The sequence below is a fragment of the Streptomyces sp. NPDC050564 genome (assembly GCF_044457265.1).
GTDB lineage: Bacteria > Actinomycetota > Actinomycetes > Streptomycetales > Streptomycetaceae > Streptomyces.
The window spans coordinates 114,034-341,096 of the sequence record NZ_JBITGS010000004.1 but is presented as its reverse complement, the minus strand read 5'-3'; the positions used below and the strand labels follow the sequence as shown (position 1 = coordinate 341,096).

Sequence of the window (227,063 nt, the reverse complement as noted above, 5' to 3'; positions counted from 1 at the left end):
CTCGGGGTCCGTGACGTCCGCGCGGAAGACTTCCAGGCCCCCGCCCGTGACGGTCAGGCGCGCCGGATCCCGTACGACCGCTGTGACCTGATGGCCCGACTTCAACGCCTGCCGGACGATCTCTTGGCCGATGCCTCCGGTGGCGCCGAAAACGGTGAGTTTCACGGTGTGCTCCCCTCGAGTGGGTGAGTATTCACTCACCCTTGCTTGCTCCTAGAATGAGTAAGTACTCACCCACCCGTCAAGCCCGATGGGACAGGCCATGGAATCCTTGCGTCCCATGCAGCAGAAACCGGCCCGGATCCGCATCCTCGACGCGGCGTACGAGCTCATGTTCACCGTCGGCCTCGCCCGCGCCACCACGAAAGAGATCGCCAAGGCGGCAGGCTGCTCGGAGGCGGCGCTCTACAAGTACTTCGCGAGCAAGGAAGAGCTGTTCATCCGTGTCCTGAAGGAGCGGCTGCCCACGTTGGGCCCCCTCCTGGACAGGCTCACGTCCGAGCCGGAGAAGCACACCGTCGAGGAGAACCTCACGGAGATCGCCCGACAGGCGGCCCTCTTCTATGAGCAGAGCTTTCCGATCGCCGCCTCCCTGTACGCGGAGACACAGCTCAAGCGCCGCCACGACGAGGCCATGCGGCAGATGGGTGCGGGCGCCCACATGCCGATCCGGGGTGTCGCCGCGTATCTGCGAGCGGAACAGCAGGCGGGGCGCGTCCACCCCTATGCCGACACTTTCGCGGCCGCTTCGCTGCTCATGGGTGCCTGCGCACAGCGCGCCTTCGCCTACGACGCGACGGCGGAGGGCAAGCCGCCTCCCGTGGACACCTTCGCCCCGGCCCTCGCCCGCACGCTCCTGCGCGGTATTTCGCTTGCCGGTGGCCCGGCCTGACGATCACCCTGGAGGCATGAGGCATACCGAATGCGGCTGAGGCTCCGCCAGTTCAGACCTCGCACCGGCCCGCACGAGCACCGTGTCGTGCAGCCCTGGACACCGCTGCGCCACACCTCGCTCCGTGACCCCGAGGCCTCGCTCGGCATGCTGATGGGCGACCACGACGGGCTGAACCGGCTCGCCGGCCTGTTCTCGTTCGCCGCCTACTCCAGGCACACGATCGTGCATGTGCCCCTACGGGAGGGTCCCCCGCCCTACGTGGGCTGCCCCGACCTCGTCGACCTCGTCCTGGTCCATCACTCGGCGGGCCTGCGCCCGAGCAAATGGCCGGAACTGCGCCGCAGGCTGACGCACAGCACCCCCCTCACCGTCCGCACGGACGAGGCCCGCACCGCGCGCGACGCGGAGGCCTGGCAGCGGCGGCGCCACCGCACGGACCTGCGGGACCTGCTCCGGCACAGCAGTCATGCGCGGACGTTCTTCCTGATCGGCAGCCGTGACGTCTTCGCCTCGGTGGCCACGGCCTTCTCGTACGCGGCGGGCTGGGGACCGCGCCAGAGGGGTGTGGTCAAGGGGAAGGCGGCCTTCATGACCTCGATCTCCGGCGAGCTGCAGGAGGAATCGGGCACCCGGCGCAGCCCCGAGGTCGTCATCGGTTTCCAGCCGTATCCGCCGTACGCCCACTTCAAGCGGCCGGGCCGCTGAGCCAGTCGTCGACCCCGGCCAGCAGCTTCGCGCGGACGTCCTCCGGGGCGGCCGAGCCGCGGATGGACTGCCGGGCCAGCTCGGCGAGTTCGGCGTCCGTGAAGCCGTGGTGGCGGCGGGCGATCTCGTACTGCGCGGCCAGGCGGGAGCCGAAGAGCAGCGGGTCGTCGGCGCCGAGGGCCATCGGGACGCCGGCCTCGAAGAGCGTGCGCAGGGGGACGTCCTCCGGCTTCTCGTAGACCCCCAGGGCGACGTTCGAGGCGGGACAGACCTCGCAGGTCACCCCGCGGTCCGCGAGCCGCTTGAGCAGCCGCGGGTCCTCGGCGGCGCGCACCCCGTGACCGATCCGCGAGGCGCCCAGGTCGTCCAGGCAGTCGCGGACGGAGGCCGGCCCGGTCAGCTCGCCGCCGTGCGGCGCGGACAGCAGCCCGCCCTCCCGCGCGATCGCGAACGCCCGGTCGAAGTCCCGCGCCATGCCCCGCCGCTCGTCGTTCGAGAGCCCGAAGCCGACGATGCCCCGGTCCGCGTACCGCACCGCCAGGCGAGCCAGCGTGCGGGCGTCCAGCGGATGCTTCATGCGGTTCGCGGCCACCAGGACGCGCATCCCGAGGCCGGTCTCCCGTGCGGTCGTGTCGACCGCGTCCAGGATGATCTCCAGAGCCGGGATCAGACCGCCCAGACGAGGCGCGTAGGACGTCGGGTCGACCTGGATCTCCAGCCACCCCGAGCCGTCCTTGAGGTCCTCCTCGGCGGCCTCGCGCACCAGTCGCCGAATGTCATCGGGGTCTCTGAGGCACGACCGCGCCGCGTCGTACAGCCGCTGGAAGCGGAACCAGCCCCGCTCGTCCGTCGCCCGCAGCTTCGGCGGCTCCGCCCCGGTCAGTGCGTCGGGCAGATGGATCCCGTGCTTGTCGGCCAGTTCCAGCAGGGTGGTGTGCCGCATCGAACCGGTGAAGTGCAGGTGCAGATGGGCCTTCGGCAGTTCAGAGAGATCACGTACGCGCTCCATTCCAGGATCCTGCCGTACGTTCCTGCCGTCCCGGTAGCGCTTTCCCCGTTAGTGGTCTTGCTCGCACGAAGAAGCGGGCCGTCTCCCCGAAGGGAAACGGCCCGCACACGCGCGTGGAGCGCGAAAACGTCAGTCGCGGGCTTCCGCCAGCAGCTTCTGGATCCGGCTGACGCCCTCGACGAGGTCCTCGTCACCAAGGGCGTACGACAGACGCAGGTAGCCCGGCGTGCCGAAGGCCTCGCCCGGGACGACCGCGACCTCGGCCTCCTCCAGGATGAGCGCGGCCAGTTCGACCGTGTCCTGGGGGCGCTTGCCGCGGATCTCCTTGCCGATGAGGGCCTTCACCGAGGGATAGGCGTAGAAGGCGCCCTCGGGCTCCGGGCAGAGCACGCCATCGATCTCGTTCAGCATGCGCACGATGGTCTTGCGGCGGCGGTCGAAGGCCTCGCGCATCTTGGCGACGGCCGTCAGGTCGCCCGAGACGGCGGCGAGCGCGGCGACCTGGGCCACGTTCGACACGTTCGAGGTGGCGTGCGACTGCAGGTTGGTCGCGGCCTTGATGACGTCCTTGGGGCCGATGACCCAGCCCACACGCCAGCCGGTCATGGCGTAGGTCTTGGCCACGCCGTTGACGACGATGCACTTCTCGCGCAGCTCGGGCACCACCACGGGCAGGGAGTGGAACTCCGCGTCCCCGTAGACGAGGTGCTCGTAGATCTCGTCGGTCAGGACCCACAGGCCCTTCTCGGCGGCCCAGCGGCCGATCTCCTCGATCTGCTCGCGGGTGTAGACCGCGCCCGTCGGGTTGGACGGGGAGACGAACAGCAGCACCTTGGTGTTCTCGGTGCGGGCCGCCTCCAGCTGCTCGACCGAGACGCGGTAGCCGGTGGTCTCGTCCGCGACGACGTCCACGGGGACACCGCCGGCAAGACGGATCGATTCCGGGTACGTGGTCCAGTACGGCGCCGGGACGATGACCTCGTCGCCCGGGTCGAGGATCGCGGCGAAGGCCTCGTAGATGGCCTGCTTGCCGCCGTTGGTGACCAGGACCTGGGCGGCCTCCACCTCATAGCCGGAGTCGCGCAGGGTCTTCGCGGCGATCGCCGCCTTCAGCTCGGGCAGACCGCCGGCCGGGGTGTAGCGGTGGTACTTCGGGTTCTTGCACGCCTCGATGGCGGCCTCGACGATGTAGTCCGGGGTCGGGAAGTCGGGCTCGCCCGCGCCGAAGCCGATCACCGGACGCCCGGCGGCCTTGAGGGCCTTGGCCTTGGCGTCCACGGCGAGGGTGGCGGACTCGGAGATCGCGCCGACTCGGGCGGAGACCCGGCGCTCGGTGGGAGGGATTGCAGCGCTCATGGGACCCATCGTTTCAGACTGGAAACGCCCCCGGCACGCGGGTTTCACAGACTGAACATCGGCAGAACATCCATCCGGATCCGGGCGGCTCACCAGTCGATCTTCGGCGGACAAGGCCCGTACGGACACTTTCTGTTCGACGACCGGCTCAGGACCACGTACACTCTCACCTCGTTGGCCTTCACCGGCCGCACTCACCCGGTGCACACCGAGCACTTGGGCGGATGCGGTACGTTGGGGGAAATCAAAGGGTCGTAGCTCAATTGGTAGAGCACTGGTCTCCAAAACCAGCGGTTGGGGGTTCAAGTCCCTCCGGCCCTGCTACACACACCTTTCGCCAGGATGTGTGCGCATGTACGTACTGCAATGCACCGCCGTGCGGCTCAACCGGGCGCGGCACGGCCACGACCCGGAATCAGGTGAGGACGAGTGACGGACGCCGTGGGCTCCATCGACATGCCTGATGCCGAGGCGCCCGAGTCCAAGAAGAAGGCCCGCAAGGGCGGTAAGCGTGCCAAGAAGGGCCCGCTGAAGCGCCTTGCCACCTTCTATCGCCAGATCGTCGCGGAGCTCCGCAAAGTCGTCTGGCCGACTCGCAATCAGCTGACGACGTACACCACAGTGGTAATTGTCTTCGTCGTCATCATGATCGCCCTGGTGACCGTGATTGACTATGGGCTCAACCACGCCGCCAAGTACGTCTTCGGCTGAGCCGAGAGCGAAGGGCGCCGTCACCGGCGCCCCTTTCGCGTGTTCCACCCCCATGTATCCAGGAAGAAGCAGCCACCGTGTCTGACCCGAACCTGAACGACGCCAGCGAGTCGGTCGAGTCCGTTGACGACGAGCTCGACATCGTCGAGGGCGCGGACGTCGAGGACGAGGTCGAGGCTGCCGACGCCGACGCCGGCGAGCCTGCCGAAGAAGCGGCCCTGCACGTCGAGGACGAGTCCGGTGACGACGTCGAGGCCGAGGACGTCTCCGAGGAGGCCCTCGCCGACGAGGCCGAGATCGCCGACGAGGCGGAGGCCGAAGAGGCCGAGCCGGTCGACCCCGTCACCGCCCTGCGCGAGGAGCTTCGCACCCTCCCCGGCGAGTGGTACGTCATCCACACGTACGCCGGTTACGAGAACCGCGTGAAGACCAACCTCGAGCAGCGTGCCGTCTCGCTGAACGTCGAGGACTTCATCTTCCAGGCCGAGGTGCCGCAGGAAGAGGTCGCGCAGATCAAGAACGGCGAGCGCAAGACGATCAAGCAGAACAAGCTCCCGGGCTACGTGCTGGTCCGCATGGACCTGACGAACGAGTCCTGGGGCGTCGTCCGCAACACCCCCGGCGTCACCGGCTTCGTGGGCAACGCCTACGACCCGTACCCGCTGACCCTGGACGAGATCGTCAAGATGCTCGCCCCGGAGGCCGAGGAGAAGGCCGCCCGCGAGGCAGCCGAGGCCGAGGGCAAGCCCGCTCCGCAGCGCAAGGTCGAGGTCCAGGTGCTGGACTTCGAGGTCGGCGACTCGGTCACCGTCACCGACGGCCCGTTCGCCACGCTGCAGGCGACCATCAACGAGATCAACGCCGACTCGAAGAAGGTCAAGGGTCTCGTCGAGATCTTCGGCCGCGAGACCCCGGTCGAGCTCTCCTTCGACCAGATCCAGAAGAACTAGCTCCTTCTGGACTCACCGCTTCCGACCAGGTCAGACGGGCTGTCAAAAGCCCGTCTGACCTGCTCGGTTTTTGGCCGCGCATGGATACCCGTTATCGTTGTGCGGTATGCCTCCATCCGGATGAACCGGGCGGAAGCTGAAAACTCTCACTAGGACCCGGAGAGAGCACATGCCTCCCAAGAAGAAGAAGGTCACGGGGCTTATCAAGCTCCAGATCCAGGCCGGCGCCGCCAACCCGGCTCCGCCGGTCGGCCCCGCGCTGGGCCAGCACGGCGTCAACATCATGGAGTTCTGCAAGGCCTACAACGCCGCGACCGAGTCGCAGCGCGGTTGGGTCATCCCGGTGGAGATCACGGTCTACGAGGACCGCTCCTTCACCTTCATCACCAAGACGCCGCCGGCCGCCAAGATGATCCTCAAGGCCGCGGGTGTCGAGAAGGGCTCCGGCGAGCCGCACAAGACCAAGGTCGCCAAGATCACCCAGGCGCAGGTCCGCGAGATCGCCACCACCAAGATGCCCGACCTCAACGCCAACGACCTGGACGCCGCCGCGAAGATCATCGCCGGCACCGCCCGTTCCATGGGCATCACGGTCGAGGGCTGACACCCACCTTCTGGAAATCCGTGGAAGGGCCTGCTCGGCCCGCACCACGACTCCTCAGAACACATCAGGAGCAGTAGTGAGCAAGCGCAGCAAGTCTCTCCGCGCTGCGGACGCCAAGGTCGACCGGGAGAAGCTGTACGCCCCGCTCGAGGCCGTCCGTCTCGCCAAGGAGACCTCCACGAGCAAGTTCGACGGCACCGTCGAGGTCGCCTTCCGCCTGGGTGTAGACCCGCGCAAGGCCGACCAGATGGTCCGTGGCACCGTGAACCTCCCGCACGGCACCGGTAAGACCGCCCGGGTCCTGGTCTTCGCGACCGGTGACCGTGCCGAGGCCGCGACTGCCGCGGGCGCCGACATCGTCGGCTCCGACGAGCTCATCGACGAGGTGGCGAAGGGCCGTCTGGACTTCGACGCCGTCGTCGCCACCCCGGACCTCATGGGCAAGGTCGGCCGCCTCGGCCGTGTCCTCGGCCCGCGTGGTCTGATGCCGAACCCGAAGACCGGCACCGTGACCCCGGACGTGGCCAAGGCCGTGACCGAGATCAAGGGCGGCAAGATCGAGTTCCGCGTCGACAAGCACTCGAACCTGCACTTCATCATCGGCAAGGCGTCCTTCGACGACTCCCAGCTGGTGGAGAACTACGGCGCCGCGCTGGACGAGATCCTTCGTCTGAAGCCGTCGGCCGCCAAGGGTCGCTACATCAAGAAGGCCGCGATCAGCACCACGATCGGCCCCGGCATTCCGGTCGACCCGAACCGCACCCGCAACCTCCTCGTCGAGGAGGACCCGGCCGCCGTCTGAGCCTCCCGCTCACCCCGGTGACCGCGTCGCGCACGCGTTTTTGACACGGGCCCCGCAACCTTTCGAGGTGCGGGGCCCGTCCCTGTCTGCGGACACCGAATCCGGATACGGGTGTCAGTGGGCTGCGCTAGCGTGCAGAGCACAGGATTCTCATAGGGGTGGGGACGAATGAAGAGCACGACCGTGCGCCGCGTGACCCTTTCGATCGCGCTGGTGACCGCGCTGGCGGGGGTGGCCGCCTGTAATTCCTCGGACTCCTCCGGAGGCTCTGGGAAGGACGACAAGGCGGGGCACAAGGGCACGACGCACGTCAGCCCCATCGCCGCCCTGCGCTCCGCCGAGAAGACCACGGACAACGCCGACTCCGCCAAGGTCGAGTCCACGACGACCATGGGCACGATGATGTCCATGAAGGCGGACGGCGTCATGGGCTGGTCCGACGGTCTCACCGGCACCATGACGATCACGTACACCGGCGGCACGATGGCCGACACGATGCGTCAGACCGGCAGCACGTCGATGCAGGCCCGCTATCTGCGCGATGCCTACTACGCGAGGATGGGCGACAAGTTCGCCCAGCAGTCGGGCGGCAAGCACTGGATCAAGTACGCCTACGACGACCTGGCGAAGCTGGGTGGCGGCTCGGGCGCGTATCTGAAGGACCAGATGCAGAACACCACGCCGAACCAGTCGGTGAAGCTCCTGCTGGCCTCCGGCGACGTGACGAAGGTCGGCGAGGAGACGGTGCGCGGCGAGCAGACCACGCACTACTCGGGCACGGTGGACGTCGCGGACCTGGCGACCAAGACCTCCAATCTCAGCGCGAGCCAGCTGGCCGACCTGAAGAAGCAGCTCACGGCGGCCGGCGTCAGCACCGAGAAGGTCGACATCTGGGTCAACGGCGATGACCTGCTGGTCAAGAAGGTCGAGAAGGGCGAGCTGTCGACCGGCACCATGTCCTCGACCGCGTACTACAGCGACTACGGGGTGAAGGTCTCCGCCACGGAGCCTCCGGCGGGCGACACCGCCGACTTCAAGGACCTGCTGAAGTCGCAGGGCAACACGGGCGGCACCACCTCCTGAGTCCCATGTGAATTCAGGAGCCCACTGAAACCCCCTGGGATACGCTCGCGGCCGTGCTGTGAACTGCAGCCTTGCTGTGCAACGATCATCTGTTCCCTGGGGGGAATCATGGAGTTTTCTGTACGTGGAACCGTTCGGCGCAGAGCGGCGGGCGCGACGCTCGCCGCCCTGGTCGTCGGTGGGGGTGCCGTCGCCTGTACGAAGAGCGATGCGGAGGAATCGCCGAAGATGACGCCCGCCGCGGCCGTGGCCAAGGCAGCGAAGAAGACGGAGGACATCACGTCCCTCCGCTACCGGATGACCGGCCGGGTCCCGGAGGAGGGCCGTGTCAGCGGTGAGGCGGCGATGAGCATGAAGCCGCTGGCCATGAGCATGAAGATGACGGCCGAGGACCAGGCCACCGACGGCCAGGTGGAGCTCCGGCTCGTCGACAAGGCGATGTACATCGGCGGGGGCGCACAGGTCGCCAAGGAGATGGACGGAAAGAGCTGGATCAAGTTCGACATGTCCGCGCTGGGAGCGGACAAGCAGGTGAACGCCGACCAGCTGGGCGCCGGACAGGCCGACAAGAATCCGGCCACCGAGTCCACTTTCCTCACCGGCTCCAAGGACGTGAAGAAGGTCGGAACCGAGACCGTCGACGGCGTGAAGACCACGCACTACAAGGGGACGGTCACCCTCGAGGAGTTCCGCGACTCCCTCAAGGGCAAGGACAAGGCCACCCGTGAGAAGCGGGAGAAGAGCCTCGACCAGTACGAGAAGATGGGCATCGACGCGCTCACGATGGACATGTGGATCGACGGTGACGACCACACCAAGCAGTTCCGCATGCGGGGCGACGCCGACAAGGGCAAGCTCGACATGACCATCACCTTCCTCGACTTCAACAAGCCGGTGACGGTCAAGGCCCCGCCCGCCAAGGACACCGCCGACCTCGCCCAGATGATGAAGGAAGCGCGGCAGGGCTGAGCCCGGTCACCGTCGGGTCTGAGGCGTCGCAGAGCGGATTTGCTTGACAGTGACCCATTCACGTACTCTTCTCCAGAAGCCAAAGACCGCTGGTCGTTGCCTTGTGCTCGCAAGAGGGCAGGGCGGCCGAAGGATCCGCTGAAACTGCGGACGACCCGCGTAGGTGACTGTGGATGTGCTCCCGGAGTTCGCTTGCCCTGCTTGCGGATATACCGGTCGAGCTACGCCCCGTGCGCCTGCGCCGGGGCGTTTCGTTTTGCCCAGCCCCTTCCGAGCGGTCGTCATCACCCGGAAGGAGGCCGACGCTCTATGGCAAGGCCCGACAAGGCTGCCGCGGTAGCCGAGCTCGCGGAGCAGTTCCGCAGCTCGAACGCCGCTGTGCTGACCGAGTACCGGGGTCTCACCGTGGCGCAGCTCAAGACGCTGCGTCGTTCGCTCGGTGAGAACGCCCAGTACGCCGTGGTGAAGAACACGCTGACCAAGATTGCGGCCAACGAGGCCGGGATCTCGACGCTCGACGACCTGTTCAACGGTCCGACGGCAGTTGCCTTCGTCACCGGTGACCCGGTGGAGTCGGCGAAGGGTCTTCGTGACTTCGCCAAGGACAACCCGAACCTCGTCATCAAGGGCGGTGTCCTTGACGGCAAGGCGCTGTCCGCCGACGAGATCAAGAAGCTTGCGGACCTCGAGTCCCGCGAGGTTCTGCTCTCCAAGCTGGCGGGTGCCTTCAAGGGCAAGCAGTCTCAGGCTGCTCAGCTCTTCCAGGCGCTTCCCTCGAAGCTCGTCCGCACCGTGGACGCTCTTCGCGCCAAGCAGGACGAGCAGGGCGGTGCCGAGTAATTCGGCTCGCGAAATGACCGCAGCCGCCTGAGGCAGTGGTCGTAGCGGGCCAACGTACGCCCGCCAGACATGTACATCCGGCACCCGCCGAATTAGTGGAAGGATCGCCCACCATGGCGAAGCTCAGCCAGGAAGACCTGCTCGCGCAGTTCGAGGAGATGACCCTCATCGAGCTCTCCGAGTTCGTGAAGGCCTTCGAGGAGAAGTTCGACGTCACCGCCGCCGCCGCGGTCGCCGTTGCCGGCCCCGCCGGCCCGGCCGCCGTTGCCGAGGCCGCTGAGGAGCAGGACGAGTTCGACGTCATCCTCACCGGTGCCGGCGACAAGAAGATCCAGGTCATCAAGGTCGTGCGTGAGCTGACCTCCCTGGGTCTGAAGGAGGCCAAGGACCTCGTCGACGGCGCCCCGAAGCCCGTCCTCGAGAAGGTCGCCAAGGACGCCGCCGAGAAGGCCGCCGAGGCCCTCAAGGGCGCCGGTGCGGCCGTCGAGGTCAAGTAACACCTCGCGGTCCCTACGGACTGCTCGCGAGCTGATACAGCCGCTCTCGTAGCGCTGTAACGCTGACGCATTGAAGAGCGATCACCCATCTGGGTGGTCGCTCTTCGGCGTTCCAGGGGGTCCGGCGGCGGCTGCCTTGCACTGTCGGTGGCGGCGAGTATGGTGATCTTCGTTGTTGTCTCCGGCCGAGCCCGTGACGGGCTGCAAGACGGGCTGCAAGACAGGTTGCACGTGACGTTCGCGGCACTTGCTTTGGGCATGGGGGGCCTTGACGAACCGCACGCAGCGCGCAATTCTCAGGACGCGTCGTCACAACGATCCGGATCCGAGGCATGGATCGACGACGAAGAGGGCAGTATCGATGTGCATTGAGGGCGTGGCTTGCCGCAGGTGTTGAGAACAATGAGGGTCTCAAAAACCGGGACTGGACATCAGTGGGCCGAGTGGCTACACTGACCCTTTGCGCTGCCTGTTAGCTGCCTCCTGCCCGTCACCAGGGGCATGCCTATGCTTGAGCACCGACGATTGAATCGTGCCTGACCTGGCCTTCTTCGGCCAATTCGGGAACGGCCTCTCTCTGTGTCCAGCATGGGACCGGTACGCGCGTAGTGAGTCCGAGCCCTCGGAAGGACCCCCTCTTGGCCGCCTCGCGCACTGCCTCGACCGCGAATACGAACAACGGCGCCAGCACCGCCCCGCTGCGCATCTCCTTTGCAAAGATCAAGGAGCCCCTCGAGGTTCCGAACCTTCTTGCGCTGCAAACCGAGAGCTTCGACTGGCTGCTCGGCAATGCCGCGTGGAAGGCTCGTGTCGAGGCGGCTCTGGACAACGGACAGGACGTCCCCACCAAGTCCGGTCTGGAGGAGATCTTCGAGGAGATCTCCCCGATCGAGGACTTCTCCGGGTCGATGTCGCTGACCTTCCGCGACCACCGCTTCGAGCCTCCGAAGAACTCCATCGACGAGTGCAAGGAGCGCGACTTCACGTACTCCGCGCCGCTCTTCGTCACCGCCGAGTTCACCAACAACGAGACCGGCGAGATCAAGTCCCAGACGGTGTTCATGGGCGACTTCCCGCTCATGACCAACAAGGGCACCTTCGTCATCAACGGCACCGAGCGTGTCGTGGTGTCGCAGCTCGTCCGCTCGCCGGGTGTCTACTTCGACTCCTCCATCGACAAGACGTCCGACAAGGACATCTTCTCCGCGAAGGTCATCCCGTCCCGGGGTGCCTGGCTGGAGATGGAGATCGACAAGCGCGACATGGTCGGTGTCCGCATCGACCGCAAGCGCAAGCAGTCCGTCACCGTTCTCCTGAAGGCCCTCGGTTGGACGACCGAGCAGATCCTCGAGGAGTTCGGCGAGTACGAGTCGATGCGCGCCACCCTGGAGAAGGACCACACCCAGGGCCAGGACGACGCGCTGCTCGACATCTACCGCAAGCTGCGTCCGGGCGAGCCCCCGACCCGTGAGGCCGCGCAGACGCTGCTCGAGAACCTCTACTTCAACCCCAAGCGCTACGACCTCGCCAAGGTCGGCCGCTACAAGGTCAACAAGAAGCTGGGCGGCGACGCCCCGCTCGACGCCGGCATCCTGACCGTCGAGGACATCATCTCGTCGATCAAGTACCTGGTGAAGCTGCACGCCGGTGAGACCGAGACCGTCGGTGACAACGGCACGCAGATCGTCGTCGAGACGGACGACATCGACCACTTCGGCAACCGTCGTCTGCGCAACGTCGGCGAGCTCATCCAGAACCAGGTCCGCACGGGTCTGGCTCGTATGGAGCGCGTCGTCCGCGAGCGCATGACGACTCAGGACGTCGAGGCGATCACGCCGCAGACCCTGATCAACATCCGGCCGGTCGTCGCCTCCATCAAGGAGTTCTTCGGCACCAGCCAGCTGTCGCAGTTCATGGACCAGAACAACCCGCTGTCGGGTCTCACCCACAAGCGCCGTCTGTCGGCTCTTGGCCCGGGTGGTCTCTCCCGTGAGCGGGCCGGCTTCGAGGTCCGTGACGTGCATCCGTCGCACTACGGCCGCATGTGTCCGATCGAGACCCCTGAAGGCCCGAACATCGGTCTGATCGGCTCGCTCGCCTCCTACGGCCGGGTCAACGCGTTCGGTTTCGTCGAGACGCCGTACCGCAAGGTCACCGGTGGCGTCGTCACGGACGAGGTCGACTACCTGACGGCCGACGAAGAGGACCGATTCGTCATCGCGCAGGCCAACGCGCCGCTGACGGACGAGCTCCGCTTCGAGGAGTCCCGCGTCCTGGTTCGCCGCCGTGGCGGCGAGGTCGACTACGTCCCCGGTGACGACGTCGACTACATGGACGTCTCGCCGCGCCAGATGGTGTCGGTCGCGACCGCCATGATCCCGTTCCTCGAGCACGATGACGCCAACCGTGCCCTCATGGGCGCGAACATGATGCGTCAGGCCGTGCCGCTCATCAAGTCCGAGGCGCCGCTGGTCGGCACCGGCATGGAGTACCGCTGCGCGGTCGACGCCGGTGACGTCCTGAAGTCGGAGAAGGACGGTGTGGTCCAGGAGGTCTCCGCGGACTACATCACCACCGCCAACGACGACGGTACGTACACCACGTACCGCCTCGCGAAGTTCTCCCGCTCGAACCAGGGCACCTCTGTGAACCAGAAGGTCGTCGTGGACGAGGGCGCCCGGGTCATCGCCGGCCAGGTGCTGGCCGACGGTCCGGCGACCGAGAACGGCGAGATGGCGCTCGGCAAGAACCTGCTCGTGGCGTTCATGCCGTGGGAGGGTCACAACTACGAGGACGCGATCATCCTGTCGCAGCGCCTCGTGCAGGACGACGTCCTCTCCTCGATCCACATCGAGGAGCACGAGGTCGACGCCCGTGACACCAAGCTCGGCCCCGAGGAGATCACCCGGGACATCCCGAACGTCTCCGAGGAGGTCCTCGCCGACCTCGACGAGCGCGGCATCATCCGTATCGGTGCCGAGGTCGTCGCCGGTGACATCCTCGTCGGCAAGGTCACGCCCAAGGGTGAGACCGAGCTGACCCCCGAGGAGCGTCTGCTCCGCGCGATCTTCGGTGAGAAGGCGCGCGAGGTGCGCGACACCTCGCTGAAGGTGCCGCACGGTGAGATCGGCAAGGTCATCGGCGTCCGCGTCTTCGACCGTGAAGAGGGCGACGAGCTGCCGCCGGGCGTGAACCAGCTGGTTCGTGTCTACGTGGCGCAGAAGCGCAAGATCACGGACGGTGACAAGCTCGCCGGTCGTCACGGCAACAAGGGCGTCATCTCGAAGATCCTGCCCATCGAGGACATGCCGTTCCTCGAGGACGGAACTCCGGTCGACATCATCCTCAACCCGCTGGGTGTCCCGTCCCGAATGAACCCGGGACAGGTCCTGGAGATCCACCTCGGCTGGCTCGCCAGCCGCGGATGGGACGTCTCCGGCCTCGCGGACGACTGGGCGCAGCGCCTGCAGGCCATCGAGGCCGACGTGGTCGCGCCGGGCACGAACGTCGCCACCCCCGTCTTCGACGGTGCGCGTGAGGACGAGCTCGCGGGTCTGCTGCAGCACACGATCCCGAACCGCGACGGCGAGCGCATGGTGCTCCCGACCGGTAAGGCGCCGCTGTTCGACGGCCGCTCCGGCGAGCCGTTCCCGGAGCCGATCTCGGTCGGCTACATGTACATCCTGAAGCTCCACCACCTGGTCGACGACAAGCTGCACGCCCGCTCGACCGGTCCGTACTCGATGATCACCCAGCAGCCGCTGGGTGGTAAGGCCCAGTTCGGTGGCCAGCGCTTCGGTGAGATGGAGGTGTGGGCGCTGGAGGCATACGGCGCCGCGTACGCCCTCCAGGAGCTGCTGACCATCAAGTCCGACGACGTCACCGGCCGCGTGAAGGTCTACGAGGCCATCGTCAAGGGCGAGAACATCCCCGAGCCCGGCATCCCCGAGTCCTTCAAGGTGCTCATCAAGGAGATGCAGTCTCTCTGCCTCAACGTGGAGGTGCTGTCCAGCGACGGTATGTCCATCGAAATGCGTGACACCGACGAGGACGTCTTCCGCGCGGCGGAGGAGCTCGGCATCGACCTGTCCCGGCGCGAGCCGAGCAGCGTCGAAGAGGTCTGACGGGAGTTCGGTGGGCCTTGAACGCCTTTGGAACAGGTGAACAAGGCCCGCCGGCCCCAGGACCCCCGTATCAGACCCCTAAGACTTACAACCCTGAGAGGGATTGACGCATAGTGCTCGACGTCAACTTCTTCGATGAGCTCCGGATCGGTCTGGCCACCGCTGACGACATCCGTCAGTGGAGCCACGGCGAGGTCAAGAAGCCCGAGACCATCAACTACCGCACCCTCAAGCCCGAAAAGGACGGACTCTTCTGCGAGAAGATCTTCGGTCCGACCCGGGACTGGGAGTGCTACTGCGGTAAGTACAAGCGTGTCCGCTTCAAGGGCATCATCTGTGAGCGCTGCGGCGTCGAGGTCACTCGCGCCAAGGTGCGTCGCGAGCGGATGGGCCACATCGAGCTGGCCGCTCCCGTCACCCACATCTGGTACTTCAAGGGCGTTCCGTCGCGTCTGGGCTACCTGCTCGACCTCGCCCCGAAGGACCTGGAGAAGGTCATCTACTTCGCGGCGTACATGATCACGTACGTCGACGAGGAGCGCCGCACCCGCGACCTGCCCTCGCTGGAGGCCCACGTCTCCGTCGAGCGTCAGCAGGTCGAGAACCGTCGCGACGCCGACCTGGAAGCCCGCGCCAAGAAGCTCGAGACCGACCTGGCCGAGCTGGAGGCCGAGGGCGCCAAGGCCGACGTGCGCCGCAAGGTGCGCGAAGGTGCCGAGCGTGAGATGAAGCAGCTGCGCGACCGTGCGCAGCGCGAGATCGACCGTCTCGACGAGGTGTGGACCCGCTTCAAGAACCTCAAGGTCCAGGACCTCGAGGGCGACGAGCTCCTCTACCGCGAGCTGCGTGACCGCTTCGGCACGTACTTCGACGGTTCGATGGGTGCCGCGGCGCTGCAGAAGCGCCTCGAGTCCTTCGACCTGGAGGAGGAGGCCGAGCGCCTCCGCGAGATCATCCGTACCGGCAAGGGCCAGAAGAAGACCCGTGCGCTCAAGCGCCTCAAGGTCGTCTCCGCGTTCCTGCAGACCAGCAACAGCCCCAAGGGCATGGTGCTCGACTGCGTGCCGGTCATCCCGCCGGACCTGCGTCCGATGGTGCAGCTGGACGGTGGCCGCTTCGCGACCTCCGACCTGAACGACCTGTACCGCCGTGTGATCAACCGCAACAACCGTCTGAAGCGACTCCTTGACCTCGGTGCCCCCGAGATCATCGTGAACAACGAGAAGCGCATGCTTCAGGAGGCCGTCGACGCGCTCTTCGACAACGGCCGTCGTGGTCGCCCGGTCACGGGCCCCGGTAACCGTCCGCTGAAGTCCCTCAGCGACATGCTGAAGGGTAAGCAGGGTCGATTCCGTCAGAACCTGCTCGGCAAGCGTGTGGACTACTCCGCGCGTTCCGTGATCGTCGTCGGTCCGCAGCTGAAGCTGCACCAGTGCGGTCTGCCCAAGGCCATGGCGCTGGAGCTCTTCAAGCCGTTCGTGATGAAGCGCCTGGTCGACCTGAACCACGCGCAGAACATCAAGAGCGCCAAGCGGATGGTCGAGCGCGGCCGCACGGTCGTGTACGACGTCCTGGAAGAGGTCATCGCGGAGCACCCGGTTCTGCTGAACCGTGCGCCCACGCTGCACCGCCTCGGCATCCAGGCCTTCGAGCCGCAGCTGGTCGAGGGCAAGGCCATCCAGATCCACCCGCTCGTCTGCACCGCGTTCAACGCGGACTTCGACGGTGACCAGATGGCCGTCCACCTGCCGCTCTCCGCGGAGGCGCAGGCCGAGGCCCGCATCCTGATGCTGTCCTCGAACAACATCCTCAAGCCCGCTGACGGCCGTCCGGTCACGATGCCGACCCAGGACATGGTCCTCGGTCTGTTCTTCCTGACCACCGACGGCGCGCTGCGCAACGTCAAGGGCGAGGACCGGTCCTTCGGCTCCGCGGCCGAGGCGATCATGGCGTTCGACGCCGGCGAGCTCTCGCTGCAGTCGCGCGTGGACATCCGCTTCCCGGTGGGCACCATCCCGCCGCGCGGCTGGACCCCGCCGGCGCAGGAGGAGGGCGAGCCGGAGTGGCAGCAGGGTGACACCTTCCGCCTGAAGACCACGCTGGGCCGCGCGCTCTTCAACGAGCTGCTGCCCGAGGACTACCCGTTCGTCGACTACGAGGTCGGCAAGAAGCAGCTCTCCGAGATCGTCAACGACCTCGCCGAGCGCTACCCCAAGGTCATCGTGGCGGCGACGCTCGACAACCTGAAGGCGGCGGGCTTCTACTGGGCGACCCGCTCCGGCGTCACCGTGGCCATCTCCGACATCGTCGTTCCCGAGGCGAAGAAGGAGATCGTCAAGGGCTACGAGGCGCAGGACGAGAAGGTCCAGAAGCAGTACGAGCGCGGTCTGATCACCAAGGACGAGCGCACGCAGGAGCTCATCGCGATCTGGACCAAGGCGACCAACGAGGTTGCCGAGGCGATGAACGCGAACTTCCCGAAGACGAACCCCATCTTCATGATGGTTGACTCGGGTGCCCGAGGAAACATGATGCAGATGCGTCAGATCGCCGGTATGCGTGGTCTGGTGTCGAACGCCAAGAACGAGACGATCCCGCGTCCGATCAAGGCCTCCTTCCGTGAGGGCCTGTCGGTGCTGGAGTACTTCATCTCGACTCACGGTGCTCGTAAGGGTCTGGCGGACACGGCCCTGCGTACCGCCGACTCGGGTTACCTCACCCGTCGTCTGGTCGACGTCTCCCAGGACGTCATCATCCGCGAGGAGGACTGCGGCACCGACCGTGGCCTCAAGCTGCACATCGCGGAGCGCGGCGCGGACGGTGTCCTGCGCAAGGCGGAGAACGTCGAGACCAGCGTGTACGCACGTGCGCTGGCCGAGGACATCACCGTCGACGGCAAGGTGCTGGCCCCGGCCAACACCGACCTCGGCGACGTCCTCATCGACGAGCTGGTCAAGCACGGCATCGAGGAGGTCAAGACCCGTTCGGTCCTGACCTGCGAGTCCGCCGTCGGCACCTGTGCCATGTGCTACGGCCGTTCGCTGGCCACCGGCAAGCTGGTCGACATCGGTGAGGCGGTCGGCATCATCGCCGCCCAGTCCATCGGTGAGCCCGGTACCCAGCTGACGATGCGTACCTTCCACACCGGTGGTGTGGCCGGTGACGACATCACCCAGGGTCTGCCCCGTGTCGTCGAGCTCTTCGAGGCCCGTACGCCCAAGGGTGTCGCCCCGATCTCCGAGGCCTCCGGCCGCGTGCGGATCGAGGAGACCGAGAAGACCAAGAAGCTCGTCGTCACCCCGGACGACGGCAGCGACGAGACGGCGTTCCCGATCTCGAAGCGCGCCCGTCTCCTGGTGTCCGAGGGCGAGCACGTCGAGGTGGGCCAGAAGCTCACCGTGGGTGCCACCAACCCGCACGACGTGCTGCGCATCCTGGGTCAGCGTGCCGTCCAGGTCCACCTGGTCGGCGAGGTCCAGAAGGTCTACAACTCGCAGGGTGTGTCGATCCACGACAAGCACATCGAGATCATCATCCGGCAGATGCTGCGCCGGGTGACGATCATCGAGTCGGGCGACGCGGAGCTGCTGCCCGGCGAGCTGGTCGAGCGCTCGAAGTTCGAGACCGAGAACCGTCGTGTGGTCCAGGAAGGCGGCCACCCGGCCTCCGGCCGTCCGCAGCTGATGGGTATCACCAAGGCCTCGCTGGCGACCGAGTCGTGGCTGTCGGCGGCGTCCTTCCAGGAGACGACCAGGGTTCTGACGGACGCGGCGATCAACGCCAAGTCCGACTCCCTGATCGGCCTCAAGGAGAACGTCATCATCGGTAAGCTCATCCCGGCCGGTACGGGTCTGTCCCGCTACCGCAACATCCGGGTCGAGCCGACCGAGGAGGCCAAGGCCGCGATGTACTCGGCCGTCGGCTACGACGACATCGACTACTCGCCGTTCGGCACCGGCTCCGGCCAGGCCGTCCCGCTGGAGGACTACGACTACGGTCCGTACAACCAGTAAGCGAGTCGCTTCGCAGTAACTGAAGGGCGGTCACCCCGGGTTCGGGGTGACCGCCCTTCGGCGTTTGTCAGCGCGGCAGTGGGAGGTACGGCTCCAGGGCGCGGATGCGGGTGATGTTGTCGGGGTGGGTGGTCAGGAGCTTGGCCAGGCCGCCCGGCTCCTTGAGCTTCTTGCCGCGCGCGGCGGCGTACGCCTTCGCGGCGTCCTCCTCCGCCTGGAAGTGGTGCAGCACCTGGACCATCTCGGTCGCGAAACCGAGGGCGGCGGCCTGCTGGTCGGCGCGCAGCTCGCCCTGGCGGCCCGCGTAGGCGAGCAGATAGGGCGCGATCACGAGGGGGATGGTGATGTACCAGGCGACGAGGAAGCCCGTGATCACGAACATCCCCATGAAGAGGACGAGAATCCCCGTCGCGGCCGCCGAGAAGACACTGGCGACGGCGATCGCGATTCTGGCGAGTCCCCGGGTCAGGGCCCAGGCGATCCGGCCGGGCAGCGAGTACCAGTAACCGAGCAGGCCCGCCCAGGCGTGACCGCCGACGTGGTGGCCGAGTTCATGGGCGAGTACGGCGGCGAGGTTGCTGCTCGGGATCTTGTTGAGCGCGTACGTGGTGACCCCGACGACGTGACCGGCCACCGCGGACGCGTTCAGGTCGTCGCTGTTCTCCACCATCAGTTCGTAGGTGTCCGCCTCGATGCCCGCGCGGGCGGTGACCTCGCGCCAGATCGGCTCCAGACGGGCCCGCTCGGCCGCCAGCGGTGCCCGCAGCTTGAAGGCGCGCCGGGCGAAGAGCAGCTCGGTGGGCCGGTGGAAGACGAGTGCCCCGGAGGCCAGCCAGGCCAGGACGACCAGCCAGCCCACGGCCGTGCCGAACATCGCCACGGCGAGCGCCGCGACCACCGCGAGGCTCACCAGGAAGCTCGGGACCTGGGTCGCCAGCTGCCCTATGGCGGTGGCGTCCGCGCCGCGCTGATGGGCCGCCACGTGCATGCGGCGGCCCTGGTGGCGGTAGTCGAGGTCGTCGGGGGCGACGGGCTGCTGCGGCACGAAGGGGGCCTGCTGCGGGTGCTGAGCCGGGTACTGCGGGGCGGTGCCCGGGTACGGGGCCGCGGCTCCGGGGTACTGCGGGGCGGGGGCGGGCGGGGCCGTCGGGTACTGGGGCTGGGCAGGGGCGGCCTGCGGGTACGAGGGAGGCGCGGCGGCGGTCCCCGGGTACTGCGGCTCCGGGTACTGCGGCGTGGGAGTGGTGGCGCCCGGGTACTGCGGCGGCGTGGGAGCGGCGGCGCCGGGGTACTGCGGCGGCGTGGGAGCGGCAGGGCCCGGGTACTGCGGCGGAGGTGAGGCCGCGCCCGGGTACTGGGGCTCCGGATAAGCGGGGCCGGGTGGTTGGGACATCTGGGGCTCCTTCGGGTGGGGACGTCAGCCGATGAGCAGCGCGGTGGGCAGCAGCGCCGTGCCGGTGCAGAAGGCGATCAGACCGGTGCGGATCCACTGGTGCTTGCGGGCGGCGATACGGCTGGTCTCGGTGAGGGCCGCCGTGAGTCCGGCGGCGGGGTCGCGGTCGGTGTCGGCGAGCGCGGCGGCCAACCGGCCTTCGCGTACGGCCTGTTGGATGTCGCCGAAGTAGCACAGCGGCTGCCCTGCGGCCCAGGAGCCGGTGCGGTAGCGGGGGAGTACGGCGAGGAGCAGCGCGAACAGGGAGAGCGCCAGAGCGGCGGCACCGGCCCACCACAGGGCGGTGCCGGCCCAGGACAGTTCCCTCGGCGTCCAGCCCCGCCCGGCCAGCAGTCCGCTGAACACCCCCGCCGTCATTCCGAGCGCCGCCACCAGCACGGACGCCTTGCTGTCGGCCCGGGCGATCTCGCCCCGCAGTTCGGTGAGCAGCCGCTCGGCGGTTCGGGCGCCGGCGTGGGTGTCCGGGGTGGTGGTCACGCGGGCCCCGCCTCGGGGGAGTCCTGCGGCGGTACGCCGGGCCCGGCGGGCTCGTCGACGCCCGGAGCCGGGGGCACGGCGGGAGCGGGGCCCGTGGCCGCGTAGCGCGGTGTCGGCTGGGCGTACGGGGCGGCCGGCGCCTGCGGCGAAGGGGGCCCGTAGGAGGCGCTCGGCGCCTGCGGGGCGGGCGGCTGGGTGTACGGCCCGCCCGGCGGCTGCGGCTGACCGTAGGGAGTGGCCGCGTACGGCGCCGGTGGCTGGTACTGCGGTGCGGAGCCGTACGGTGGCTGGGCCGACGCTGGCGGCGGGGTCTGGCCCGGGTACGGCGGCTGCGGCGGTACGTACGGCTGTCCGGGCGTCGCACCCGGGGGCAGCGCGCCCTGCTCCGGCGCCGCCTGCTGCTGGATCAGGTCGTTGATCTTCGGCAGCATGGAGCGGGCGGACTCCGCCTTCTGGAAGTCCTCCAGCGAGTCACCGGCGATCAGTTCCAACTCGTCCTTGATGAAGGAAAGTTGATCCTTCTGGATGGAGCCGACCACCAACTGGGTGTCCTCGGGATGCTGGGCGAGATGCATCGCCCAGGCGCCGACACCGCCGTGCTGGAGGTGGTACTGGTAGAAGTTGATCTTCTCGGTCATCAGCTGGTGGTTCTGCTGCTGGCGCAGGACTTCCAGTTCGTGCTGCTGCCGGGCCTGGCGCAGCCGGAACTCGTGCTCGGGGTCGAGCATTTCGGACTCGTAGCGCAGGCTCCGTTGCCGCCGCCGGTGCGCGATCGCGTCGTCGTCGAGGCGAAGTCGTACGACACACGTCACGGCGAGGCCGATGCCCGTCGCGAAACCACCCGTCTCCACGGCCTGTTGGACCGCGCGCTCGGCCGATGGGCTGTCCTCGATGGGGAAGCGCCGGCTGACCGGCCGCGCGAACTGGTGGAGTTCACGGGTCAGCCGGGTGGGCACATCACGCTCACCGCTCGCCACGTACGCGATCGGATCGGCGACCCGCCAGGTCAGATCGGCGGTGGCGCCGAAGGAGAACGCGTCGTCGTCGCTGGGCAGCTCCAGGTCCAGCTGCACCGAATGGTTGCCCATGTCCACCTCGTACACGGAGGTGTAGCGGCGGGTCGCCGCGTCCGAGCGGGTCGGCCGGTGCGGCGGGACGTAGACGTCGTACGAGCCCTTGGCGGTGACGAAGACCAGCGCGTGGTCGATCGCGGTGACCGGCCGTCTGGCGGTGTAGTCGAAGCGGGCGATCGGCCGCACGGTGAGCACCGGGTCGATCAGTGTGCTGTGCCGGTTGGCGTCCTGCTGCCACTCCGGCTGACGGCGGAACTCCGCCATGGTTCAACTCCTCGATGGCTCTGCGGTGGAGGGGGTCAGTACGCCGATCAGCCGGTCGGCGATCGGTGGGCGCGGGCCGCCGTCGGGGGCGCGCAGATTGAGCAGCTCGTGACGGAGGCGCTTGTGGTCGTCGGCCGTCACGACCAGTGCGGGGAGCAGGTACTCCAGCGCACGCGCCGACTCCGCGCGGTGCTCGGCCACGTACACCCAGGTGTGCAGGGCCTCCAGGGCGCCGCGGGTGTGCGCGCGGTCGCCGAGCGCGGTGCGCCAGAGGGTGGCGAGATCGCGGGCCGTGTCCGGCTCGTACATGCCCGTGGTGGCGTACCACTCGACGAGCGCGTCCTCCTCGTCGTTGTCGCAGGCACGGACGAACCCGGCCAGCGCCAGCGCGCGGACGGAAGGTGTGTCGTGATGGAGCAGACGCACCAGCTCGGAGAGCATCTCGCCGCGCCGGGCCCCGACCGAGAGCAGCAGGGCCGTGGACTCGATCAGGTTGTTCGCCTCGGCCGGGCTGCTGCCCCCGGCACGGGCGCGGGCGGCGAGCGCGCTCAGCGCGGGGCCCGCCAGGTCCGGGCGGAGCGGTGTGAGCAGCCCGAAGGCGCGGATCGCGGTCCAGCGGCGGGCCCAGTGGGAGTCCGTGCACCACTGGGTGAGCAGGCGCAGCACGACGGGCGCGTCGAGGAGCTGGGCGAGCGTGAGCGTGTTCGCGGCGGTGACCCGGGGGCCGAACGACTTCGAGACGGCCCAGCCACTGATCAGCAGCGCCACCGCCGAGGGCAGGTCGGCGCGCGCGAGCAGCGCGGTGGCCGCGGCGGCCCGGGTGCGTACGACCGGGCGGCCGTCGCGGGCCAGCTCCTTCAGCCAGGCGACCAGCGCGGGCCGGGCCGACGGATGGCCCGTCCAGACCTCGGTGAGCAGGGCGCTCGGGGTGTTCTCCCTGCGGAAGTACGCCGTGAACTGCGGCACCGAGCCCCACTCGGTCGCCTCGTCCCGGACCTCGCCCTCGGCCCGCGCCCGTTCCAGACGGGTCTCGGCGGCGAGTCCGAACACCGGGATCTCCGGGGGCTGTTCGGGGTGCTGAAGCCGCTGGAAGTGCACGTACAGCTTGTCGGCGAGCTCGGCGGCGAGAACGTACGGCGCCTGGTCGAAGACGGCGAGCGAGATGAGGAACGCCTTGTCCCGCAAGGTGGCTTCGGGGTCGCTCAGCCACTCCCGGCACTGCTGCTCCACGGCGGCCTGCCCGAAGTCCGCGAGGCGCGCCGCAGCTTCCTCGCTGCCGTCGTAGCCGGCCACTTCCGCGGCGAACCGGGCGGCCTCCGCGGGCCGGTGGGCGCCGCGGGAGAGGAAGTCCCGAACGGGGCCGAGGGAGAGGAGGCCCTCGATGTCCTCGCCGCGTCGGTGGTCGGCCAGATGCGCGCGCAGCACGGCGGCCGGCTCCGGCGGCTCCCACCGCGAAGGGGTGGCCCCCAGCAGGAACGGGGAGTTCTCGATGGTCACCACCAGATACCCGTCGACCTTCTTGAGCTGGTCGCGGGCCGCGTGCAGGTGGGGGTCGCGCAGTGGCCGGTTGCGGCTCAGCGGCAGGTCGCGCAGGACATGGCCACCGGGTGCGGCGAGCTGGGCGGCGAGGGCCGCGGGGCTCGTCTCCGAGGAGAGGGCGTGCACGGCGGGGACGCCGAGGCGGTGCAGGAGCATCAGCGCCGCGGCGTTGCGGCCGGTGGCGTGGGCGCCGGCGAGAACGAGGACGCGTTCCTCGCGCAGGCGCGCCAGGGCGGACGCGAAGGCGGGGCTCTCGACGAAGACCGCGGACAGCGCGTCGAGGTCCGCCTGCGGGATCTCCCCGGAGGCGTACGCCGCCGAGGCCGCCGCCGTTGTGTGGTGGTGGATCTCCGTCTTGCCGCCCATGAACACATCACGGGCCACGCCGCCGGAGACGCCGTGCTGGGCGCCGCCGACCAGGCTGCCGCCGAACGACGCGGCCTCGCTGAAGATGAATCCCGGGGTGTGCGCGACGAGTTCGCGCTGTGCGGCCCGGGCCTCCTGGGTCCGCTCCTGCTCCTCGTCCTCGGCGGCCCGGTGCGGTTCCTGTCGCGGTACGTCGTCGGGGGCCGGCTCCGCCGGTGGAGGCACCGTCACGCCGACTCACCCCCGGACCCGCCCTGGTGGACGTCTCCGGTGACCTGGCCGCCGGAGACGCCGTGCTGGTCTCCGGCGACGAGACTGCCCCCGAAGCTGGGGGAGCCGTTGAAGTGGAAGACGACGCCGCCGGGAGGGGTGGCGGGACGGGCAGGGGCGGCGGGGCCGGCGGTCCTGCCCGTCCCCGCCGCTGCCGCCGCCCCCGGCGCCGGGCTCTCCCCCGAGTCGCCCGGCGCCGGGGTTCCCCCCCTTTCACTGTGGTCCTCGGTGCCCTGCGGCACCGGGCCGTGCAGCCAGGCCCGCAGGGGTCCGTTCTTGCTGTCCACCGTCACCGGGTGGAAGTCCTCCGCCGGGATGCCGGGGTGGCTGTGGCGGACGATCCCCGTGTGCACGCCCTCCGAGACGCACAGGGCGAAGTCGTTCGGCCGCTCGCGCAGGGCCGCGCGCAGGAGCTGGGCGTCGAGGAGGCGGCAGGCGTGGTTCAGGTCCGAGCCGACCCAGCCGTCGTGCTCGTCCACGGCGACGTATCCCGTGGCGACCACGCCCCGCAGCCGGATCTGGGCGGAGCTGGAGGCCATGCGGTTGACCGCCCGGAGCTGGGCGGGGACCTCGGTGAGCAGGGCGCGCAGGAGTGCGGTGACCGAGGCGTTGGCGTCGATCAGTTCCATCACGGAGTCGCCGCGGTCGGCGCGTAGGCGCAGGCGCTCGTCGATGCCGGCGGCTTCCAGTGCGCGGTCGGTGATGTCGTACAACATGCGCCGCAGATAGGCCTGCTCGACGTCGTCCCGGTCGCTGTACTTCTCGATGTCGAGCAGGAGGATGGTCCGGCTCACGGGGTCGGTCATGGTCGCCTGGTCGCCTTTCGGTGGGGGCCTTGCCTGGCAAGCAGGTTGGCGGTCCCGGCGGCCGGGGTGTGAGGGCGGATGACCCACTTCAACTGTGACCGTGTGCACAGAAGACGGATTTCGCCCCCTCCGCCCCTACCCGGCGGGGGTTTGGGGGCGCAGCCCCCAGGGACGGGACGGGTAGGGGCGGAGAGGGCGAAAGAACTCACCGTCGTGCGATCTGGCGCAGGACGTCCATCCGGACGATCACCATCGTCCGGCGCCCCGTCACCACGGCCCCGCGCTCGCGAAGCTCCTTCAGCAGTCGCTGGACCATCTCCCGCGACGCGCCGACGGAGCCGGCAAGTTCCTGCTTGCTCAGGGGGACCGACAGCTCGATGCCCTCCTCCGTACGGTGGCCATTGGTGCGGGCGAGATCGAGGAGAAGCGCCGCGAAGCGTTCGCGGACACTCAGGGAGGCGAATTCCAGGCGGCGCCGGTCGGCCGCGCGGGTGCGGTCGGAGGTGAGGCCGAGGAGGGCGAAGGAGACGGCGGGGGAGCGGGCGAGGAAGCCGGTGAAGTGCTCGCGCACGACGGCGACGGTGCGGACCGGCTCGAGGGCGGTGACCGTGGCCGAGCGCGGACGCCCGGTCAGCGCCGCCGACTCGCCGATGATGTCGCCGGGCCCGCGCAGCGCGAGCAGCGCCTCGTAGCCATTGGCGGCGGCCGCGGTCACCTTCGTCCAGCCGTGCGTGACGATCAGGACGTGCGAGGACGGCTCGCTCTGGTGCAGGAGCACCGTGCGGGGGGTGAAGGACAGTTCGTGGCCGAGGGACAGCAGCGCGGAGCGGTCCGCGCTCTCCAGCCGGGCCAGGAACGGCACCCGGTCGTCCAGCCCCTCGTCACCGGGTAAATGCGTGGCCGTCATGAGTCTCCCGTCCCCCGATGTCCCCCGATCGGCGCCATGGCCGATGCACAGCGACCGATCAACGTACTCATCCGGTGATTGCCATGCGCGCCGAACCATCGAGAAATCGCGGAGAATCACCGACATTCACAGATTGTCGACGCCGAGCGCCGTATCGAGCCCCTGAGAGGCCTTGACGCGCCCCCAGAAGAAGCGTGACAAGTCCGGCGTGTCGGGCCCCAAGGCATTTGTTTTGACCGAAGTCCGTGAGGTAGGTACGCTCAGACCTTGTGCCTGGGGTGTGCCCTGGCTCTCGTGCGTGCCTTCAACCGCACTAGGGGAGCCGTAACCGGCCACCGCAATCTGCGCCCTTTTCGCCTCGCGGCGAGAGTCTGCAGTTTCGACACACCCGACCGCGTGGGTCGGCGATGTTCCAGGTTAGCTTCACCATTCGGCACACAGAAACCGGAGAAGTAGTGCCTACGATCCAGCAGCTGGTCCGGAAGGGCCGGCAGGACAAGGTCGAGAAGAACAAGACGCCCGCACTCGAGGGTTCGCCCCAGCGTCGCGGCGTCTGCACGCGTGTGTTCACGACCACCCCGAAGAAGCCGAACTCGGCCCTGCGTAAGGTCGCGCGTGTGCGTCTGACCAGCGGGATCGAGGTCACCGCTTACATTCCGGGTGAGGGACACAACCTGCAGGAGCACTCCATCGTGCTCGTGCGCGGCGGCCGTGTGAAGGACCTGCCGGGTGTTCGCTACAAGATCATCCGTGGTTCGCTCGACACCCAGGGTGTCAAGAACCGCAAGCAGGCCCGCAGCCGCTACGGCGCCAAGAAGGAGAAGTAGAAATGCCTCGTAAGGGCCCCGCCCCGAAGCGCCCGGTCATCATCGACCCGGTCTACGGTTCCCCTCTGGTGACCTCCCTCATCAACAAGGTGCTGCTCAACGGCAAGCGCTCCACCGCCGAGCGCATCGTCTACGGCGCCATGGAGGGTCTGCGTGAGAAGACGGGCAACGACCCGATCATCACGCTGAAGCGCGCGCTGGAGAACATCAAGCCGACCCTCGAGGTCAAGTCCCGCCGTGTCGGTGGTGCGACGTACCAGGTTCCGATCGAGGTCAAGCCCGGTCGCGCCAACACGCTCGCGCTGCGCTGGCTCGTCGGTTACTCCCGCGCCCGTCGCGAGAAGACCATGACCGAGCGTCTGCTCAACGAGCTTCTCGACGCCTCCAACGGCCTTGGTGCCGCTGTGAAGAAGCGCGAGGACACCCACAAGATGGCCGAGTCCAACAAGGCCTTCGCGCACTACCGCTGGTAGTCGCAACCCACATCGAGACCGAGAGAAGACTGAAGCCTTATGGCTACCACTTCACTTGACCTGGCCAGGGTCCGCAACATCGGGATCATGGCCCACATCGACGCGGGCAAGACGACCACCACCGAGCGGATCCTCTTCTACACCGGCGTCAGCTACAAGATCGGTGAAGTCCACGACGGCGCTGCCACCATGGACTGGATGGAGCAGGAGCAGGAGCGTGGCATCACGATCACCTCTGCTGCCACCACCTGTCACTGGCCGCTTGAGGACAACGACTACACGATCAACATCATCGACACCCCGGGCCACGTCGACTTCACGGTCGAGGTGGAGCGCTCGCTGCGCGTCCTCGACGGTGCCGTCACGGTGTTCGACGGTGTCGCCGGTGTCGAGCCGCAGTCCGAGACGGTGTGGCGTCAGGCCGACCGTTACGGCGTGCCGCGCATCTGCTTCGTGAACAAGCTGGACCGTACCGGCGCCGAGTTCCACCGCTGCGTGGACATGATCTCGGACCGCCTGGGCGCCCAGCCGCTCGTCATGCAGCTGCCGATCGGCGCCGAGATGGACTTCAAGGGCGTTGTGGACCTGGTCCGCATGAAGGCGCTCGTGTGGTCCGCCGAGGCCGCCAAGGGCGAGATGTACGACGTCGTCGACATCCCGGCCACGCACACCGAGGCCGCTGAAGAGTGGCGCGGCAAGCTGGTCGAGGCCGTCGCGGAGAACGACGAAGAGATCATGGAGCTGTACCTGGAGGGCGTCGAGCCCACCGAGGAGCAGCTGTACGCCGCGATCCGTCGCATCACCATCGCGTCCGGCAAGTCCAACGACACCACGGTCACCCCGGTGTTCTGTGGCACCGCGTTCAAGAACAAGGGCGTTCAGCCCCTGCTCGACGCGGTCGTGCGCTACCTGCCGACCCCGCTCGACGTCGAGGCCATCGAGGGCCACGACGTGAAGGACCCGGAGCTGGTCGTCAAGCGCAAGCCGTCCGAGGACGAGCCGCTGTCCGCGCTCGCGTTCAAGATCATGAGCGACCCGCACCTGGGCAAGCTCACCTTCGTCCGGGTGTACTCGGGCCGCCTGGAGTCCGGCACCGCGGTGCTGAACTCCGTCAAGGGCAAGAAGGAGCGCATCGGCAAGATCTACCGCATGCACGCGAACAAGCGTGAGGAGATCGAGTCGGTGGGCGCCGGTGACATCGTCGCCGTCATGGGCCTGAAGCAGACCACCACCGGTGAGACGCTGTCCGACGACAAGAACCCGGTGATCCTGGAGTCCATGGACTTCCCGGCGCCGGTCATTCAGGTCGCCATCGAGCCCAAGTCCAAGGGTGACCAGGAGAAGCTGGGTGTCGCCATCCAGCGTCTCGCGGAGGAGGACCCCTCCTTCCAGGTTCACTCGGACGAGGAGACCGGCCAGACCATCATCGGTGGCATGGGCGAGCTGCACCTCGAGGTGCTGGTCGACCGTATGCGCCGTGAGTTCAAGGTCGAGGCCAACGTCGGCAAGCCGCAGGTCGCGTACCGCGAGACGATCCGCAAGGGCGTCGAGCGTCACGACTACACGCACAAGAAGCAGACCGGTGGTACCGGTCAGTTCGCCAAGGTGCAGATCGCGATCGAGCCGATCGAGGGCGGCGACGCCTCGTACGAGTTCGTGAACAAGGTCACCGGTGGCCGCATCCCGAAGGAGTACATCCCTTCGGTCGACGCGGGTGCGCAGGAGGCCATGCAGTTCGGCATCCTGGCCGGCTACGAGATGACGGGCGTCCGCGTCATTCTTCTCGACGGTGGCTACCACGAGGTCGACTCCTCCGAGCTCGCGTTCAAGATCGCCGGTTCGCAGGCCTTCAAGGAGGCCGCGCGCAAGGCCAGCCCCGTGCTGCTCGAGCCGATGATGGCCGTCGAGGTCACCACGCCCGAGGACTACATGGGTGAGGTCATCGGCGACATCAACTCCCGCCGTGGTCAGATCCAGGCCATGGAGGAGCGTGCCGGTGCCCGCGTCGTGAAGGGCCTCGTGCCCCTCTCGGAGATGTTCGGCTACGTCGGCGACCTCCGCAGCAAGACCTCGGGTCGCGCAAGCTACTCGATGCAGTTCGACTCCTACGCCGAGGTTCCCCGGAACGTCGCCGAGGAGATCATCGCGAAGGCCAAGGGCGAGTAACACACCCCGTTTACACGCTTTAGGCTTGACACCGACCGCCGGGGCTCACCCGGCAGGGGAGAACCCCGGCGGGCGGCATCCCAGCAAAGATCACCTGGCGCCGATGAGTAAGGCGTACCAGAACCACTCCACAGGAGGACCCAGTGGCGAAGGCGAAGTTCGAGCGGACTAAGCCGCACGTCAACATCGGCACCATCGGTCACATCGACCACGGTAAGACGACCCTCACGGCCGCCATTACCAAGGTGCTGCACGACGCGTACCCGGACCTGAACGAGGCCTCGGCCTTCGACCAGATCGACAAGGCTCCTGAGGAGCGCCAGCGCGGTATCACGATCTCCATCGCGCACGTCGAGTACCAGACGGAGGGCCGTCACTACGCCCACGTCGACTGCCCGGGTCACGCTGACTACATCAAGAACATGATCACGGGTGCGGCGCAGATGGACGGCGCCATCCTCGTGGTTGCCGCCACCGACGGCCCGATGCCGCAGACCAAGGAGCACGTGCTCCTGGCCCGCCAGGTCGGCGTTCCCTACATCGTTGTCGCCCTGAACAAGGCCGACATGGTGGACGACGAGGAGATCCTGGAGCTCGTCGAGCTCGAGGTCCGTGAGCTCCTCTCCGAGTACGAGTTCCCGGGCGACGACGTTCCGGTCGTCAAGGTCTCGGCGCTCAAGGCGCTCGAGGGCGACAAGGAGTGGGGCCAGTCGGTCCTGGACCTGATGGCCGCCGTCGACGAGGCGATCCCGACCCCCGAGCGTGACGTCGACAAGCCGTTCCTCATGCCCGTCGAGGACGTCTTCACGATCACCGGTCGCGGTACGGTCGTCACCGGCCGTATCGAGCGTGGTGTCCTGAAGGTCAACGAGACCGTTGACATCATCGGCATCAAGCAGGAGAAGACCACCACCACGGTCACCGGCATCGAGATGTTCCGCAAGCTGCTCGACGAGGGCCAGGCCGGTGAGAACGTCGGTCTGCTCCTCCGTGGCATCAAGCGCGAGGACGTCGAGCGCGGCCAGGTCATCATCAAGCCCGGTTCGGTCACGCCGCACACCGAGTTCGAGGCCCAGGCCTACATCCTGTCCAAGGACGAGGGTGGCCGCCACACGCCGTTCTTCAACAACTACCGTCCGCAGTTCTACTTCCGTACGACTGACGTGACCGGTGTTGTGACCCTCCCCGAGGGCACGGAGATGGTCATGCCGGGCGACAACACTGAGATGAAGGTCGAGCTCATCCAGCCCGTCGCCATGGAAGAGGGCCTGAAGTTCGCCATCCGTGAGGGTGGCCGGACCGTGGGCGCCGGCCAGGTCACCAAGATCAACAAGTAAGTCTTGTTGGCTTGATCGCCTGGTAGCTCCACAGAGCTCCTGAAGGGGCCCGTACGACTTCGGTCGTACGGGCCCCTTTGCTGTATCCGGGGGCTTCGCCGCCCCCGGGCGCGCTCCGAAACTATTCGACGCCGACGACCCATTCCCCCCAGGTGACCCGCCCTCCACTATTTGTCATGCCCCTGAGCAAATTCGGGCGAGGGGCGTTTCGAGGGGTGAGGCATGTCTGGACACGTGAGCCGCAGAGCCGTTCTGGGTGGCGGTCTCGCGGCGTTGCCGGCGCTGTCCGGGGTGGCCTGGGCGGACCCGGGACCCCGGGCCACCGATCCGGGGGCGTACATCTGCTTCACGGGCGGTGCCTTCTCGCTCGTGGGTGCCCCGGTGGTGGTCTCCCCTGACGATCACCCGGGAGTCGTACGGGTGGCGGGGGACCTCCGCGACGATATCGAACGGGTGACGGGGGCACGGCCGGGTAACGCGATGGCGCGGGAGGTCGTGCTCGTCGGGACGATCGGCCGCAGCCCGCTCATCGACGGCCTGATCGCCTCCGGGAAGCTGGACGTCACGGGTGTCCGCGGCCGGTGGGAGACCTCGTTGCAGACGGTGGTCGAGCGGCCGATGCCCGGCGTCGACCGGGCCTTCGTCGTCGCGGGCAGCGATCCGCGCGGCACGATCTTCGGGGCGTACGACGTCTCGTACGGCATCGGGGTTTCCCCCTGGTACTGGTGGGACGATGTGCGGCCGACGCGGAGGGACGCGCTGTACGTACTCCCGGGGCGGCACACGCAGGGCACGCCGGCCGTGAAGTACCGCGGGATCTTCATCAACGACGAGAACCCGGCGCTCGGCACCTGGGCGCCGGCGTACTTCGGTCCGGGCAAGGCGCCCGGCTTCCCCGGGGGCTTCAATGCGGACTTCTACGCCAAGGTCTTCGAGGTGCTGCTCCGGCTGAAGGCGAACTACCTGTGGCCGGCGGTGTGGGGGCGGGCCTTCGCGGAGGACGATCCGAAGAACCACCAGCGTGCCGCGGAGTACGGAATTGTCATGGGCACATCTCATGAGGCGCCCATGATGCGGGGCATCGAGGAGTGGAACCGGCACGCCGTGCCTGCAGTGCGCGACAGCAGCGGAGCCGTCGTGACGCCCGGGCATGACCCGTATGGCGGTACGGGGGAGTGGTCGTTCCGGCGCAACGCGGACGCGATCAAGGCGTACTGGCGCGAGGGCATCCGGCGGATGGCCGAGGAGGACTTCGAGGGTGTCGTCACGCTGGGCATGCGGGGGAACGGCGACACGAGCCTGCCGGACGGCGACGGCGTCGAGCTGATGCGGGAGATCATCGACGCGCAGCGGCAGATCATCACCGAGGTGACAGGGCGTGACCCGGCTTCGGTCCCGCAGGTGTGGACGCTCTACAAGGAGGTCCAGCGGTACTGGGACCGGGGGCTTCGGGCGCCGGACGACGTGACGGTCGTCCTGACCGACGACAACTGGGGCAACATCCGCAAGCACCCGGACCCGGCCGAGCCGCCGCGGGCCGGCGGCTACGGCCTGTACTACCACTTCGACTACGTGGGCGCGAGCCGGAATTACAAGTGGGTGGACACGACGTCCCTCCCGAACATGTGGGACCAGCTCCGTCAGGCCCACGCGTACGGAAACCACGGGCTGTGGGTGACGAATGTCGGGGACCTCAAGGGCAATGAGCTGCCCACCGAGTTCTTCCTCGATTACGCCTGGAATCCCGAGCGTTGGGGGCTGGCCTCGCTCGGCGAGTGGGAACGGCGGTACGCCCGGCAGAACTTCGGCTCTGCGCAGGCCTCGGCCATCGCCGACGTACTGGCGACGTACGGACAACTCCAGTCCCGCCGCAAGCCCGAACTGCTCAACCGGCGTATCTCGGTGAGCGGTTCGGACATCGTGTACGACGACAGGGCCACGCCTTTCCACGGGCGCGAACTGGAGCGGGTCACGCAGGAGTGGCGGGCCCTCGCGGAACGGGCCTCGCGCATCGCGCGGCGGCTGCCGGACTCGGCGCAGGACGCGTGGTTCGAGCTGGTCGGGTACGAGGTGCTGGCGACGGCGAATCTGTACGAACTGCGCGAGGCGGAGTTCACGAACCTCCGCTACGCCGCGCAGGGCCGGGCGGCGACGAACGACCGGGCGGCTGCGGCGGAGGCGGGTCTGGAGCGGGACCTCGCCCTGGCCGAGCGCTTCAACTCCCAAGTGGCGGACGGCAAATGGCGCGGATTCCAGACGCAGCCGCACATCGACTACGGGGATGTGGAACGGTACGGGCCGAACGCCGGGTGGCAGCAGCCGGAGCTGAACAATGTCGCCCTGCCCGATGTCCTCTTCCCCGCGGTGAAACGCATCTCGCTTCCGGACGCGGCCGAGCTGGGGGTGGCGGTCGACGGCTCCCTTGAGGCCGCGGTCGTGCTGAGCCCTTACCGGACGGGCCCGGCGCCGTACATCGAGGTGTTCAACCGGGGCCGGGAGGTCTTCGACTACCGGATCGAGACCTCCGTGCCGTGGATCGTCGTCGACCGTCCGCGGGGGAAGGTCTCGGACCAGGTGAGGGCGGTGGTGCGAGCGGACTGGGCGCGGACGCCGCGGGGCCGCACGGAGGCGGAGATCACGGTGCGCGGCGCGGGTTCTTCCGTGGCGGTACCGGTGACCGTCGAGCATCCGTCCGCGCGGGGTCTGCGCGGCTTCGTCGAGGCGGGCGGGTATGTGGCGCTGGACGCGGAGCACTGTGCGCGGGCTGTGGGCGACTGGCAGCGCATCGACCGGATCGGCCGTACGGGGGCAGGGATGACGCCGTACCCGGTGACGGCGGCGCGCCAGACGCCGGGGCGTGCGACCTCGCCCCGCCTGGAGTTCGACGTGAGCCTGCTGGCGTCGGGCCCGGTGACTGTCTGGGCCTATCTGTCCCCGCGCAACCCGGCGCTCCCGAGCGGCGGCCTGCGCTACGCGCTCTCCTTCGACGACGCGCCGCCGCAGACCGTCGACATCCACGCGGCCACGGGCGCGGACGACGGCCTCATGAACATCCAGTGGGCCCGCAACACGTCCGACAACGTGAACCTGACGTCGACCAGGCATGAGATCGCCTCGGCCGGTGCACACCGGCTGACGTTCTGGATGGTCGACCCGACCGTGGTGCTGCAACGCCTGGTGATCGACACCGGCGGACTGACACCGACCTACTTGGGCCCGCCGGAGAGCCACCGCGTCGGCTGACCCGCACGCAAGAGCCGTACATCTGCAGAAAAGGACCGCACATGAAGAACTTCCGCATGCCCGCAGTCGCCCTGTTCAGCGCGGCGCTGCTGGCCACAAGCGTCGCGACGACGGCGTCGGCGCACTCGTCGCGATCCGTGCCGCTCCGGGCACTCGCCGACCGGGCCGACGTCCGCATCGGTACTGCTGTGGACATGACGGCACTGGCCGAAGACACCACGTACCGCAGAACGACCGCACGCGAATTCAGTTCGGTGACGGCCGAGAACGTCATGAAGTGGGAGTCCGTCGAGCCCACGCGCGGAACCTACGACTGGTCGAAGGCGGACGCGTTGGTGAGCTTCGCGCGGGACCACGGCCAGGCGGTACGGGGGCACACACTGCTCTGGCACAACCAGCTGCCGGGCTGGCTGACGACCGGTGTCGCGGACGGATCGATGGACGCGGCCGAGTTGAGGGGCATCCTCCACGACCACATCACCACCGAGGTGAAGCACTTCAAGGGCAGGATCTACCAGTGGGACGTGGTGAACGAGGTCTTCAACGACGACGGCACCCTGCGGGACTCGATCTGGCTCCAGCAGCTCGGCCCGTCGTACATAGCCGACGCCTTCCGCTGGGCCCACGCGGCGGACCCGAAGGCGAAGCTCTTCCTGAACGACTACAACGTCGAGGGGATCAACGCGAAGTCGACGGCGTACTACGACCTGGCTCGTCGGCTGCGTGCCGAGGGCGTACCGGTCCAAGGGTTCGGCATCCAGGGCCACTTGGGCATTCAGTACGGCTTCCCGGGTGACGTGAGCGACAACGTGAAGCGCTTCGCGGACCTTGGCATGCAGACGGCCTTCACAGAGGTGGACGTGCGCATGATCCTCCCCGTGGACGCCGAGAAGCAGGCGACCCAGGCCACCTACTTCCGCGGCCTGCTGGATGCCTGCCTCGGCTCGCGCAGCTGCACGTCCTTCACCGTATGGGGCTACACCGACAAGTACTCGTGGGTGCCGGGAGTCTTCTCGGGCCAGGGCGCGGCGACGCTGATGGACGAGAACTTCGTGACGAAGCCGGCGTACGCGGCGGTGCGGGAGGGCCTGGCGTCCGGACGCTGAGTTTTCCGGCCCCTGGGTTCACCAGGCGATCGGCAGGGAGATGGGGCCGCGGATCATCGTCTGCTGCCGGAAGGGGACCTCCTCGGCGGGCACGGCGAGCCGGAGGTCCGGGCAGCGCTCCAGCAGGGTGTCGATCAGCAGCTCGATCTGCATACGGCAGAGGACGGCGCCGGTGCAGTAGTGCGGCCCGTTGCCGAACGCCATGTGCGCTCCGGCGTCCCGGTCGACGTCGATCCGGTCGGGGTCGGGGAAGACGTCGGGGTCGCGGTTGGCGGCCAGGTAGGAGACGTAGACGGGGTCGCCCGCACGGATGCGGACGCCCTGGATGACGACGTCCTCCAGGGCGACACGGGGCAGGCCCACGGCGGTGCGGTGCGGAATGTAGCGCAGGAGTTCGTCGATGACGGCGGGGCGGGAGGCGGGGTCGCTGCGCACGCGGTCCATCAGCTCGGGCCGGGTCATCAGGAGGTAGAACATCTGGCCGCTGTTGTTGGTGAGCGCCTCGCCGCCGATCTGGAGAGGGCCGGCGACGCTGATCGCCTCCTCCTCTTTGAGCTCACCGCTGCGCACCGCACCGCCGAGCAACGACAGGACGTCGTCGCCGTCGCTGTCCTGGCGGTCGCGGACGGCCTGCGCGATCCATCCGAACAAGCCCTTCTTGGCGCGCTCGGAGGCCTCGGCGCCGCCCGCCGTGGAGATGATCTCCCGCGTCCAGGCGTGCACCTTCTGCCGCTCGTCCGCGGGCACGCCCATGACCTCGCAGACGACGGAGATGGGGAGGGGTTCGAGGACCCGCTCCACCAGATCGGCGGGCGGGCCGTCCTGCACCATGGCGTCGACCAGCTCGTCGAGGATCTCCTGGACGCGGGGGCGCAACCGCTTCACCGCGCCCACCGTGTACGCGGTCGATGCGGCCCGGCGCAGCCGGTTGTGGTCGGGCTGGTCGGCCCAGGCCAGCGCCCCGGGCCTGGGCGCGAAGTGCGGCGCCAGCCGCGTGAACTGCCGAACGGACGCCTCCCTGCGGCTGAACCGGGGATCGTTCGTGATCATCTTCACGTCGTCGTAGCGCGTCGCCAGCCAGGCCCACTCCTCCTCCCCGTGCGGCAGCCGGATCCGTGTCAGCGGCCCTTCCTTCATCAGCTCCGCGAGCACCGGGTCGAACTCGGTCCCCTGCACTCCTGCGTCGGGCCAGTCCCGTACGGGGGGAGGGGTCTGCTCGGCGAGAGTGGTGGTGTCTTCTGCCATGGGTCCACCTTCGGGCGCTCCCGGTTCGGTGTCGCGGGGGAGTGCTCCAGACGGATTTGCTCGCCGGGCCTCAGCCCTGCGAGTAGCGCGGCAGGTCCGTGGTCGAGATGGTCCAGTCGGCGATGGTGACGTCCTCGCCGTACACGAAGTCCTTGCGGGTGGCGTAGCGCGGGCCGATCGGTGTCTCGTGGATGTCGGACAGCACTGCGCCCGAGCCCGTGCGTGGATCGAAGATCACGTACAGCGGGATACCCAGCAGCGGGTAGTCCCGTACTTTGCTCACCCAGTCGTTGTCCGGATTGGAGCGGGAGACGACGTCGACGGCGGCGATGAGCGTGCGCGGGTCGAAGGAGCCGTCCCCCTCCATGTCGGCCTCGGCGATCAGCATCACATCGGGGTGACGCATGATGCCCTCGGGTACGTCCTCCACGTCCGGGGTGCCCGTGTGAGCCACGAGGTCCTCCGGCATGACCTTCTCAAGGCGTTTCCGGATGCGTGCTCTGGTCAGCTCGTGGCGGCCATTGGGTCCTACCAGGTCGTGGACGATCCCTTCCTTGGTGATCTCGAAATTGCCGGGAAGGGTGTCGTCCATCGATTGAATGAATTCCCGCATTGCCCGGTACTGGTGGGCGTTCATGCTAAGCGGCCTCCTGGAGATCGGATCGGCAGTCGCGGCAGCGGCCGGGGCCTGGGGAGCGGAAGGCTCGGTCACAGCCCTCGCAGGTCTGGAAGGGGTGCGGACGTGCGGTCACCGGGGCGGTGGGAAGTCGTGGCGGCAACAGTTCCGCGAGGCGGTGGGCGAGGAAGGCGGCAGGGTGGCGTAGGGGCTCGTGGGGGAGGCTCGCCGTCAGGGTGCGGCGTACGGCTTCGGGGACGGCGCCGCGATCCAGCCAGATCGCCACGGCTGGGGTGAGGCGACGTACGTCGCGCTCCGCGAGGAGCAGGCGTGGGTCCTCGCGGTGCAGCGTTGCGAGGAGGACGGTGGCCGCGCGGTGGTGGGCCAGGTCGTCGGTATGGGGTTCGGTGAGCGGGGGCTTCGGGCGTTGCTCGGGGGACTTCCTCGCAGGTGGGGGCGGCGTGGGAACGGGCTCGGGCTCCGCCGCGGGCCCCAGGGTGTGGGGCGTGCTCGGCCGGGGCGCCCTCTGCTCGCGTCCCCTCGGCTGGTTGTACGACACCGTGTGCGTCACGCCCCGGCCGCTGGGCAGACGCTCGCGGGTCCTGGCCAGATAGCCGTACGCCTCCAGCTCCCGCAGGGCTGCCGCGATCCGGGTCTCGCCCTCGGGAAAACGGTCGGCGAGCGCCTTGATGCCGACGCGGGCACCGGCGGGCAGCGACTGGATGTGGGCGGCGAGGCCGATCGCCGTGAGGGACAGCTCGCGGTGCTGAGCGAGGTGGTTGCCGATGACCGTGTAGCGGGTGGTGTGGCGGACGTTGACGTGGGCCACGCCAGAGCTGGGGCCGGTGCTGGTGGGTGCCGGGCGGCCGGTCACGGTCGGGTCAATCGCCCCGGTAACGGGGGACTGGGCGCGCGAGGGCGCGCTAGGGTTTTGCCTGTCCATCGGGAAGCTTTCCTCTTCCTCGGTGGTCAGGCCCTCGATCGGGATGCCAGTCCCGACCGGGGGCCGTCGCATGTCTGCGATGTGCCGAGCGGTGTGCGGTTGTCGCGGCGAGCATATGCCCGACAACCGGCGCTGAATCCAGCCGAGTTGGCGATCACCACTCGTACGGGTGACGGGCGGCGACGGGGAGGTTGGTGGGGTTGGGTGGGGGATTTCCTCGGGGATTTGAAGTCTTGATGTCGCGCCCCGCCGCGTCCCCGTTCACCGTGACGCGATGGACCGCGATCCGGCTGACACGAGGGGCAGTTCGGCCCAGACGGTCTTGCGCGGGGCAGGCCCGGACGTCGTGCCCCAACGATCGGCGAGCGCGTCCACGAGGAGCAGACCTCGGCCGGACTCGGCGTCGGGCGCTGTCGCGCAGACCCGCGGGACTCGGTCGCCCCGAGTGTCGGTCACCTCGATGCGGAGGGTGTCGCCGACGACGTACAGCGTGAGCCGGAAGTCGCGCCCGGGCACGCGGCCGTGGGTCGCCGCGTTGGCCGCCAGCTCGGCCACGATGTGCTCCGCCGGGTGCAACGGGAGCTCCCAGGCGCGGAGTTGCTCGGTGGCGAGCAGCCGGGCCAGGCGGGCGCCGCGTGGCGTGGGGGACAGCAGCACGCTGAAGTTGCGGACGGAACAGTCGAGTTGGGCCGGGAGCCCGGCGGTTTCCTGATTCACGTCACTCAGCGTGGCGGACCGCGCCTACTCTGAGCTGCGATGACGCCTGTGCGTACAGGGATTGTCCGGTCGTTGTCCTGGTCTGTCCTGGCTGTCCTGAGTGCCGTACGGGTACGCGTGGGCGTTGGAGGTGGGTGGGTGTGAGCAGCGAGGGTGTGGACGAGCCCGGGTGGGATGTCAGCCCGGAGGACGAGATCGCTCCGGTGGTGGAGGCGACGGGGCGGCAGATCAGGCTCCGGCGAGAGGCCGCGGGGATGCGAGTCATCGACTTCGGGCAGGCCATCGGGTACGGCGAGGACCTGGTCCGGAAGGTGGAGCGCGGGGCGCGGATTCCGCGGGCGGAGTTCCTGGACAGGGCGGACGAGGTCCTGAACGCGGGTGGGCTCATCAAGGCGTTCAAAGAGGACATGGAGAAGGCTCGGTACCCGAAGAAGGTGCGCGAGCTGAAGATGTTGGAGGAGCGGGCGGTCGAGCTGCTGCTGTACAGCAACCACAACATCCATGGGTTGTTGCAGACACCGCCTTACGCGCAGGCGCTGTTTGAGACGCGCCAGCCTGCGTACCCGCAGGACGTGGTGGAGCGTGAGACCGCCGCGCGTATGGGGCGGAAGGCGATCTTCGAGCGGTCCCCGGCTCCCGCGCTCAGCTTCATTCAGGAAGAGGTGACGCTGCGACGCCCGATCGGGGGGAAAATGGTGCTGCGCAGTCAGCTCGAACACCTGCTGGAGGTCGGTCAGTTGCGAAACGTCTCACTTCAGGTCATGCCGACCGACCGAGAGGACCATGCCGGAATGCAGGGGCTGATCGAGGTGCTGAAGTTCGGTGACGGCACGGCGATCGGGCGTTCCGATGGCGCTTACAACGGCCGCCCGGTCTCGGAGCCGAAGGACCTGCGGATCCTTGAACTGCGATATGGCATGATCCGGGCCCAGGCTCTCACCCCGAGAGAGTCGCTGGCCTTCATCGAGCAAGTGCTGGGAGAGACATGATCCACGGGACCTCGGTCGAGGGCGCTTCCGAGCTGAAGTGGTTCAAGAGCAGCTACAGCAGCAGCAGCGAGGCCGGCGACTGCGTCGAGATAGCCCCCACCCCCACCACCATCCACATCCGCGACTCCAAGAACCCCCAGGGACCCCGCCTGGCACTCGCCCCCACCGCGTGGGCGGACTTCGTGACCTTCGCCTCGGGGAACTGATCACCTGCCCGGCCGCGTCCTCAGCCCTGTAAATTCGCTGATGCGTACGAGTGTTGGTGATGCGGGCGTGACGGGGGTTGCGGCATGGCGGGGAACCGGCCAGGAGATTGGCATGTCCTGGACCTGGACAAGGATCCGACGCCGGGCGACCCGGACCGGGTCCGTCATCTGTCCAAGAACCTGCACGACTTCGCCGACGACGTCGGGGACGCGCTCCGCCTGATCAAGGGCATGGCGGACGAGGACGCGGTCCTGAAGTGGGCGGGCAAGTCGGCCAAGGCCTTCCAAGACGAGTTCTCGGGTGTGCCCAAGCAGCTGAAGAAGCTGAAGAAGTCGTACGAGATGGCGGGCGACGCGCTGGCCGACTACTGGCCCAAGCTGGAGCGGGCCCAGGCCCTCGCAGACAAGGCCTTGGCGAAGGGCCGCGAGGCGCAGTCCGATCTCTCTTCTGCCAAGTCCCGCCTCTCCTCCGCCGATTCCTGGGTGACGAAGGCGAACAAGGAAGCCGACAAGTACAAGGACGACCCGACCGGCAGCAAGGACAAGGAGAAGCCGGACGAGTCCAAGGTCCGGGCCGCCACCCGGGACGCGCAGCACGCCAAGTCCGCCCAGACCTCCGCCCAGTCGGACGTCACTTCGGCCAACAGCGCCCTCGACGCCGCGAAGAAGATGGCCGAAGACGCGCGGAAAATGCGCGAGGAGGCCGCCCACACGGCGAAGACGAAGATCGACGAGGCGTCCGACGCGGGCATCCACAACCGCAAGTGGTGGGAGGAGGTAGGGGACTGGTTCTCCGACAACTGGGACACCATCGTCGCGGTCTGCAAGGTCGTCGTGGCCGTGGTCGGGATCATCGCGATGATCATCGGCGGGCCGATCCTCGGCGCGATCGTCCTGGTCGCCGCCCTCGTGGTCCTCGCCGACACCCTCAACAAATACGCGAAGGGCCAGGCCTCCCTATGGGATGTCGGCTTCGCTGCGCTGGACTGCATACCGGGTATGAAGGGCCTCACCACCCTCGGCGGCCTGGCCAAGGGACTCAAGGGTGGCCTCTCCGCACTGAAGGGCCTCAAGGGTGGGTTGAAAGCCATGGGGCCGGCACTCCGCGGCCTGGCGAAGAATGCCAAGGGCTCGATCGCCGATGGTGCCAAGGGCGCCTACAACCGTCTGAAGAGCGTGGTCCGCTCAAAGGGCAGCGACCCCGTCGACATGGCCACCGGAGCCATGTATCTGCCACAGAACGACTTGGAACTGCCCGGCCTACTGCCGCTGGCCTTCACCCGCCGGGTTGCCTCCGACTACCGCTGCGGATGGTGGTTCGGCCCCACCTGGGCCTCCACCCTCGACCAGCGCCTCGAAATCGACACCGACGGCATCGTCTTCGTCACCGAGGACGGCCTGCTCCTCGCCTACCCCCACCCCACCGACCCGCAGACTCCGGTTCTGCCCCAGGCAGGCCCCCGCTGGCCTCTGGTTCGCCTGGACGACGGTGGCTACCGGATCGACGACCCGCTGAGTGGCCACGCCCGCCACTTCACTCGCCCCGCCGACGCCATAGCACTGCTGGCACGCATCACCGACCGCAACCAGCACACCATCACCTTCGACTACGACGAGCACGGCATCCCGCTCGCCATCCGCCACTCCGGCGGCTACCACCTCAAGCTGACCACCGACGAGGGCCGGGTCACCGCTCTCAGCTTGGCGAGGGCTGCAGAGGACGGCTCGGACACCGTCATCAAGCGCTACGGCTACACCGACGGCAACCTCACCGAGGTAATCAACTCCTCAGGCCTGCCGTTGAAGTTCACCTACGATGAGCGGCTGCGCATCACGTCCTGGACGGACACGAACAACCGTCGCTACGCCTACGGTTACGACAACCTGGACCGTTGTGTCGCCGAGGGTGGCGAGGCCGGCCACATCACCATCACCCTCGACTACGACGGCACGGACCCCGCGTGGCCCGGCTGCCGCATCACCACCCTCACCACCGCCGAAGGCGCGGTCACCCGCTTCGTCGTCAACGGCAACAGCCAGGTCATCGCCGAAGTCGACCCACTGGGCCACACCTCCCGCACCACCTACGACAACGACCACCACGTCCTGTCCCAGACGGATGCTCTGGACCACACGACGCAGTTCGTAAACAATGCGACTGGTCAGCACGTCCAAGTCGTTCGCCCCGACGGCCACGTGATCCAGGCGGAGTTTGACGAGTTCTGCCTTCCGGTGAAGCTTGTCAGTCCCGACGGCACGGTCCACCGTCAGACTTACGATGAGTGTGGCAATCGCATATCCGCGATCGACCCGGCAGGCAGCACTACCAACTTCACCTACGACGAGGCAGGCCGCCTCACTTCCGTGACAGACCCCTTGGGCCACATCACCGTGGTGCGCTGTGACCGTGCAGGGCTCCCGATCGAGATCACGGATCCCCTCGGTGCGATCACCAGGTACGAACGGGATGCCTTCGGACGCCCGGTCAGCATCACCGACGCGACGGGAGCAGTGACCCGCTTCGAGTGGACAGTGGAGGGGCGCCTGACCCGCCGCACGACTTCCGACGGCACGGCTGAGTCTTGGGCCTACGACGGCGAGGGCAACTGCACCCGCCATATAGATCCGCTGGGCGGCATAACCCGCTACGAGTACACGCACTTCGACTTGCTGACTGCCCGGACCACTCCGGACGGCGCGCGTTACGAGTTTGTCCACGACGCACGCTTGCACCTCACGCAGGTCACCAATCCACAAGGTCTGACATGGACGTATGAGTACGATCCGGCTGGCAGACTGACTTCCGAGACGGACTTCGACGACCGCACGATCGCATACGCGTATGACGCAGCGGGCCGACTTGCGTCCCGCACGAAAGCCCTCGGCCAGACGGTGGCGTTCGAGCGCAACGAACTGGGCGACGTGGTGAGGAAAGACGCCGCGGGCCAGGTCACGACATACGTCTACGATCCCGCTGGCCGGTTGACTCAAGCCGTGGGCCAGGAAGCGAAGCTCACTCTTCTCCATGACCGTCACGGCCGTCTTCGCCAGGAGAAGATCAACGACCGCACACTGACGTATGAGTACGACACTCTCGGCCGCCGCACGGCCCGCACGACGCCGAGCGGCGCACGGACCGCGTGGACGTATGACGCCGTGGGCAACCGGATAGGCATGGTGGCCTCGGGCCGGAGTATTGATTTCACCTACGATCCGACAGGCCGTGAACTGGTCCGCCGCATCGGCGGGGAAGACCTGACACTTGCTCAGACGTATGACGGCCCGGGGCGTCTGATGAGCCAGACGCTGACAGGCCCGCAGAACCGCAGTGTTCAGTGCCGCACGTACACGTACCGTGCGGACGGCCATGTCATCGCCGTCGACGACCAGCTGGCCGGTTCCCGCCGCTACGAACTGGACTCGGTCGGCCGCGTGACCGCGGTGCATGCCGCGGACTGGACAGAGCGGTATGCCTACGACGAGATGGGCAACCAAGCGAAGGCGTCCTGGCCGGAGAACCATCCAGGTGGGGAAGCCATCGGTGACCGCACATACGTAGGCACTCGCATTACGCGGGCGGGCCGCGTCCGATATGAACACGACGCCCTCGGCCGCATCATCCTGCGTCAGAAGTCTCGGCTGTCTCGCAAGCCGGAGAGATGGGGTTACGAGTGGGACGCAGAAGACCGCCTTACCGCCGTCACTACCCCGGACGGGACCCGATGGCGCTACACATACGATCCGCTGGGGCGCCGTACTGCCAAACTCCGCCTGGCGGAGGACGGTGAAACAGTTGTCGAGCGCGTCGACTTCACCTGGGACGGCACGACACTGTGCGAACAGACGACAGTGGCGTACGGCCTCCCGAACGCGGTTACTCTCACCTGGGACCACCAGGGGCCGCGCCCCATTGCGCAGTCAGAGCGCATCACTGCGGCCGAGACGCCTCAAGCGGAAATCGACTCTCGCTTCTTCGCAATCATTACGGATCTCGTCGGCACCCCCAGCGAACTCGTTGACGAACAGGGCGGCGTGGCCTGGCGCGCCCGCAGCACTCTCTGGGGAACCACGGCGTGGCCGAAGACCAGCGGGGCATACACTCCGCTTCGCTTGCCTGGCCAGTACTACGACCCTGAGACGGGTCTGCACTACAACTACTTTCGTCACTACGACCCGGAAACGGCGAGGTATCTCACATCGGACCCGCTGGGACTTACCCCGGCGCCGAACCCGGCTACATACGTTGACAACCCACTCAGGTTCACCGATGTGCTTGGCCTTGCTCCCGATTACCCGCTGGGGGAGCGAGGGAATCCGTTCAGCAATAGGGCGGATGCTGAGAAGGCTGCGTTTGAAGTCGCCGGGGTGCCGCATGGGGCGACTCCTGACGCCGAGTGGGTGGTCATGGGTGACAAGGCCTACAAGAACATGCCTGGCTACGTCTATTCAAAGGATCCGACGCACTGGGGGAATTTCCGCCAATTTGAGACTGAGAACGGGTCCCGCGTGATCGTCGAGCATACTCATGACCCCGCAGGACCTCACTTCCATGCGGGCGCACCCAAGGGTATGACCCCTGAAGAGCGGAGCAGAAACCTGGTCAACTTCGGCTGGGACAACACCCAGGAAGGGTATGGCACGATGGAGCGATATCGGGCATTGGACAAGCCCGGCGGAGACCATCACTTCTTTTATCAGAAATAGGTTCCAGTGAGGTAGGAATGATGGACGCGAAAATCACATCCCGCTTCCAGGGTGCAGGCCTGGAGGTGATCGGCGGGTTTTCGGAAAGTCAGGGGCCATCGGTCACGGTAGCGTTCCGCAGGGTAGTGCATATTGATGCCGAACCCGTCGATCGAATTCAACGGAATCAAATCGGTGCGGCTCGGCGAGTTGACGAATCCTGGAAGGATCGCGCACGTAGCGGTGGGGTGGTGGCCGACGACGGTTCCTTCCTGGCTGCGGCCGGCATGGATTATGGCTGGGTGCATGTAAGGCTGACCGAAAACGCCGATATTTCCGCCATGGAAGACCCGGAGGGAGGGCTTCTCTTCATCGCTCGTTCCTTGAGCGGCCACCGCGTGTGCGCGGCCAGTACCGAAGAGGGTGAGTACTGGATTCTCGAAGTGGACTTCCCCGAGTTCTCGCAACCAGACGAGCGCGTATCGTGATCGAACTCGGCGGCCTTCATTCCGCGGGTCGGCTTCTGGGCCGTTCCCGCGTCAGGGTGTGAGGCTCGCTGTCCCTCCGCCTCTGGTGGCTGGGATGGTTCCGTCCGCGACCAGGTCGCCCACAGCGTCGGCGTGCTCTCGGACAGGTAGTCCATGGCGTGCTCGGTGGAGGACTGGTACTCCAGCTGCTCACCGTAGAAGCGCAGCCGCTCCTGGCAGTCCTCGAGGATCTCGCCCCACGTCTTGACCCAGATGCGGAACCTGGGCTGGGAGAGTGCCCATCCGGGCATCCGGTCATGTTGGTGGGCGAGTTGCCGCAGTCCTTCGTCCATGCTGTTGCCCACCAGCCAGAAGTCCCAGGTCACCGCCGTGTCCCGGAATCCGTCGGTCTTCGCGACGGCCCCCTTCCGTTCTTGCCGTGCAGAGCTCACTTCTTCACGGGGGACGCCTGCGCACTTTTCTTCCAGGAGGCACCGATGGGGCGGAAGTACTCCTCGCACTGCTCGGCGGACATTCCAGTGCCGTCGTCCTCGATACGGACACGCTCGACGCCGCCGAGGTCGTTGCGCTCCAGTACGACGGCGACGCGGCCGGCGTCCGCGTCGAGGGCGTTCCAACCCAACTCCTCGACGGCGCCTACGGGATCACGCATCCGCGCCAGCTCGGCAACGTGCTCCCGGCTGGCCTCCAGCCGCACCTTCACCATCGCGTGGTCCCCTTCTGCCTATCGCGTTCCCTCGGGTAGGAGGACAGTCTGTCTTCCCAGGTGGTGCGGTGTGCGGAACCGCCGCGAAATCACTCGGTCAGGGGCTTGCCGGACCGACTGAGTCAAGGGGCGCAGCGTGACCGAGCACGCGTGCGGCAGGCGTACGGCGACGAAGCGGCTGAAGGAGTAAGTGAGGTGGCGGGCGAAGTGGGGCACGGGCGGGCTCGAAGGGACACGAAGAGGGAACCGTACGACGTGTTCCGGGCCGCGCCCGAAAGCCGTTCCATGTGGGTCGAGTTGCCGACTTCCGTTGTCGCGGTGATCGCCCGCTGCGATGCGGAGCGGCTGGAGGCGGAGAGGTCTCGGGTCGCGCCTGAGATAGGGGAGAGGATGACGGTTCCCGTGTACTCGGTCGCGGACCGGTTCGCCTCCTGGGAGCGTGTGGTGCGCCGGATGGAGCCGGGCTGGTCGAGTGAGGACTTCTATCCCATCAGCGCGTACGCCAACGACGTCGACTCCCGTGACTCGCTCGACGAGTTGATGCAAGGGCTGCCCACAGAAGTGCGGGAAGGCGCGCTGGGGCGGCTGCTGGCGGAGTTGGACGCGCGCTTCGATGCCGCGAGCGTTCCCGACCCGGAGCGCTCGCTGCGCCCCTGGGTGCGCCCGACGAAGGAGAAGCCCGAGGCCGAACTCGGGGAGTGGTGGAAGCGCAAGCCGGTGCACGAGCCCTGGGACTGAGTAGGACGCCGGGGTGGATGACTTGGGCCAGTGGGGAGGTCCTTCGAAATGACGGAACAGTACGCGCCGATTTCCGAAACGGGGCTCGGGTACGACGAATTCGCTCCACTGTGGGGAATTCTGGAGCTGGGTGCGGTAACCGCTTCGGGGGCGCGGTCCCTGCAGGATGTCTCACTTCCTGACTTCGTGGCGGCTCATCGGGATGAGGTGGATCGCCTTATCGAAGTGGTTCGAGACATTGGTGACTTCTCCGCCGAGACGCTGGCCATTTTCGAGAGGCAGGGGGGGTGGAGTGATGGCCGTGAGGTGACGGCCGAATATTTGATGATGTACTCGGGATTCATCGAAGGCTATCCCCCCGACATCGATGACCCTGGTGTGGTGCGGCGTATGGTTCATATGGGCAATGACCTGCAGCTGGCCACTTTCATGCATGCTCTGGTGGGCGCTGCCACAGCGCGAGGTCCTGGTCTTGACGCGGCACCGGCGCTTGTCGTCGCTGCCGTCCGTATGGCAGGTTCGCTGCTCGGCGTAGACGGCGAGCGGGTGGTGTCGGACACCTTTCGGATGTGGCGTGTCAAATTCCTGCCAGATATCTTGCGTCCCGGTTCACCCTCTCACGAGGGCGGCAAAGCCAATGTCAGGAAGTACGCCCATGCGTTGGAGGGCTTGATCGATCCGCAAACGTGATCGCACTGAAAATCCATCCGCCCGGTAGGCCTCTTCATCGAACTCTTGCAGCGGGGCGGAATATATGTCACATGGTGCGGCAGCCGAACACCTATTGAGAGAGCAAGTGGATGTCCTGGTCGCCGGCCGTGGGTACGTCGGCCGCGAGCGAGCCGAGGAAGTGGCGGCCGCGGTTCCCGAGTCGCGTATCCGCATCCTCGACTGGCTGCGGCTCGCGTTCGATTCCGGCGACTGGCGCAGATTCGAACGGCTCGCGGCGGTGGCGGTCCATCTGCACCCGGAGGGCCTCGCCCCCATCCTGGCGTCGGTGCTCGCCTGGGGCGTGCCAAGTGTGAACGCAGAGGACCTGGTCGACATCCTGGGCGAGCTGCGAGCGCCCGAAGGGGTGGAGGCGATCAGCTCGCTGGTACGGGAAAGGAAGGACTCCGACGGGCCTTTCTTCCCTCTCTGTGTCAAGGGGATCCAGTCGCTCGGAGCGATCCGTACTCCTGACGCGCTGGCATTCCTCAGGGACGTCGCCATGAGCGCAGCGGACGAATGGCCGGCCCCACTGAGGTGGCACGCGGCGGAGGAGCTGGGCATCGAGGACGACCTCGGCTTCGACGAGGACGAGATGTTGGGGGGTGTGTAGCCATCGTGTGGACGCCACGCTCTGGCACTACTCCGGGCCGCCAGGAAGCCGGCCCGACCGAGCAGATCACCCCCCTTCCTGAGTCGGCGTACGCGCGGGAGATCTTCAGCACGCTCGGCGGGATCGTGGAGATCGGCGCGGTGGTCGCCGCCGGTACGTGGGCAGTCGCCGACGCCTCGGTAGGGGGTCTGGTGAGCGCGCGGCAGGACGAGGTCGACCGGCTGCTCGGCGTCGTCCGCGAGCTCGGTGGCTTCAGCGATGCGTCCATGGCGATCGTCGATGAACTGGGGTATCTGCGCCAGCACCAGGTGACCGCGCCGTCCCTGCTCCTGTGGTGCGGCTACATCGAAGAGATCACCTGGTCCGGCTCCATCGAGGAACCCTCGCCCCGCCTCGAGGAACTCGAACGCCCATCGGCCGTGCGACGCATGTGTCACATCGGGGCGGATCTGCAACTGGCGAATTTCCTGCAGGCGTTGGTCACTGCCGCCATCGCCGGGGGACGGAAGCGCGACGGGGCGCGGAGAGCGTGGCCGAGGCTCTCACCCTCGCGGTCGCTCTGGTGGACGATGCGGGACGAAGCAGCGCCGCCGGCACGTTCAGGGCCTGGCGGGTCGCCTTCCTCCCGGGCATTCTCCGCCCCGACTCCACCGCTCCGGACTACGGCAGGGCAGGCTTCCGCGCTTACGCCCACGCCTTGGAGGTACTGCTCGCGTGACCAGCGATGACGTGGATGACACGGACGACATGGATGACTGGGATTTCACCTGGCAGACCCGGGTAGGGAGGACCGAAGAGTTCCTGCTGTGCCTCGACGAAGGAATGCTCGAGTATTTTCGCGAGATGGCGAGCGAAATGGTGGTCCGATTTGCTGTTTCGCACGCCGAGGCGGTGGCCAGGATCAATGAGAGATATCAGGCGCTTTATCTGGATCCTTACCCCGATCTCATGTGCCATGAGCTCCCGGAGTTCTGGGCTTACGGGGTGTATTACCAGGCAGAGGGAGACGCTCGGCTGCCGTGCGGTGACGAGGGAGCGGACGCGATGGTCGACTTCACGCGACTGAAGGTCCGCCCCGCACCGCCTCAAAGCTCAGCCGTCTGGACGCTGCGGGACGAGCCGAGCGGAGGCTGAGGCATGGCATCCGCATACGACTGGGAAAGCGGCGAGGGTCTGCTGGGTATCGATGACCCCGCCGAGTGGGACGCCGCGTTCGAGCGAGGTGCGGATCACCTCGGTACGGCGGTGATCGGGCTGGCTCTCAACTGTTCGTTGGAGGATGCGTCGCCTCGGATCGTCCGGGCGATCCGATTGCCGGACCGTCGTCAGCGGGCGTACGCCTTCACCGCGATGGCTCATGTGGCCCGGCTCCATGGGGAGTTGACGCCGGAGCTGTACGCGGTGCTGCTGGCCGAGGGCCCCGTGGGTACGGCCGGTGACACCATCGATGACGCGCTGCACTTCGTGCCGTTCCGGGATCTGCCGCCGTGGCTCAGGCGGCGGTGGGTGCTGGTGCGGGTGCGGAACCGGCTGGAGGGCTGGTGGCTGCGGTCCGCGGACGCCGTCGGGGGTGCCTGGCGGGCGCTGCGCAGGCGACGATCCTGAGCGTCGACGACCGTGTCGATGACCGAGGCCAGGCGTAGGCTCACGCGCCGGACGCACGTCGCTGCTGAGCCGAAGGGGCGGTCGTTCCTGAGCCGGGCGGTGCTGTTTCTGGGCAGGTCGGCCCCTGTGTGGCCGGTGGCCCGGCTTGAGGGGTGGCGGGGCTGAGCCCGTTCAGGGGAACCGTTTTCTGCGGTCGACGTCCCCGATCCGGTCCGCCCCCGGTTTGACGTGCGTCACCCTCGGGGTACGATCCTCGGCTCGATTGGCCAGCCCCCTGCCCCGTATGGCAGACTAACGGGGTTGCTCGGTCGAGTGCCGATGCTGCGCGCCTCCCGCCGGGAGGACTGGAAGCGAGTCCCACAGTACTCGTCGCCCAATCTGTCGAGAGGCAGCGCTGGGGCGGACGTACGGGAATCTTCCGGGAAGTGTCAGCGGGGTGCCGACCAGGCGCCCGGTGGGTGTCCAGCCCCCGGTCCTGCGGTTGTCTTTTGGGCTGAGCCGCGTCCCTTGGTAGGGAAATCCTCTACGGATATCTCTGTCAGCAGGAGCGCGACACGCCCGACCGCGTGGGTCGGAGGTAAGGGACGCGGACCCCTGGGTACCAGAGCGTTTTACGAGACAAAGGACTACTGAGTAGCCATGGCGGGACAGAAGATCCGCATCCGGCTCAAGGCCTACGACCACGAGGTCATCGATTCCTCGGCGAAGAAGATCGTCGAGACGGTGACCCGCACTGGTGCGTCGGTCGCGGGCCCGGTGCCGCTGCCCACTGAGAAGAACGTGTACTGCGTCATCAAGTCGCCGCACAAGTACAAGGACTCGCGCGAGCACTTCGAGATGCGCACGCACAAGCGCCTGATCGACATCCTCGACCCGACGCCCAAGACCGTTGACTCTCTGATGCGACTCGACCTCCCGGCCGGTGTCGACATCGAGATCAAGCTCTAGGGATCGGTGATCTGAGAATGGCTAAGCAGATCAAGGGCATCCTGGGCGAGAAGCTCGGCATGACGCAGGTGTGGGACGAGAACAACCGTGTTGTTCCGGTCACCGTCGTCAAGGCCGGCCCCAACGTCGTCACCCAGGTGCGTACGAACGACACCGACGGCTACGAGTCGGTCCAGATCGCCTTCGGCGAGATCGACCCGCGCAAGGTGAACAAGCCCCTCAAGGGCCACTTCGCCAAGGCCGACGTCACCCCCCGTCGTCACCTCGTCGAGATCCGTACCGCTGACGCCAGCGAGTACACCCTCGGCCAGGAGATCACCGCCGAGACCTTCGAGGCCGGCGTCAAGGTGGACGTGACCGGCAAGAGCAAGGGCAAGGGCTTCGCCGGTGTCATGAAGCGTCACAACTTCAAGGGCCTCGGCGCCGGACACGGCACCCAGCGCAAGCACCGCTCTCCCGGCTCCATCGGTGGCTGCGCCACCCCGGGCCGTGTGTTCAAGGGCCTCCGCATGGCGGGTCGCATGGGCAACGAGCGGGTCACCACCCAGAACCTGACCGTTCACGCCGTTGACGCGGAGAAGGGCCTGCTCCTTATCAAGGGCGCGGTTCCTGGTCCGAACGGCGGCCTCGTCCTGGTCCGCACCGCGGCCAAGGGGGCCTGAGGACTATGAGCACCATTGACATTCTGTCGCCCTCCGGCGACACCGCCGGGACCGTTGAGCTCCCGGCCGAGATCTTCGACGTAGAGAAGATCAGCATCCCGCTGCTTCACCAGGTCGTCGTTGCGCAGCTGGCCGCTGCCCGTCAGGGCACGCACAAGGTCAAGCGTCGTGGCGAGGTCCGCGGTGGTGGCAAGAAGCCTTACCGCCAGAAGGGCACCGGCCGCGCCCGTCAGGGTTCGACCCGTGCGCCGCAGTTCGCCGGCGGTGGCGTCGTGCACGGTCCCGTGCCGCGTGACTACTCGCAGCGGACCCCGAAGAAGATGAAGGCCGCGGCCCTGCGCCACGCCCTCACCGACCGGGCCCGCAACAACCGCATCCACGTCGTCACCGGCGTGGTCGACGGTGGGATCTCCACCAAGGCCGCGAAGGGCCTGCTCGGCAAGATCTCGGAGCGCAAGAACGTGCTCCTGGTCATCGAGCGCTCCGACGAGGCCGCGCTGCTTTCCGCGCGCAACCTGCCCCAGGTCCACATCCTGGAGCCGGGCCAGCTGAACACGTACGACGTTCTCGTCTCGGACGACGTGGTCTTCACCCAGGCCGCTTTCGAGTCCTTCGTGTCTGGCCCCCAGGCCGCTGACACCGAAGGGAGCGAAGCCTGATGGCTACGCGTCACCCGAGCATCGCCTCGAAGGCCGCCAAGGCCGCCAAGGCCGCGCGCGTCGCCAAGGCGAAGCGCCACGCCACCGAGGGCAAGAACACCGTCGAGACGCCGCTGAGCAAGTCCTTCACGGACCCCCGTGACGTGCTCCTCAAGCCGGTCGTCTCCGAGAAGAGCTACGCGCTGCTCGACGAGGGCAAGTACACCTTCATCGTCGCGCCCGGCTCCAACAAGACGCAGATCAAGGAGGCCGTCCAGGCGGTCTTCTCGGTCAAGGTCACCGGGGTCAACACGATCAACCGCCAGGGCAAGCGCAAGCGCACCAAGAGCGGTTTCGGTAAGCGTGCGGACAGCAAGCGCGCGATCGTGACCCTCGCTGAGGGCGACCGTATCGACATCTTCGGCCAGGCCTCCTAACGGAGCGCCCTGGTCCGAATATCGGACGAGGACTGAGAAATGGGAATCCGCAAGTACAAGCCGACTACGCCGGGCCGTCGTGGCTCCAGCGTTGCCGACTTCGTCGAGGTCACGCGGTCCACGCCGGAGAAGTCGCTGGTCCGCCCGCTGCACAGCAAGGGCGGCCGTAACAACGCCGGTCGTGTGACCGTTCGCCACCAGGGTGGCGGACACAAGCGCGCCTACCGAGTGATCGACTTCCGTCGTCACGACAAGGACGGCGTGCCGGCGAAGGTCGCGCACATCGAGTACGACCCCAACCGCACCGCGCGCATCGCGCTGCTGCACTACGCGGACGGCGAGAAGCGCTACATCCTCGCCCCGCGCAACCTGTCGCAGGGTGACCGCGTCGAGAACGGTCCTGGGGCCGACATCAAGCCGGGCAACAACCTGGCGCTCCGCAACATCCCGGTCGGTACCACGATCCACGCGATCGAGCTCCGTCCCGGTGGCGGTGCCAAGTTCGCCCGCTCCGCCGGTGCCTCCGTGCAGCTGCTCGCGAAGGAGGGCCAGATGGCTCACCTCCGCATGCCTTCCGGTGAGATCCGCCTGGTCGACGTGCGCTGCCGCGCCACCGTCGGCGAGGTCGGCAACGCCGAGCAGAGCAACATCAACTGGGGTAAGGCCGGCCGCAAGCGCTGGCTGGGCGTTCGCCCGACCGTCCGCGGTGTGGCGATGAACCCGGTTGACCACCCGCACGGTGGTGGTGAGGGCAAGACCTCCGGTGGTCGCCACCCGGTCTCCCCGTGGGGTCAGAAGGAGGGTCGTACTCGTTCGCCGAAGAAGGCTTCGAACAAGTACATCGTCCGCCGCCGCAAGACGAACAAGAAGCGCTAGGAGCGGGTTTAGATGCCGCGCAGTCTCAAGAAGGGACCCTTCGTTGACGGCCACCTCGTAAAGAAGGTGGACGCTCAGAACGAAGCCGGTACCAAGAACGTCATCAAGACCTGGTCCCGTCGCTCGATGATCATCCCGGCCATGCTCGGCCACACGATCGCGGTGCACAACGGCAAGACCCACATTCCGGTGTTTGTCACCGAGTCGATGGTCGGCCACAAGCTCGGCGAGTTCTCGCCGACGCGCACCTTCCGGGGTCACGTCAAGGACGACCGGAAGTCGAAGCGCCGCTAACGCGGGGTGGAATGACCATGACAGACACTGGAAGGACAACCATGGAAGCCAGGGCCCAGGCGCGGTACATCCGCGTTACGCCCATGAAGGCCCGCCGCGTGGTGGACCTTATCCGTGGCATGGATGCCACGGAGGCTCAGGCGGTCCTGCGTTTCGCCCCGCAGGCCGCGAGCGTGCCGGTCGGCAAGGTGCTTGACAGCGCCATTGCCAACGCCGCGCACAACTACGACCACACCGACGCCGACAGCCTCTTCATCTCCGAGGCCTACGTCGACGAGGGCCCGACCCTGAAGCGGTTCCGTCCGCGTGCCCAGGGCCGCGCCTACCGGATCCGCAAGCGGACCAGCCACATCACCGTGGTCGTCAGCAGCAAGGAAGGAACCCGGTAATGGGCCAGAAGGTTAACCCGCATGGGTTCCGGCTCGGTGTCACCACGGACTTCAAGTCCCGGTGGTACGCCGACAAGCTGTACAAGGACTACGTCAAGGAAGACGTCGCCATCCGTCGGATGATGACGTCCGGCATGGAGCGCGCCGGAATCTCGAAGGTTGAGATCGAGCGCACCCGTGACCGCGTGCGGGTGGACATCCACACCGCGCGTCCCGGCATCGTCATCGGCCGCCGTGGCGCCGAGGCCGACCGCATCCGCGGCGACCTCGAGAAGCTGACGGGCAAGCAGGTCCAGCTGAACATCCTCGAGGTCAAGAACCCCGAGACCGACGCTCAGCTGGTTGCTCAGGCCGTTGCCGAGCAGCTGTCCTCCCGCGTCTCCTTCCGTCGCGCCATGCGTAAGAGCATGCAGTCGGCGATGAAGGCGGGCGCCAAGGGCATCAAGATTCAGTGCGGTGGCCGTCTCGGCGGCGCCGAGATGTCCCGCTCGGAGTTCTACCGCGAGGGCCGTGTGCCCCTGCACACGCTCCGCGCGAACGTCGACTACGGCTTCTTCGAGGCCAAGACGACCTTCGGCCGTATCGGTGTGAAGGTCTGGATCTACAAGGGCGACGTCAAGAACATCGCCGAGGTCCGCGCCGAGAACGCCGCCGCCCGCGCCGGCAACCGCCCGGCCCGTGGCGGTGCCGACCGCCCGGCCGGCCGTGGTGGCCGTGGTGGCGAGCGTGGCGGTCGCGGCCGCAAGCCGCAGCAGCAGTCCGCGCCGGCTGCCGAGGCCCCCAAGGCCGAGGCTCCCGCCGCCGCTGCCGCTCCGGCTGAGAGCACCGGAACGGAGGCCTGACCGACATGCTGATCCCCCGTAGGGTCAAGCACCGCAAGCAGCACCACCCGAAGCGCCGTGGTATGGCCAAGGGCGGTACGACGGTTGCGTTCGGCGAGTACGGCATCCAGGCCCTCACGCCGGCGTACGTGACCAACCGCCAGATCGAGGCGGCTCGTATCGCGATGACCCGCCACATCAAGCGTGGCGGCAAGGTCTGGATCAACATCTACCCGGACCGCCCGCTGACGAAGAAGCCCGCCGAGACCCGCATGGGTTCCGGTAAGGGTTCGCCCGAGTGGTGGGTCGCGAACGTGCACCCGGGCCGGGTCATGTTCGAGCTGTCCTACCCCAACGAGAAGATCGCCCGTGAGGCCCTGACTCGCGCAGCCCACAAGCTGCCGATGAAGTGCCGGATCGTCAAGCGCGAGGCAGGTGAAGCGTGATGTCGGCCGGTACCAAGGCGTCCGAGCTGCGCGAACTGGGTGACGAGGAGCTTCTCGCGAAGCTCCGCGAAGCCAAGGAAGAGCTGTTCAACCTCCGCTTCCAGGCGGCGACCGGTCAGCTCGAGAACCACGGTCGGCTCAAGGCCGTCCGTAAGGACATCGCGCGGATCTACACCCTGATGCGTGAGCGCGAGCTGGGCATCGAGACGGTGGAGAGCGCCTGATGAGCGAGAGCAACGTGACTGAGCAGAAGACCGAGGCGCGCGGTTTCCGCAAGACCCGTGAGGGTCTCGTCGTCAGCGACAAGATGGACAAGACCGTCGTCGTCGCTGTCGAGGACCGCGTGAAGCACGCTCTGTACGGCAAGGTCATCCGCCGTACGAGCAAGCTCAAGGCCCACGACGAGCAGAACGCCGCCGGTGTCGGCGACCGCGTCCTCCTGATGGAGACCCGGCCGCTGTCCTCGACGAAGCGCTGGCGCATCGTCGAGATCCTCGAGAAGGCCAAGTAATTACCTGAGGGGTATCCCTCAGGTTCGTTCCGCCAGGCTCGGGGCGGGGTCCGTCGTGAAGGACGGCCCCGCCCCGGGAACCGGCAGACAATCAGGAGATAGACGTGATCCAGCAGGAGTCGCGACTGCGTGTCGCCGACAACACTGGTGCGAAGGAAATCCTTTGCATCCGTGTGCTCGGTGGCTCCGGTCGCCGCTACGCGGGCATCGGTGACGTCATCGTCGCCACCGTCAAGGACGCGATCCCCGGTGGCAACGTGAAGAAGGGTGACGTCGTCAAGGCGGTCATCGTTCGCACCGTCAAGGAGCGCCGCCGTCCGGACGGCTCGTACATCCGCTTCGACGAGAACGCCGCCGTCATTCTGAAGAACGACGGCGACCCTCGCGGCACCCGTATCTTCGGCCCCGTCGGCCGTGAGCTGCGCGAGAAGAAGTTCATGAAGATCATCTCGCTCGCGCCGGAGGTGCTGTAAGCATGAAGATCAAGAAGGGCGACCTGGTCCAGGTCATCACCGGTAAGGACAAGGGCAAGCAGGGCAAGGTCATTGCCGCTTACCCGCGCGACGAGCGCGTCCTGGTCGAGGGTGTCAACCGGGTCAAGAAGCACACCAAGGCCGGCCCGACCGCCAGCGGTTCGCAGGCCGGCGGCATCGTCACGACCGAGGCCCCGATTCACGTGAGCAACGTTCAGCTCGTCGTGGAGAAGGACGGCAACAAGGTCGTCACGCGTGTCGGTTACCGCTTCGACGACGAGGGCAACAAGATCCGCGTTGCCAAGCGGACGGGTGAGGACATCTGATGGCGACCACCACCACTCCGCGTCTCAAGACGAAGTACCGCGAGGAGATCGCGGGCAAGCTGCGTGAGGAGTTCTCCTACGAGAACGTCATGCAGATTCCCGGCCTCGTCAAGATCGTGGTCAACATGGGTGTCGGCGACGCCGCCCGTGACTCCAAGCTCATGGACGGTGCCGTCCGTGACCTGACCACGATCACCGGTCAGAAGCCGGCCATCACCAAGGCCCGCAAGTCCATCGCGCAGTTCAAGCTGCGTGAGGGTCAGCCGATCGGTGCCCACGTCACGCTCCGTGGCGACCGCATGTGGGAGTTCCTGGACCGCACCCTGTCGCTCGCGCTGCCGCGCATCCGCGACTTCCGCGGTCTGTCCCCCAAGCAGTTCGACGGCCGTGGCAACTACACCTTCGGTCTCACGGAGCAGGTCATGTTCCACGAGATCGACCAGGACAAGATCGACCGCGTCCGGGGTATGGACATCACCGTGGTGACCACGGCGACCAACGACGCTGAGGGCCGTGCCCTTCTCCGTCACCTCGGCTTCCCCTTCAAGGAGGCGTAAGCGAGATGGCGAAGAAGGCTCTGATTGCCAAGGCTGCTCGTAAGCCCAAGTTCGGTGTGCGTGGCTACACGCGCTGCCAGCGCTGCGGTCGTCCGCACTCCGTGTACCGCAAGTTCGGCCTGTGCCGCGTCTGCCTTCGTGAGATGGCTCACCGTGGCGAGCTGCCGGGCGTGACCAAGAGCTCCTGGTAATCCCCGTAATTCGGGATTCCAGAGGCTCTCGGTAAGCAAAGGGCACTGTCAGGGGCCCACCCCTCCATGGCTTAGGCTAGGAGGGTTGGGCGCCTGACGCCCGTACGACTTACTACGCCGTAGGTCCCCGCACCGCACCCGTCCCGCCTCTGAGCGGGGAGAGGGATGGCGCATACAGGAAACCCCGGCGAGAGAGGCCGAAGGCCAATTCATGACCATGACTGATCCGATCGCAGACATGCTTACGCGTCTGCGTAACGCGAACTCGGCATACCACGACTCGGTGTCGATGCCGCACAGCAAGATCAAGTCGCACATCGCGGAGATCCTCCAGCAGGAGGGCTTCATCACGGGCTGGAAGGTCGAGGACGCCGAGGTCGGCAAGAACCTCGTCCTCGAGCTGAAGTTCGGCCCGAACCGTGAGCGCTCCATCGCGGGCATCAAGCGGATCTCCAAGCCCGGTCTCCGGGTTTACGCGAAGTCCACCAACCTGCCGAAGGTGCTCGGCGGCCTCGGCGTGGCGATCATCTCCACGTCCCACGGGCTCCTCACCGACAAGCAGGCCGGCAAGAAGGGCGTAGGCGGAGAAGTTCTCGCCTACGTCTGGTAGCGGAAGGGAACGGAGGAAACAGCTATGTCGCGTATTGGCAAGCTCCCCATCACGGTTCCCGCCGGCGTGGACGTCACCATCGACGGCCGTACGGTGCAGGTGAAGGGCCCCAAGGGCACCCTCTCCCACACCATCGCGGCGCCGATCGAGATCGCTAAGGGCGAGGACGGCGTGCTGAGCGTCACCCGCCCGAACGACGAGCGTCAGAACAAGGCCCTCCACGGCCTGTCCCGCACGCTGGTGGCGAACATGATCACCGGCGTGACCCAGGGTTACGTGAAGAAGCTCGAGATCAGCGGTGTCGGTTACCGAGTCCTGGCGAAGGGCTCCAACCTGGAGTTCTCGCTCGGCTACAGCCACCCGATCACCGTCGAGGCCCCCGAGGGCATCACCTTCAAGGTGGAAGCCCCCACCCGTTTCTCGGTCGAGGGCATCGACAAGCAGAAGGTCGGCGAGGTTGCGGCCAACATCCGCAAGCTGCGCAAGCCTGACCCGTACAAGGCCAAGGGCGTCAAGTACGAGGGCGAAGTCATCCGCCGCAAGGTCGGAAAGGCGGGTAAGTAAGCCATGGCATACGGTGTCAAGATTGCTAAGGGCGACGCTTACAAGCGTGCTGCCATCAAGCGTCGTCACATCCGGATCCGTAAGCACATCTCGGGTACGGCTGAGCGTCCGCGCCTGGTCGTGACGCGCTCGAACCGCCACATCGTGGCCCAGGTCATCGACGACGTTAAGGGTCACACCCTGGCGTCGGCGTCGACCCTGGACACCACGATCCGTGGTGGCGAGGCCGACAAGTCCGCGCAGGCCAAGCAGGTCGGCGCCCTGGTCGCCGAGCGTGCCAAGGCCGCCGGCGTCGAGGCTGTCGTATTCGACCGAGGTGGCAACCAGTACGCCGGGCGCATCGCCGCCCTGGCGGACGCCGCCCGCGAAGCCGGACTCAAGTTCTGAGCCGCTTCCGTAGCTAGCGGAAACAGAGAGAGGTAATCCAATGGCTGGACCCCAGCGCCGTGGAAGCGGTGCCGGTGGCGGCGAGCGGCGGGACCGGAAGGGCCGTGACGGCGGCGCTGCTGCCGCCGAGAAGACCGCGTACGTTGAGCGCGTTGTCGCGATCAACCGCGTCGCCAAGGTTGTGAAGGGTGGTCGTCGCTTCAGCTTCACCGCGCTGGTCGTGGTGGGCGACGGTGACGGCACCGTGGGTGTCGGTTACGGCAAGGCCAAGGAGGTGCCGGCCGCCATCGCCAAGGGTGTTGAGGAGGCCAAGAAGCACTTCTTCAAGGTCCCCCGTATCCAGGGCACCATCCCGCACCCGATCACGGGCGAGAAGGCCGCGGGCGTCGTCCTGCTCAAGCCTGCTTCCCCCGGTACCGGCGTTATCGCCGGTGGCCCGGTGCGTGCAGTACTCGAGTGCGCCGGCGTTCACGACATCCTGTCGAAGTCGCTCGGCTCATCCAACGCGATCAACATCGTGCACGCGACCGTGGCGGCCCTCAAGGGTCTGCAGCGTCCCGAGGAGATCGCGGCTCGCCGTGGTCTGCCCCTCGAGGACGTCGCCCCCGCGGCTCTCCTTCGTGCACGTGCCGGGGCGGGTGCGTAATGGCTCGCCTCAAGGTCACGCAGACGAAGTCGTACATCGGCAGCAAGCAGAACCACCGTGACACCCTGCGCTCCCTTGGTCTCAAGGGCATCAACACGCAGGTCGTCAAGGAGGACCGCCCCGAGTTCCGCGGCATGGTGCACACCGTCCGCCACCTCGTGACGGTCGAGGAGGTCGACTGATCATGGCGGAGAACAACCCGCTCAAGATCCACAACCTCCGTCCCGCCCCGGGCGCCAAGACCGCCAAGACCCGTGTGGGTCGTGGTGAGGCGTCGAAGGGTAAGACGGCCGGTCGTGGTACCAAGGGCACGAAGGCCCGCTACCAGGTTCCGGAGCGCTTCGAGGGTGGCCAGATGCCCCTCCACATGCGTCTCCCGAAGCTGAAGGGCTTCCGCAACCCGTTCAAGACCGAGTTCCAGGTCGTGAACCTCGACAAGCTGGGCGCGCTGTACCCGGAGGGTGGCGAGGTCACCGTCGAGGGTCTCGTCGCCAAGGGTGCCGTTCGCAAGAACAGCCTCGTCAAGGTCCTCGGCCAGGGCGAGATCTCCGTGGCGCTGCAGGTGACGGTCGACGCCGTCTCCGGCTCCGCCAAGGAGAAGATCACCGCCGCCGGCGGTACCGTCACCGAGCTCGTCTGACCTCATCAGGCGTCTCGATGACTTGAGCGATCCCGACCGGGGATGCCCCACAAATGGGGCATCCCCGGTTGGTCGTTCCAAGGGGGGCAGTGTCGCCGGTAAGGTGGCCTGCACTGCAAATTTTCGTCCGGTGTGCCTCACGGGAACTCCGGACAGCATTTGACTGTTGGTTAGCTGTCAGTTATCCGTCGAACCTCAAGACCGTCACCTCTGACGCACTTGCGCGGGGGTCGCAGGAGGCACCGTGCTCACCGCGTTCGCCCGGGCGTTCAGGACGCCCGACCTGCGCAAGAAGCTGCTCTTCACGCTCGCCATCATCGTGGTGTTCCGGGTCGGTACGCACATCCCGATCCCAGGCGTCGACTACAAGTCTGTCCAGACCTGTATGGATGTGGCCAGCTCGAACCGCGGCCTGTTCAGTCTGATCAATATGTTCAGCGGTGGCGCGCTGCTCCAGATCACTGTCTTCGCGCTCGGCATCATGCCGTACATCACGGCGAGCATCATTCTCCAGCTGCTGACCGTGGTCATCCCGCGACTGGAAGCCCTCAAGAAGGAGGGGCAGGCCGGCACGGCGAAGATCACGCAGTACACCCGTTATCTGACGGTCGCCCTCGCGGTTCTGCAGGGCACCGGCCTGGTGGCCACCGCTCGCAGCGGCGCCCTCTTCCAGGGCTGCCCCGTGGCGAACCAGATCGTGCCCGACCAGTCGATCTTCGCCACCATGACCATGGTCATCACGATGACGGCCGGTACCTGTGTCGTCATGTGGCTGGGCGAGCTCATCACGGACCGCGGCATCGGCAACGGCATGTCGATCCTGATGTTCATCTCGATCGCCGCGACCTTCCCGAGCGCGCTGTGGACGGTCAAGCTCCAGGGCAAGCTGGCCGACGGCTGGATCGAGTTCGGCACGGTGATCGCGGTCGGTCTGTGCATGGTCGGCCTGGTCGTGTTCGTCGAGCAGGCCCAGCGGCGGATCCCGGTCCAGTACGCGAAGCGCATGATCGGCCGACGGGCGTACGGCGGAACGTCCACGTACATCCCGCTGAAGGTCAATCAGGCGGGTGTCATCCCCGTGATTTTCGCCTCTTCGCTGCTCTACATCCCGAGCCTTGTGGCCCAGTTCGCGGGCGGCAACTCCGGCTGGAAGACCTGGGTCAGCAACAACCTGACCAAGGGCGATCACCCGATCTACATCGTCACGTACTTCCTGCTGATCGTCTTCTTCGCCTTCTTCTACGTGGCGATCTCCTTCAACCCCGAGGAAGTCGCCGACAATATGAAGAAGTATGGTGGCTTCATCCCGGGCATCCGGGCTGGCCGACCGACCGCTGAGTACCTGAGCTACGTACTCAACCGGATCACCTGGCCGGGTTCGCTGTATCTGGGCCTGATCGCTCTCGTGCCGACGATGGCGTTGGTTGGTTTCGGGGCAAACCAGAACTTCCCGTTCGGTGGCACGAGCATCCTGATCATCGTGGGTGTCGGGCTCGAGACGGTGAAGCAGATCGAGAGCCAGCTCCAGCAGCGCAATTATGAAGGGTTCCTCCGCTGATGCGAATCGTCCTCGTCGGGCCGCCCGGTGCCGGCAAGGGAACGCAGGCCGCGTTCCTCGCCAAGAACCTGTCGATCCCGCACATCTCCACGGGCGACCTGTTCCGCGCCAACATCAGCCAGCAGACGGAACTCGGCAAACTCGCGAAGTCCTACATGGACAAGGGCGAGCTGGTGCCGGACGAGGTCACCATCGCGATGGCCAAGGACCGCATGGAGCAGCCCGACGCGGAGAACGGCTTCCTCCTCGACGGCTTCCCGCGCAACGTCTCGCAGGCCGAGGCGCTCGACGAGATGCTGCAGGCCGAGGGCATGAAGCTGGACGCGGTCCTGGACCTGGAGGTCCCCGAGGACGAGGTGGTCCGGCGTATCGCTGGCCGCCGCATCTGCCGCAACGACTCGTCGCACGTCTTCCACGTCGCCTACAAGGCGCCGAAGAAGGAGGGCGTCTGCGACGTCTGCGGCGGCGAGCTGTACCAGCGCGACGACGACTCCGAGGAGACCGTCCGCAAGCGCCTGGAGGTCTACCACACGCAGACCGAGCCGATCATCGACTACTACAAGGCCCAGGGCCTGGTGGTCACGATCTCGGCGCTCGGCAAGGTGGAAGAGGTCACGGCGCGCGCCATGGAGGCACTGTCGCGCCAGGCCGCGTAGGCAGTAGCTGTACGTCGCTCCGGCCGCGGCACCCCGGGAGGGTGCCGCGGCCGAAGTGTGAGCCGGGTCCCTCGGCCCGTGCCCGCCACCCTCGCCCGTGACCGCGCGTCCGCCTCGCGCCGCGGGGCCGGTGCCGTCCCCCGTATCGTTGGAGAAGTCCGTACTCCCGGTCCAGAAAGGCCGCAGCCGCCATGGTGCAGATCAAAACCCCCGAGCAGATCGCCAAGATGCGTGAGGCCGGGCTGGTCGTCGCTGCCATCCATGCGGCCACGCGTGAGGCGGCCGTGCCCGGCGCCACGACCAAGGACCTGGACGAGGTCGCGCGCAAGGTGCTCGCCGAGCACGGGGCGAAGTCGAACTTCCTGGGGTACGGCGGTTTCCCGGCGACCATCTGCACCTCGCCCAACGAGGTCGTCGTCCACGGCATCCCGAGCGACGAGGTCGTCCTTAAGGACGGCGACATCATCTCCATCGACTGCGGCGCCATCGTGGACGGCTGGCACGGGGACGCGGCGTACACGGCGTTCGTGGGCTCCGGTCACGCTCCGGAGCTGATCGAGCTCTCCCGGGTGACCGAGGAGTCGATGTGGGCCGGCATCGCGGCGATGAAGCAGGGCAACCGGCTTGTCGACGTCTCCCGTGCCATCGAGACTTACATCCGCCGTCAGCCGAAGCCCGGCGGCGGGCGCTACGGGATCGTCGAGGACTACGGCGGCCACGGCATCGGCACCGAGATGCACATGGACCCGCATCTGCTGAACTACGTCGAGCGCAAGCGCGGTAAGGGCCCCAAGTTGGTCCCCGGCTTCTGCCTGGCCATCGAGCCGATGGTGTCCTTGGGCACGCCGAAGACCGAGGTCCTCGAGGACGACTGGACGGTCATCACGACCGACGGCACCTGGTCCTCCCACTGGGAGCACTCGGTCGCCCTGACCGAACAGGGCCCGCTCGTGCTGACGGCTCCGGACGGCGGCAGGGCAAAGCTCGCCGAGTACGGGGTCACCGCGGCTCCCGATCCGCTGGCGAACTGACGCACGTATGTGATCAAGGACGGGTAAAAGGGCCGCCCTAATCGATCTTGAGTTCGATCGTTACCGCGGGGGCGTTCGCTCTCACGCTGGTGGCGGCGCACCTGCCTTCCCGTCCGCGAATGGATGTCACTCGTCGGCCTGTGTTCACGTTGATGGTTCGGGGCTCCACGTGAACTGGATCAAGGCCTACTCGGGGGACGAGGTCTTCCACGGCAAGTTCAAGATCTACGCGGAGAAGGCGCACTACGTGAAGTGGTCGCCGCTCACCACCTACTACAACAACGTCACCCGGCAGACCTACTACAAGGTGCCGATCAACAAGAACTGGCCGAACGGTACGGACGTCTGCGGCCAGGCCTTCGTGGACGGCACGGCGTCCAACGGAACCGCCTGTGTGACGGTGCACAACTAGCCGACCCGGTGGACAGCCTGCCCCGCCCATCGCGCATACCGCGTCGATGGGTGGGGCATCGTCATGAGAGGCGAAGGGGACCGGGAGAATTCGTCTTTCCGGGGGCTCTGACGTAGACTGACTCGTCGGCTCTCGTGCACCCGCATGCCTGCATGCGCTCGTGCGGAGTCGATCAAGGTAGTCGATTCGAAGGGCGAAGCGTGGCCAAGAAGCAAGGTGCCATCGAGATCGAGGGCACTGTCGTCGAGTCTCTTCCGAACGCCATGTTCAAGGTCGAGCTCCAGAACGGCCACCAGGTCCTGGCACACATCAGCGGCAAGATGCGTATGCACTACATCCGCATCCTCCCTGACGACCGGGTCGTGGTGGAGTTGTCTCCGTACGACCTGACGCGTGGCCGGATCGTCTACCGGTACAAGTAGATCTTGCCTTTGCTCCGTGCTCCCGGTTCCGGGACGCGGGGGGTGGCACTGACCCGGAGAACCTCACCTAATGAAGGTCAAGCCGAGCGTCAAGAAGATCTGCGACAAGTGCAGGGTGATCCGCCGTCACGGCCGGGTCATGGTCATCTGCGAAAACCCGCGCCACAAGCAGCGCCAGGGCTGACGCACGACCGAACCTTCTGCATCCGCAGATATTCGCGCGACGCAAGCAGTACATGTTCATACGCAGAATCCAGGGCTGAGTCTCATCAGGCCTGACACCCCCGGTCGGAGGCCGGGGACCCGGTTCGTACCGAATCTTCGATCTTCGCAAGAGAAGAGGACGGCGGGCGGGATCCGGTTCTGCGGAAGACCTCCGAACGACAACTGGAGCCATTGAATGGCACGCGTTTCCGGTGTTGACATCCCGCGCGACAAGCGTGTGGAGGTCGCCCTCACCTATGTGTTCGGCATCGGCCGGACCCTTTCCCAGCAGACGCTGGCCGAGACCGGCGTGAACCCGAACACCCGCGTTCGTGACCTCTCCGAGGAGGAGCTGGTCAAGATCCGCGAGTACGTGGACGCCAATCTGAAGACCGAGGGTGACCTCCGTCGTGAGATTCAGGCCGACATCCGCCGCAAGGTCGAGATCGGCTGCTACCAGGGTCTGCGCCACCGTCGTGGCCTGCCCGTCCACGGTCAGCGCACCAGCACGAACGCTCGTACCCGCAAGGGCCCGCGTCGCGCCATCGCCGGTAAGAAGAAGCCGGGCAAGAAGTAGTCCTCAGCGGACGCTGCGGATTTTCCGGGTCTGCCCCGGAGCGCCGCATACAAGCGGTCTTCGCTGTAGGACCGACCACCTCCCCGTAGGAGTAATAGATGCCCCCCAAGGGTCGTCAGGGCGCTGCCAAGAAGGTGCGCCGCAAGGAAAAGAAGAACGTCGCTCACGGGCACGCTCACATCAAGAGCACGTTCAACAACACGATCGTCTCGATCACGGACCCCTCGGGCAACGTGATCTCCTGGGCCTCCGCCGGCCACGTCGGCTTCAAGGGCTCGCGCAAGTCCACCCCCTTCGCCGCGCAGATGGCCGCCGAGTCGGCCGCCCGCCGCGCGCAGGAGCACGGCATGCGCAAGGTTGACGTCTTCGTGAAGGGCCCGGGCTCCGGTCGCGAGACCGCGATCCGCTCCCTCCAGGCCACTGGCCTCGAGGTCGGCTCCATTCAGGACGTCACCCCCACCCCGCACAATGGCTGCCGTCCGCCCAAGCGCCGCCGCGTCTGAGGCTCGGTTGTCTTGAGGTTTCGGGCGGTACGGCTCTTCGGAGCGGTGCCGCCCGTACCCTTGCAATACCCGCACTGTGAAACGTGCGGTTCCGTCGGGCGTCAAATAGCGGGCGTCCACGAAAGAAGGATCTGATCCACACATGCTGATCGCTCAGCGTCCCTCGTTGACCGAAGAGGTCGTCGACGAGTTCCGCTCCCGGTTCGTGATCGAGCCGCTGGAGCCGGGCTTCGGTTACACCCTCGGCAACTCCCTGCGTCGTACGCTCCTCTCCTCGATCCCGGGTGCGGCGGTCACGTCCATCCGCATCGACGGCGTTCTGCACGAGTTCACCACCGTGCCGGGCGTCAAGGAGGACGTCACCGACCTGATCCTCAACATCAAGCAGCTGGTCGTCTCCTCGGAGCACGACGAGCCCGTCGTGATGTACCTGCGCAAGCAGGGCCCGGGTCTCGTGACCGCCGCCGACATCGCGCCCCCGGCCGGTGTCGAGGTGCACAACCCCGACCTCGTCCTCGCCACGCTCAACGGCAAGGGCAAGCTGGAGATGGAGCTGACCGTCGAGCGCGGTCGCGGCTACGTCTCCGCCGTTCAGAACAAGCAGGTCGGTCAGGAGATCGGGCGCATCCCGGTCGACTCGATCTACTCGCCGGTGCTGAAGGTCACGTACAAGGTCGAGGCGACCCGTGTCGAGCAGCGCACCGACTTCGACAAGCTGATCGTCGACGTCGAGACCAAGCAGGCCATGCGTCCGCGTGACGCCATGGCGTCGGCCGGTAAGACCCTGGTCGAGCTGTTCGGTCTGGCCCGCGAGCTCAACATCGACGCCGAGGGCATCGACATGGGCCCGTCCCCCACGGACGCCGCCCTTGCCGCCGACCTCGCGCTGCCGATCGAGGAGCTGGAGCTCACGGTCCGCTCCTACAACTGCCTCAAGCGTGAGGGCATCCACTCCGTGGGTGAGCTCGTCGCCCGCTCCGAGGCCGACCTCCTGGACATCCGCAACTTCGGTGCGAAGTCCATCGACGAGGTCAAGGCGAAGCTGGCCGGCATGGGCCTGGCCCTCAAGGACAGCCCGCCCGGATTCGACCCGACGGCCGCTGCCGACGCCTTCGGCGCCGACGACGACGCGGACGCCGGTTTCGTGGAGACCGAGCAGTACTGATCCCGGTACTGGGACGGCTCCCGTCCTCCGGGGCCCTTCGGGGCCCCGGATCTCCGACGGGCAATCGCCCGCTCGGACACTGACCTCGGTACCTGATACGGCCGGGGCAGACACCTAGGAGAAACACCATGCCGAAGCCCACCAAGGGTGCCCGTCTGGGCGGCAGCGCCGCGCACGAGAAGCTGCTCCTCGCGAACCTCGCGAAGTCGCTCTTCGAGCACGGCCGCATCACCACCACCGAGGCGAAGGCCCGTCGCCTGCGCCCGTACGCGGAGCGTCTGGTCACCAAGGCGAAGAAGGGTGACCTTCACAACCGCCGTCAGGTGCTCGCGGTGATCACGGACAAGAGCATCGTGCACACGCTCTTCACCGAGATCGGCCCGCGCTACGAGAACCGCCCGGGTGGTTACACCCGTATCACCAAGATCGGTAACCGCCGTGGCGACAACGCGCCCATGGCTGTCATCGAGCTGGTGGAGGCCCTGACCGTGGCCCAGCAGGCCACCGGTGAGGCCGAGGCGGCGACCAAGCGTGCCGCGAAGGACGCCGAGGCTCCGGCCGCAGAGGCCAAGACCGAGGCTCCGGCCGAGGTCGTCGAGGACGCGGCTCCGGCCGCGGCCGAGGGCGACGAGTCCAAGGACGCCTGAGGCTCTGCCTTGCGGTGAGCGGGTCCGCCCCTGCGGGGCGGGCCCGCTTTCGCGTTTGCCCACAGCCTGTGAGGGTGCGGCCGGCCGCTGCCCACGGTCGGTGGGCGTGATGGCCTGAGAGGATCTAGGTGTGAGTGACGAAGTGCAGCCCGGGTTTGTGCGTGTGCGGATGGACCTTTCCTACGATGGGAGCGAGTTCTCCGGGTGGGCCAAGCAGGCCAGGGGGCAGCGGACCGTGCAGGCGGAGATCGAGGATGCTCTGCGAACGGTGACGCGGTCGAAGGAGACGACGTACGAGCTGACCGTGGCCGGGCGGACCGATGCCGGCGTCCATGCGCGGGGGCAGGTGGCGCATGTCGATCTGCCGGTCGAGCTGTGGGCCGAGCATCAGGAGAAGCTGCTGAAGCGGCTGGCCGGGCGGCTGTCGAAGGACGTCCGGGTGTGGTCCCTGACCGAGGCGCCCGAAGGGTTCAACGCGCGCTTCTCAGCGATCTGGCGGCGGTACGCCTACCGCGTCACCGACAACCCCGGTGGTGTGGACCCGCTGCTGCGCCATCATGTCCTGTGGCACGACTGGCCGTTGGACGTCGATGCCATGAACGAGGCCGCTCAACGGCTCGTCGGGGAGCACGACTTCGCCGCCTACTGCAAGAAGCGCGAGGGCGCGACGACCATTCGTACGCTCCAGGAGCTGAGCCTCGTACGCGGTGACGACGGGATCATCACCGCCACCGTCCGTGCCGACGCCTTCTGCCACAACATGGTGCGCTCGCTGATCGGCGCCCTGCTGTTCGTCGGGGACGGGCACCGCGGGCCCGATTGGCCCGGGAAGGTACTGGCCGCCGGCGTACGGGATTCGGCGGTTCATGTCGTACGGCCGCACGGACTCACGCTGGAAGAAGTCGGTTACCCCGCCGACGAGTTGCTGGCCGCGCGGAACAAGGAGGCGCGGAACAAGCGTTCGCTGCCCGGGGCGGGTTGCTGCTGAACGACCTTTGGGTCGTGGGATTTCCAGCATTATGCGGCATTTCACGGTCTACGACCCCGAGGCGATGGGCAGCCCCCGCAAGGCGCATCCGCTCCTCGGGTACGCGGTCTCGCCCGAGGAAGCGCTGCAACGGGCCGCCCTCATGCTGCATCTGACCGAGTGGCCGCGGTTCCGTGAACTGGACCCCGGGCCGCTTGTGTCACTGGTGTCCCGTCCACGGATCGTGGACGGCAGAGGGGTGCTCGGCGCGGACCGCTGGACCGCGGCGGGCCGGCAATTCCGGGCGCGGGGACGACCCGCGCCCGCAGGGGAGGGGAAGTAGAGCATGACGTACGACGTGGGGGCGGACGTGGCGGTCACCGTGGTGATGCCGACGTACAACGAGGCGGCGAATCTGCCCCGGATGGCCGAGGCCGTCCTCCAACTGCCGCTCGCCGGGCTGCACTTGAAGATCGTGGACGACTCCAGCCCGGACGGCACCGGGCGGATCGCGGAGGAGCTCGCGGAGAAGTACAACGCCGACGGGCGGCGCCGGATGAGCGTGCTGCACCGGACCGAGAAGGACGGTCTGGGAAGGGCGTACACGGCCGGGATGAGCGCCGCTCTCGAAGAGGGCGCCGCGTACGTCGTGCAGATGGACGCCGACGGCAGCCATCCCGTGGACGCCGTGCCCAGGATGCTCGGCACGGCCGTGGCCACCGGCGTGGGACTCGTCATCGGCAGCCGGTATGTCGAGGGCGGCTCGCTCGACGAGGACTGGGGTGTGCACCGGGTGCTGCTCTCGCGCTTCGCGAACGGCTACGCCCGTGCCGTGCTCGGCACCAAGATCCGGGACATCACGGCCGGGTTCAACCTCTGGTCGGCCGCGACCCTGGGCGATGTCGACCTGGCAACGCTCGACAGCGCCGGCTACAGCTTCCAGGTCGAGCTCAAGTACAAGGCGGTGCGCGCCGGACACAGCGCCGTGGAGATCCCGATCCGCTTCGAGGAGCGGACCGAGGGGGTCTCCAAGATGACGCTGCGTACGCAGCTGGAGTCGGCGGTGGTGCCGATCCGCCTGCGGATGAAGCACAAGTAGGGCGGTAACAAGCGGGGGAGCCGCGTAGCGGAGCAACACGCAGCGCGGCAGCAAGCAGTGGCGTAGGCCAGTAGTCCCGTATCCCGTAGTGCCTCGTGCGGCGGCGGTCGATCCTCGTCGGCCGCCGCCCGGGGCCGCTACTCGTTGGCCGCCGCCGACGCCTGGGCCTCGCCGCGCCGGCGGATCTGCCGGAAGGCGAACTCGGCGATGTCGTCGCCGCTGGTGAAGACCTTGGTGTCCTTCGTCGTCACGTCCTTGCCGTTGGTGAACCCGGCGAGGGTGAAGTAGGCGTAGCGGCCGTAGGAGTTGGTGGTCGAGCGGCAGACGGCGGAGTCGCAGAAGGGCTTGACGGCGTTGCCGGACAGCGAGGTGACGATGCTCTTCTTGTCCGCATCACCCTTGGCCTTGGTCGCCTGCGCCTCGGTGTCGAAGACGGCCACGCCGACCGTCACCGCGACACCGTCCTTGGTGTAGGTGACGCGCAGGACGCGTGTGCAGCCGTTCTTGGTGAGGATCGCCGGGAGGGTGCCCTTCGTGGCCGAGGCACAGTTCTTCGTGTCGGCCGTCGGACCCTTGCGGTAGACGCGGTCGCCCATGGTGAGCTGCGTACCGGGGAAGAGGATGTCCGGGCTGAGCGGCGCCTTGTCCTTCTTCGCGCTGGATATGAAGTCCTTCGGGTCCAGCGGGGGCGGGGCCGACGTCGGCTCGAACGACGGGGCCGGCGCAGTGGTGTCGCTCGGGATGGTCGCGGTGGCGGGGAGGTCGGACGGCTGATTCGAGGCCTGGCCGTTCCCGTTCGCGGACACCACGGCCACGGCGACGGCCGCGCCGACCCCGATCGTGGCGAGCGCCGCGCCGCCGATGAACAGCAGCCTGCGCCGTTTGTTGCGCGACTCGGACGCCTCGGCGAGTGCTGCCCAGTCAGGAGTCCGATCGGTGCTCTGGTTGCCCCATTGAGGCTGCTGAGAACCCGGCTTCCAGGGATCCCACGGGGGCTGCCCCTGCCCACCCTGCCCATAACTCATGCGCCGCATCTTAGACGGGTGTTGGGGGGTGCCGTTCCGCATCACAGCGCACTTGAGCCCCTAGCGTGACCTGCATGAACGAGGGCAAAAGTGACATCTCCGGGTGGTTGGTGCGACGGGCGTCCTGGCATGCGTGGGCGGTGTTGGCCCTGGTGCTGTGCGTCCCGGTCGTGAACGTCGTGCGCAGGAGCTCGGACGGCGGGATGGACAACGCGATCGTCGTCCGGGCGGCCCGGACCTGGCTGGACGGCGGCTCGCCGTATGCCGACCCGCACTTCCTCTATCTGCCCGGCGCGGTGCTCGCGGCGGTGCCGCAGGCGCTGCTGCCACTGGCCGTGCTGCGGGTGCTCGTGCCGCTGGCGGTGACCGGACTACTGGCGGCGGGCTGGGGCTGCGCGCTCCGCATCCACGGGATCGCGTGGCGCAGCCGCTTCGCCGTACTCGGCCTGACCGGGCTCGCGCTGGGCTTCGCACCCTTCGGACATCTGGTGACGCTCGGCAACTGGACCGTGACGGCGGCGGTCGCGCTGCCGCTGGGGTTGCTGTGCGCGGTACGGGGGCGGTGGGTCGCGGCCGGGGTGGTGATCGGCGCCGCGATCGTCCTGAAGCCCCTGCTCGCGCCGGTGGCGCTGCTCTTCGTCTTCGCCCGGGAGTGGCGTGGACTGGGCTCGCTTGTCCTGGTGCCCGCGGTGGTCTCCGGCGGGGCGGCGCTGCTGATGCCCGATCCTGCGGGGTTTGTCACGCGGACGCTGCCGTTCCTGCTGCGGGGGCACGACAGGTTCGTACGACTGTACGAGGCTTCGCCGGGGCCCGTGCTGGCACGGCTCGGGGTGCCGCAGGGGGTGGCGACCTCGATCGCCTTCATGGCCGCCGGGGCGGGGGTCTGGTGTGCGTACCGGCGCTGGTGTCGGGCCGATCCTGGGCCGCTGCGGCTGGTCGAGACCGCCGTGACGCTGATGCTGTCGGCGTTTTTGGTGTCCCGGCCGTCGTACGACCACTATCTGCTGGTCGTGGTGCCGCTGCTGGTCGCGGGGGTGCCGCTTCCGGGCTCGGTCGCCCGGAGTCCGTGGTTCTGGCTTGCGCTGGTGCCGCAGGTGCCCGGTTTCAGCTGGCCCTGGCTGGAGCCGGTGACCCGGCGGGCCTTTCGGGACTGCCTTACGTTGTGTGTGCTGGCTGCTGCCGTAGCCGTTCGGCCGGAGCTGTCCTTGGGGCGTGTCGGAAGCCGCCCGGCCCTGCAGGCTGTGCCCGCCCGTCCCGCGCTGCGGGACGATTGCCCACAGCGATGAGCGACGGCAGCGGTAAGCGACGGCGGCGGTAGCGGCCGCGGCGGTGATGGCCGCAGTGGTGGTGGCCACGGCGGTAGCGACCCTCGCGGCGGTACCCGGAGCGCCGCATCCCCAGGGGTTCGACCCGCGTTTTGACCCTTCAGGGGCAGCGCGGGTAGGCTAGCGATTCGTTATGTGTATTGGCTTGCTCATTCTCACGTGAGGGGCCCTTACACCGGTCCACCGGGGCCGATGACCAGCGACCAGCACGCGGTATGCGTCACCGCAGTGCGGTCAGGGCTGTCGTGATCGTCCGTGGTGGCCTTGTCAGGACCCACTCACTGAAGAAGCGAAGGCTACGAACCGTGCGTACGTACAGCCCCAAGCCCGGCGACATCACTCGCCAGTGGCACGTCATCGACGCCCAGGACGTCGTCCTGGGACGCCTGGCGACCACTGCCGCCACCCTCCTGCGGGGCAAGCACAAGCCGATCTTTGCCCCCCACGTCGACGCTGGTGACTTCGTCATCATCATCAACGCGGACAAGGTGCACCTGTCCGGCAACAAGCGGACCCAGAAGATGGCGTACCGCCACTCCGGTTACCCGGGTGGTCTGCGCTCCGTCCGCTACGACGAGCTGCTGGACAAGAACCCCGAGAAGGCCGTCGAGAAGGCCGTCAAGGGCATGCTCCCCAAGAACTCCCTGGGCCGTCAGATGCTCTCGAAGCTGAAGGTCTACTCGGGCGACCAGCACCCGCACGCTGCCCAGCAGCCGGTGCCGTTCGAGATCACCCAGGTCGCGCAGTAGTTCCGGCCACCCCCTAAGACACAGAGAATCTGAGGAGAATCGTGGCCGAGACCACCGTTGAGCAGCCGGTCGAAGAGACTGAGCTCGTCGACATCGACCAGTACACCACCGAGTCCGAGGTCCCCGTCGAGGGCGAGTACACCTCGGAGTCCCTCGCCGGCCGCTTCGGCGAGCCGCAGCCGGCCGCCGGCCTGGGCCGTCGCAAGAACGCCATTGCCCGCGTCCGGATCGTCCCGGGCTCCGGCAAGTGGAAGATCAACGGTCGCACCCTTGAGGACTACTTCCCCAACAAGGTGCACCAGCAGGAAGTCAACGAGCCCTTCAAGGTGCTCGAGCTCGACGGCCGCTACGACGTCATCGCCCGCATCTCGGGTGGCGGCGTCTCCGGTCAGGCCGGTGCCCTGCGCCTCGGCGTGGCCCGCGCCCTGAACGAGGCCGACGTGGACAACAACCGCGGCGCCCTGAAGAAGGCCGGCTTCCTCAAGCGCGACGACCGTGCGGTCGAGCGCAAGAAGGCCGGTCTCAAGAAGGCCCGTAAGGCCCCGCAGTACAGCAAGCGTTAATCTTCGCTGCCTGCTCGTACGCGTCGCAGTACGCGTAGTACGTCCGAACGCCCCGGCGGCACGCCACAGTGCCGCCGGGGCGTTCGTTTATCACAGTCATGGGCGTATAACGGCACAAGGCGCTCAAAGGCTCGTGTGATCGGATGACTTCCGAACTCTGAAGCTTCCTCAGGAGGACAAGTGGGACGACTCTTCGGCACGGACGGCGTGCGCGGTGTCGCCAACGCGGATCTGACGGCCGAGCTCGCGCTCGGTCTCTCCGTGGCAGCGGCGCACGTACTGGCCGAGGCGGGCACGTTCGAGGGCCACCGGCCGGTCGCGGTGGTCGGGCGGGACCCGCGCGCGTCCGGGGAGTTCCTGGAGGCCGCCGTGGTCGCGGGCCTGGCCAGCGCGGGCGTGGACGTCCTGCGCGTCGGTGTGCTGCCCACCCCCGCGGTGGCGTACCTCACCGGTGCGCTGGGCGCCGACCTCGGCGTGATGCTCTCCGCCAGCCACAACGCCATGCCCGACAACGGGATCAAGTTCTTCGCCCGCGGCGGCCACAAGCTCGCCGACGAGCTGGAGGACCGGATCGAGGGCGTGTACGAGGAGCACCGCACCGGCGCTCCCTGGGACCGGCCCACCGGTGCCGGCGTCGGGCGCGTGCGCACGTACGAGGAAGGGTTCGACCAGTACGTCGCCCACCTCGTCGGCGTCCTGCCGAACCGCCTGGACGGGGTGAAGGTCGTCCTCGACGAGGCACACGGCGCAGCCGCCCGGGTCTCGCCGGAGGCCTTCACGCGGGCCGGCGCCGAGATCATCACGATCGGCGCCGAGCCGGACGGGCTCAACATCAACGACGGCTGCGGCTCCACCCACTTGGCCAAGCTCCAGGCCGCCGTCCTCGAACACGGCGCCGACCTCGGCATCGCGCACGACGGCGACGCCGACCGCTGCCTCGCCGTGGACCACACGGGCGCCGAGGTGGACGGCGACCAGATCCTGGCCGTACTCGCGCTGGCGATGCGGGAGCGTTCCGCACTGCGCTCCGACACCGTCGTCGCGACCGTCATGTCCAACCTGGGCTTCAAGCTCGCCATGGAGCGCGAGGGTCTTTCGCTCATCCAGACGGCGGTCGGCGACCGTTACGTCCTGGAGGAGATGAAGGAGCACGGCTACGCCCTCGGCGGCGAGCAGTCCGGGCACGTCATCATCCTCGACCACGCCACCACCGGCGACGGCACGCTGACCGGTCTGCTGCTGGCGGCCCGGATCGCGCAGACGGGCCGTACGCTCCAGGACCTCGCATCGGTCATGGAGCGGCTGCCGCAGGTGCTGATCAATGTGCCCGACGTCGACAAGTCGCGGGTGAAGACCTCGGCCGAGCTGGCCACCGCAGTGGCCGACGCCGAGCGCGAACTCGGATCCACCGGCCGGGTGTTGCTCCGTTCGTCGGGCACCGAGCCGCTCGTGCGGGTGATGGTCGAGGCCGCCGACATCGACCATGCGCGGTCGGTGGCAGGGCGGCTCGCCGACGCGGTGAAGTCGGCGCTCGGCTAGGTCCTGTCGTCACACTCCCGTCGTCCGCCCGGGGCGCAGGCGGGAGTGTGATGACAGGGCCTAGTGCCCCAGCAGGCAACGTTCGCCCCGTCAGGCAAACGTTGCCCGCCGGGCACTAGAACCGGCTCAGTGCTGCGGTGCGCTCCCGCTGCCGGGCCCAGAGCCACTTCTGGGCCAGCAGCGTGAGCGTGCCGGCCAGCACGATGCCCAGCAGGTTCAGCAGCAGCTGCTCGGTGGAGCCCCACGCCTGGTGGTACTCGGTGTAGCTGAAGGCGACGGCGGCGTTCGCGGCGGCCGGGACCGTGGTCACCGAGATGGCGACGCCCACCAGGGCGCCCGACTTGGCGGAGGTCAGGGACAGTGTGCCCGCGCAGCCGGCGAGGACGGCCACGACGAACGAGAACCAGTCGGGCCGGTAGATGAAGTTGGTGTTGGGGCGCTGGGCGCCCAGCTGCGTGTCGCTGAACAGGCCGACCGCGTCCATGAAGTAGCTGAAGGCCACCGTCACCAGCATCGCGATGGCGAAGCCCACGAGCAGCGCGGTCAGCGAGCGCCACGCGAGCCGCGGGGCGCGGCGCACCAGGGCCGTGCAGAACCCGGCCAGCGGTCCGAACTCCGGGCCGACCGCCATCGCGCCCACGATCAGGATCGCGTTGTCGAGGACCACACCGCAGGCCGCGATCATCGTGGCCAGCGTGATGAACGCGACGTAGGTGACCGAGAGCGTGGACTCCTCGTGCGTCGCGTCCGTCAGGTGCTCCCACAGCACCGCGTCGGCACCCTCGCCCGGTGCTTCCTCCTCCGCCTTGTCGGCCCGCTTCGACAGCGACAGGTCGATGTTCTCGACGGCGATCGAGCCGCTCCGATCGATCCCCAACTCCTGCAGCCCGGTCAGGAGTTCGTCGCCGGCCTCCCGGGCGACGTCGCACATGACGACATCGCCCACGGGGTTGCGGGCCGCCCCCGGCAGCACGGCCAGGTGGGTCGTGCCGACCGTCCGCTCGATCAGACGTATGACGTCATCGGTGCGGTCGGCGGGGGTGATCAGGCGCAGATGCAGCATGGCCGCAGGGTAATGGTCAGAGCTTGCGCAGGCTCAGGCGCTGCACCTTGTGGTCGGGGCCCTTGCGCACGACGAGGGTCGCCCGGCCGCGCGTCGGGGCCACGTTCTCCAGCAGATTGGGCTTGTTGATGGTCCGCCAGGTCGTGCGGGCGTAGTCGAGCGCCTCCTCCTCGGAGACCTGGGTGTACCTGCGGAAGTACGAGTCGGGCTTCTGGAAGGCGGTCTGGCGCAGCTTCTTGAAGCGGTTGAGGTACCAGCGCTCGATGTCCTCGGGCCGGGCGTCGACGTACACGCTGAAGTCGAAGTAGTCCGCGAGGCCGACGCGGGTGCGGCCGTCCTTGCCGGGCAGGGCCGGCTGCAGCACGTTCAGGCCTTCGACGATGAGGATGTCGGGGCGGCGGACCGTGAGCCGTCGGCCAGGGACGATGTCGTAGATCAGATGCGAGTAGACGGGGGCGGTGACCTCGTCCTTGCCCGCCTTGATGTCGGCGACGAACCGGGTCAGGGCGCGGCGGTCGTACGACTCGGGGAAACCTTTACGCGACATCAGACCGCGCGCTTCCAGCTCCTTGGTGGGCAGCAGGAAGCCGTCCGTGGTGACCAGCTCGACGCGCGGGTGCTCGGGCCAGCGGGAGAGCAGGGCCTGCAGGAGCCGGGCGACGGTGGACTTGCCGACGGCCACCGAACCGGCGACTCCTATGACGAACGGGGTGCCCGACTGGGAGCCCTTCTCGCCGAGGAAGGTGTTCAGGGCGCCTCTGAGTCCGTCGGTGGCGCCGATGTACAGATTGAGCAGTCTGGACAGTGGCAGATAGATGTCCCGGACCTCGTCGAGGTCGATGACGTCGCCCAGACCGCGCAGCTTCTCGACCTCCTCCGCGTTGAGCGGGAGCGGCGTCTTTTCGCGCAGCGCGCTCCACTCGGTACGGGTGAGGTCGACGTAGGGAGTCGCCTCCGGCCTGGACCGGTGGGCGCTCCGGGATATCGAGGAGACCGGAGAGATCACAGTCCATTGTTACGGGAGTATGGACGGGATGGGGGGTGGGGTCCGTCACGCCGGGTCACACAGGGTTGCGTCGGAGCCCTGGGCCTGGGGGCGGCTGGAATTTCCGATATCGGGCACGCAGTACCGGGATCGGGCGGGTGTGGGCCCTTAGGCTGCGGCCATGTGCGGAATCGTGGGATACGTGGGGTCGCAGTCGGCGCTTGATGTGGTGATGGCCGGACTGAAGCGGCTGGAGTACCGGGGATACGACTCGGCGGGCGTCGCCGTGCCGGCGGACGGCGGGCTCGCCGCCGCGAAGAAGGCCGGCAAGCTCGTCAACCTGGAGAAGGAGCTGGTCGACCGGCCGCTGCCGACCGGAACGACGGCCATCGGGCACACCCGCTGGGCCACCCACGGCGGCCCCACCGACGCCAACGCGCATCCGCATCTGGACAACGCGGGCCGGGTCGCCGTCGTCCACAACGGGATCATCGAGAACTTCGCCCTGCTGCGCGCCGAGTTGGCCGAGCGGGGACACGACCTGGTCTCCGAGACGGACACCGAGGTGGTCGCGCATCTGCTCGCCGAGGAGTTCTCGTCCTGCGCCGACCTGGCGGAGGCGATGCGGCTGGTGTGCCGGCGGCTGGAGGGTGCGTTCACGCTGGTCGCGGTGCACGCCGACGATCCGGATGTGGTGGTCGGAGCGCGCCGGAACTCGCCGCTCGTGGTGGGCGTCGGGGAGGGCGAGGCCTTTCTCGCCTCGGACGTCGCCGCGTTCATCGCCCATACGCGGTCGGCGATCGAGCTGGGCCAGGACCAGGTGGTGGAGCTGCGCCGGGACGGCGTGACGGTCACCGGCTTCGACGGCCGCCCCGCGGACGTGCGCTCGTACCACGTCGACTGGGACGCTTCGGCGGCCGAAAAGGGCGGTTACGACTACTTCATGCTCAAGGAGATCGCCGAGCAGCCCAAGGCTGTCGCCGATACGCTCCTCGGCCGTATCGACGCGTCCGGCTCGCTGACGCTGGACGAGGTGCGCATCCCGGTGTCGGTGCTGCGCGAGGTCGACAAGGTCGTCATCGTGGCTTGCGGTACGGCCTTCCATGCCGGGCTGATCGCCAAGTACGCCATCGAGCACTGGACGCGGATTCCGTGCGAGGTGGAGCTGGCGAGCGAGTTCCGCTACCGGGACCCGATCCTCGACCCGCGCACCCTCGTCATCGCCATCTCGCAGTCCGGCGAGACCATGGACACGCTGATGGCGCTGCGGCACGCCCGCGAGCAGGGCTCCAAGGTGCTGGCCATCTGCAACACGAACGGCTCGACGATCCCGCGCGAGTCGGACGCGGTGCTGTACACGCATGCGGGCCCGGAGGTCGCGGTCGCGTCCACGAAGGCGTTCCTGACGCAGCTGGTCGCCTGCTATCTGGTCGCCCTGTATCTGGGCCAGGTCCGCGGCACCAAGTGGGGCGACGAGATCCAGGCCGTCATCCGTGAGCTGTCCCGGATCTCCCGGGAGGTCGAGCGGGTCCTGGAGACCATGGAGCCGGTACGGGAGCTGGCGCGCTCCCTGGCCGACAAGAACACCGTGCTGTTCCTCGGGCGGCACGTGGGCTACCCGGTCGCGCTCGAAGGCGCCCTCAAGCTGAAGGAACTGGCGTACATGCACGCCGAGGGCTTCGCGGCGGGCGAGCTGAAGCACGGTCCGATCGCGCTGATCGAAGAGGACCTGCCGGTGGTGGTCGTGGTGCCGTCCCCGCGTGGCCGCTCGGTCCTGCACGACAAGATCGTGTCCAACATCCAGGAGATCCGGGCGCGGGGCGCCCGCACCATCGTCATCGCGGAGGAGGGTGACGAGGCGGTCGTGCCGTACGCCGATCACCTGATCCGCATCCCGGCGACGCCCACCCTCCTCCAGCCGCTGGTGTCGACGGTCCCCTTGCAGGTGTTCGCCTGCGAGCTGGCGACGGCTCGGGGGAACGAGGTGGATCAGCCTCGGAACCTGGCGAAGTCGGTCACCGTGGAGTGAGGCGGGGCCGGCCGGCCCCGCCGGCCCCGCCGGACCTGGTCGGGGGTGAGGCTCCAGGTGCCCAGCTCGCTGTAGCTGGACAGTCCGCAGCTGCGGGCTCCGTACCGCCGACTCGCCGATCCGGTCCGTGGCGAGGTACACGCCGAGTGCCGGCCAGGCCCGGCCGGTGCGACCAGAAGGCAGAAGAGGGCCGTCGGGGCCCAGGTGCCCGGGGCGCGCGGCGGCGCGGGAGCCTTCGGGCGCTTGCGGGTTGCCGGCGACGGAGGACGAGGAGTACTGCGGGGCGACGGTGAGGCCCGCCCAGTGGACGCCCCGGCCGCTGGTCATGCCTCCGCCCCATGGCGTACGTGGATGTGCCCCGCACCGGCAGGCCTCCCGGTGCCTGTGCGCTCGGTGTGAAGTCGCCGCAGGCCGGCAGGGGGGTGGCATTTTCCCGTCGTGCGAACGGGCTCCGGTGCCCCGCCCCTTAGGGTGCGAGGCATGAGCATCATCGGGGTCGGTATCGACGTGGCCGAGATCGACCGGTTCCGGGCGTCGCTGGAGCGCACGCCCGGACTGGCCGAACGAGTTTTCCTCGAAGAGGAGTTGTACCTGGCGAGCGGCGAGCGCCGGGGCATCGCGTCCCTGGCCGCGCGCTTCGCCGCGAAGGAGGCGCTGGCCAAGGCGCTGGGCGCCCCGGCGGGTCTGTACTGGACCGACGCCGAGGTCTACGTCGAGGACAGCGGTCAGCCACGGCTGCGGGTGAAGGGCACGGTGGCGGCCCGGGCAGCCGAACTGGGCGTGCGCTCCTGGCACGTGTCGCTCAGTCATGACGCGGGGGTGGCTTCGGCGGTGGTGGTGGCGGAGGGGTAGGTCGACGCGGGGCGCCGTGCCCGGGCTTCGAGCGCACGGCGGGCGTCGGTACGGGAGACTCGGCGGTATGCGTACTGCGTACAGCGTGGAGAGCGTAAGAACAGCCGAGCGGGAGCTGATGGCGCGGCTTCCCGAGGGGGCATTGATGCAGCGCGCGGCCGCCGGACTGGCAGCGGCCTGCGCGGAGTTGCTGGGACGGGTGTATGCCAGCCGGGTCGTGCTGCTCGTCGGCAGCGGTGACAACGGCGGCGACGCCCTCTACGCGGGGGCGCGCCTCGCCCGCCGCGGCGCGGGCGTCACCGCGGTGCTGCTCGCCCCCGAACGGACGCATGCCGGGGGGCTGGCGGCGCTGCGGCGGGCGGGGGGTACCTCGGCGGCCCCCGCTGCCGCCGAGCGCCTCATCCGGCGCGCCGACCTGGTCGTCGACGGCATCGTCGGGATCGGCGGCAAGGGCGGGCTGCGGCCGGACGCCGCGCCGTTGGCCGAGTTCGCCGCGGACTCCCGTGCCGCCGTGGTCGCCGTCGATCTGCCGAGCGGTATCGAGGCGGACACCGGGGAGGTCCTCGGCGCGGCGGTGCGCGCCGATCTCACAGTGACGTTCGGGACGCACAAACCGGGGCTGCTCATCGATCCGGCCCGCGGATACGCCGGTTCCGTACGCCTCGTCGACATCGGGCTCGAACTGCCCGCCGAGGCCGAGCTGGAGGCACTGCAGCACGCGGACGTAGCAGCGCGGCTGCCGGTGCCCGGGGCGGAGAGCGACAAGTACCGGCGCGGTGTCGTCGGGATCGCCGCCGGGTCCGCGCGCTATCCCGGGGCGGCGGTGCTCGCCGTGTCCGGTGCGCTGCGGGGTGGGGCGGGAGCCGTGCGGTACGTCGGACCCGCGGCGGACGCGGTGATCGCGCGCTTTCCGGAGACCCTCGTCTCCGGCCAGGGGCCCGCGCGGGCCGGACGGGTTCAGGCGTGGGTCGTGGGACCCGGGGCCGGGGACGACGCGTCGGCTGTCGCGGAGGTGCTCGCGGCGGAGGTGCCGGTGCTGGTGGACGCGGACGGGTTGCGGCTCGCGGACCGGGACGCCGTACGGGCGCGGAGTGCGCCCACGTTGATGACCCCGCACGCCGGGGAGGCCGCCGCGCTGCTCGGGGTTTCGCGGGAGGCCGTCGAGGGGGCCCGGCTGGCTTCCGTGCGGGAATTGGCGGGGCTGTACGGGGCGACGGTGTTGCTCAAGGGGGCGACGACGCTGGTGGCCGATGCGGGGGGCGGGGCTGTGCGGGTGAACTCCACGGGGACGGCCTGGCTGGCCACCGCGGGGAGTGGGGACGTGCTGTCCGGGCTGGCCGGCTCGCTGCTCGCGGCCGGGCTGTCCGCGTTGGACGCGGGGAGCGTTGCCGCGTACCTCCATGGGCTCGCGGGGCGGTTCGCCGCGGACGGGGCGCCTGCCGGAGCCCATGACGTGGCCTCCGCCATCCCGGACGCGTGGCGCGACGTCCGCGACTGAACGCCGGGAGGGTTTCGCCCCCGCTGCCTCTACCCGTCCCGTACCTGGGGGCTGCGCCCCAAGACCCCCTGGTTTGTCTTTTGGCCGCGGGACGGTGGGGGCTCGTCGCGCAGTTCCCCGCGCCCCTTCAGGGGCGGCGGGGCGAAACAAAGCCTTGGCCGAATGGGGGACCCGGTCCGCGCGGCTCAGGCGGAACCGGCGATCCGTTGCGTATGGCTGATTGCATGATGATCGGACATATGAGGTGCCGGGGCGCGGCGGTGGTGCTCGCGCTGTTGGCCGTGTTGCCCGTTGAGAGTGCCCTCGCGGCGAGCGGTCCCCCCGCTCCCGGACCGGGGAGCGAGCTGGTGCCCGGCGTGCCTCCGGGCCCCCATCAGCCGTGGCAGATCGACACGCCGGACCAGATGCTCGCGCCGAGGGTGTACACCCCCACGGCCGCGGAGGACGCTGTTGAGCCACGGAACGCGCCGGCCGGAACGGATGTGCTCATCGAGTACGTACCGCTCAGCGACGCCGCCGCGGTCAAGGCCGTGACGTGCAGCAAGCGGACGGGGCCTTATCAGCGGCAGGTGGAGCGCTGGCTGAAGCGGAAGGTGGACGGGAAGCAGTCCGCCGCCGATTGTGCTGCAATTCGGTCGTTTCAGACGAAATATGGGATCAAGCCGAATTCCGGGTACGCCGGACCCGTCACCTGGGCCCATATGCAGCTGCTCTCGGCGAGGAAGAACCCGAACGCGGCCGGAAAGTGCCCCGTCCGGTCGTACCGCGTCGTCTGTGTGGACCTGAAACGCCAGCTCACCTGGGCGCAGAAGGGGAAGAAGGTGCTGTGGGGGCCGGTGCCGATGCGGAGCGGGCGGGCCGGATACCGGACCCGCACGGGCTGGTTCAAGATCTACTGGAAGCACAAGAACCATTGGTCGACGCTCTACAACAGCCCCATGCCGTACAGCCAGTTCTTCAGTGGCGGACAGGCCTTTCACGCCATCTACGGCAGCGTCTACGACCCCAACGGCTCGTGGGGATGCATCAATCTGCGCCTCGCCGACGCCCGCAAACTGTGGAGCGTCACGAAGACGGGCGACCACGTGTACGTGTGGGGACGCAGGGCAGGCACCTGATGCCGGACGGCCAGACGGCCCCCTACCGGTACCGGCCCCGGGGCGCTGTCAGCCCCCTCTGAGAGACTGAGGGCGCGATGAACGAGACAGCACCCTTGCGCGCCCGCGCCGAGATCGACCTGGCAGCCCTGCGGGCCAACGTGCGGACCCTGCGCGCCCACGCGCCGTCCGCGGCCGTGATGGCCGTGGTCAAGTCCGACGCGTACGGCCACGGGGCGGTGCCGTGTGCCCGCGCGGCGCGCGAGGCAGGCGCCACCTGGCTCGGCACCGCGACCCCCGAGGAGGCCCTCGCACTGCGAGCGGCCGGACTCGAAGGGCGGATCATGTGCTGGCTCTGGACCCCCGGCGGCCCGTGGAAGCAGGCCATCGAGGCCGATCTCGACGTGTCGGTGAGTGGCATGTGGGCGCTGCGGGAGGTGGTGCAGGCAGCCCGGGACGCCTCCGCGCCCGCCCGCGTCCAGCTCAAGGCCGACACCGGCCTCGGGCGGAGCGGCTGTCAGCCCGCCGACTGGCCCGAACTCGTCGGGGAGGCGCTGAGCGCCGAGGCCCGGGGGCTCATCACCCTCACCGGTCTCTGGTCGCACTTCGCCTGTGCCGACGAGCCCGGTCACCCCTCCACCCAGGCCCAACTCACCCGATTCCGCGAGATGGTGGCGTACGCCGAGGAACAGGGCGTCCGTCCCGAGGTCCGGCACATCGCCAACTCGCCTGCCACGCTGACCCTTCCCGAGTCCCACTTCGACCTCGTTCGCACGGGCATCGCGGTCTACGGCATCTCTCCGAGCCCCGAGCTGGGCACCCCGGCCGACTTCGGGCTGCGCCCGGTGATGACGCTGAGCGCGTCGCTCGCGCTGGTGAAGCATGTTCCGGGCGGCCACGGCGTCAGTTACGGGCATCACTACACCACGCCCGGCGACACCACCCTCGGCCTCGTGCCCGTCGGCTATGCGGACGGCATCCCGCGCCACGCCTCCGGCACCGGCCCGGTGCTGGTCGGCGGCAAGTGGCGGACGGTCGCAGGCCGGGTCGCGATGGACCAGTTCGTCGTCGATCTCGGCGGGGACGAGCCCGCGCCGGGCGCGGAGGCGGTTCTCTTCGGCCCGGGCGACCGCGGCGAGCCGACCGCCGAGGACTGGGCCCGGGCGGCGGGCACGATCGCCTACGAAATCGTCACCCGGATCGGAACCCGCGTTCCGCGCGTCTACGTCAATGTGAACGAGGAACAAGACGGGTAACACCCCCCTGGCAGAGCAGAACCCGGCGGCGAGCGAAGAAACGAAGAGGAGCGGGACGTGAGCGAGAGCAGCGCGGAGGTCGTCGCGAGTGCGGCCTCGGCGGCCGCCGCCTCCGCCGGGAACTGGCGCAAGGCCGGTGTCGTGGGCGCCGCGATAGGCGTGGTCGCGGCGGGCGCCGCCGCAGGAGTCGCCATAGAGCGGCTCACAGTGGGTCGCGGCATGCGCCAGAAGGCCCGCCTCGCCCTCGACTCGGCGGGCCCGTACGGCTCGCTGCGCGGCATCCCCGGCAAGGCGTACGCCGATGACGGCTCCGAGCTGTACTACGAGATCGACGACGCCGAGCCGGAAGCCCCGCTCGCCCCGCGCCGCCGCCGGCTCTTCGGCCGCAAGGCGCCGGTCCCCGTCACCGTCGTCTTCAGCCACGGCTACTGTCTCAACCAGGACTCCTGGCACTTCCAGCGCGCCGCGCTGCGCGGTGTGGTGCGCACCGTGCACTGGGACCAGCGCAGTCATGGCCGGTCCGGGCGCGGCGTCGCACAGACGGAGGACGGGACGCCGCTCACCATCAATCAGCTCGGGCGTGACCTGAAGGCCGTCATCGACGCGGCGGTGCCCGACGGGCCGATCGTGCTGGTCGGGCACTCCATGGGCGGCATGACCGTCATGGCCCTCGCCGACCAGTTCCCCGAGCTGATCCGCGACCGGGTCGTCGCCGTCGCCCTCGTCGGTACGTCGTCGGGGCGTCTCGGCGAGGTCAACTTCGGCCTGCCCGTCGCGGGCGTCAACGCGGTACGACGCGTGCTCCCCGGCGTACTGAAGGCGCTCGGACAGCAGGCCGCCCTGGTGGAGCGGGGACGGCGGGCCACGGCCGATCTGTTCGCCGGGGTCATCAAGAGGTACTCGTTCGCCACCCGGGACATCGATCCCGCGGTCGAGCGGTTCGCCGAGCGGATGATCGAGAGCACGCCGATCGACGTGGTCGCCGAGTTCTATCCGGCGTTCACCGAGCACGACAAGACCGCCGCGCTCGCGCACTTCACCGAGATGCCCGTCCTCGTCCTCGCCGGGGTGAAGGACTTGGTGACCCCGAGCGAGCACAGTGAGGCGATTGCCGACCTGCTGCCGGACGCCGAGCTGGTGCTCGTGCCCGACGCCGGACACCTGGTGATGCTGGAGCACCCCGAGGTCGTCATAGACCGTCTCGCCGACCTCCTCATGCGCGCGGGTGCCGTCCCGGCAGGGGCTACCGTGGGTGGCTATGGAAGCACCAGCAGCACCGCACAACCCGGCTGAGCCCGCGCAGGACGGCGTCAGCGTGCAGATCACCATCAACTCCCCCGAACAGATGCAGGAGTTGGGCCGCCGACTCGCCAAGCTGTTGCGCGCGGGCGACCTCGTGCTGCTGAACGGGGAGCTCGGCGCGGGCAAGACCACGCTGACGCGTGGGCTCGGCGAGGGGCTCGGCGTCCGGGGCGCGGTCACCTCTCCGACCTTCGTCATCGCGCGGGTGCACCCCTCACTCGGCGACGGTCCGCCGCTCGTCCACGTGGACGCGTACCGCCTGGGCGGTGGGCTGGACGAGATGGAGGACCTCGACCTCGACGTCTCGCTCTCCGACTCGGTGATCGTCGTGGAGTGGGGCGAGGGCAAGGTAGAGGAGCTGACCGACGACCGGCTGCACGTCGTCATCCACCGGGCCGTCGGGGACACCACGGACGAGGTACGGCACGTCACACTGACGGGACTCGGCGAGCGGTGGGCGACGGCCGATCTGAGCGTGCTGTCGGCCTGACCGGTTCGGCGCGCCCCGGTCACCCGGCCATCGCCATGCCGGCCTGGGCTTTCGTAGATTCCGACCAGTTCTTCATGAACGTTCCGACAAGACGTCGGCAAGATATTGCGTTCGGCATCCCGGCCGTGGTCACATGGACATCAGTTCGTAGTTAGGTCTACCTAACCACGCTTGCCCCCGAAGCCCCAGGAGGCGTCCATGTCGGCTTCAGAACGTGACGTGCCGGCGCAGCCGTGCGTGGTGGCCGGGGTGTCGATGCGGGATCTGCTGGCGTCGTGCGCCGCGGCCGAGGCGGTGTCGAGGCCGCCGCGCGAGCCCGCGCCGCGCGCGACGGAGCCCGTGCAGGCGCGGCGCGTACGGCGCCCGGAGGCGGCGTAGCCCGCTACTGGATGACGACGACCTTCACGCCGATCGTCGCGAACTGCCACATCGCGTTGCCGTTCGCGCGGGACTCGCGGATGCCGCCGAGCTTCTTCGAGCTGTCCGGCGCGGCCGTCGAGCCGTTCACCGCCGCGCTGAAGCCGACCGCCACGCCGTCGACCAGGGCGAACCGTACGACGTGCTCGATCTGCGCTCCGTCCGATCCGGTGACCGCGCGGTTGCGTGACGTGACCGCGTAGGAGCCGACCGTCGGGTCGATCGTGCCCGGGGTGACCTTGAAGGTGTGCTGGACCTTGTTGTCCGCGCCGACCAGCCAGACGCGGTCGTCGTCCGTCGAGTAGACGACCCGCTCACCCGTGCCGGACTGGGCGGGCAGCGCCGCCGGGTTCTTCTTGTCGCGGGGGGCCTTCGAGACCGAGGCCTTGGGCGATGCGCTCGTGTGCGGTTTGGCCAAGGTGTCCGGCACGTTCGCGGACGCCTGGTAGGCGAGGAAGCTGACTGCGGCGACCGCCGCCACGGTGAGCCCGGCCACGAATCCCGAGCTGCTCCTAGCCACCTTGTGTGCCCACCTCTCGTACTTCGTACGTCTTTGATGTGACGGTAGCAGCAGGGGACCGCGAGACCTGGGCGGCCGTACGTCCGGCTCGGGCGCCGTAGGCTGTTTGCGTGCTCTTGCTCGCTCTGGATACCGCCACCCCCGCCGTGACCGTCGCCCTGCACGACGGCACGTCCGCCATCGCCACGTCGAGCCAGGTGGACGCGCGCCGGCACGGAGAGCTGCTGCTGCCGGCCGTCGACCGGGTGCTCGCCGAGGCAGGCCTCAACCTGGACGCCGTCACCGGCATCGTCGTGGGCGTCGGCCCCGGCCCGTACACGGGGCTGCGCGTCGGCCTCATGACCGCCGACACCTTCGGGCTCGCTCTCGGCGTGCCCGTGCACGGCCTGTGCACCCTCGACGGGCTCGCGTACGCGGCCGACATCGAGGGCCCCTTCGTCGTGGCGACGGACGCCCGGCGCAAGGAGGTCTACTGGGCGCGCTACGCCGACCGCCGGACGCGCGTGTCGGACCCCGCCGTGGACCGCCCCGGCGACCTGGACCTCGGCGGTCTGCCCGCCGTCGGCGCGGGCGCGCTGCTCTACCCCGACACGTTCCCGGACGCCCGCGCGCCCGAGCATGTCTCGGCGGCCGCGCTGGCCGCCCTGGCCGCGGAGAAGCTCGCCGCCGGCGAGGAGCTGGAGGCACCCCGGCCGCTGTATCTCAGGCGTCCGGACGCCCAGGTGCCCAAGAACTACAAGGTGGTCACCCCCAAGTGACGGCCGAGCTGCGCGAGATGCGCTGGTGGGACATCGATCCCGTACTGGAGCTGGAGAAGGACCTCTTCCCCGAGGACGCCTGGTCGCGCGGGATGTTCTGGTCCGAGCTGGCCCATTCCCGCGGGGCGGAGGCGACGCGGCGGTATGTCGTCGCCGCCGACGGCGATCGGCTCGTCGGTTACGCGGGACTCGCCGCCTCCGGCGACCTCGGCGACGTACAGACGATCGCCGTCGCCCGAGATCAGTGGGGCACCGGGCTCGGCGCCCGGCTGCTGACCGAGCTTTTGCGGGCCGCGACCGCGTTCGAGTGCGCCGAGGTGATGCTCGAATGCCGTGTGGACAACGTCCGCGCACAGAAGCTGTACGAGCGCTTCGGCTTCGAACCCATCGGCTTCAGACGCGGCTACTACCAGCCGGGGAACATCGACGCCCTGGTCATGCGCCTGCACATGGCATCCGACAGCGGCCCCGCCGCGGGCTCCACATCGGTACAAGGAAACGAGACCAATGGCTGACGAACCACTCGTCCTCGGCATCGAGACCTCCTGCGACGAGACCGGCGTCGGCATCGTCCGCGGCACCACCCTGCTCGCGGACGCGATCGCCTCCAGCGTCGACGAGCACGCGCGCTTCGGCGGTGTCGTGCCCGAGGTCGCCTCCCGCGCCCACCTGGAGGCGATGGTGCCGACCATCGACCGGGCGTTGAAGGAGGCGGGGGTGAGTGCGAAGGACCTGGACGGCATCGCGGTCACCGCCGGGCCCGGGCTCGCCGGTGCGCTGCTCGTCGGGGTCTCGGCCGCGAAGGCGTACGCGTACGCGCTGGGCAAGCCGCTGTACGGCGTCAACCACCTCGCCTCCCACATCTGCGTGGACCAGCTGGAGCACGGGGCGCTGCCGGAGCCGACGATGGCGCTCCTCGTATCGGGCGGGCACTCCTCGCTCCTCCTCTCCACGGACATCACGTCCGACGTACGGCCGATGGGCGCGACCATCGATGACGCGGCGGGCGAGGCCTTCGACAAGATCGCGCGGGTGCTGAACCTCGGCTTCCCGGGCGGCCCGGTCATCGACCGGTACGCGACGGAGGGCGACCCGCGTGCGATCGCGTTCCCGCGCGGGCTCACCGGGCCGCGCGACCCGGCGTACGACTTCTCCTTCTCCGGTCTGAAGACCGCCGTGGCCCGTTGGATCGAGGCCAAACGGGCGGCGGGAGAGGAGGTGCCGGTGCGCGATGTGGCCGCGTCCTTCCAGGAGGCCGTGGTGGACGTGCTGACCCGCAAGGCCGTACGCGCCTGCAAGGACCAGGGCGTCGACCACCTCATGATCGGCGGTGGCGTGGCCGCCAACTCGCGGCTGCGCGCACTGGCCCTGGAACGCTGCGAGGCCGCCGGGATCCGGCTGCGGGTGCCGCGGCCGAAGCTGTGCACCGACAACGGCGCGATGGTGGCCGCGCTGGGCGCGGAGATGGTCGCGCGGAACCGGGCGGCTTCCGACTGGGACCTGTCGGCGGACTCGTCACTGCCGGTGACGGACCCGCATGTGCCGGGACGCGGGCATTCCCACGATCACTCGCATGATCATGTGCATGAGGTCAGCAAGGAGAACCTGTACTCGTGACCGTCGCGCTGATGTGGGAGGCGCGGGCGGTCGCCGGACGGGGCGGGGAGCTGCTCGACTGGGTGCGGGAGCGGTCGAAGCGGCTGCCGGGGCAGCCGCTTCGGCTGGAGATCCTGCGGGCCCCTCAGGACCGCGTCCTCGTCATCACGTGGTGGGACGCCGCGTACGACGCCGAGCTGCCCGAACTTCCGGAGCCGGACGGTGAGTTGGTGAGCCGGGCCGTGCACCGTTGGCGGTTCGAGTCGGTCTCCTGACGGCCGCGTTTCCGGCCGGGCCTCCCGTCGGCCTCTGTTTTCCGGAAGACTCCTGCAAGGTTTCGCTGGTGAGGCCGGAGCTGGTGGGGGAGTCTTGAACACGTCGACGGAGGTGGGCGCAGTGGCCCGGGAGAGCATCAAGAACAAGGTGACGATCACCGAGATCGCCCGGCAGGCCGGGGTCTCGGTGCCCACCGTGTCGCGTGTCGTCAACGGCCGTTCCGACGTGTCCCCGGAGACCCGGGCCCGGGTCGAGGACCTGTTGCGCCACCACGGCTACCGGCGCAAGTCGTCCGCGCCGGGTGACCGGGCCGCCCTCATCGACCTGGTCTTCAACGACCTCGACAGTCCCTGGGCCGTGGAGATCATCCGGGGGGTCGAGGAGGTCGCGCACGCCGCGGGCGTGGGCACGGTGGTCTCCGCGATCCACGGCGCTTCGGGCTCGGCCCAGCAGTGGATGACCAATCTCCGGGCCCGCACCTCGGACGGGGTGATCCTGGTGACCTCCGTCCTCGAACCCCGGCTGCACGAGGAGTTGCGGCGCCTCGGCGTGCCGCTCGTCGTCGTCGACCCGGCGGGGTCACCGTCGCTGGACGCGCCCACCGTCGGCGCCACCAACTGGGCGGGCGGCATGGCCGCGACGGAGCATCTGCTCGGCCTCGGTCACCGCAGGATCGGCTTCGTCGCGGGACCGCCGCGGCTGCTGTGCTCGCGGGCCCGCCTCGACGGCTACCGGGCGGCACTGGAGAGCGCGGACATCGCGGTCGACGACGCCCTGATCGTGCCGGGCGACTTCTACCACGCGTCCGGCTTCGACGGCTGCAACACGCTGCTCGACCTGGACGAGCCGCCGACCGCGCTGTTCGCGGCCAGCGACCAGATGGCGCTCGGCGCGATCGAGGCGCTGCGCCGCCGTGGCCTGCGGGTTCCCGAGGACATGAGCGTCGTCGGCTTCGACGACCTGCCGGAGGTCCGCTGGTCGGCTCCGCCGCTGACGACGGTCCGTCAGCCGCTCGCGGACATGGGCAAGCTGGCGACGCGTACGGTACTGCGGCTCGCGCTGGGCGAGGAGCCGGCGTCGCCGAGGGTGGAGCTCGCGACAGAACTGGTGATCCGGGCGAGCACAGGCGCCCCGTAAGGGGCGCGGAGAACGGCGCGCGACCTGCCACGAACCATCCGCAGCCAAACAACCACCCGATATTTGTCAGGAGCGTTGACATACCCACGCCACGCCCGTAATTTCCGTGCGCACTCGACCGATAATTTTCGGCACTCTTCCGGAAGGTGCGCGATGCGAGCGTTGGGCAACACCTACACCCCCCTCAACCGCCGGAGGTTCCTGGCGGCTACCGCGGCGACCGGTCTGGGCGCGGCGGCCCTGAGCGCATGCGGCTCGTCCGACAGTGGGAACGGCTCGGGCAAGACCACCATCGAGTGGTGGAACATCACCACCACCCAGCCCGCCAAGAAGCTGTGGGCCCAGCGAGCCAAGGAGTTCGAGGCCGCGAACCCGGACGTGAAGATCAAGGTCGTCACGATGGAGAACGAGGCCTACAAGTCGAAGATGACCGCGCAGATCGCCTCGGGCAAGCTGCCGGACATCTTCCACACCTGGGGCGGCGGCGTCCTCAAGCAGCAGCTCGACGCAGGCCTGGTCGAGGACCTGACGGGCAAGGTCCCCTGGACCGCCGACTACGTGCCCGCCTCGATGGCGGCCTACAAGTACGACGACAAGTTGTACGCAGTCCCCTTCGACATCGGCGCGGTCGGCTTCTGGTACAACAAGGCGCTCTTCAAGAAGGCCGGCATCACCACGCCGCCCACCACCTGGTCGGGCTACCTCGACGCGATCAAGGCCCTCAAGAAGGCGGGCATCACACCCATCGCCCTGGCCGGCAAGGAGAAGTGGCCCGGCATGTACTACTGGGCGTACCTCTCGATGCGCGTCGCCGGTCTCGAAGCGATGCAGAAGGCCTCCGACGACGCCGACTTCACCGGCGACGACTTCGTCAAGGCGGGCCAGCACCTCAAGGACCTCGTCGCACTGCAGCCCTTCCAGAAGGGATTCCTCGGCGGGGCCTACTCCGACCCCAACGGCGAGGCGGCCCTGATGGGCAACGGCAAGGCGGCCATGGAGCTGATGGGCCAGTGGGCGCCGATCGTCGAGGCCGACTCCGGCAAGGGCATCGGCAAGGACCTCGGCTTCTTCTCCTTCCCGGCCGTCGAGGGAGGAAAGGGCGCGCTCACCGAGGTGTTCGGCGGGGGCGGCGGTCACGCGCTGCGCAAGGACGCGCCGAAGGAGGCGCTGGACTTCCTGAAGTTCTTCGCCGAGAAGGAGTTCACGGAGAAACTCATCAAGCAGACCGGCCTGATACCGGTGTCCAAGGCCACGCTCGGCGCGCTCACCGACCCCAACCTCATCGCCGTCTCCGGGATGCTGAACAAGGCCACCGGCTTCCAGCTCTACCTCGACCAGGCGTACGCTCCCGCCGTCGGCCAGGAGATCAACGACAGCGTCGCCGCCCTCATCGCGGGCTCCAAGTCGCCCGAGCAGGTGACGCGTTCGGTCACCCAGGTCGCCAAGAGCGAGAAGAGCTAGCGCCGCCGATGACCCACTCGACTTCGACCTCCGCGACCTCTTCGGGGGGGCCGGCGCCGTACGTGACCGAGGTCGGCAAGTACACCGACCCGGACCCCGCCGCCCCCGGCCCGGCGCGCCGCAGGTCGCCGCTGCGCCGGCTGAACGACTGGCTGTCGGCCGTCGTGTTCACGGTCCCCGCCCTCATCCTGTTCGGCCTGCTCGTGCTGGTGCCGATGGGCTACGCGATCTACGTCAGCTTCTTCAACTGGGGCGGCTTCGGCTCGCCCTCGGACAGCATCGGCCTCGACAACTACACGCGACTCTTCAAGGACCCCGTGTTCATCGGGGACTTGGGGCGCGGCGCGCTGCTGATCGGCTTCTCCATCGTCGTGCAGCTGCCGTTCGCCCTCGCCATGGCCGTGCTGCTCAACCAGAAGCTGCGCGGCCGGGCCGTGTACCGGATGCTGTTCTTCGCCCCGTACATCCTGTCCGAGGTCATCACCGGCGTGCTGTTCAGCATGATCTTCGCGCCGGGGGAGGGGCTCGCCGACAAGGTCCTCGACAAGGTCGGGCTCGGCGGGCTGGGCGGCGACTGGTTCGCCGGTCAGCACAGCGTGATGCCCACCCTCTTCATCGTCATGACGTGGAAGTACTTCGGCTTCCACATGATGCTCTACCTGGCGGGCCTTCAGGGCATTCCGGCGGAACTGCAGGAGGCGGCGCGCATCGACGGCGCCGGCACCTGGCAGCGGTTCTGGCACATCACGCTGCCGCTGCTCGCGCCGACCCTCCGGATCAGCGCCTTCCTCTCCGTCGTCTACTCCATCCAGCTCTTCGACCTGGTCTGGGTCATCACCACAGGCGGCCCCGACCACGCCTCCGAGACCATGGCGATCAGCATGGTCCAGTACGGCTTCAAGCGCTATCAGATGGGCTACGCCAGCGCCATCAGCGTCGTGATGTTCCTGATCAGCCTGGTCTTCGCGCTCGCCTACCAGCGCTTCGTGCTGCGCCGGGACACCGAAGGAGCCATCACCAACATGCGAGGAAACCGATGAGCGCCACGACGGAGCTGCGGAAGAGCGCACGGCGGCGCCGGCGGCTGCGCAGCCTGCCCGTGTACGTGACGCTCTGGGTGGTCGGCGTCTTCATGGTGACCCCGCTCCTCTACGCCCTGATCTCCGGCTTCAAGTCCACCGACCAGCTGTCCTCCAACCCGTTCGGGCTGCCCTCGCCGTGGGTGACCTCGAACTACACCTCGCTGCTCGGCTCGGGCTCCTTCTGGCGGGCCATCGGCAGCAGCACGGTGATCGCGGTGGGCGCCACCCTGCTGACGGTGGCGACGGCGGCCCTGGCGGCGTTCGCCCTCGCCCGGTTCTCCTTCCGCGGGCGTGAGTTGATGTTCACCCTGTTCACGATGGGGCTGATGTTCCCGTTCGCGGTCGCGATCCTGCCGCTGTTCATTCTGCTGCGCACCTTCGGACTGCTGGACAACCCGTGGGGCGTGATCCTGCCCGAGGCGGCCTTCGGACTGCCGGTGACGATCATCATCCTGCGCGGCTTCTTCCGGGAGATCCCGGCGGAGTTGGAGGAGGCGGCCACCCTCGACGGCTGCACCCGCTTCGGGTTCTTCTGGCGCATCCTGCTGCCGCTGGCCCGGCCCGCGCTCGGCACGGTCTCCGTCCTCGCCATCGTGGGCAGCTGGAACCAGTTCCTGCTGCCGCTGCTCGTCTTCAGCGAACCCACCTGGTGGACCATCCCGGTCGGCATCCAGCAGTTCCAGGGCCAGTACTCCGCCGACGTGGCCCGCATCTTCGCCTACCTGGTGCTCGCCATGGTGCCCGCTATCGCCTTCTACGCGGTCGCCGAGCGGCAGCTGATCGGCGGCATCACACTCGGCGCGACCAAGGGCTGACGGCCGAACACCCCATAACTGTGAGGAGTTACATGACCCACCCCTGGCAGGACCCCGCTCTGCCCGCCGCCGTCCGCGCAGCCGACCTGCTCACCCGTATGACCACCCAGGAGAAGATCGCCCAGCTCTACAGCGTCTGGCCCGGCTCGAACGAGACGCCGGGCGGGGACATGGCGCCGCTTCAGCACGCCCTGTCCGAGGACATCGACCTGGCCGAGCTTCTGCCCAACGGGCTGGGCCAGTTGACCCGCCCCTTCGGTACCGCGCCCGTCGACCCGGCCGAGGGCGCTGCGCGACTCGCCTCCCTCCAGGAACGCATCCGCTCCGCGAACCGCTTCGGACTGCCGGCCCTCGCGCACGAGGAGTGCCTCACCGGGCTCACCGCCTGGCAGGCGACGATCTTCCCGACCCCGCTCGCCTGGGGCGCGAGCTTCGACCCCGCCCTGGTCAAGGAGATGGCGTCGTCGATCGGCGCCACCATGCGGTCCGTCGGCATCCACCAGGGGCTGGCCCCCGTCCTCGATGTCGTACGGGACGCACGCTGGGGCCGTACGGAGGAGGCGATCGGCGAGGACCCCTACCTCGTGGCGACCGTCGGCACCGCCTACGTCCAGGGGCTGGAGTCGGCGGGCGTCGTCGCCACGCTCAAGCACTTCGCCGGGTACTCGGCCTCGCGCGGCGCCCGCAACCACGCGCCCGCGTCGATCGGCCCGCGCGAACTGGCCGATGTCATCCTGCCGCCGTTCGAAATGGCCCTGCGGGAGGGCGGCGCGCGGTCGGTGATGGCGGCGTACAACGACGTCGACGGGCTGCCCGCACACGCGCACCACCAACTGCTCACCCAACTTCTGCGCGAGGAATGGCAGTTCACCGGCACAGTCGTCGCCGACTACTTCGGGGTGACCCTCCTGGAGTCGGCGCAAGGGCTCACCGACTCCCCGGCGGGGGCGGCGGCAATCGCGCTCGCGGCGGGCGTGGACGTGGAGCTGCCCGCCGTACGGTGCTACGGATCGGGGCCGCTCGAAGAGGAGCTGGTGGACCGGGCCGCGCTGCGCGTGCTGACGCAGAAGTGCGAACTGGGGCTGCTCGACCCAGACTGGGCGCCCCCCGCTGCCGAGGACACGGTCGACTTCGACCCGCCCCATATGCGGGACCTGGCACGGCAGTTGGCTCAGGAGTCCGTCGTCCTGCTGGCCAACGACAACGGCCTGCTGCCACTCGCGCCCGAAGTGCGGCGCATCGCCGTCCTCGGCCCGCTCGCCGACGACCCGGCGGCCATGCTCGGCTGCTACACCTTCCCCCGCCATGTCCTCCTCGACCACCCCGACGTCCCGATGGGCGTCGCCGTACCGACGCTGCTCGACGCGCTGCGCGCGGAGCTGCCGGACGCCGAGTTCGGGGACGACCCGGCGGCGGCCGACGTGTGCGTGGTCGCGGTCGGCGACCGGTCCGGACTGTTCGGGCGTGGCACCTCGGGGGAGGGCTGCGACGCGGCGGACCTCGAACTGCCCGAGGGTCAGGGCGAGTTGGTGGAGAAGGCGCTGGCCGCCGGGACGCCCGTCGTGCTGGTCGTGTTCTCCGGGCGGCCGTACGCGCTCGGGCGCTGGGCCGACCGGGCCGCGGCGCTGGTGCAGGCGTTCTTCCCCGGCCAGGACGGCGGAACCGCGGTCGCGGGCATCCTGTCCGGACGGGTCAACCCGTCGGGGCGGCTCCCGGTCAGCGTGCCGCGCGAGCCCGCCGGGCAGCCGTACACCTATCTCGCCCCGCCCCTCGGACAGGTCAGCGGGGCGAGCAACCTCGACCCGACACCGCTGTACCCCTTCGGGCACGGGCTGTCCTACTCGACGTTCGACTGGCAGGCGGCGTCCGTCGACGCCGAGTCCGTCCCGACCGACGGCGAGACGGCGCTGCGGGTGACGGTCCGCAACACCGGGGAGCGGGCCGGAACGGAGGTCGTCCAGCTGTATCTGCACGACCCGGTCGGCAAGGTGGCGCGACCAGTGGTCCGCCTGGTCGGGTACACGCGGGTGCCGCTCGAAGCGGGCGCGTCGGCGGAGGTCCACTTCACGTTCCCGGCGGACCTGGCCGGGTACACCGGGCCGAATGGCGACCGGATCGTCGAACCCGGCGCCCTGGAACTGCGGCTCGCGTCCTCCAGCGCCGAGACCGGCATACGGCATGTGGTGCCGGTGACGCTGACGGGGGAGGAGCGGGTGCTCGGCGTGGAACGGCGGATGCGGTGCGAGGTGCGGGTGAAGTGAGGTGACCTAGCTGCCACCAGGGGCACCTCCCGCCTTTCCGGGGTAGGTGCCCTCGGTCCGTACCCATATTTCTGCACGAATGTTTCCGGACGATCTCCGAATGTTCCGGGAAATCCCGGTCTCGTAGAGGGTCCGTCATGACCATGCGCAGGGATACCATCCCGCTCATGAATCCTGCGAAGCCCGTGGAGTCCCGGCCGGCGGCGAGGTCCACCCAGACGGCGACGCTCGCGGAGATCGCCCGCGAGGCCGGTGTGTCCGCTCCGACTGTTTCGAAGGTGCTCAACGGCCGCGCCGACGTCGCCCCGGGGACCCGTACGCGCGTCGAGGAGCTGCTGCGCGCGTACGGCTACCGGCGCCGCCGTGCCGAGGCCGCCCGCTCGCCCCTCATCGACGTGGTCTTCCACGAGTTGGAGAGCGCGTGGGCGATGGAGGTCATCCGGGGCGTCGAGAACGTCGCGCGCGACGAGGGGCTGAGCGTGGTCCTCTCGGAGAGCTCGGGCCGCCTCACCCCGGGCCGCACCTGGGCCGACCAGGTCGCCGCCCGCCGCCCGCACGGCGTGGTGCTGGTGCTCAGCGGTCTCGACGAGTCCCAGCGGGCGCTGCTCACGAGCCGCTCCATCCCCTTCGTGGTGGTGGACCCGGCCGGCGACCCGGGCACCGACGTGCCCTCGGTCGGCGCCACCAACTGGCACGGCGGACTGTCCGCCACCCGCCACCTCGTCGAACTGGGCCACACCCGCATCGGCGCGATCAGCGGACCCTCGCGGATCATGTGCAGCCGTGCCCGCATCGACGGCTACCGCGCGGCGCTGGAGACCGCGGGGCTGACCGTCGACCCCGAGCTGATCCGGCAGGGCAACTTCCACCACGGCATGGGCTACCTCGCGGGCCTGGAGCTGCTGCGCCTGCCCGACCGGCCCACCGCCGTCTTCGCGGGCAACGACCTCCAGGCGCTCGGCGTGTACGAGGCCGCGCGCGAACTCGGGCTGCGCATCCCCGAGGACCTGAGTGTCGTCGGCTTCGACGACCTTCCGCTGGCCCGCTGGGTGGGGCCGCCGCTGACGACCGTACGGCAGCCGCTGACGGAGATGGCGGAGGCGGCGGCGAAGCTGGTGCTCGAACTGGGCCGGGAGGAGCGGCCGTCGGCGGGGACGAGGGTGGAGCTGGCCACGAGCCTGGTGGTGCGGAGCAGTACGGCGCCGCCGTCGGCGTAGGACTGACGGAGCGGTACGGCGCCGCCGTCGGCATAAGGCATTCCGAGCAGGACCAGCTGATACCGGTGAGCAGGTCTGGCTGATATCGGCGATTGCCGGCGGTGCGGTCCTGACGGATGTCTTGACGAGGTGTGGGAGCGGTCCCACACTTCCCCGAGTCGATCGGTTGCACAACCGAAACTTTCGGAGGCACCCGCATGAGATCCTCCCTGCGCACGCGGCTCAGCGCCTTGTTCACCGGCGCCGCCGCCGCGGCCGTCCTGCTCGCGGTCGGCACGACCGCCCACGCGGCCGACACCCCCCTTCGCGACCTCGCCGCCGCCAAGGGCAAGGTCATCGGCACCGCCGTCACCGGCTCCAAGCTCACCGGCACTTACGGCGACATCGCCGGGGGCCAGTTCAACTCGCTGACCCCGGGCAACGCCATGAAGTGGGGCTCCGTCGAGCCCACCCGGGGCAGCTTCAACTGGGCCGAGGCCGACCAGATCGTCGCCTTCGCGCAGGCCCACAACCAGCAGGTGCGTGGCCACACCCTGGTCTGGCACAGCCAGAACCCGAGCTGGCTGACCAACGGAACCTGGACGACCGCCGAGCTGAGCGGCCTGCTCCAGGACCACATCACCACCGAGGTCACCCGCTACAAGGGCAAGCTGGCGGCCTGGGACGTGGTGAACGAGCCCTTCAACGAGGACGGCACCTACCGCTCCACCCTCTGGTACAACGGCCTCGGCGCCGACTACATCGCCCAGGCGCTGACCTGGGCCCACGCGGCGGACCCGAGCGCCAAGCTCTACATCAACGACTACAACGTCGAGGGCGTCAACGCGAAGAGCACCGCCCTGTACAACCTGGTCAAGTCGCTGAAGGACCGCGGTGTCCCCATCGACGGCGTCGGCCTCCAGGCTCATCTGATCCTCGGCCAGGTCCCCGCCACACTCCAGCAGAACATCCAGCGATTCGCCGACCTCGGCGTCGACGTCGCGATCACCGAGCTGGACATTCGTATGCAACTCCCGTCGGACACTGTGAAGTTGACGCAGCAGGCGGCCGACTACAAGGCCGTCTTCGACGCGTGCGTGGCCGTGTCCAGGTGCTACGGCGTCACCGTCTGGGGCTTCACCGACTCCGACTCCTGGATCCCGGACGTCTTCTCGGGTTACGGCGCGGCGACACCGTACGACGAGAACTTCGCGCCGAAACCGGCGTACTCCGCGATCGCGACCTCGCTCGGGGGCACGTCGACGCCTCCTCCCACGGGCGGATGCGCGGCGACGTACGGGATCAGCAGTCAATGGAACACGGGGTTCACCGGGCAGGTGACGATCGCCTGCTCGAGGGCGGCGCTCTCCTCCTGGAAGGTGAGCTGGACGTACGGCGCGGGTCAGCGGATCACCCAGGCCTGGAACGCCACCTGCAGCCAGTCCGGAACCGCGGTGACGTGCGTCAACGCCTCCTACAACGGAACGGTTGCGGCCGGCGGATCGGTGACGTTCGGGTTCAACGCGTCGTGGAGCGGGAGCAATCCGGTGCCCACGGTCACGCTGGGCTGAGGTCTGCCTGAGAAGTCTGAGATTTTCCGAAGGAAACCCGAGAAGAGGTTCCTGCTCGTAATAATTCGGACTTACGTTCCTCCGCGTGACTTCTGAAGACGAGCACGGGGACGGCAACGAGGACGCCGCGAGACGCGGTGGCCGGCGGCGAGGCCTGCTGAAGGCCGCCGGCATCGCGCTCGCCGGCGTCCTCGTACTCTCCGCCGCGGGGGCGAGCTGGGCCTACTGGCACCTGAACGACAACATCAAGAGCGTCGACATCAACAGCGCGCTGGGCGACGACCGGCCTGCGCGGGCCGTGTCGACCCCGTCGGTGTCCGCATCCGCCTCGGCCGCTGCCACACCGCTGCCGAGCGGCGCCCTGAACATCCTGGTCCTCGGATCCGACTCCCGCAGCGGCAAGGCGAACGCGAAGCTCGGCGGGGGCAGCAGCTCCGGTGCCCGCTCGGACACGGCGATGGTCGTCCACATCGACGAGGGCCGTACGACGGCGACCGTGGTGAGCATTCCCCGGGACACCCTGGTGACCCGCCCGTCGTGTCCGACGTCGTCGGGCGGGACGACCTCGGTGGCGTACCAAGCGATGTTCAACAGCGCGTACTCGGTGGGCGGCCCGGTCTGCGCGGTCAAGACGGTCGAGTCCCTGACCGACGTCCGCATGGACCACTACATCGAGATCGACTTCTCCGGCTTCGCGGACCTCGTCGACGCGCTCGGCGGCGTCACCGTCACGACGGACGAGGACATCGACGACGACAAGAGCCACCTGCACCTCACAGCCGGCGAACACCACCTCGACGGCACGAAGGCGCTGGCGCTGGCCCGCACTCGTCATGGCGTGGGCGACGGCAGCGACCTGGGGCGCATAGGCCTGCAACAGAAGCTGGTGAAGGCCCTGTTGAAGCAGATCGCGTCGACCGATCTGCTCACCGACCCGACCAAGCTCTACAAGGTCGCGAACGCGGTCACGGGCAGTCTGACGACGGACACGGGTCTCGACTCGCTGGGTGAGCTGATGAAGCTCGGCCAGAGCCTGAAGGGACTGTCGTCCGAGGACGTCAAGACGGTGATGATGCCCGTCGTGACGGCTCCGTCGGACCACAACCGGGTGGTGGCGAACGAGCCGGAGGCGAGCGAGCTGTGGGCGTCGCTGAAGTGAGCCGGGAAGCCTGGCGATCGCCTTGGCGTCCCCGCTTGCCTCACTCGCACCGGAGGGCCGGTCGTTCTCGCTGTACCAGCCACCGCCATCAGTACCGGACATCCAGTACGTGTAGACGCCGTTCACCAGCGGACCGTACGGCGTGGCGGCCACGAACTCGGGGTTGACGTCGCAGTCGGCGAAGCCGTCACGGCAGCCCTTGGCGTCGGCGGGCGCCTTGAGCTTGGCGTCCGGGTACGTCGTCACGGCACCGGACACCACATCGACGGCGTCGGCGTCCCGCGCGGTCGAGAACACCATGACCCCGTCGTCCTGCATCTGCGCCAGGCCCGTGGCTCCCGGAACCTGCGCGTTCGCCGCCGGTGCCACCGCGTCACCGGACGATTCGACGGCGTACGCGGCCGTGCGGGCCACGTCCGTGCCCTTGTTCACGCCGTCGTCGCCGGTCGAACCGTACGCGTTGAGGACCGCGTACGTCTTCCCCTTCTCGCTGGTGACCGAGAGCGCGGCGGAGTTGATCCCGCCGTCCTTCGGCTTCGGCAGTTTCCACGGCTTGCCGCTCCAGCGCACCGCGCCGGTCTTCAGGTCGCGCGCCACGACGGTGGCGGTGTTCGCGTCGGTGTCCTGCCGCACGAACAGCACGACGTCACCACCCGGCGCCACGACCGGCGACGTCAGCCCCTCGGACGCCTTGACGGCCGAGTGTGAGGCCGCAGGCGACGGCGGAGGCGACGATCTCCTCGACCATCCACAGCGCGCCCTTGTCCGTGAGGTCGCCGAGGCCCAGCACCTGGACCACCCAGGGCATACCGCACAGCACTGTGTGCATGTGGACGGCGGTGGCGAGGACGCGCACGCGCGGATCGTCGGGCAGGGCGGGGCGCGGGACCGTCGCCGCCATGCCGTCTGGTGACGGTCGCGGCGAGCGCGACGGGGGCCGGACCCGCAGGGCTGGTGCACGGCTTCTCGTCGGCCTTCCGCATGGCGGCCGGATGCCGGCCACGGCGGCCCCGGCGGCAGCCGCGCTGTCCGGACCAACGCTCCGACCTGCGGAAAAGACCCTTCCAGAAGAAACGTCGAAGAAATCCGGAGACAGTGTCGAAACGGGCCCCTCCCGTTCGACGCAAGGGTGAGAGGCGGGGAGAGACCCCGCCCGGAACGGCCGAAGACCCGGCCGCCGTACCGAAGGAGTCACCATGCCGCGCTACCTCTCGATCGTCCGCGTCGACGAGACCACCGCGCCCCCGGAGGGCCCCAGCCCCGAGCTGATGGAGCGGATGGGGGAGCTGATCGAGGAGATCACCAAGGCCGGGGTGATGCTGGACACCGCCGGGCTGACTCCGCAGGGCGAGGGCAAGCGGGTTCGCTGGGAGGGCGGCCAGGTCACCGTCACGGACGGGCCGTTCGCCGAGTCCAAGGAGGTCATCGGCGGCTACGCCATCACCCAGTGCAAGGACATGGACGAGGCCGTCGAGTGGACCAAGCGGTTTGTGAAGGTGCACGAGGAGTACTGGACGGTGACCTGCGAGGTGCGGGAGATCGCCGAGGCCTGAGCGTTCCTTGGCCTGAGGCCGTCGAGGGTGTTGCATGGTGGGCTGTGACTGAGCAGCCCACCGTCGGCACAGCGGGTGCCATCGAGACCGTCTTCCGCATCGAGTCGCCCCGTGTCATCGCCGCCGTCGCCCGGATCGTCCGGGACGTCGGCATCGCCGAGGAGCTCGCGCAGGACGCCCTGGTCGCGGCGCTTGAGCAGTGGCCGCGGGACGGTGTGCCGGACAACCCGGGCGCCTGGCTGACGGCCGCCGCCAAGCACCGCGCGATCGACCTCGTACGCCGCCGGGAACGGTACGCGCGCAAGCTGGAGGAGGTGGGGCGGGACCTGTCGGTCACCGCCCCGCACCACGTCGACGAGCCGGTCGACCCGGACGACATCGACGACGACCTGCTGCGGCTCGTCTTCACCGCCTGTCACCCCGTGCTGTCCGCCGAGGCCCGCATCGCGCTCACCCTGCGCCTGCTGGGCGGCCTGACCACAGCCGAGATCGCCCGCGCCTTCCTCGCCCCGGAGCCGACGATCGCCCAGCGCATCGTGCGCGCCAAGCGGACGCTGGCGACGAAGGGGGTCGCCTTCGAGGTCCCGTACGGCCCGGAGCGCGAAGCCCGTCTCGGATCCGTCCTCGAGGTCATCTACCTGATCTTCAACGAGGGTTACGCGGCCACGGCGGGCGACGACCTGCTGCGTCCCGCCCTGTGCGAGGACGCGCTCCGACTGGCCTGGGTGCTGGCCGAGTTGATGCCGAAGGAGCCCGAAGTGCACGGACTCGTCGCTCTGTTGGAACTCCAGGAGTCCCGCGCCGCCGCCCGCACCGGACCGTCCGGCGAACCGGTCCTGCTGAAGGACCAGAACCGCCGCCGCTGGAACCGCCTGCTGATCCGCCGGGGCTTCGCCGCGCTGGGCCGCGCCAACGCCGTCGGCACGGGCGCCCCCGGCCCGTACGCCCTCCAGGCGGCCATCGCCGCGTGCCACGCGCAGGCGTACGCGTACGAGGACACGGACTGGGGCCGGATCGCCACCTTGTACGGCCTGCTGGCGGCCCGCTCTCCGTCCCCCGTGGTCGAGCTGAACCGCGCCGTCGCCGTCTCGATGGCGCAGGGCCCGGAGCCCGCGCTCACCATCGTCGACAGCCTCGCCGGCGAACCCGCGCTCCGCGAATACCACTTGCTGCCCAGCGTCCGGGGGGACCTGCTCGCCCGGCTGGGGAGGACGGGGGAGGCGCGGGCGGAGTTCGAACGGGCGGCCTCGCTGGCCCGGAACGAGCGGGAGCGGGAGCTGCTGACGACCCGGGCGCGCGAGCTGGAGGGGCCGTGAACGGCACACCCGTAACTCCATTCCCAAGCTGATCAGCAAGGGCTTACAGTTGCGCCGCTGCCGTACACGGGAACGACGCTCTCCGTTCATCCCGAAGGCCCCTGTCAGGTGCGGTCCGGCAGCCCACAGCTACCTGGGGGGGACACCCATGAGAATCTCCGCGCGCCACAGACTCCTGGCGCTCACCGCCGTGACGGCCCTCGCCGCCGGCACCGCAACCGCGCTGGCGCCGGGCGCGGCGGCCGACGTCGCCGGGTGGCCGGCGGCCGACGGCCGGATCGCCGTGGTCAACGACGGCATCATGTCGATGGACGTCACCGGCAACGACGAGAAGCGCATCTCCAACGGCTCCGACGACGAGTCGCCCGCGTGGTCGCCCGACGGCAGCCGCGTGGTCCTCGAGGACGCCGGATCACTACAGACCATCAGCGTCACCGGCAGCACCAGGACGACGGTCTACGAAGGTGCCGACAGCGGCCCCTCGGCGTCGCACCCGACGTACTGGACCTACGGCCGCGAGATCGTCTACTCCGCGGCGAGCAAGCTGTACTCCATCGCCGCCGACGGCAGCACCCCAGTCCGGCTGCTGGCCTCCGGCGGCTGCGACACGCTGCCGAGCGGCGACGCGGTCGGAAAACGTCTCGTCTTCCAGCGCAACGGCGGATCGTGCACCACCAAGACGCCGTCCGTCGTGCTGTACGACGCGGCGACGAAGACGCAGACCACGCTCGTCGCGAACGGCGGCTCGCCCGCCCTCTCGCCCGACGGCACCAAGGTCGCGTTCGTCCGCTCCGTCGACGGGTACCGCCAGCTGTTCTCGGTCAACACCGACGGCACAGGCGAGCGCCGCCTGACCAACGACACCGGCGACTACGACACCCCCGCCTGGGCGCCCGCGAGCGACCGGCTCGTCGTGCACTTCAATCGGCCCACCAGCGGCGGCCGCCAGGAGAGCAACGTCGTCATGACGATCACCGCGGACGCGGTGACGGAGGGCGAGCCCTTCCCGTGGGGCGGCCGTTCGCCCGCCTGGCAGCCGCTCCGCAAGAACACCGTCGCCCGGATCTGGGGCGCCGACGTCTACGGCAGCAACATCGCCGGGTCCCGCTGGACCTGGAACACGGTCGGCAAGAGCGAGGCGGGCCTGATGGACGCCTCGTCCGCCGTGCTGGTCTCCCAGGACAGCCAGTCGTACGCGCTGACGGCCCCCGCCCTCGCGGGCAAGAGGCACGGCCCGGTCCTGCTGACGCCCTCGACCTCGGTCTCCTCGCCCGTGCAGGCGGAGCTGAAGCGGGTCCTCAAGCCCGGCGCCACGGTCTACCTCGTCGGCGGCACGTCGATCCTCAGCAGCGCGGTCTCCTCGAAGATCTCCTCGCTCGGCTTCACCCCGAAGCGGCTGGCCGGCACCTCGCGCTACTCGACCTCGGTCGCCGTCGCCAAGTCCATCACCAGCGCGCCGGACTACGTCTTCATCGCCACCGGCACCGATTACCACTCGGCGCTCGCGGCCGCGTCCGCGGCGGGCTCCCTCGGGACCTCCGGCAAGGCCACCGTAGTAGTGAACGACGGCAACACGCTGACCTCGTCGGTCAAGTCGTACCTGAACAGCCTCGACCCGGACGACACCTACATGATCCCGGTCGGTACCTCGGCGAAGTACGCGCTGACCCACACGCCGTTCTCCAACTGGCCCTCGACGTACACCTATTACCCGGTCACGGCCGCCACCAACGCGGGCACCGCGGCCGCCCTCGCGAAGATGTGGTGGGGCGGGCCGAGCAGTGCGGCGCTCGCGTACAGCGACAGCTGGCGCGGCGGCACCACCGCCGCCTCCGCGATGAACGTCTTCGGCCCGCTGCTGTGGACGGACCTCGGCACGCTCTCCACCGACACCAAGTCCTACCTGGTCAGGGATGCCGCGAGCATCAACGGCCTGGCGGTCTTCGGCGGCACCGGCTCGGTCTCGACGACGGCGATGAACTCCGCGGGCGCGGCGATCAGCGCGAGCAGCAGCCAGTGGAAGTACACGCCGTACTACAACGGCGCACCGGCGGCGACGAGTTCGTACTCCTCGGTCGGCCCGGTCGCGGGGGCCCCGTCGGCGCACGCCGGCACCGGGCTCCGGCCCGCCGCGGAGCCGGACCTGGTCTCGCTCAGGACCGACCACCACCAGTAGCCGGCGTCGCGGGTGCCCCCACCAGCATGGTCGGGGCACCCGCCACCCGTGTGAGGAACACCGTCGCGGATCCGGGACCGTGCGCCTTGGGCAGGGCCTTGCGCCGCAGCTCCTCCGGTTCCACGGCCGACCCGCGCTTCTTCACCGTCAGGACGCCGACCTCCCGCTCCCGCAGCAGCGCCTTCAACTTCTTCACGTTGAAGTGGAGTTGATCGGTGATCTCGTATGCGGTGGCGTACGACGTCGGGCGCAGCTCGTCCGCCGTGACGTACGCGATGGTCTCGTCGATCAAGCCGCCGTCGAGCTCCTCGGCCACCTCCGCGACCAGATGGGCGCGGATGACGGCGCCGTCGGGCTCGTACAAGTAGCGTCCCGGCGGCCGGACTCGGGGGTTCGGGAGACCACGGCCGCGCAGCTCGCGCGGTCCCGGCAGCAGCGTGGCCCGCACCAGACCGGGTTCCGTGCCGAACCACAGCACGGCCTCCTTCACATCCCCGCCGTCCGAGATCCACTCGGCCTCCGCCTCGGCGGGGACCGCCTCGTGGGGGATGCCGGGGGCGATCTTCAGCGCGGCGAGCGGCGCCTTCAGGGCCGTCCCGACCGCCCAGGACAGCGGGGGCGAGTAAGCCTCCGGGTCGAAGATCCGGCCACGGCCGCCCCGCCGGGCCGGGTCCACGAAGACCGCGTCGTACTGCGCGGTGTCCACCTCCGTGACATCCGCCTCGCGCACCTCGATGAGGCCGGCGAGCCCGAGCGCGTCGGCGTTCGCGCGGGCGACCCGCACCGTCAGCGGGTCGCGGTCGACGGCGAGGACCCGGATCCCGGCGCGGGCGAGCGCGATCGCGTCGCCGCCGATGCCGCAGCAGAGGTCGGCGACGGAACGAATGCCCAGCGCCCGGAACCGCTCCGCGCGGTAGGTCGCCACGCTGGTCCGCGTCGACTGCTCGACCCCGTGCGGGGTGAAGAACATCCGCTCCGCGTCCTCGGCCCCGAACTTCGCCGCCGCCCGCTGCCGAAGCCGCGCCTGCCCGAGGGCCGCCGAGACCAGCTCGGCCGGGTGCTCGCGGCGCAGCCGGGTGGCGACGGCCAGCTCCTGCGCCGGTTCGGTGCCGCGCACCTCGTCGAGCAGGGCGCGGCCCTCGGGGGTGAGCAGGGAGGCGAAGGAGACGTCGTTCACCGGGCCATTGTGGGCCAGTCGGTGGACGCTGCGCGTTCCGGCGGCGGTGTCGGGGCGCCGTGTGGGGCATGACCTGCGAGGATCCGGCGCCATGCGACCTGTACGACAAAAGTATAAAAATGCGGCGAAGGGGATGGGGCTTCGCGGAGGATTCGGCGCCCGCGGGAGTGCCGAATCCGGCAAGGGGGCCCGTACCCCCGGTGGAGCCGGCTTCCGCGGTGGAGTCGGTTCCCGCGGTGTGGTCGCCGTGCTCGCCCTCACCGCCCTCGTCTCCGGCTGCTCCGACGGTCACGGCGTGCGGCCGGCCCCCGGTCAGCAGGCGATGAAGGCGCCCCCCGCCCGTGCCCTCTACTCGTACGCCGTCAAGCTCCGCCTCGCGCAGGCCCAACGGGCCGCCGCGGCCAAGCGCTGGGGACTGGCCAGGACGCCGCTGACGGCCCCGCCGGCGCCCGTCAGGAAGCCGGTGATCAGGGCCCGCGACGGGTTCGAGGTCGACGACCAGGAGGAGCTGGACCTGCCCCCGGTCTTCACCACCGTCCCCACCAAGGACAAGGTCGTCTTCCTCACCATCGACGACGGCGAGGAGAAGGACCCGAAGTTCCTGCGGATGATGAGCGATCTGAAGATCCCGTACACCGCCTTCCTCAGCAACTACCTGATCAAGGACGACTACCAGTACTTCCGGAAGATGCGCGACCAGGGCGTCACGCTGAACAACCACACGCTTCACCACCCCTACCTGCCCGGACTCTCGTACGCGGAACAGAAGGACGAGATCTGCGGCATGCAGGCCATCATGAAACGGCAGTTCGGCAAGCGCCCCACGGTCTTCCGGCCCCCGTACGGCAACTACAACCAGGACACCCTGCGCGCCGCCAAGTCCTGCGGCATCAAGTACGCGCCCATCTGGGACGAGGAGGTCTTCGTCGACCACTGGGAGTACCGCGAGTGGGACCAGGACCTGCACCCCGGCGACATCGTCCTCACCCACTTCCGCGGCCGGAACGACTGGAAGGGCACGATGCCCGACATGGTGCGCCGCTTCATGAAGAAGGTGACGGACGAGGGATACGCGGTGGCCCGCCTGGAGGACTACCTGTGAGGGTGCGGGGACTGGTCGCCGGGCTGCTCGCAGCCGCGCTCCTGAGCGGCTGCGCGCAGTCCGTCGACCCGATCGAGCGGCTGGGCAAGAAGGCGGCACAGAAGGTACGGCCACGCGAGTCGGCGTACCGCCGCTGGGGGCTCGCCGCCCCGCTCGCCAGGGCGCCGAGACCGCCCGTCCGGACCACCGCCCGCACCGCGGGTCCGGGGCTGCCGCCCGTCGTGGACCACGTCCCCACCCGCGACAAGGTGGTCTTCCTGACATACGACGACGGCGTCGAGCGCGATCCGCGGTTCGTCGACATGGTCCGTGAACTGCGGCTGCCGGTCAGCATGTTCCTCACGGACAGCGTCGTCGGGCCGGGGTACGGGCATTTCGCCCAGCTGCGCGCGGTCGGCGCCAGCGTGCAGAACCACACCCTCGACCACGCCTCCCTGCGCGGCCTGCCGTATGTCGGTCAGCGCGCCGAGATCTGCGGCCAGCAGGTCAAGCTCAAACAGCGCTTCGGCATCCGGCCCCGGCTGCTGCGGCCCCCGTACGGCAGGTACGACCGCACGACGTTGCGCGCGGCGGGGGACTGCGGGGTCGCTGCGGTCGTACTGTGGCGGGCGTCGATGAGGGCGAAAAGGCTGCGGTGCGCGGAGGGGGACCGGCTGCGACCCGGCGACATCATCCTCGCCCGTCCGCAGGACACGGACGGCGTCACGCTCAGCGAGTCGACGACCCGGTTGCTGCGTCGTGTCCAGGCGCAGGGATTCACGGTGGCCCGTCTCGAGGACTACCTCTGACGGCGCCCACATCCACCCGGTGCGACCAGAAACATCGCGGCGCGCCGGAGGCTTCTGGCACTCCGCTTGACCGAGTGCTAATCGCGGTCATAGTCTCAGGTCTGGCACTCCCCCCTGGAGAGTGCCAGTAGCGACGGGCAGGTCCGGCACCCGCGACGACGGATCGACCTGGTCGCCACCTCAGACAGTTAACCCCGTGAGATCTCCGAAGGGGGAGGTCGGATCGTGACGACCGCCAGCTCCAAGGTTGCCATCAAGCCGCTCGAGGACCGCATTGTGGTCCAGCCGCTCGACGCCGAGCAGACCACGGCCTCTGGCCTGGTCATCCCGGACACCGCGAAGGAGAAGCCCCAGGAGGGCGTCGTCCTTGCTGTGGGTCCGGGCCGCTTCGAGGACGGTAACCGTCTTCCGCTCGACGTCACTGTCGGCGACGTCGTGCTCTACAGCAAGTACGGCGGCACCGAGGTGAAGTACAACGGCGAGGAGTACCTCGTCCTCTCGGCTCGCGACGTGCTCGCGATCATCGAGAAGTAATTCACCCGGTTTTGCAGTGAACTGCGCCCCTGGCCCCCGCGACCTTCAAAAGCCGGGCGCTGGGGGCGCAGTTCGTTTCTCCCAAAGTTTCCGAGAGGGCTGAATCGCTCCATGGCGAAGATCCTGAAGTTCGACGAGGACGCCCGTCGCGCCCTTGAGCGCGGCGTCAACAAGCTTGCCGACACGGTGAAGGTGACGATCGGCCCCAAGGGCCGCAACGTCGTCATCGACAAGAAGTTCGGCGCTCCCACCATCACCAACGACGGTGTCACCATTGCCCGCGAGGTCGAGGTCGACGACCCGTTCGAAAACCTCGGTGCCCAGCTGGTGAAGGAGGTGGCGACCAAGACCAACGACATCGCGGGTGACGGTACGACCACCGCCACCGTGCTCGCCCAGGCGCTCGTGCGCGAGGGCCTGCGCAACGTCGCCGCGGGTGCCTCCCCGGCGCTGCTGAAGAAGGGCATCGACGCGGCGGTCAAGGCCGTCTCCGACGAGCTCCTCGCCACCGCGCGCCCGATCGACGAGAAGTCCGACATCGCCGCCGTCGCCGGTCTGTCCGCCCAGGACCCGCAGGTCGGCGAGCTCATCGCCGAGGCGATGGACAAGGTCGGCAAGGACGGTGTCATCACCGTCGAGGAGTCCAACACCTTCGGCCTGGAGCTGGACTTCACCGAGGGCATGGCCTTCGACAAGGGCTACCTGTCGCCGTACTTCGTGACGGACCAGGAGCGCATGGAGGCGGTCCTCGAGGACCCGTACATCCTCATCCACCAGGGCAAGATCAGCTCCATCCAGGACCTGCTGCCGCTGCTGGAGAAGGTCATCCAGTCCAACGCCTCCAAGCCGCTGCTGATCATCGCCGAGGACGTCGAGGGCGAGGCCCTGTCGACCCTGGTCGTGAACAAGATCCGTGGCACCTTCAACGCCGTTGCCGTGAAGGCTCCCGGCTTCGGTGACCGCCGCAAGGCCATGCTCGGCGACATCGCCACCCTCACCGGTGGTCAGGTCATCGCCGAGGAGGTCGGCCTCAAGCTCGACCAGGTCGGCCTGGACGTGCTCGGCAGCGCTCGCCGCGTGACCGTCACCAAGGACGACACCACCATCGTCGACGGTGGCGGCAGCTCCGAGGAGGTCCTCGGCCGCGTCAACCAGATCAAGGCCGAGATCGAGAACACCGACTCCGACTGGGACCGCGAGAAGCTCCAGGAGCGCCTCGCGAAGCTGGCCGGCGGCGTGTGCGTGATCAAGGTCGGCGCCGCCACCGAGGTGGAGCTGAAGGAGAAGAAGCACCGTCTGGAGGACGCCATCTCCGCGACCCGCGCCGCGGTCGAGGAGGGCATCGTCTCCGGTGGTGGCTCCGCGCTCGTCCACGCCGTGAAGGTCCTCGAGGGCAACCTCGGCAAGACCGGCGACGAGGCCACGGGTGTCGCGGTGGTCCGCCGTGCCGCCGTCGAGCCGCTGCGCTGGATCGCCGAGAACGCCGGCCTGGAGGGTTACGTCATCACCTCCAAGGTCGCCGAGCTCGACAAGGGCCAGGGCTTCAACGCCGCCACCGGCGAGTACGGCGACCTGGTCAAGGCCGGCGTCATCGACCCGGTCAAGGTCACCCGCTCCGCCCTGGAGAACGCCGCCTCCATCGCCTCCCTGCTCCTCACGACCGAGACCCTGGTCGTCGAGAAGCCGGCCGAGGAGGAGGCCGACGCCGGTCACGGCCACGGCCACGGGCACTCCCACTGAGGCACCGCTTCATGAAGAAGCCCTCGTTCCCGGTCCGGGTACGGGGGCTTCTCCCTTGAGTGCTAGGCCTCCAGCGCGTCGAGCGCGCCGAGTTGGGCCATCAGCCCGAGCCGGTCGTACTGCCACCAGCCCTCGACGATCTTCCCGCCCTCCTCGCACCGGAAGACGGTCGTGCCGGTCATGGTGACCTGCTGCCCGGTCGCGGGTATCCCCATGAAGTCGCCGTTGTGGGTGCCGTTCCAGGTCCACCGCGTGCAGACGCGATCGCCTTGGGCGATCTGATCGTCGACCGTGAAGTCGAAGTCGAACCCGCCGCGCCACATACCGATCTCGCGCCGCATCGCGTCGAGTCCGATGGTGTCCTGCTCGTTGGCGGGATCGTGGTCGTGGTAGTCCTCCACCATCAGGGCGTTGAGCGGTGGCAGCTCACCCTTGGTGGCCACCGTTTCGAAGAACCTGCGGATGTTGGCGGCGTAGAGCTGCTCGTCGCGGACCACGTCCAGGTCCGTGAACGTCGGCATCTCGTCGCAGAGCGCCACCATCTCCTGGAAGATCCTGTCCGTCTCGGGAAGGTTCGAGTTCCGCATCGCCTCTTCGTACGAGGGGAACTCCACGATCTCTATGAAATGGGTGGCGTCGGACCGGTCCTTGGCGATCATGCTGTGCGTCGCGGTCCGCTTGCCCTTGGTCTGTTCGACCCATGTGTCCATCAGCTGGTTCATCTCGTCGAACCGGCTGGTCCTGCAGTCGATGAGCTGTACGAATGTCATGGCGCCGCCTCCGGCCCCCTGGGTCCGGTTGAACACCCTCATCTTCCCACCGGAGGGGCGACACCACCTACCTCATGTGTACTTCACACCGGCTCTCACCAGGGGCGTACTTCCGCCTTCAACTTCCGTTGTCACTGCGGTCCGTACTTCCGGCCCGTCTTCGACGAGATCCCGCCGAGCAGCGCCCGCGGCGTCACCTTCACCAACCCCATCAGCGCCTTGTAGCGCGGGTCCGGGATGGACAGCGACTTGCCGCGGGCCAGGTCCGCGAGCGCCGCCGCGACCAGCTTGTCGGCGTCGAGCCACATCCAGTTCGGGATGTTGTCCGTGCCCATGCCGGCGCGCTCGTGGAACTCGGTGCGCACAAACCCGGGGGCCAGCGCCATCAGCCGTACGCCAGTGCCCGCCAGGTCCTTCGCCGCGCCCTGCGTGAACTGCACGACCCACGCCTTGGACGCGCCGTACGTACCCCGCGGCACGAAGGCGGCCACCGACGCGACATTGACGACCCCGCCGCGGCCGCGCTCCCGCATCGCCTCGGTCGCCGCCGACGTCAGCCGGAGCACTGCCTCGCAGTGCACCTTGAGCATCTTCAGCTCGTCGGCCATCGGTACGTCGAGATAGCGTCCCTTGTTGCCGAAGCCCGCGTTGTTGACCAGCAGGTCGACCGGGTTCTTGCGGTCGCCGAGGCGGGTGGCCACCGCCTCGATACCGTCGTCGGTCGCCAGGTCCGCCGTCAGCACCTCCGCCTCGATGCCGTGCCGGTCATGCAGTTCGGTGGCCTGCTCGGCCAGCCGCTTCGTATCGCGTGCCACCAGCACGAGGTTGTGCCCGTCAGCCGCCAGTCGCCGCGCGAAGGCGGCGCCGATGCCCGCGGTCGATCCCGTAATCAGAGCCGTTGTCATGGCGCAAGATTAGTGACCTGACCAGGCGCCCGGCGCCCCCGCCATCCAACGCCCGGCCTTGCTCCACGAGTTCTGCGCACGGCCGTCGGCCGGGTCCTACCCGCCGTACTTCGCCACGTACCTCCGCGCCTTCTCCCGCGACTCCGGATGCAGTGCCTCGCCCGCCGCCAACAGCCTTGGCAGCAGCGCCTGTTCGGTCGTGACGGCGCGGAACTGGAGAGCGACCGTGACATCGTGGTCCGGCCGGTGCACGATCTCGATCGGGTCGCCGGAGCGGATCTCGCCGGGCTCGATCACCCGCAGATACGCGCCGGGCGCGCCCTTCGCGGTGAATCGCTTGACCCAGCCCTTCTCGCCGAGGTGCCCCTGGAAGGTGCGGCAGGGGATGCGCCCGCAGGTGACCTCCAGGACGACATCGGAGCCGATCCGCCAGCGCTCGCCGATCCGCGCGCCGGACACGTCGATCCCCTCCGTCGTGAGGTTCTCGCCGAACACGCCGTTCGGCAGGGTCCGGCCGAGCTCGCGCTCCCAGTCGTCGAGGTCCCCGCGCGCGACCGCGTACACGGCCTGCTCGTCCCCGCCGTGATGACGCATGTCGCACACCGCGTCCCCGGCGAGACCGCTCGCGCCGACCCCCTTCGGTCCCGGCGCGGTCACCCGAACGGGCCCCTCGACCGGCTGTTTGTCGATGCCGGTCACGCCCTCCGGCTGGTCCGTGTACTCGACGGCCCGCGCACGACCCAGGTTCAGGGAAAGAAGCTTCATGCCGCCACGCTAGGGGACAACATCCAAAGCGGCTACGCAATATTCGCCGTCGCCCCCAAGTCACGCTTATGCTCGGAGGGTGATCGAGGCCCGTCATCTCCGTGTTCTGCGCGCCGTCGCCGCCACCGGTTCCTTTTCGGCGGCAGGGCGCGAGCTGGGCTGCACCCAGCCCGCTGTCAGCCAGCAGATGAAGGCGCTGGAGTCGTCCGTCGGCACGCCCCTGCTGATCCGCACCGGCCGCGAGATGCGCCTGACGCAGGCGGGCGAGGCTCTGGTCCGGCACGCGGCGGGCATCCTCTCCGGACTGACGGCCGCCGAGGAGGAGGTCGCCGCGATCGCGGGCCTGCGCGCCGGCCGGGTCCGGCTCGTCTCCTTTCCCAGCGGCAGCTCCACGCTCGTCCCGACGGCCCTCGCCGCGCTGCGGGCCGCCCACCCCGGCACCCGCGTCTCCCTGGAGGAGGCCGAACCGCCGGAGTCCGTGGAAAAGCTCCGCGGCGGCGACTGCGACATCGCGCTGGCATTCCGGTACGAGGGCGCGGCAGGCATCGAGGAGTGGGACGACCTGGTCGTGCGGCCGCTGCTGACGGACCGGCTCGTCGGGCTGGTGCCCGAGCGGCACCGCCTCGCCCGTGCGGAGTCGGTGGCCATCGGTGAGTTCGCCGGGGAGTCGTGGATCGCGGGCTGCCCGCGCTGTCGCGGACAACTGGTCGAGGTCTGCCGCAGTGCCGGCTTCGAGCCCCGCATCGACTTCGCCACCGACGACTACCCGGCCGTGGTCGGCCTCGTCGGCGCGGGTCTTGGGGTGGCCGTCCTTCCGGAGCTCGCCATCGAGTCCGTACGACCCAAGGGGGCGCGGACAGTGACGGTGGAGCCCTCGGTGCGACGGGAGATCGTCGCGCTCACGCTGCCGGATCTGGCGCAGGTGCCGGCGGTCGCGGCGACACTGGACCGGCTGGCGCGGGCCGCGGCGCGATAGCGAAGTACCGCTCGCTGTCCCCTGGAGCCCGGGAGAAGCGTCCCTGAAGTGGCTGTGGCCCGGGGAAGCGCCCCCGTAGTAGCGAAAATAAGGGCACGCGCGTGCGTGCCCGTGTGCGCCTGAAGCGCAGAAACGTTCCTTCAGTTGTTCGAAGCGTGACCGCTTCCGGTGGTCGACGCCGAGACCAGCCGGTTGCGCGCCCGCCCCATGAGCTCTTCGCGCTCGTCCTCGGTCAGCCCGCCCCACACGCCGTACGGCTCTCTCACCGCCAGCGCGTGCGCCGCGCACTCCGCGCGTACCGGGCACCTCATGCAGACCTCCTTGGCCGAGTTCTCACGAGCGCTCCGTGCCGCACCGCGCTCGCCCTCCGGGTGGAAGAAGAGCGAGCTGTCGACCCCGCGGCAGGCCGCGAGGAGCTGCCAGTCCCAGAGATCCGCGTTCGGACCGGGAAGGCGGGAGAAATCTGCCATTGCGTGTCCCCTTGTTGCCGTTCTGGGCTGCTCTGTGCCCATCGACCGTACATCTACGATCTAAGGAGATGAAAATATGACTCATTGCGAATCTAGCCGCAGACACCAGCAAAGGGGAAGAAAACAGGCTAAATGGGGCATAGGTTGTGATGAAACATTGAGGGTCCGTCGTGCATGTCTGCACCGTGTCCGCGCCCTCACGTACAGTGCCGATGACGACTGACTGCCCCGTAACTCTTTCGAGTGACCATCGTTGAGAGTGCGAGGCGGTTGAAGGAACAAGCGCTCGGGCAGGCGGCAGTATCCGTCGGCGAGTGTCGACCGCACAGGTGACGATTCGTACCAGCCTGGAGGCTCAAGGTGACGCGCATCAGCTGCGGAGGGCGGCCATGACATCCGTCCTCGTCTGCGACGACTCCCCGCTTGCCCGAGAGGCGCTCCGCCGCGCGGTCGCGACCGTGCCCGGCGTCGAGCGTGTGACGACGGCGGCCAACGGCGAGGAAGTCCTCCGCCGCTGGGGTGCCGACCGTTCGGACCTGATTCTGATGGACGTACGCATGCCCGGACTGGGCGGCGTGGAGACGGTCAGGCGGCTGCTGTCCGCCGACCCCGGTGCGCGCATCATCATGCTCACCGTCGCCGAGGACCTGGACGGCGTGGCGCTCGCCGTCGCGGCCGGTGCCCGCGGCTATCTGCACAAGGACGCCTCCCGCGCGGAGCTGCGGGCGACCGTGACGCAGGCGCTCGCCGACCCCACCTGGCGGCTCGCCCCGCGCAGACTGCGCTCGGCCGAGATGGGCGCAGCGCCCACGCTCACCGCGCGTGAGATCCAGGTCCTGGAGGGCATGAGCCACGGCCGCTCGAACGCGGAGATCGGCCGTGAGCTGTTCCTCTCCGAGGACACCGTCAAGACGCACGCCCGGCGGCTGTTCAAGAAGCTCGGCGCCTCGGACCGAGCGCATGCTGTCGCGCTCGGATTCCGGTGGGGCCTGGTTCGCTAGGTGAGCCGCATTGAGGGTATGACTGAAGTAGCCCCTGCCCGCCATCCGGCGGGTGGGGCCGGGCCCTCAGAGAGAGCCTCTTCGGTGCCCGATCCCCGTTTCCCGGCGGATGACGCATCCTTGAGGTGTGGAGTTCCTCGGGGACGAGTCGGGCGAGCGGAAGGGGAGGGCGCAGGAGATGAGTTCCGGCGCACCTGCTCATAACGCTTCGGTGCACAACTATGGACGCGGTGCCACGGATCGGACGACGCCAAGGCACCATGGACCGATGCGTGACGACGAGACGACGGTGATCGGTGCGCTCGTCCATCGCGCGGTCGACGGCGACGAGCAGGCCACACACGACCTGCTCGCCCATGTACACCCCCTCGCGCTGCGCTACTGCCGCACCCGTCTGTCCCGACTTCCGGGTGACGCGCGGCACTTCGTGGAGGACCTGGCGCAGGAGGTCTGCGTCGCGGTGCTCCTCGCGCTGCCGCGCTACAAGGACACCGGACGCCCCTTCGAAGCGTTCGTCTTCGCCATCGCCGCCCACAAGGTCGCCGACCTGCAGCGCGCCGCGATGCGTCACCCCGGCTCGACGGCCGTCCCCTCGGACGAGATGCCCGAGCGGCCGGACGACTCGTTGGGTCCCGAGGAGCGCGCCCTGCTCAGCAGCGACGCCGAGTGGGCCAAGAAACTCCTGGCCAACCTCCCCGAGAACCAACGCGAGCTGCTCCTGCTGCGCATCGCGGTGGGCCTCACGGCCGAGGAGACCGGGCAGATGTTGGGAATGTCACCCGGGGCGGTCCGGGTGGCGCAGCACCGGGCGCTGAGCCGGCTGCGGGCGCTGGCGGAGCAGTAGCGGACCGCGCCGGGGCGGCGACCCTCTTTCCGCCGGGACGGCGGGTTTTTCCCGCCGCGACGGCGAGAAGCGAGACGGCGCGGTCGGGCGGTGCCAAGCCGGGCTCAGCCGGACCGGCTGGTTCCCTCCGTCGCGACGGAGGGGAGCCGACCGACGAAGACCACCCCTCGCCGAGCGGCCCCAGCGGGGGCCGGGCGGCCCCGGGGGGCACGGGTCTGAACGGGGATGACACCGACTCCGTACGAACATACGAAGCCGAAGCCCACCCTCAACCGTGGAATGAGAGAGCCATGCTTCCCGTTAGCATGGACATCCGCACCGATCAAGGCCATTTGGGGAAGGTGTCATGACTGCCAACGTCGACGGAGTGCCCGCCAAATTCGCGACACTCGGGCTGACCTACGACGACGTGCTGCTGCTGCCGGGCGCGTCGGACATGGCGCCCGACCAGATCGACACCGCCTCGTACATCTCGAAGAACGTACGGGTCAACATCCCGCTGCTGTCCGCCGCCATGGACAAGGTCACCGAGTCGCGCATGGCGATCGCGATGGCCCGCCAGGGCGGCGTCGGCGTACTGCACCGCAACCTGTCCATCGAGGGCCAGGCCAACCAGGTCGACCTGGTGAAGCGCTCCGAGTCCGGCATGGTCACCGACCCGATCACGGTGCACCCGGACGCGACGCTCGCCGAGGCCGACGCGATCTGCGCCAAGTTCCGCATCTCCGGCGTGCCGGTGACCGACGGCGGCGGCAAGCTGCTCGGCATCGTCACCAACCGTGACATGGCCTTCGAGACCGACCGCTCGCGCCAGGTGCGCGAGGTCATGACGCCGATGCCCTTGGTCACCGGCAAGGTCGGCATCTCGGGCAGCGACGCGATGGAGCTGCTGCGCCGCCACAAGATCGAGAAGCTTCCGCTGGTCGACGACGCCGGTGTCCTCAAGGGCCTCATCACGGTCAAGGACTTCGTGAAGGCCGAGAAGTACCCGAACGCCGCCAAGGACGGCGAGGGCCGTCTCCTCGTCGGCGCGGCCGTCGGTGTGGCCGGTGACGCCTTCGAGCGCGCCCAGGCCCTGATCGAGGCGGGCGTCGACTTCATCGTCGTCGACACCGCGCACGGCCACTCCCGCCTGGTCGGCGACATGGTCGCCAAGATCAAGTCGAACTCCTCCGGTGTCGACGTCATCGGCGGCAACATCGCCACCCGTGACGGAGCCCAGGCGCTCATCGACGCGGGCGTCGACGGCATCAAGGTCGGCGTCGGCCCCGGCTCCATCTGTACGACCCGAGTGGTCGCCGGCATCGGCGTACCGCAGGTGACGGCCATCTACGAAGCGTCGCTCGCCGCCAAGGAGGCCGGTGTCCCGGTCATCGGCGACGGTGGCCTGCAGTACTCCGGTGACATCGCGAAGGCCCTGGTCGCGGGCGCCGACACGGTGATGCTCGGCTCGCTGCTCGCGGGCTGCGAGGAGTCTCCGGGCGAGCTGCTGTTCATCAACGGCAAGCAGTTCAAGTCGTACCGCGGCATGGGCTCCCTGGGCGCCATGCAGTCCCGTGGCGAGCAGCGCTCCTTCTCCAAGGACCGCTACTTCCAGGAGGGCGTCGCCTCCGACGAGAAGCTCGTGCCCGAGGGCATCGAGGGCCAGGTGCCCTACCGCGGCCCGCTCTCCGCGGTCGTCCACCAGCTGGTCGGCGGTCTGCGCCAGTCGATGTTCTATGTCGGCGGCCGCACTGTTCCGGAGCTGCAGGAGCGCGGCCGGTTCGTCCGGATCACCTCGGCGGGTCTCAAGGAGAGCCATCCGCACGACATCCAGATGACGGTCGAGGCGCCGAACTACAGCCGTAACAAGTAGTCGTACGGTGCCGTAAACGGCATCCACGCGCGCGTGCAGGGCGGTCCCGGGGGTTCCGGGGCCGCCCTTGGCGTAGGCGTCGGGGATACTGGGAGGCGCAGAAGCGAAGAGGGAAAGGCCACACACGTGACTGAGATCGAGATCGGGCGCGGCAAGCGCGGCCGCCGGGCGTACGCCTTCGACGACATCGCCGTCGTCCCGAGCCGCCGTACGCGAGACCCGAAGGAGGTCTCGATCGCCTGGCAGATCGACGCCTACCGCTTCGAGCTGCCTTTCCTGGCCGCCCCGATGGACTCGGTCGTCTCCCCGGCCACCGCGATCCGCATCGGCGAGCTGGGCGGCCTGGGCGTTCTGAACCTCGAAGGCCTGTGGACGAGGTACGAGGACCCGCAGCCCCTGCTCGACGAGATCGCCGAGCTGGACGCGGACACCGCGACCCGCCGCCTCCAGGAGATCTACGCGGCTCCCATCAAGGAGGAGCTGATCGGGCAGCGCATCAAGGAGGTGCGCGACTCGGGCGTCGTCACCGCCGCGGCCCTGTCCCCGCAGCGCACGGCGCAGTTCTCCAAGGCCGTCGTGGACGCGGGCGTGGACATCTTCGTCATCCGCGGTACGACGGTGTCGGCCGAGCACGTCTCCGGCGCCGCCGAGCCGCTGAACCTGAAGCAGTTCATCTACGAGCTGGACGTCCCGGTGATCGTCGGCGGCTGCGCCACGTACACCGCCGCCCTGCACCTGATGCGCACCGGGGCGGCCGGTGTCCTCGTCGGCTTCGGCGGCGGCGCCGCGCACACCACGCGCAACGTACTGGGCATCCAGGTCCCGATGGCCACCGCCGTCGCGGACGTCGCCGCGGCCCGCCGCGACTACATGGACGAGTCCGGCGGCAGGTATGTGCACGTGATCGCCGACGGCGGTGTCGGCTGGTCCGGCGACCTCCCCAAGGCGATCGCCTGCGGCGCCGACTCCGTGATGATGGGCTCCCCGCTGGCCCGTGCCACCGACGGGCCCGGCAAGGGTCACCACTGGGGCATGGAGGCGGTCAACGAGGAGCTGCCGCGCGGCAAGAAGGTCGACCTCGGCACCGTCGGCACCATCGAGGAGGTCCTCACCGGCCCCTCGCACACCCCCGACGGCTCCATGAACTTCTTCGGCGCTCTCCGCCGCGCCATGGCCACCACCGGCTACAGCGAGCTCAAGGAGTTCCAGCGTGTCGAGGTGACGGTCGCGGACTCGCAGCACAAGCGCTGACCCCGCGTCCCGTATACGGCGAAAGGGCCCGTCCACCGAGTGGTGGACGGGCCCTTTCGCGTACCGCTTTGCGGCTACTGACCGGCCTTTCGCGTGCTCTGGAACGCCACGTACGCGGCGATCGCGAAGAAGACGAAGGTCAGCGGGTCGGCCTCGGCCTTCCAGGCCTCCTGGACCACGTCGAAGTGGTCGAAGAACACCTCGCTGAAGCCGAGGCCGATTTCCTTGGCACCGATCATGGCCTCGCCGACCAGCTGGCCGAGGTAGACCGAGCCCACCGACAGGATCACGCTGACGATCGGCAGGATCTGGTTGCGGCCGCCGAAACGGCCTGCGGCGAGGCCGATCAGGAAGCCGACGCCGACGGCGGCCCAGCCGATCTCGTGCTTGGTGAGGCCGATGATGCCGCCGTAGACGCCAGCCGCGACCACGGCGGCAACGATGGCGGCGACAAGGCCGAGCCCGAGGTTGTCGCGCACCGGAGCGGCCGGGGCGACCGGGGCCACGGGGAAGCCCGGCTGGGGCGCGCCCTGCGGGGCCCCCTGCTGCGGGAAGCCGGCGTTGGCGGCGCCCGGCTGCGGGGCGGGCGGCTGGCCGGGCTGGCCGGCGTACGGGTTGTCGACCGGCGGACCGGACGGCGGCGGAGTCGACTGACTCATGTGGTTCCCCCCAGGGACGTCGGCGCACGTGTGTGCGCCAGGGATGCAAGCGGATGCACGCGCACAGCCGAGGCGCCCGGGACGCGGGCGCACTTGTGTGCGAGAGCTGCCGCACATTAGCAGGCCGGAGTGACAACCTGTGAGGAGATTTCGGGGAGGTCAGAGGCGGTGCGCCGCCCCGGTCGGGGTAGCCCCCCGCGTGTCGAGCAGCAGCTGGGCCTTCACGGACAGTCCTTGCAGGTCGTAGGTGCGGTGCTGCTGGAGCAGGATCGTGAGGTCGGCGTCGGCCGCAGCCTCGTAGAGGGAGTCCGCGCGCGGGACGGGGTGACCGAGGACGCGCCAGGCCGGGACGTGCGGGTCGTGGTAGCTGACGGACGCGCCGAGTTCCATCAGGCGCAGCGCGATCTCGTGGGCGGGGGAGCCCTGCTGGTCGGCGAGGTCGGGCTTGTAGGTGACGCCGAGGAGGAGCACGCGCGCGGCGCGGGCCGACTTCCCGTGCTCGTTGAGGAGCGTGGCAGCGCGCTGAATGACGTACTGGGGCATGTGGTTGTTGACCTGCTGGGCCAGTTCGACCATCCGCAGAGTGCGCCCCGAGTGGCCGGTCAGGTCCTGGGGGATGCCGTGGCCGCCGACGCCGGGCCCCGGCCGGAACGCCTGGAAGCCGAACGGCTTGGTCTCGGCGCAGCGGATGACGTCCCACAGGTCGACGCCCAGGTCGTGGCAGAGCACGGCCATCTCGTTGACGAGCGCGATGTTGACGTGCCGGTAGTTGGTCTCCAGGAGCTGGACCGTTTCCGCTTCGCGTGGTCCACGCGCGCGTACCACCTTGTCGGTGAGGCGGCCGTAGAAGGCGGCGGCCGACTCGGTGCACGCGGGGGTCAGACCGCCGATGACCTTGGGAGTGTTGGAGGGACCGAAGTCGCGGTTGCCCGGATCGACCCGGCTCGGTGAGTACGCGAGGTGGAAGTCGCGCCCCGCGCGCAGCCCGGAGCCCTCTTCGAGGAGCGGGCGGAGGAATTCCTCCGTGGTGCCGGGGTGCACGGGCGATTCCAGGATCACCGTGGTGTGCGGGCGCAGCCGCGCTGCCAGAGTGTGGGCGGCGGCCTCCACCTGGCTCAGATCGAGGCCGCCGTCAGCGCCCCTGGGGGTCGGCGCGCAGATGACCGCGGTGCGTACACGGCCGAGTTCGGCCGGGTTGGTGGTCGGCCGGAAGCCCCCCGAGAGCATCCGGCGCAGTTCTGCGGGGGTGAGGGAGCCGCCTTCCGGCCCCGTTTTGTAGCCGAGCGTGGGGATGCCGGCGGCGACGGCGGCCTGGGCCAGGGGCAGGCCGAGATGACCGAGTCCGATGACGGCGAGATCTGCGGGCATGGCGTGGGCCGTCCTTCCCAGTAACCGAAGCGGGACAGGTGCGCAAGCCCTGTGGACAGGATGGGCGAGCGCAATGTCAGACTAGGAGTAAATATGACCGATTTGCTGGATTGTTCGACCTTGATTCCTTGCGAGTCGCCGAAGTTGTCCACAGGCTGAGGGCGGACGGTGGCCGAAGGCGGGCAAGACGGTCAGACTTTGAGGAGGGGGATGCGAGCCGGGCCCAGCCGGACAGGTGCGGCCGGCGCGACAGACAGCGGGAGGCAGCGGTGAGGACAGCGACACTGGGGCCGGCGGAACGCGCCGAGTCACTGGCGGGAATGGCCGAGCGCGAGCTGGATGTGCTGGTCGTCGGCGCGGGCGTGGTCGGTGCGGGTACGGCACTCGACGCCGTGACACGCGGCCTGTCCACGGGCCTGGTCGAGGCGCGTGACTGGGCATCGGGCACGTCGAGCAGGTCCAGCAAACTGATCCACGGCGGCCTGCGCTATCTGGAGATGCTCGACTTCGCGCTGGTGCGTGAGGCCCTGAAGGAGCGTGGGCTGCTTCTCGGACGGCTCGCGCCGCACCTCGTCAAGCCCGTTCCGTTCCTCTACCCGCTCCAGCACAAGGGCTGGGAGCGGCTGTACGCGGGCACGGGCGTCGCCCTCTACGACGCCATGTCGATATCGAGCGGCCACGGACGCGGACTGCCCACACACCGTCATCTGACCCGCGGTCACGCCCTGCGCGTCGCTCCCGCCTTGAAGAAGGACGCGCTGATCGGCGCCCTGCAGTACTACGACGCGCAAATGGACGACGCCCGCTATGTGGCCACTTTGGTGCGTACGGCGGCCGCGTACGGCGCGAAGGTGGCCAACCGCGCGCGGGTGACCGGCTTCCTGCGCGAGGGCGAACGCGTTGTCGGGGCCAAGGTGCAGGACGTCGAGGGCGGGGGGGAGTACGAGATCCGCGCCAAGCAGATCGTCAACGCCACGGGTGTGTGGACCGACGACACCCAGGCGATGGTGGGGGAGCGGGGGCAGTTCCACGTACGGGCGTCCAAGGGCATACACCTGGTCGTGCCGAAGGACCGGATCAACTCCTCCACGGGCCTGATCCTGCGCACCGAGAAGTCCGTGCTGTTCGTGATCCCGTGGGGGCGCCACTGGATCATCGGCACCACCGACACCGACTGGGACCTCGACAAGGCCCACCCGGCGGCGTCCAGCGCGGACATCGACTATCTGCTCGAGCATGTGAACTCGGTGCTCTCGGTGCCGCTCACCCGCGACGACGTACAAGGCGTGTACGCGGGGCTGCGCCCGCTGCTGGCCGGAGAGTCCGAGGCCACCAGCAAGCTGTCGCGCGAGCACACCGTGGCCCATCCGGTGCCGGGTCTCGTGGTCGTGGCGGGCGGCAAGTACACGACGTACCGCGTGATGGCCAAGGACGCGGTGGACGAGGCGGTGCACGGCCTCGACCAGCGGGTCGCCGAGTGCGTCACCGAGGACATTCCGCTGATCGGCGCCGAGGGGTACCGGGCGATGTGGAACGCGCGAGCGCGGATCGCGCAGCGCACCGGGCTCCATGTGGTCCGCGTGGAGCACCTGTTGAACCGGTACGGATCGCTCGCCGAGGAGGTTCTCGACCTCATCGCCGACAACCCGACCCTGGGCGAGCCCCTGCCGGCCGCCGAGGACTACCTCAGGGCCGAGATCGTCTACGCCGCCTCGCACGAGGGTGCCCGGCACTTGGACGACGTGCTGACCCGGCGCACCCGCATCTCGATCGAGACCTTCGACCGCGGCACGCGCAGCGCCCGCGAGGCCGCCGAGCTCATGGCGCCGGTCCTCGGCTGGGACAAGGACCAGATCGAGCGCGAGGTCGAGCACTACGAGAAGCGGGTCGAGGCCGAGCGGGAGTCCCAGCGTCAGCCGGACGACCTGACGGCGGACGCGGCGCGGCTGGGAGCCCCCGACATCGTGCCGCTGTAGCCGGCTCTGCCCACCCGGATGTCACTCGAACGGGTGTCGTGAGCTGGGATCTTTGCTCGAAACCCGTCCGTTCTACGAGGTGCGGGGGCAGAACTCGGCAGCGAGCAGCGCGGGTTCGAGGTCCGGATCCGCCATCGTGTCCGTGTTCACCCGGAAGGTGAGGACACGACGACCGTCGACGGTGGCCGCGGTGCGCACGTAGCTGCCGGAGATACGGCCGTTGTGCCCCCACACCGTGGTGCCGCACGGCAGCTTCACGGGAAACAGGCCCATGCCGTACGAGCCGTGTGCGGCACGGGTGTCGAGCATCTCGCGCAGCCGGCGCGAGGGCAGCAGATCGCCGCCGAGCAGGGCCGCGTAGAAGCGGTCCAGGTCGGCGAGCGTGCTGATGAGCTCACCCGCCGCGCCGGCCACGCGCGGGTCGAGTTCGGTGACGTCGGATCCCTCGGCGGCGTAAGCGCGGCCGTGCGGCGAGGGCAGCGAGGTGCGGGCTCCGGGGAACGAGGTGCCGGTCAGACGGAGCGGAGTGATGATGCGGCGCTCGGCCTCGACGGCGTACGAGTGGCCGGTGACCTGCTCGACGACCATGCCGAGCAGCACGTAGTTGGTGTTCGAGTAGGCGAAGCGGCCGCGGTCGGCCGGGGGGTGGGTGAGCGCGATGCGTACGGCCTGAAGCGGGGTGACGGGGACGGTGCCCTTGGTGTCCGCGGTGAAGTCGTACAGGCCGCTGGTGTGGGTGAGCAGGGCATGCAGGGTCAGGCGGCGTCCGTCGTTGCCCGCGCCGCGCACCAGGCCGGGGAGGTGATCGTCCACGGAGTCGGACAGGGAGAGCCGGTGTTCGGTGGCGAGTTGCAGGACGACCGTCGCGATGAACGTTTTGGTGATGCTGCCCGCGCGAAAGTGGTCGGAGCGGGATATCCCGGCACCGGCACCGGCGAAGCGCGAGCCCGTCTCCTCGCGGGCCAGCAGGGCGGCGGCCGGGGCCTTGCCCCGGGTGACGAGAAGGGCGAGGGCGGCGTCCGAGGCCGGCGTTGCGGGGCCTTGGGAGGCGGCCGGGGTCAGGCCCAGCAAACCCGTCTGAGCCAAGCCGAGCAGCGCCAGGGAGAGGGGAATGGACAGAAGTGTCCGAGGTTTCCGGGGCGCAGGCATCGGCGGTCCTTCCTTGTCGCGGCCCATCATGCGGGATGGTGCTGTGCGAACACAGGGGCAGTCCCTGTCCGACGGGCGGCTCGTGGGCCGGCTGGTTGTCGCCTCTGGGGCCCCCTGGGCGCTGAGCGCTTGTCGGGTGAGGGACAATGAAGGCTCTGTCAGGGCGGGTTGCATGAGGGGACGCATGTCGGAGGCGGAGCGGGCGGGAGCATCCCGTCAGGACAAGAGCGAACGTCTCCTCGCCGGGCGCTACCGGTTGGGGGATGTTCTCGGCCGCGGCGGCATGGGCACCGTGTGGCGGGCCCAGGACGAGACCCTGGGCCGTACGGTCGCGGTCAAGGAGCTGCGGTTCCCGTCGAGCATCGACGAGGACGAGAAGCGGCGGCTGATCACGCGCACCCTGCGTGAGGCCAAGGCGATCGCGCGGATTCGCAACAACGCCGCGGTGACGGTCTTCGACGTGGTCGACGAGGACAACAGGCCGTGGATCGTGATGGAGCTCGTCGAGGGCAAGTCGCTCGCCGAGGTCATTCGCGAGGACGGCCTGCTCACGCCGAAGCGCGCGGCCGAGGTGGGGCTGGCGATTCTCGACGTGCTGCGTTCGGCGCATCGCGAGGGCATCCTGCACCGCGACGTGAAGCCGTCGAACGTGCTGATCTCCGACGACGGCCGGGTCGTGCTGACCGACTTCGGTATCGCGCAGGTCGAGGGCGACCCGTCCATCACCTCGACCGGCATGCTGGTCGGCGCGCCCTCGTACATCTCGCCGGAGCGGGCGCGTGGCCACAAGCCCGGCCCGGCGGCCGACCTGTGGTCACTGGGCGGTCTGTTGTACGCGTCGGTGGAGGGCGTACCTCCGTACGACAAGGGTTCCGCGATCGCGACGCTCACCGCGGTGATGACCGAGCCGGTGGAGCAGCCGAAGAACGCGGGACCGCTGGAGAACGTGATTTACGGGCTGCTCGCCAAGGACCCCGAGCAGCGGCTCGACGACGCGGGCGCGCGGGCGATGCTCAACGAGGTGCTGCGCGCGCCCGAGCCCAAGGAGACGGTGCCGGAGCCGGCGGACGCCACGAAGGTCGTGGCCCTGCCGCCGGTGCCGGACGAGGTTCCGGGCAGGGGGAGTTCCGGTGGTTCCGGGGCCAAGCGGGGCGAAGAGGCGGCGGATCGGCTGCGCGGGGCGCTGCGTTCTGTTCGAAAGGCTGCCTCGGCGGCCGGGGCCGCAACGGCGGCGGCCACCGCGGCGGCGACGGCGCGCGCGAAGGCCGCCGGATCGGAGGCCTCCGGGCCGGGGGGCGGTGAGGGTGCGGGTTCCGCGGATGCGGGCGCTGCCAGGACGGCGTCGTCGGTGTCTCCCTCGGCGCCTTCCACGCCGTCGTCCTCCGTGCCGCCGCATTCGTTGCGGAAGGCTTCAGGGGCCGGTGCGGCTTCCTCCGCAAACGCGGGGGTTCGTGACGGTGCGTCGGCGAACTCCAGTTCGGCGGGTGTTACGGGCTCTGCGGGTGCCGCAAGTGCCGCGGGGTCGGCAGGTCGCGCCTCGGGATCGGGGTGGCCGGTGGCTCCGGAGCGGCCGCCGCGGCCGGTGCCTCGGGCGCCGCTCACGGATGTGGTGCCGCGGCGGACGTTGGTGATCATCGCGGTGGTGGTGGCGCTGGCCGTGCTCGGCACAGTGCTGGCGCTCACGCTCGGCGGCGGGGACGACGGCGGATCGAAGGACAACAAGAGCGGCGACACCAAGGCGGCCGCGTCCAGCGGAGCAACCACCGGAAGCGGCGGCAAGGGCAGCAGCGACGACGCCCACACGGACAGTGGTGACAAGACGGGCGCCACCTCGGGTCCCGGCCCGGAGAAGACCGCGAACGCCACGGCGAGCGCGCGTGCCGGTGCGAGCGCGTCGAGCGGTGCGGACAGCGGCGGCAAGGAGTCGGACTCCACCGCCGTGTCCACGTACAAGGGCGGTCAGGGGTTCTCGATCGGGCTGCCGAAGGGGTGGAAGTACCAGTCCACGGACTCCGGGGGAGCCCGGTTCACCGGCCCCGACGGGCAGAAGCTCCTGATCGGCTGGACCACCACGCCCAAGGACGACCCGGTGGCGGACTGGAAGAACCAGGAGCGGTACATGACGCGCTCGCAGTACGCGCGGGTGCGCATAGAGAAGGTGGACTACCGCAACTGGAACACGGCCGACTGGGAATTCACCTACACGGACGGTGGCACCAAGTACCGGTCGATCGACCGCGGATTCGTCGTCAACTCGCATCAGGGATACGCGCTGATGTACACGGCGAAAGCGTCCAACTGGGACAGCGAGCTGCGCAAGGACACGTGGAGGACGCTGACCAAGACGTTCCAGCCGAAGTCGTGACGTACCGCTCGCCGATGTGACGTTCCGCCACGGATGGGGGCCCTGAGATCTCGCATCCCCACTTTGCGGGTTGCCTCCGGCACGTATCGTGAGTTGTTGCGGACCGTACGAAGCCATAACGGAACGCAAGGCGAACGGAATTGACCAACCGGTCGGCTGGGGGAGGCATCGTGGACGACTATGCGGGACGGGTACTGGCCGACCGCTACCGCCTGCCGCTGCCGCCGTCCGACGAGTACGAACTCGCCGAGACCCGGGCCTTCGACACCTACAGCGGGCAGGAAGTCCTGGTACGGCAGGTGCCGTTGCCGGAGGTCGTCGAGGCCGAGGTGCTCGACGCGGACGGGTTGCCCGAGGGGTTCGTGGCGCGCGACGGCGGGGTCCGGCGGCCGTCCGCGCGGACCACGCGCCGCCCCACCGAACCGGCCGTGCGCCGGGCGATCGAGGCCGCCCAGGCCGCCGCGCAGATCCCCGACCATCCCCGGCTCGACCAGGTCTTCGACGTGTTCGCCGAGGGTGGGTCGCTGTGGATAGTGAGCGAGTTGGTGCCCGCGAGGCCACTGGCCGCGCTGCTCGCCGAGAAGCCGCTGAGCCCCTATCGGGCCGCCGAGGTCGCCTCCGACGTCCTCACCGCGCTGCGGGTGCTGCATGCGCACGGGTGGGTGCACCGGAACATCACCGTACGCACGGTGCTCGTCTGTGACGACGGCCGAGTGATGCTCACCGGCCTGGCGGCCGGGGCCGCGGAGGAGGCGCTGTGCGGGTACGACCCCGTACCGGCCCGGGAGGACGTCGGGACTGAGCCCGGGGGAGCAGCCGGGGCCGGCTCCGGTGGTGGCACCGGGCAGGCGGGGCACGGCGGTTCGCCCGGCGTGGGCGGGAGTGTTCCCCGCGGTCATGGGCCCGGCGGGCCCAGCGATGCCGGAGCCCGGGGCCCGGGTGGGACCGGGTTCGGCGGCGGTGGTGCGCAGGGCGTGGCCGTGGCGGCCACGGCGCCGGGCGCCGATCCGGAAGCCGCGCGGCGGGCGGCGATCGAGGCCCGGGCGGAGCGGGGGACGCCCGATCCGGGGACGCCCGTGGGAGGCGCGGCGGGCGTGGGCCGACGTGCGCTTGAACCAGGGGGCACAGGTGGGTCGGGCGGCGCGGCGGGCGCCGGGGGCGACATCCGCGCGGCACGCGCCGGGGCCATCGCCGCGTACCGCGCCGGAGCGCGCGCCGCCGCCCGCGTACAGGAAGAGCAACGGAGCAACCAGGTCGCGTTGCCCGCGCCCCGGCCCTCGACACCGGCTGAACACGCCGCCGACGGTTCGGCCCCCGCGGCCCGGGCTCCCGGACATGGCGGCTCGCCCCCGCTGCCCGGGCAGGACGGTTCGCCCCAAGTCTCCGGGCACGGCGGCGCACCCCAGGTCACCGGCTACAGCGGCCCGCCCCCGCTGCCGGGTCACGGCGTCGAGCAGCGCCCCCACACTGCGCCCTCGGGTCAGATAGCCGACCCGTACGGGGCCGGGGGCGGCACCAGCTGGCATGGCGCCCAGCCGCGTACCGGAGCCCCTGGCGGTGGCCATGGTCAAGGGCGTGCCGCGCTCCCCGGCGGCGTGAACGCCGCCTCGGCGGGCGGAAGCGGCATCCCGGCGCTCGAGTCCGGGCAGCAGCCCGTCGGCGGTCCCGGCGGTCCCGGCGGTCCCGGCGGTCCCGGCGGTCCCGGCGGTCCCGGCGGTCCCGGAGCCCCGGCGGCCGTCGGCGGTCCGGACAACGCCCCTGGGCAGGCCGGCCGTTGGGACGAGCTCGTCGCCGGGGCGCCGCCGCGCCGGGGGCCGAGCACCGCCCTCGCCGCGGAGCGGGCCCGACATGCGCGGATGGCCGTGGTGGGACCCGTGACCGAGCGATGGGCGCCGGAGCAGGCCCACCCGGTGCAGGAGAACTGGCAGTTGGCGGCGCCGATCGGCCCCGCGACCGACCTGTGGGCGCTGGGCGCGCTGCTCTTCCGAGCCGTTCAGGGACACGCTCCCTACCCGGAGGAGAACACCGCCGAGCTGGTGCAGTTGGTGTGCGCGGAGCCGCCCGCGTTCGCCGAGGAGTGCGGGCCGCTCCGGCCGGTCGTGGAGTCGCTGCTGCGCCAGGACCCCACCGAGCGACTCGAATTCGAGGAACTGCGCGGCTGGCTGCGCTCCCTCGTGCGGTCCGCGCCGGAGCCCGAGGCCGGGGCCCATGTCGTGGCGGCGCCCCCCGTCGACCCGAGTCGGCTGCCGATCGTACGGCGCCGGGGCGAGCTCGTCCGCAGGCGCCGCGCCGGGCTGCCGGCGACCAGCCCGCACGCCCGCCACAAGCGCGCCAAGCAGGAGAAGCCGGCCAAGCCCCGTCGGCTGGGCCGCAATCTGGTCCTGCTGGTCCTGCTTCTGCTGGCCGCGGCGATCACGTACGCCATGGTCTTCATGCCGAAGGCCGAGTCGAGCAGCGGCCGCGGCAGCGGTACGGACGGCGATCGGACCGGTGCGGCCGGAGACGTCAGCCCCGCCCCCGACACCGGCGGGGACAGCAAGGCGAGCAGTGAGCCGCGGCCCGACCAGACCTCTCCCGGAGAGGACAAGAGCCCCTCCGGATCCTCCAGTTCGACGACATCGCAGTCCGGCGGCCCCGATGTCGCCCAGGGTTTCAAGCTGCGCAAGGATTCCGAGGGCTTCCGCGTCGCGGTCGCCGACGGCTGGGACCGTACGCCGAAGACCGGCAGTGGCCAGGTCGTGTACTCCCACGGGGACTTCGAGCTCATCGTCGTACCCGGCCGGGACAGCGCGGCGACGTACGGCAGCGATCCGATGACGTATCAGCGGGAGAACGAGAAGGAGTTGCAGCCGTTCCGGGACTCCACCTGGGCCACGTCCAGCGGGATGCGGCGGATCGACGTGGGCGGGCGGACCATGGCCGAGGGGCAGTTCACCTGGCAGGACTCCGCGGGGCGCTCGCTGTACGTGCGCAACCTCGCGATCCTCATCGGCGGGCGCTACCACGTGGTGCAACTGCGCGGCCCGGAAGCCGAACGTGACGAGGTGACACGCCTGTACGAGCAGGCGTCGGCGACATATCAGGTCACCGGCTGAGCCGTTCACCGTGCCATGAGGCCCTGAACACTAAATGGTTCCCTCCCGTACTCGGAAGGGAGAACCGTCACAGTGCGGTCTCCGTACGACCCCGCCGGTTCCCTGCGCGGGGCCCGCTCTTTAGTCTGACCCTGTCAAGACCATTGCGGGGAAACGTGAATCAGATGCAGGGCCTGCTCCTCGCGGGCCGCTACCGGCTTGTCGACACCATCGGCAGCGGTGGCATGGGCCGGGTGTGGCGCGCTCATGACGAGGTGCTGCACCGCGCGGTCGCGGTCAAAGAGCTGACCGCCGCGCTCTATGTCGCCGAAGGCGACCTGGCCCGGCTGCTCGCCCGCACCCATGCCGAGGCGCGGGCCGCCGCCCGGATCAACCACTCGGCCGTCGTCACCGTGCACGACGTCCTGGAGCACGACAACCGGCCGTGGATCGTCATGGAGCTGGTCGAGGGCAACTCACTGGCCGACGAGGTCAAGGAGCAGGGGCGCGTCGAACCGGCCGAGGCGGCGCGCATCGGCCTGTGGGTGCTGCGCGCGCTGCGGGCCGCGCACGCCGCCGGTGTGCTGCACCGTGATGTGAAGCCCGGGAACGTACTCCTCTCCACTGACCGGCGTGTGCTGCTCACCGACTTCGGGATCGCGCAGGTCGAGGGCGATACGACCATCACGCGTACCGGCGAGATCGTCGGCTCGGTCGACTACCTCGCGCCCGAGCGGGTGCGCGGCCACGATCCGGGGCCCTCGTCAGACCTGTGGGCCCTCGGCGCCACCCTGTACACGGCGGTGGAGGGACGGTCGCCGTTCCGGCGCACCTCGCCGCTGACCACCATGCAGGCCGTGGTCGACGAGGAGCCGGCGGCGCCGCAGCATGCCGGTCCGCTGGAGCCCGTCATCACCGCGCTGCTGTGCAAGGATCCCGCCGGACGGCCCGACGCGGCCGAGGCGGAGCAGATGCTCGCGGAGGCCGTGGAGGGGCGGCGCCCCAAGGCGGCACAGGCGTATGTGCCGACTCAACATGTGGACACGGCCGTTACCCAGGGGCCGGGCCGCGGCGGACCTGGCCCAGGCTATGGGGTGACCCCGCATGTGTCGGCGCCCCATAGGGGCCCGGGCGCAACCATGCATCAGCCCCTGCCCACCGCCGGCCCCTTGCCGAGGAAGCACCGCCGCGGCGGCACGATCGCGCTCGTCATGGTCATGGCCGCGCTCGTCGGCGGTGGCGGCGCCGCGGCCATGAAGTACACGCACGAATGGCGGAAAGACGCCGGTTCCTCCACCGGCAGCACGGTCGGGAGCGGCCAGAAGGACACACAGGACGGCACGAAGAGCGCGCAGCCGACGGCCGAAGGGGCCGTCCCCAGCAGCTGGGTGCGCGTCGACGACGTCGATGGCTTCAGCCTCGCCTTGCCCAGCAAGAGCTGGAAGCGTCAGGCCAACGGCACCCAGGTCGACTACACGCCCGACGGCGGGCAGCACTTCGTACGCATCGCGGTGGACGACTCGCCCGACTTCGACAACCCGTACATGCACCAGCTGGACCTGGAGCAGCAGTTGACGAAGCTGGCCGACTACAAGCGGGTGAGCCTGCAGTCCAACACCTTCCGGGACTGCCACGGTTCGCTGTGGGACTTCACCTGGACCGCGTTGCCGAAGCAGACGCCGTTCCCGGGGCAGCGCCGGGCGATCGAGCAGACGTATCTCGCCCGTGACGGCGTCGAGTACGCGATCTACATGTCGGCGCCCGCGGCGGACTGGGACACCGCACGTCAGCAGTTCGACGCGATCCTGCGCGGCTGGCGCCCCAAGGCCGGGTAAGGCCGGATAACAGCCACGGCGGAGCCGGGGCCCGGAGGGTCTGCGTCCGGTGCGGCATGATGGGGCCCATGGGGACCGAGGGGGAGAACGTCCGTGTGCTCGCCGGCCGCTACCGGCTGGAGGCCAGGATCGGGCGGGGCGGCATGGGCGTCGTATGGCGTGCCACCGACCAACTGCTCGGCCGCCGGGTCGCGGTGAAGGAACTCTCGGTCGACGACTCGCTCTCGGAGGAAGAGGCCCGGCAGCAGCGCGATCGCACCCTGCGCGAGGCCCGCGCCGTCGCGCAGCTGCACCACCCGCACATCATCGTCGTGCACGACGTGGTCGTGGACGACGAACGTCCGTACATCGTCATGGAGTTGATCGACGGCGGCTCGCTCGCCGAACGGATCTCCAGCAGGGGTCCTGTCGACGCGCGCGAGGCCGCCCGCATCGGCATCGACCTGCTGGACGCGCTGCGCCGTGCGCACGACGCGGGCGTTCTGCACCGGGACCTCAAGCCCGCCAACGTCCTGATGGAGGCGGGCACCGACCGTGTCGTCCTCACCGACTTCGGCATCGCCCAGGTCGCGGGCGCGACGACGCTCACCGAGAGCGGGGCGTTCGTCGGCTCGCCCGAATACACCGCGCCCGAGCGGATGTCCGGGGTCAGGACGGGCCCGGAGTCCGACCTGTGGTCGCTGGGCGCGCTGCTGTGCACCATCCTGAGTGGCGAATCGCCGTTCCGTCGGGACTCGTTGGGCGGCATCCTGCACGCGGTCGTCGTCGACGAGATCCGTCCGCCCGCCCAGGCCGCGCCGCTGCTGCCCGTCGTACGGGGGCTGCTGGAACGCGATCCCGAGCGGCGGCTCGACGCGGGGGAGGCGGAGCGGATGCTGCGCGCCTTTTGGGACACGGGCCGTACGCCACGGCTGCAAACCCCCTACACGCCCACGCAGCGCGACGTACCGAGACCGAAGCCCGTGCCCTCGCCGCCACCCCCTCCTGCCGCCGCGCCGGAGCGCCCGCCGAAGCCGTCCACGCGAGGCGTCCTCGTCGCCGCCGCGCTGGTCGCGGCGATGGCCGGGGCGGGGGTGTCGGCGGCGGCGCTGCTGATGAACGATGGCGGAGGCGGTACGCCGTCCCCAACCAGTACGTCGCAGTCCACGGCGGGTACGTCGGCGAGCGCGTCGAAGTCGACACCGGCGCCCGCGAGCCCCGCGCCCACCGTCACCGTGACCCGGCAGCAGACACCGACCACAACCGGTCGCAAGGCGCCTTCGGGCTACCGAATTGCACCGGATCCGAACGGCTTCTCGCTCGCCGTGCCCGACGACTTCACGCGCGATCCGCAGGGCGAGCGCGTCTTCTACATGTCACCGGGGCAGACCTTCCGCATCGGCATCAAGGTCGCCGATCCCGAGACGGGCGGCCCGCTCGCGGTGATGCGCCGGGCGGACACCAAGGGGTCCTCCACGAACCCGGGCTACCGCGACGGCACCGTCACGAGCACCACGCACGACGGACAGCCCGCCGCGCTCTGGGAGTTCACGTGGAACGGCTTCAGCAAGGCGGAGGGCGCACGGCACACGTACGACGTCTGCTGGGAGGAGGGCGGCCGGATGTACGACGTGTGGGTCTCGGCGCCGGTCGGGAAGGTGACGGAGGCGAAGGAGTACTTCGACGTGGCGGTGGACACGTTCGTGGCGTCGTGAGCGGGCGCCCCCGTGCGAGCGGGCGCCCCCGTGCGAGCGGGCGCCCTCGTGCGGTCGTGGGCGGGCACCGTCGTACGCACGTAATCGGCGTATAAGAGGCGGCCCGCGTCACGGGTCTGTGACCGGAGAGCGATCGGGCTGGAAGCCTAACCGCTCGCCGCGATAGAGATGGACCTATGAGCAACAACGGGGGAGCCCCTTACGGGTCCGACGAGCCAACCAGTTTCGGTCTGCAACCGCCGCGGCCGGGCGTGCCCGCGCAGCAGTCGGGCGGGTCGGCACAACAGTCGGGCGTGCCTTCGCAGCAGCCCGGCGTCCCGTATCCGGGCAATCCCTATGCCGCACCCACCCAGGTCGTGCCCGAGCGAGAGGCACAGGACCCGGGAGCCGGTCGGCTGATAGCCGGCCGTTACCGACTCCTCTCCAAGCTCGGCCACGGTGGCATGGGCACCGTCTGGCGGGCCAAGGACGAGACGGTGGACCGTGAGGTCGCCGTCAAGGAGCCGCGCGTTCCGGACCATCTTCCCGAGCGTGAACGCGCCAACGCCTTCGAGCGGATGCGACGCGAGGCGCGTGCGGCGGCGCGGCTCGACCACCCCGCGGTCGTGAACGTCCACGACGTCGCGGTGGTGGACGGTCAGCCCTGGATCGTCATGGAGCTGGTGCAGGGCCGCTCGCTGGGCGACGCCCTCCAGGAGGGCACGCTCGACGTCCGCGAGGCCGCGCGCGTCGGTCTGGAGGTCCTCGGCGCCCTGGAGGCGGCGCATGCGACGGGAATCCTGCACCGCGACGTCAAGCCCGACAACGTCCTGCTCGGGCGCCACGACCGTGTCGTCCTCACCGACTTCGGCATCGCCCAGATCGAGGGCGAGACCAATCTGACGGACACCGGCGGCTTCGTCGGATCGCCCGAGTACATCGCCCCGGAACGGGTACTGGGCCAGCGGCCCGGCCCGGCTTCCGACCTCTGGTCGCTCGGCGTGGTGCTCTACGCGGCGAGCGAGGGCGTCTCCCCGTTCCGCCGCAGCAACACGCCCGCCACGCTCCAGTCGGTCCTCAACTCCACGCCCGCGCCGCCCGCTTCGGCGAACGGCTCGCTCGCGGAGGTGATCAACGGCCTGCTCGACAAGGACCCGTCCCGGCGCCCCGACGCGGCCCGGGTCCGCCGTCTCCTGGAGGCGGCCGTGCAGCCGCCGGCACCGGCGCCGACGCAGGTCGTGCAGATCGCGGGACCGGGCGGCAAGGGGCTGCGGGTCGGCCGCAAGACCCTGTTCGGCCTCGGCGCGGCGGTCGTCGCGGCGGCGGTGGCGGCGTACCTGGTGATCGCGAACCCGTTCGCGGGACCGCTGCCGGACGGCTGGAAGAAGCCTCACGAGACGGACGTCGCCGCGACGCTGGCGGTGCCCAAGGACTACCAGAGATCCACGCCGGACCGGAGTTCGGACAAGGGGCACTGGGTCACGTACACCGACTGGAGCGGGAGCATCTGGATCGGTCTGACCCTCGCCAAGAAGTCCGAGGACGCGAGCAAGCAGATCAAGGATTCCGCGCGGGCGGAAATGTACGCCGACGACGGTGAGTTCAAAGACAGCGGCAAGTACGAACTGAGCATGCCCGAGGGGGCGAAGACGACCCCCGAGGGGAACACGACGTACCACGGCAAGGAGTCTGCCGAGAACACGGTCGTCTACACGACCACCGACAGCCAGAACCCCCGCCCCCGCGAACTGAAGATTTTCTACTACAAGTCCGCGGCGGGGGACATGTACAAGCTCACGATCAGCTACCCGGGCAAGGGCGACTTCACGGCCCGGGGCCGTGAAGTCGCCAAGGCGGCGATCGCGAACCTGGACATCGACAAGCTGTGAGAAGCCTCTTCGCACGGGCTCGGGCGAGAGCTTCTTCGGACGGGCTCAGGCGAGCTTGGCGGCCTGAGCCTTGATGATCTCGGCCGGGATGGTGTAGTCGCCGGCCGTGGCGCCGTCGGCGAAGGCCGCCAGGCTCAGCGTGTAGTACGTGGCGACGGTGCTGCCGTGCCGTACGACCTCGCCGTGCACGACGACCTTGTCGCCCTCCGCGTCCCCGGTCACGGCGAAGGCCAGCGACTCGTCACCGCTGCCGGACGCCTTCTCGGCCTCGACCTTGGTGAACTTCTGCGTGTCGCCCTTCGCCGTGGCCTTGAAGCCGCTCGCGCAGCCCTTGATCGCGTCGGAGACGGAGGACATCGTCTCCTTCGCGCCGTCACCCTCGTACGAGGAGAGCGAGACGATCGTCACCGTCGCGCCGAGGGCGTCGGTGATCGACTTCATCGCGTCGTCGAGCTCCTCGTCCGTCATGTCCTCCATGCTCTTGGTCGAGGACGCGCTGGGAGAGGCCGAAACCTCCTGGGTGGCCATGCGGTTGACGTACGCGGCCGAGTCGCCGGGCGCGAAACCGGTCACGACGTACGCGATCGGCGCGCACTTCTCGTCCACGACCTTCACGTCGTCCTTGGAGGAAGCGAACCCCTCGGACTGGTCGGCCGGCCCGACCTTGTATCCGTCGACGTCAGCCGTCGCGATGACCCGGTCCTTCAACTCGGCGGCGGTGAGCGTCTTCGCGGCCGTCGTCGACTTGTCCGAGCCCGCGGCCTTGTCACCGTCCTTGGAGCCGGAGTCCGACCCGCTGTCGGAGCAGCCTGTGGCGAGGATGAGCGAGAGGGCTGACACGGCTACTGCGATGCCGGGACGTGACAGCGCGATTCTCTTCATTCTGGGGAAAGTCCTTCGGTGTGCGGACACGGCCGACCGCGCAGCGGACACGGGCCGACCGCTCGAACCGGCGCGATCGATCTGGCCATGTACATGAGGTAAATGGACTATGAGTCAAAGGTCAAGGAACCGTCAAGCCGCAATCATGTAATCGCCACACAGTCATCGGCAGTTCGGCGGTTCCGCAGCTCCGAGGTGTGGCGCACCTCGGCGGTCCGGTGCTCATCGAATGCCTCACGGGCGGGCAGGTGACGATTGCCAAGATTCCGCCGGGCGGTGACCAACCCGTGATCGCCGGTCGAACAACGCCCTGATCAGCGCGTTTGTTGCCAGCGATCACTGGCAGTGTGTGTGTACTCCGTGAAAGGCCGTTACCGACGGGTACCCAAAGGCGCCGGGCAGGCATACCCTGCGGCTCATGACGGACTCGCAGGCCGCGGAGCAGGCCACGGAAGACACCGGTACGGAAACCCTCGGTTCCGAAGCCCCCGGCACGGACGGCACCACCGCCGCTGCCGCCCCGGTCGGCACCAACCCCCTCGCCCCCGCGCCCGCAGGGGCCCGCACCGCCGTCGACGTCGTCACGCCCGAGCTGGTCGCCCAGCTCACGAAGGGTGTCGTCGGGTCCGGACGGACCGCCAACCACACGCCGTTCACCGGCGAGAAGCTGGCGGACCTGCCCGAGTCCACCCCCGAGGATGTAGCGGAAGCCTTCGCGCGGGCGCGCAAGGCTCAGGTCGCCTGGGGCGCCACCCCCGTGCGGCAGCGCGCCGCCGTCCTCCTCCGCTTCCATGACCTGGTGCTCGCCCGCCAGGCCGAGGTGCTGGACCTCATCCAGCTGGAGACCGGCAAGGCCCGCCTGCACGCGCACGAGGAGGTGCAGGCCGTCGTCGTGGCAGCCCGGCACTACGGGCGCAAGGCGCCGTCGTACCTGCGTGCCAAGCGGCACACCGGCGCCGTCCCCACCCTCACCAAGGTCACCGAACTCCGCCACCCGCGGGGCGTCGTCGGCCAGATCGCGCCCTGGAACTACCCGCTGGAGCTGTCCGTCGGCGACGCGCTTCCCGCCTTCGTCGCGGGCAACGCCGTCGTGATGAAGCCCGACACCGAGACCTGCCTGACCGCCCTGTGGGCCCGCGACCTGCTCATCGAGGCCGGGCTGCCCGCCGAGGTCTTCCAGGTCGTCATCGGGGACGGTCCGGTCGTCGGACCCGAGGTCGTCAAGCACGCCGACTACGTCTCGTTCACCGGGTCCACGCGGACCGGACGCGAAGTGGCCCAGGGTGCGGCCGCCCGCCTCGTCGGAGTCTCCCTCGAACTCGGCGGCAAGAACGCCATGGTGGTCCTCGAGGACGCCGACATCGACAAGGCCGCCGCCGGCGCCGTCCGCGCCTGCTTCTCCTCCGCCGGCCAACTCTGCATATCCATCGAGCGGTTGTACGTCCATGAGTCCATCGCGGATGTGTTCGCGGAGCGATTCGCCGCGCGGACCAAGGCCATGCGGCTCGGCACGTCCCTCGCGTACGGGGCCGACATGGGCTCGCTGGTCGGGGAGCGGCAGCTGGAGACGGTGACGCGGCATGTGGAGGAGGCCCTCGCGAAGGGCGCGAAGCTCGTCGCGGGTGGTGTGGCCCGGCCCGACATCGGCCCCTACTTCTTCGAGCCCACCATCCTCGACGGGGTGGAAGCCCCCATGGCCGTCTGTGCCGAGGAGACCTTCGGGCCCGTGGTCTCGCTCTACCGCTTCAAGACCGAGGACGAGGTCGTCGAGCTCGCCAACTCCACGCCGTACGGCCTCAATTCGTCCGTCTGGACCAAGGACGGGCGTAGGGGGCGCGCGGTCGCGGCGCGGCTGCGCACCGGCACCGTCAACGTCAACGAGGGCTACGCCCCCGCGTACGGCAGTGTCCAGTCGCCCATGGGCGGCATGAAGGACTCCGGCCTCGGCCGCCGCCACGGCTCCGAGGGCATCCTCAAGTACACCGAGGCACAGACGGTCGCCCAGCAGCGGCTGCTGCCGATGGCACCGTCGCTCGGCATGGACGACGAGGGCTACGCGAAGTTCATGAGCCGAAGCCTGCGGGTCATGAAGGCATTCCGGCTCCGATAGGGCGCCTCAAACAGTTCTCAACGAGGAGAGCAGCACGTGTCACAGGAGAACTCTGTCCACCACTCGGATGATGGCGCCTACGACTACGACGTCATCGTCGTCGGCTCTGGCTTCGGCGGATCGGTGACCGCCCTCCGGCTCACCGAAAAGGGCTATCGCGTGGGGGTGTTGGAGGCGGGCCGCCGCTTCACCCGCGACGCGCTGCCCAAGAACTCCTGGGACATCAAGAACTATCTCTGGGCCCCGAAGCTCGGCATGTACGGCATCCAGCGCATCCATCTGCTGGGCAACGTGATGGTGCTGGCGGGAGCGGGCGTCGGAGGCGGGTCCCTGAACTACGCCAACACCCTCTACGTACCGCCGAAGCCCTTCTTCGAGGACCCGCAGTGGAAGGACATCACGGACTGGGAAGGGGAGTTGAAGCCGTACTACGACCAGGCCCGGCGCATGCTGGGCGTGCGGCTCAACCCGACCATGACGCCGTCGGACGTGCATCTCAAGGCGGCCGCGGAGCGGATGGGCGTCGGCGACACCTTCCACATGGCGCCGGTGGGCGTCTTCTTCGGCGACGGGGAGGACGCCGACGGAGCGGTGAAGGCCAAGGCCGGTGAGGAGGTCGCCGACCCGTACTTCGGTGGCGCCGGCCCCACCCGCAAGGCCTGCACCGAGTGCGGCGAGTGCATGACGGGCTGCCGCCACGGCGCGAAGAACACCCTCAACGAGAACTATCTGTACCTGGCCGAGAAGGCGGGCGCCGTCGTGCACCCGATGACGACCGTCGTGTCGGTCACGGACGACTCACAGGGCGGGTACGCCGTCCAGACCCTCCCCACGGACGAGAAGCGCAAGGGGCGGGGACGAACCTTCAAGGCGCGCCGGGTCGTCCTCGCGGCCGGCACCTACGGCACACAGACCCTGCTGCACCGTATGAAGGCGGGCGGTCAACTGCCGTACATCTCGCAGAAGCTGGGCGAGCTGACCCGCACCAACTCCGAGGCGCTGGTGGGCGCGCAGACCGACAACCGCCGCTACCGCAAGGCCACCGGTGAGCCGAAGGTCGACTTCACGCGCGGAGTCGCCATCACGTCATCCATCCACCCCGACGAGAACACCCATATCGAGCCGGTCCGCTACGGCAAGGGATCCAACTCGATGGGCGGACTCTCCATCCTCCAAGTCCCTTACACGGAGGGCTCGTCGAGGATCCTGGGCTGGCTGGCCAACGCCGCCAGGCACCCGCTGCTGGTGCTGCGCTCGCTCTCCAACCGCCGCTGGTCCGAGCGGACGATCATCGGGCTGGTGATGCAGTCGCTCGACAACTCGCTGACGACCTATCTGAAGCCCAAGGGCGCCGGAAAGGGCCTGTTGACGGCCCGCCAGGGCCATGGTGCGCCCAACCCCAAGCAGATCAGGGCGGCTTCGGAAGGCGCCTCCGCGATCGCCGCCGAGATCAACGGCTTCGCGGGCAGCAACGTGGGGGAGCTGATGGGCACGCCGCTCACCGCGCACTTCCTGGGCGGCTGCCCGATCGGTGCCGGCGCCGAGGAGGGCGTCATCGACCCGTACCACCGGCTGTACGGTCACCCGGGCATCTCCGTCGTCGACGGCGCCGCCGTCTCCGCCAACCTCGGCGTCAACCCGTCGCTCACCATCACCGCCCAGGCCGAGCGCGCGATGTCGTACTGGCCCAACAAGGGCGAGGCCGATCCGCGTCCGGCGCCCGGGGCGGGGTACGAGCGTCTCAAGCCGGTGGAGCCGCGGCACCCCGCTGTCCCCGCGGAGGCGTTCGGCGCGCTGAAGCTGCCGTTCCTGGGGATGCCGACGGTGCCGCCGAAGTCGTAACCCGTACCCCGTCATCCATACGACGAAGGACCTGCGCCCCCCTCCGAGCGCAGGTCCTTCTTCTTGTACGAGGCGTGATGCCTACGTGTGCTGTGTCCGGCCGCCTTACGCGGTCGCGTCACCCGACTTGCGGCGACGGACCACGAACACCGCACCGGCACCGGCGACGACGGCGAGACCGCCGGCGAGGCCGATCATCGGCAGGGCGGAGCTGGAGCCGGTCTCGGCGAGGCTGCCGTCGACCTCCGGCGTGTTGCTCTTGTCGGCCGGCTTGTCCGAGACCGGAGCCTTGCCGCCTTCCTGCGGCTTGGTGCCGTCGGTGTCCGTGCCGGCGGCGACGATCTGGAACTTGTAGGCGACCTCGCCGAAGCCCGTGCACTCGCCGTCGGCGTCGCCGTAGATGCTGGCGCCGAGGGAGAAGCCGGCGCCGACCGGGGCGCTGGACTTGACGTTGATACGGAGCGGGATGTTGACCTCGTAGTCGGGCTTGAGCTCGTCGGTGTAGCCGACGAAGCCGACCGCGTAACCCTCGGAGTCGACGTCCTCCCAGACCTTGTCGTCCGGGTTGTAGGCCTGGAGCTGGACCTTCTTGCTCTGGAAGAGGTCCTCACCCGCCTTGTCGGAGGACGCGCCGGCGAAGAAGCCGAGGTCGCTCAGGGTGGACTCGGAGTTGTTGGCCACGTTCAGGGAGAACTTGTGCCAGCCGCTGCCCGCCGCGATCTTGCCTGGCAGGCCGCTGATGGACACGTCGACCTTGGAGTCCTCGCACGCGGACGGCTCCGGGTCCGGCGACTCCGACTCCTCGGGCGCGGAGGTGCTCGGCGCGGGGGTGGAAGCGGAGGCGGACGCGGACGCGGAGTCGCTCGGGGCGGGAGCGGTCTCGGTCGCGGACTCGGACACAGAGGCCGAGGCGGAGGCGGTCGGCTCGGAAGTCGTCTCAGTCGCGGACGGCGACGCCGACTCGCTCGGAGACTCGGGCGCGGTCGCGGACGGCGAGGAGCTGGGGTCCTCCGTCGCGAACGCGGCCGGCGCGGACAGCAGCGCCAGCGGGGCTATGACAGCCGTCGCGGCCGCAACGGCCATGGCACGGCGAAGCTTCATGAAGACCTCGGAAAGTCCGGGTGCACCGCGGCTCCGCGGCGCTCGTATGGGTGAGGCCTCCGCGTGTGGGGCGCGGGTGTGGCCGTTGGTTCTGCAGGTGTGACCGGCGAAGCGTGTGAATGGTTGCGCCACGTTTCACAGAAATCTTATGTGGGCTGAGTCACATCCAAGTGCGCCTTGTGGACAGCCATTCGAACCGCCTAGAACTGACCTTCGTGTCTGACAAGCAGCCTGAGGAAACCGGGGAATCCGGGGAGCCCGCCGTCCCTGACGATGTGTGGGAGCGGTTCGCCCGCGACAGCGAACGCGACATCCGGCAGTCGGCGCCGAAGGAGCCTTCCGCGCGGGCGCGCATGGTGACGGAGCGGCTGCGGCAGCAGGAGGCGCGGGGCGCTCAGCCGGAGGGCTGGCGAACGGGCCCCGCATGGCAGGAAACGAACGCTCGCGCGACCCGTCGCCGTCGCCTGTGGGCGATCATCGGCGTGCCGCTCGCGATCGCGGCGGCGGTCGTGGCGATGAAGCCGTCGCTGCTGCCCGGCGATCCGTTCGGCACGTCGTCCGACGTCCCTGCGGCCGCCGCCTCGCTGCCGCCGGAAACGGCGGCCCCGACCGCACCGCCCTCCTCCGCGGCGCCCGACACACCCACCCTGGACAGGCCGTTCGCCGGATCGCCCGCCGAGGGCTGGGCCGACGGCGCGGCCGGCATCGTCGTACCGAAGGCCGCTCCGGTCGGCTCACTGACCCGAGCTCAGGTGGCCACGGCCCTGCGGCAGACGAAGGCCCTGCTCATCGACGCGAATCTCAACCCGGCCACTCTGCGCGGCGATCGCCCCGCAACCGCGCTCGCCACCCTCGATCCCAAGCAGCCCAAGCTGCTCGACGACGTGAAGAGCCGGCTGCGCGAGCCGGGCAAGGAGCGCGATCCGCTGGCGCTCTTCAGCCGCTTCGATCCCGGCGAGACGCGACTGGTCGGGGACGTGGTCAAGACGCGCGGTCGGATGACCTTCAAGGCGGGCGAGCACGCGTCCGTCGCCGTCCACGCCGACTACACCTTCGTGTATCCGGTGGCCCCCGCCGACAAGGGCTCGACCGAGGTGACCCGCACCATCGTGCGCCGCGTCCTCGACGTGGAGGTCGCCGACCCGAGGAAGTACCGGGCCACCCCGGGCAAGTTGTGGATCCTCCGGTTCGACCAGGATCTGGCCAACTCCGCCTGTGACGTCTACGACGGTTTCCTGCACCCGCAGTTCGCCTCGGCCGCTCCCACGGGTGCGCCCCCGAGCGGGCCCACCACCGACCCGTACGACCGCAGCCGTGACATCGAGCGCTCCGCCCCGGACACCTGCGGGACGGTGTCCCGCACCTGAGCGTCGAGGGCGGGGAGTGACGGCATGGCGAAGGGCCCCGCGGGGACGGAGCCGCGGGGCCCTTCTTCGTCAGCACCGACGTCAGGGCAGCGCCGGTGCCTGGGAGCGGCGCCGGGGGGTTGCGCCGCTGGTCCGGGGGTGACCACCCGGTCGTGCGCCCCGGCGCGCGAGGGTCGCGCACGTGGTGTCGACCATTGGCAGTCGGGACGTGGGGCTGTTCTCGTGGGCTGTTCTCGCATCGTGCTGGATGGGCAACGGCCTCCGCAACCGCCTGGACCACCTCTGAACAGATTCCGCCGGTCGGCCCCGGGCGTCCCCGGGGCCGACCGTTCTCTTGAGTGACCGGGCTGCTGTCCCCTGCCGTCCGGTCACATCCCTGGAGCGAGGTCCCACGACGCACGGCACGATCCGTACGCCTCACCGCTCCAGCGAAGCCACGCGTGGTTCTTTCGGGCCCGCCCCTGGCTGACACGGACACCGGGACCAACGAAGCCCGCGGCAAGGCGGTCACGCGCCGTACGGGTGAGACGGAATGCGTACGTGCGTGCACCGAGTACGGGTTCATGTGCCGTGCGCGGGATTCAGATACGACCCCGGCACAGCTCCAGCAGGGTCATGGCCAGCGTGGTGCCGGGCTTGCCCAGCGCGTCCCTGAAGTGGCCGAGGATCTCCATCTCGCGCGAGAGGTTCACCCGGCGGCCGCCGGAGGCGATCCGGGCCTCCTGGATCACCGCCGAGACCGCCATGCGTTCCTGGACGAGACCGATGATCCGGTCGTCGAGAGCGTCGATGCGCTCACGGGCGCCGGTGATCACGTCGGCGGCCTCGTCGGTGCGGGCGCCGGTCTTGTCGAGTACGTCGGCCATGGTGGGGCTCCTCGGTGGAAGGGGTGCCCCGGAGCGGCAGGTCCCGGAAACGACAGACGCCCCGGGCCTTGTCGGCCCGGGGCGCCTGGGAAGTCGCTTGTCAGTTGCTCAAGCAGCACGACCATGGCAGCCGGTGGGCCGGTTGCCATAGGTAAACGCGAAGGTCTGGTGCGTGAGCATGGGAGCAGTATGCCCCTGGGGGAGGGCGGGGTCCAAGCGGGTTCGGATGCTGAGATCCGGGGGTGCGGGTCCAGGGGTTTCCCTCGCCCCTCCGCCCCTGAAAGAGGCCTGGGGAATCGCGCGACAAGCCCCCACCGGCCGCGGTCGAGGAACAAGCCGGCGGGGTCCGGGGCGGAGCCCCGGGTAAGGGTCGGGCGGGGGCGGAGGGGGAGAAAAAACCGCCGTAGGCGCCCCCGCCTCAGCCCCCGGTAGAATCGGCAGCACACACACCCCTTGCTCACCGCCGGAAGGCAAACCGTGCCAGAAGCGTCCCCCGCCGCCCCCGACACCGTCCTGGTCGTCGACTTCGGTGCGCAGTACGCCCAGCTCATCGCCCGTCGCGTCCGCGAGGCCCGGGTCTACAGCGAGATCGTGCCGAGCAGCATGCCGGTCCAGGAGATGCTCGCCAAGAACCCGGCGGCGATCATCCTCTCCGGCGGCCCCTCGTCGGTGTACGCGGAGGGCGCCCCGCGCCTGGACCGCGAGATCTTCGAGTCCGGTGTCCCCGTCTTCGGCATGTGCTACGGCTTCCAGCTGATGGCGACGACCCTCGGCGGCACGGTCGACAACACCGGCGCCCGCGAGTACGGCCGTACGCCGCTGCACGTCTCGAAGCCCGGCTCCTCGCTCTTCGAGGGCACCCCGGACGAGCAGTCGGTGTGGATGTCGCACGGCGACGCCTGCTCCGCCGCCCCCGAGGGCTTCACCGTCACGGCCTCCACGGACGTCGTCCCGGTCGCGGCCTTCGAGAACGACGAGAAGAAGCTGTACGGCGTCCAGTACCACCCGGAGGTCATGCACTCCACGCACGGCCAGCAGGTGCTGGAGCACTTCCTGTACCGCGGCGCGGGGCTCACCCCCTCCTGGACCACCGGCAACGTCATCGACGAGCAGGTCGCACTCATCCGCGAGCAGGTCGGCACCAAGCGCGCCATCTGCGGTCTGTCCGGCGGCGTGGACTCCGCCGTCGCCGCCGCCCTCGTACAGAAGGCCATCGGCTCCCAGCTGACCTGCGTGTACGTCGACCACGGTCTGATGCGCAAGGGCGAGACCGAGCAGGTCGAGAAGGACTTCGTCGCGGCCACCGGCGTACAGCTGAAGGTCGTGGATGCGGAGGAGCGCTTCCTCGCCGCGCTGGCCGGGGTCTCCGACCCCGAGGAGAAGCGGAAGATCATCGGCCGCGAGTTCATCCGGGTCTTCGAGCAGGCGCAGGTGGAGATCATCGCCGAGGCCGCGGAGGGCGAGGACGTCGCCTTCCTCGTCCAGGGCACGCTCTACCCGGACGTGGTCGAGTCCGGTGGCGGCACCGGCACGGCCAACATCAAGTCCCACCACAACGTGGGCGGCCTCCCCGAGGACCTCGAGTTCGAGCTCGTCGAGCCGCTGCGCAAGCTGTTCAAGGACGAGGTCCGGATGGTCGGCCAGGAGCTCGGCCTGCCGGACGAGATCGTCCAGCGCCAGCCGTTCCCCGGCCCCGGTCTCGGCATCCGTATCGTCGGCGAGGTCACCAAGGAGCGGCTCGACCTGCTCCGCGAGGCCGACGCGATCGCTCGCGAGGAGCTGACCGCCGCCGGTCTCGACCGTGACATCTGGCAGTGCCCGGTGGTTCTGCTCGCGGACGTCCGCTCCGTCGGCGTCCAGGGCGACGGCCGGACGTACGGCCACCCGATCGTGCTCCGTCCGGTGTCGAGTGAGGACGCCATGACGGCCGACTGGTCGCGCCTGCCGTACGACGTCCTCGCCAAGATCTCGACGCGGATCACGAACGAGGTCGCGGACGTCAACCGCGTCGTCCTCGACGTGACCTCCAAGCCCCCGGGCACCATCGAGTGGGAGTGACGCCCCGGCTCACTTCCGCCTGAGAGCGCGCACCGGCTCTCCTGGCTTCCAGATCTCGACGACCAGATACGTGTCGTCCTCGACGTAGGTCCGTACGACCTCCGTCAGCTCGGTGCGGAAGAGGTGGAACGGCTGCGGCGGTTCCACCTCTTTCCCGTACGCGGCCTTCGTCGTCGGATCGTCGACCTCGATCGCCCGCCCGCTGATCCGGACGTCGCCACCCGCCATCTCCGTGCCCGGCCCCGGATTCGCCTGCAGTGCGAAGCGCGGGTCGCGGCGCAGGTCCAGCGCCTTGAGGGAGTTCGGCATCATGCCGAGCCAGAGCTCGCCGTGCAGAAAACGGACTTCGAGGCCGGTGGTGCGCGGCGAACCGTCCTTGCGGAGGGTCGCGAGCACGTGGTGAGTGAAGCTTCCGAAGCGGTCCTCGATCTTCTTGGCGAGGTCGGGTTCGGCGGTGGTGAAGGCTGCCCAGTTCGACGTCATACGGCGAGTGTCGCGTTGATACCCGACATCTTCTGTCTGGTTTCCTGGGCCCGCTCAAAGGTCAGACGGCCGTGTGGACACGGCGGGCGAGTCTCCGGCGGCGGGCGACCTCCCCATACAGGAAGCCCATGAACACGGCCTCCATGGCGGCGAAGCCGGCGAGCGCCGCCTGCCAACCGGAGACGAGAAGGAACAGACCCAGGAAGAGGGCGCAGCCAGTCATGATCATTGACCGGGCTCGCACGCTCAGATCCTCGGACAGGGCATCGAGCTCGATCCGGTCCCGCAGCCGCCGGACGGCCTGCGCCGCCTCCGGCAGCGGTCTCAGGGTGCCGGAACGCAGCCCTGGGGCCGCGGTCGAGTCCAGCGGTCGCGCGTCCGCCGCTTCCTCCGCTCGTCGCTCTGCCCGCTCCTTCGCGCGCCCCTCCCGTACGACGTGGACCTGCAGTGCCCGGCCCACCCGGTGCGTCTCCGCGTAGCGGAAACCGTGCTGCTCGGCGACGTAGGTGAGCACGGCGAGCCGGCGCGGGGAGCCGCCGAGATCGCTGAGGACGACGAAGTCCCGCTCCGTGAGCTGTCGGAGCAGGGCGCGGATCCGCCGCTCTGCGCGGTTCATACGTGCCTCCTGGGGTCCACCGGCTCGTCGGCATCGGTACATCCAGGCAGACAAGTGACCTCGGGCCACGGTTGTGCTCATCTCTTCACCGAACTGCTCTGTTCTCCTGCGCTGACCGGGGGTAACTTCCGCTCCGTACCGAACACGCCAGTGCTGGAGGACATATGCACGGGCCCACCCCGCCGCTGCCCCTGCCCACCGACCAGCTGCGGTTCGCCATGCCGCCGATGCACGAGTCGCCGGAGGACGAACGGCGGCACCGCAAGGAACGGCTGGCCGGAGCGCTGCGGATCTTCGGGCGGCTCGGATTCGAGGACGGGGTCTCCGGGCACATCACGGCGCGCGACCCGGAGTACAGCGACTGCTTCTGGGTGAACCCCTTCGGGATGCCGTTCAAGCACGTCACCGTGAGCGACCTGGTCATGGCCAACCAGGACGGGCAGGTGATCGAGGGCCGCTACCACATCAACCAGGCGGCGTTCACCGTGCACGCCCAGGTGCACGCCGCCCGGCCCGACGTGGTCGCCGTCGCCCACTGCCACTCCGTGCACGGGCGCGCCCTGTCCGCGCTCGGCGACCTGCTCGACCCGATCACCCAGGAGAGCTGCGCCTTCTACCAGGACCACGCCCTGTACGACGCGTACACGGGTGTCGCCGTGGATGCCGAGGAAGGGCGTCGGATCGCCGCCGCGCTCGACACCCGCAAGGCGCTCGTACTGCGCAATCACGGGTTGCTCACCGTCGGCGACTCGGTCGACGCCGCCGCCTGGTGGTTCCTGTCGATGGAGCGGTCGAGCCAGGTGCAGCTCACCGCGAAGGCCGCCGGGCGGCCGATCCTCATCGACCACAAGCAGGCGGTCGCCACCCGTGAACAGCTCGGCGGCGACCTCGTGGCGTGGATCAACTACCAGCCGCTGTGGCAGGACATCAGCCGCAGCGAACCGGATCTGCTGTCGTGAGACGCGCGACACTAGAATCCGCGCAGTACCGCCGCCTTCGTGGTCGCGAACTCCTCGTCCGTCAGTACGCCGTCGCGGTGCAGCTCGCCCAACTCCCGTAGCCGGCGCAGGAGTACGTCGTGGTGGTCGGACTGCGGCGGTACGGCGGAGACGAGCTGGGGGTGGTCCACGTACTCGCCGGTGCGGGTGGACGGATGCGGCAGGCGGGCGGTGACCGCGGTGGCGACGAGCGCCGTGAGGAGGTCGCGGCGGGCGCTGCCCCACAGGTCGAGGGCGTACGGGTCCTTCTCGGGCGGCAGTTTGGAGAAGACCGTCTCGCGCGTCACGAAGCGCAGAAAACCGTCCTCGTAACCGGAGTTGGGCAGCCACTCCACCTGTACCAGGTCGCCCACGGCGATGATCCGCGGGCCCGTCGCCCGCTTGACCCGGTCGGAGGTGTCCGCCCAGTCGAGCCGCACCTGCGTGCCGTCGAAGGAGACCGTACCGTCGCTGGAACGGACGGACACCGGGACGGGCGGGCCGGACAGGAGATAGGTCTTCGCCGGCTCCTTGGGGATCTGGTCCAGGAGCAGTGCGCGGCGGATCTCCTCGGCGACGTACTCGGCGACCCCGGAACGGTCGATGTCGACCGTGAGTTTGTAGGGGTCGGCCGCCTCGGGCAGCCGCCCCCCGGTCGCCTGCAGAAGAGGGTCGGCGCCCTCGCGGAGCCTCAGGCGCAGGCGGCCGCGTTTGCGTTCGGGTTCGTAGACGATGCCTGATACCGCCTCCAGGGGAACGGCGATCTCTCCGTACGTCTGCCGGAACAGCGGCACGGAGCGGTGGAGTCCCGGCGTGATCCTGACCGTGTTGCCGTCGAAGGCCCAGGTCCCGTCGCGCTGGATGATCTCGGCCATGGAGAAATTCTCCCAGCCGGGTCAACACGGGGTAACCGCGCTTCACCCGCCTGACCAGACCTGGCGGATGCGAGCGGTGTTTCGTACGGCACAATGCGCTGTCATCGCGAGGCAGTGGTAAGGCAGTTGTACGGCACGGCAGTTGTACGGCAGTCAGGCGTACGGAAGGTCTGGCCGCACGGGAGTTCTCGGCGCGGGGAAGGCGGCAGCGGGCGTGGCGGTGCAGGAGGCGAGACACGGTGCGGGGCGGGGTGCCGGGGGTGGTGCTGCGCGTGGTTCCGGGCACGGGGCGGAGCAGGGTGCGCACGAAGGTGGCTGCACCTGTGGAGACTGCCCGCACGGGGCGCGTGCGGGACATCGGCGCGCTGTCGCCGAATTCCTCGCGAAGCGCGACGAGTTGGCGTCCGGGCACGGGCTGCCCGCCGCCGTCGCGCACTCGGCCTCGGCGTCCCGGCAGTGGGTCTCCGACGAGCTGACACAGTCCGCCGACCTCGTGGCGGAGCGTGGTCGGGTCGAGGGCGAGGCGTGGCTGGGGCGGTTGTGGCGGTACACCGCGTATGCGGTCTGGGGTGCCGCCGTGGCGCTGCTCCTGGTGCAGGCGCTCACCGCGATCGGTGCGGGGTGGACGGCCGCGCGGACGTCCGGGCTGCTCGCGGCGCTCGTCCTGGCCGGACTGCTGACGGGTGCGGCCTGGTTGCACCGGGCCCGTGGGGGCGCCCTCGCCCCCGTCATCGGCGAGGACAATCGTCTCTCCACCTCGCGTGCGGTGGCGGCCGGGTGGGTGCTCTTCGTGGTGTTCGCGGTGCTCGTGCTGGTGGGGCAGCTCGCGGTGGCCTCCGCGCACCGCTCGCGGGACGAACTGATCGCCGGTCTCGAACTCGCCCGGGGCGCCGGTGTGGTGACCGTCGTCGCGGTGGTGTGCGGGATCGCGGTGCTGGTGCGACGGGTGGTGGGGTTGCGGGTGCTGGGGCAGCGCCTGCAGAAGGTGCGTGCGGACCGGCCGCGCGCCGCCGATCTGCTGACCGACGACTCCGGGCGGGGCAGCTTCGCCGACATCCAGTACGTCGTGATCAGCGCGGTCGCTCTCGCCTTCGCGGCCGTGCGGCTGGCTCGGCGGCCCTCGCAGCTGCCGGATCTGCCCTGGGGGCTGGCGCTGCTGGTGCTGGTGTCGGCCGCCACGTATCTTGCCGGGAAGTACGCCGACGGTGGGCGTCCCGTGATCCTCTCCGTCGTCCGCGCCCGCGAGGCGGGCGACCTGGACGCGCCGATCCGCACCGGCGACGACATCGAGATCCGGGGGGCGGGGTTCGTGCCGCCCGGAGCGCAGACGGCCGATCGGTTGTCGCGGATGGTGGTCCGGATCGGGGCGGTGCATGTGCACGTGCCGTTGGTGCCGGTGGCCGGAGGGTTCAGCAACCCCACGGATGCGGTGCTGACCGTGCCCGTGCCGGTGGATGTGGAGCCGGGGCGGGTGGAAGTGCAGGTGGTCACGGCGGCCGGGGTCGAGACGAACCGGTGCGCGATCGATGTGACGGACTGAGGGGGGGCGCTGCCGCGCGGTGCGCTGGTGGTTGAGGTCGGGTGTGCGCCGGTGCGTGGGCAGCCCCCAGGTAGGGGACGGATAGGGGCAGAGGGGGCGAAAATACGGTGGCGGGTGGCTGTGAGGTGCGGTCGGCTGGGTGAAGGCGAGAAAACGGGCTCCCGGGGATTGAGCGGGGGCCCGCTGTCGTACGTATGGTCTGTTTGAGGGGCCAACGGCACGTGAGCGAGAGGCGGCGGAGAGCGATGACTCACGGTATGCGGACGGACACGCACGCCCCCTATCTCGACGAGAGGCGGGACTGGCGGGACTCCGCCACCCGATACGCCCTGTTGCCCCTACGCGTCTTCCTCGGCGTCACTTTCATCTACGCCGGCCTCGACAAACTCACCAACAGCGCCTTCATGAAGGACTCCGGCGCGGGCTCGATCGGGGACATGATGCGCACCGTGCGTGACTCCTCGGCCATCCCGGCCCTGGTCGACCTGTCCCTGAAGAACCCCGTCGGCTTCGGCTACGCCATCGCCTTCGGTGAACTGGCCGTCGGTATCGGTACTTTGATCGGGCTGCTGGCCCGTCTCGCCGCGGTGGGCGGAGCCCTCATCTCCCTCAGCCTGTGGCTGACGGTGAGCTGGGCGTCCGACCCGTACTACTACGGCAACGATCTCGCCTACCTGATGGCCTGGCTTCCTCTCGTTCTCGCGGGTGCTTCGGTCTTCTCCGTGGACGCGGCCCTGCGAGCCCGGCGCAGGCAACGCGCCGGAGGGTATCGCTAGGCGCTCACGTCCGGCCGCCTGGGCTCGGCGCGGCGTCTGCGCAGGCCGTGGGTCAGGAGGGCGACCGCGCCGGCCAGGCAGAGGCCGCCCGTGACGACGGGGATCACGACGAACCAAGGGGTCTCCCAGACGCCCCCCGCGTCACCGGCGAAGGCGACGCCGACGACGGTGAGGAAGAACCCCGCGACCAGCTTTCCCGGCTGGAACTCATGACGTAGCACGGATCACCTCCGCCTGGCCCACGCCCACATGCAGGTCGAGGTCGAGCGTGCCGCCGTTCTTGTCGGCGGTCGTGGGTGACAGCGTCACCTGCTTGGACTTGCCCGGCTCCACGTCCACGTCCTTCTTGTCGTCGCCCGGCAGCTGGATGTCTCCGACGCCCACGTCCACGTTCAGCTTCACGGTCGCGTCCTTGGGGATGACGACCTTGAGCCTGCCGACGCCCACTTCGGCGCTCGTCGTCACCGTCTGGCCCTTGGCCAGGTCGAGATGGGTGAGGTCCAAGGTGCCGACGCCGGTCCCGAGGTCGTAGTTCTTCCGCAACTGGGCGGTGGCAGTGGGTGTCCAATCCTTTCGCGTCCAGTGCGTGCTGATGTCCTTGGGGAGCGCCGCGGAGGCTGCCAGCAGGGCCGCCGTGAGCACCGCCAGGAAGATCGATCCCGCGCCCGTACGTCCGAGGAAGGCGCTGATGGCTATGCCGAGGCCGAACACGATCAGCGCGCAGGCCAGGCCGGTCTGCAGGCTGGTGCCGAGCGCATGATCGTTCCAGGTGAGGCCGGTGCCGAGGCCTCCCGCGAGGAGCGCGAGCAGGAAGACCCAGCCGCCGATCCAGCGGGGACCGCGCGGCTTCGGCTGCCGCGTCGAGCGCTGGTCGCGTATGTCCTGGCGCGTCGTGCCGCGGGCGATGGTGATCGCCGCCGCGACGTCCCGGTCCCGTGCGTCCTCCGGTCCCCAGAGATAGCCGGTGCCGCCGACGTGGGATCCGTCCTTGACGATCGGGTCGCGCCACCAGGAGGGATACGAGGCGGGCACGGGCGGTGCCTGCGCCTCGGGCGGGGCGTCGGCGACGGCCTGGGCGGCAAGCGGGTCGGGGTCGGGGGCACCGCGCTGCTGCGACCAGTACCCCGCGCCGGCCAGGAGGAGCGAGAGGACGACGGCGAAGGTCAGCACCCCGCCGTTGTTGAGCATGGAGAGGAACACTCCGCAGCCGACCAGCGCGAAGAGCACGGCCGCCAGCGCCTGGCCGTCCACGCGGCCGGTGAGCAGCTTGCGTACCTCGTTCTCCTCCTCGTCGTCGTACGGAACGAACAGCCACACGAAGCCGTAGAAGATGAGGCCGATGCCGCCGGTCGCGGAGAGCACCGCGAGCACGATCCGGAAGATCACCGGGTCCATTTCGCAGTGCCGGCCGAGACCGGCGCACACCCCGCCCAGCATCTTCTGGCGGTGGTCGCGCCGGAACCTGCGCGGGACCTCGCGCGCGGCCGGGTCCTCGTGCGCGCGCGGCTCCGCACCTTTGGCGGGGCCCGGTGCGGGCGGCACGGCGTCCCGAGGCCCGGTGCCCGGTGGTGGGGCGCCCGGGCCGGGGCCGGGGTCCGGCTCCGCTGCCGCGTGCTGCTGATCTGTCATGTGTCCATGGTGACGGGCGAGGAGGCGCGACGGCAGTCGGGATGACCCTGGCCGAACCCTGATATCGGCCCTGACGGGGGCCGGGGCGGGGCTTCACCCACCGGCTTCCTGAGGATCGATCACCGGCTTCCGGGCATCGATCACCGTTCCCCGAGGTTCGATCACCGGTTTCCCGAGCCTCGATCGATGGTTTTCCGGGCATCGGTCGATGGTTTTCCGAAGATCAGGGGCCTCTCGGGGGTCGACCCTGATGCCCAGGCCCGCCAAGCGTGTGAACATCGATGGCATGCCGGAAGCCGCAGCCCTGCCCCTCGACGACCCGCGGCCCACGCGCAAGCTCTACCGCAGCAGCGACGGACGCTGGCTCGGGGGCGTGGCGCGAGGGCTCGCCGGGCATCTCGGGCTGCCCGTGATCTGGGTGCGGCTGGTGTTCGTCGGACTGTTCATGGCGGACGGGCTGGGGGCGCTGCTGTATGCAGCGTTCTGGTTCTTCGTGCCGCTCGGCGTCGGCGGCGTCGGTTCCGGGCGCACACCGGCCTTCAGCACCGAGACCGCGCCCGACGGCCGCCGCAGACTGGTGGCCCGCAAGCCGGACAAGGGCCAGATCGTGGCCCTGCTCCTCATGGTCGTCGTGGCCATGGTCTTCGTCGGCAATGTGAACCTCGGCGGGGGAGCCAAGGCGTATCTGTGGCCGACGGTCCTCGTCGGCGCGGGCGTCGCCCTGGTCTGGCGCCAGGCGGACAACGCGCGGCGGGCCCGCTGGGTGGAGGTGGGCCGCCGCCGCCGTACGCTCACGCTGCTGCGTTCCGCGGCGGGCGTCCTGCTGGTCACGGCCGGAGTCTCCGGAATATTCGTCCTCCAGGGTTCGGCAGCCCACCTCGGGTCGGTCCTCCAGGCCGCCCTCGCGGTCCTCGTCGGCATAGCGCTGCTCGCCGGCCCCTATCTCGTCCGTATGACCCAGGACCTCTCCGAGGAGCGCCTGATGCGCATCCGCGCTCAGGAGCGGGCCGAGGTCGCCGCCCATGTCCACGACTCCGTGCTGCACACCCTGACCCTGATCCAGCGCAACGCGGACAATGGCAACGAGGTGCGACGGCTCGCCCGCGCCCAGGAGCGAGACCTGCGCGCCTGGCTCTACAAGCCGGAGGGGACCGGGAAGGACGAGGCCGACGAGCCCGACACCCTCGCCGAAGCGGTCCGGCGCCATGCCGCCGAGGTCGAGGACAAGCACGGCGTCCCGATCGAGGTCGTGGTCGTCGGTGACTGTCCGCTCGACGAAGGCCTGACCGCACAGATGCAGGCCGCGCGGGAAGCGATGGTGAACGCGGCCAAGTACGGTGGCGAGGGCGGCGCGGTGCAGGTCTACGCCGAAGTCGAGGGCAGGACGGTCTTCGTGTCCGTCCGCGACCGCGGCCCCGGCTTCGACCTCGACGCGATACCCGCCGACCGCATGGGCGTTAGAGAATCGATCATCGGCCGCATGGAGCGCAACGGCGGTACGGCGCGACTGCGCGCGGTGCCGGACGGCGGCACGGAGGTCGAGCTGGAGATGGAAAGGGCGGAGAAGACGTCATGAGCGACGTGAACGGGCCTGTGGAGTCCGGCAGTTCTGCGGAGGAGACGCCTTCGGCCGCCGCATCCGAAGAGGCCGTGGACGCGGCCGGGTCGGCCGGTGCCAATACAGGGGCGGGTGCCGGGCGTCGTGCGCGGGTCGTGCTCGTCGACGACCACCGGATGTTCCGTACGGGCGTGCAGGCCGAGATCGGTCAGACCGAGCGGACCGGTGTCGAGGTGGTCGGCGAGGCCGCCGACGTCGACCAGGCGGTCACCGTCATCACGGCCACCCGGCCCGAGGTCGTCCTGCTCGACGTCCATCTGCCGGGCGGCGGTGGTGTCGAAGTGCTGCGTCGCTGTGCCCCGTTGATGGGTGACGCCGAGCAGCCGGTCCGCTTCCTCGCGCTGTCCGTGTCGGACGCGGCGGAGGACGTCATCGGGGTGATCCGTGGTGGTGCCCGGGGGTATGTCACCAAGACGATCACCGGCACGGACCTCGTGGACTCCATCTTCCGTGTCCAGGACGGCGACGCGGTCTTCTCGCCCCGCCTGGCCGGATTCGTCCTCGACGCGTTCGCCTCGACCGACGCCCCGCCCGTGGACGAGGACCTCGACCGCCTCACCCAGCGCGAGCGCGAGGTCCTCCGCCTCATCGCCCGTGGCTACGCGTACAAGGAGATCGCCAAGCAACTGTTCATCTCCGTCAAGACGGTCGAGTCCCATGTCTCGGCGGTACTGCGGAAGCTCCAGCTGTCGAACCGCCACGAGCTGACGCGGTGGGCGACAGCGCGGCGGCTGGTCTAGTCGACGGCATCACCGGGGTTCACGGCGTGGGCCTTGAAGAAGGTGTAGTGGAAGGTGCCGTCGGCGGTGGCCGTGCGGTGCAGGTCCGCGATGCCCCGTGCCCAGTCCGACGGGGTCATCAGGCCCGCGGCGAGGGCGTCTTCGCGTACGGACTCGATCATGGCGATGAAGGTGTTGCGGGTGAAGCCGTTCACCAGGGTGGGGCGGGAGCGGTCCGCGTAGACCGTGCGGGGGCGGACCACGACGTTCTCGTAGCCGGCGTCGCTGATGAGCGGGTGCAGTTGGCGGCCGATCAGGGCGTTGCCGCCCGCTGTGGACTGGAGCTGGACCTGGCAGTCGATCGCCGCATGGGCGTAGGCGCTGTCGGGGTGGAAGAACGTGGAGCCGTGATCGCCCTCGATGACGGTGAGGGTGCCGCCGGGGCGCAGCACCCGGCGCAGGGCGGTGAGGGCGTGGCGCGGGACGGCCAGGTGCTCCAGGACGAAGCAGACGAAGACGTGGTCGAAGGAGGCGTCGGGAAAAGGGAGTTCGAAAAGATTCGCCTGGTGCCAGGACACCTGGGCGTCGGGGGACTGGGCCGTCACGCGGGCGCGGGCCTGGGCGAGGGAGTCGGCCGAGACGTCGACCGCCGTGAAGTGCGCCCGCGGGCTCGCCGTCACCAGGTGCGCCGTCTGCGCGCCCACCCCACAGCCGACCTCGAGAACCCTGCTGCCCGCGGGGTACGCCGTGCCCGAGTGCAGCAGCGCCGCAAGGGTGTCGGCCTGGTCGCCGAGGCGGCGGGTCTCGTGGGCGGAGTAGCCGTGTACGTACTCGATGGGCGTGGTCATGAGCCGAGCTTCGGTCGACAATGGCTCGGTGAACAGGTCCAATGGTGACCCCGGTGACAGGTCCATAGGTAGCGCGTCGGCAGGGTCCGACTTCCTCCAACTCGACATCGACGACGCTCCGTTCGGCGGTCGTGCCGACTGGTTGGCGGGGGAGCTGCGGCGGGCGATCTCCGACGGACGGCTGCCGCTCGGGAGCCGGCTCCCGGCGACCCGGGTCCTCGCCGCCGAGCTCCGCGTCTCCCGTGGGGTGGTGACAGAGGCGTACCAGAGGCTGTCGGAGGACGGACATGTGGCGGGCCGGGGCCGCAACGGAACGGTCGTCGTGGCGGCGCCCGCGCTGCCGGTGGAGCCGGCCCGCGACCCGGCGCGGCGCGAACGTCCTGCCGTCGCCACCACCACCCTGCCCATCGGAACGTCTCGACTCGCCGCCCCTGAAGAGGTGTTCACCACCCCACCCGGCGACGACATCTTCGACCTGATCCGATCCGCCCCCGCCCGTATCGACCTCTCGCCCGGCGTCCCCGACCTCACCGCGTTCCCGCGGGCGGCCTGGCTGCGCGCCGAGCGGGAGGTGTTCGCGGGGCTGCCCGCATCAGGGTTCGGGTACGGGGATCCGCGGGGGACACCGGAGTTGCGGCGGGCGATCGCGCACTGGCTGGCGCGGAACCGGGGGATCAGGGCCGAGCCCGACGAGGTGATCGTCGTGGCGGGGACGGCGCAGGCGCTGGCGCTGATCGGGCAGGTGCTGCGCGCGGACGGGATGGCGGAGATCGCCGTGGAGGACCCCGGCTCGCTCGGGGTCCGGCAGCATCTGCGGCGTCAGGGGCTCCGTACCCCGCCCGTGTCCGTCGACGCCGAGGGTGTCCGGGTGGACGAACTGTGGGCGCACCGAGCCGTGCTGCTCACGCCGGCGCACCAGTTCCCGACCGGAGTCGTGCTCGGGGGTGCGCGGCGCAGGGCGCTCATGCGATGGGCCGCGGACGGCGGGGTGATCGTGGAGGACGACTACGACGCCGAGCACCGTTACGACCGGCCGCCCGTGCCCGCGCTGCGGTCCATGCTGCCCGAACGGGTCTGCTACGCGGGCAGCGTGTCCAAGCTGCTGGCTCCCGCACTCCGTACGGGATGGGTGCTCGCGCCGCCCCGCCACCACGACGCGCTGGTGTCCGCGAAACGCTTCGCCGACCTCGGCAACGCCGCCCTGCCCCAGCTCGTACTCGCCCGGCTCATGGAGTCGGGCGAACTGGAGCGGCATCTGCGGCTGTTGCGCCGCCGGCACAGGCGCCGCCGCGACGCCATGATCACGGCGATTCGCGACCATCTGCCGGACGCGGTGGTGCACGGTGCCGCGGCGGGACTCCACCTGCTGATCACCTTCGAGGGAGGCCGGGGGCCCACGTGGACGGACACCGACCTCGCCGCCGCCTGCCTCGCCCGTGGCGTCAAGACCCACCCGCTCTCCTGGCACCGCCACCGCCCGGGCGGCCCGCCCGGACTGCTCCTCGGCTATGCCGCGTCCCCGGCCACGGCCATCGCCGAGGGAGTCACCGCGATCGGCGAGGCGCTACGAGACCTCCACTGAGAGGTCGTTTTCACCTGTGAAGTGCGCTTTATCCAGGGCTTTTCGGTCGGGTGTCGTCATCCCGGCGGGCTTGGTGGAGTGGGCGTGGCGGATGCGCCGCATGGGGTGACGGCTGGGACGGGGTGCGGCTTACGCCTGTCTCATCCCAAGACGCCCGTCGCGTGGTCCGTGCTTCCACTGCTTGCGGTGCACGCCTGGGCGCACGCCCCTGACTGGCGGTACGTCCAGGTCATGGCCGAACGTCGCCCCTATCCGAGTGATCTGTCCGATGCCCGCTGGGCGTTGATCGAGCCGGTGCTCAGCGCCTGGCGGGCCGAGCGGCGCCGGCATGCGCTGAACATCGGACGCCCGCCCGAGCACGACCTGCGCGAGATCATGAACGCGATCCTGTACGTCGACCGCACCGGCGTGCAGTGGCGCTACCTGCCACACGACTTCCCGCCCTGGGAGACCTGCTACGGCTACTTCGCCAAGTGGCAGAACGGCGGCGTGTTCGCCCAGCTCACCGACGTGCTCCGCAGGCTGTTACGGCAGCAGGAGGGCAAGGGTGCGGAGCCGTCCGCGTGCGTGATCGACGCGCAGAGCGTGAAGACCTCCACCAGCGTCCCGGCCGCTGGGCAGGGCACGGACGCGGCGAAGAAGATCGTCGGACGCAAGCGGAGCATCGTCACCGACACCCTCGGACTGCTGCTCGCAGTGCTGGTCACGGCCGCGAGCGTGCAGGACTCCGTCGCAGGAACCCATCTGGTCGACCAGGTGGCGGCCGCCCACCCCACGATCCGGAAAGTCTGGGTGGACGGCGGCTACCGCCAGCACCTCGTCGAGCACGCCGCCACCCTCGGGATCGACATGGAAATCGTCCAACGCACCCCCGGGACCAGGGGATTCACTCCGCTGCCCAAACGCTGGACCGTGGAGCGGACCTACGGATGGCTGATGTTCCACCGCCGCCTGGCCCGCGACTACGAGACCCTGCCCGCCCGCTCCGAAGCCATGATCCACCTCGCCATGACCGACCTGATGGCCCGCCGTCTCACCGGCGAAGCCACCATCTCCTGGCGTGACCCGACATCCCGGGATCAAACGTGTATTCCGGGATGAAACATCGGGAGAAAACGACCTCTGAGAGTCCCATGGGTCACACCACCCGAGTGGCCCCCGCGAACGGCATCTCGTCGATCGGAGCCAGCCGCACCGGAGCCGTCGGGTTCGGAGCGTGAATCATCATGCCGTTGCCCACGTAGATGCCCACATGGCTGATGCCCGAGTAGAAGAACACCAGGTCGCCGGGGAGGAGCTCGGAGCGTGCGACGCGCAGACCGGCGTTGATCTGCGCATAGGTCGTACGCGGCAGGGAGATGCCCGCGGAGCGGTACGCGGCCTGGGCGAGGCCGGAGCAGTCGAAGGCGTCGGGGCCCGTGGCCCCCCAGACGTAGGGGCTGCCGAGCTTCTGGTAGGCGTACGAGACGGCCGCCGCCGCACGGGAGTTGGGGGCGGCGACGGTGCCGGACGACGACACCGGGCCGAGGTCGCGGGCCGCGGAGCGCGAGGCGTGCAGGCCGACGCCGCCGGCCTCGCCGAGCTGCGCGCGCTGATCGGGGGCGAGCTGCGAGAGCAGCCGCCGTGCCGCGCCGAGTTTCCCGTTGATCGTCTTCTTGTGCCGCTTCAGCTCGGCCTGCCGCGACTTGAGAGAGGCCAGCTCGACGTGGGCGGCACCGCGCAACTGCTCGATCTCCCGCAGCTGTTTGCGTACGCGGCCCACGGCCGCCGCCTGCCGGCTGCCCGCCCGCTCGGCGAACGCGGCCCCGTCCAGGTACTGGTCGGGATCGTCGGAGAGCGCCAGCTGCAGAGCGGGGTCGAGGCCGCCGCTGCGATACTGCGCCGCTGCTATCGAACCCAGCGCGTCCCGCGCCGAGTTGAGCCGGTCCTCCTTGCGCGCCGCCTCGTCGCGCAGCGAATTGAGCCGCTCCTCCGCCTTGTCGGCCTTCTCCTTGGCGCCGTTGTACTTCTCGGTGGCGACCTCCGCCTCCTCGTACAACTTGTCGACCTTGGCCTTCACCTGCGCCGGAGACAGCTGCGGATCGGCGTGCCCGGTCCCGTCGAAGCCGGTCGCCGTCGCCGCGCCCGCGAGGGCGATCGTGGCGGCTGTGCGGGCCGTATTTCCACCGAGCGAGCGCTGACTGGGCTTGCGGTGCGCTGCCACGAGGGCCCACATCCTTCCGTACGACCGCGAGGGGAGCGCGGTCAAGCGGCGACACGTCCGGCGGCGGCCCACACAGGGGGAGCAGGCCGCCGCCGGACCTTCTCGGCGGTGGTGGCCGACGGCCGCCCCTGGCCCGGGCGGCGGTGGGGAGCCGGTCACCTGGTGGAGGACGTTAAACCTGGGAGTGAGGGGCCGGTAACGCCATGTACGGAACTGGCGGCACTGGATCGTCCAGTGACCGTATGTGACCGTGATCCCCGCCCTGCGCCGCCGACTTCACGCAGCGCGATGACCGATGCGGCGAATCCGGGACAACCGGGGGGCCCCGGTGCTATGGGTTACAAGGGGTGGCCCGGTGACAAGAGCGACTCGGGCGTCCGATTAGGCTCCGGCCTCATGGACGTACTCATCCATCTCTTCGTCGGCCTGCACATCATCGGCATCGCCTCGCTCCTCGGCGGCTTCCTCACCCAGATGAAGGCGATGGGCCGGGGCACCGCCCGCTTCGTCCCGGCGATGCTGCACGGCGCGCTGACCATGCTGGTCACGGGCGTCGTCCTGGTCGGCCTCAACCAGGCCGACGACCATCCGGTCAACAACATCAAGATCGGCGTGAAGCTGGCCCTGCTGATCGTGATCCTGGGGCTCGTCTATGTGAAGCGGGACGACGAGAAGGTGGACAAGGGCCTCTTCGGGCTCGTCGGCCTGCTGACCACCGCGAACATCTTCATCGCGGTGCTCTGGACCTGAGCGGGCCGGTCGGCCTGTCCGAACCGGTCGGACGGTGCGTTCCGGCCGTGATCATCACGTGGACCGCTCCCGCCGCGACGGCCAGCCACGCCGCCACCGAGATCCACAGCAGCACCTGCCCGGGCCCCTTGAGGCCGGTGACGCCGAGGGCGGTCGCGGCCGACAGAGACGCCACCGCCGTCATCCCCATCGGGAAGACGGTCGCCCAGCGGCGCACGTCGTAGCGGAGCCTCGGCCACCCCAGCTCCGCGACGGCGAGGACGCAGTAGGAGGCGAAGGCGAGCACGAGGAGCGCGACGGTCGCGGCGCGCAGGACTTCGCTGTCGTCGTCGTTCCACAGGTACGGGTTCACGTGGTGCGCGGCGATGAGCTTGGCCCCCGCCAGCGCCGAGATGGCGAGCGCGCCGCCCGCGACCCACTGGTCTCCGGCGCCCCGTACCACCTCCCGGACGTCGAAGTGCGCGAACGCCACTCCGTAGAGCACGATCCCCAGCCAGAACAGCACCAGCCCGGTGTGCGCGAGCCACACCGGGCCGACGGCCGCGGCGAGCGTGGCGCACAGCACCGAGAGTCCCTGCGTGGCCACACACACCAGGAACACCCCTCCCGGCATACGGCGCTTCCAGTGCCGTAGGACGACGAGGAGCAGCACCGGCCACAGCACGGCCGACAGCGCGAGCAGGGCCTCGGCCGGCCTCTGCCACCCCAGCACGGACAGCCGGGTCCCCAGCACGGTGGTCGCCGCGACGGCGGTGAGCCCGGGAGGCGTGCAAGCCTCCTCCAGCCACCCCGCGCGGTCCCACAGGAGGCGTACGCCGAAGTCCGCGGCGAGCGCGAGCCAGGCGGCGCACGCCAGGACCAGCGAGATACGGGACAGGAACTCGTAGCCGGTCAGATGCAGCCCGATCGAGACGATGCCGGTGGCCATGACGGCGGCACCGGCGGCGGGCGGCCGCTGCGCCCACCAGGCGCGGAGCTGGGAGATGGCTGGCATGCGCCTGATGCTAGGGATCTTCGGACGAGTTACCCGCGGGGCACGCGCGCGGCGGGCACGAAAACGCGGGGCACGCGCGACTGGAGCAGGACAAGCTCCACTCGCGCGCGCCCCGCACAAAGCGTTGCTCGCGGAACGGTCTACGCCGGGCGCACCACACTGTGGATGATCGAGGCCCCGGCGTAGTAGATCGACTCCTCGCGGACGTACGCCCCGGGCTTCGGTGCGTGGATCATCATTCCGTTGCCGATGTAGAGGCCTACGTGGCTGATGTCGTCGTAGAAGAAGACCAGGTCACCGGGTTGGGCGTCGGTGAGGGAGACCGTGGTGCCCGCGTTCACCTGGTCGGTGGTGACGCGCGGGAGCGAGACGCCGGCGGCCTTCCAGGCGGCCTGGGTGAGGCCCGAGCAGTCGTAGGAGTCCGGGCCTGTCGCGCCCCACACATACGGTTTGCCGATCTGCGCGCGGGCGAACGCGAGAGCCTTCGCCGCCTTCGTCGCGTACGAGGAGTCGGTGGTCGTCGAGCCGGACGAGCCGGTCGTGGTGCTCGACGAGGACTCCTGCTGGGCCGCCTTCTCCGCTGCGGCCTTCTCGGCCGCGGCCTGCTGCTGCGCCAGCTCGGCTGCTTTGCGGTCGGCCTCCTCCTTCTTCTTCTTCTCGATCGCCGCCAGCCGCGCCTTCTCCTCGGCGGTCAGCTTCGAGAGCAGTTCGCGGGCCGCGGTGAGTTTGTGCTGAACGTCGGCCTTGGACGTCTTGAGCGCGGTCTGCGAGCTGGTCAGCGTCTCCAGGCTCTTGGCGGCCTCCGTGCGCTTCTTGGTGGTGGCGGCCTGCTCGGTGATGTAGTCGTCGACGGCCGCCTTCTGGCGGGTGGTCAGACGGCTCATCAGCTGGGTCTGGTCGAAGTAGTCCTGCGGGTTGTCGGCAAGCAGGAGGGTCGCGGTGTCAGGGGCGGCGGCCCCGGTGCGGTACTGCGCCGCCGCGAACGAACCGAGCTCCTCACGCGCGGTGTTGAGCTTCTCGGTGCGCTTGGCGACGTCGTCGAGGAGGGTGTCGACCTGCTTGCGCTGCTTGGAGGTCTTCTCCTTGGCCGCGTTGTACTTGTCGGTGGCCGTCTCGGCCTGGTGATAGAGGTCGTTGACCTTCTTCTCGACCTCTTCGAGGCTCGGCTTCGGTTCGGCCGAGGGGGCGGCGTTCGCCGTCTGGGAGAGCAGGGCGACGGAGGTGAGAGCCGCCGTCGCGAGGGCGGGGGTCCGTATGCCTGCTACGCGCGTACCCGTAGGACGCCATTTGCGGTGCGACGCCAAGAGAGGCGACTCCTTCCGTCATCCGCCTACCGAGTTAGCTGTCGGGTTCGGGCGGGTGGATCCGGAAGGTTTGCCCTACGGTCCTTGCCCCACAAGGCAGTTGGACCGATTCACCCCAAGGTCGGTTGGGTCCCCGGCTCCGGCTGCCACGGGGGCGCACCGGATTGAGCGGAGGCCGCACGGCCCGGCGTCGTTCGCCGGTGGGTGTCGAGCGGCCTGCCCGGCACGGTAGCCAACGCGTGTGGCTCCTGTGAAGTTTGATGTGCGATATGCCCGATACATTTTCGTGACCTTGACCCTGGGCATCACTCCGCGCAGTTAATCCGGAAGGGTCTGTGGTGAGTTGTCCGGAGTGGCGACGCCCGTCTCGTTATCGGCTCCCGGTGGCGGTCACCGAGGTCTTCCGGGGCGGCGGCTCCGCATCCCCCCGACGGCCGCAAGACTCTCGCTGAGGCGCTGAGGCGCTGAGGCGTCGAGGCGTCGAGGCCGTGAGGCGCGGTGAGCAGCGACCTGGTGGCCGTCTCCCCTCAAGGTCTGTAAGCCCCGGCCCGATCGATCACCGAACGTGACGAGGCGATTTCGGAAGGTAGGAAGATCGTGGCGGCCGACACTGGAAGATCGTCGGCTCCCGAGCCGTGCCACTGGACCCACCCGACCGAGTTCTTGTCCGCGTCACGAGATCCGGTCGAGTTTTCAGGGTGGCGGCGGGGTGTCAGTGCGGCCGCCTAGACTCGGAGAGCGATGAGCAGCCTCTTTGATGACAGCTTCCTGGCGGACCTCAAGCCCTCCCGGGCCCACGAGGAAGAACCCCCGCCGCCGCCCGAGGACGATCACGTACCGGAGCCCGTTCCGGACGATCTGTTCGGCGGGAAGTTCGACGTGCCCCCGGACCGGGACGCGTACTACCGCGACGGCGCCCACCGGCCTGCCGTGGACTCCGCGGCACTACTGGACGGGCTGAACGAGAACCAGCGCGCGGCCGTGGTGCACTCCGGCTCCCCGCTGCTCATCGTGGCCGGCGCGGGCTCCGGCAAGACCCGCGTGCTCACGCACCGGATCGCGTATCTGCTGGCCGAGCGGAATGTCCACCCGGGCCAGATCCTCGCGATCACCTTCACCAACAAGGCCGCGGGCGAGATGAAGGAGCGCGTCGAGCACCTCGTCGGCCCGCGTGCGGGCGCGATGTGGGTGATGACCTTCCACAGTGCGTGTGTGCGGATTCTGCGCCGCGAGAGCAAGAAGCTCGGCTTCACCTCCTCCTTCTCGATCTACGACGCCGCCGACTCCAAGCGGCTGATGGCACTCGTCTGCCGTGATCTCGACCTCGACCCCAAGCGCTTCCCGCCGAAGTCGTTCAGCGCCAAGATCTCGAACCTGAAGAACGAGCTGATCGACGAGGAGGACTTCGCGGCCCAGGCCACCGACGGCTTCGAGAAGACCCTCGCTCAGGCGTATGCGATGTATCAGTCGCGGCTGCGCGAGGCCAACGCGCTCGACTTCGACGACCTGATCATGACGACGGTCAACCTGCTGCGCGCCTTCCCGGACGTCGCCGAGCACTACCGCCGCCGTTTCCGTCACGTCATGGTCGACGAGTACCAGGACACCAACCACGCGCAGTACGCGCTGGTGCGGGAGCTCGTCGGCCCGGCGCGCGGTGCCCGCGCCGAGGACGAGCCGCCCCGCGGGGACGACCTCGGCCCTGCCGAGCTGTGCGTCGTGGGTGACGCCGACCAGTCGATCTATGCCTTCCGCGGCGCGACCATCCGCAACATCCTCCAGTTCGAGGAGGACTACACGGACGCGACGACGATCCTGCTCGAGCAGAACTACCGCTCCACGCAGACGATCCTGTCCGCCGCCAACGCGGTCATCGAGCGCAATGAATCCCGCCGCCCCAAGAACCTGTGGACCAATGCGGGCGCGGGCTCGAACATCACGGGCTATGTCGCCGACACCGAGCACGACGAGGCGCAGTTCGTCGCCGACGAGATAGACCGTCTCACCGACGCGGGCGAGGCCAAGGCGGGCGACGTCGCGGTCTTCTACCGTACGAACGCCCAGTCCCGTGTCTTCGAAGAGGTCTTCATCCGCGTCGGCCTGCCCTACAAGGTCGTCGGCGGCGTCCGCTTCTACGAGCGCAAGGAGGTCCGGGACGTCCTGGCGTACCTCAGGGTGCTGTCCAACCCCGAGGACTCGGTCCCGCTGCGCCGCATCCTCAACGTCCCCAAGCGCGGCATCGGCGAGCGCGCGGAAGCGATGATCGACGCGCTCTCGCAGCGCGAGAAGATCAGCTTCCCGCAGGCGCTGCGTCGCGTCGACGAGGCGTACGGGATGGCGGCGCGCTCGACGAACGCGGTCAAGCGGTTCAACACGCTCATGGAAGACCTCCGGACGATCGTCGAGTCGGGCGCCGGCCCGGCCACGGTCCTCGAGGCGGTCCTCGAGCGCACCGGCTATCTGGCCGAGTTGCAGGCGTCCACCGACCCGCAGGACGAGACCCGTATCGAGAACCTCCAGGAACTCGCCGCCGTGGCCCTGGAGTTCGAGCAGGAGGCGGGTGAGGGCGAGGCCGCGGGCGGGCTCTCCGACTTCCTGGAGCGGGTCGCGCTCGTCGCGGACTCCGACCAGATCCCCGACGAGGAGGACGGCAACGGCGTCATCACGCTGATGACGCTGCACACCGCCAAGGGTCTCGAATTCCCCGTCGTCTTCCTGACCGGCATGGAGGACGGCGTCTTCCCGCACATGCGCGCGCTGGGGCAGGTGAAGGAGCTGGAGGAGGAGCGGCGCCTGGCGTACGTCGGCATCACGCGCGCGCGAGAGCGGCTCTATCTCACCCGGTCGTCCATGCGCAGTGCCTGGGGGCAGCCCTCGTACAACCCGCCGTCCCGCTTCCTGGAGGAGATCCCGGACGCGCACCTGGAGTGGAAGCGCACGGGTGCGATGGCTCCCGTGTCGGCGGGTCCGGTCTCGGGTGTCGCTGCGTCGCTGTCGTCCTCACGGTCGCGGTCCGCGGCTTCGGGTGCCTCCGGGTTCGCGACGCGCCGCGGTGTCTCCGAGAAGACGGTCGTTTCGCTGGCGGTCGGGGACCGGGTCACCCACGACCAGTTCGGTCTCGGGACCGTCGTCGGCGTGAAGGGGACGGGGTCGAACGCGGAGGCGACGATCGACTTCGGCGAGGCGAAGCCGAAGCGGTTGCTGCTGCGGTACGCGCCGGTGGAGAAGCTGTAGCCGGTACGGGGGCGGTGGGGCCCGGCGGACGGTTACGTCCTACGTCGGGTCCAGGCCGTGGCTGCGCAGCCACGGCAGCGGGTCGATCGCCGAACCGCCGGCCGGGCGGACCTCGAAGTGCAGGTGCGGGCCGGTGGAGTTGCCGGAGTTCCCGGAGAAGGCGATCGGGTCGCCGGCCTTCACGGCGGTGCCTGAGGCGACCTTGTAGCTGGAGAGGTGGCAGTACCACGTCTCCGTGCCGTCCTTCGCGGTGACGATCGCCATGTTCCCGTACGCGCTGTTCCACTGTGTGCGGACGGTTCCGTCGGTCGCGGCCATCACGGTCGTGCCGTACGAGACGGGGAAGTCGATGCCCGTGTGCACGGACATCCAGTTGATGCCGGCCTGACCGAAGTAGGCGCTGAGCCCCTTCTGCGTCACCGGGAGCACGAACTTCGGGCGCAGCCGCTCCTTGCGGGCCGCCTCCTCCGCCGCCTTCTTCTTCTGGGCTTCCTGCTCGGCCTTGAGGTCGATACGTTCCTGCGTCCGGCTGGCCCGGTCGGCGAAGTCGTCGGCACCCGCGGAGAGACTCTGGAGCTGGGTGTCCAGCTTGTTGTTGGCGGCGGACGGTTTCACCGAGGTGGCGTCGGCCGCGCTGGCCGTCGTGTCCTTGCTGTCGTCCCCGCCGATGCTGCCCACGGAGGCGGCGGCGATCCCGGCGACCCCCATCACACAGGCGGAGGGCACGGCGACGGTCAGCAGAGCGGAACGTTTCGCGGGGCTGCGGCGACGGGAGCGGGAACCGGACCGCGAGGCGGCGCGGGGGGCCGGGATGACCTCTTCCATGTCGTCGAGCAGCGGCGTCTCGTGCTGTTCACCGCTGTCGTCCGCGGTCTCGAACTCGTCCTTGTCGGCGGCGGGTTGCTCGTACGAGACCTGCTCGAAGGTGGCGGTCGCCTGCTGGTCGAAGGACTCGGGCTGCTGCTCGTACGACTCGGGCTGTGTGTGCTGTTGCTCGTACGACTCGGGCTGCGGGTGCTGCTGTTCGTACGACTCCGGCTGCGGGTGCTCGTACGCCTGGTACGGGTCGTGGCCGATGGCGGTGTTCCACTGAGTGGCGTCGTACGCGCCCGTGCCCTGGGCCGGGATGGTCCACTGCTGGGTCCCGTCGAGCGGCTGCTCGGGCTGGAGCCAGGCGGTCGCGTCCCACTGGCCCGAGGCTTCGGGGCCCGGATGCTGCGCGGGGATGTCGGCGAGCTGCTGGTAGCCGGCCGCCCACGTGGTCGTTGCGTAGCTTCCGGTGTCGTACGCGGCCTGGTGCTGCGCGGTGTACGGGTCGTAGTTCAGCGTCTGGTGACTGCCGGTGCTCCACTGCGTGGCGTCGTACGAACCGGTGTTGTTGCCCGGCATGTCGCCGAAGAGGGGGTCGGTCTCGAAGCTCGCGGTCGCGTAGGCGCCGGTAGCCGTACCGGTGGCGCCGGCGTCAAAACCGGTCGCGGTGTAGCCGTCGTACGTGGTGAAGTCGCCGTACTGGGCTTCCTGCCCGCCGTATGACGCGTAGAGCGCCGAGGCGGCATCGGAAGCCGGAGCCGGGGGAGTTACGGTCCCCGACGGGTGACGGTCGTTCACCAACTTCTCTTTCGCCTCGACAACAGGGGCTGGCAGAGCAGTGCGGTGACTGTACCCGGCGGTACGCGGGCGCGACAATCTTCGGCAGGTTTCCTCCTCGCAGGAAACGGGCATTCGGCCGTGTTTCGGGGAAGTGTGGGCACGGCCTTGGCCTGGCGTTCGATGAATGTTCGAAGTTGCGGGGGTGTCAGGCGGCTGTTTACGCCACTGTCAGGCCGTCGGTCCGGGCAGCGGCGCCGATTCCTGTCTCGTCGATGTCGAGCGCCTGCCGTATCCCTGTCGCGACGGCGGGGTGCACGGGCAGGGCGAGATGGCCGACGCCGCTCACGCGTACGTTCTGCGCGAGCAGGTCCGGGTGGTCGATGCAGGCCGTCTCCAGCGGGTCCATCAGATGGTCGAGATCGCTCCAGAAACTGACGAAGTGGGTGCGGCAGCCCGGTGCGGGCATGCTCAGCTCCTCGATCACTTCGGAGCCCGGGCGCATCTGGCGGACGATCGGGTGCGCGTTCATCAAGGGGGCCACACGAGTGCCCGAGTGCGGGGTGCCGAGTGTGACCAGGGTGCGTACGTGCGTGTCGCCGCCCAGGCACTGCACGTAGTAGCGCGCGATCAGTCCGCCGAGGCTGTGCCCGACGATGTCCACCCGATCGTGGCCCGTGCGCTCGCAGATCTCCTCAATGTGCCGGCTGAGCAGCTCGGCGGCGGTGCGGATGTCGCACGTGAGCGGGGAGTAATTGAGCGACTCGACGTGCTGCCTGCCGTGCTGGGCGAGGTTGCGGCGCAGCAGGAGGAAGACCGAGCGGTTGTCGATGAAGCCGTGCAGCAGGACGACCGGGGGCTTGGCCTCGGTGGGCAGCCGGGCGGCGTCGGGCGAGGGAAGTGCGGGGGCGGTGCGGCGCTCCGGGGTGATACCGGAGGGGTAGAGGAGGAGGTGCCCGGCGAGGATCGCGATCTCCAGGGCCGTCGCCTTCAGGAGAGTCACCGAGAGTCCTACCAGTCTGCACGGAAACAGACGCTGACAGAGGGGGAGAAGGGGCAACGCTGCCCTGGTGACCTTCATGGCCGACCTCCAGTCGGCACGCGGCAGGACCGCTCTGTCCCCCGTGTGCCCTCGTGGACAGCCACGGTGGCGGTGACGGCAGTGACCGACGGTGCGTGTGCGGCGCGTGAGGCGCCGATTACGCTACGGGGTGCCTTGCCGAGGGGTGCGACGTGGCTCGAGGCCGTGGGCGGTGGAGCCCGGCGGCGACCCGGAGTCGAATTCGTCGTCCCGTCGTCCTTGTGCTGGCGTGGCTCCCCGCTGTCGTGGCCTCGCCGATGTGCCCCACCGTCACGGTGTCCCGCTGACGTCGCGGTGGTGAGGCCACCTGATCGCGGCTCTCCTTGCGCAAGCTCCGGCCGTGGCCCGTGTGCCGCAGGTCCATGCGGCGCGTGTGCCGCGGGATGCGGAACGGTGCGCGGCTAACTTGTCCCAGTGTGTGATTTCCCCCTCGGTCTCCACCGCGAAACTGCCGGTTGCGGGATGCTGGCGATAACGTTCGTTCACTTCCTCGGCCGGTAAGGCTCGGGGTGCCCGTGCCGCAGGGGCGCATCCGGTGCGGTGAGCAGCGGAATGTGCGATATGTGTCGTATTCGGTAGTTAATGTCATGTATCGGTATTCGGTAGTCGGTACAGGTTGATGTAGTCGGTTCATGGAGGCAGTGATGGGTGTGGCAGCCGGTCCGATCCGCGTGGTGGTGGCCAAGCCGGGGCTCGACGGCCACGATCGCGGGGCCAAGGTGATCGCGCGGGCACTGCGCGACGCCGGTATGGAGGTCATCTACACCGGGCTCCATCAGACCCCCGAGCAGATCGTCGACACCGCGATCCAGGAGGACGCCGACGCGATCGGCCTCTCGATCCTCTCCGGTGCCCACAACACGCTCTTCGCGGCCGTGATCAAGCTCCTCAAGGAGCGCGACGCGGAGGACATCAAGGTCTTCGGCGGCGGCATCATCCCCGAGGCGGACATCGCGCCCCTCAAGGAGAAGGGCGTCGCGGAGATCTTCACGCCGGGGGCGACGACGGCGGCGATCGTGGACTGGGTACGGGCGAACGTGAGGCAGCCGGCCGAGGCGTAGCGCCGGGGCCTTCCCCGCGCCCCTTCACGGGCGCGGGGAACTGCGCGACAAGCCCCCACCGGCGCGCGGAGAAAAGCGACCCAGGGGAGTCTGGAGGGGCGATGGCCCCCCAGGTACGGGAAGGCGCAGGGGCGACCGGGACGAAAACCTTCACGGCACCGCAAGCTCCGACGCCATGGCCGCGCGCAGACGCAGCGTGGTGACGAGGCGCTGGAACGCCTCGGCCCAGTAGCCGCCGGCCCCCGGCGCCGCGTTCTCCGGCTCGTCGGGAACCGAAGTGAGCCCATCGAGCCGCACGGCCTCCGCCGGGTCGAGACAGCGCTCGGCCAGCCCCATCACCCCACTGAAGCTCCACGGATAGCTCCCGGCGTCCCGCGCGATATTGAGCGCGTCCACCACCGCCCGCCCCAAGGCCCCCGCCCAGGGCACCGCACACACCCCGAGCAGCTGAAACGCCTCGGACAACCCATGCGTACCGATGAACCCCGCCACCCACTCGGCCCGCTCACCGGCCCCCAACGTGGCGAGCAGCTTGGACCGCTCGGCCAGTGACACCGCCCCGGGCCCCCCGGCCTCCGGCGCGAAGGGTGCCCCGAGGAGCGCCCTGGACCACCCGGGATCACGCTGGCGCACGGCCGCCCGGCACCACGCGGCATGCAGCTCGGCCCGCCAGTCGTCGGTCACGGGCAGCGCCACGATCTCCTGCGCGGTACGCCCCCCGAACCGCTCCGGCCAGGTCCCGAGCGGCGCGGCCTCGACCAACTGGCCCAGCCACCAAGACCGTTCGCCCCGCCCGGCCGGAGCCTTCGGCACCACGCCGTCCCGCTCCATGCCCGCGTCGCACTCGTGCGGCGCCTCGACCACGATCGTGGGCGTGCCCGCCGTATGGTCGACGGCGACGCACGAACCGGCCCGGGCCGCCATCCGTGCCGCGAGCGCGGAACCCGGCAGCGCGGACAGCAGCTCCGCCGCCGTCGCCCGTACGTTGCGGCTGCGGTCGGCCAGCGCGCGCTCCAGGAACGGCTCGTCGTCCGGGCACAGCCCCGACCGCAACGAGTCGAGGAACATCAGTCGGTCCTCGGCCCGCTCCGTCGCCCACGTGGTGGCCAGCAACTCGCGTGCGGCGGCGGGGTCCTTGGCCCGTATCGCCGAAAGCAGCGCGACCCGCTCGGCGAACAACCCCTCCTGCCACAGCTGTTGTACGCGCTCGGTCTCCTCCGGGCCGGGCAGCGCGGCGCCGCCGCCCGGTGAGGAGCGCAGCGCGAACCGCCAGTCCTGGTTCAGCCGCGCCAGCCAGAGTGCCCGGGGCCCGGCGAAGGCCAGGGCCGCGGGTCGCAGATCGGTGCGTCCGCGGGCCGCGTCGAGCAGCGCGGGCAGGGCTTCCGGGGGTGCCGCGAATCCGCGCTCGTTCGCCAGGGTGAGCCACTGGGGCAGCAGCTCCATCAGGTCCGGTGCCGTCCCTCTGCGGCCCGCGCCTGCGGTGCCGGGCCGGTCCGCGAGCAGCAGCGCCAGCCTGCGGGCCGCGGCGGACGGCAGGGCCGGCCGGGGGTCCCGCGCGGCCGGCTCCGGACGGGCCGCCGCCCGCGCCGGCCGCACCCCGGCCCGCCGCCGCAGCGTCTCCACGGCGGCCGCGTCCAACAGTGCCACCGGCGCATCCCGCCCCGGCGCCCATCCCGGAGGAGTGCGCCGCTCGGTTCCGAGCAACGCCACCGTGACGAGCTCCTCCCAGGAACCACCGGCGGGCGCGCCCGCAAAGGCCGAGGTCGTGTTCATGAGCGTCCTTTCCGTACGGAGATCGTCGGGCTGGTCGGTGCGGTCGAAGAAGTCATCGGTTCACCGGGTCGGAGCCGTCAGCACAGCGGCACCGCGTCCCCCGTGCCCTCCTGTGCCCAGGCCGTCAGCGGAGTGAAGCCGCGGTGGCCGCATTCACCGAAGACCGTGACGGGGGCGCCGCCGGAGAGGGCGACGAGACGCCACAGGTCGGGACGGGACCGTGCGGAGGGGGTGAGGGGCAGGGCCAAGTCGCCGTCGTAATCGGCAAGTTGCCAGGAATCGCCGTCCGGGGTGGGGACGACGCGATCCAGGGTGACCGGGCAGGAGTCCAGCCAGGGGTCGGCCCGCAGGGCCTCTCCGTAGCGGGCGGTCGCCTGGGACGTGGTCAGCCCCGGTGGCCGTGTCGCCGTGGGCGCGGGAGGCGTGAACCGATCGCCCAGCGCCGCTCGCAGCTGCCCGGCGCCCGGGTACGCGGACACCTCTGCCTCGAAGGCGAGCCCCACCGGCAACGCCAACTCCGGTGCGCGGCCCGCAGCCCCGTAAGAAAGGAGCAGGACCGTGCGGCCGGACTCCGCGCCGTGCAGCCAGATCCTGCGCGTTGTGAGGCGGGCATCCGCCGTGTCGTACTGGGCGAGGACCAGCCAGCGGTCCCGCACCGGCGGACCGTCCGCCGAACCGGAAATCCCCACCCGTGAACGAACGGTCGCGGCAAGGCCGTCCGGCAGCCGCTCGCGCCGCAGCCAGCCCTGGTCGAGAAGGTGGAGCAGCGCGCACTCCTCAAGGAACCGCACCGGCCAGCCCGGACCGGACGACGGGAGCGCCCCCAACTCCCGCACCCGCGCGGCCAGACCGGGTGCCTGCGCGTCTACCATCCGGGCCGCCGTCTCCTCCCACAGCCCGTACCCCGTCTGCTCGGCGGAGGCGAGGCCGCCGCGCAGCAGGTCGGTCAGCCGCTGCTCCAACTCCGAGGCCCCCGCGGTGATCCGCTCGGCCCGTCGCTCCGCCCTGCGCCGAGCCGCCTCCGGATCACCCGACGACGCGGCTCCATATGCCCCGCCCGCCGTCCGCTGCTCCTGCGCGCGATCTCTTCTCCCCTCTATCCACCGCTCCGCCCAATCCGGTGCCTGACCGCGCGGCACCGTGCCGTCCGGGCCCGCCCAGAGCAGCAGCAGCCCCAACGCGTGCTTGCACGGGAACTTTCGGCTCGGACAACTGCACTGGTAAGCGGGCGCCGTGGAGTCCGCGATGTCGATGACCGTCCGATACGGCTTGCTGCCACTTCCCCTGCACAGTCCCCATACCGTCCCCTCGTCAGAACTGCCTGCCTCCGACCACGGCGCGGCCGCGCCGAGTTCGCTTCCCGCCCTGCGTGACGCGACGTCAGGCGCCAGTGCCAGCACCTGATCCGCTGTCCAGCGCACCGCCTGCTGAGTCATGCCATCGAAGGTAGATCCCGCCACTGACAATCGGCCCTCGCGGGCGTATTTGCCCAGGTCAGGGCCGATTGTCAGTGGCGTGGTGCACGGTGGAACCAGATCCGAACCGGCCGAGCTGGAGGGGGACCGAGCCATGTCCGTGTCCGTTGAACCGACGTCCGTTCCTACGCCTGCGGGAGAGCGTGCGGGAGCGAGGGCGAGCGAGGCGGGCGAGGCACTGCGGCCGCATGCCGAAGACGCCTTCGCCGCCGAACTCGCCGCGCTGGCCACGCAGGACGACCGGCCCCGCCCGGCGCGCTGGCGCCTGTCGCCGTGGGCCGTCGCGACGTATCTGCTCGGTGGCACCTTGTCGGACGGCACAGTGATCACACCCAAGTACGTGGGCCCGCGTCGCATCGTCGAGGTCGCCGTCACCACGCTCGCCACCGATCGCGCCCTGCTCCTGCTCGGCGTGCCCGGCACCGCGAAGACCTGGGTGTCCGAGCACCTGGCCGCGGCGGTCAGCGGCGACTCGACCCTGCTCGTGCAGGGCACGGCCGGCACCCCGGAGGAGGCGATCAGGTACGGCTGGAACTACGCGCAGCTGCTCGCGCACGGGCCGAGCCGGGACGCGCTCGTGCCGAGCCCTGTCATGCGGGCCATGGCCGAGGGCATGACCGCCCGCGTCGAGGAGCTGACCCGCATCCCGGCCGACGTACAGGACACGCTGATCACGATCCTGTCGGAAAAGACCCTGCCGATACCGGAGTTGGGCCAGGAGGTGCAGGCCGTCCGTGGCTTCAACCTGATCGCGACGGCCAACGACCGCGACCGCGGGGTCAATGAACTGTCCAGTGCGCTGCGCCGTCGCTTCAACACGGTGGTGTTGCCGCTGCCGGAGAGTGCCGAAGCCGAGGTCGACATCGTCTCCCGCCGTGTCGACCAGATCGGCCGCTCCCTCGACCTGCCCGCCGTGCCCGACGGCATCGACGAGATCCGCCGCGTCGTCACCGTCTTCCGCGAGCTGCGCGACGGGGTCACGGCCGACGGGCGTACGAAGCTGAAGTCGCCCAGCGGCACGCTGTCCACCGCCGAGGCGATCTCCGTCGTCACGGGCGGCCTCGCCCTGGCCGCCCACTTCGGCGACGGCGTCTTGCGGGCGAGCGACGTCGCCGCCGGCATCCTAGGCGCCGTCGTCCGCGATCCGGCGGCCGACCACGTCATCTGGCAGGAGTATCTGGAGGCGGTCGTCCGCGAGCGGGACGGCTGGAAGGACTTCTACCGGGCCTGCCGGGAGGTGAGCGCATGACGGACTTCACCGGAGGGCCGTTGCTGCTGGGGGTGCGGCATCACGGCCCGGGGTCGGCGAGGGCCGTGCGGGCCGCCTTGGAGGCGGCGGCGCCCCGGATCGTGCTCATCGAGGGCCCTCCGGAGGCGGACGCCATCATCCCGCTGGCCGCCGACAAGGAGATGCGGCCCCCGGTCGCCCTCCTCGCCCACGTCGTGGACGAGCCCGGCCGTTCGGCCTTCTGGCCGCTGGCCGAGTTCTCACCGGAGTGGGTGGCGGTCCGGTGGGCTCTGGAGAGCGGAGTCCCGGCCCGCTTCATCGATCTCCCGGCGACCCACACGCTGGCATGGGGCAAAGAGGAGCTCGATCAGGAGGGCGACCCAGGGGATGCGCCGCCCGCCGATCCCGGCCGGCCCGTCGAGGCGGCCGTTCGGATCGACCCCCTCGCGGTACTCGCCGAAACGGCCGGTTATGACGACCCCGAGCGCTGGTGGGAGGACGTGGTCGAGCACCGAAGCGGGGCCGGGAGCGATCCGTTCGCACCGTTCGCCGTGCTCGAGGAGGCGATGGGGGCGCTGCGGGAGGCGTACGGCGTCGCAGGACACGACCGCGACCTGGTGCGGGAGGCGTACATGCGGCTCCAGGTGCGGGCGGCGGAGCGGGAGTTCGGGGACGGCGTGGCCGTGGTGTGCGGGGCCTGGCATGTGCCCGCATTGCGGCGGAGGACCGCCGTCGGCGCGGACCGGGCGCTGCTCAAGGGGCTCCCCAGGGCGAAGGCCGACCTGACGTGGGTGCCGTGGACCTATCGGCGGCTGTCCCGGGTCAGTGGGTACGGCGCGGGCATCGACTCGCCGGGTTGGTACGGGCATCTGTTCAGCGCCCCCGACCGTCCCGTCGAGCGCTGGATGACCAAGGTGGCCCGGCTGCTGCGCGACGAGGACCGGATGGTCTCGTCCGCGCACGTCATCGAAGCGGTGCGGCTGGCCGACACGCTCGCCGCGATGCGCGGCCGCCCGCTGCCGGGGCTGACCGAGACCACCGACGCCGTACGGGCCGTGATGTGCGAGGGCTCGGACGTGCCGCTGGCGCTCGTGCGGGACCGGCTCGTGGTCGGCGATGTGATGGGGGAGGTGCCGGAGTCGGCCCCCGCGGTGCCCTTGCAGCGCGACCTCGCGCGGCTCCAGCGGCGGCTGCGCCTCAAACCGGAGGCGGCGGAGCGGGAGCTGGAGCTCGACCTGCGCAAGGAGACCGACGGCGAGCGCAGCAGGCTGCTGCACCGGTTGTGGCTCCTCGGCGTCGAGTGGGGCGAGCCCACGGTGTCGCGGGGCAGCACAGGCACCTTCCGGGAGACCTGGCGGTTGCGCTGGGAGCCGGAGCTGTCGGTGCGGGTCGCGGAGGCCGGTGTGTGGGGCACGACGGTGCTGGCCGCCGCGACGGCCAGAGCCGAGGCGGACGCCGTCGCCGCGCATGCGCTGGCCGAGGTCACCGCACTCGCAGAGCGCTGTCTGCTGGCCGGACTTCCGGACGCGCTGCCCGTGGTGATGCGGGTCCTCGCCGACCGGGCCGCCCTCGAGGCGGACGTCGGCCACCTCGCCCAGGCCCTGCCCGCCCTGGTCCGCGCCCTGCGCTACGGCGATGTGCGCGGCACGGACACCCATGCCCTCACCGATGTGGCGGCGGGCCTCGCCGAGCGGATTTTCGTCGGCCTCCCACCGGGCTGCGCGGCCCTCGACACCGAGGCCGCCGAGGAGATGCGACGCCATGTGGACGCGGTGCACGGGGCCGTGGCACTCCTGGGGGAGACGGCCGCGGCGTCAGCCGCCGACCCGCGATCGCTCGGCGGTACCGCGCAGGATGCCCGCCGCACACCGTCCTCCACCGGTATCCGCGGCCGCTGGCACGCCGTGCTCCGGGTGCTGGCCGGGCGCGACACCGTGCCGGGGGTGATTCGCGGACGGGCCGTACGACTGCTGCTGGACGAGGGGGAGTTGGCGCAGGACGAGGCCGCCCGGCTCATGGGGCTCGTGCTGTCGCCGGGGACGGCACCCGGAGACGCGGCCGCGTGGATCGAGGGCTTCGTCGGCGGCGGTTCCGGGGGCGGGCTGCTGCTGGTGCACGACGAGCGGTTGCTCGCCCTGGTGGACGCGTGGCTGACCGGAGTGCCGGCGGAGGCGTTCACCGATGTATTGCCGTTGCTGCGGAGGACGTTCTCGGCGTACGAGGCCGGGGTGCGCAGGACGCTGGGCGAGCTGGTCCGGCGTGGGCCGGGGGCGCGCGGGAGCACGGCGGTCACCGGCTCCGGGATACCCGGGTTCGCCCCCGACCTCGACCCCGAGCGCGCGGACGCTGTACTGCCGGTGTTGCGTCTGCTGCTCGGGCTGGGCGAATCCGACACCGGTGACGACCACGCCGGTGACGATCACGTCGGCGACGGCAACGACCTTGTGGGGGTGGCCCGATGACCGCACCGGCGAACGCGAGCGAAATGAACGACGCGACCGGCGCAAGCGGTGGGCCCGACGCGCCCGGAGCGCCCGACGCGTCCGGAGCGCCCGGCGTGGTCGGCGCGCCCGGTGTGCCCGACGCAGCGAGAGAGCGGCTCCGTCGATGGCGGCTCGTGCTCGGCGGGGACGAGGCGGATGGCACCGGATGTGTGCTCGCCGGGCAGGACGCCGCGATGGACGGGGCGCTCACCGCGCTCTACGGGAAGGGGAGCAAGGCACAGTCGGGGCGGGACCGTTCGGCGGGGCTGGGGGCGTCGGCGCCGTCGGTCGCGCGCTGGCTCGGGGACATACGGACGTACTTCCCCTCCTCCGTCGTCCAGGTCATGCAGCGCGACGCCATCGACCGGCTCGGGCTGTCCACCCTTCTGCTGGAGCCCGAGATGCTGGAGGCGGTGGAGGCCGACGTGCACCTGGTGGGCACCCTCCTCTCCCTCAACAAGGCCATGCCGGAGACGACGAAGGAGACGGCGCGGGCCGTGGTGCGCAAGGTCGTCGAGGACCTGGAGAAGCGGCTCGCCACCCGCACCCGGGCCACACTCACCGGAGCCCTCGACCGCAGCGCCCGCGTCACCCGCCCCCGACACCACGACATCGACTGGAACCGCACGATCGCGGCGAACCTGAAGCACTACCTGCCCGAGTACCGCACGATCGTGCCCGAGCGGCTGGTCGGCTACGGCCGGGCCTCGCAGTCCGTGAAGAAGGAGGTCATCCTCTGCATCGACCAGTCGGGGTCGATGGCGGCGTCCGTCGTCTACGCGTCCGTGTTCGGCGCGGTGCTCGCGTCGATGCGGTCCATCGCCACCCGGCTCGTCGTCTTCGACACAGCTGTCGTCGACCTCACCGACCAGCTCGACGACCCGGTCGACGTCCTCTTCGGCACCCAGCTCGGCGGTGGCACGGACATCAACAGGGCACTCGCGTACTGCCAGTCGCAGATCACCCGGCCCGCCGACACGGTGGTTGTGCTCATCAGCGACCTCTACGAAGGAGGCATACGCAACGAGATGCTGAAGCGGGTGGCGGGCATGAAGGCGTCGGGGGTGCAGTTCGTGACGCTGCTCGCGTTGTCCGACGAGGGGGCGCCCGCGTACGACCATGAGCATGCGGCGGCGCTCGCGGCCCTCGACGCACCGGCGTTCGCGTGCACGCCCGATCTGTTTCCCGAGGTGATGGCTGCGGCGATCGAGAAGCGTCCGCTGCCGATACCGGACACCAGGTGAGAGGAAGCGAAAATCCGGACATGAATACCCATCGGTAACAGGGGGCTTGCGCAACCTCGGGAGTCCCGTGCGAGGATCGAAGCGGCCTCAGAGCCGTCTCTTGCCTTCGTACGGGAGGATCCTCCCCCTCTTGACCCCCTCAGTCGCACTGCCCGGTGCCGCTGTGCGCGTGATGCGTACGGCGGCCGGACGGCGTGCGCTGCAAGTGGTGCTGCTGGTGGGTGGGTTGTTCGTACTCGGGTTCCTCTGCGGCGAGCAGGCGCACGCGGCCGACGGGGCGGTGCCGACGACTGCGGCGGGGGTCGTGCCCTCGGCGAGAAGCACTGCGGATCGGGTGGTGACAGCGGGCACGTCGACCCTCGAGGCCGGCGCCAACCGGACGAGTGCCGGCACGCACGTCACCGACACCGGCCGCCAGGTTGGACAGCCGGCCACCGACACCGTTCGCCATGTTGGACAGCCGACCAGCGACACCGGCCGCCAAGTTGGACTGCCGACCGCCGACACCGTTCGCCAAGTTGGACGGTCGGCCACCGACGCCGTTCGCCAGGTCGGCGAGTCCGTCGGCGACCTCGTCCAGCCGGCCGCCGACACCGTCGTTCAGCCGATCGGTGACGCGGTGAAGACGGTCACCGGCGGACTGCGTGCAACCCCGCCGGACGTACTGCCGTCCGTGCCGGGCCTCCCCGACCTGCCCGACCTGCCCGCGTCCCCCGGTGCGGGTGCGCGGACTGCGCGCGTCGGTTCGGCCCCGCAGTCGTCGAGCGGGGTGGCCCAGCGGCCGGGCGCCACGGACGAGCAGGACAAGGCGGCGCGTCGCTCGGACGCACCCGCCGACGCGTGGTACGGACCGAGTGGTCCCGCCGCCGACACCGATGGGGTCCGCCGCGACCACGGCGGCGCCCGAGCGGAACAGGCGCCCGCCCGCCAGGCGCCCCCCGGCGACCCGACCGGCGCGCTGGGCAACCAGTTCGCGGTCGACAACGGCCCGCCGCGGCACGGCGATCCACATGCCGTCACTTCGAACCACCGGGCGCCGCTGCGGCTCGCGCCCGGCGCTTCCGCGGTCATCACCGCGGCCGAGACCCGGGACAGGTACCGGGACATCCCCGTTTTCCCCGGCTAGGGCAGCCCTTTCCCCGCTGAACGACCTGCCGCGCGGGGGCGGAACAGGTCTGCCCGCCGTCCGGACACCCCTCCGATCCCCGGACGGGCGCCCCCGGAATTCACCGGAATGTCCCGAACTCTCGGAATCCTGAAGGATCTGACGTACGCATGAACAAGAACATCCGCCGTTCCATCGTCATAGCCGCCGGTGTCACCGGCGCGTGGGCGCTCGGCTCCGCCGTCGCCAGCGCGGACGAGCTGCCCGCGTCGTCCTTGGCCGCTCCCGACGTCAGCCTCGACGTCCCGGACACCGTCGGCTCGGTCACCGGCACCGTCGACGGCGTCGTCGGGAACGTGACGAGCGACGTGCAGAGCACGGTCTCCGGCGTGACCGAAGGCGTCACCGGCGGCACCGCCGCCGACGGCGCGACCTCGACCGTCACGGACACGGCCGCCAAGGCCCGGTCCACGGCCGACGACGCCACCGCCAGTGTGAAGGAGACCGCCACGTCCACCGTCAAGAAGACCGCCACCACCGCGACGACCAGGACCGCCGACCACGCCCGCCGCTACGTCGACGCCAAGGTCCCCTCCGTCAGCCACCTCTCGCAGGCGAAGACCGCCGTCGCGGATCAGGTGACGGGCAAGGCCGAGGAGACGGTCGCCGACGCCGGCGCTGCGCAGGACGAGATCGACTACCTCTTCGGCCCGCTCTCCGCCTTCGCTCCGGAGTTGGAGCAGGCCCTCGCGGGCGCGCAGACCAAGCTCGCCGCCGTCCAGCGCACCGCCGCCGGGGCGCCGTCCGCCGTGCAGACGAAGGCACAGCAGACCGTCGCCACCGCGCAGCGGACCACGGGCCCGACGGTCACCGGTGCGCCCGCACGGGTCCAGGGTGCGGTCCAGGGCGCCGCCGGCACCGCCACGGGCATCGCGGTCCCGATGGTCGGCGAGACCGCGGCCGCCGCGCTGCCGCCCGTCGCCGGCACCGCCGTCCACGGCGTCACCCCGGTCGTGGACCACGCCGTCGGCAACGTGACCCCGCTGGCGTACGGCGCCGTGGGCAACGCGACCACGCTGGCGTACGACGCCGCCGGTTACGCGGCGGCCCTGGCGCACGGCGCCACGGCGGACGCGACGACCCTGGCGCACGGCGCCACGGGTGACGCGAGCACCCTGGCGTACGGCGCCGCCGGTGACGTACAGCCGCTGGCCGGAGGTCTCGCCGGCCAGGTCGTGGGCGACACGGCCGCCTCCGTCCTGCCGCCCGTCGCGGCGACCGCCGTGCACGGCGTCGTCCCGGTCGCCGGGCAGGCCGTCGGGGACGCGGGTGCGCTGGCGTACGGCGTGGCCGGCGACGTCCAGCCCTTCGCGGGCGGCGTCGTGGGCGACGCGGGGACGCTGGCGTACGGCGTCACCGGCCCGGTCGCCCCGTTCGCGCAGGGTGTCGTCACCGACGACGTGCAGCCCTTCGCCGGGGGTGTGGCCGGCGCGGTGCAGCCGGTCGTCGACTTCGTGCAGCCGGTCGTGGCGGGCGTCGAGGGCAGCGCCACCGGGTTGGCGTACGGCGTCACGGGCGATGCGCGGCCGTTCGCCGACCACACCGTCGGCCAGGTCGCCCCGTTCGCGGGCGGCTTCGTCGGCCAGGTCGGTCCCTTCGCGCAGGACCTGAACGGAACCGTCGAGGCGACCGGCGGCCCCCTCGCGGACAACGCCGTCGGTGGCGTCCAGGGCGTGGCCCGGTCGGTCGCGCCGAGCTATGTGCAGGACGCGCAGTACGGCACGTACAGCATCTGACGCTTCCCCCATGTGCCGTACGGCGACATCCGGCGAAGCCGACGTACGGCATCCGACCGACTCCGCAGGGCGACGGCCCCGAACGGCCGAAAGCCGTCGGTCCGTGCGACCGGGACCCCGCGGTAGGGCCGGGTGGTCCCCATTGGGGTGGGGACCACCCGGCCCTGAGCCCCGTACCAGGGGCCGTTCAAGGGGCCTCACCAGGCAAACCCCAGCCTGGTGAGGCCCTGCTCTGTGACAGGTATCACCGCTCATGTGTGATCTGCGATTTAGGGACCCGCGTCCGGCGGCGATAACCTGCGAGACGGACATGCCGCGCGCTCGGACACCGTGTGCGCCACCCTTGTGACAGCGGACGTCACGTTGCCCTTCGCGGCACGCCCACGCATCCAACGAACCGCGAGATCACTGATAGGGACGGACGCGCGTGGACCTGTTCGAGTACCAGGCGAGGGACCTCTTCGCCAAGCACGGTGTACCGGTGCTGGCCGGTGAAGTCATTGACACGCCTGAGGCAGCCCGCGAGGCGACCGAGCGTCTTGGCGGCAAGTCCGTCGTCAAGGCCCAGGTGAAGGTCGGTGGCCGTGGCAAGGCCGGTGGCGTGAAGCTCGCCGCCACCCCGGACGAGGCCGTCGCCCGCGCGACGGACATCCTCGGCATGGACATCAAGGGCCACACGGTCCACAAGGTGATGATCGCCGAGACCGCTCCGGAGATCGCCGAGGAGTACTACGTCTCGTACCTCCTCGACCGCACCAACCGCACCTTCCTCGCCATGGCGTCCGTCCAGGGCGGCGTGGAGATCGAGGTCGTCGCGGAGGAGAACCCCGAGGCCCTCGCGAAGGTCCCGGTCGACGCCAATGAGGGCGTCTCGATCGAGAAGGCCCGCGAGATCGTCGCCCAGGCGAAGTTCCCGGCCGAGGTCGCGGAGCAGGTCGCCGAGATCCTGGTGACGCTGTGGGACACCTTCATCAAGGAGGACGCCCTCCTCGTCGAGGTGAACCCGCTCGCCAAGGTCGCCGACGGCCGCGTCATCGCGCTCGACGGCAAGGTGTCGCTGGACGAGAACGCCGAGTTCCGCCAGCCGGAGCACGAGGCGCTCGTCGACCACGCGGCGGCCAACCCGCTCGAGGCCGCCGCCAAGGCCAAGAACCTCAACTACGTCAAGCTCGACGGCGAGGTCGGCATCATCGGCAACGGCGCGGGTCTCGTCATGAGCACCCTGGACGTCGTCGCGTACGCCGGTGAGAACCACGGCGGCGTGAAGCCCGCCAACTTCCTCGACATCGGCGGCGGCGCCTCCGCGGCCGTCATGGCGAACGGCCTGGAGATCATCCTCGGCGACCCGGACGTCAAGTCCGTCTTCGTCAACGTCTTCGGTGGCATCACCGCCTGTGACGAGGTCGCCAACGGCATCGTCCAGGCGCTGCAGCTGCTCGCCGACAAGGGCGAGGAAGTCACCAAGCCGCTGGTCGTCCGTCTGGACGGCAACAACGCCGAGCTGGGTCGCAGGATCCTGTCGGACGCCAACCACCCGCTCGTGCAGCGCGTGGACACCATGGACGGCGCGGCCGACAAGGCCGCCGAGCTGGCCGCGGCCAAGTAAGGGACGAGGGAAAACCACAGCCATGGCTATCTTCCTCAACAAGGACAGCAAGGTCATCGTCCAGGGCATGACCGGTGCCACGGGCATGAAGCACACCAAGCTCATGCTGGCCGACGGCACGAACATCGTCGGTGGCGTGAACCCGCGCAAGGCGGGCACGTCCGTCGACATCGACGGCACCGAGATCCCCGTCTTCGGCACGGTCGCCGAGGCCATGGAGAAGACCGGCGCCAACGTGTCCGTCCTCTTCGTGCCGCCGGCCTTCGCCAAGGCCGCCGTCGTCGAGGCGATCGACGCGGAGATCCCCCTCGCGGTCGTCATCACCGAGGGCATCGCCGTCCACGACTCCGCCGCCTTCTGGGCGTACGCGAAGTCGAAGGGCAACAAGACCCGCATCATCGGCCCGAACTGCCCCGGTCTCATCACCCCGGGCCAGTCGAACGCCGGCATCATCCCGGGCGACATCACGAAGCCGGGTCGCATCGGTCTGGTCTCGAAGTCCGGCACGCTGACGTACCAGATGATGTACGAGCTCCGTGACATCGGCTTCTCGTCCGCCGTCGGCATCGGTGGCGACCCGGTCATCGGCACCACGCACATCGACGCGCTCGCCGCGTTCGAGGCCGACCCCGACACCGACCTGATCGTGATGATCGGTGAGATCGGTGGCGACGCGGAGGAGCGGGCCGCGGACTTCATCAAGGCCAACGTGACCAAGCCGGTCGTCGGCTACGTCGCCGGCTTCACCGCGCCCGAGGGCAAGACCATGGGCCACGCCGGCGCCATCGTCTCCGGGTCCTCCGGTACGGCCGCCGCGAAGAAGGAGGCCCTCGAGGCCGCCGGCGTCAAGGTCGGCAAGACGCCGACCGAGACGGCGAAGCTTGCGCGCGAGATCCTTGCGGGCTGACGCTCTGCTGGGCTGAACGTCCAGTGGGCCCGCACCCCTTGCCGGGGTGCGGGCCCACTCGCGTTTCCGGTGCGGGAGCCTCCTTGCAAGGCGCCCGGCGTTGGTGGCTGTGCCCACCCTCTCCCCAGCTCCCGGCTTCGCCCGAGCAGGGGAACGTCCCCCATCGCCCTGCGGGGCGATTGCCCACAGCGGCAACGGATCGGAAGGTCGGCCGTCGCGTCACCTGTTCTCGGGGACCAGCCGTTCCGGGCCGCTTGCCGTTTGCGACTTGAGCTTGGTCCGGAGCTTCAGTTGGGGCGGGGAGAGCGGGCCCGGGGCGACGCGGGGTGGTACTCCGTGGACCGTTTCGGGCGGGGACAGGGGGGCCTCGTAGTGGTCCGGGGCCGAGCGGAGCGTCAGGGCCGTGGTGCCGATGAGCAGGACCGTGAAGGCGATGGCCGCGCGGGTCCAGCGACGGGCGCGCCGTTCGCCGTGCCAGCGGACGCTCTGGGGCTTCGCCGCCCGCAGCCGCTCCGTGCTCGCGAGTTCGGCGAGCCGCTGGTGCAGTTCCTCCGGCACCGCCAGCTCCGGCAGGCGCGCCGCGACGGCCTTGCGCGCGTGCAGCAGCCGGTTGGCCGCGGCGGGCGTGCTCGCCTCCGTCTCGGCCGCGGTCTCCGGCAGGTCGAGGCCCACACCGTCGTACAGCAGGAGCGTGCGCCGGTACACCGGCGGCAGCTTCAGGAGTACGTCGAGCAGCGCGCGGTCGGCAGCGTCGGCGGGCGGTGCCTCCGGGTGCCGGTGGCGCAGCCGCATCCGGTGCCAGGAGGAGAGCGCGTACTCGTACGCGGCCGCCCGCACCCAGCCGGCCGGATCCCGGTCCACGGCCACCTCGGGCCAGCGGTGCCAGGCCAGTTGGAAGGCCCGCTCCACGGACTCACGCGCCAGCTCGCGGCGCCCGGTGAGCAGATATGTCTGCCGTACGAGGGCGGGCGCGCAGAACGCGTAGAGGGCGTCGAAGGCCTGAGCGGGCGTCAGCGCGGCAGTGGGCAGCGCGGATTCCGCTTCCTCGGATGGCTTCTCCGCGGGGGAGGGTGGCGACGCGCCGACGCCCACCGGCGCCGGAACGGCCTGCTCGTGACGGACGGTCACCTCGGGCTCCGCGCGCGCCGGCTCGGTCAGCAGCTGTGCGTACGCTTCCCGCTTGCGGCCACGCGGCGTCGTACGACCGGTCTCCCATGAGCGCACCGTCACACGGGTGACGCCCAGTCTGGAGGCGACCTCGGCCTGGGTCAGTGACTGGGCCTCGCGGAGACGGCGGCGCTCCTCGGGGGCCGGCAGCGGGGTAGCAGGGCTCCGTGTCATGCCGGACTCCACAGGGTGCCCCTTCGTACGAAAAAGTACATAGATGCATATTGAGCGACACATCCGGGGTTCGCCTGTTACGACGAGAAAGCGCGTGTCGTTGGGAGCATGAGAGCCGTGACCCAAATGACCGACCGCAGGCTGTCGTTGTCGCCCCTGCTCACCCGGATGCGCGACCGTTCCCCCGGACTGGCCGCCAGCCTCCTGGGTGGCGCCCTCGCGGCGGGGCTCGGGCTCGGCTCGTTCGCCGTCCTCGTCATGGTGCTGTGGATCAGCTCGCCGTACCCGGACAGCGGGCCCGACGGGGCGCTGCACGTGGCCGCGGCGCTCTGGCTCCTCGCCCACGGTGTGGAGTTGATCCGCACCGACACCTTGTCGGGCCTGCCCATGCCGGTGGGGGTGACACCGCTGCTGCTTCTCGTGCTGCCGGTGTGGCTGCTGCACCGGGCGGGGCGCGACGCGTCCGACGCCGAGTCCGAGGCGGGGCCCCGCACGGCGTGGGCCGGGGTCGTCATGGGCTATCTGTCCGTCGGCACGGCCGCCGCGCTGTATGCCTCGGGCGGCGCGTTGCGGCCGTCCTGGGTGTGGACCGCGGTGTGCCTGCCGCTGCTTGCGCTGGGGGCGGCGGGGGCGGGGGTGTGGACGGCTTACGGGCGTCCGCGAGGGCCGATGCCGCCCTGGATGCGACGGGCCCTGGCGGCGCTGCCGCTTTCCGGTGTACGTCGTTCCGTCGGCGCGCCCGATTCCGTGGCACCGGAGGCTCCCCGGTTCCTCGGCGGCGTGATGCGGGCGGCCGGAGCCGGGGTGGCGGTGCTTGTCGGGGGCGGGGCGCTGCTCGTGGCGGCGTCGCTGGTGTGGCACGGGGGGACGGCTCGCGACTCGCTCCTGCAGCTCACCGATGTGTGGTCCGGGCGGTTCGCCGTGCTGCTGCTCTGCCTCGCTCTCGTGCCGAACGCGGCGGTGTGGGGGGCGGCATACGGGCTCGGGCCCGGGGTCGTCCTCGGTGCGGGACATGTGGTGGGGCCGCTGTCGGGGGCTGCGCCGGGGTCGCTGCTGACGGCGTTCCCACTGTTGGCGGCGGTGCCGGGGGCTGGGGGGCCGTTGAGCTGGGCGAGTGGGGTGGTGCCGGTGGCCGCGGGGGTGACGGTGGCGTGGTTCGTGGTGGCGGCGGCCGTGCCCGGCTCCGGGGCGGGGGACGCGGGCTGGTCCCGGGGGCGAGTGGTCGCCGCGGTGGTGCTGGCCGCCGGGCTGTGCGGCGTCGCGCTCGCGGTGCTGGCCGGGCTGGCCGGGGGGACGCTCGGGATGGCGGCGCTCGCCCACTTCGGTCCGGTGTGGTGGCAGGTGGGGCCTGTGGCGGTGGGGTGGACCGGGGTAGTGGGGGTTCCTGTGGCGGTGGGGGTGCGGGGGTGGCGGCTTCGGGAGGCTCGGCCGGGTACGTCTGCCGGGCGGGGCGTTCGGATGCCGCGGCCGTCGTGGCCCTCATGGCTGCCGTGGTCGTCACGGGCGCGGCGGTCGTCGGCCGATGTGTCGACGGCGACGGTGCCGCCCGCCGCCGCTCAACCCCATCCGGGGGTGCTGGACTCCTCGCTCGAGCCCTGCGAGCCGTATGTCTTCCTAACGGACGACGTCACGGGTTCCCCCTGGCACGAGGACCTGCCCCGCGAGGCCCGTTGGGAGGCACTCAAGGAGGCGTCCACGCCTCCGGAGCCGCCGGACTCCGCCTGAGGGTTCACCCGGGGTGGTTTCTCGCCCCCTCCGGCATGTGGGGGGGCGGAGGGAGCGAAAAACCGCCCCCTGGCGCCGGCCGTCAGCCGTGTGTTCCCAGCAGGCCCCGGAGGTCCTTCGGGAGGAGGTCGTTGCAGGACTGCTTCGCGGCGTTGGTCAGGGCGTCGTTCGTGCAGGAGTAGTAGTCGCTGTAGACGAGCTGCGCGGCGAAGGTCGCCGCGACCATGACGATGGCCAGCGAGGCGGTGACGAGCCCGCTCACCGCGGCGGTCGTCTGGGGGCGGGAGTTCGGATCGGGCGCCGGAGTGTCCGGATCCGGAGTCCGGGGCTTGGCACGCAGCGCGCTGCCACCCCAGTACAGGGCGAGCGCGCCGAGCAAAAGCGCCACGTACGGCCAGCTGAAGAGGGCGAAGAAGAACGCCCACATCCCGGCGAGCAGGGCATAGCGCGCTCGGCGCTGAGCCGGATCCGTCGGGTCCCAGCGCATGCCGCTGCCCGGACCGCCGCCAGGTCCTTCCGGACCGCCCTGTCCCTGCGGCGCTCCGGGCCGGTCACCGAAACGGCCGCCGCTCGATGGCCCGGGCTGCCGGTCGCTCCACTGGCTGCCCCACGGGGACTGCCCGCTCTGGTCGCCCCCACCGCTGCCGTCCGATCCCTGCCCGCTCGCGGGCCGCCGCGGCTGCCACGGCCGGTCGGGCGTGCCCTCCGGGGGCGGCGCGAACGGATTGTCGTCGGAGTTCGAGGGGGGAGTGGCAGGAGCGTCGGGACCTCGATCGTCCGAGGAGCCGTTCCCGCCCGCCGAGCCGCGTCCACCCGCGGAGCCGTTCCTGTCCGTGGGCGCGTCCCCGCTCGACCGCGGCGGGATGGGCGAAGGACGCTGCTCGCGCAGCAGCAGCGGAGGGAGTCGGAGACTGCGGTCCGGCATCAGGTGTGCGTCTTCCCCTTGGTGGTTCTGACGGGCGGCGTGTCCACACGGCATCGTGCTCGCGACGCGCCCCGAGCTTCTTCACCCCGGGCTCGCGCCCCAGGTGTCGAGCCCCGGGCTGACGCCCAGAGCTCCTTGCCCCCGGGCTCGCGCCCAGAGTTTTCTGCCCCCGGGCTCGCGCCCAGGATTTTCGATGCCCGGGACTGGCGTCCCGAGCGTCGTACCCCGGGCTGACGCCCCGAGCTTCTTGGCCTCGGGCTCGAACCCAGGATTTCGTCCCCCAGGACTCACGCCCCGAGCGTCGCACCCGGGGCACACGCCCCGAGCTCGCACGTCCGCCCAAGGCCCAGGACCTCGGACGATCGCACCCAGAGCCCGTGCCCCGAGCGTTTCGTGCTCGTCCCAGGTCAACGTCCCGCATGCGCAGGGCGTTCCCCCGTGGTGGACGGTGTTCCCGGGTGGATCCTCCCCAGACGCTACCTTCCGGCCACGCCCCCGTCCCGTGGGGGCCGCCCGGTGTGCCGGTATCGTTGCTGACGGTCGACCGCTTCGTAGACTTCCCCGTATCCCGGGGCGCGAAGCATTCGTACGACCGTACAAACGCTCCCCCGAGAAAGGGCCCCGTCGTGGCCAAGGCCAAGCGCCTCGTCGTGCTGGTCTCCGGATCAGGTACGAATCTGCAGGCACTGCTCGATGCCATCGCGACCCATGGCACCGAGGCCTATGGAGCCGAGATCGTGGCCGTCGGGGCCGATCGGGACGGTATCGAGGGGCTTGCGCGCGCCGAGCGGGCCGGCATCCCCACCTTCGTCCACCGGGTCAAGGACTACGACAGCCGGGACGAGTGGGACCACGCTCTCGCCGAGGCCGTCGCCGCCCACGAGCCCGACCTCGTCGTCTCCGCGGGGTTCATGAAGATCGTGGGGAAGGAATTCCTGGCCCGGTTCGGTGGGCGCTTCGTCAACACGCATCCCGCCCTGCTGCCCAGTTTCCCGGGGGCCCACGGCGTGCGCGACGCGCTCGCGTACGGCGCAAAGGTCACCGGATGCACCGTCCACTTCGTCGACGACGGCGTCGACACCGGACCGATCATCGCTCAGGGCGTGGTGGAGGTCCGGAACGAGGACGACGAGAGCGCTCTGCACGAGCGCATCAAGGAAGTCGAGCGAAGGCTGCTCGTCGATGTCGTGGGGCGGCTCGCCCGCAACGGCTATCGCATTGAGGGACGAAAGGTAGTTATCCAGTGACCGCCGAGAGCAACAAGCGGCCCCTTCGCCGGGCGCTCGTCAGCGTCTACGACAAGACCGGGCTCGAGGAGCTGGCTCGCGGGCTGCACGAAGCCGGCGTCGAGCTGGTCTCCACCGGCTCCACCGCCGCCCGTATCGCCTCCGCCGGCGTCCCCGTCACCAAGGTCGAGGAGCTGACCGGCTTCCCCGAGTGCCTGGACGGCCGCGTCAAGACCCTGCACCCGAAGGTCCACGCGGGCATTCTCGCCGACCTGCGGCTCCCCGATCACCGGCGTCAGCTGGAAGAGCTCGGTGTCGAGCCGTTCGACCTCGTGGTCGTCAACCTCTACCCGTTCCGCGAGACCGTCGCCTCGGGCGCGACGCCCGACGAGTGTGTCGAGCAGATCGACATCGGCGGTCCTTCGATGGTCCGGGCCGCGGCCAAGAATCACCCGTCCGTCGCCGTGGTGACCAGCCCGGCGCGGTACGGGGACGTGCTCTCCGCCGTCAAGTCCGGTGGCTTCGACCTCCGTACCCGCAAGCGGCTCGCCGCCGAGGCCTTCCAGCACACCGCCTCGTACGACGTGGCGGTGGCGAGCTGGTTCGCGGACGACTACGCCGCGGCCGACGACAGCGGCTTCCCGGACTTCCTCGGTCACACCTACGAGCGCAAGAACACCCTGCGCTACGGCGAGAACCCGCACCAGGGCGCCGCGCTGTACGTCGACGGCACGGGTGGTCTCGCCGAGGCCGAGCAGCTGCACGGCAAGGAGATGTCGTACAACAACTACACGGACACGGACGCCGCGCGCCGTGCCGCGTACGACCATGAGGACCCCTGCGTCGCGATCATCAAGCACGCCAACCCGTGCGGTATCGCGGTCGCGTCCAACGTCGCCGAGGCGCACCGCAAGGCGCACGCCTGTGACCCGCTGTCCGCGTTCGGCGGTGTCATCGCGGTCAACCGGCCGGTGACGAAGGAGATGGCGGAGCAGGTCGCGGAGATCTTCACCGAGGTGATCGTGGCGCCGGAGTACGAGGACGGCGCCCTCGAAGCCCTCACCAAGAAGAAGAACATCCGCGTGCTGCGGGCCCACAAGGCGCCCGCGAACCCGACCGAGGTCAAGCAGATCGACGGCGGCGCGCTGCTCCAGGTCACCGACCGCCTGCAGGCCGACGGCGACAACCCGCGGAGCTGGACCCTCGCCACCGGCGAAGCCCTGAACGAGGGCGAGCTCGACGAGCTGGCCTTCGCCTGGCGGGCCTGCCGCGCGGTGAAGTCCAACGCGATCCTGCTCGCCAAGGACGGCGCCTCGGTCGGCGTCGGCATGGGCCAGGTCAACCGCGTCGACTCCGCGAAGCTCGCGGTGGAGCGGGCGGGCGCCGAGCGTGCCCGCGACTCGTACGCCGCCTCGGACGCGTTCTTCCCGTTCCCCGACGGCCTGGAGATCCTCGTCGAGGCGGGTGTCAAGGCCGTGGTCCAGCCCGGCGGTTCGGTCCGTGACGAGCTCGTCGTGGAGGCCGCGAAGAAGGCCGGCATCACGATGTACTTCACGGGGACGCGCCACTTCTTCCACTGAGCCCGTCCAGCAACGTCGCGGCCTCCGGCCCTCCCCCGAGGGAGCCGGAGGCCGCCGTGCATCGGCAGACAATCGGTCAGCAGGTCAGCAGGTCAGCAGGTCAGCAGGTCAGCAGGTCACAGGTCACAGGTCAGCAGGTCGGCAGGTCACAGGTCAGCAGGTCGGCAGACCCGGGATCGGCTCGTAGTTGTTGCCGCCCGACACCTTGTTGGCGGGGAACCAGCCCCAGCCGCCGTCGGAGTAGGCCTTGTCGCCCTGCGTCCACAGCCACCAGCTTGTTCTTGGCGTCCCCGACCGGCGTGTTCTCGCCGTACTGGATCTGGCAGACGAACCAGTTGTCGCCGGCGTTCAGATAGCCGGTGTCGGTCTCCCAGTAACCGACGACGTCGCCCAGGTAGTTGTGGCAGTAACGCGCGGTGTACGTCTTGCCGCTCGGCCCCTGCTTCTGTCCCGCGTCCCCCCCCAGCAGCCGGACGCGCTCGCGGGCGTCAGGGCGCTCGCCGGCGCCCTCCGGGTTCTCCACGACGTACGTCTGGCGCGCCGAGAGGTTGCTCAGTACCCAGAAGGCGCTCTGCTCGCGGTGATCACACCGGCCGCGCGGGAGACGCCCTCGTGGGCGATCGCGAGGTCGTTGTCCGCGGCGGACCGGCCGAAGGTGAGGCGCTCTCCGGGAGCGAGGTGGATCTGGGGGGTGTTGTGCTCGGCCTCCGTGGTCGGCGGAGGTACCACGATGATGCTGTACAAGGTCCGTCTCCCCGTGCACGCGCGGCTACGGGATTCAGGGTAGGCAGACGCACCAGGGCCGTGCCCCCCCCTGTGCAGGGTGAGACACGGCCCTTGGAGTGAATGGCGTGAACTGTTCAGTAACGCCGTGCTGTTCAGTGACGCGGGGTTGTTCCTGCCGTGGGGTTGTTCAGTAACGCGGGCGCGCAAACCAGGCGGTGCCGCTGGGCACGACCGGCGCCGCCGTGATGATGGCGGCGAAGACGACCCAGATCAGCGGGAAGATGACGGCGGAGGCCATTCCGGAGTCGAGGCCGACGAAGAGAAAGATCAGACCGACGATCCCGCCGAGCGCACCGTAGATGACGGTGGTGATGCGGATGCCCTGGGCGCCCTTGCCGAACTTCACGCCGAGGGTGATCGAGAGGGCCGCGAGAGCCGCCGCAACCAGGCCGATGACCACCAGGACGCCCGAGGCGATGCCGGCACCGTCACTGAACGAGCTGAACGGATCGTCGGACGACGAGCTGTAGCGGTCCGCCGCGTTGGACACGTCGTTGGCGATGGCGGCGAAGTAGAACCAGCCCAGAGCCGCCAGGATCTGCACCGCGGAGATGATGAACAGGAACACGCGCGCCGTGACCAGAAGCCCCGGCATCGACTGCGGAAGCATCTGGTTGCCGCCCGGGTAGCCGGGGTAGGCCGGCTGCTGCGGGTAGCCGTAGCCCTGCGGCGGCACGCCGGGCGGGGCCTGTGGGTAGCCGTAGCCGGGAGCGGCCGACGGAGCGGCGGGGGGCTGCTGGGGCGGCTGCCCGTAAGGGTTGTTCGGGTCGCCGAAACTCATGGCGGGTTTTCCTCCGTTGCCTGGTGCGGGGACGACGCGCGGCACGGTTCGGAGGAATTTCTACAGAGCGGTCCGTCCCCCCGGTACTGCCCGCGGCACTGTCTGCTCATCGTTCTTTAGCCGACTCTTACTTGTCCAGCCGCATTCCTTATGTGTTGTGCAAGTGCAACATCGGTGATCATGGCCCGATACGGTCGAAACGGGCGCCGAAAGGTGGCCGAAGCCGTGCGGTGGGGCCCCCGCGGGGGCGCGGGAAGGCCGCGGGGTGCCCGGATTGGAACCAGGACCGGGTCATCCGGGAGGATGGGGGGCATGACCGCCCAGATTCTCGATGGCAAGGCCACCGCAGCCGCGATCAAGTCCGACCTGACCGCCCGCGTGGCGGCCCTGAAGGAGAAGGGCGTCACGCCCGGCCTCGGGACGATCCTGGTCGGGGACGACCCCGGCAGCCAGAAGTACGTCGCGGGCAAGCACCGCGACTGCGCTCAGGTCGGCATCGCCTCCATCCAGCGTGAACTGCCCGCCACCGCCACGCAGGAGGAGATCGAGGCGGTGGTCCGCGAGCTGAACGAGGACCCCGCCTGCACCGGCTACATCGTCCAGCTGCCGCTCCCCAAGGGCATCGACGAGAACCGCATCCTGGAGCTGATGGACCCCGACAAGGACGCGGACGGCCTGCACCCGATGAACCTCGGGCGACTCGTGCTGAACGAGCCGGCCCCGCTGCCCTGCACCCCCAACGGTGTCCTCACCCTGCTCCGGCGCTACGGCGTGGAGATCAAGGGCGCCGAGGTCGTGGTCGTCGGCCGTGGTGTGACGATCGGGCGCCCGATGCCGCTGCTGCTGACGCGACGCAGTGAGAACGCCACGGTCACCCAGTGTCACACCGGCACCCGTGACCTCTCCGCGCACCTGAAGCGCGCCGACATCATCGTCGCCGCGGCGGGCTCCGCGCACCTCGTCCGGGCCGAGGACGTGAAGCCTGGCGCCGCCGTCCTCGACGTCGGTGTCTCGCGCAGCGCCGAGGGCAAGATCGTCGGTGACGTCCACCCGGACGTCGCCGAGGTCGCCGCCTGGATCTCCCCGAACCCGGGCGGCGTGGGCCCGATGACCCGCGCCCAGCTGCTCGTCAACGTGGTGGAAGCGGCGGAGCGCAGTGTCGGCTGAGGGCGGGTCCGAGAACAGCGAGGCGCGCGGCGCGCGGAAGGCCGGCGCCGAGTCGGCCGTACGGGATGCGGAGGCGGCCGTGCGGCATGCCGTGAACGCCGGTGACGAACCGACCGCCATCGACGCCGTCAGCGCGCCCGACGCCGAGGGGAAGCCGAGGCGCACCACGCGGCGCTTCCCGAGGATCACCCGGGACACCGCGCGGCCAGAGGGCGGCGGCCGGGCGGCGCCCGGCGACGCCCCGGCGCCCGCGCGCCAGTGGCCGATCCTCACCGTGCTGTCGGCCGTCGGGCTCGGCCTGCTGCTGACCGCGCTCGACGTGTTCCGGTTCGGGACGATTCTTATCGGCGCCGCGCTCCTTGCGGGCGCGGTGATGCGCTGGACGCTGCCGAGCGTGGGCATGCTGGCGGTCCGCTCCCGCTTCACCGACATGCTCACGTACGGCGTGCTGGGCGTGGCCATCGTGCTGCTCGCGCTGATGGCTCAGCCCAACCCGTTGCTGGAGATCCCGTTCCTGGACGACACCCTGCACTTCACGGTCCGTTGAGTGCGGAGCGCTGAGCCTTCGGCTCCGAGCTCCGTCCCCTCGCGCACGACGGTGGCCCGCGCCTCCCCAAGGACGCGGGCCACCGTGCTTTTCGGGCGGTCGCTCAGCAGTCGATGTACTTCATCTGGAGCTGGTGGAAGGACTTGCCGCTGGGGTCGTAGAGCCGTACCGGTGAGGAGTCGCCCTTCGGGCCCGCCCAGTCGCTGTCGACGTACCCGCCACCGCGCGGCAGGCCGCGGACGAACGGGTAGCGGCCGTCGGACGTGGTGTCGTGGACCGTCCCGGTGATCTTCGTGTCGTGGTGGCACCACTTGCCGTTGGCGTAGCCCTCGCCGCGGACACCTGATCCGGGCCGGTCTCGTGGGGCTGTTGAACGCGGCGCCCGGTATCGAGGTCGTCGGGGAGGCGGGGGACGGCGACGAGGCGGTGCGGCTCGCCGCGCAGACGCGGCCCGACGCGATCCTGACGGACATCCGGATGCCCGGCACCAACGGCATCCAGGCTACCGAGCGCATCCTCGCCGAGGCGGTCGTCAGGCCGCGCGGGTGAGTGCGGCCGCCGTCGGCCGAAAGGGCGCGATCGCAGCCTGTGCCCGGACGCGGCCGAGACACCCCGGACATGACCGCGGCCCGTCCTCTCCCCCGAGTAAGGACGGGCCGTGATCGGGCGGGTGTTCCGCCCGGGGTCAACACTTGTGCACGGGAACAGGCTGTTCAACACCTGGCAGTTCGCTGTGGCACGGAAGTGACCATTCCGCTACGGGGTCCGTGCCGTGTGCCGGGAACCGTCCGCCGGGCGGCGCCGCCGACCGTTCACTGGAACCGTCCCGCCGTCCGGTGTCGTCCCTCGCTCAGGGAACGCCGAGGGAGGTCAGCGATGGGTTCCTGGCAGCCGCTGCCGGAGCAACTTCCGCCGGAGGTCCGCCACTTCGTCGAGCAGCTGCGGCAGCTCAAGGACCGCACCGGCCTCAGCCTGGTCGCCCTGGGCGCACGCACCGCGTACAGCAAGTCCTCCTGGCAGCGCTACCTCAACGCGACACAGCCGCCACCCCGGCAGGCCGTCGTCGCGCTGTGCCGGGTCGCGGGTCTCGCGTCCGAGGACACGGAACGCTTCGGCGTGCGCTGGGAGTTGGCGGTGGGGGTCTGGCCCCGGGTGCCGATGGGCGCCGACTCGGTGTCCGGCGGTCCGGCGTCCGGCGATTCGGTGTCCGGTGGATCGTCCGGTGGTGGGATCGCGCTCGGCGGTTCGTCCGCGGATGGGGCCGTTGCCGACGCGTACGAGGACGACCCGACGCTTCCGTGGTGGGACGCGCCGCCGCCCGACGTGTCGTCGTCCGGGACCGCCATGGGCCGCCTGCCGCTCTACGCCGCCCTGCTTCTGCTCGCTCTCCTTCTCGTCACCGTGGTCGGAGCCGTCACCCTCGGGTGAGCTGAGGGCTCCCGGGGTCCCTGAGGTCACGCCTGTGTTGTCGTTGTGTCGATGTCTTGACAAGTTCAGGGATATGTACTGATCCATTACAACAGCCGGGTTAACGTGAGCAATCGGGACGGTCCGGGACGTCCCGCGCAGAGGCCAGGGGTTCGACCGGTCGCACATGGTGCCGGTGGGACACTGGACCGCAGCCCAGCGGGCGTGCAACGGTGCATGCCCCGGCCCGAATGCTCCCGTGCGCCCCCAACCCGGGAACTGAGATCCTGACCGAGCGCATCCCTGTGGGTAGCCAGAACGGGGACTCGGCGGAGGGGGCCACGCGCGGGGAGAACAGTCGTGCACGTACGGGGGAAAGAGGGGGGAAGCAATGCCTCGTTGGAGGGCCTTGCCGGATGAACTCGATCCGCAGGTCAGGGAGTTCGCCAGCCAGCTGCGTCGGCTCGTTGACCGGAGCGGGCTGAGCATTGCCGCCGTGGCCGACCGCACGGGCTACAGCAAGACGTCCTGGGAGCGTTACCTCAATGGGCGGCTGCTCGCGCCCAAGGGTGCGATCGTCGCGCTGGCCGAGGTGACCGGGACCAGTCCTATCCATCTGACGACCATGTGGGAGCTCGCCGAGCGCGCCTGGAGCCGCTCGGAGATGCGCCACGACATGACCATGGAGGCGATCCGGATCTCCCAGGCGCGCGCCGCGCTCGGGGAGTTCGGGCCGACTCCGGCGAAGGGGAGCAACGGCCGGCAGGCCGCGCGCAAGAGCGGCAGCGCGACCGCGACGCCCGGGATCGCCGGTCCCGCGGGGGTCTCGCCGACGGTGCCGCCGTCGGCGCCGTCCGTGCCGTCGCAGCCGTCCGGTCCGGACGCGGGGGAGTCGTCTTCGTACGGGGCTTCGGCGTACGGAGGCGGCTCGCGCGGCGGTTCGGGGTCCGGCGGGCCCTCGTCCGGTGGTGCGGGGCGCGGCGGTGGTTGGGGGGCTGTCGCCTCGCCGTCCGACGGGGGTGGGCAGTTCGGTCCCTCGGCGCCGGCCGGACCGGCCCGGCCGGCCGGGGGGCCGCCGCAGGACGCGCGGCCGGGCGCCGCGGGGTCGGGGGGCGGGGCGCGGCGGGGGCGGCGGCTCACGATGTTCCTCGCGGGGATCGTCGGCGCGCTCGTGGTGATCGCGGTGGCCGTCTACCTCACCAGCGGCGGGGACAAGAAGAACGCGGGCGACACACCCAAGACGCCCTCGGCCTCGGCCAGCGTCAATCCCGACCTGCCGGCCGGGGTGAAGTGCAGCGGCGCGGGCTGCACCGGCAAGGACCCGGAGAACATGGGCTGCGGCGGCGAGTTGGCCAAGACCACCACCAGTGTCACCGTCGGTACGACCCTCGTCGAGGTGCGCTACAGCGAGACCTGTGGCGCGGCCTGGGCCCGGATCACCCAGGCCGCACTCGGCGACCGGGTCGAGGTGTCGTCGGGCAGCGCGGCCAAGCAGACCGGGTCGGTCATCGCGGACACCGACGCGTACACCCCGATGGTCGCGGTCAAGGACGCCGGTGACGCGAAGGCGTGCGCGACGCTGAAGTCGGGCCAGAAGGGCTGCACGAAGTAGCGGCGCGGCGCGTCGCGGTGTGCCGTCGCGTTCTCCGCCGGTGGGTGGGGCTCGGGTCGGGGTGGGTTTGCGCCGGTGGGTGGTTCCGCCTGCGGCCGGCGGGTGGGGCGGGGCCGTGCCGGTACATCCGCCCCTCGCCGGTGGCAGATCGCTTGGGCTTCACAGCTCGGCCTGTCGGCAACCACGTAAGCGACGGGGCATGTGATGTACGGGCACGGCCCCTTCCGTGCGTCGGCGGGTGCGGGTGGCCGGGGGCGTGCGTTGCCACTGTGGGCGGGCGCGGGCGGGCGTGCGTCGCCACTGTGGGTGGGCGGGCGTGCGGCCTCTTCCGGCCGGGGGCGTGCGTCGACGGCTGCGGGTGTGTTCCACCCGCCCTGCCGGCTCCTTTCCCCCCGGTGTTTCAGCCCGTCCGGCGTTTGAGGACGAGGCCGTTCAGGCCGAAGCGGGGGTCTGGGGGCGCAGCCCCCAGGTACGGGACGGGTAGGGGCGGAGGGGGCGAAAAAAGCATCCCCCGGGAGGGATTGGCCGCACCGCTCCGGGGCAGGCGCACCGTACCCCCACGGGATCCGGAGCCGTCCGGGAGGAGTCACCCCCTTCCGGGCCGGACCTCGGTACCCCCACAGGCGGTCGCCCCGCCCCCTCTCCCGGGCCGGGCGGCCGCCTCTCGGGGGGTTCTGTGGGGTGGGCCACACGGACCCGGACGTCGGGGGTCCCGGATGCGCGATAGCCTGACGGCGGATCTCTCTTGACGCCAAGAGATCGATCATCGGTACCCCTGATCGATCATCGCGGCGGACGCAGGGAAGATCCTGCACCCGGGGCAGGGACGCCCCACCGCCAGCTGTCATACGGAGAACGCCATGACCCGCACTCCCGTGAACGTCACCGTCACCGGCGCGGCCGGCCAGATCGGTTACGCCCTGCTCTTCCGCATCGCCTCCGGCCAGCTGCTCGGCGCGGACGTGCCGGTCAAGCTGCGCCTCCTGGAGATCACGCCGGCGCTGAAGGCCGCCGAGGGCACCGCCATGGAGCTCGACGACTGCGCCTTCCCGCTTCTTCAGGGCATCGACATCACGGACGACCCGAACGTCGCCTTCGACGGCACGAACGTCGGTCTGCTCGTCGGCGCCCGCCCCCGCACCAAGGGCATGGAGCGCGGCGACCTCCTGGAGGCCAACGGCGGCATCTTCAAGCCGCAGGGCAAGGCCATCAACGACCACGCCGCGGACGACGTCAAGATCCTGGTCGTCGGCAACCCGGCGAACACCAACGCGCTGATCGCCCAGGCCGCCGCCCCGGACGTACCCGCCGAGCGCTTCACGGCCATGACCCGCCTGGACCACAACCGCGCGCTGACCCAGCTCGCGAAGAAGACCGGCACGACGGTCGCGGACATCAAGCGCCTCACCATCTGGGGCAACCACTCCGCCACCCAGTACCCGGACATCTTCCACGCCTCGGTCGCCGGCAAGAACGCCGCCGAGGTCGTCAACGACGAGAAGTGGCTGGCCGAGGACTTCATCCCGACCGTCGCCAAGCGCGGTGCGGCGATCATCGAGGCCCGGGGCGCGTCCTCCGCCGCTTCCGCCGCCAACGCCGCCATCGACCACGTCTACACCTGGGTCAACGGCACCGCCGACGGCGACTGGACCTCCATGGGTATCCCGTCGGACGGTTCGTACGGCGTCCCGGAGGGTCTCATCTCCTCCTTCCCGGTCACCACGAAGGACGGCCAGTACGAGATCGTCCAGGGCCTGGACATCAACGAGTTCTCGCGCGCCCGCATCGACGCGTCGGTGAAGGAGCTCGAGGAGGAGCGCGACGCGGTCCGCGCCCTCGGCCTGATCTGATGATCTGAGCCCCTCTCGCACCACATCAGCCCCTGCCCGGTAACCCGGGTGGGGGCTGAGGCGTGCGTACGGAAAGTACGTATCGAACGTACGTGCTTTGTCGCCATAAAAGGGGGTGCAGCGGGAGTAACCCTCGCTATCGTCGGGACGTACGGTCCGCCGGGGAAACGGGGGCGTGGCCGGGGGAGCACGGCGGGGGTGGGTCCCAATGGCGGGATCGCAGAGACGGTACGCGCACAGTGAGGCCACACGGTTGCTGTGTGCCGGGGCGCATCTGGACACGGTCTTCCGGGCGCGGGTCATCGACGAACTCATCGGGCACGAAGAGCGTCCCGCGGCGCCGTCACTCGGTGTCGACGTCGTCGCCGTGCTCGCCCATGCGCTGCGAGCGCGCCGGAGGGAGGCCTCGACCGGGATCGCGCTGCTCGTGATCTGGGTCGTCTTCTTCCTGGTGGAGATGGTTCGGTCGGCTTCCGGACTCGGCGGTTTCGGGGCGCTGTTCGGCGCCGTGGCCGTCCTGTACTACGCGGCCGTCTGCTTTCTCCTGTGGTTCGCGCGGGCCGCGTCCGGGTGGGGCATGACGATGTACGCCGTGAGCCGGGCCGAGACCAGCCGCCTCCACCTGCCGCGCCGGGCGACCGCCTGGGGGTTCACCTTCGTGGCGCGGGCCATGGAACTCGGCTACTGGGGCTATGCCCTCGTCGGGATCGGCCACGATCCGTTCCTGGTGCTGTTCCCGCTCCTGCTGACCCTCGTGATCGGTATCCACCGCTCCCAGGTGGCCGAGGTCATGCGCGTCGAACTGGCCCGGGAGGCCTTCGCCCGGACGTCGGTGGCGCCGCCCAGGGGGAGCGAGCGTCAGCTCCGGGTCGCGCAGGCTGTCACCTGGGAACAGCATGCCTCCGTCGCCCTCTACGATGCCTACCGGCCCTTCGTCGGCGCCGGAAAGCCGTACGAGCCCTGGTCGTTCGCGATGGAGATCACTCCTGCCAAGAAGCCGCGCGAAGGCTGGAACGGGAGCCTGCCGGACCCCCTGGGCGACGGAGCGACGAACGGGCGCCCGGCCCAGGTGAGACTGACCAACCGTCAGATTCTCGATCTGGTCGTGCCGAAGCTCGAGGCGCTGCGCGAGTCCGCCGCGCGCACCAGCCGGGACCGGCTCAAGGACCTGGAGGTGGAGGAGTTCGTCTACCTGCCGTACGGCGTGGGCCGGCACGAAGGGGTGTACGAGCCCTCGTCGGCCCGGCAGCACCTCGACGGGGCGGTGGACGAGGGCGGCGAGGCGCGCCGCCACTTCCTGCGTGTCAGGGTCGGCGCCTGGGACGAGCAGGTGGTGGTCTCGGTGCTGGTCCGCGTGCACACGCAGGGCGGCATGCTGGTCCTCGAGGTCGTGCCGCACGTGCTGGGGCCGATCGACGAGGAGTACCGGCGGGTGGACCTCATCGCGGCCGCCCGGGAGGGCGAGACCGGGCGCGAGGTGGTGCGGACGCTGCTGTCCGCCCCGGCGACGGGCGTCGTGGCAGGGCTGTCCGCGCTGCGCACGCTCGTCCAGTGCCTGCGCGTCTGGCTGGGCCGCCCCGAAGAGGCCCCGCCCGACGCGCCGTTGGTGTCCATCCGGGAGCTGGGCAGCACCGATCGGCTGTCGCTCTTCCAGGAGATGGACGTCAGCCGCTACATCAAGACCGTCCAGGACCGCATCGCGAGCGGGGTGCGCGAGGCGCTGCGACGCAGCGGCTGCGAGACGGGGAGCTTCGAGCAGCACATCGTCAACGTCGCCGCGGGTGGCCAGTTCATCGGGCAGATGAGCGGCGGTACCGCGGTCGGACGCATCACCAAGAGCGCCGTCTCCACAGGCAGTGGCGGCGCGTCGTACCACGAGGGGGAGCAGGGATGAGCGAGAGCACGGGCGGACGGGTCGACCGGATCAACCGCAGCGCGGTGAACTTCGGTGACCACGGCAGCGCCGCCTACCACGAGGCACCGCGCGCGACCGCCGCCGACGAGACGACGGCGGCCCTCCTGGACGCCGTCCGCACTCTGCGCGAGCATCTGCGGCTGCTCACGGAGACGGATGCCACGACCGGGCTGGACGGCGAACTCGCCGTCGTGCAGGGGGAGATCGAGCGAACGGGCCGGGCGGATCCGGCGCGGCTCGGCCGGCTGCGCATGCGCCTTGAGACCGCCGCCGCGGCGGTGGCGGGGCTGGCGTCGACGGCGGCCGTGGTGCAGGTGATCGCGCAGCTCGCGGGCTAGCGGAACCGGAGTGGGAGCGGGGGCGACGAGGTGGCGCAACGGTGGGACGCGGACCGTCAGCGGTGGATCGACGACGGTGCCGGTGGGGGCGAGAGCGGCGGGGCCCGGGATGCCGCCGGCGTCGGCGGGACGCCGCCGGACGCGGAGCAGCAGTGGTGGGCGTCCGCGCCGACCCAGTCGGGGCTCGTTCGACCGGACTGGTATCCGCCCCCGGCTCCGGCACCCGTACCGCAACCGCCACCACCACCACCGTCCGGGCCCGGTCGGGGGACCGCGGACTCGCGCCGGCTCCTTGTGGTGATCGTGGTCGTGGCGCTCCTCGCGGGTGGTGTGGGAGGCGGAGTGTGGGCGCTGACCAGGAAGGACTCGGCGGGGCACGCCGACTCCGGCGCGACACGGCCGGCGGTGACCGTCACGGCCACGCACACTCCTCCCTCGTCGGAGAACGGTTACACGTCGGGGAGTCAGGACACCTACGCCGATCCGGCGCAGTCCGCTGCCCCGGGGCCCTCGCCCGGGTACAGCCGGGCGGTCGACCCCGTCGGTTACACCGTGGACGTGCCGCAAGGGTGGACGCGCAAGGAGGTCCAGGGCAAGCTGGCGCCGGTCGTCACGTACACGGCCCCCGGTGGCAGCGGCAGGCTCATGCTGTTCGAGGTCAAGGAGAGCTCCCTGACCGAGTCGTTGGACCAGGCCGAGGCCATCTGGCAGCAGCTCTCGGGCTACCAGCTCCTGGACCGGCGGACGGGCCCCGACTGGACGGAGGTCACCTACCGCTACGACAGCGAGCAGCACGGAGCCACTCAGGTCATCGACCACCGCTTCACGGCAGCCGACGGCACGCTGTACGCGATCAACGCGAGTGGTCCCGAGGGCGAGGACATGACCGGCACGCTCACGACGGCCCTGAACTCCTTCTGCCCCACCGGTGTCGACTGCGCGAGCAGGTCATAGGCGTAGGGCCGAGAGCAGTTCACGGGCACGCACGGCCGTGAGCGGTTCACGGGCAAGGCGGACGATCACGAGTGGTTCACGGGCGGGGCGGACGGCCGTGAGCGGTTCCCCGGCGGACGGGCGCCTGCACTTCCTGGTCCGAGGCGTGGGGCAGCCGCTTCTCGAACCAGTGGGCGGCATACACGTTCTCGTCGTAGCGCGGGATCTCCGTGTATCCGCACGCCCGGTACATCGCCTGCGCCTCCGTGAGCACCGCATGCGTGTCCAGCCGTACGACCTCGTACCCGCGCTCGACGGCCTGCCGCTCCAGGCCGAGGAGGATCCGCCGCGCGAGGCCGAGCCGCCGGGCCACGGGGTGCACCCAGACGTGCCGGATCTCGCCCACCCCGGCTGCGAGTCGGCGCAGCGCCCCGCAGCCCACGGGCCGCCCTTCCTCGTACGCGACCAGGAAGGCGCCCGAGTCCCCCGACACCTCATGGGGCCGTACGAGGGCGGCGGGGTCGAAGCCTTCCGGGAACCGGTCGTCGAGGTCGGCGGCGTACCCGGCGAGGCAGTCCCGGGCGTCGCGGGACGCGCCGTCGACGAGCTCCACGGTGATCGCGGCCAGCCGCAGCAGCCGCTCGGCGACGGCGACGGCGGCGGTGAGTTCGTCGCGCTGCCGTGCGTCGAGACCGCTCAGCAGCCCTTCGGCCAGCCCGTTGGCCCGCCGGTTCTGCTCCTCGACCTCGACGAGACCGGTCGGCGTGAGCTCCGCCATCCGCAGCCGGCTGTCCGTGGGATGCACGCTCACCCGTACGAGACCCTGCGCCTCCAGCGCCCGGATCATCCGGCTCAGGTATCCGGCGTCCAGGCCGAGTCGGCTCCTGAGCTCCCGCAACGAGGCGCCGTCGTGCCCGATCTCGAAGAGCAGCCGTGCCTCGCCGAGGGGCCGGTCCTGGCCGAGGTAGTGATCGTCGAGTACACCGATGCGGCGCGTGAAGTAGCGGTTGAACCGCCGCAGCGCCTTCACGTGGTTCGCTGACACTGGCTCCATATTCCTTTGACTTTAGTCAAAGGAATATGGAGGTGTCCACGGGCCGGAGGAAACGCGTGAGCGGCGTGTCGGCACCCTTCTTCCGGAACGTCGCGCCCCTCCCTCCGGGATGCCGATCACTCTCGGCATCCGCTTCGGGTGATTTGGCCGCATTTGCAACCATTTTTCAGTGACCCGGCGCACTTTTGGTCACGGGTTGTGCATGCATCCGGGGTCGGGGGGCAGATGCTCCCGGCCCCCGAGGGTGACACGTGTGTGACGCAGGGGCACTGAACAGGAACGGAAGGCAACACCGATCATGGCCGGACAGCAGGCACAACAGACCATTCATGTGGGCGGCGAGTGGCGCGAAGCCGTCTCCCGTGCCACCCGCGAGATCCTCGATCCCGCCGATGCCGAGCCGTTCGCCGTGGTCGCGGAGGGTGACGAGAAGGATGCGGACGCGGCCGTCGAGGCCGCCCGTCGCGCCTTCGACGCGGGCCCGTGGCCGCACACCCCCGTGGCCGAACGCGCCGCCCTCCTGCGTCGCGTCGCCGATCTCCTCGTACGCGACCGTGAACAGCTCGGGCTCCTGGAGAGCCGCGACGCGGGCAAGACCGTCGAGGAGGGGCGCGTCGACATCGACTGTGTCGCCGACGCGTTCCGGTACTTCGCCGATCTCGTCGTGGGCGAAGGCGGCGGACGGGTTGTGGACGCGGGCTCCGACGACATCCACAGCGTCGTGGTGCACGAGCCCGTCGGCGTCTGCGCGATGATCACTCCCTGGAACTACCCCATCCTGCAAGCCAGTTGGAAGATTGCGCCCGCGCTCGCCGCCGGGAACACCTTCGTCGTCAAGCCCAGCGAGATCACTCCGCTGACGACCGTCGCGCTGATCGAGCTGCTGGCCGAGGCCGGGCTGCCCGCCGGAGTCGCCAACATCGTCACCGGACCGGGGCACACGGTCGGCGCCCGCCTCGCCGAACACCCCGACGTCGACCTCGTCTCGTTCACGGGCGGCCTCATCAGCGGTACGAAGGTCGCGCAGGCCGCCGCCGTGAGCGTCAAGAAGGTCGCCCTCGAGCTCGGCGGCAAGAACCCGAACGTCGTCTTCGCCGACGCCTGCGCCACCGAGGAAGGCTTGGACACCGCCGTCGACCAGGCCCTCAACGCCGCCTTCATCCACAGCGGTCAGGTGTGTTCCGCCGGGTCGCGCCTCATCGTCGAGGAGTCGGTGCGCGAGCGCTTCGTCGCCGAACTCGCCCGCAGGGCCGCAAGGATCAGGCTCGGGCGCGGTACCGAGAAGGAAGTGGAGTGCGGGCCGCTCGTCTCCGAGCAGCAGCGTGAGAAGACCGAGGCCTACGTCGCCTCCGCGCTGGCCGAGGGCGCGGTGCTGCGGGCGGGCGGCAAGCGGCCCGAGCCGTCCGAGGTCCGGCCCGCCACCGGGTACTTCTACGAGCCGACCGTCCTCGACCAGTGCCACCGCGAGATGAGGGTCGTCCGCGAGGAGGTCTTCGGGCCGGTCCTCACGGTGGAGACCTTCCGCACCGAGGACGAGGCCGTCGCGCTCGCCAACGACACCGAGTACGGGCTCGCCGGCGCCGTATGGAGCGCCGACGCGGGCCGCGCCCGCCGCGTCGCCGGACGGCTGCGGCACGGCACCGTCTGGATCAACGACTTCCACCCCTATCTCCCGCAGGCGGAGTGGGGCGGCTTCGGCAAGAGCGGGGTGGGGCGCGAGCTCGGGCCCGCCGGTCTCGCCGAGTACCGCGAGACGAAGCACGTGTACCAGAACCTCGCGCCGAAGCCGGTCCGCTGGTTCGCCGGCTGAAGCCGCCGCCCCCGTCCCCCCACCACCACTACGCGCCGCACCTTGCACGCCCCAGAGGAGCACCACTTCATGTCCCAGCACGAGAACACGTACGACTACGTCGTCATCGGCGGCGGCACGGCGGGCTCCGTCATCGCATCCCGCCTCACCGAGAACCCGGACGTCACCGTCGCCGTCATCGAGGGCGGCCCCAGTGACGTCGACCGCGAGGACGTCCTCACCCTGCGCCGCTGGATGGGCCTGCTCGGCGGAGAGCTGGACTACGACTACCCGACGACCGAGCAGCCGCGCGGCAACTCGTACATCCGGCACAGCCGCGCCCGGGTGCTCGGCGGCTGCTCGTCCCACAACACGCTGATCGCCTTCAAGCCGCTGCCGTCCGACTGGGACGAGTGGGAGGCGGCGGGCGCCAAGGGCTGGGGCGCGGTGCCGATGGAGGCGTACTACGCACGGCTCCTCAACAACATCGTCCCGGTCGACGAGAAGGACCGGAACGCCATCGCCCGCGACTTCGTCGACGCGGCGCAGCAGGCGCTCGATGTACCACGCGTCGAGGGCTTCAACAAGGAGCCGTTCACCGAGGGCGTCGGCTTCTTCGACCTGGCGTACCACCCGGAGAACAACAAGCGGTCGAGCGCGTCGGTGGCGTATCTGCATCCGGTGATGGACCAGCGCGCCAACCTGACGCTGCTGCTGGAGACCTGGGCCTACAAGCTGGAGCTGGACGGGACGCGGGCGACGGGCGTGCACGTCCGCACCAAGGACGGCGAGGAGATCCTCGTACGGGCTCGCACCGAGGTCCTGCTGTGCGCGGGCGCCGTGGACTCGCCGCGGCTGCTGCTGCACTCCGGCATCGGGCCGCGCGCGGAACTGGAGGCGCTCGGCATCCCGGTCGCGCTCGACCTCCCCGGTGTCGGCGAGAACCTGCTCGACCACCCCGAGTCCGTCATCGTCTGGGAGACGAACGGGCCCATCCCCGAGAACTCCGCGATGGACTCCGACGCGGGACTGTTCGTGCGCCGCGATCCGGAGCACCAGGGGCCGGACCTGATGTTCCACTTCTACCAGATCCCCTTCACGGACAACCCGGAGCGGCTCGGCTACGAGCGCCCGGCGCACGGCGTGTCGATGACCCCCAACATCCCCAAACCGCGCAGCCGCGGACGCCTGTACCTGACCAGCGCCGACCCGGCCGAGAAGCCCGCCCTCGACTTCCGCTACTTCACGGACGAGGACGACTACGACGGCCGCACTCTCGTCGACGGCATCAAGATCGCCCGCGAGATAGCCAAGGCCGAGCCGCTCGCCGGCTGGCTCAAGCGCGAGGTGTGTCCCGGCCCGGCCGTCACGGACGACGAGGAACTCAGTGCGTACGCGCGCCAGGTGGCGCACACCGTGTACCACCCGGCGGGCACCTGCCGTATGGGCGCGCCATCGGACGAACTCGCGGTCGTCGACCCCGAGCTGCGCATCCGCGGCCTCGACGGCATCCGGATCGCCGACGCGTCCGTCTTCCCGACGATGCCCGCCGTGAACCCGATGATCGGGGTACTCATGGTCGGGGAGAAGTGCGCCGAGCTGATCGGGGGCGGTGCGTGATGAGTACCGCGACCCCGCGTCAGGACCAGGGCACTGAGCCCGTCTTCTCCGTGCACAACCTGTGGAAGGTCTTCGGCCCCAAGGCCGAGCGCGTCCCCGCCGACGCCGAGCTCGCCGCGCTCACCCCCGCGGAGCTGCGCTCCCGCACCGGCTGCACGGCCGCCGTCCACGACGTCAGCTTCGACGTGCGCAAGGGCGAGGTGTTCGTGGTGATGGGCCTCTCCGGCTCGGGTAAGTCCACGCTCGTGCGCTGCCTCACCCGGCTGATCGAACCCACCTCCGGCGGCCTGGCGATCGACGGCGAGGACGTCCTCGCCATGGACAAGACCCGGCTGCGCGAACTGCGCCGCCACCGCGCCGCGATGGTCTTCCAGCACTTCGGCCTGCTGCCGCACCGCACGGTCCTCGACAACGTCGCGTACGGCCTGGAGATCCAGGGCGTCTCGCGTGCGGAGCGCCGCGCGAAGGCGGCCGAAATCGTCGCCAAGGTCGGCCTCGAGGGCATGGAGCAGCGCAGGCCGGGTCAGCTGTCCGGCGGCCAGCAGCAGCGCGTGGGCCTGGCCCGGGCGCTCGCCGTCGACCCCGAGGTGCTCCTCTTCGACGAACCGTTCAGCGCGCTCGACCCGCTGATCCGGCGCGACATGCAGGAGGAGGTCATCCGGCTCCACCGCGAGGAGGGCCGCACGATGGTCTTCATCACCCACGACCTGAACGAGGCCCTGCGCCTCGGCGACCGCATCGCCCTGATGCGCGACGGCCGCATCGTCCAGCTCGGCACCCCCGAGGAGATCGTCGGCTCACCCGCCGACGACTACGTCCGCGAGTTCGTACGGGACGTGCCGCGCGAGCAGGTGATGACGGTGCGTTCGGCGATGCGGGCCGCGTCCGCCAAGGAGGCGGGCGAAGGGCCCGCCGTGACGCCGGAGGCGACGGTCTCGGAAGCCATCGAGGCGGTGGCGCGCACCGGCTCCTCGGCCCGGGTCATGGACCATGGCCGCTGCGTCGGGGTCGTGGACTCCGGGGCACTGCTGGAGGTGGTCGCCGGTACAGCTGCGGGCAGCCGGGCCACCGAAACGGCCGACGCAGCCGCTTCAACGGCGGGCGATCGCGCCGCTGGGGCGGTACCCGTCCCCAAGAGCGGCGGCACCGGTAAAACGCCGGCCCGCGACCCCCGACCCCCGGCCGGCCCCGACGCAGGTTCCTCTGTCGCCAACGGCGAGGAGGTGGCGTGATGGCTACCGCAACAGCGCCGCTGGGCCATACCGGACTGGCCGAGCGAGCCAGAACCGTCGTCCGCCACCGAGCCGCGGGCAAGCTGGCCCTGCTCGCCCTGGCGGCAGCCGTGATCGTGCCCGTCCTCAACGCCCGTTGGGCCAGCGGAACCTGGCCGCACGCGCTCACCGTCGACCTCACCAACCCCCTGGGCAAGGTCAGCACCTGGATCATCGACAACAGGGACAGCCACCCCCTGTTCCTGTACTTCTTCGGCTACATCAGCAACGCCGTCGTCCTTTCCGTACGCGCCGTCTACCTCGTGCTGCTCGCAGTGGGCTGGGCGGGAGTGACCGCCGTAGCGGCCCTCGTCGCCTGGCGAACGGCGGGCGTACGGCTGGCCCTCGGCACTGCTGCCGCGTTCCTCACCTGCGGCCTGCTCGGCATGTGGGTCCCCACCATGCAGACGCTGGCGCTCATGGTGGTCGCCGTGCTCGCGTCCGTGGCACTGGGCACGCTGCTCGGCCTCGCCGCGGGCCTGTCCGACCGCACGTACCGCGCCTTGCGGCCCGTGCTGGACACCATGCAGGTGCTCCCGGCGTTCGCGTACCTCCTCCCCGTCGTCCTGGTCTTCGGCATCGGCGTCCCCGCGGCCGTACTGGCGACCGTCGTGTACGCCGCCCCGCCCATGGCCCGCCTCACCGCGCTGGGCCTGCGCGGCGCGGACACCGGTGTGATGGAGGCCGTCGCCTCGCTCGGTGCCACGGCCCGCCAGCGGCTGCTCACCGCCCGTCTGCCCCTGGCCCGCAAGGAACTCCTCCTCGGCCTCAATCAGACGATCATGATGGCGCTGTCCATGGCCGTGATCGCCTCCGTGATCGGCGCGGGCGGCCTCGGTGACCGCGTCTACCAGGCGCTGGCCTCCGTCGACGTAGGCGCCGCGCTGGCCGCCGGAATCCCGATCGTGCTGCTCGCGGTCGTCCTGGACCGGGTGACGGCAGCGGCGGGGGAGCGGCTCGGCGGCGACTCCCGGAGGAACCCCAGGGCATGGGCGTACGCCGCAGTCGTGGCCGTCGCCGTCGCGCTCGCCGGGCGTCTCACGGACCGCCTGGACTGGCCCGACACCTGGGCCGTCCACATCGCCGAGCCGGTGAACCGCGTCGTCGACTGGATGACCAGCCACCTCTACTCCGGCGTCCCGTACATCGGCGGCACCGCCGACTGGGCGGGCCACTTCACGACCTGGATCCTGGACCCGCTCCGGGACGGCCTCCAGTGGCTGCCCTGGTGGTCGGTCCTCCTGATCGTCGCCGCCCTCGCCTGGCTGATCGGCACCTGGCGCACCGCGCTCACCGCCGTCCTCGCGATGGCCGCGATCGGTGTGCTGGGCGTCTGGAAGCCGTCGCTGGACACGCTCTCGCAGGTGCTCGCGGCGGTCGCCGTGACCCTCGTCCTGGGCTTCGCGATCGGCATCGCCGCCGCGCGCAGTGAGCGCGTCGAGCGCCTGCTGCGCCCGGTGCTGGACGTCTTCCAGACCATGCCGCAGTTCGTGTATCTGATCCCGGTGGTGGCGCTGTTCGGCGTCGGCCGCGCGCCCGCCGTGGCCGCCGCGGTCGTCTACGCCCTGCCGGCGGTCGTCCGCATCACCACCCAGGGCCTGCGCGCCGTCGACCCGGCCGCGCTGGAGTCGGCCCGCTCGCTCGGCGCGACCAGCGGGCAGCAACTGCGCCAGGTCCAGCTGCCGCTGGCCCGCCCCGCACTGCTCCTCGCCGTCAACCAGGGCGTCGTCCTCGTCCTCGCCGTCGTCATCATCGGCGGTCTCGTCGGCGGCGGTGCGCTCGGCTACGACGTCGTCTTCGGCCTCGCCCAGGGCGACCTGGCGACCGGCCTGGTCGCCGGCGCCGCCATCGTCTGCCTCGGCCTCATGCTCGACCGGGTGACCCAGCCGACGGAACGCCGCGCGAAGAAGGGAGCGTGACATGCGACTGCGTACGACTTATGTGGTGGCCGGTGCCTCGGCCCTGATGCTGCTGACCGGCTGCGGCGCCGCCGACATGACCAAGCAGGCCTCGCCCTTCGCGAACGCCCGGGGCGCCAAGACCGTGACCCTGTCCGTGCAGTCGTGGGTCGGCGCCCAGTCCAACGAGGCCGTGGCCCAGTACCTCCTGGAGCACGAGATCGGCTACCGCGTCGACACCGTCCAGGTCGACGAAGTCCCCGCCTGGGACGCGCTCAGCCAGGGCCGCGTCGACGCGATCCTGGAGGACTGGGGTCACCCCGACCAGGAGAAGCGCTACGTCGAGGACAAGAAGACCATCGCGCGCGGCGGCGACCTGGGCGTCACGGGCCACATCGGCTGGTACGTCCCCACGTACTTCGCCCAGCAGCATCCGGACGTGACGGACTGGAAGAACCTCAACAAGTACGCCGATCAGCTCCGCACCGCGGAGAGCGGCGGCAAGGGACAGCTCCTCGACGGCTCCCCGTCCTACGTCACCAACGACAAGGCCCTGGTCGACAACCTGAAGCTGAACTACCAGGTGGTGTTCGCCGGTTCGGAGGCCGCGCAGATCACCCAGATGAAGCAGTTCGCCAAGGAGAAGAAGCCCTTCCTCACCTACTGGTACTCCCCGCAGTGGCTCTTCAAGAAGGTCCCCATGACCGAGGTGAAGCTACCCGCCTACAAGGAGGGCTGCGACGCGGACACGAAGAAGGTCGCCTGCGCGTATCCGCACACCCCGCTCCAGAAGTACCTCAACGCTGACTTCGCGAAGACCGGCGGCAAGGCGGCCCAGTTCCTGAAGAACTTCAAGTGGACGACCGAGGACCAGAACGAGGTCTCCCTGATGATCGCCAACGACAAGCTGTCGCCCCAGGAGGCGGCGAAGAAGTGGGTCCAGTCCCATGAGGCGACATGGCGGCAATGGCTCCCGTCGTAGCCGTCCCGGCCGTGGGCATGCGCGGCGCCAGGGGCGGTACCCGTCCCCAAGAGAGCGGCACCCCGTAAGCGCTGGGCTGCGCGACCCACCCCGAGTTCGGTCCCACGCCGGGCGCCCCGGAAAGAGGCGCCCGGCGTGGGCCTATCGCAGGCCGGCCACGATCCCCCGCACTGCCTCGGCAGCGCGCCGCTGCAGCCCCGGCCCGAACGTGACGCGCGTGGCCCCGAGCTCCCCCAGGTCGGACACCGAGGGCTCGTCGAGCCGGGCGATCACATTCATCGGCCCCTGAATCCCCGCCCGCAGCAGCGGAAGTACGTCGACGGGCGCCCCGATCGGATACACACAGTCGGCCCCGGCAGCCACGTACAGCGCGGCCCGCTCGATCGCCCGCTCCGGATCCGAGTCTCCGTGCACGAAGACATCGACGCGAGCGTTGACGAAGAGCTGCCCACCCGCGGCGCCCCGCACCTCGGCGAGCCACTCGGCATGCCGTGCCGCATCCTTGAGAACACCCCCGACGGAGTCCTCGAGATTGCAGCCGACCGCACCCGCTTCCAGCAGCCGCTCCACCAACTCCTTGGGCGCGAGCCCGTATCCGTCCTCGACATCCGCGGACACGGGGACGTCGACGACTCGTACGATCCGCGCGACCGCCGCGAACATCTCAGCGGCGGGCGTGGCCCCGTCCTCGTACCCGAGCGACGCGGCGACCCCGGCGCTGGGCGTGGCGAGCGCCGGGAACCCGGCGTCCGCGAACGCCCGAGCGCTCGCGGCGTCCCACGGGCCGGGCAGGACCAGCGGCTCGCCCGGGAGACGGCCCTGGTGCAGCGCGCGGAACCTCTCGACCTTCGTCGCGACCTCGCTCACCATTGCGTGCTCCCCGCCGGGATACGACGGCTGACCATCAGCCGGTTCCACCCGTTGATGACAGTGATCAACCCGATGAGATGGGCCAATTGCCCCTCGTCGAAATGCTTGGCCGCCCGCTCGTACACCTCGTCCGGCACGCCTGCCCCGGATTTCGTCCGGGAGGTGCTCCCCGTCAGGACCGTGACGGCCTCGGTCAGCGCTAACGCCGCCATCTCACGCTCGCTGTACAACTCCCCGGTCTCCTCCCACGCGTTGAGGAGCTGGATCCGGTCCTCGTCGATCCCCTGCCTGCGGGCGAGCTTCAGATGCATGTCGAGGCAGAACGCGCAGTGGTTGAGCTGCGAGGCGCGGATTATGACCAGCTCGGCGAGTGCAGGGTCCCCGAGCCCCTTCTTCGCGGCGGCGCTGAGCGCCTGCATCGCGGTACGGACGCCGGCGTCAAGGCGGGTCGTGCGCGCCGTCCCGTGGGCGGCCGTCACTTGTGCTGGCCCGCCTGGTAGTGCCCGGGGACGAGACGGCAGGTCACGCCGAACCTGTTCCACGCGTTGATCACCGTGATCGCGGCGATCAGCTGGGCCAGCTCGGCCTCCTCGAAGTGGGCGGCGGCGCGCTCGTACACCTCGTCCGGCACGAAGCCGTCCGTCAGGACCGTGACCGCGTCGGTCAGTTCGATCGCCGCGAGTTCCTGCTCCGTGTAGAAGTGCTTCGACTCCTCCCAGGCGCTCAGCTGCACGATCCGCTCGACGCTCTCGCCCGCCGCGAGCGCGTCCTTGGTGTGCATGTCGAGGCAGAAGGCGCAGTGGTTGAGCTGCGAGGCGCGGATCTTCACCAGTTCCAGGAGTACCGGGTCCACACCCCGCCGGGCCGCCGCGTCGAGCTTGATCATGGCCTTGTAGACGTCGGGGGCGAGCCGGGCCCAGTTCAGGCGAGGGCCGTGCTCGGGGGCGTACCGCACGGTCGCGGCGATCGTCTCGGGCGTCTGGGCCGTCCCCTGCATCGTGCTCTTCGTGGTCTCGTCCGTGTGGGTCGTCATGTGATCGACCCTATGAGTGGAGTAGCCCAGGAGTATGGTCCATTTCCATGGCGAAAACATGGGCCACTTTGGGGGCCGACGGGGTGGATCTCCACGTCGAGCCGACCGGATCCGGCGTCCGCAAAGGCCTGACGGACGCGCTCCGCGACGCGGTCCGCAGCGGCCGTCTGGCCCCCGGAACCCGCCTCCCGTCCTCCCGCTCGCTCGCCGCCGATCTCGCCATCGCGCGCAACACGGTCGCCGACGCGTACGCCGATCTCGTCGCGGAGGGCTGGCTCACCGCACGCCAGGGCTCGGGCACGAGGGTGGCCGAGCGGACGGTGGTGCGACCGGCGCCGGAGCGGGCGCCGCGCAGACGCGAGCAAGGGCGCCCCACCTACGACCTGGTCCCCGGCAGCCCCGACCTCGCCTCGTTCCCGCGCACCGCGTGGCTCAAGGCGGCCCGTCGCGCGCTCGCCGCCGCGCCGCACGACGCCCTCGGCTACGGCGATCCGCGAGGCCGCCTCGAACTGCGCACCGCCCTCGCGCAGTACCTCTCCCGTGCCCGGGGCGTACGGGCCGACCCGGAGCGCATCGTGATCTGCTCCGGGTTCTCGGACGGCCTGAATATGCTCGGCGCGGTGCTGCGGCAGCGGGGCCTGCGCTCCCTCGCCGTGGAGTCGTACGGCCTGGACGTCCACTGGAACCTTGCGCACCGCTCGGGCCTGCGCACGACGCCGCTCTCCTTCGATGAACTGGGCACGCGCACAAGCGACTTGCCGGGGGCGCGAGCCGTCCTGCTCACCCCCGCTCACCAGTTCCCCATGGGTGTGCCGCTCCATCCGGACCGCCGGGCCGCGGTGGTGGACTGGGCCCGCCGCACCGGCGGCCTGATCCTCGAGGACGACTACGACGGCGAGTTCCGCTACGACCGCCAGCCGGTCGGCGCTCTGCAGGGCCTCGACCCCGACCGCGTGGTCTACCTGGGCACCGCCAGCAAGTCGCTGGCCCCCGCGCTGCGTCTGGGCTGGCTGGTGCTGCCCCCGTCGCTCGCGGACGAGGTCGTCTCCCTGAAGGGCGGCGGGGGCTGGTCCACCGGTGCCCTGGACCAGCTGACCCTCGCCGAGTTCCTCACCTCCGGCGCGTACGACCGACACGTCCGCGCCGCCCGGCTCCGCTATCGGCTCCGCCGGGACGCCCTTGTCGCCGCCCTCGCGACCCGGGCCCCCGCCGTCCACGCAACCGGCATCGCCGCCGGCCTGCACGCCGTGCTCCAACTCCCCCCGGGCACCGAACAGTCGGTGGTCCAGGCCGCCGCCTGGCAGGGTCTCGCCGTCCACGGCCTGTCGCGCTACCGCCATCCCGACGCGGTCCCCGAGCCCCTGGACGCGCTGGTCGTGGGCTACGGCACACCACCGGACCACGCGTGGTCGGGCGCCCTGGACGCGCTGTGCCGGGTGCTGCCTTGAGGGTTCCTGTGACGGTGGGTGGTTTCGCCCCCTCCGCCCCTGCCCGTCCCGTACCTGGGGGCTGCCGCCCCCAGACCCCCGCTCAAAAGACTGCGCAGTTCCCCGCGCCCCTTTTTAAGGGGCGCGGGGAACTGCGCGACAAGCCCCCACCGGCCCGCAGCCGAAAGGCTGGTACGGGACGGGCAGGGGCGGAGGGGGCGAGAAACCCTACGCCTCGCCACCCGGCGCCTCCCCGAACCGCGCCAGCGCCAACGCCCCCGCCACAGCCACCGCAAACCCGAGAACCGCCAGCCACGACAGCCCCTCCCGCGTGCGGTCCCCCAGCCACACCACCCCCACCACCGCGGGCCCGATGGTCTCCCCGATGACCAGACCGGCGGTGGCCGTCGTCACCGAACCCCGCTGCAAGGCCGAGGTGAGCAGCAAAAACGCCGCCCCTCCACCAAGGAGCAGCGCATACGTCGCCGGATTGCTCAGCAAGGCCCCCGGATCGAGGTCGTCGATGAGCCGCACCGCCACCTCGACCACCCCGAACCCGAACCCGGCACCCAGCCCGAGGGCGAGCGGCCGTCCCCGCTCGGGCAACCGCCCGCCCGCGAGGCTCAACATCAGCACGGCGACGGCCGTGCCCAACATCGCGTACTTCAACGCCGTGGACCCCGCCACCTCCCCCTCCGTCCCGGACGCAAGCCCCAGCATCGCGAGCCCCGCGCACACCACCCCCACCGAGCCCCACTCGACCCGGCTCAACCGCACCCGCAGGAGCCACGAGGCCACCACCGCCGTCACGGCGAGACTCGCGGCGAGCGCTGCCCCGACCGCGTAGATCGGAATCGACCGCAGCGCGGCGATCTGCAGCAGAAACCCGACCCCGTCGAGTGCGAGCCCCGCCAGATACCGCCACTGCCGCAGCGCCCGCAGCAGGAGCGCCGTGTCGCCGCCCGGCCCGCTGTCGGCCGCCGCGCGCGCGGCCATCGCCTGCAACACCGTCGCCGTACCGAAGCAGACCGACGCACCAAGGGCGCACATCATTCCAAAGAGCACGAAGTGACTGTAGGGGACGGTGAATCGCGGGGGGCCACTGCGTGCTTCCCGTAAGCGATCTCTAACCTGATCACCTTCAGCAGGCGAATGAACTGAACAGGACACACGCGCATCGCTCAGAAGCAGCGGCGATCACCGCTCGGAAGCAACGGCGACAACGGGGAACGGACATGGCGGACACTCGACGACAACTGCGCTCGGGCACGGTCGTGCTCGGCGGCATGGGACTCCTCGCGGCGGCGCTCACCGCCTGCTCCTCGGACCCCGACAAGCGCTGCGTCGACCGCGACAGCTACAACCTCACCAAGGGCTACAAGGTCGTCGCCGACAAGAACTGCAAGTCCACCAAGACCTCGGCCAACGGCTCCTGGTACTACGGCGGCAAGAAGAAGAGCGGCTGGGTCGACGGCGGCTCCTTCACCAATCCCAGCAAGGGATCAGGCAGTTCGAGCGGCGGGGGCCACGGCAGCGGCGTCGACCGCGGCGGCTTCGGCAGCGGCAAGGGCAGCTCCGGCGGCTGAGCGCGAGACGGCGGAGCAGGCCGGCCTCGACACCGACTGGATCTCCATGGAGGAGATCGGCTGGGACCCCCTCTCCGGCCGCTTCGTCGACAACCAACTCCGCTTCATCCGCAGCTGCTTCAAGCTCAACCCCCGGGAGTGGCTCACCGCCGACCGTTTCGCCGACCACGTCCTGGACACCCTCGACAACGGCGGCGGCACGGGCAGCACCCTGTGGATCGAGCCCGCCTGGAAGATGCTTCTCTCCAACAAGGCCCTCCTCGCCATCCTCTGGGAGCTCTACCCGGATCACCCGAACCTGCTCCCGGCCTACCTCGACGGCCCACGCGAACTGGCGCGCACCAAGGGGTACGTCGCCAAGCCCCTCCTCGGCCGCGAGGGTGCGGGGGTGACGGTGCACGAGCCGGGTGCCGCCCCGGTCGTGCGCGTCGAAGAGCCCGGCCGTTACCAGGAACTGGCGCCCCTGCCGGCCTTCGGCGGCAACCGTGTCGTCCTCGGCGCCTGGGTCGTGGAGGACGAGTCGGCGGGCCTTGGCATCCGCGAGTCCTCCGGCCTGATCACCGACGAGTACGCCCGCTTCCTGCCGCACGTCATCCTCTAGCCCGAAGAGCGCGGGAGCCCGAAGAGCCGAAAAGCCCGAAGAGCCCGAAGAGCCGAAGAGCCGAAGAGCCCGAAGAGCCCGAAGAGCCGAAGAGTCGAAGAGACGAAGAGTGCGGGAGTCTGAAGAGCCCGGAGCCGCTACGCCCTCAGCACGCCGCGGAGTTGGGCGAGCCCCCAGTCCAGGTCCTCCTTGCTGATGACCAGGGGCGGGGCGATCCGGATCGTGACGCCGTGGGTGTCCTTGACGAGAACGCCCCGGTCCATCAGCTTCTCGGAGATCTCCCGCCCGGTGCCGTAGGCCGGGGCGATGTCGATCCCCGCCCACAGGCCCCGCCCGCGTACCTGTGTGACATGGCCGGTGTCCGTCAGCAGGGCCAGCTCCTGGTGCAGATGCTCGCCGAGCTCGGCGGCCCGCCGCTGGAACTCGCCCGACCGCAGCATCGCGATCACCTCGAGCGCCACCGCACAGGCCAGCGGATTCCCCCCGAACGTCGAGCCGTGCTCCCCGGGCCGGAACACCCCGAGCACCTCGCTGGAGGACACCACTGCCGAAACGGGGACGACCCCACCACCGAGCGCCTTGCCGAGCACATACATGTCGGGCACCACACCCTCGTGCTCACAGGCGAACGTACGCCCGGTCCTGCCCAGGCCCGACTGGATCTCGTCCGCGATGAACAGGACATTCCGCTCCCGCGTCACCTCCCGCACCCCCTGGAGATAGCCGGGCGGCGGCACCAGCACCCCCGCCTCGCCCTGAATCGGCTCCAACAGCACGGCTACCGTCTCCTCGGTGACCGCCTCGCGCAGCGCCGCCAGATCCCCGTACGGCACGATGTCGAAGCCCGGCGTGAACGGGCCGAAGTCCGCCCGCGCCTCCGGGTCCGTGGAGAAGCTGATGATCGTCGTCGTACGGCCGTGGAAGTTGTCGCCGGCCACGACGATCCTCGCCCTGCCGTCCGGGACGCCCTTGACCCGGTACCCCCACTTCCGGGCCGTCTTCACCGCGCTCTCCACCGCTTCCGCGCCCGTGTTCATCGGCAGCACCATCTCCATGCCGCACAGTGCCGCCAGCTCCCGGCAGAAGTCCGCGAACCGGTCGTGATGGAAGGCCCGCGACGTCAGCGTCACCCGCTCCAGCTGTGCCTTCGCCGCGTCGAGCAGCCGCCGGTTGCCATGGCCGAAATTCAGCGCCGAGTATCCGGCCAGCAGGTCGAGGAAGCGGCGCCCCTCGACATCCGTCATCCAGGCCCCGTCCGCCGTCGCCACGACGACCGGCAGCGGGTGGTAGTTGTGCGCGCTGTGCGCGTCGGCCGAGGCGATGAACGCCTTCGTCGTCTCCGTAGCGGTCACGGGGTCTCCGTTTCTTGACGTGCGGCACGAGGGGCGCGCGTGCCCGAGCACGGGGGAGTGATGCCCGCGAGTGGCGGGTGGCTTGTGGCCTATTTCCTATCGTCGCTCGCATGGTGGACTCGGGAACCCGGCCGTCCGGCGCGCCCGGTAGGCTGACCGACGGGGCCGTGACTGGCGCGCTGGGATGGGACCGACCATCGGGGAGCGGCTCCAGCAACTGTGTGCCGTGCGCCTGGGCCGACCCGTGAACGCTGAACGCCACGTCCGGAGGCCGTCATGCCAGAGCCCCTTTCCACCGAATCCACCGCCTTCCGCAGCGCTCTCGACGTGATCCGGGCCGTGGAGCCCCGGGTCGCCGACGCCATCGGCCAGGAAATCGCCGACCAGCGCGACATGCTCAAGCTGATCGCGTCCGAGAACTACGCCTCCCCGGCCACCCTCCTGGCCATGGGCAACTGGTTCAGCGACAAGTACGCCGAGGGCACCATCGGCCGCCGCTTCTACGCCGGCTGTCGCAACGTCGACACCGTCGAGGCCCTCGCCGCCGAGCACGCCCGCGAACTCTTCGGCGCCGAGCACGCCTACGCCCAGCCGCACTCCGGCATCGACGCCAACCTCGTCGCCTTCTGGGCCGTCCTCGCCGCCCGCGTCGAGGCCCCCGCCCTGGAGCGGGCCGGCGTCCGCAACGTCAACGACCTCTCCGAGGCCGACTGGGCCGAGCTGCGCCAGGCCTTCGGCAACCAGCGCATGCTCGGCATGTCCCTGGATGCCGGAGGCCACCTCACCCACGGCTTCCGCCCGAACATCTCCGGCAAGATGTTCGACCAGCGTTCCTACGGCACCGACCCCGCCACCGGCCTCATCGACTACGAGGCCCTGCGCGCCTCCGCCCGTGACTTCAAGCCGCTGATCATCGTCGCCGGCTACTCCGCCTACCCCCGCCTGGTGAACTTCCGCATCATGCGGGAGATCGCGGACGAGGTCGGCGCGACCCTGATGGTCGACATGGCGCACTTCGCCGGTCTCGTCGCGGGCAAGGTCCTCACGGGCGACTTCGACCCGATCCCGCACGCCCAGATCGTCACCACCACCACGCACAAGTCACTCCGCGGCCCGCGCGGCGGCATGGTGCTGTGCGACGAGACCCTCGCCGAGCAGGTCGACCGCGGCTGCCCGATGGTCCTCGGTGGCCCCCTTCCCCATGTCATGGCCGCCAAGGCCGTAGCACTCGCCGAGGCCCGTCGCCCCGAGTTCCGCGAGTACGCCCAGGCTGTCGTCGACAACTCCCGCGCCCTCGCCGAAGGCCTGATGCGCCGCGGCGCCACCCTGGTCACCGGCGGCACGGACAACCACCTCAACCTGATCGACGTCGCCTCCTCCTACGGCCTCACCGGCCGCCAGGCCGAGTCCGCACTGCTCGACTCGGGCATCGTCACCAACCGCAACGCCATCCCCGCCGACCCGAACGGCGCCTGGTACACGTCCGGCATCCGGATCGGCACGCCCGCGCTGACCACCCGTGGCCTGGGCACGGCTGAGATGGACGAGATCGCCGGTCTGATCGACCGCGTCCTCGCCGCCGCAGAGCCCGGCACCACCGCCAAGGGCAGCCCGTCCAAGGCCCAGCACGTCCTGGACCCGAAGATCTCCGACGAGATCGCCCACCGAGCCACCGACCTGCTCGCCGGCTTCCCGCTCTACCCGGAGATCGACCTCGGCTGACGCACCCGGCACTCACCGGGGCTACAAGTCGATCAGCTCCTGTCGTGGTTCCCGCGGCGGTCCGGCAGTCTCATGCCGGGCCGCCGCGCGGCGTATCAGAAGGGTGCCGCCGACTCCGATTGCCAGGCCGGCCGCCAGCCCGGGTATCGCCCACCCCGCATGCTCCACCGCATGCGGGTCCGAGTCGGCCACCGATGCGCTTCCGGTGCCGAACAGCGTTCCTTGCTCCGCCAACTGCTCGAATACCGAGCGCGGTGCCCGATGCCAGCGGATGTCGTCGTCCTCCACGTCGGGCGAGGGATCCGACCGCACCCACGGCGTCCCGTCCGCCGCTACGACCACCTGGTCCTGGCGCTCGATGGCGACATCGCCGCCGGGCGCCCTCTGGGTCCGGGGCCAGCCCCCGACCCCGGTCAGCCCCCAGATCACCGTGGCTCGCACCTTCGGGAAGCGGCCCGCCACCCAGGCCTCGGGCACCCGCTCCGTCCCCGTGTACCTGGGCGACAGCAACCGCCAGAGCCGTACGAAGTCCTCCTCTCCCGAGCGCAGGGTGGTCGTCCGCCCCGTGTCACCGGCGATGACCACGGCCACATCCGGGGTGTCGGCCTTCGTGTGGAAAGCGGTGCCCGTCGAGGCGTGAGCGCCCGGTGCACCGAGCGCGGCCAGCGCCACGGAAACCAGAGACAGGAGCCATAACCTCGAACTCGCCCGTCCGACCCGGGACCTCATCCGGCCCCCGTCGTCCGTGCTTCCCTTCATCCGTCCCCCTCGTCATCCGTCCCTTCGTGCGTCCCGCGTCCCCTCGCGCATCCCGCACCTCACACGTCCCGGAGCTCCTGCCGAGGCTCCGTCTCGCGCTCTCGCCTGCCCAGAGGCCGAGCTCCCGGTACCCCGGCGACCAGCGGCCGCAGCACCAGGGCCAGCACCGCTCCGGCCGCTGCCCCCGGTATCGCCCACCACCAGTCGGTGCCGTCGTCGGCCGTGGCACCCGCGGCGGTCGTGGTGCGGGCCTGTTCGGTGGGTGCGGGCGCGGGTGCCGTATTGGAGTCCTCCGGCGTCTGCCAGGGGGCCGGGAAGATTTCCCCGCCGCCCTCGGGCGACGGCTTGCCCAGTACGCCGAGCTTCTTGAACAGCGCCCGCACTTGGGCCGGGTGCTCGGCCCTGTGCCAGTAGCCGTTCATGCTCGGCAGGTCCGTTGTCGTGTGTATCCAGACGTCCTTGCTCCGCGGGGAGTCCGGATAGACGCGGTCGACCCGCCACGGCGACACGTCATGGACCAGCCATGTGACATTGAGCTGATGTCCGCCGGCGGCTCCCAGGCCGGGCGGCTCCTCGCGCGTGCCCGAGCCGGGCTCGCCCAGCAGGCGCATCAACTGCCCATACTCCTGGTCCGAGTAGTACAACGCCGTGGTCTCCGCGCTCTCCGGCGAGACCACCAGCACGCTCGTCGGGCCACCGGCGATCGCGGACGGTGCCCACAGCAGCATCGCCGCGAGAGCCACCGCCAACGCCCCCATCACCGCGAGCAGTTCACGAAGCCTGCGCATCCGAACCCCCAACCAGCCGGTCGATCCACGTGCGGCCCGCCCGCACGCCGTGTGTCACTTCTGGTACACCGCTCGACCCGCCGGGGTTCCCACTCGGCACCGACCAGAATTCGGGTTACTTCAGAGACTTCGCGATCTCCACTGCCCGCGCCTTGGACGCCACCCCCTCGAGCCGGAGGGTCACCTCGCCCTCGTGCATCCACAGCAGCGTGGGCCCCGCCGTCCGCTCGGAGCGGGTGAAGCGGTCGCCGTCCGCGTCGATCAGCCAGAAGCTCAGCACATGCGGCTTCGGAAACCACAGCGCCGGATTGCCGTAGTCCGTGTCTCCGCCCAGTGACACCCACTCCGGTGGCTCCCGTACCGTCTTCGAGAAGCCGAGGTCCAGGCTCGCCGGATACTCGTTCAGCCGGACCGTGTGCCCGTGCTCGCGCCAGCACAGACTCATCAGGAGCCGCCCCTTCGGCTCGCGCGTCACCGTCACCGCGCCCGGAGTGCCGAAAGCGCCGGGCACGAGAGGTTCGAACCCCGCCCGTCGCCCCGCCTGCGCCAAGGTCAGCGAAGGACCGCACCCCGGCACCCGGGCCCCGGGCGAGGGCACCGCCGACGGGTCGTACCGCACCTCGACCCCGCCGAAGCCGAACCAGTCGACGACGGCGGCGCGCACCGGAGGCGTGAGCACGAGGACCGTCAGCACACCGCACAGCCCCGCGGTCAGCGCGCGCCGGCGCACGCGAGCCCAGCGGCGCACCGCCCGGAGCCGCTCGCCCGGTCCCCGGGGCTCGGCCACCGGGACGGGGATCCGCTCGGCGAGAATCTGCTCCAGCACGCGCTCGACCATCGACTCGCTCCCGGCCGCCCCGGGCTGGTCCAGAGAACGCCCGAGCGCCTGCAGCTCCTCGGGCAGGCGCGAGACACCCTCACGGCCACCCCGACCCCGGTCACCGGAAGGTTCCGCGTCCCCCTCCGCGTACGACTCACTCATGCTCATCACCCCCTTCCCGAGGCTCTCCGGGTTCGAAGTCCGGCAGCAGCCGGCCCAGCTTGCGCAGGGCGCGGTTGAGGCGGGACTTCACCGTGCCGCGCGGCCAGCCCAGGGCCTGGGCCGTCTCCGGCTCGTCCATCTCCAGGAGATAGCGGTACGTGACAACGAGGCGGTGCTCCTCGCTCAGCTGGTCCAGGGCGGCCAGCAGCGCCGCGCGGCGCTCTATCTCCAGCGCCGCGACCGCCGGGTCCGCCGATTCCGGTATCAGCGGGTCCGCCTCCGTGAACGCGGCCTCCCGGCCGGCCAGCGTCCGCTGGCGCACCGCCGTCCGCACTGTGTTCCTCGTCTCATTGGCGACGATCGAGAGCAGCCACGGCTTGAACGCCGCGCCGTCCCGAAAGCGCCCCAGCGAGCAGTACGCCTTGATGAAGGCCTGCTGCACCACGTCCTCCGCGTCCGCACCCGCCCCCAGCGCCCTGGCCGCCCTGATCGCGATGCCCGTGTGGGCACGGACCAGCTCCGCGTACGCCTCCGGCTCACCGGCGCGTACGCGTGCGATCACCACGGCCTCGTCGACGACGATGCGGCCCCCCTCCCGCGTCCTCACACTCTTGCTACACCGCCCGAGGCCGATCGGTTCCCACCTGTGTCACATCTGTTTCCGACCAGTTCCGGACCGGGCGCCGACACCTGAGAGAATGGGCCCATGGCCTCTGATCGTCCCCGCGTGCTCTCCGGAATCCAGCCCACCGCAGGCTCGTTCCACCTCGGCAACTACCTCGGCGCCGTCCGCCAGTGGGTGGCCCTGCAGGAGTCCCACGACGCGTTCTACATGGTCGTCGACCTGCACGCGATCACCGTTCCGCAGGACCCCGCGGACCTGCGCGCCAACACCCGGCTCGCCACCGCGCAGCTGCTCGCCGCCGGTCTCGACCCGGAGCGCTGCACGCTCTTCGTGCAGAGTCACGTCCCCGAGCACGCCCAGCTGGCCTGGATCATGAACTGCCTCACCGGCTTCGGCGAGGCATCCCGCATGACGCAGTTCAAGGACAAGTCCGCCAGGCAGGGTGCCGACCGCGCCTCCGTCGGCCTCTTCACGTACCCGATCCTGCAGGTCGCGGACATCCTGCTGTACCAGGCCAACGAGGTCCCGGTCGGCGAGGACCAGCGCCAGCACATCGAGCTCACGCGTGACCTCGCCGAGCGCTTCAACGGCCGCTTCGGCCAGACGTTCACGGTCCCGAAGCCGTACATCCTCAAGGAGACGGCGAAGATCTTCGATCTCCAGGACCCGACGATCAAGATGAGCAAGTCGGCGTCGACGCCCAAGGGCCTCATCAACCTGCTCGACGAGCCGAAGGCGACCGCCAAAAAGGTCAAGAGCGCGGTCACCGACACGGACACCGTCATCAGGTATGACACGGAGCACAAGCCGGGTATCAGCAACCTGCTGACCATCTACTCGACCCTCACCGGAACCGGTATCGAGGAACTGGAGCAGAATTACACCGGCAAGGGCTACGGTGCGCTCAAGACGGACCTCGCCGAGGTCATGGTCGACTTCGTGACGCCGTTCCGGGAGCGCACCCAGCAGTATCTGGACGACCCGGAGACGCTCGACTCGATCCTGGCCAAGGGTGCCGAGAAGGCACGTGCCGTCGCCGCGGAGACGCTCTCCCAGGCGTACGACAGGGTCGGTTTCCTCCCCGCCAAGCACTGACCGCCGGGGCCGTTGCGTACGACAGCCGAAACCGCTGTCATACGCAACGGCACGGCAGCCCCTACCACAGCCCGTTCGGCAGTGAGTACGAGACGAGCGCGACACTCCTACGACCGCCGCCGACGGGCCGCACCGCCGTACAGTCGAAAGCCGGGCAGGCCGAGCAGCCACCCCTGCCCGCGCGAAAACACCGGACCTTCAAAGACAGCGAACCTTCGAAACAACGACAGGAGACGACGTGGGGACCGTAACGATCGGCGTGTCGATCGCGGTCCCGGAGCCTTACGGCAGCCTGCTCCAGGAGCGGCGCGCGGGCTTCGGCGACCCCGCGGCTTCCGGCATCCCCACGCACGTCACGCTGCTGCCGCCGACGGAGGTCGACGACTCGGCGCTGCCGGCGATCGAGGCGCATCTCGTCGAGGTCGCGGGCACCGGGCGCCCCTTCCCCATGCGGTTGTCCGGCACGGGCACCTTCCGCCCCCTGTCGCCCGTCGTGTACGTGCGGGTCGTCGAGGGTGCCGAGGCCTGCACCTGGTTGCAGAAGCAGGTCCGGGACGCCTCAGGGCCGGTCGCGCGTGAGCTCCAGTTCCCGTACCACCCGCACGTCACGGTGGCGCACGGCATCGACGACGAGTCGATGGACCGGGCCTACGAGGCGCTGTCCGGGTACGAGGCCGAGTGGCCCTGCACCGGGTTCGCCCTCTACGAACAGGGCGCGGACGGCGTCTGGCGCAAGCTGCGCGAGTTCGACTTCGGCAGCGCCGTGGTGCCCCCTCAGGCGGGCGCCCCGGAGCGGGACACCACGCTGCCGGCCCGTTAGGACACTCCTCGGCAGGATCCTCCTGTGCGACCGGCAGTAGGCTCCGCCGGCACGACCCCTCGGTGGAGGTGAGATCGGCAGCCCACCGGCCGGCGGTCCCGGATCGTCAGATCGGCAGCCGCCGGAACACCGGCCGGGGAACGTGCCGCAGTGCCGCCATCACCAGACGCAGCGCTCCGGGTACCCACACCGTCTCCGACCGGCGTCGCAGCCCCGTCTCCACGGCCGTCGCGACCGCCTCCGGAGTGGTGGCCAGCGGTGCCTGGGGCAGGCCCGCCGTCATCCTCGTACGGACGAACCCGGGGCGTACGACCATCACGTGCACGCCCGTGCCGTGCAGCGCGTCGCCCAGGCCCTGCGCGAAGGCGTCCAGGCCCGCCTTGCTGGAGCCGTAGATGAAGTTGGAGCGCCGGGCGCGCTCGCCGGCGACCGAGGAGAGCACCACCAGGGAGCCGTGTCCCTGTGTCTGGAGGGCCCGCGCGCACACCAGACCGGCCGACACCGCACCCGTGTAGTTGGTCTGCGCCACGCGTACCGCCGACACGGGCTCGTTCTCGTCCCGCGCCTGGTCGCCGAGCACGCCGAACGCCAGCAGCACCATGTCGACGTCGCCCTCCGCGAAGACCTTGCCGAGCGCGGTCTCGTGGGACTCGCAGTCGAGGGCGTCGAAGGCGACGGTACGGGCGTCCGCGCCCATCCCGCGCAGTTGCTCGGCGGCTTGCTCCAGGGCGGCGGACGGGCGTCCCGCGAGCCACACCGTGCGGGTGCGCCGGACGATCAGACGGCGCGCGGTGGCCAGCGCGATCTCGGACGTGCCGCCGAGGATCAGCAGGGACTGGGGGAGACCGAAGGCGTCCTTCATGACAGCTCCTAGGGGCTGGTGCGACCAGAGACGGGGGCGAGGGGAGATCGGAGGGACTGCGGAGCGCGGGGGCCGGAGGCGGAGGGGGCCATAGATCGAGGGGCCAAAGACTGAGGGGACCAAAGATCGAGGGGCCAAAGACCGGGGGGACTAAAGACCGAGGCGGCGGGACAGGTCCGACGTGAAGACGCCTTGGGGGTCCAACTCCCGTCGCAGGGAACGGAATTCACCGAGCCGCGGATACATCTCGGCCAGTAGTTCGGGCCGCAGCCGTGCGTCCTTGGCGAGGTACACCCGCCCGTCGGCCGCGGCCACCTCCTCGTCCAGCTCGTCGAGGAAGGAGCCGAGCCCCGGCAGGTTCGCGGGGATGTCCAGGGCGAGGGTCCAGCCCGGCATGGGGAAGGACAGCCAGCCCGGATCGCCCTCTCCGAAGCGCTTCAGGACGGCGAGGAAGGACGGGCAGCGGCGTACGGAGATGCGCTGCACGATCCGGCGAAGGGCCTCCTCCTGTCCGTATCCGACGACGAACTGGTACTGCACGAAGCCGCCCCGCCCGTAGACGCGGTTCCAGTGCGGCACCCCGTCGAGGGGGTGGAAGAAGGTCGAGATCTTCTGCAGCTCTCCGCCGCGCGCGCGTGGCGCCTTCCGGTACCAGAGCTCATTGAAGAGGCCCACAGTCGTGCGCCCCAGGAGCCCCTCCGGCAGGAAGGCGGGCGCGGACGGGAACTGCGCGGGGCGGAACGCCAGGGGGTGCCTACGCGCGCGTGCGGGCAGGGCGTCCAGCGGCGCGTGATCGCCGCGGGTCAGCACCGAGCGCCCCATCGACGTCCCGCGTGCGAGCAGGTCGATCCAGGCCACCGAGTACCGGTAGTTGTGGTCCGTGGCGGCGAGGCGGGCCATCAAGTCGTCGAGGTCCGCGGCGCGTTCCGTGTCGACGGACATCAGCGAGGTCGCGACGGGCTGGAGCCGGACGGTCGCCGTGAGGATCACGCCGGTCAGGCCCATGCCGCCCGCGGTGGCGTCGAAGAGGGGCGTGCCCCGGCCGACCGTATGGATCCCGCCGTCCGCGGTCAGCAGCTCGAAGGAGAGAACGTGCCGGGCGAACGAGCCCGACACATGGTGGTTCTTGCCGTGGATGTCCGCGCCGATCGCGCCGCCGACGGTCACATAGCGGGTCCCGGGCGTGACCGGCACGAACCAGCCGAGCGGGAGCAGGACTTCCATGAGCCGGTGCAGGGACACCCCCGCGTCGCACAGGACGGTGCCGCCGTCCGCGTCGATCGCGTGGATCCGGTCCAGGCCCGTCATGTCGAGCACGGCTCCGCCCGCGTTCTGCGCGGCGTCCCCGTAGGCCCGTCCGAGTCCCCGGGGGATGCCTCCGCGTGTCCCGCACCCCCGGACGGCCGCCGCCGCCTCCTCGTAGGTGCGCGGGCGGACCAGACGGGCGGTGGTCGGGGCGGTGCGGCCCCAACCCGTGACGGAGACGGTGTCGGCAGGCATGACCGTGACCGTAGCGTCGGTAAGGGTGCATAACGCCCCAATCTCGCCGGCCCTCACGGCTCCTCACCGAAATGGGTGATTAATGGGATGTCGTCCTACATTGCCGTAATTCTGCGGCCACTCCCTAGAAGAGTGAGATCACATGGACGACCTTGACGACCATGACTACAGGGACAGGGACAGGGACCGCCGGCTCGACGGCATGGACCGCGGGTTCGACGGCATGGATCGCCGACTGTTGTCGGCAGTCCACGAGTGCGGCAGGGATCCGCGCATCGCGGCAGTCGCGCGTGCCCTGTCCTGGAGCGGGGAACACGGCGCGCTGTGGCTCGCGGCGGGGCTGGCGGGGGCGGCCGTCGACCGTGAACGGCGGGGCGCCTGGTTGCGCGCGACGGCGCTCACCACTACCGCGCACCTCGCCAGCATGGGGGTGAAGCGCATCGTGCGCCGCCCGCGCCCCGCGCACGTGGTGCCGTTGGTGCGCACGGCCGGACGGCACTCCTTCCCGAGCTCGCACGCCACGTCCGCGGCGGCCGCTGCGGTCGCCTACGGCGCGCTCGGCGCGCATGTGGTTTCCCCGCTCGCCGCCGCGATGTGCGTCTCACGGATGGTCGTCGGGGTCCACTACCCGTCCGACATCGCCGCAGGAGCCGCCCTGGGGGCCCTGACAGCCCGCCTGGGCGCACGCTGGGTCGGGGTCGGTCAATGACTGAGCGCACGGCACTCCTGGAGCGCGCACCGGCCGCTGCGGCATCCGCGAAGGGCGTCACCGGCGTCGTCCGGGGCCTGCTCAAGACCACCCGCCCCCGACAGTGGGTGAAGAACCTGCTGGTGGTGGCGGCGCCGGCCGCCGCGGGCCAGCTCTTCTCCCGGCACGCGGGCACCCAACTCGCGCTCGTCTTCGTGCTGTTCACGGCCTGCGCCGCCGCCGTGTACCTGATCAACGACGCCCGGGACGCCGCCGCCGACCGCGCCCACCCGGTCAAGCGCCACCGCCCGGTCGCCGCGGGCCAGGTCCCCGTCGCAGCCGCGTACGCGGTCGGGGGCGTCCTCGCGCTCCTCGCGCCGGGTGCCGCCGCCTGGCTCTGCTCGCCGGCCGTCGCCGCGCTGCTGACGGCGTACATCGGCATGCAACTGGCGTACTGCGTCAGCCTGAAGCACGTCCTGGTGGTGGACCTCGCCGTCGTCACGACCGGGTTCCTCATGCGCGCGATGATCGGCGGTCTCGCCCTCGGCATCCCGCTCTCGCGCTGGTTCCTGATCACCACCGGCTTCGGGGCGCTGTTCATGGTGTCGGCGAAGCGTTACTCCGAGGCCGTGCAGATGGCCGGGAAAGCGGGCGCCACGCGCGCGTTGCTCACCGAATACACCACCGGCTACCTGCGCTTCGTCTGGCAGCTGGCCGCCGGAGTCTCCGTCCTCGGCTACTGCCTGTGGGCCCTGGAGGAGGGCGGTGTGCCCAGCGCCGGTCTGCTGCCCTGGCGGCAGTTGTCCATGGTCGCCTTCATCCTGGCCATCCTGCGGTACGCCGTCTTCGCCGACCGGGGCACGGCGGGCGAGCCCGAGGACGTGGTCCTTCACGACCGTGCGCTCGCGCTCATCGGGCTGGTGTGGCTGGCGATGTACGGCCTCGCCGTGGCGAACTGGTGAGCGTCGCCGAGGGGCCGGTCTCGGGGGAGCCGGTGTCAGGGAAACCGGTCGCCCAAGGGCCGGTCTCACTGAAACCGGTCGCCCCGGAGCCGGTTGCCCCGGAGCCGGTCGCTCACAAGCCCGTCGCCCGGAGGCGACTCGCGCAGGAACTCCTCGGCTTCGCCACCACCGGAATCCTCGCCTACGCCGCCGACCTCGGCCTCTTCGTCTGGCTGCGCGGCCCCGTGGGCCTCGACCCGCTGACCGCCAAGGCGCTGAGCTTCGTCGCGGGTTGCTCGGTGGCGTACGCGGGCAACGCCCTCGGCACTTACCGGCACACGGCCGCGCGCGGCCCGCGCCAGTACCTGATCTTCTTCGCGGTGAACATCGCGGGCGCCCTCGTCCAGCTGCTGTGCATCGCCGTCAGCCACTACGGCCTCGGGTTCACCTCGCAGCGCGCGGACACCGTCTCGGGCGCCGGAATCGGCATGGCGCTCGCCACTGTCCTGCGTTTTTGGGGTACTCGGACATTGGTTTTCCGGGGCGTTCGAGGTGTGCGAGGCGAGGGCAGAGTCGGATCATGGACTGGCTGAAAAAGCTTCCCGGCGTGGGGCCCTTGGTCACCCGCCTGATGGCCACGCACGCGTGGCGGTCGTACGAGCGTCTGGACCGGGTGAAGTGGACGCGGCTCGCCGCCGCGATGACCTTCATCAGTTTCGTGGCGCTCTTCCCGCTGCTGACCGTCGGCGCGGCGATCGCCGCCGCCACGCTCAGCACCAGCCAGCAGAAGGACCTTCAGGACAAGCTCGCCGAGCAGGTTCCCGGTATCTCCGACCAGCTGGACATCCAAGGCCTCGTCCAGAACGCCGGCACGATCGGCCTGATCGCGGGCGCCGTACTGCTGTTCACCGGCATCGGCTGGGTCGGCTCGAT

209 protein-coding genes, 1 tRNA gene, 3 pseudogenes and 2 riboswitches (2 of these 215 only partly in view) are annotated in these 227,063 nt (G+C 69.8%); of the genes and pseudogenes, 154 read left to right on the top strand and 59 right to left on the bottom strand.

Annotation, left to right across the window (positions count from 1 at the left end):
- On the bottom strand, positions 1-165 hold the 5' portion of the coding sequence (locus tag ACIBK0_RS09265) for an NAD(P)-dependent oxidoreductase (protein WP_399077269.1). The gene continues 468 nt to the left of window position 1, outside the view; only the first 165 of its 633 coding nucleotides appear in the window; it begins with the start codon at positions 163-165; its stop codon lies beyond the left edge, outside the window.
- A gap of 115 nt (positions 166-280) precedes the next feature.
- Here ACIBK0_RS09265 and ACIBK0_RS09260 point away from each other — a divergent pair, with 115 nt between their 5' ends.
- Positions 281-892 (top strand): TetR/AcrR family transcriptional regulator, encoded by a 612-nt coding sequence (locus tag ACIBK0_RS09260; RefSeq protein ID WP_399077267.1) that lies wholly within the window; start codon positions 281-283, stop codon positions 890-892.
- A gap of 30 nt (positions 893-922) precedes the next feature.
- A complete protein-coding gene (locus ACIBK0_RS09255; protein ID WP_399077265.1) occupies positions 923-1,600 on the top strand; it encodes a hypothetical protein in 678 nt (225 codons plus the stop codon).
- Here the strand turns inward: ACIBK0_RS09255 and ACIBK0_RS09250 are convergent.
- Both ACIBK0_RS09250 and ACIBK0_RS09245 read right to left on the bottom strand, forming a co-directional pair.
- On the bottom strand, positions 1,581-2,609 hold the full coding sequence (locus ACIBK0_RS09250; protein ID WP_399077263.1) for an adenosine deaminase: 1,029 nt from the start codon (positions 2,607-2,609) through the stop codon (positions 1,581-1,583). The two genes, ACIBK0_RS09255 and ACIBK0_RS09250, sit on opposite strands and share 20 nt — an antisense overlap.
- 129 nt (positions 2,610-2,738) lie before the next feature.
- Entirely contained in the window at positions 2,739-3,965 is a 1,227-nt protein-coding gene (locus ACIBK0_RS09245) for a pyridoxal phosphate-dependent aminotransferase (RefSeq protein ID WP_399077261.1), read from the bottom strand.
- Positions 3,966-4,213: 248 nt separating this feature from the next.
- On the opposite strand from ACIBK0_RS09245, the gene ACIBK0_RS09240 reads away from it, so the two are divergent.
- The 11 genes from ACIBK0_RS09240 to ACIBK0_RS09190 all read left to right on the top strand — a co-directional run bounded on the left by ACIBK0_RS09240 (position 4,214) and on the right by ACIBK0_RS09190 (position 18,558).
- Positions 4,214-4,286, top strand: a tRNA-Trp gene (locus ACIBK0_RS09240).
- A 108-nt stretch (positions 4,287-4,394) separates the two neighbouring features.
- Positions 4,395-4,676: a preprotein translocase subunit SecE gene (gene secE, locus ACIBK0_RS09235; RefSeq protein WP_189190363.1), complete on the top strand. Its 282-nt coding sequence runs from the start codon at positions 4,395-4,397 to the stop codon at positions 4,674-4,676.
- Positions 4,677-4,753: 77 nt separating this feature from the next.
- Complete coding sequence (gene nusG / locus ACIBK0_RS09230; RefSeq protein ID WP_399077258.1) at positions 4,754-5,626, top strand: transcription termination/antitermination protein NusG; 873 nt, start codon at positions 4,754-4,756, stop codon at positions 5,624-5,626.
- A gap of 169 nt (positions 5,627-5,795) precedes the next feature.
- Complete coding sequence (gene rplK / locus ACIBK0_RS09225) at positions 5,796-6,230, top strand: 50S ribosomal protein L11 (protein ID WP_095748118.1); 435 nt, start codon at positions 5,796-5,798, stop codon at positions 6,228-6,230.
- Between the two features lie 76 nt (positions 6,231-6,306).
- The gene (gene rplA, locus ACIBK0_RS09220) at positions 6,307-7,032 is read left to right on the top strand and encodes a 50S ribosomal protein L1 (protein WP_399077255.1); all 726 of its coding nucleotides are present in this window, start codon (positions 6,307-6,309) and stop codon (positions 7,030-7,032) included.
- A gap of 168 nt (positions 7,033-7,200) precedes the next feature.
- Positions 7,201-8,115 carry a hypothetical protein gene (locus tag ACIBK0_RS09215; protein WP_399077253.1) on the top strand — a complete coding sequence of 305 codons (915 nt, stop codon included), beginning with the start codon at positions 7,201-7,203 and terminating at the stop codon, positions 8,113-8,115.
- A 108-nt stretch (positions 8,116-8,223) separates the two neighbouring features.
- The gene (locus ACIBK0_RS09210) at positions 8,224-9,084 is read left to right on the top strand and encodes a DUF1396 domain-containing protein (protein ID WP_399077251.1); all 861 of its coding nucleotides are present in this window, start codon (positions 8,224-8,226) and stop codon (positions 9,082-9,084) included.
- A 309-nt stretch (positions 9,085-9,393) separates the two neighbouring features.
- Positions 9,394-9,924, top strand: coding sequence for a 50S ribosomal protein L10 (rplJ, locus tag ACIBK0_RS09205; protein WP_388362300.1), 531 nt, complete (start codon positions 9,394-9,396; stop codon positions 9,922-9,924).
- Between the two features lie 113 nt (positions 9,925-10,037).
- Complete coding sequence (gene rplL, locus ACIBK0_RS09200) at positions 10,038-10,421, top strand: 50S ribosomal protein L7/L12 (protein ID WP_399077248.1); 384 nt, start codon at positions 10,038-10,040, stop codon at positions 10,419-10,421.
- Between the two features lie 638 nt (positions 10,422-11,059).
- The gene (gene rpoB / locus ACIBK0_RS09195; protein ID WP_399077246.1) at positions 11,060-14,545 is read left to right on the top strand and encodes a DNA-directed RNA polymerase subunit beta; all 3,486 of its coding nucleotides are present in this window, start codon (positions 11,060-11,062) and stop codon (positions 14,543-14,545) included.
- Positions 14,546-14,658: 113 nt separating this feature from the next.
- Positions 14,659-18,558, top strand: coding sequence for a DNA-directed RNA polymerase subunit beta' (locus ACIBK0_RS09190; protein ID WP_399077244.1), 3,900 nt, complete (start codon positions 14,659-14,661; stop codon positions 18,556-18,558).
- 67 nt (positions 18,559-18,625) lie between these two features.
- On the opposite strand, the gene ACIBK0_RS09185 is transcribed toward ACIBK0_RS09190, so the two are convergent.
- From ACIBK0_RS09185 to ACIBK0_RS09160, 6 genes are all read right to left on the bottom strand, one after another.
- On the bottom strand, positions 18,626-19,951 hold the full coding sequence (locus ACIBK0_RS09185) for a M48 family metalloprotease (protein ID WP_399077242.1): 1,326 nt from the start codon (positions 19,949-19,951) through the stop codon (positions 18,626-18,628).
- A 24-nt stretch (positions 19,952-19,975) separates the two neighbouring features.
- Positions 19,976-20,488, bottom strand: coding sequence for a Pycsar system effector family protein (locus ACIBK0_RS09180; RefSeq protein ID WP_399077240.1), 513 nt, complete (start codon positions 20,486-20,488; stop codon positions 19,976-19,978).
- On the bottom strand, positions 20,485-21,825 hold the full coding sequence (locus ACIBK0_RS09175) for a PE-PGRS family protein (protein ID WP_399077238.1): 1,341 nt from the start codon (positions 21,823-21,825) through the stop codon (positions 20,485-20,487). Before ACIBK0_RS09175 ends, ACIBK0_RS09180 begins: the two co-directional genes overlap by 4 nt.
- Before the next feature lie 3 nt (positions 21,826-21,828).
- A complete protein-coding gene (locus tag ACIBK0_RS09170; protein ID WP_399077236.1) occupies positions 21,829-23,961 on the bottom strand; it encodes a hypothetical protein in 2,133 nt (710 codons plus the stop codon).
- Entirely contained in the window at positions 23,958-24,806 is an 849-nt protein-coding gene (locus ACIBK0_RS09165) for a hypothetical protein (RefSeq protein ID WP_399077234.1), read from the bottom strand. Before ACIBK0_RS09165 ends, ACIBK0_RS09170 begins: the two co-directional genes overlap by 4 nt.
- A 205-nt stretch (positions 24,807-25,011) precedes the next feature.
- Positions 25,012-25,713, bottom strand: coding sequence for a Crp/Fnr family transcriptional regulator (locus tag ACIBK0_RS09160; protein WP_399077232.1), 702 nt, complete (start codon positions 25,711-25,713; stop codon positions 25,012-25,014).
- 455 nt (positions 25,714-26,168) lie between these two features.
- Between ACIBK0_RS09160 and rpsL the strand changes: the two genes are divergently transcribed.
- From rpsL to ACIBK0_RS09130, 6 genes are all read left to right on the top strand, one after another.
- Complete coding sequence (gene rpsL, locus ACIBK0_RS09155) at positions 26,169-26,540, top strand: 30S ribosomal protein S12 (RefSeq protein ID WP_003948652.1); 372 nt, start codon at positions 26,169-26,171, stop codon at positions 26,538-26,540.
- A gap of 2 nt (positions 26,541-26,542) precedes the next feature.
- The gene (rpsG, locus tag ACIBK0_RS09150; protein ID WP_003992340.1) at positions 26,543-27,013 is read left to right on the top strand and encodes a 30S ribosomal protein S7; all 471 of its coding nucleotides are present in this window, start codon (positions 26,543-26,545) and stop codon (positions 27,011-27,013) included.
- A gap of 39 nt (positions 27,014-27,052) precedes the next feature.
- Positions 27,053-29,179, top strand: a complete 2,127-nt coding sequence (fusA, locus tag ACIBK0_RS09145; RefSeq protein ID WP_399077230.1) for an elongation factor G — start codon at positions 27,053-27,055, stop codon at positions 29,177-29,179.
- Positions 29,180-29,322: 143 nt separating this feature from the next.
- On the top strand, positions 29,323-30,516 hold the full coding sequence (tuf, locus tag ACIBK0_RS09140) for an elongation factor Tu (RefSeq protein WP_399077228.1): 1,194 nt from the start codon (positions 29,323-29,325) through the stop codon (positions 30,514-30,516).
- Between the two features lie 222 nt (positions 30,517-30,738).
- On the top strand, positions 30,739-33,759 hold the full coding sequence (locus ACIBK0_RS09135; protein WP_399077226.1) for a glycosyl hydrolase 115 family protein: 3,021 nt from the start codon (positions 30,739-30,741) through the stop codon (positions 33,757-33,759).
- Between the two features lie 41 nt (positions 33,760-33,800).
- A complete protein-coding gene (locus ACIBK0_RS09130; RefSeq protein WP_399077224.1) occupies positions 33,801-34,865 on the top strand; it encodes an endo-1,4-beta-xylanase in 1,065 nt (354 codons plus the stop codon).
- A gap of 18 nt (positions 34,866-34,883) precedes the next feature.
- On the opposite strand, the gene ACIBK0_RS09125 is transcribed toward ACIBK0_RS09130, so the two are convergent.
- The 4 genes from ACIBK0_RS09125 to ACIBK0_RS09110 form a co-directional block, all read right to left on the bottom strand.
- On the bottom strand, positions 34,884-36,110 hold the full coding sequence (locus tag ACIBK0_RS09125) for a cytochrome P450 (protein WP_399077222.1): 1,227 nt from the start codon (positions 36,108-36,110) through the stop codon (positions 34,884-34,886).
- A gap of 70 nt (positions 36,111-36,180) precedes the next feature.
- Positions 36,181-36,747 (bottom strand): Uma2 family endonuclease, encoded by a 567-nt coding sequence (locus ACIBK0_RS09120; RefSeq protein ID WP_399077220.1) that lies wholly within the window; start codon positions 36,745-36,747, stop codon positions 36,181-36,183.
- Position 36,748: 1 nt separating this feature from the next.
- The gene (locus ACIBK0_RS09115) at positions 36,749-37,669 is read right to left on the bottom strand and encodes a helix-turn-helix domain-containing protein (protein WP_399077218.1); all 921 of its coding nucleotides are present in this window, start codon (positions 37,667-37,669) and stop codon (positions 36,749-36,751) included.
- A 261-nt stretch (positions 37,670-37,930) separates the two neighbouring features.
- Positions 37,931-38,386 (bottom strand): ATP-binding protein, encoded by a 456-nt coding sequence (locus ACIBK0_RS09110; protein WP_399077216.1) that lies wholly within the window; start codon positions 38,384-38,386, stop codon positions 37,931-37,933.
- 140 nt (positions 38,387-38,526) lie between these two features.
- On the opposite strand from ACIBK0_RS09110, the gene ACIBK0_RS09105 reads away from it, so the two are divergent.
- The 4 genes from ACIBK0_RS09105 to ACIBK0_RS09090 all read left to right on the top strand — a co-directional run bounded on the left by ACIBK0_RS09105 (position 38,527) and on the right by ACIBK0_RS09090 (position 44,752).
- Entirely contained in the window at positions 38,527-39,375 is an 849-nt protein-coding gene (locus tag ACIBK0_RS09105; RefSeq protein ID WP_399077214.1) for a helix-turn-helix domain-containing protein, read from the top strand.
- Complete coding sequence (locus ACIBK0_RS09100; protein WP_399077212.1) at positions 39,372-39,581, top strand: DUF397 domain-containing protein; 210 nt, start codon at positions 39,372-39,374, stop codon at positions 39,579-39,581. Before ACIBK0_RS09105 ends, ACIBK0_RS09100 begins: the two co-directional genes overlap by 4 nt.
- Before the next feature lie 84 nt (positions 39,582-39,665).
- The gene (locus ACIBK0_RS09095; RefSeq protein WP_399077210.1) at positions 39,666-44,285 is read left to right on the top strand and encodes a DUF6531 domain-containing protein; all 4,620 of its coding nucleotides are present in this window, start codon (positions 39,666-39,668) and stop codon (positions 44,283-44,285) included.
- 17 nt (positions 44,286-44,302) lie between these two features.
- A complete protein-coding gene (locus tag ACIBK0_RS09090; RefSeq protein WP_399077208.1) occupies positions 44,303-44,752 on the top strand; it encodes a hypothetical protein in 450 nt (149 codons plus the stop codon).
- A gap of 427 nt (positions 44,753-45,179) precedes the next feature.
- Here ACIBK0_RS09090 and ACIBK0_RS09085 read toward each other — a convergent pair whose 3' ends face one another.
- Positions 45,180-45,458: an ATP-binding protein gene (locus tag ACIBK0_RS09085; protein ID WP_399077206.1), complete on the bottom strand. Its 279-nt coding sequence runs from the start codon at positions 45,456-45,458 to the stop codon at positions 45,180-45,182.
- Positions 45,459-45,848: 390 nt separating this feature from the next.
- Between ACIBK0_RS09085 and ACIBK0_RS09080 the strand changes: the two genes are divergently transcribed.
- From ACIBK0_RS09080 to ACIBK0_RS08885, 40 genes are all read left to right on the top strand, one after another.
- Positions 45,849-46,196, top strand: a complete 348-nt coding sequence (locus ACIBK0_RS09080) for a hypothetical protein (protein WP_399077204.1) — start codon at positions 45,849-45,851, stop codon at positions 46,194-46,196.
- Positions 46,197-46,244: 48 nt separating this feature from the next.
- Entirely contained in the window at positions 46,245-46,886 is a 642-nt protein-coding gene (locus tag ACIBK0_RS09075; RefSeq protein WP_399077201.1) for a hypothetical protein, read from the top strand.
- 106 nt (positions 46,887-46,992) lie between these two features.
- Complete coding sequence (locus ACIBK0_RS09070; protein WP_399077199.1) at positions 46,993-47,517, top strand: hypothetical protein; 525 nt, start codon at positions 46,993-46,995, stop codon at positions 47,515-47,517.
- Positions 47,518-47,522: 5 nt separating this feature from the next.
- Complete coding sequence (locus tag ACIBK0_RS09065) at positions 47,523-48,245, top strand: hypothetical protein (protein ID WP_399077197.1); 723 nt, start codon at positions 47,523-47,525, stop codon at positions 48,243-48,245.
- Positions 48,232-48,651: a hypothetical protein gene (locus ACIBK0_RS09060; RefSeq protein ID WP_399077195.1), complete on the top strand. Its 420-nt coding sequence runs from the start codon at positions 48,232-48,234 to the stop codon at positions 48,649-48,651. The genes ACIBK0_RS09065 and ACIBK0_RS09060 overlap by 14 nt, the downstream gene beginning before the upstream one ends.
- 3 nt (positions 48,652-48,654) lie before the next feature.
- Positions 48,655-49,122, top strand: a complete 468-nt coding sequence (locus ACIBK0_RS09055) for a hypothetical protein (RefSeq protein WP_399077193.1) — start codon at positions 48,655-48,657, stop codon at positions 49,120-49,122.
- Positions 49,123-49,761: 639 nt separating this feature from the next.
- The gene (gene rpsJ, locus ACIBK0_RS09050; RefSeq protein WP_003948644.1) at positions 49,762-50,070 is read left to right on the top strand and encodes a 30S ribosomal protein S10; all 309 of its coding nucleotides are present in this window, start codon (positions 49,762-49,764) and stop codon (positions 50,068-50,070) included.
- 17 nt (positions 50,071-50,087) lie between these two features.
- Positions 50,088-50,732, top strand: coding sequence for a 50S ribosomal protein L3 (gene rplC / locus ACIBK0_RS09045; RefSeq protein WP_355782961.1), 645 nt, complete (start codon positions 50,088-50,090; stop codon positions 50,730-50,732).
- 5 nt (positions 50,733-50,737) lie between these two features.
- Complete coding sequence (gene rplD / locus ACIBK0_RS09040) at positions 50,738-51,391, top strand: 50S ribosomal protein L4 (protein WP_095936044.1); 654 nt, start codon at positions 50,738-50,740, stop codon at positions 51,389-51,391.
- The gene (gene rplW / locus ACIBK0_RS09035; RefSeq protein ID WP_399077190.1) at positions 51,391-51,807 is read left to right on the top strand and encodes a 50S ribosomal protein L23; all 417 of its coding nucleotides are present in this window, start codon (positions 51,391-51,393) and stop codon (positions 51,805-51,807) included. The genes rplD and rplW overlap by 1 nt, the downstream gene beginning before the upstream one ends.
- 39 nt (positions 51,808-51,846) lie before the next feature.
- Positions 51,847-52,683 carry a 50S ribosomal protein L2 gene (gene rplB, locus ACIBK0_RS09030; protein ID WP_028805741.1) on the top strand — a complete coding sequence of 279 codons (837 nt, stop codon included), beginning with the start codon at positions 51,847-51,849 and terminating at the stop codon, positions 52,681-52,683.
- Positions 52,684-52,695: 12 nt separating this feature from the next.
- The gene (rpsS, locus tag ACIBK0_RS09025; protein ID WP_015035577.1) at positions 52,696-52,977 is read left to right on the top strand and encodes a 30S ribosomal protein S19; all 282 of its coding nucleotides are present in this window, start codon (positions 52,696-52,698) and stop codon (positions 52,975-52,977) included.
- Between the two features lie 41 nt (positions 52,978-53,018).
- On the top strand, positions 53,019-53,366 hold the full coding sequence (gene rplV / locus ACIBK0_RS09020; RefSeq protein ID WP_003974262.1) for a 50S ribosomal protein L22: 348 nt from the start codon (positions 53,019-53,021) through the stop codon (positions 53,364-53,366).
- Positions 53,366-54,208 carry a 30S ribosomal protein S3 gene (gene rpsC / locus ACIBK0_RS09015; RefSeq protein ID WP_189190334.1) on the top strand — a complete coding sequence of 281 codons (843 nt, stop codon included), beginning with the start codon at positions 53,366-53,368 and terminating at the stop codon, positions 54,206-54,208. The genes rplV and rpsC overlap by 1 nt, the downstream gene beginning before the upstream one ends.
- A gap of 5 nt (positions 54,209-54,213) precedes the next feature.
- Complete coding sequence (gene rplP / locus ACIBK0_RS09010; protein ID WP_189190333.1) at positions 54,214-54,633, top strand: 50S ribosomal protein L16; 420 nt, start codon at positions 54,214-54,216, stop codon at positions 54,631-54,633.
- Positions 54,633-54,857, top strand: coding sequence for a 50S ribosomal protein L29 (gene rpmC, locus ACIBK0_RS09005; protein ID WP_003998824.1), 225 nt, complete (start codon positions 54,633-54,635; stop codon positions 54,855-54,857). Before rplP ends, rpmC begins: the two co-directional genes overlap by 1 nt.
- Entirely contained in the window at positions 54,857-55,144 is a 288-nt protein-coding gene (gene rpsQ / locus ACIBK0_RS09000; RefSeq protein ID WP_099500628.1) for a 30S ribosomal protein S17, read from the top strand. Before rpmC ends, rpsQ begins: the two co-directional genes overlap by 1 nt.
- A gap of 104 nt (positions 55,145-55,248) precedes the next feature.
- Positions 55,249-55,617 (top strand): 50S ribosomal protein L14, encoded by a 369-nt coding sequence (gene rplN, locus ACIBK0_RS08995; RefSeq protein WP_003998823.1) that lies wholly within the window; start codon positions 55,249-55,251, stop codon positions 55,615-55,617.
- Positions 55,618-55,619: 2 nt separating this feature from the next.
- On the top strand, positions 55,620-55,943 hold the full coding sequence (gene rplX / locus ACIBK0_RS08990; RefSeq protein ID WP_018543913.1) for a 50S ribosomal protein L24: 324 nt from the start codon (positions 55,620-55,622) through the stop codon (positions 55,941-55,943).
- Positions 55,943-56,500: a 50S ribosomal protein L5 gene (gene rplE / locus ACIBK0_RS08985; protein WP_020132628.1), complete on the top strand. Its 558-nt coding sequence runs from the start codon at positions 55,943-55,945 to the stop codon at positions 56,498-56,500. The genes rplX and rplE overlap by 1 nt, the downstream gene beginning before the upstream one ends.
- Before the next feature lie 5 nt (positions 56,501-56,505).
- Positions 56,506-56,691 (top strand): type Z 30S ribosomal protein S14, encoded by a 186-nt coding sequence (locus ACIBK0_RS08980; protein ID WP_003948630.1) that lies wholly within the window; start codon positions 56,506-56,508, stop codon positions 56,689-56,691.
- Between the two features lie 211 nt (positions 56,692-56,902).
- Positions 56,903-57,301, top strand: a complete 399-nt coding sequence (gene rpsH, locus ACIBK0_RS08975) for a 30S ribosomal protein S8 (protein ID WP_014674378.1) — start codon at positions 56,903-56,905, stop codon at positions 57,299-57,301.
- Between the two features lie 24 nt (positions 57,302-57,325).
- Complete coding sequence (gene rplF / locus ACIBK0_RS08970; protein ID WP_399077185.1) at positions 57,326-57,865, top strand: 50S ribosomal protein L6; 540 nt, start codon at positions 57,326-57,328, stop codon at positions 57,863-57,865.
- A gap of 3 nt (positions 57,866-57,868) precedes the next feature.
- Complete coding sequence (gene rplR / locus ACIBK0_RS08965; protein ID WP_369248585.1) at positions 57,869-58,252, top strand: 50S ribosomal protein L18; 384 nt, start codon at positions 57,869-57,871, stop codon at positions 58,250-58,252.
- Between the two features lie 40 nt (positions 58,253-58,292).
- On the top strand, positions 58,293-58,898 hold the full coding sequence (gene rpsE / locus ACIBK0_RS08960) for a 30S ribosomal protein S5 (RefSeq protein ID WP_006376045.1): 606 nt from the start codon (positions 58,293-58,295) through the stop codon (positions 58,896-58,898).
- Positions 58,898-59,080, top strand: coding sequence for a 50S ribosomal protein L30 (gene rpmD / locus ACIBK0_RS08955; RefSeq protein WP_055553514.1), 183 nt, complete (start codon positions 58,898-58,900; stop codon positions 59,078-59,080). The genes rpsE and rpmD overlap by 1 nt, the downstream gene beginning before the upstream one ends.
- A 2-nt stretch (positions 59,081-59,082) precedes the next feature.
- The gene (gene rplO / locus ACIBK0_RS08950) at positions 59,083-59,538 is read left to right on the top strand and encodes a 50S ribosomal protein L15 (RefSeq protein ID WP_189190330.1); all 456 of its coding nucleotides are present in this window, start codon (positions 59,083-59,085) and stop codon (positions 59,536-59,538) included.
- A 244-nt stretch (positions 59,539-59,782) separates the two neighbouring features.
- The gene (gene secY, locus ACIBK0_RS08945; RefSeq protein ID WP_399077182.1) at positions 59,783-61,096 is read left to right on the top strand and encodes a preprotein translocase subunit SecY; all 1,314 of its coding nucleotides are present in this window, start codon (positions 59,783-59,785) and stop codon (positions 61,094-61,096) included.
- Positions 61,096-61,752 carry an adenylate kinase gene (locus ACIBK0_RS08940; protein ID WP_399077180.1) on the top strand — a complete coding sequence of 219 codons (657 nt, stop codon included), beginning with the start codon at positions 61,096-61,098 and terminating at the stop codon, positions 61,750-61,752. Before secY ends, ACIBK0_RS08940 begins: the two co-directional genes overlap by 1 nt.
- 191 nt (positions 61,753-61,943) lie before the next feature.
- On the top strand, positions 61,944-62,783 hold the full coding sequence (gene map, locus ACIBK0_RS08935) for a type I methionyl aminopeptidase (protein WP_399077178.1): 840 nt from the start codon (positions 61,944-61,946) through the stop codon (positions 62,781-62,783).
- Between the two features lie 169 nt (positions 62,784-62,952).
- Positions 62,953-63,195: a hypothetical protein gene (locus ACIBK0_RS08930; protein ID WP_399077176.1), complete on the top strand. Its 243-nt coding sequence runs from the start codon at positions 62,953-62,955 to the stop codon at positions 63,193-63,195.
- A 200-nt stretch (positions 63,196-63,395) separates the two neighbouring features.
- The gene (gene infA / locus ACIBK0_RS08925; protein WP_003948620.1) at positions 63,396-63,617 is read left to right on the top strand and encodes a translation initiation factor IF-1; all 222 of its coding nucleotides are present in this window, start codon (positions 63,396-63,398) and stop codon (positions 63,615-63,617) included.
- 70 nt (positions 63,618-63,687) lie between these two features.
- Entirely contained in the window at positions 63,688-63,801 is a 114-nt protein-coding gene (gene rpmJ, locus ACIBK0_RS08920; protein ID WP_003998809.1) for a 50S ribosomal protein L36, read from the top strand.
- A 216-nt stretch (positions 63,802-64,017) separates the two neighbouring features.
- Positions 64,018-64,398, top strand: a complete 381-nt coding sequence (gene rpsM, locus ACIBK0_RS08915; protein WP_028805755.1) for a 30S ribosomal protein S13 — start codon at positions 64,018-64,020, stop codon at positions 64,396-64,398.
- A 98-nt stretch (positions 64,399-64,496) separates the two neighbouring features.
- A complete protein-coding gene (rpsK, locus tag ACIBK0_RS08910; protein WP_003956432.1) occupies positions 64,497-64,901 on the top strand; it encodes a 30S ribosomal protein S11 in 405 nt (134 codons plus the stop codon).
- Between the two features lie 142 nt (positions 64,902-65,043).
- Complete coding sequence (locus ACIBK0_RS08905; protein WP_003966937.1) at positions 65,044-66,066, top strand: DNA-directed RNA polymerase subunit alpha; 1,023 nt, start codon at positions 65,044-65,046, stop codon at positions 66,064-66,066.
- Positions 66,067-66,194: 128 nt separating this feature from the next.
- Positions 66,195-66,713 (top strand): 50S ribosomal protein L17, encoded by a 519-nt coding sequence (gene rplQ, locus ACIBK0_RS08900; protein ID WP_399077173.1) that lies wholly within the window; start codon positions 66,195-66,197, stop codon positions 66,711-66,713.
- A 130-nt stretch (positions 66,714-66,843) separates the two neighbouring features.
- Positions 66,844-67,701, top strand: coding sequence for a tRNA pseudouridine(38-40) synthase TruA (gene truA, locus ACIBK0_RS08895; RefSeq protein WP_399077171.1), 858 nt, complete (start codon positions 66,844-66,846; stop codon positions 67,699-67,701).
- Between the two features lie 31 nt (positions 67,702-67,732).
- Complete coding sequence (locus tag ACIBK0_RS08890) at positions 67,733-68,023, top strand: UDP binding domain-containing protein (protein WP_399077169.1); 291 nt, start codon at positions 67,733-67,735, stop codon at positions 68,021-68,023.
- Between the two features lie 3 nt (positions 68,024-68,026).
- Positions 68,027-68,779, top strand: coding sequence for a polyprenol monophosphomannose synthase (locus tag ACIBK0_RS08885; protein WP_399077167.1), 753 nt, complete (start codon positions 68,027-68,029; stop codon positions 68,777-68,779).
- Positions 68,780-68,916: 137 nt separating this feature from the next.
- Here the strand turns inward: ACIBK0_RS08885 and ACIBK0_RS08880 are convergent, their stop codons facing one another.
- Entirely contained in the window at positions 68,917-69,804 is an 888-nt protein-coding gene (locus ACIBK0_RS08880; RefSeq protein ID WP_399077165.1) for a hypothetical protein, read from the bottom strand.
- A gap of 74 nt (positions 69,805-69,878) precedes the next feature.
- Here ACIBK0_RS08880 and ACIBK0_RS08875 point away from each other — a divergent pair, with 74 nt between their 5' ends.
- The 4 genes from ACIBK0_RS08875 to glmM all read left to right on the top strand — a co-directional run bounded on the left by ACIBK0_RS08875 (position 69,879) and on the right by glmM (position 73,980).
- Entirely contained in the window at positions 69,879-71,090 is a 1,212-nt protein-coding gene (locus ACIBK0_RS08875) for a glycosyltransferase family 87 protein (RefSeq protein WP_399077163.1), read from the top strand.
- Between the two features lie 344 nt (positions 71,091-71,434).
- Positions 71,435-71,878 (top strand): 50S ribosomal protein L13, encoded by a 444-nt coding sequence (gene rplM / locus ACIBK0_RS08870; RefSeq protein WP_399077161.1) that lies wholly within the window; start codon positions 71,435-71,437, stop codon positions 71,876-71,878.
- Between the two features lie 41 nt (positions 71,879-71,919).
- Entirely contained in the window at positions 71,920-72,441 is a 522-nt protein-coding gene (gene rpsI, locus ACIBK0_RS08865; protein ID WP_189190312.1) for a 30S ribosomal protein S9, read from the top strand.
- Between the two features lie 180 nt (positions 72,442-72,621).
- Complete coding sequence (gene glmM / locus ACIBK0_RS08860) at positions 72,622-73,980, top strand: phosphoglucosamine mutase (RefSeq protein ID WP_399077158.1); 1,359 nt, start codon at positions 72,622-72,624, stop codon at positions 73,978-73,980.
- A 115-nt stretch (positions 73,981-74,095) separates the two neighbouring features.
- Here glmM and ACIBK0_RS08855 read toward each other — a convergent pair whose 3' ends face one another.
- A complete protein-coding gene (locus ACIBK0_RS08855; RefSeq protein WP_399077156.1) occupies positions 74,096-75,043 on the bottom strand; it encodes a DUF389 domain-containing protein in 948 nt (315 codons plus the stop codon).
- Positions 75,044-75,059: 16 nt separating this feature from the next.
- Positions 75,060-76,049 (bottom strand): type I pantothenate kinase, encoded by a 990-nt coding sequence (gene coaA / locus ACIBK0_RS08850; RefSeq protein ID WP_399077154.1) that lies wholly within the window; start codon positions 76,047-76,049, stop codon positions 75,060-75,062.
- A gap of 160 nt (positions 76,050-76,209) precedes the next feature.
- On the opposite strand from coaA, the gene glmS reads away from it, so the two are divergent.
- The 8 genes from glmS to ACIBK0_RS08810 all read left to right on the top strand — a co-directional run bounded on the left by glmS (position 76,210) and on the right by ACIBK0_RS08810 (position 84,930).
- Positions 76,210-78,057: a glutamine--fructose-6-phosphate transaminase (isomerizing) gene (gene glmS, locus ACIBK0_RS08845; protein WP_399077152.1), complete on the top strand. Its 1,848-nt coding sequence runs from the start codon at positions 76,210-76,212 to the stop codon at positions 78,055-78,057.
- A 480-nt stretch (positions 78,058-78,537) separates the two neighbouring features.
- Positions 78,538-78,909: a holo-ACP synthase gene (locus ACIBK0_RS08840; protein WP_399077150.1), complete on the top strand. Its 372-nt coding sequence runs from the start codon at positions 78,538-78,540 to the stop codon at positions 78,907-78,909.
- Positions 78,910-78,976: 67 nt separating this feature from the next.
- Positions 78,977-80,407, top strand: a complete 1,431-nt coding sequence (locus tag ACIBK0_RS08835; RefSeq protein ID WP_399077148.1) for an NAD(P)H-hydrate dehydratase — start codon at positions 78,977-78,979, stop codon at positions 80,405-80,407.
- A gap of 224 nt (positions 80,408-80,631) precedes the next feature.
- Positions 80,632-81,525, top strand: coding sequence for a L,D-transpeptidase family protein (locus ACIBK0_RS08830; protein WP_399077146.1), 894 nt, complete (start codon positions 80,632-80,634; stop codon positions 81,523-81,525).
- A gap of 77 nt (positions 81,526-81,602) precedes the next feature.
- A complete protein-coding gene (gene alr, locus ACIBK0_RS08825) occupies positions 81,603-82,760 on the top strand; it encodes an alanine racemase (protein ID WP_399077144.1) in 1,158 nt (385 codons plus the stop codon).
- Positions 82,761-82,817: 57 nt separating this feature from the next.
- A complete protein-coding gene (locus tag ACIBK0_RS08820; RefSeq protein ID WP_399077142.1) occupies positions 82,818-84,053 on the top strand; it encodes an alpha/beta fold hydrolase in 1,236 nt (411 codons plus the stop codon).
- Positions 84,019-84,552, top strand: coding sequence for a tRNA (adenosine(37)-N6)-threonylcarbamoyltransferase complex ATPase subunit type 1 TsaE (tsaE, locus tag ACIBK0_RS08815; protein ID WP_399077140.1), 534 nt, complete (start codon positions 84,019-84,021; stop codon positions 84,550-84,552). Before ACIBK0_RS08820 ends, tsaE begins: the two co-directional genes overlap by 35 nt.
- 198 nt (positions 84,553-84,750) lie before the next feature.
- Positions 84,751-84,930 carry a hypothetical protein gene (locus ACIBK0_RS08810; RefSeq protein ID WP_399077138.1) on the top strand — a complete coding sequence of 60 codons (180 nt, stop codon included), beginning with the start codon at positions 84,751-84,753 and terminating at the stop codon, positions 84,928-84,930.
- A 4-nt stretch (positions 84,931-84,934) separates the two neighbouring features.
- On the opposite strand, the gene ACIBK0_RS08805 is transcribed toward ACIBK0_RS08810, so the two are convergent.
- Entirely contained in the window at positions 84,935-85,489 is a 555-nt protein-coding gene (locus tag ACIBK0_RS08805; RefSeq protein ID WP_399077136.1) for a hypothetical protein, read from the bottom strand.
- A gap of 110 nt (positions 85,490-85,599) precedes the next feature.
- On the opposite strand from ACIBK0_RS08805, the gene tsaB reads away from it, so the two are divergent.
- The 16 genes from tsaB to ACIBK0_RS08725 all read left to right on the top strand — a co-directional run bounded on the left by tsaB (position 85,600) and on the right by ACIBK0_RS08725 (position 103,846).
- Positions 85,600-86,247: a tRNA (adenosine(37)-N6)-threonylcarbamoyltransferase complex dimerization subunit type 1 TsaB gene (gene tsaB, locus ACIBK0_RS08800; RefSeq protein WP_399077134.1), complete on the top strand. Its 648-nt coding sequence runs from the start codon at positions 85,600-85,602 to the stop codon at positions 86,245-86,247.
- Positions 86,248-86,264: 17 nt separating this feature from the next.
- Positions 86,265-86,762, top strand: a complete 498-nt coding sequence (gene rimI, locus ACIBK0_RS08795) for a ribosomal protein S18-alanine N-acetyltransferase (RefSeq protein ID WP_399077370.1) — start codon at positions 86,265-86,267, stop codon at positions 86,760-86,762.
- Positions 86,755-87,864: a tRNA (adenosine(37)-N6)-threonylcarbamoyltransferase complex transferase subunit TsaD gene (gene tsaD, locus ACIBK0_RS08790; protein WP_399077132.1), complete on the top strand. Its 1,110-nt coding sequence runs from the start codon at positions 86,755-86,757 to the stop codon at positions 87,862-87,864. Before rimI ends, tsaD begins: the two co-directional genes overlap by 8 nt.
- On the top strand, positions 87,861-88,118 hold the full coding sequence (locus ACIBK0_RS08785) for a hypothetical protein (RefSeq protein ID WP_399077130.1): 258 nt from the start codon (positions 87,861-87,863) through the stop codon (positions 88,116-88,118). Before tsaD ends, ACIBK0_RS08785 begins: the two co-directional genes overlap by 4 nt.
- A gap of 94 nt (positions 88,119-88,212) precedes the next feature.
- Positions 88,213-89,256 (top strand): LacI family DNA-binding transcriptional regulator, encoded by a 1,044-nt coding sequence (locus ACIBK0_RS08780; RefSeq protein ID WP_399077128.1) that lies wholly within the window; start codon positions 88,213-88,215, stop codon positions 89,254-89,256.
- 153 nt (positions 89,257-89,409) lie between these two features.
- The gene (locus ACIBK0_RS08775; RefSeq protein ID WP_399077126.1) at positions 89,410-90,717 is read left to right on the top strand and encodes an extracellular solute-binding protein; all 1,308 of its coding nucleotides are present in this window, start codon (positions 89,410-89,412) and stop codon (positions 90,715-90,717) included.
- Positions 90,718-90,725: 8 nt separating this feature from the next.
- Positions 90,726-91,757, top strand: coding sequence for a carbohydrate ABC transporter permease (locus ACIBK0_RS08770; RefSeq protein ID WP_399077124.1), 1,032 nt, complete (start codon positions 90,726-90,728; stop codon positions 91,755-91,757).
- The gene (locus ACIBK0_RS08765) at positions 91,754-92,614 is read left to right on the top strand and encodes a carbohydrate ABC transporter permease (protein WP_399077122.1); all 861 of its coding nucleotides are present in this window, start codon (positions 91,754-91,756) and stop codon (positions 92,612-92,614) included. Before ACIBK0_RS08770 ends, ACIBK0_RS08765 begins: the two co-directional genes overlap by 4 nt.
- A 32-nt stretch (positions 92,615-92,646) precedes the next feature.
- Positions 92,647-94,875 carry a glycoside hydrolase family 3 N-terminal domain-containing protein gene (locus ACIBK0_RS08760; RefSeq protein WP_399077120.1) on the top strand — a complete coding sequence of 743 codons (2,229 nt, stop codon included), beginning with the start codon at positions 92,647-92,649 and terminating at the stop codon, positions 94,873-94,875.
- A 167-nt stretch (positions 94,876-95,042) separates the two neighbouring features.
- On the top strand, positions 95,043-96,092 hold the full coding sequence (locus ACIBK0_RS08755; protein WP_399077118.1) for a LacI family DNA-binding transcriptional regulator: 1,050 nt from the start codon (positions 95,043-95,045) through the stop codon (positions 96,090-96,092).
- Positions 96,093-96,289: 197 nt separating this feature from the next.
- Positions 96,290-97,642, top strand: a complete 1,353-nt coding sequence (locus ACIBK0_RS08750) for an endo-1,4-beta-xylanase (protein WP_399077116.1) — start codon at positions 96,290-96,292, stop codon at positions 97,640-97,642.
- Positions 97,643-97,727: 85 nt separating this feature from the next.
- The gene (locus ACIBK0_RS08745; protein ID WP_399077114.1) at positions 97,728-98,801 is read left to right on the top strand and encodes an LCP family protein; all 1,074 of its coding nucleotides are present in this window, start codon (positions 97,728-97,730) and stop codon (positions 98,799-98,801) included.
- A gap of 142 nt (positions 98,802-98,943) precedes the next feature.
- Positions 98,944-99,714, top strand: a complete 771-nt coding sequence (locus ACIBK0_RS08740) for a hypothetical protein (RefSeq protein WP_399077112.1) — start codon at positions 98,944-98,946, stop codon at positions 99,712-99,714.
- A 283-nt stretch (positions 99,715-99,997) separates the two neighbouring features.
- Entirely contained in the window at positions 99,998-100,354 is a 357-nt protein-coding gene (locus ACIBK0_RS08735; protein ID WP_399077110.1) for a YciI family protein, read from the top strand.
- 44 nt (positions 100,355-100,398) lie between these two features.
- On the top strand, positions 100,399-101,670 hold the full coding sequence (locus ACIBK0_RS08730; protein ID WP_399077108.1) for an RNA polymerase sigma factor: 1,272 nt from the start codon (positions 100,399-100,401) through the stop codon (positions 101,668-101,670).
- 148 nt (positions 101,671-101,818) lie between these two features.
- Entirely contained in the window at positions 101,819-103,846 is a 2,028-nt protein-coding gene (locus tag ACIBK0_RS08725; RefSeq protein ID WP_399077106.1) for a cell wall-binding repeat-containing protein, read from the top strand.
- Here the strand turns inward: ACIBK0_RS08725 and ACIBK0_RS08720 are convergent.
- On the bottom strand, positions 103,824-105,023 hold the full coding sequence (locus ACIBK0_RS08720) for a methyltransferase domain-containing protein (protein ID WP_399077104.1): 1,200 nt from the start codon (positions 105,021-105,023) through the stop codon (positions 103,824-103,826). The genes ACIBK0_RS08725 and ACIBK0_RS08720 overlap by 23 nt on opposite strands.
- 133 nt (positions 105,024-105,156) lie before the next feature.
- Here ACIBK0_RS08720 and ACIBK0_RS08715 point away from each other — a divergent pair, with 133 nt between their 5' ends.
- The 4 genes from ACIBK0_RS08715 to groL all read left to right on the top strand — a co-directional run bounded on the left by ACIBK0_RS08715 (position 105,157) and on the right by groL (position 109,187).
- Positions 105,157-106,125, top strand: a complete 969-nt coding sequence (locus ACIBK0_RS08715) for a polysaccharide deacetylase family protein (protein WP_399077102.1) — start codon at positions 105,157-105,159, stop codon at positions 106,123-106,125.
- Complete coding sequence (locus ACIBK0_RS08710) at positions 106,122-106,913, top strand: polysaccharide deacetylase family protein (RefSeq protein WP_399077100.1); 792 nt, start codon at positions 106,122-106,124, stop codon at positions 106,911-106,913. The genes ACIBK0_RS08715 and ACIBK0_RS08710 overlap by 4 nt, the downstream gene beginning before the upstream one ends.
- Positions 106,914-107,138: 225 nt before the next feature.
- The gene (gene groES, locus ACIBK0_RS08705; RefSeq protein ID WP_077796719.1) at positions 107,139-107,447 is read left to right on the top strand and encodes a co-chaperone GroES; all 309 of its coding nucleotides are present in this window, start codon (positions 107,139-107,141) and stop codon (positions 107,445-107,447) included.
- Between the two features lie 111 nt (positions 107,448-107,558).
- Positions 107,559-109,187, top strand: a complete 1,629-nt coding sequence (gene groL, locus ACIBK0_RS08700) for a chaperonin GroEL (protein ID WP_399077097.1) — start codon at positions 107,559-107,561, stop codon at positions 109,185-109,187.
- 62 nt (positions 109,188-109,249) lie between these two features.
- On the opposite strand, the gene ACIBK0_RS08695 is transcribed toward groL, so the two are convergent.
- The 3 genes from ACIBK0_RS08695 to ACIBK0_RS08685 all read right to left on the bottom strand — a co-directional run bounded on the left by ACIBK0_RS08695 (position 109,250) and on the right by ACIBK0_RS08685 (position 111,627).
- A complete protein-coding gene (locus ACIBK0_RS08695) occupies positions 109,250-109,957 on the bottom strand; it encodes an ester cyclase (RefSeq protein WP_399077095.1) in 708 nt (235 codons plus the stop codon).
- Between the two features lie 131 nt (positions 109,958-110,088).
- The gene (locus tag ACIBK0_RS08690; protein WP_399077093.1) at positions 110,089-110,862 is read right to left on the bottom strand and encodes an SDR family NAD(P)-dependent oxidoreductase; all 774 of its coding nucleotides are present in this window, start codon (positions 110,860-110,862) and stop codon (positions 110,089-110,091) included.
- Positions 110,863-110,958: 96 nt separating this feature from the next.
- Positions 110,959-111,627: an MOSC domain-containing protein gene (locus ACIBK0_RS08685; RefSeq protein ID WP_399077091.1), complete on the bottom strand. Its 669-nt coding sequence runs from the start codon at positions 111,625-111,627 to the stop codon at positions 110,959-110,961.
- A 79-nt stretch (positions 111,628-111,706) separates the two neighbouring features.
- Between ACIBK0_RS08685 and ACIBK0_RS08680 the strand changes: the two genes are divergently transcribed.
- The gene (locus ACIBK0_RS08680) at positions 111,707-112,603 is read left to right on the top strand and encodes a LysR family transcriptional regulator (protein WP_399077089.1); all 897 of its coding nucleotides are present in this window, start codon (positions 111,707-111,709) and stop codon (positions 112,601-112,603) included.
- A 140-nt stretch (positions 112,604-112,743) separates the two neighbouring features.
- Here the strand turns inward: ACIBK0_RS08680 and ACIBK0_RS08675 are convergent, their stop codons facing one another.
- Positions 112,744-113,073 carry a WhiB family transcriptional regulator gene (locus ACIBK0_RS08675; RefSeq protein WP_189190278.1) on the bottom strand — a complete coding sequence of 110 codons (330 nt, stop codon included), beginning with the start codon at positions 113,071-113,073 and terminating at the stop codon, positions 112,744-112,746.
- A gap of 389 nt (positions 113,074-113,462) precedes the next feature.
- Between ACIBK0_RS08675 and ACIBK0_RS08670 the strand changes: the two genes are divergently transcribed.
- The 4 genes from ACIBK0_RS08670 (at position 113,463) to ACIBK0_RS08655 (ending at position 118,024) form a co-directional block, all read left to right on the top strand.
- Complete coding sequence (locus ACIBK0_RS08670; protein ID WP_003948568.1) at positions 113,463-114,074, top strand: response regulator transcription factor; 612 nt, start codon at positions 113,463-113,465, stop codon at positions 114,072-114,074.
- A 268-nt stretch (positions 114,075-114,342) separates the two neighbouring features.
- Entirely contained in the window at positions 114,343-114,918 is a 576-nt protein-coding gene (locus tag ACIBK0_RS08665) for a sigma-70 family RNA polymerase sigma factor (RefSeq protein WP_060901477.1), read from the top strand.
- A 346-nt stretch (positions 114,919-115,264) separates the two neighbouring features.
- A complete protein-coding gene (guaB, locus tag ACIBK0_RS08660) occupies positions 115,265-116,773 on the top strand; it encodes an IMP dehydrogenase (RefSeq protein ID WP_399077086.1) in 1,509 nt (502 codons plus the stop codon).
- Between the two features lie 126 nt (positions 116,774-116,899).
- Complete coding sequence (locus tag ACIBK0_RS08655) at positions 116,900-118,024, top strand: GuaB3 family IMP dehydrogenase-related protein (protein WP_399077084.1); 1,125 nt, start codon at positions 116,900-116,902, stop codon at positions 118,022-118,024.
- Positions 118,025-118,098: 74 nt separating this feature from the next.
- Here ACIBK0_RS08655 and ACIBK0_RS08650 read toward each other — a convergent pair whose 3' ends face one another.
- Positions 118,099-118,683: a hypothetical protein gene (locus tag ACIBK0_RS08650; RefSeq protein ID WP_399077082.1), complete on the bottom strand. Its 585-nt coding sequence runs from the start codon at positions 118,681-118,683 to the stop codon at positions 118,099-118,101.
- 159 nt (positions 118,684-118,842) lie between these two features.
- Entirely contained in the window at positions 118,843-120,051 is a 1,209-nt protein-coding gene (locus ACIBK0_RS08645) for a nucleotide sugar dehydrogenase (RefSeq protein WP_399077080.1), read from the bottom strand.
- 269 nt (positions 120,052-120,320) lie between these two features.
- On the opposite strand from ACIBK0_RS08645, the gene ACIBK0_RS08640 reads away from it, so the two are divergent.
- Positions 120,321-122,027 carry a glycerol-3-phosphate dehydrogenase/oxidase gene (locus tag ACIBK0_RS08640; RefSeq protein WP_399077078.1) on the top strand — a complete coding sequence of 569 codons (1,707 nt, stop codon included), beginning with the start codon at positions 120,321-120,323 and terminating at the stop codon, positions 122,025-122,027.
- 72 nt (positions 122,028-122,099) lie between these two features.
- Here ACIBK0_RS08640 and ACIBK0_RS08635 read toward each other — a convergent pair whose 3' ends face one another.
- The gene (locus ACIBK0_RS08635; protein WP_399077076.1) at positions 122,100-123,176 is read right to left on the bottom strand and encodes a serine hydrolase domain-containing protein; all 1,077 of its coding nucleotides are present in this window, start codon (positions 123,174-123,176) and stop codon (positions 122,100-122,102) included.
- A gap of 184 nt (positions 123,177-123,360) precedes the next feature.
- On the opposite strand from ACIBK0_RS08635, the gene ACIBK0_RS08630 reads away from it, so the two are divergent.
- The 5 genes from ACIBK0_RS08630 (at position 123,361) to ACIBK0_RS08610 (ending at position 134,012) form a co-directional block, all read left to right on the top strand.
- A complete protein-coding gene (locus ACIBK0_RS08630; protein WP_399077074.1) occupies positions 123,361-125,541 on the top strand; it encodes a serine/threonine-protein kinase in 2,181 nt (726 codons plus the stop codon).
- A 170-nt stretch (positions 125,542-125,711) separates the two neighbouring features.
- Entirely contained in the window at positions 125,712-128,636 is a 2,925-nt protein-coding gene (locus ACIBK0_RS08625; RefSeq protein ID WP_399077072.1) for a protein kinase, read from the top strand.
- A gap of 164 nt (positions 128,637-128,800) precedes the next feature.
- On the top strand, positions 128,801-130,450 hold the full coding sequence (locus ACIBK0_RS08620; protein WP_399077368.1) for a serine/threonine-protein kinase: 1,650 nt from the start codon (positions 128,801-128,803) through the stop codon (positions 130,448-130,450).
- 68 nt (positions 130,451-130,518) lie between these two features.
- Positions 130,519-132,144 carry a protein kinase gene (locus ACIBK0_RS08615; protein WP_399077070.1) on the top strand — a complete coding sequence of 542 codons (1,626 nt, stop codon included), beginning with the start codon at positions 130,519-130,521 and terminating at the stop codon, positions 132,142-132,144.
- 176 nt (positions 132,145-132,320) lie between these two features.
- Positions 132,321-134,012: a serine/threonine-protein kinase gene (locus ACIBK0_RS08610; protein WP_399077068.1), complete on the top strand. Its 1,692-nt coding sequence runs from the start codon at positions 132,321-132,323 to the stop codon at positions 134,010-134,012.
- Between the two features lie 45 nt (positions 134,013-134,057).
- On the opposite strand, the gene ACIBK0_RS08605 is transcribed toward ACIBK0_RS08610, so the two are convergent.
- Entirely contained in the window at positions 134,058-134,894 is an 837-nt protein-coding gene (locus ACIBK0_RS08605) for a hypothetical protein (protein ID WP_399077066.1), read from the bottom strand.
- A 418-nt stretch (positions 134,895-135,312) separates the two neighbouring features.
- Between ACIBK0_RS08605 and ACIBK0_RS08600 the strand changes: the two genes are divergently transcribed.
- Together ACIBK0_RS08600 and ACIBK0_RS08595 are read left to right on the top strand one after the other, a co-directional pair.
- The gene (locus tag ACIBK0_RS08600) at positions 135,313-137,004 is read left to right on the top strand and encodes a succinic semialdehyde dehydrogenase (RefSeq protein WP_399077064.1); all 1,692 of its coding nucleotides are present in this window, start codon (positions 135,313-135,315) and stop codon (positions 137,002-137,004) included.
- Positions 137,005-137,040: 36 nt separating this feature from the next.
- Positions 137,041-138,846 (top strand): GMC oxidoreductase, encoded by a 1,806-nt coding sequence (locus ACIBK0_RS08595; protein WP_399077062.1) that lies wholly within the window; start codon positions 137,041-137,043, stop codon positions 138,844-138,846.
- A gap of 105 nt (positions 138,847-138,951) precedes the next feature.
- Here ACIBK0_RS08595 and ACIBK0_RS08590 read toward each other — a convergent pair whose 3' ends face one another.
- Entirely contained in the window at positions 138,952-139,947 is a 996-nt protein-coding gene (locus tag ACIBK0_RS08590) for an LAETG motif-containing sortase-dependent surface protein (RefSeq protein ID WP_399077060.1), read from the bottom strand.
- A gap of 215 nt (positions 139,948-140,162) precedes the next feature.
- Here ACIBK0_RS08590 and ACIBK0_RS08585 point away from each other — a divergent pair, with 215 nt between their 5' ends.
- On the top strand, positions 140,163-141,314 hold the full coding sequence (locus ACIBK0_RS08585; protein ID WP_399077058.1) for a hypothetical protein: 1,152 nt from the start codon (positions 140,163-140,165) through the stop codon (positions 141,312-141,314).
- A 581-nt stretch (positions 141,315-141,895) separates the two neighbouring features.
- On the opposite strand, the gene ACIBK0_RS08580 is transcribed toward ACIBK0_RS08585, so the two are convergent.
- A complete protein-coding gene (locus ACIBK0_RS08580; protein WP_399077056.1) occupies positions 141,896-142,180 on the bottom strand; it encodes a chorismate mutase in 285 nt (94 codons plus the stop codon).
- 477 nt (positions 142,181-142,657) lie between these two features.
- On the opposite strand from ACIBK0_RS08580, the gene guaA reads away from it, so the two are divergent.
- Positions 142,658-144,238, top strand: a complete 1,581-nt coding sequence (guaA, locus tag ACIBK0_RS08575; protein ID WP_399077054.1) for a glutamine-hydrolyzing GMP synthase — start codon at positions 142,658-142,660, stop codon at positions 144,236-144,238.
- A gap of 9 nt (positions 144,239-144,247) precedes the next feature.
- On the opposite strand, the gene ACIBK0_RS08570 is transcribed toward guaA, so the two are convergent.
- Positions 144,248-144,721, bottom strand: coding sequence for a pyridoxamine 5'-phosphate oxidase family protein (locus tag ACIBK0_RS08570; RefSeq protein WP_399077052.1), 474 nt, complete (start codon positions 144,719-144,721; stop codon positions 144,248-144,250).
- Between the two features lie 61 nt (positions 144,722-144,782).
- Positions 144,783-145,337, bottom strand: a complete 555-nt coding sequence (locus tag ACIBK0_RS08565) for a hypothetical protein (RefSeq protein ID WP_399077051.1) — start codon at positions 145,335-145,337, stop codon at positions 144,783-144,785.
- Between the two features lie 164 nt (positions 145,338-145,501).
- On the opposite strand from ACIBK0_RS08565, the gene ACIBK0_RS08560 reads away from it, so the two are divergent.
- Entirely contained in the window at positions 145,502-146,296 is a 795-nt protein-coding gene (locus tag ACIBK0_RS08560; RefSeq protein ID WP_399077049.1) for a class II aldolase/adducin family protein, read from the top strand.
- An 11-nt stretch (positions 146,297-146,307) separates the two neighbouring features.
- Here ACIBK0_RS08560 and ACIBK0_RS08555 read toward each other — a convergent pair whose 3' ends face one another.
- Positions 146,308-147,189 carry a DUF4429 domain-containing protein gene (locus tag ACIBK0_RS08555; RefSeq protein ID WP_399077047.1) on the bottom strand — a complete coding sequence of 294 codons (882 nt, stop codon included), beginning with the start codon at positions 147,187-147,189 and terminating at the stop codon, positions 146,308-146,310.
- Between the two features lie 214 nt (positions 147,190-147,403).
- Between ACIBK0_RS08555 and ACIBK0_RS08550 the strand changes: the two genes are divergently transcribed.
- Positions 147,404-148,729 carry a hypothetical protein gene (locus tag ACIBK0_RS08550; protein WP_399077045.1) on the top strand — a complete coding sequence of 442 codons (1,326 nt, stop codon included), beginning with the start codon at positions 147,404-147,406 and terminating at the stop codon, positions 148,727-148,729.
- Positions 148,730-148,974: 245 nt separating this feature from the next.
- On the top strand, positions 148,975-149,505 hold the full coding sequence (locus ACIBK0_RS08545; RefSeq protein ID WP_399077043.1) for a DoxX family protein: 531 nt from the start codon (positions 148,975-148,977) through the stop codon (positions 149,503-149,505).
- Here ACIBK0_RS08545 and ACIBK0_RS08540 read toward each other — a convergent pair.
- Entirely contained in the window at positions 149,502-149,726 is a 225-nt protein-coding gene (locus ACIBK0_RS08540; RefSeq protein ID WP_399077041.1) for a hypothetical protein, read from the bottom strand. The two genes, ACIBK0_RS08545 and ACIBK0_RS08540, sit on opposite strands and share 4 nt — an antisense overlap.
- The gene (locus ACIBK0_RS08535) at positions 149,713-151,134 is read right to left on the bottom strand and encodes a PspC domain-containing protein (RefSeq protein WP_399077039.1); all 1,422 of its coding nucleotides are present in this window, start codon (positions 151,132-151,134) and stop codon (positions 149,713-149,715) included. Before ACIBK0_RS08535 ends, ACIBK0_RS08540 begins: the two co-directional genes overlap by 14 nt.
- Before the next feature lie 250 nt (positions 151,135-151,384).
- On the opposite strand from ACIBK0_RS08535, the gene ACIBK0_RS08530 reads away from it, so the two are divergent.
- Together ACIBK0_RS08530 and ACIBK0_RS08525 are read left to right on the top strand one after the other, a co-directional pair.
- On the top strand, positions 151,385-152,710 hold the full coding sequence (locus ACIBK0_RS08530; RefSeq protein ID WP_399077037.1) for a PspC domain-containing protein: 1,326 nt from the start codon (positions 151,385-151,387) through the stop codon (positions 152,708-152,710).
- Entirely contained in the window at positions 152,707-153,492 is a 786-nt protein-coding gene (locus ACIBK0_RS08525; protein ID WP_399077035.1) for a LuxR C-terminal-related transcriptional regulator, read from the top strand. Before ACIBK0_RS08530 ends, ACIBK0_RS08525 begins: the two co-directional genes overlap by 4 nt.
- On the opposite strand, the gene ACIBK0_RS08520 is transcribed toward ACIBK0_RS08525, so the two are convergent.
- Positions 153,489-154,319, bottom strand: coding sequence for an L-histidine N(alpha)-methyltransferase (locus ACIBK0_RS08520; protein ID WP_399077033.1), 831 nt, complete (start codon positions 154,317-154,319; stop codon positions 153,489-153,491). The two genes, ACIBK0_RS08525 and ACIBK0_RS08520, sit on opposite strands and share 4 nt — an antisense overlap.
- 28 nt (positions 154,320-154,347) lie before the next feature.
- Between ACIBK0_RS08520 and ACIBK0_RS08515 the strand changes: the two genes are divergently transcribed.
- The gene (locus ACIBK0_RS08515) at positions 154,348-155,901 is read left to right on the top strand and encodes a PLP-dependent aminotransferase family protein (RefSeq protein WP_399077031.1); all 1,554 of its coding nucleotides are present in this window, start codon (positions 154,348-154,350) and stop codon (positions 155,899-155,901) included.
- Positions 155,902-156,132: 231 nt separating this feature from the next.
- Positions 156,133-157,002 carry an IS5 family transposase gene (locus ACIBK0_RS08510; protein ID WP_399077029.1) on the top strand — a complete coding sequence of 290 codons (870 nt, stop codon included), beginning with the start codon at positions 156,133-156,135 and terminating at the stop codon, positions 157,000-157,002.
- A 37-nt stretch (positions 157,003-157,039) separates the two neighbouring features.
- Here ACIBK0_RS08510 and ACIBK0_RS08505 read toward each other — a convergent pair whose 3' ends face one another.
- On the bottom strand, positions 157,040-158,104 hold the full coding sequence (locus tag ACIBK0_RS08505) for an NlpC/P60 family protein (RefSeq protein ID WP_399077027.1): 1,065 nt from the start codon (positions 158,102-158,104) through the stop codon (positions 157,040-157,042).
- Between the two features lie 396 nt (positions 158,105-158,500).
- Between ACIBK0_RS08505 and ACIBK0_RS08500 the strand changes: the two genes are divergently transcribed.
- Entirely contained in the window at positions 158,501-158,854 is a 354-nt protein-coding gene (locus ACIBK0_RS08500; protein ID WP_399077025.1) for a hypothetical protein, read from the top strand.
- Here the strand turns inward: ACIBK0_RS08500 and ACIBK0_RS08495 are convergent.
- Positions 158,832-159,848, bottom strand: coding sequence for a tellurite resistance/C4-dicarboxylate transporter family protein (locus ACIBK0_RS08495; protein ID WP_399077023.1), 1,017 nt, complete (start codon positions 159,846-159,848; stop codon positions 158,832-158,834). The two genes, ACIBK0_RS08500 and ACIBK0_RS08495, sit on opposite strands and share 23 nt — an antisense overlap.
- Before the next feature lie 140 nt (positions 159,849-159,988).
- Positions 159,989-161,152 carry an NlpC/P60 family protein gene (locus ACIBK0_RS08490; RefSeq protein ID WP_399077021.1) on the bottom strand — a complete coding sequence of 388 codons (1,164 nt, stop codon included), beginning with the start codon at positions 161,150-161,152 and terminating at the stop codon, positions 159,989-159,991.
- A 7-nt stretch (positions 161,153-161,159) separates the two neighbouring features.
- A riboswitch (cyclic di-AMP (ydaO/yuaA leader) is annotated at positions 161,160-161,333 on the bottom strand.
- Positions 161,334-161,893: 560 nt separating this feature from the next.
- On the opposite strand from ACIBK0_RS08490, the gene pcrA reads away from it, so the two are divergent.
- Positions 161,894-164,386: a DNA helicase PcrA gene (gene pcrA, locus ACIBK0_RS08485; RefSeq protein ID WP_399077019.1), complete on the top strand. Its 2,493-nt coding sequence runs from the start codon at positions 161,894-161,896 to the stop codon at positions 164,384-164,386.
- A gap of 39 nt (positions 164,387-164,425) precedes the next feature.
- Here pcrA and ACIBK0_RS08480 read toward each other — a convergent pair whose 3' ends face one another.
- Both ACIBK0_RS08480 and ACIBK0_RS08475 read right to left on the bottom strand, forming a co-directional pair.
- Complete coding sequence (locus ACIBK0_RS08480; RefSeq protein WP_399077017.1) at positions 164,426-165,994, bottom strand: peptidoglycan DD-metalloendopeptidase family protein; 1,569 nt, start codon at positions 165,992-165,994, stop codon at positions 164,426-164,428.
- A 199-nt stretch (positions 165,995-166,193) separates the two neighbouring features.
- The gene (locus ACIBK0_RS08475) at positions 166,194-167,054 is read right to left on the bottom strand and encodes an esterase/lipase family protein (protein ID WP_399077015.1); all 861 of its coding nucleotides are present in this window, start codon (positions 167,052-167,054) and stop codon (positions 166,194-166,196) included.
- A 644-nt stretch (positions 167,055-167,698) separates the two neighbouring features.
- Here ACIBK0_RS08475 and ACIBK0_RS08470 point away from each other — a divergent pair.
- Positions 167,699-168,115: a cobalamin B12-binding domain-containing protein gene (locus tag ACIBK0_RS08470; protein ID WP_399077013.1), complete on the top strand. Its 417-nt coding sequence runs from the start codon at positions 167,699-167,701 to the stop codon at positions 168,113-168,115.
- A 150-nt stretch (positions 168,116-168,265) separates the two neighbouring features.
- On the opposite strand, the gene ACIBK0_RS08465 is transcribed toward ACIBK0_RS08470, so the two are convergent.
- Both ACIBK0_RS08465 and ACIBK0_RS08460 read right to left on the bottom strand, forming a co-directional pair.
- A complete protein-coding gene (locus tag ACIBK0_RS08465; RefSeq protein ID WP_399077011.1) occupies positions 168,266-169,888 on the bottom strand; it encodes a DUF5691 domain-containing protein in 1,623 nt (540 codons plus the stop codon).
- Between the two features lie 77 nt (positions 169,889-169,965).
- Positions 169,966-171,324 carry an SWIM zinc finger family protein gene (locus tag ACIBK0_RS08460; RefSeq protein WP_399077009.1) on the bottom strand — a complete coding sequence of 453 codons (1,359 nt, stop codon included), beginning with the start codon at positions 171,322-171,324 and terminating at the stop codon, positions 169,966-169,968.
- 133 nt (positions 171,325-171,457) lie between these two features.
- On the opposite strand from ACIBK0_RS08460, the gene ACIBK0_RS08455 reads away from it, so the two are divergent.
- The 7 genes from ACIBK0_RS08455 (at position 171,458) to sucD (ending at position 181,732) form a co-directional block, all read left to right on the top strand.
- Positions 171,458-172,612, top strand: a complete 1,155-nt coding sequence (locus ACIBK0_RS08455) for an AAA family ATPase (protein ID WP_399077007.1) — start codon at positions 171,458-171,460, stop codon at positions 172,610-172,612.
- Entirely contained in the window at positions 172,609-175,053 is a 2,445-nt protein-coding gene (locus ACIBK0_RS08450) for a DUF5682 family protein (RefSeq protein WP_399077005.1), read from the top strand. Before ACIBK0_RS08455 ends, ACIBK0_RS08450 begins: the two co-directional genes overlap by 4 nt.
- Positions 175,050-176,318 (top strand): VWA domain-containing protein, encoded by a 1,269-nt coding sequence (locus ACIBK0_RS08445; RefSeq protein WP_399077003.1) that lies wholly within the window; start codon positions 175,050-175,052, stop codon positions 176,316-176,318. The genes ACIBK0_RS08450 and ACIBK0_RS08445 overlap by 4 nt, the downstream gene beginning before the upstream one ends.
- A gap of 130 nt (positions 176,319-176,448) precedes the next feature.
- Entirely contained in the window at positions 176,449-177,444 is a 996-nt protein-coding gene (locus ACIBK0_RS08440) for a hypothetical protein (protein WP_399077001.1), read from the top strand.
- 149 nt (positions 177,445-177,593) lie between these two features.
- The gene (locus ACIBK0_RS08435; RefSeq protein ID WP_399076999.1) at positions 177,594-179,219 is read left to right on the top strand and encodes a hypothetical protein; all 1,626 of its coding nucleotides are present in this window, start codon (positions 177,594-177,596) and stop codon (positions 179,217-179,219) included.
- Positions 179,220-179,646: 427 nt separating this feature from the next.
- Entirely contained in the window at positions 179,647-180,825 is a 1,179-nt protein-coding gene (gene sucC / locus ACIBK0_RS08430) for an ADP-forming succinate--CoA ligase subunit beta (protein ID WP_369248679.1), read from the top strand.
- A 22-nt stretch (positions 180,826-180,847) separates the two neighbouring features.
- Entirely contained in the window at positions 180,848-181,732 is an 885-nt protein-coding gene (gene sucD / locus ACIBK0_RS08425; RefSeq protein ID WP_399076996.1) for a succinate--CoA ligase subunit alpha, read from the top strand.
- Positions 181,733-181,951: 219 nt separating this feature from the next.
- On the opposite strand, the gene ACIBK0_RS08420 is transcribed toward sucD, so the two are convergent.
- Positions 181,952-183,073 (bottom strand): sigma factor-like helix-turn-helix DNA-binding protein, encoded by a 1,122-nt coding sequence (locus ACIBK0_RS08420; protein WP_399076994.1) that lies wholly within the window; start codon positions 183,071-183,073, stop codon positions 181,952-181,954.
- Positions 183,074-183,181: 108 nt separating this feature from the next.
- On the opposite strand from ACIBK0_RS08420, the gene ACIBK0_RS08415 reads away from it, so the two are divergent.
- Positions 183,182-184,798 carry a DUF6350 family protein gene (locus ACIBK0_RS08415; RefSeq protein ID WP_399076992.1) on the top strand — a complete coding sequence of 539 codons (1,617 nt, stop codon included), beginning with the start codon at positions 183,182-183,184 and terminating at the stop codon, positions 184,796-184,798.
- A gap of 82 nt (positions 184,799-184,880) precedes the next feature.
- Here the strand turns inward: ACIBK0_RS08415 and ACIBK0_RS08410 are convergent, their stop codons facing one another.
- A complete protein-coding gene (locus tag ACIBK0_RS08410) occupies positions 184,881-185,723 on the bottom strand; it encodes a hypothetical protein (RefSeq protein ID WP_399076990.1) in 843 nt (280 codons plus the stop codon).
- A 626-nt stretch (positions 185,724-186,349) separates the two neighbouring features.
- Here ACIBK0_RS08410 and purN point away from each other — a divergent pair.
- Together purN and purH are read left to right on the top strand one after the other, a co-directional pair.
- Entirely contained in the window at positions 186,350-186,970 is a 621-nt protein-coding gene (gene purN, locus ACIBK0_RS08405) for a phosphoribosylglycinamide formyltransferase (protein WP_399076988.1), read from the top strand.
- Positions 186,967-188,529: a bifunctional phosphoribosylaminoimidazolecarboxamide formyltransferase/IMP cyclohydrolase gene (gene purH / locus ACIBK0_RS08400; RefSeq protein WP_399076986.1), complete on the top strand. Its 1,563-nt coding sequence runs from the start codon at positions 186,967-186,969 to the stop codon at positions 188,527-188,529. The genes purN and purH overlap by 4 nt, the downstream gene beginning before the upstream one ends.
- 130 nt (positions 188,530-188,659) lie before the next feature.
- On the opposite strand, the gene ACIBK0_RS08395 is transcribed toward purH, so the two are convergent.
- The 3 genes and pseudogenes from ACIBK0_RS08395 to ACIBK0_RS08385 form a co-directional block, all read right to left on the bottom strand.
- Positions 188,660-189,052 carry a hypothetical protein gene (locus ACIBK0_RS08395; RefSeq protein WP_399077372.1) on the bottom strand — a complete coding sequence of 131 codons (393 nt, stop codon included), beginning with the start codon at positions 189,050-189,052 and terminating at the stop codon, positions 188,660-188,662.
- Positions 189,026-189,273: pseudogene (locus ACIBK0_RS08390) on the bottom strand (FHA domain-containing protein); the annotation flags it as partial. The pseudogene ACIBK0_RS08390 and the gene ACIBK0_RS08395, both read right to left, overlap by 27 nt.
- Positions 189,274-189,442: 169 nt before the next feature.
- The gene (locus tag ACIBK0_RS08385) at positions 189,443-190,096 is read right to left on the bottom strand and encodes a hypothetical protein (protein ID WP_399076984.1); all 654 of its coding nucleotides are present in this window, start codon (positions 190,094-190,096) and stop codon (positions 189,443-189,445) included.
- A gap of 312 nt (positions 190,097-190,408) precedes the next feature.
- Between ACIBK0_RS08385 and ACIBK0_RS08380 the strand changes: the two genes are divergently transcribed.
- The 9 genes and pseudogenes from ACIBK0_RS08380 (at position 190,409) to ACIBK0_RS08340 (ending at position 199,886) form a co-directional block, all read left to right on the top strand.
- Positions 190,409-191,263, top strand: a complete 855-nt coding sequence (locus tag ACIBK0_RS08380) for a bifunctional methylenetetrahydrofolate dehydrogenase/methenyltetrahydrofolate cyclohydrolase (protein ID WP_399076982.1) — start codon at positions 190,409-190,411, stop codon at positions 191,261-191,263.
- 79 nt (positions 191,264-191,342) lie between these two features.
- Positions 191,343-191,810: a DUF3017 domain-containing protein gene (locus ACIBK0_RS08375; RefSeq protein ID WP_399077366.1), complete on the top strand. Its 468-nt coding sequence runs from the start codon at positions 191,343-191,345 to the stop codon at positions 191,808-191,810.
- Between the two features lie 342 nt (positions 191,811-192,152).
- Positions 192,153-192,341: pseudogene (locus ACIBK0_RS08370) on the top strand (response regulator transcription factor); the annotation flags it as partial.
- A 345-nt stretch (positions 192,342-192,686) separates the two neighbouring features.
- Positions 192,687-193,238 (top strand): helix-turn-helix domain-containing protein, encoded by a 552-nt coding sequence (locus tag ACIBK0_RS08365; RefSeq protein WP_399076980.1) that lies wholly within the window; start codon positions 192,687-192,689, stop codon positions 193,236-193,238.
- A gap of 370 nt (positions 193,239-193,608) precedes the next feature.
- Positions 193,609-194,829, top strand: coding sequence for a DUF2690 domain-containing protein (locus ACIBK0_RS08360; RefSeq protein ID WP_399076978.1), 1,221 nt, complete (start codon positions 193,609-193,611; stop codon positions 194,827-194,829).
- Between the two features lie 860 nt (positions 194,830-195,689).
- The gene (locus ACIBK0_RS08355; protein WP_399076976.1) at positions 195,690-196,679 is read left to right on the top strand and encodes a malate dehydrogenase; all 990 of its coding nucleotides are present in this window, start codon (positions 195,690-195,692) and stop codon (positions 196,677-196,679) included.
- Between the two features lie 208 nt (positions 196,680-196,887).
- The gene (locus ACIBK0_RS08350; RefSeq protein WP_399076974.1) at positions 196,888-198,573 is read left to right on the top strand and encodes a hypothetical protein; all 1,686 of its coding nucleotides are present in this window, start codon (positions 196,888-196,890) and stop codon (positions 198,571-198,573) included.
- Entirely contained in the window at positions 198,570-198,932 is a 363-nt protein-coding gene (locus ACIBK0_RS08345) for a hypothetical protein (RefSeq protein WP_399076971.1), read from the top strand. The genes ACIBK0_RS08350 and ACIBK0_RS08345 overlap by 4 nt, the downstream gene beginning before the upstream one ends.
- A 30-nt stretch (positions 198,933-198,962) precedes the next feature.
- Positions 198,963-199,886, top strand: coding sequence for a hypothetical protein (locus tag ACIBK0_RS08340; RefSeq protein WP_399076969.1), 924 nt, complete (start codon positions 198,963-198,965; stop codon positions 199,884-199,886).
- A gap of 76 nt (positions 199,887-199,962) precedes the next feature.
- On the opposite strand, the gene ACIBK0_RS08335 is transcribed toward ACIBK0_RS08340, so the two are convergent.
- Complete coding sequence (locus ACIBK0_RS08335) at positions 199,963-200,919, bottom strand: GNAT family N-acetyltransferase (protein WP_399076967.1); 957 nt, start codon at positions 200,917-200,919, stop codon at positions 199,963-199,965.
- A gap of 298 nt (positions 200,920-201,217) precedes the next feature.
- Between ACIBK0_RS08335 and ACIBK0_RS08330 the strand changes: the two genes are divergently transcribed.
- The 5 genes from ACIBK0_RS08330 (at position 201,218) to ACIBK0_RS08310 (ending at position 208,479) form a co-directional block, all read left to right on the top strand.
- The gene (locus tag ACIBK0_RS08330) at positions 201,218-202,729 is read left to right on the top strand and encodes an aldehyde dehydrogenase family protein (protein ID WP_399076965.1); all 1,512 of its coding nucleotides are present in this window, start codon (positions 201,218-201,220) and stop codon (positions 202,727-202,729) included.
- A 69-nt stretch (positions 202,730-202,798) separates the two neighbouring features.
- A complete protein-coding gene (locus ACIBK0_RS08325; protein WP_399076963.1) occupies positions 202,799-204,328 on the top strand; it encodes a GMC family oxidoreductase in 1,530 nt (509 codons plus the stop codon).
- Positions 204,328-205,560, top strand: coding sequence for a glycine betaine/L-proline ABC transporter ATP-binding protein (locus ACIBK0_RS08320; RefSeq protein WP_399076961.1), 1,233 nt, complete (start codon positions 204,328-204,330; stop codon positions 205,558-205,560). Before ACIBK0_RS08325 ends, ACIBK0_RS08320 begins: the two co-directional genes overlap by 1 nt.
- A complete protein-coding gene (locus ACIBK0_RS08315) occupies positions 205,560-207,518 on the top strand; it encodes an ABC transporter permease (protein WP_399076959.1) in 1,959 nt (652 codons plus the stop codon). Before ACIBK0_RS08320 ends, ACIBK0_RS08315 begins: the two co-directional genes overlap by 1 nt.
- A gap of 1 nt (position 207,519) precedes the next feature.
- Positions 207,520-208,479: an ABC transporter substrate-binding protein gene (locus ACIBK0_RS08310; protein WP_399076957.1), complete on the top strand. Its 960-nt coding sequence runs from the start codon at positions 207,520-207,522 to the stop codon at positions 208,477-208,479.
- Between the two features lie 141 nt (positions 208,480-208,620).
- On the opposite strand, the gene ACIBK0_RS08305 is transcribed toward ACIBK0_RS08310, so the two are convergent.
- From ACIBK0_RS08305 to ACIBK0_RS08295, 3 genes are read right to left on the bottom strand one after another with little or no spacing between them, the layout of a single operon-like run.
- Positions 208,621-209,349 carry an isocitrate lyase/phosphoenolpyruvate mutase family protein gene (locus ACIBK0_RS08305; protein ID WP_399076955.1) on the bottom strand — a complete coding sequence of 243 codons (729 nt, stop codon included), beginning with the start codon at positions 209,347-209,349 and terminating at the stop codon, positions 208,621-208,623.
- Complete coding sequence (locus ACIBK0_RS08300; RefSeq protein WP_399077364.1) at positions 209,343-209,768, bottom strand: carboxymuconolactone decarboxylase family protein; 426 nt, start codon at positions 209,766-209,768, stop codon at positions 209,343-209,345. Before ACIBK0_RS08300 ends, ACIBK0_RS08305 begins: the two co-directional genes overlap by 7 nt.
- 56 nt (positions 209,769-209,824) lie before the next feature.
- Positions 209,825-210,382 (bottom strand): carboxymuconolactone decarboxylase family protein, encoded by a 558-nt coding sequence (locus tag ACIBK0_RS08295; RefSeq protein ID WP_399076953.1) that lies wholly within the window; start codon positions 210,380-210,382, stop codon positions 209,825-209,827.
- A 47-nt stretch (positions 210,383-210,429) separates the two neighbouring features.
- Here ACIBK0_RS08295 and ACIBK0_RS08290 point away from each other — a divergent pair, with 47 nt between their 5' ends.
- Entirely contained in the window at positions 210,430-211,830 is a 1,401-nt protein-coding gene (locus ACIBK0_RS08290; RefSeq protein ID WP_399076951.1) for a PLP-dependent aminotransferase family protein, read from the top strand.
- A gap of 207 nt (positions 211,831-212,037) precedes the next feature.
- Here ACIBK0_RS08290 and ACIBK0_RS08285 read toward each other — a convergent pair whose 3' ends face one another.
- On the bottom strand, positions 212,038-212,862 hold the full coding sequence (locus tag ACIBK0_RS08285; protein WP_399077362.1) for a hypothetical protein: 825 nt from the start codon (positions 212,860-212,862) through the stop codon (positions 212,038-212,040).
- A gap of 182 nt (positions 212,863-213,044) precedes the next feature.
- Here ACIBK0_RS08285 and ACIBK0_RS08280 point away from each other — a divergent pair, with 182 nt between their 5' ends.
- On the top strand, positions 213,045-213,395 hold the full coding sequence (locus ACIBK0_RS08280; protein ID WP_399076949.1) for a hypothetical protein: 351 nt from the start codon (positions 213,045-213,047) through the stop codon (positions 213,393-213,395).
- A gap of 1 nt (position 213,396) precedes the next feature.
- Positions 213,397-213,996: pseudogene (locus ACIBK0_RS08275) on the top strand (glutathionylspermidine synthase family protein); the annotation flags it as partial.
- Between the two features lie 137 nt (positions 213,997-214,133).
- On the opposite strand, the gene rocD reads toward ACIBK0_RS08275, so the two are convergent.
- Entirely contained in the window at positions 214,134-215,348 is a 1,215-nt protein-coding gene (gene rocD / locus ACIBK0_RS08270) for an ornithine--oxo-acid transaminase (protein ID WP_399076947.1), read from the bottom strand.
- A gap of 157 nt (positions 215,349-215,505) precedes the next feature.
- Positions 215,506-215,593, top strand: a riboswitch (ZMP/ZTP riboswitch).
- Between the two features lie 31 nt (positions 215,594-215,624).
- On the opposite strand from rocD, the gene ACIBK0_RS08265 reads away from it, so the two are divergent.
- Positions 215,625-217,070, top strand: coding sequence for a glycine hydroxymethyltransferase (locus tag ACIBK0_RS08265; protein ID WP_399076945.1), 1,446 nt, complete (start codon positions 215,625-215,627; stop codon positions 217,068-217,070).
- 21 nt (positions 217,071-217,091) lie between these two features.
- Here ACIBK0_RS08265 and ACIBK0_RS08260 read toward each other — a convergent pair whose 3' ends face one another.
- The 4 genes from ACIBK0_RS08260 to ACIBK0_RS08245 form a co-directional block, all read right to left on the bottom strand.
- Positions 217,092-217,829, bottom strand: coding sequence for a hypothetical protein (locus tag ACIBK0_RS08260; RefSeq protein ID WP_399076943.1), 738 nt, complete (start codon positions 217,827-217,829; stop codon positions 217,092-217,094).
- A 59-nt stretch (positions 217,830-217,888) separates the two neighbouring features.
- Positions 217,889-218,617 (bottom strand): hypothetical protein, encoded by a 729-nt coding sequence (locus ACIBK0_RS08255; protein ID WP_399076941.1) that lies wholly within the window; start codon positions 218,615-218,617, stop codon positions 217,889-217,891.
- Between the two features lie 115 nt (positions 218,618-218,732).
- A complete protein-coding gene (locus ACIBK0_RS08250; protein ID WP_399076939.1) occupies positions 218,733-219,599 on the bottom strand; it encodes a hypothetical protein in 867 nt (288 codons plus the stop codon).
- Positions 219,592-220,206 (bottom strand): RNA polymerase sigma factor, encoded by a 615-nt coding sequence (locus ACIBK0_RS08245; protein ID WP_399076937.1) that lies wholly within the window; start codon positions 220,204-220,206, stop codon positions 219,592-219,594. The genes ACIBK0_RS08250 and ACIBK0_RS08245 overlap by 8 nt, the downstream gene beginning before the upstream one ends.
- A gap of 99 nt (positions 220,207-220,305) precedes the next feature.
- On the opposite strand from ACIBK0_RS08245, the gene trpS reads away from it, so the two are divergent.
- A complete protein-coding gene (gene trpS / locus ACIBK0_RS08240; protein ID WP_399076935.1) occupies positions 220,306-221,319 on the top strand; it encodes a tryptophan--tRNA ligase in 1,014 nt (337 codons plus the stop codon).
- 238 nt (positions 221,320-221,557) lie between these two features.
- Positions 221,558-222,139, top strand: a complete 582-nt coding sequence (locus ACIBK0_RS08235; RefSeq protein WP_399076933.1) for a 2'-5' RNA ligase family protein — start codon at positions 221,558-221,560, stop codon at positions 222,137-222,139.
- A 106-nt stretch (positions 222,140-222,245) separates the two neighbouring features.
- Here the strand turns inward: ACIBK0_RS08235 and ACIBK0_RS08230 are convergent, their stop codons facing one another.
- On the bottom strand, positions 222,246-223,001 hold the full coding sequence (locus ACIBK0_RS08230) for a decaprenylphospho-beta-D-erythro-pentofuranosid-2-ulose 2-reductase (RefSeq protein WP_399076931.1): 756 nt from the start codon (positions 222,999-223,001) through the stop codon (positions 222,246-222,248).
- 150 nt (positions 223,002-223,151) lie between these two features.
- Positions 223,152-224,501, bottom strand: a complete 1,350-nt coding sequence (locus ACIBK0_RS08225; protein ID WP_399076929.1) for an FAD-binding protein — start codon at positions 224,499-224,501, stop codon at positions 223,152-223,154.
- A gap of 202 nt (positions 224,502-224,703) precedes the next feature.
- Between ACIBK0_RS08225 and ACIBK0_RS08220 the strand changes: the two genes are divergently transcribed.
- The 4 genes from ACIBK0_RS08220 to ACIBK0_RS08205 form a co-directional block, all read left to right on the top strand.
- A complete protein-coding gene (locus tag ACIBK0_RS08220; RefSeq protein ID WP_399077360.1) occupies positions 224,704-225,210 on the top strand; it encodes a phosphatase PAP2 family protein in 507 nt (168 codons plus the stop codon).
- Positions 225,207-226,151: a decaprenyl-phosphate phosphoribosyltransferase gene (locus ACIBK0_RS08215; protein WP_399076927.1), complete on the top strand. Its 945-nt coding sequence runs from the start codon at positions 225,207-225,209 to the stop codon at positions 226,149-226,151. The genes ACIBK0_RS08220 and ACIBK0_RS08215 overlap by 4 nt, the downstream gene beginning before the upstream one ends.
- A 173-nt stretch (positions 226,152-226,324) precedes the next feature.
- Positions 226,325-226,723 carry a GtrA family protein gene (locus tag ACIBK0_RS08210; RefSeq protein ID WP_399077358.1) on the top strand — a complete coding sequence of 133 codons (399 nt, stop codon included), beginning with the start codon at positions 226,325-226,327 and terminating at the stop codon, positions 226,721-226,723.
- Positions 226,711-227,063, top strand: the 5' end (the start) of a protein-coding gene (locus tag ACIBK0_RS08205) for a YihY/virulence factor BrkB family protein (protein WP_399076925.1). It continues 715 nt past the right edge of the window; the window shows 353 of its 1,068 coding nt (coding positions 1-353); its start codon is at positions 226,711-226,713; its stop codon lies off the right edge, out of view. Before ACIBK0_RS08210 ends, ACIBK0_RS08205 begins: the two co-directional genes overlap by 13 nt.

Coding starts and splice junctions, on each gene's coding strand:
- ACIBK0_RS09260 (WP_399077267.1), top strand. CDS start 281: ATGCAGCAGAAACCGGCCCGGATCCGCATCCTCGACGCGGCGTACGAG.
- ACIBK0_RS09255 (WP_399077265.1), top strand. CDS start 923: ATGCGGCTGAGGCTCCGCCAGTTCAGACCTCGCACCGGCCCGCACGAG.
- ACIBK0_RS09250 (WP_399077263.1), bottom strand. CDS start 2,609: ATGGAGCGCGTACGTGATCTCTCTGAACTGCCGAAGGCCCATCTGCAC.
- ACIBK0_RS09245 (WP_399077261.1), bottom strand. CDS start 3,965: ATGAGCGCTGCAATCCCTCCCACCGAGCGCCGGGTCTCCGCCCGAGTC.
- rplK (WP_095748118.1), top strand. CDS start 5,796: ATGCCTCCCAAGAAGAAGAAGGTCACGGGGCTTATCAAGCTCCAGATC.
- ACIBK0_RS09215 (WP_399077253.1), top strand. CDS start 7,201: ATGAAGAGCACGACCGTGCGCCGCGTGACCCTTTCGATCGCGCTGGTG.
- ACIBK0_RS09210 (WP_399077251.1), top strand. CDS start 8,224: ATGGAGTTTTCTGTACGTGGAACCGTTCGGCGCAGAGCGGCGGGCGCG.
- rplJ (WP_388362300.1), top strand. CDS start 9,394: ATGGCAAGGCCCGACAAGGCTGCCGCGGTAGCCGAGCTCGCGGAGCAG.
- rplL (WP_399077248.1), top strand. CDS start 10,038: ATGGCGAAGCTCAGCCAGGAAGACCTGCTCGCGCAGTTCGAGGAGATG.
- ACIBK0_RS09185 (WP_399077242.1), bottom strand. CDS start 19,951: ATGTCCCAACCACCCGGCCCCGCTTATCCGGAGCCCCAGTACCCGGGC.
- ACIBK0_RS09175 (WP_399077238.1), bottom strand. CDS start 21,825: ATGGCGGAGTTCCGCCGTCAGCCGGAGTGGCAGCAGGACGCCAACCGG.
- ACIBK0_RS09165 (WP_399077234.1), bottom strand. CDS start 24,806: ATGACCGACCCCGTGAGCCGGACCATCCTCCTGCTCGACATCGAGAAG.
- ACIBK0_RS09160 (WP_399077232.1), bottom strand. CDS start 25,713: ATGACGGCCACGCATTTACCCGGTGACGAGGGGCTGGACGACCGGGTG.
- rpsG (WP_003992340.1), top strand. CDS start 26,543: ATGCCTCGTAAGGGCCCCGCCCCGAAGCGCCCGGTCATCATCGACCCG.
- fusA (WP_399077230.1), top strand. CDS start 27,053: ATGGCTACCACTTCACTTGACCTGGCCAGGGTCCGCAACATCGGGATC.
- ACIBK0_RS09135 (WP_399077226.1), top strand. CDS start 30,739: ATGTCTGGACACGTGAGCCGCAGAGCCGTTCTGGGTGGCGGTCTCGCG.
- ACIBK0_RS09130 (WP_399077224.1), top strand. CDS start 33,801: ATGAAGAACTTCCGCATGCCCGCAGTCGCCCTGTTCAGCGCGGCGCTG.
- ACIBK0_RS09125 (WP_399077222.1), bottom strand. CDS start 36,110: ATGGCAGAAGACACCACCACTCTCGCCGAGCAGACCCCTCCCCCCGTA.
- ACIBK0_RS09120 (WP_399077220.1), bottom strand. CDS start 36,747: ATGAACGCCCACCAGTACCGGGCAATGCGGGAATTCATTCAATCGATG.
- ACIBK0_RS09115 (WP_399077218.1), bottom strand. CDS start 37,669: ATGGACAGGCAAAACCCTAGCGCGCCCTCGCGCGCCCAGTCCCCCGTT.
- ACIBK0_RS09100 (WP_399077212.1), top strand. CDS start 39,372: ATGATCCACGGGACCTCGGTCGAGGGCGCTTCCGAGCTGAAGTGGTTC.
- ACIBK0_RS09095 (WP_399077210.1), top strand. CDS start 39,666: ATGGCGGGGAACCGGCCAGGAGATTGGCATGTCCTGGACCTGGACAAG.
- ACIBK0_RS09090 (WP_399077208.1), top strand. CDS start 44,303: ATGATGGACGCGAAAATCACATCCCGCTTCCAGGGTGCAGGCCTGGAG.
- ACIBK0_RS09085 (WP_399077206.1), bottom strand. CDS start 45,458: ATGGTGAAGGTGCGGCTGGAGGCCAGCCGGGAGCACGTTGCCGAGCTG.
- ACIBK0_RS09080 (WP_399077204.1), top strand. CDS start 45,849: ATGACGGTTCCCGTGTACTCGGTCGCGGACCGGTTCGCCTCCTGGGAG.
- ACIBK0_RS09075 (WP_399077201.1), top strand. CDS start 46,245: ATGACGGAACAGTACGCGCCGATTTCCGAAACGGGGCTCGGGTACGAC.
- ACIBK0_RS09055 (WP_399077193.1), top strand. CDS start 48,655: ATGGCATCCGCATACGACTGGGAAAGCGGCGAGGGTCTGCTGGGTATC.
- rpsJ (WP_003948644.1), top strand. CDS start 49,762: ATGGCGGGACAGAAGATCCGCATCCGGCTCAAGGCCTACGACCACGAG.
- rplC (WP_355782961.1), top strand. CDS start 50,088: ATGGCTAAGCAGATCAAGGGCATCCTGGGCGAGAAGCTCGGCATGACG.
- rplD (WP_095936044.1), top strand. CDS start 50,738: ATGAGCACCATTGACATTCTGTCGCCCTCCGGCGACACCGCCGGGACC.
- rplW (WP_399077190.1), top strand. CDS start 51,391: ATGGCTACGCGTCACCCGAGCATCGCCTCGAAGGCCGCCAAGGCCGCC.
- rplB (WP_028805741.1), top strand. CDS start 51,847: ATGGGAATCCGCAAGTACAAGCCGACTACGCCGGGCCGTCGTGGCTCC.
- rpsS (WP_015035577.1), top strand. CDS start 52,696: ATGCCGCGCAGTCTCAAGAAGGGACCCTTCGTTGACGGCCACCTCGTA.
- rplV (WP_003974262.1), top strand. CDS start 53,019: ATGGAAGCCAGGGCCCAGGCGCGGTACATCCGCGTTACGCCCATGAAG.
- rpsC (WP_189190334.1), top strand. CDS start 53,366: ATGGGCCAGAAGGTTAACCCGCATGGGTTCCGGCTCGGTGTCACCACG.
- rplP (WP_189190333.1), top strand. CDS start 54,214: ATGCTGATCCCCCGTAGGGTCAAGCACCGCAAGCAGCACCACCCGAAG.
- rpmC (WP_003998824.1), top strand. CDS start 54,633: ATGTCGGCCGGTACCAAGGCGTCCGAGCTGCGCGAACTGGGTGACGAG.
- rpsQ (WP_099500628.1), top strand. CDS start 54,857: ATGAGCGAGAGCAACGTGACTGAGCAGAAGACCGAGGCGCGCGGTTTC.
- rplX (WP_018543913.1), top strand. CDS start 55,620: ATGAAGATCAAGAAGGGCGACCTGGTCCAGGTCATCACCGGTAAGGAC.
- rplE (WP_020132628.1), top strand. CDS start 55,943: ATGGCGACCACCACCACTCCGCGTCTCAAGACGAAGTACCGCGAGGAG.
- ACIBK0_RS08980 (WP_003948630.1), top strand. CDS start 56,506: ATGGCGAAGAAGGCTCTGATTGCCAAGGCTGCTCGTAAGCCCAAGTTC.
- rpsH (WP_014674378.1), top strand. CDS start 56,903: ATGACCATGACTGATCCGATCGCAGACATGCTTACGCGTCTGCGTAAC.
- rplF (WP_399077185.1), top strand. CDS start 57,326: ATGTCGCGTATTGGCAAGCTCCCCATCACGGTTCCCGCCGGCGTGGAC.
- rplR (WP_369248585.1), top strand. CDS start 57,869: ATGGCATACGGTGTCAAGATTGCTAAGGGCGACGCTTACAAGCGTGCT.
- rpsE (WP_006376045.1), top strand. CDS start 58,293: ATGGCTGGACCCCAGCGCCGTGGAAGCGGTGCCGGTGGCGGCGAGCGG.
- rpmD (WP_055553514.1), top strand. CDS start 58,898: ATGGCTCGCCTCAAGGTCACGCAGACGAAGTCGTACATCGGCAGCAAG.
- rplO (WP_189190330.1), top strand. CDS start 59,083: ATGGCGGAGAACAACCCGCTCAAGATCCACAACCTCCGTCCCGCCCCG.
- ACIBK0_RS08940 (WP_399077180.1), top strand. CDS start 61,096: ATGCGAATCGTCCTCGTCGGGCCGCCCGGTGCCGGCAAGGGAACGCAG.
- map (WP_399077178.1), top strand. CDS start 61,944: ATGGTGCAGATCAAAACCCCCGAGCAGATCGCCAAGATGCGTGAGGCC.
- rpmJ (WP_003998809.1), top strand. CDS start 63,688: ATGAAGGTCAAGCCGAGCGTCAAGAAGATCTGCGACAAGTGCAGGGTG.
- rpsM (WP_028805755.1), top strand. CDS start 64,018: ATGGCACGCGTTTCCGGTGTTGACATCCCGCGCGACAAGCGTGTGGAG.
- rpsK (WP_003956432.1), top strand. CDS start 64,497: ATGCCCCCCAAGGGTCGTCAGGGCGCTGCCAAGAAGGTGCGCCGCAAG.
- ACIBK0_RS08905 (WP_003966937.1), top strand. CDS start 65,044: ATGCTGATCGCTCAGCGTCCCTCGTTGACCGAAGAGGTCGTCGACGAG.
- rplQ (WP_399077173.1), top strand. CDS start 66,195: ATGCCGAAGCCCACCAAGGGTGCCCGTCTGGGCGGCAGCGCCGCGCAC.
- ACIBK0_RS08890 (WP_399077169.1), top strand. CDS start 67,733: ATGCGGCATTTCACGGTCTACGACCCCGAGGCGATGGGCAGCCCCCGC.
- ACIBK0_RS08885 (WP_399077167.1), top strand. CDS start 68,027: ATGACGTACGACGTGGGGGCGGACGTGGCGGTCACCGTGGTGATGCCG.
- ACIBK0_RS08880 (WP_399077165.1), bottom strand. CDS start 69,804: ATGAGTTATGGGCAGGGTGGGCAGGGGCAGCCCCCGTGGGATCCCTGG.
- ACIBK0_RS08875 (WP_399077163.1), top strand. CDS start 69,879: ATGAACGAGGGCAAAAGTGACATCTCCGGGTGGTTGGTGCGACGGGCG.
- ACIBK0_RS08855 (WP_399077156.1), bottom strand. CDS start 75,043: ATGCTGCATCTGCGCCTGATCACCCCCGCCGACCGCACCGATGACGTC.
- glmS (WP_399077152.1), top strand. CDS start 76,210: ATGTGCGGAATCGTGGGATACGTGGGGTCGCAGTCGGCGCTTGATGTG.
- ACIBK0_RS08840 (WP_399077150.1), top strand. CDS start 78,538: ATGAGCATCATCGGGGTCGGTATCGACGTGGCCGAGATCGACCGGTTC.
- ACIBK0_RS08835 (WP_399077148.1), top strand. CDS start 78,977: ATGCGTACTGCGTACAGCGTGGAGAGCGTAAGAACAGCCGAGCGGGAG.
- ACIBK0_RS08830 (WP_399077146.1), top strand. CDS start 80,632: ATGATGATCGGACATATGAGGTGCCGGGGCGCGGCGGTGGTGCTCGCG.
- alr (WP_399077144.1), top strand. CDS start 81,603: ATGAACGAGACAGCACCCTTGCGCGCCCGCGCCGAGATCGACCTGGCA.
- tsaE (WP_399077140.1), top strand. CDS start 84,019: ATGGAAGCACCAGCAGCACCGCACAACCCGGCTGAGCCCGCGCAGGAC.
- ACIBK0_RS08810 (WP_399077138.1), top strand. CDS start 84,751: ATGTCGGCTTCAGAACGTGACGTGCCGGCGCAGCCGTGCGTGGTGGCC.
- rimI (WP_399077370.1), top strand. CDS start 86,265: ATGCGCTGGTGGGACATCGATCCCGTACTGGAGCTGGAGAAGGACCTC.
- tsaD (WP_399077132.1), top strand. CDS start 86,755: ATGGCTGACGAACCACTCGTCCTCGGCATCGAGACCTCCTGCGACGAG.
- ACIBK0_RS08775 (WP_399077126.1), top strand. CDS start 89,410: ATGCGAGCGTTGGGCAACACCTACACCCCCCTCAACCGCCGGAGGTTC.
- ACIBK0_RS08770 (WP_399077124.1), top strand. CDS start 90,726: ATGACCCACTCGACTTCGACCTCCGCGACCTCTTCGGGGGGGCCGGCG.
- ACIBK0_RS08765 (WP_399077122.1), top strand. CDS start 91,754: ATGAGCGCCACGACGGAGCTGCGGAAGAGCGCACGGCGGCGCCGGCGG.
- ACIBK0_RS08760 (WP_399077120.1), top strand. CDS start 92,647: ATGACCCACCCCTGGCAGGACCCCGCTCTGCCCGCCGCCGTCCGCGCA.
- ACIBK0_RS08755 (WP_399077118.1), top strand. CDS start 95,043: ATGAATCCTGCGAAGCCCGTGGAGTCCCGGCCGGCGGCGAGGTCCACC.
- ACIBK0_RS08750 (WP_399077116.1), top strand. CDS start 96,290: ATGAGATCCTCCCTGCGCACGCGGCTCAGCGCCTTGTTCACCGGCGCC.
- ACIBK0_RS08735 (WP_399077110.1), top strand. CDS start 99,998: ATGCCGCGCTACCTCTCGATCGTCCGCGTCGACGAGACCACCGCGCCC.
- ACIBK0_RS08725 (WP_399077106.1), top strand. CDS start 101,819: ATGAGAATCTCCGCGCGCCACAGACTCCTGGCGCTCACCGCCGTGACG.
- ACIBK0_RS08715 (WP_399077102.1), top strand. CDS start 105,157: ATGGGGCTTCGCGGAGGATTCGGCGCCCGCGGGAGTGCCGAATCCGGC.
- groL (WP_399077097.1), top strand. CDS start 107,559: ATGGCGAAGATCCTGAAGTTCGACGAGGACGCCCGTCGCGCCCTTGAG.
- ACIBK0_RS08695 (WP_399077095.1), bottom strand. CDS start 109,957: ATGACATTCGTACAGCTCATCGACTGCAGGACCAGCCGGTTCGACGAG.
- ACIBK0_RS08690 (WP_399077093.1), bottom strand. CDS start 110,862: ATGACAACGGCTCTGATTACGGGATCGACCGCGGGCATCGGCGCCGCC.
- ACIBK0_RS08685 (WP_399077091.1), bottom strand. CDS start 111,627: ATGAAGCTTCTTTCCCTGAACCTGGGTCGTGCGCGGGCCGTCGAGTAC.
- ACIBK0_RS08675 (WP_189190278.1), bottom strand. CDS start 113,073: ATGGCAGATTTCTCCCGCCTTCCCGGTCCGAACGCGGATCTCTGGGAC.
- ACIBK0_RS08670 (WP_003948568.1), top strand. CDS start 113,463: ATGACATCCGTCCTCGTCTGCGACGACTCCCCGCTTGCCCGAGAGGCG.
- ACIBK0_RS08665 (WP_060901477.1), top strand. CDS start 114,343: ATGCGTGACGACGAGACGACGGTGATCGGTGCGCTCGTCCATCGCGCG.
- guaB (WP_399077086.1), top strand. CDS start 115,265: ATGACTGCCAACGTCGACGGAGTGCCCGCCAAATTCGCGACACTCGGG.
- ACIBK0_RS08650 (WP_399077082.1), bottom strand. CDS start 118,683: ATGAGTCAGTCGACTCCGCCGCCGTCCGGTCCGCCGGTCGACAACCCG.
- ACIBK0_RS08645 (WP_399077080.1), bottom strand. CDS start 120,051: ATGCCCGCAGATCTCGCCGTCATCGGACTCGGTCATCTCGGCCTGCCC.
- ACIBK0_RS08635 (WP_399077076.1), bottom strand. CDS start 123,176: ATGCCTGCGCCCCGGAAACCTCGGACACTTCTGTCCATTCCCCTCTCC.
- ACIBK0_RS08630 (WP_399077074.1), top strand. CDS start 123,361: ATGTCGGAGGCGGAGCGGGCGGGAGCATCCCGTCAGGACAAGAGCGAA.
- ACIBK0_RS08620 (WP_399077368.1), top strand. CDS start 128,801: ATGCAGGGCCTGCTCCTCGCGGGCCGCTACCGGCTTGTCGACACCATC.
- ACIBK0_RS08615 (WP_399077070.1), top strand. CDS start 130,519: ATGGGGACCGAGGGGGAGAACGTCCGTGTGCTCGCCGGCCGCTACCGG.
- ACIBK0_RS08610 (WP_399077068.1), top strand. CDS start 132,321: ATGAGCAACAACGGGGGAGCCCCTTACGGGTCCGACGAGCCAACCAGT.
- ACIBK0_RS08605 (WP_399077066.1), bottom strand. CDS start 134,894: ATGAAGAGAATCGCGCTGTCACGTCCCGGCATCGCAGTAGCCGTGTCA.
- ACIBK0_RS08600 (WP_399077064.1), top strand. CDS start 135,313: ATGACGGACTCGCAGGCCGCGGAGCAGGCCACGGAAGACACCGGTACG.
- ACIBK0_RS08590 (WP_399077060.1), bottom strand. CDS start 139,947: ATGAAGCTTCGCCGTGCCATGGCCGTTGCGGCCGCGACGGCTGTCATA.
- ACIBK0_RS08580 (WP_399077056.1), bottom strand. CDS start 142,180: ATGGCCGACGTACTCGACAAGACCGGCGCCCGCACCGACGAGGCCGCC.
- ACIBK0_RS08570 (WP_399077052.1), bottom strand. CDS start 144,721: ATGACGTCGAACTGGGCAGCCTTCACCACCGCCGAACCCGACCTCGCC.
- ACIBK0_RS08565 (WP_399077051.1), bottom strand. CDS start 145,337: ATGAACCGCGCAGAGCGGCGGATCCGCGCCCTGCTCCGACAGCTCACG.
- ACIBK0_RS08560 (WP_399077049.1), top strand. CDS start 145,502: ATGCACGGGCCCACCCCGCCGCTGCCCCTGCCCACCGACCAGCTGCGG.
- ACIBK0_RS08555 (WP_399077047.1), bottom strand. CDS start 147,189: ATGGCCGAGATCATCCAGCGCGACGGGACCTGGGCCTTCGACGGCAAC.
- ACIBK0_RS08545 (WP_399077043.1), top strand. CDS start 148,975: ATGACTCACGGTATGCGGACGGACACGCACGCCCCCTATCTCGACGAG.
- ACIBK0_RS08535 (WP_399077039.1), bottom strand. CDS start 151,134: ATGACAGATCAGCAGCACGCGGCAGCGGAGCCGGACCCCGGCCCCGGC.
- ACIBK0_RS08530 (WP_399077037.1), top strand. CDS start 151,385: ATGCCCAGGCCCGCCAAGCGTGTGAACATCGATGGCATGCCGGAAGCC.
- ACIBK0_RS08525 (WP_399077035.1), top strand. CDS start 152,707: ATGAGCGACGTGAACGGGCCTGTGGAGTCCGGCAGTTCTGCGGAGGAG.
- ACIBK0_RS08520 (WP_399077033.1), bottom strand. CDS start 154,319: ATGACCACGCCCATCGAGTACGTACACGGCTACTCCGCCCACGAGACC.
- ACIBK0_RS08510 (WP_399077029.1), top strand. CDS start 156,133: ATGGCCGAACGTCGCCCCTATCCGAGTGATCTGTCCGATGCCCGCTGG.
- ACIBK0_RS08500 (WP_399077025.1), top strand. CDS start 158,501: ATGGACGTACTCATCCATCTCTTCGTCGGCCTGCACATCATCGGCATC.
- ACIBK0_RS08495 (WP_399077023.1), bottom strand. CDS start 159,848: ATGCCAGCCATCTCCCAGCTCCGCGCCTGGTGGGCGCAGCGGCCGCCC.
- pcrA (WP_399077019.1), top strand. CDS start 161,894: ATGAGCAGCCTCTTTGATGACAGCTTCCTGGCGGACCTCAAGCCCTCC.
- ACIBK0_RS08475 (WP_399077015.1), bottom strand. CDS start 167,054: ATGAAGGTCACCAGGGCAGCGTTGCCCCTTCTCCCCCTCTGTCAGCGT.
- ACIBK0_RS08470 (WP_399077013.1), top strand. CDS start 167,699: ATGGGTGTGGCAGCCGGTCCGATCCGCGTGGTGGTGGCCAAGCCGGGG.
- ACIBK0_RS08465 (WP_399077011.1), bottom strand. CDS start 169,888: ATGAACACGACCTCGGCCTTTGCGGGCGCGCCCGCCGGTGGTTCCTGG.
- ACIBK0_RS08460 (WP_399077009.1), bottom strand. CDS start 171,324: ATGACTCAGCAGGCGGTGCGCTGGACAGCGGATCAGGTGCTGGCACTG.
- ACIBK0_RS08455 (WP_399077007.1), top strand. CDS start 171,458: ATGTCCGTGTCCGTTGAACCGACGTCCGTTCCTACGCCTGCGGGAGAG.
- ACIBK0_RS08450 (WP_399077005.1), top strand. CDS start 172,609: ATGACGGACTTCACCGGAGGGCCGTTGCTGCTGGGGGTGCGGCATCAC.
- ACIBK0_RS08445 (WP_399077003.1), top strand. CDS start 175,050: ATGACCGCACCGGCGAACGCGAGCGAAATGAACGACGCGACCGGCGCA.
- ACIBK0_RS08435 (WP_399076999.1), top strand. CDS start 177,594: ATGAACAAGAACATCCGCCGTTCCATCGTCATAGCCGCCGGTGTCACC.
- sucD (WP_399076996.1), top strand. CDS start 180,848: ATGGCTATCTTCCTCAACAAGGACAGCAAGGTCATCGTCCAGGGCATG.
- ACIBK0_RS08420 (WP_399076994.1), bottom strand. CDS start 183,073: ATGACACGGAGCCCTGCTACCCCGCTGCCGGCCCCCGAGGAGCGCCGC.
- ACIBK0_RS08415 (WP_399076992.1), top strand. CDS start 183,182: ATGAGAGCCGTGACCCAAATGACCGACCGCAGGCTGTCGTTGTCGCCC.
- ACIBK0_RS08410 (WP_399076990.1), bottom strand. CDS start 185,723: ATGCCGGACCGCAGTCTCCGACTCCCTCCGCTGCTGCTGCGCGAGCAG.
- ACIBK0_RS08385 (WP_399076984.1), bottom strand. CDS start 190,096: ATGAGTTTCGGCGACCCGAACAACCCTTACGGGCAGCCGCCCCAGCAG.
- ACIBK0_RS08380 (WP_399076982.1), top strand. CDS start 190,409: ATGACCGCCCAGATTCTCGATGGCAAGGCCACCGCAGCCGCGATCAAG.
- ACIBK0_RS08365 (WP_399076980.1), top strand. CDS start 192,687: ATGGGTTCCTGGCAGCCGCTGCCGGAGCAACTTCCGCCGGAGGTCCGC.
- ACIBK0_RS08360 (WP_399076978.1), top strand. CDS start 193,609: ATGCCTCGTTGGAGGGCCTTGCCGGATGAACTCGATCCGCAGGTCAGG.
- ACIBK0_RS08355 (WP_399076976.1), top strand. CDS start 195,690: ATGACCCGCACTCCCGTGAACGTCACCGTCACCGGCGCGGCCGGCCAG.
- ACIBK0_RS08350 (WP_399076974.1), top strand. CDS start 196,888: ATGGCGGGATCGCAGAGACGGTACGCGCACAGTGAGGCCACACGGTTG.
- ACIBK0_RS08345 (WP_399076971.1), top strand. CDS start 198,570: ATGAGCGAGAGCACGGGCGGACGGGTCGACCGGATCAACCGCAGCGCG.
- ACIBK0_RS08335 (WP_399076967.1), bottom strand. CDS start 200,919: ATGGAGCCAGTGTCAGCGAACCACGTGAAGGCGCTGCGGCGGTTCAAC.
- ACIBK0_RS08330 (WP_399076965.1), top strand. CDS start 201,218: ATGGCCGGACAGCAGGCACAACAGACCATTCATGTGGGCGGCGAGTGG.
- ACIBK0_RS08325 (WP_399076963.1), top strand. CDS start 202,799: ATGTCCCAGCACGAGAACACGTACGACTACGTCGTCATCGGCGGCGGC.
- ACIBK0_RS08320 (WP_399076961.1), top strand. CDS start 204,328: ATGAGTACCGCGACCCCGCGTCAGGACCAGGGCACTGAGCCCGTCTTC.
- ACIBK0_RS08315 (WP_399076959.1), top strand. CDS start 205,560: ATGGCTACCGCAACAGCGCCGCTGGGCCATACCGGACTGGCCGAGCGA.
- ACIBK0_RS08310 (WP_399076957.1), top strand. CDS start 207,520: ATGCGACTGCGTACGACTTATGTGGTGGCCGGTGCCTCGGCCCTGATG.
- ACIBK0_RS08305 (WP_399076955.1), bottom strand. CDS start 209,349: ATGGTGAGCGAGGTCGCGACGAAGGTCGAGAGGTTCCGCGCGCTGCAC.
- ACIBK0_RS08300 (WP_399077364.1), bottom strand. CDS start 209,768: ATGCAGGCGCTCAGCGCCGCCGCGAAGAAGGGGCTCGGGGACCCTGCA.
- ACIBK0_RS08295 (WP_399076953.1), bottom strand. CDS start 210,382: ATGACGACCCACACGGACGAGACCACGAAGAGCACGATGCAGGGGACG.
- ACIBK0_RS08290 (WP_399076951.1), top strand. CDS start 210,430: ATGGCGAAAACATGGGCCACTTTGGGGGCCGACGGGGTGGATCTCCAC.
- ACIBK0_RS08285 (WP_399077362.1), bottom strand. CDS start 212,862: ATGATGTGCGCCCTTGGTGCGTCGGTCTGCTTCGGTACGGCGACGGTG.
- ACIBK0_RS08280 (WP_399076949.1), top strand. CDS start 213,045: ATGGCGGACACTCGACGACAACTGCGCTCGGGCACGGTCGTGCTCGGC.
- ACIBK0_RS08265 (WP_399076945.1), top strand. CDS start 215,625: ATGCCAGAGCCCCTTTCCACCGAATCCACCGCCTTCCGCAGCGCTCTC.
- ACIBK0_RS08260 (WP_399076943.1), bottom strand. CDS start 217,829: ATGAAGGGAAGCACGGACGACGGGGGCCGGATGAGGTCCCGGGTCGGA.
- ACIBK0_RS08255 (WP_399076941.1), bottom strand. CDS start 218,617: ATGCGCAGGCTTCGTGAACTGCTCGCGGTGATGGGGGCGTTGGCGGTG.
- ACIBK0_RS08250 (WP_399076939.1), bottom strand. CDS start 219,599: ATGAGTGAGTCGTACGCGGAGGGGGACGCGGAACCTTCCGGTGACCGG.
- trpS (WP_399076935.1), top strand. CDS start 220,306: ATGGCCTCTGATCGTCCCCGCGTGCTCTCCGGAATCCAGCCCACCGCA.
- ACIBK0_RS08230 (WP_399076931.1), bottom strand. CDS start 223,001: ATGAAGGACGCCTTCGGTCTCCCCCAGTCCCTGCTGATCCTCGGCGGC.
- ACIBK0_RS08225 (WP_399076929.1), bottom strand. CDS start 224,501: ATGCCTGCCGACACCGTCTCCGTCACGGGTTGGGGCCGCACCGCCCCG.
- ACIBK0_RS08220 (WP_399077360.1), top strand. CDS start 224,704: ATGGACCGCGGGTTCGACGGCATGGATCGCCGACTGTTGTCGGCAGTC.
- ACIBK0_RS08215 (WP_399076927.1), top strand. CDS start 225,207: ATGACTGAGCGCACGGCACTCCTGGAGCGCGCACCGGCCGCTGCGGCA.